Consider the following 220780-nt stretch of genomic DNA (forward strand, 5'->3'; position numbering starts at 1 on the left):
AGTCCGCTCATGAGATAACCACCTCCTCGTCCCGCTTCAGCTCCGCGAGACCGGTTATCTCCTCGCCGAACGCGCTGAGTTCGTCGAGCCCGACCGGCTCGTCCCGGCGCAGCGGCGCGCACATCATCGGCGTCTCGAAGCGGTCCTTGATCTCGGTGAGGTACTTCTCCTGCTGGGCTCGGCGATTGGCGAAGAAGGCGTTGTCGCCGTACTCCTCGGGCAGCAGGTAGTTCGCGACGACGAAGGCCGTCTCGATGCCGACCTGGTCCCTGAGGTCCTCGGCCGCGCGATAGGCCTCCATCATCGGCGTGTATTCGGGGTACATGACGAACGCGAAGGAACTGCGCTCGGGGTCCTGCATCGTCTCGATGACCTCGTCGTACTGGTCGCCCTTCGCCGGCGCGGCCCCCTTCGTCAGCGACCCGAGGTCCATGAACCCCTTCCAGTCGGAGGGCAGCTCCAGCAACCTGAGCGTGTGGCCCGTCGGGGCCGTGTCGAAGACGACGACGTCGTAGCCGTCCTCCCCGAAGTAGCTCACGAACTTCTCCAGGGCGGCCATCTCCTCGGCACACGGGGACTCCAGCTCCTCCTCGACGTTGGCGATGGCGGCCTCGACGTCGATTTGGGTGTCCTCTTTGTCCTCGTACATCTCCCGGACGTGGCCCAGGACCTGCTCGCGGTACTCTTCGAGGGCCCGCTCCTGGTCGATGCGGGCCGCGTGGAGGTTCTCTTGGCTCACCGACGTGGGGTCGTGGCCGACCGGTTCGCCGAAGATGTCCTCCAGGTGTGCTGCGGGGTCGGTCGTCACGACGAGCGTCTCGTAGCCCGCCTCGGCGAGTTTCGTCGCCGAGGTCGCGGCGACGGTGCTCTTGCCGACGCCGCCTTTCCCGGTGAAAAACAGGTATCGGGTGTCGTCGCCGGGCGTCAACTGCTCTGTGACCGACTCGGGGTCGGCAAGCGCCTCGACGTCGACCGACTGGTCGGTGTCGACGTCGGTGGCCGAGCCGACCTCGACGGTCGCCTCCTCGCCGTCGTAGATGACGCCGCCGACGTCCGACAGCAGGTCGAGGCCGGCGATTTCGCCGGGCTGGAGCGGATAGGTCGCCGTCGCGTCGGCGTCGAACTCCGTTCCGGCCCGCTCGATGACCGCCTGCTCGTCCTCGCGTTTCCCCTCGAAGAAGGGGTCCTCACAGACCGATTCCGGGAGGTAGCCGTTGACGACGAGCAGCTGCGACTCGATGCCCAGCTCGCCCAGGTCCGACGCGCTGCGTTCGATTTCGTCGAGCGAGGAGTCCTCGGGCTTGCCGACGAAGGCGAAGGTCGTCTGCGCGTCGTCCTGTAAGGTGTCGATTGCCCGCTCGTACTGGGCCTTCTTGTCCTCCATGGAGGCCGCGGGGCCGATACAGGTCGACCCGCCCTTCTCCAGTTCGGCGTTCCAGTCCGACGGCAGCTCCATCAGCCGGATGGTGTGGCCGGTCGGGGCGGTGTCGAAGACGACCACGTCGTACTCCGGGCTGTCCATGAAGTCGACGAAGTTGTCGAAGGCCGCTATCTCCTCGACGCACGGGCTGTTGAGCTGCTCCTCGACGGTCTCGAGCTGTTCGTCGTCGAGCAGCTCCCGCATCGGCTCGATGGTCTCCTGGCGGTACTCCTCGGCGGCCTGGTCGGGGTCGATTTCGATGGCCGAGAGGTTGTCGATGTCGGCGATTTCGGTCACCTCGTGGCCGATGTCCTGCTCGAAGATGTCCGAGAGGTTCGGCGCGGGGTCGGTCGTCACCAGCAGCGTCTCGTAGTCGTTGTCGGCCAGCCACGTCGCCGTGGCACAGCTGACGGTGCTCTTGCCGACGCCGCCCTTCCCGCTGAAGAAGACGAACTCGGTGTCCTCGGAGCTCGGCTCGACTATCTCTCTGGCTCCGGTTTGCGTACTCATGTATTAGGCTTCCTGTGCGGTCGTCCGCGCCTCGCTTAGCTCGCTGGCGAGCTCGTCGTAGCCGAGATACTCCGATTTCGCGACGATGTCGCCGTCGACAACGGTGATCGGGAGTACCGACGGGCCGTCCTCCTGGACCATGTCGTAGATCCGCTGGGTGTTCAGGAACTGGTCGATGTTGTGTTGCATGTTCGCTCGCGTTACCTCCACGTCGAACTCGTCTTCGAGCTGGTCCAGCGCGGCGCTGACCTCGACGAGTTCGTCGTCCGGGTCCGGTCCGCAGACGCCGGTGGAACAACACATCGCTTCTTCGTACAGGGTGAGTTCAGTCATGGTTTCGTAGATCCGTTCAATCGAACGCCCGATACGTCCGGATTACTGCTCCGCGCTTTCGCCACCGTCCTGCCAATCTCAATTCAGTGTTCGTTCATATGTACTTCAACGCTTCGGTCAGCCGACGAAGCTGTCGGTCGCCCACGACTCGTCGTCGGGACTCACGCCGTCCGTTACCGGGGGGATAGACGCGACTCCGAGCGCTTGAGCGCTCCTATCAGGATAGTATTGCCCGCTCTCCCATCGATACCGAGCGTTCCCGTCGTATCGAGTAACGCCGTCGGACTACAACACGGGATTCAATAACTGGGGATATTTGAGGAAGTGCTAAATCATTGGCCGCTCCACCGCTCGTTCCACTGAATCCGCTGCGCAACACTTACTTTACCACTCACTCAACTATTCGTATGTCATCGACCGAGCGGCTACAGCGGTATCTCTCCGACGAACGAGGCGGCTGTGGGGACGAGGAAGTGGCCCAGCGGCTCGCCGAACTGGAAGAACTCGACGCGGCCGCGGGCGGGCCCGACCTTGACGCGGACGTGGGCGTGCTGTCCGCGCTGGCAAACGAGACGCGGTACAAGATTGTCCGTATCCTGCACGTCGCCGACGGGGAACTCTGTGTCTGTGAGTTCTCGCCGCTGTTGGACGTCAGCGACAGCGCCATCAGCCACGCGCTCTCCCAGCTCACCGACGCCGGGTTGTTGACCCGACGAAAGGACGGGAAGTGGCGGAAGTACCGGACGACCGCCCGGGCGAACGCGCTGCTCGTCGCACTCGACGGCTCCCGACGCTGAGCGAGTTATATAGAAATATAGCGGCCAACATAGGCCACATACGAGAACTCATCACTGACACGCCGAATAGAGCAGCTATGTCTGCCGACTCGAAAACCACGTTCGGATTCGTCTGTGTACAGAACGCCGGCCGGAGCCAGATGTCGACGGCCTTCGCCGAGCGCGAACGGGAGCGGCGCGGTCTCGAAGACAGCGTCGAGATACTCACCGGCGGCACACGGCCGGCCGACCACGTCCACGATGAGGTAATCACCGTCATGCGGGAACTCGATATCGACCTCTCGGACCGGACGCCCCGCGAGGTTTCGACCGAGGAACTCGAATCCTGTGACGTGGTCGCCACGATGGGCTGTTCGACCCTGGAACTCGACGCGAGCAGCGTCGACGTCCGCGACTGGGCGCTGGACGACCCCGACGGGCAGGACATGGAGCGAGTCCGCGAGATTCGGGACGACATCGCCGAACGCGTCTCGGCCCTCTTCGACGAGTTCTACCCCGACAGCTGAGTCACGCGCTGTAGCAGGGCAGCGTGACGGCCGCTTTTTCTCTCTTGCAGACTCGACTGACACCGGAGAGCGCCGCTGACAAACCGCTCTGGGGCGGTTACGTTCTACAACGGAGCACAAAGGGGGAGTACCCGGAAGCGCCTATTTTATATCGCGATATTTGATTTACTTTATGAATAGCTGTTCGGACTGATATCGGTATGAAAACCGCTCTACCGGCGTCAAACCAGTCTTCACCCGCTCTACGGTTCACGAGAATTCTATCGAACCACTGGACCCGCGGTCCATGGACGGCTCGGCCTCTCGGCGTTACTGCCGGTCGTCCGAGAGCTCGTGGAACTGCCGCAGGAAGGTCTCGCGGTCGGTCTCGCCGGCATCGGCCGCCGCCAGCGTCGCTTCCAGCCCGTCCCGCGGCTGGCGGCAGGTCTCCGTGAAACACCCCTTGCAGAGATACTCGAAGGACTTGTCCTGTCGGTCCCAGCGGTCGCCGTGCTTGTCGTACTCGCGGGCGTCCGACCGGGCACACTCCTCCCCGCAGGCGATGCAGGTCACCGTCTCCCCGTCGTGCCGGGACCCGAACATGGGCGATGCTATGTGGCTGACAGGATAAATCGTTTTCCGAGCGGGCAAGCGGTTCCCGGGGCGGCCACACGTTTATCAAACTGCCAGCACTAGCCCATACATCGGCTGTTACAGGCCAGAGAGCCGACCATGCAACCACCTCAGACGCTCGTTCACTCGACGCTCGACACGCTCCCTATCAACATCGCCGTCCTCGACGACGAGGGGACGATTCTCTTTACGAACCGCGCCTGGCGGGAGTTCGCTAGCGCCGACGAGGGCGAGATGCGGGGGATAAACTACTTCGGCACCACCGACGTCGACGCCGACGAGTACGCCGGCCAGGCGGTCGAGGGCATCGAGGCCGTCATCGCCGGCGAGCGGGAGCTTTTCACCCTCGAATACCCCTGTCACTCACCCGACGAGAAACAGTGGTTCCTGATGCGCGTCGCGCCGCTGCCCCCCGAGGAGGAGGGCAGCGCCGTCGTCGCCCACATCGACATCACACAGCGGAAGCTAGCGGAGCTGGCCGCCGAACGCCGAAGCGAGAAGCTCAGGGCCGAGCGGTCGAACCTCCAGCACCTCGTCGACCGCGTCGAGGGGCTCATCACCGCCGTGATGGACGACGTGATGAACGCGGACTCGCGGGCCGCCATCCAGGGGACGGTCGTCGACCGGCTCGCGACCGTCGACTCCTACCGGTTCGCCTGGGTCGGGGAGTTCGACCTGCGGGACGAGACGGTGCGGCCGGCGGCGTTGTCGGCCGACCGCGAGACGGAGATGGCCGTTCCGGTCGAGGCCGACGACCCGGTCGCGCTGGCGGCGCGGACCGAGGAGATACAGGTCACCGACGACTTCGGCCCGGACCACGCCGCGCTGGCCGGCGCCGACGTCGAGAGCCTCGCGGCGGTGCCCCTGGTCGCCGGCGAGTCGCTCTACGGCGTCCTGACGGTGTACGCCGACAGCACCGACGCCTTCGACCCCCGGGAGCGACCCGTGCTGGGCGCCGTCGGGCAGGCCGTCGCCACCGCTATCGACGCCACCGAGACCAGCCGGCTGCTGACCGCCGACAACGTCACCGAACTCGAACTCCAGATTCAGGACGAGGACGTCTTCTTCGTCTCGCTGGCCCGCGAACTGGGCTGTCGGCTGGAGTACGGCGGGAGCGTCGCCGGCGACGAGGAGACGGTGATGTTCTTCCTGGTCGAGAGCGACGACCCCTCGACGGTGTGTGCCGCCGCCGCCGACCACCCGGGGGTCAGCGCCGTCACCCACGTCTCGACCGCCGAGTCGACCGCCCTGTTCGAGTTTACCGTCTCGGACCCGCCGGTCGTCTCGCTGCTCGCCGACCGCGGGGCCGAGACGCGCGACATCGTGGTCACGCCCGAAAACGCCCGCTTTACCGTCACGCTCCCCTCGACCACGGAGACCCGAAGCATCGTCGAACGGGTGCGGGACCACTACCCGGGGACCGACCTCCTCTCGGTCCGGGAGCGCGACGAGCCGCCGGTCTCCCGCCAGGCGTTCCTCGGCGACCTCGAGGAGCACCTGACGAACCGACAGCTCACGGCGCTCCGGAAGGGGTATCTCGGCGGGTTCTTCGACTGGCCGCGGGACGTCTCCGGGGAGGAGCTGGCCGAGTCGATGGGTATCTGTCCCTCTACTTTCCATCAGCATCTCCGGGCCGGCGAGCGGAAGCTGCTCGAAGCCATCTTCGAGACCTGGTGACGCCATCGGCCGGACCCGACGAGCCGGCCGTCGCGGCGTTATCCGACCAGTTTGGCAGATGATTTAAACCGCTCCTACCCCACTATCGAACATACGATGCGTCACCTGGGTCCGACGAGCGAACCGCGGTCATCCTCTCTGCCGGCGGCCCGTCCACGCTCGTCTCCGCGCCCCGCCCGCGCCTCGGGGCGGCGTGTGAGCCGCGGAGCGCCGAACAACCAGCCAATCCTGTCGAGATAATGCAATCTGACAATATCCGAACCAGCAAGTCGATTCAACAGCAGACCGGTCGGACGTTCCATCTCGCGACCCGCCTCCTCCCCGAGCGGATTCGCCACCCGACGTACGTGATGTACGCCTTCTTCCGGGTCGCCGACGACGTCGTCGACCAGCCCGACGGGCCGGCGCCGACCGTCCAGCACGAGCGCCTGGAGGGAATTCGGGAGACCGCGCTCGGCAACCGCGACCCCGACGAAATGCCGGATGGCGAGGTGCTCTCGGCGTTTCAGGAGCTCCGAGCGGCCCACGACATCCCGGACGAAGAAGTGAACGTCTTCGTCGACGCGATGGAGATGGACATCGACCAGGCCCGCTACGACACCTTCGAGGACCTCCGAGAGTACATGCGCGGCTCCGCCGTCGCCGTGGGGAACATGATGACGATGGTGATGGACCCCCCCGAGGCAGAGACCGCGCTCCCCCACGCCCAGGCCCTGGCCGAGGCGTTCCAGCTCTCGAATTTTCTCCGCGACGTCCGCGAGGACATCCGCGACTACGGTCGGGTGTACCTCCCCCAGGAGACCCTGGAACGCCACGGCGTCACCGAGGAGCAACTGGCGGCGGCCGAGGTCGACGACGGCTTCCGCGCGGTGATGCAGGAGGAGCTGGCCCGGACCGAGGACCTGTACCGGGAGGGCGTCGCCGGCATCCGCTATCTCCCCGACGACTGCCAGTTCGCCGTCCTGCTGTCGGCGGTGCTGTACGCCGAACACCACCGGCTCATCCGCTCGCGGGGGTACGACGTGCTCACCGAGACGCCGGAGCTGACCCGGCGCCGCCGGCTCTGGCTGCTCGCGAAGACCTGGTGGCACTGGCGGCGCAACGGCGACCCCGAAGCGACGTTCTACGCCGTCAGCGCCGTCTCGGAGCGCGGCTCCGGGACCACACAGACCGGCCGGACCAGTCACGGCCAGCCCACGTGGCGGGGCTGATGCCCGCCCGGCGTCGATGACCGCCGGCATCGACTACCTCGTCTTTCACGCCGTGGCGCTCCTCCCCGTCGTCGCCGCGCTGGCGCTGCTGGCCCGCTACCGCCTCGGGGCCCGGGGCGACGTGCTCGCGGGGACGCTGGTGCTCTCCGGGCTGGCGCTGGTGTACACGACGCCCTGGGACAGCTATCTCATCACGCGTGGCGTCTGGTGGTACGGCGACGGCGCGGTCCTCGTGCGGTTTGGCGCCGTCCCGCTGGGCGAGTATCTGTTCTTCGTCCTCCAGCCGCTGCTGGTCGCGCTGTGGACCGCCCGGTTTCCGGTCGAGACGGCGCGGCCGCTGTCGGTGCCCCTGCCCGAGCGGGCCCTGGGGCTGGCCGCCGCCGGCGCGGTCGCCGCCGCGGGACTGGCACTCCTCGGTGCGGACAGCGGCCTGTACCTCGGTTCGCTGCTGGTGTGGAGCGCCCCAATCCTGGGCATCCAGTGGGCATTCGGCTGGCCGTTTCTGGTTACGGAGTGGCGTACCGTCCTGGCCGGGACGCTCGTGCCGACGCTGTATCTCTGGGTGGTCGACCGGGCCGCCATCGAGGTCGGGCTCTGGACGCTGTCGGAGCGCTACACCACGGGCGTCGCCGTCCCGCTGCTGGGGCTCCCGATAGAGGAAGCCGTCTTCTTCCTGCTGACCTCGCTGTTCGTCGTCCAGGGGCTCGTGTTGTACGTCTGGCTCGTCGCCAGGGTGCGGGCGGCCGGACACCGCGGACTGAACCCCCTCTCGACGCTGTCGGGAGGGCGGTGACGCGTGGCGACCCGCACCGCCCGCGAGACGCTCCGGCCGCTGGTGTTCGCCTCGGGATGGGCCGGCCTCGCCGTGGCCGTCCTCCCGTCTCTCGCCGGCTTCCGCCTCCCGGTCGTCGTCCAGTACGCGCCGCTGGTCGCCAGCGCCCTCCTGTTGGGGTTGCCCCACGGCGCCGTCGACCACCTCGCCGTCGCCCGTACTCGCGGTCGGCGACCCGACCGGCGAGCCGTCCTGCGTGTCGTCGCCCTCTACGTCGCCGTCGGTGGCGCCTACGCCGTCGGCTGGTTCCTCGCGCCCGCGGCCGCCTTCGCCCTGTTCATCCTCGTCACGTGGTTCCACTGGGGGCAGGGTGACCTCTACGCGCTCGTGGCGCTGGCCGACGCCGACCACCTCCGCTCGCGCGCCCAGCGCGCCGGAACCGTCGCCGTCCGCGGCGGCCTCCCGATGCTCGTTCCCCTGCTCGCCTTTCCCGAGTGGTACCGGCGGGTCGCGACGACGCTCGTGGGTCTGTTCGCCCCCGACGCCGTCGCCGCGCTCTCGCCGGCCTTCCGCCCGGACGTCCGCCTCGCGCTGGGCGTCGGCTACGGCGCCGTCGTCCTCGTGACCCTGGGCGTCGGCTACGCCCGCGCCCGGGACCGCCGTCCCTGGCGCCTCGACGCCGCCGAGACGCTCGGGCTCGCCGCCTACTTCGCCGTCGTCCCGCCGGTGCTCGCCATCGGCGTCTACTTCTGTCTGTGGCACTCGCTGCGCCACATCGCCCGCCTGCTGCTCGTCGACGCCGAGGCGACGGCGGCGCTCCGGGCGAGCGAACCGACCGCCGCGTTCGCCCGCTTTGCCAGGGACGCCGCGCCGCTCACGCTGGTTTCGCTCGCCCTGCTCGCCGGCCTCGCCCTAGTCGTCCCGAACCGCCCCGAGACCGTCCCCGAGTGGGTCGGGCTCTATCTGGTCTTTATCGCCGTCGTCACGCTCCCGCACGTGGTCGTGGTGACGATAATGGATAGGGAGCAAGGCGTCTGGGCGTAGCCGGCAGGCTGTACGTGGAACGACTGCCGAGTTAGTTCAGGTACGTGAGGGCGACGCCGACCGTCGACAGCACCGCTGCGAGTGCCACGAGGCGCGTCGCTCCGGCGGAGACTTCTTCGGTCGCGCCGTCGGCTAACGTGTACCCGCTCGTCGCACAGAGCAGACCGCCGCCGACTATCGCGAGCACGCCGGCCAGGTCGCTGGTACCCGGTTCGAGCAGCGTCCCGACACCGTTTACAGCGATAGTGAGCCCGACCACGGCCATCGAGCCGTGGTAGACGACTGGCCTGTTCACGTCCGAAAATGTAGATACGACAGAAAAGCTCTTCCGGTGGCCCAGTCAGCTGACCAGTTTCGTTGTCTCCATATAGCGGTTACAGATGTCACAGAAGGCGCTGTCGTTCGCTTCGATGATCGGATTGTTCTCACACTCCGGGCACGCTTTGTCGGTCGCGCGGTTTTCTTTCGTCATACATCGCTGTTGGAACCTGCGTACATTAAACCTATTATATGTCTGTCATGTTTGTTCCTGTAGCTCACGGAAGCGCTATATAGCCGCGACGGAACCGCGAAAAACAGCCGGCGTACCCGGCTCGCTCGCTTCGAGGCGCTTCGGGCCTCGGTTTACTTGCCTTTGCCCTGGTTCGAGCGGATGGAGGGACGGGTCTTCTCCGAGCCCTTGCCCTTGCCGCTCAGCCCGCGGTTCCGGCGGCCGGCGCCGGTCAGACCGCGGAAGACGCGGTCGTTCTGGTCGGGCTCACAGATCCAGTTGAGGTCGTCGTCGTTCTGGATGGCGGGGTGCTCCGGGTCCACGAGGATGATTTCGTGCCACTTCTGGCGGCCGTCCTGGCCGACGGAGTAGCTGTTGAGGACGCGGAGGTTCGGGTAGACGCGGGCGGCGCGCTCCTCGGCGACGCGCTGGAGGTTCTTCCGGCGGGTGATGCGGGTGACACCCTGGCGCTTCGAGCGCCGGCCGGCTTTGTGTCGCTGCTTGCGCGCGCTGCCCTTGCGGACGGAGACGCGGGCGACGACGACGCCCTGTTTCGCCTTGTACCCCTGCGAGCGGGCCTTGTCGAGTCGGGTCGGCCGCTCGATGCGGACGACCGACCCCTCGTCGCGCCACTCCTGCTGGCGCTGCCACTGCAGTTCAGCTAGTTTCCCCTCTTTGGGGGTCTGCCATGCGTCTCGGATGTACGAGTATGCACTTCGTGCCATTGTGTTTCACCACGGGCGTTGCGTGGTTCAAGCCCCGTCGAGGACTCACATCCCGACCTGCACACGCAGGTGCCCGCTGGTGCCCGTCGTCCAGCGAGTTGTCGACTGTTCCACAGTCGCGGCCTTAAACGGTTCGAAGCCACGCGACCGTGTGTGTGGTGCCCATACACGCGTTCCTACGCGCTGGGAACCCCCTCGAACGTTATAACGACTGTACCCGTATCGGGGCGTATGGACCGCGTAGTCGCAACCGACGACCCGATGATAGACGTCGACGTGCTTCGCGACGAACTCGATGCCGAGGTCGCCGTCGTCGACGACAGCGAGGCCGCGTTGCTGGCGGCCACCGACGCCAACGCGTTCGTCGTCAACGTTAACACGCCCGTCACCGCCGAGGTCCTCGACGCCGTCGACGACCTGCGAATCGTCGCCAGAGCCGGCGTCGGCATCGACAACATCGACGTGGCCGCGGCCGCCGACCACGGCGTCGCCGTCACCAACGCGCCCGACTACTGCACCGACGAGGTCGCGACCCACACCGTCGCACTCCTGCTCGACTGTATCCGGGGTGTCGCCGCCTACGACCGCGACACCCGCGCCGGGAACTGGGGCTGGGAGCGGGGTCGGGAACGCCACCGACTGCGCGGAACCACGGTCGGGCTGGTCTCTTTCGGCCCGATAGCCCGCCGGGTCCGCGAGCAGCTCCGGGGCTTTGCGGTCGACGTTATCGCCTACGACCCCTACGTCGACGCCGACGCGATGGCCGAGGCCGACGTCGAGAAGGTGGGGCTCGACGAGCTGTACGCCCGGGCCGACCATGTCTCCCTGCACGCGCCGGTCACCGACGAGACCCGCGGGATAGTCGACGCCGACGCGCTCGACGCGATGGACGACGGGGCCGTCCTCGTCAACACCGGCCGCGGCGCGCTCGTCGACGAGGACGCGCTGGCCGCGGCGCTGCGCGAGGGGACCATCGCCGCCGCCGGGCTCGACGTGCTCGGGACGGAGCCCCCCGAGGCGGACCACCCGCTCCTGGGACTGGACAACTGCATCGTCACTCCCCACGCGGCGTGGTACTCCGAGGAGGCTCGCGACGACCTCAACGCCACCGTCGTCGAGAACGTCCGGGCCGGACTGGCCGGCGAGACGCCGCCGAACTACATCGACCCCGAGACCGACTGGCTGTAGGGGCGCGACGGGCCGGTGTCCGGCGGCTGTCGTAGCTCGGTCTCGGTACGGGACTCGAAAACTAACAGTCGAACCGCGTCCGCCCGTTCCCCAGCGGCTCCCGCGCGATGAGCGTCGTCAACAGGTCACGAGCCAGGTTTCTGCCGTACGCCACGAGGCCCGGAGCGCACGCATCGGCCGCTCTGGCCTGGTGGTAGTCACAGTACAGCGCGACCGGGAGCACCGGCGCGACGAACACGCCGGCGACGGTGACGCCGAGTTCGACCGGTCCGCCCTGTACGACCGTGGCGGCAAGTCCGACCAGCAGCCACGCAGCGGCGCCGTGGACGACCGTCGGGCGCCAGTTGTGGGCTGGCGCGCCTTCGGTGACGCGTTCGCTGCGTTTCGACGACTGACACGACATATCCGATGAACGGGTCTCACCGGCATCACTGGACGTTCGGCGCATGCCGAAATCTACCGGGGATATAAGCCACTCCCCCGCATACCCCCGCTGTGCGCGAGTTCATCTTCACTATCGACTACGACCGGAACGTGGACCCGCTGATGGACGTGTTCATCGACTACCCGGAGACCCACTCCCGGTCTATCGCCTGCAACGTGACCGAGGCGGGGATGTGGCGGCTCGAACGGGTCGCCGGCCCCGAGGCGGCGCTGGAACAGCTAGACGACGTCTACGAGAGCCCGGTGCAGTGTACGGAGTGTATCGGTACCCGCGACTGCGTGACAGACTGGTACTACGAGGTCATCTCCCGCGAGTCGGGCCGCCGAACGGTGTACAGCTACCGTTCGGAGGCCGGCGACTGCCACTCCATCCCCAGGCTCGCCATCGAACACGTCGGCCAGGGGGTCCTCGTCGAGACCGAGCGCCGGGGGAGCCGCTGTGAGTGGCGGCTCCTGCTCTGTTCGGACGAGGGCATCGACGACCTCTTTTCTGCCCTCGAAGCGGAGCTTCGGCCCGGGCTCACCGTCGAGTTCCGCCAGCTCGGCGAGCCGGCCTACTGGGCCGACGAGGCCGTCACGCTCGCGGAGCTCCCCCCGGAACAGCAGGCCGCCGTCGAGGCCGCCGTCGACTACGGCTACTACCGCACCCCCCGGGACGTCTCGCTTTCCGACCTCGCGGAGCGCCTCGACATCTCCCGGTCGACGCTGCAGTACCGCCTCCAGCGCGCCGAGTCGTGGATCGTCCGCTCGTTCGTCACCCGCTCGATGGGACCTGTCGAGGCCGACGAGGCTGTCGCCGAGGGGAGCCGGCTCCGGGTCGGCCGCTCCAGTGTGTAACTGACTCACATCATTTGGCGTGTGCCAACCGAGTTCTGATACCCGATGGGCGTGTTCGTATGAACACACGCGAGCCGCGACCCACGCTCGCACTCTATCCCCATGACTACACTCAGCACCTACGACGCCCACGAGCGCGAAACCGACGAGGAGGACGCAGTCGCTGACGAGCACCGCTGCCCGGACTGTGGCGGCTCTCTCACCAGTGACGCCTCCCGTGGCGAGACGGTCTGTGGGGACTGCGGTCTCGTCGTCGCGGAAGACGAGATAGACCACGGCCCCGAATGGCGCGCGTTCGACTCGGCAGAGCGCGACCAGAAGTCCCGCGTCGGCGCTCCCACGACCAAGATGATGCACGACGAGGGGCTCTCGACCAACATCGGCTGGCAGGACAAGGACGCCAACGGCAACGCGCTGTCGGCGAGCCAGCGCGAGAAGATGCAGCGCCTGCGGACCTGGAACGAGCGCTTCCGGACCCGCGACCACAGCGAGCGCAACCTCAAGCAGGCGCTGGGCGAAATCGACCGGATGGGCTCCGCGCTGGGCGTCCCCGAGAGCGCCCGCGAGACCGCGAGCGTCGTCTACCGGCGCGCGCTTGACGAGGGCCTGCTCCCGGGCCGCTCCATCGAGGGCATCGCCACCGCCGCGCTGTACGCCGCCATCCGGCAGGCGAACCTCCCCCAGACCATCGACGACATGGTGCTCGTGAGCCGCGTCGACGAACAGGAGTTCACGCGCGCGTACCGCTACATCAACCGCGAGCTCGCCCTGGAAATCGGCCCGCCGGACCCGGCCGACTACCTCACGAAGTTCGCCTCGCAGGTCGACGCCAGCGACGAACTGGTACGCCGGGCCCGCGAACTCATCGAGACGGGCAAGGCCGCCAACGTCCACAGCGGCAAGAGCCCCGTCGGCCTGGCCGCAGCGGCCATCTACGCCGCCGGCCTGCTCGTCAACGAGGAACTCACCCAGGAGACGGTCAGCGAGGCCACCGACGTGAGCACGGTCACCATCCGCGACCGCTACCGCGAACTCCTCGAAGCCGAGTCCGCCCGCGACACCACCGCGACGAGCGGCTCCAACGCCAGCGCCTGAGAAGCGGAAACGGGGTTGCACCGCTCCAGATACTTAATTGTTCGACCGACCGGACCTATTTATCCCCGCCCCGCCCACTGCCGGGTATGACGGCTACTGTGACCGGCAAGACGGTTCTCGTCACCGGCGGCGCTGGCTTCGTCGGGAGTCACATCGCCGACGCCCACCTCCCCGACAACGACGTCCGGATTCTCGACAACTTCTCCAGCGGCCGGCGGGCGAACGTCCCCGACGCCGCCACGCTCGTCGAGGGCGATATCCGCGACGACGCGGCCCTCTCCGAGGCCATGGACGGCGTCGACGTTGTCTTCCACCAGGCGGCCATCGTCAGCGTCGCCCGCTCGGTCGAGGACCCGACGACGAGCGGCGCGGTCAACGCGAACGGGACCCTTGCGGTTCTGGAGGCGGCCCGCCGGCAGGACGCCCGCGTCGTCTTCGCCTCCAGTGCGGCCATCTACGGCACCCCCGAGACGCTCCCGATAACCGAGGGCGAATCGAAGGAGCCGGCCTCGCCGTACGGCCTGGAGAAGCTCACGAGCGACCACTACTGCCGGCTGTACGACGACCTCTACGACCTCCCGACGGTCGCGCTGCGCTATTTCAACATCTACGGGCCGCGCCAGTCCGGCGGCGACTACGCCGGCGTCATCAAGGCATTCACCGAGCAGGCCCGTGACGGCGGCCCGCTGACAGTCCACGGCGACGGCGAGCAGACCCGGGACTTCGTCAACGTCGCTGACGTGGTGCAGGCGAACTGCCTCGCCGCCACCACCGACGCCACCGGCGAAGCGTTCAACGTCGGCACCGGGACGCGAACCTCGGTCCGACAGCTCGCGGAGATAATCCGGGACGAGGTCGACCCGACCGCCGAGATAACCCACGTCGACGCCCGCGACGGGGATATCCGTCACTCGGCCGCCGACATCGCCAAGGCCCGGGAGCGCCTGGGTTTCGAACCCACGATCTCGCTCGCCGACGGCCTGCACGACTATCTGAGCTAGTCTTCGACGACCACGGTGCCTTTCATCCCGGACTCGTGGGGGATACAGAAGTACGGGAACTCCCCCGTCGTCTCGAAGGTGTGTTCGTAGCTGTCCTCTGAAGCGACGGCCCCCTCGCTGGGGTAGGCCTCCCTGGCGGCCGACTCGCTATCGAACTCGCCGGACGCGAAGTACGTCCCCCCGTCGGGGAGCTGTTCCTCGTACGCGGTGACGCTGTGTGGGACCGAGCCGGTCGTCGTCCAGGTGACCGTGTCGCCGACGCTGACGGTGATATCCGCCGGCTCGAAGTTGAGGTCGTCGGTCATCTCGACCAGGTTGTCCGTGTCTCCCCCGGTCGGCGTGTCGGAGCCGGACCCACCACAGCCCGCGAGTCCCCCTGCCAGTGCCACGCCACTCATCCGTAGGACGGTCCGTCTGTCCATACTCCGAGCTTCGGCTTTCGACACTTACGTCGCCCGGTTTCGCTCGGCTGGCCCGCTCCGGAGCGTGAACGGCCACTCCAGCGGTGTCTCGCTGTATGGGGACTGAAGCGGTAACTCACCATTTACTATCGCGTTATATGATTTATCAGAGGGCCAGCGAACGCCCTCCCGTATCGCTACGTACCATCGCTGTCGGCGAAGAATAGCGTCGAACGGCCTCAGACGGCGTATGCCGCCACGGTCTCGAAACTGCCGTCGGTCAGTGCATCCGTCAGGGCGTCGGTGTCGACCTCGTCGACGTGTGCGGGGTATTTCCGCCCGAAGTAGTTCACGATGTTCTCGACGTCACGTGCCAGCAGCTCCTCGCTGTTCTCGTGGTCGGTCGGCACGGCCTGGGGCCAGTCGAAGACGACGACTCCCTGGGTCGTGACGAAGACGTTGTACTCGCTCATGTCCGCGTGGACGAACCCGGCGTCGTAGGCCGTCTGCATCTCGTCCAAGACGAGGTCCAGCACGGGGACGACTTGCTCGGGTTCGAGGCCGGTCCGGGAGAGTTCCACGCCGTCGACTTTCTCCATGACGATGGCGTGGCGGTTCGTATCGATGGGCTGGGGGACCGAGACGTCCGGATACAGCGTTTCGAGGGCGTCGTACTCCCGTTCGGCGGCTTTCCGGGCGGTGTAGAGCCAGGAGACGTGGTCCCGGTCGGACGTGTACTCCCGCTCTTTCATCACCTCGCGGAAGTTCGTGTACCCCTCGCGGTGGTACTTGAGCGCCAGCGGTTTGTACGACTGGACCTCGTAGACGTCGCTCTCTTTGCCGACGCCCAGCGGGGCCCCAAAGCCTTCCAGGGTGTCCCGCTCGACGAAGGTGTGCAAGGCGAGCGCGTCGTACCCCTCGAAGGTGAGCTTGAACCCCTCGTACTGGATGGTCTTTCGCTCGACTAACCCGCGGTCCTCACACCGGTCCAGCCGGTAGTCGACGTTCTCCTCGCTCAGCCGGGAGAAGTCGGTGAGCTTCTCGCGGTTGACGTACTCCGAGAAGCGCATCCCCTGTTCGACCCCCGAGAGCAGGTGGAAATCCTCCGGCTCCAGCTCGCCCATCACCGAGGCCACGTTCTGGACCATTAGCGGCGCCTAGACGCCCGCACCGTAAAAGTTCGACGCGTCGGCGGCGACCGGCCGATAAATCACACTGCGCTATACAGAACTGGGGCTCGGTCGCCCGGCTGTCGCTGTGGCACAACCGCTGTATACGGACGCTGGACGGACAACACCGGCGTATCGAGCCGCAAATACACTGTTCGGCTTCAGTCGTCGGCGTTCGCGGGCGACGCCTCGACCGACGTGTCGACGGTCGCCCCGTCCCCCGTTACCGGCGTCCACGACAGCGCTCCGGCGTAGTGGAACGCGGCGTGGTCCTGGGTCGGGTCGACGACGGTCAGGGAGAGCCAGCCGTTGTCGAGCAGCTGGGCGACGTCCTCGTTGTCGGCGAGGATGTCCTCGACGGTATCGACGGGGGCGTGGATGACCGTCGAGAGGCGCAGCGGTTGGTGGTAGGGCTCGTCGTCGGCCGCCATGAGCGACTGCAGCGGGAGGCCGGTCATCAGGTCGCCGCCGTTGCCCTGGTAGACGCCCACGTTGCCGACGGGGTTGTGGGTTATCTTCGACCCGCTGCCGTAGGTGCCGGTGTCGACCGTCGAGAAGTAGTACTGGGCGTTGATCCACTGCGTGACGACCATCGGCGCCGTCATGATAGCCTCCAGGGCGTCGCCGTAGGGGTCGGTCGTCCAGTCGTAGGAGTGGAGGAACGCGCGACCGTCGAGGTCGAGCCCGGCGGCCAGCTCGCTCGGGCCGACGACGAAGCCGGCGTTGCCGGCCAGCCCCCACTCGGGGCGGGTCTCGGCCCAGTCGGCCGCCTTGCGTTCGGTCTCCCGGGCGGCGTCGGCCGCGTCGGTCCGCTCGGCGGTCGCCCCCTCGCGGGCGGTCCCGAGGTCCTCGCGGAGCTGCTGGAGGTCCGCCTGGTGGCTCTCCGGTACGTCGCCGTCGTACAGTTCGACCTCGTCGGTCGTGGTGTTGTGCTGGCCGGCGAGGAACACGGTGTCCTCGGGGATCTCGACGCCGCGGTCGCGGAGTTCGGCCCGGACGGCGTCCTCGTTACAGATGGCCGCCAGTACGCGGGCGCTCGGGCCGCCGGGGTTGCCGGCACAGGCCCCGCAGTCCAGGCTCGAATCGAACGGGTTGTTCGCGGTCTGGCTCGCGTGGCCGGTGAAGACGACGAGGCGGGCGAAGCGGTCCCACCCCATCAGGTCGAAGGCGGTCTCGGCGTAGCCGACCTTCTCGCCGAGCGTGAGGTCGTCGACCGACGGGCGACAGAAGTCGTGTTCGTCGGGCACCGTGTCGTCGACGCTGTCGAGGAAGTCGTGGACGCGCCCGGGCACCAGCGTGCGGCTCGCCAGCGCGAGCCCGTAGCCGCTCCCGGCGCTCTCGACGAAGCCGTAGGCGGTCGCGGCGTTGGTCTCGATGGACTCGACTATCTCGGCCGCGGCCTCGCGGATGCCGGTCAGGTAGTCGTACTCGGCCTCCTGCTCCGCGTCGACCGGTTCGTCGGTGATGTGGTGCTGTGCGTTCGCGATGGGCGGACACGCCGTGACCGAGACCTCGGCGTCGTACCCCTCGTACTCCATCGGGATGCCGAAGAAGCCGGCGTAGCCGTGGGTCTCGTAGTCGCCGGCGTCTTCGAGGTGGCGACGCAGGACTTCCGAGCGCGTGTCGATACAGAAGACGAGCTGTGCGTCCGGACGGCCCGACGGCTCGCTGCCGGCCAGCGACTCGCTCTCGGCCGCGACGCTCTCGACCAGCTCCTCGCGGTAGGTCGCCTCCCACGCGGTCAGGAACGCCTCGCTGAGCTGGTCGGTCTCGCGTTCGCCGTCGGGGTCCTCGGCGGGCGCGAGGTCTGCGCCGACGGCGTCGAGTAGCGCCAGCCGCGCCGCGAGGTAGCCGGTGAGCGTTATCGGGTACCGCGACTGCCACTGGCCGCCGTTCGCGGCGCGCTGTTTGATGAACCCGGTCCAGCCCGGGAGCGCGGCCAGCTGTTCCTCGAAGATGGTCGGCCACTGGTCCTGGGGGTACGGCTCCAGCACCGCCTCGATCGTCTCGGTCGGTGTCGCCGGCAGGTCCGCGACGACGCCCGCGTCGGGAATCTGGCCGTCGTGGGCGGCGAACGTGCGGAAGACGCCGTAGAACCCGAGGTCCCTGTCCGGCAGCGACCAGTGGGCCCGCCCCTCGTCGAGGAACGACGAGAGCCACTTCGTCAGCACGTGGTCGACGCGCTCCTCGGCGGCGTCACGGTCCGGGCTCTCCGTCCCCGCTGTGGTGTCCATGCGGGAAAGCAGCGCCTCGGGGTCGGCGTCGTAGCCGGCCGCGGCGAGTTCGGCGTCGAGGATGTCGCGGTCTATCTGGCCACGCGCCAGCGCCTGGCGGAACGTCTCCGGGCTGGGATACCCACGGCCGCCCAGGATATCGGCGGCCTCCGCGACCGCCTCGGCGAAGGGCTGGTCCTCGAACCCCGAGAGCGGGTTGGCCGTCACGAACGAGTGGATGGGCCAGACCGAGCCGACGGCCGCCGCGGCGTCGTCGACGCTGTCGCGGATGGCTTGCTCAGTACTCATTGTACTCCCCCGTGTCGGTCACCAGCGTGTCGGTCGGCGGCTGGCTGGCGTTCAACAGCGCCACGTAGAGGCGTCGGCTGTGCCGGTGAACACCGGTCTCGATGGCGAGGTAGACGCCGACGAAGAAGACGGCGACGGCGACGTGGAGCAGGGTCAGCTCGGTCGTCGCCGTGCTCACCGACAGGAGCTCCGAGATAGTCTCGTAGACCATCGCATAGATGACGAGGGCCGGGAAGAAGACCAGCGGGACGGCCCCGTAGCGGGCTCTCGGGGGCAACTCGGTGTGGGTGACCGCGTTGCGAGCCGCGTGCAGCGTGGTGAACACGACGAAGAAGGTGAGCAGGAGGCCGCTGTCGACTTTCGCGCCCTTCCCGGTCAGCGCCGCGAACAGCAGGCCGCCGGCCAGCGCGGTCAGCAGCGTCACGGCGATGCCGCCGAGGCTCTCGCGCATCCCGATTTCGCCGGTCGGGCTGTTGTGTTCGACGCCGTCGCCGGCGGAGAGGAACTGGTAGGCCTTGTAACAGCCGTGCAGGATGAGGTGGGTGATGGCGGCCCCGAAGAAGCCGAGGCCGGCCTGCATTATCATAAAGCCCATCTGGCCGACCGTCGAGCAGCCCAGCTTGCTCTTTACGTCCGTCTGGACCATCTTCAGGAGCTTCCCGCCGAGGGCGCTGGCCGCGCCCACGCCGACAATCACGAGCATGAGCCCCGAGTCGACGGTGATGACGGGGGCAAAGCGGGTCAGCAGGACGCCGCCGGCGTTGACGAAGCCGGCGTGCATCAGCGCCGACGCCGGCGTCGGCGCGGTCATCGAGGAGAGCAGCCACCCCTGGAACGGGATGAGTGCCGACTGAATCATCGCCGCGAGCACGAGCGCGCCGGCGGCGACGAGCCACACCGGCCCGCCGAGCGTGTCCGACGCCGCGCCGATGCCCGATACCGTCGTCTCGCCGGTCGCCCACCACAGCGCCGCGAGCGCGACGCCCAGCAGGGCGCTGCTCGCGAGGAAGTACTTGCGAGCGACCGCCGCGGCCGCCCCGGCCTGTTTCCACCCGCTGATGACGCCGATGAGCTGTGCCATGACCAGCCCCATCGTCAGCCACAGGAGCCCGAACAGGGCGACGTGGTTCGCCGCGACCAGCGCCATCACCACGACGGTGAAGCCGAACACCGCCACGAAAAACCGCGTCTGGTGGGCACTGCCGGCCATGTAGCGTCGGGAGTAGCTGTGGACGATGCCCGAGAAGAACGTGACGACCGTCCACATCAGGACGGTCAGCCCGTCGACGGCGACCAGGTCGCCCAGCGCCGGGGCCCAGCCGGTCACGGCGTGGCCGACCAGGGCGACCAGACTCAGCCCCCACAGTAGCCAGACGGCCCGGGTCAGTGCCTTCGGCGTGGCGGGTGATTGCTGCCCGATACCGCTCGGAAGCGGTCCGACCGTCGTGCGTTGTGTCTCGTCTCCCATCGTTGTGTTCGGTGACGGTTCGGCTCGAGGGGTGCCTACCCCGAACGACCCGTCCTCTTACGAAAAGAACGAACAGACTGGTTATTAAGTCCTTCTATATTACCAGTCTGTTCGCCTATAAGGTGATTAAAGAACATTATGGTTTTTAATCCGTTCGCCGGAGTGTTCCGACAGAACTGCCGCCGTTCGCGTCGCTCCGTCGGGCCTCTGCGGTGGCACGACGCGTATCGCCGCTCGCCGTCGCTGTTGCCCCTACTCGCCCGCGAACCCGCCGAAGGGCGTCGTCTCGTGGCTCCGGACGAGCACCTCGTCGACGACCTTCAGCCCCATGTCGAGCAGCGCCTGGGCGACCGGCGTGATGTCGCTGTCCGTCTCCCCGACGGCGGTCACCAGGAGGTTCTGTTCGCCGGTGACCAGTTCCTGGACCGAGACGACGCCGTCGATGTCGAGAATCGCCGGAATCTGTTCGCCCCGCTCGGGAATCGGCGCGGTACAGAACAGCAGCATTCGAAGGGGGTAGCCGGACTGTTGGTAGTCTATCTCGGCGCTGTATCCCTTGATGACGTCGTTTTCCTCCAGTCGCTGTATCCGTTTCCGGACCGTACTCCCCGACGTGCCGGTCCGCTCGGCGATGTCGCCCGAGGAGAGGTTGCGCGCGTCCTCCTGGAGGGCGTGGAGGATGGCCTCGTCGACGTCGTCGATAGCGTCGTCTCCCATACGCCGTGTAGAACCGTCGCTGTCAAAGGGACTTCGCCTGCTGCGCTGGCCGAGTTCTACCGCATGGGCCGTCGAGAGCGTGACCCCTTCGGCTCTGCCTGTGTAGCTCGCCCAATAGCTACGGGCTTTCCGGCTGCTCACCGTCTCGGCCGCTCAGCTACAACAGGGGCGATAGAACCGTCACTCCCCGAACTCGAACTCGCTGATGGCGTCCCGCCAGGGCTCGGGGATGGGCTGGGGTTCGCCGGCGGCCCGGTCGTAGGTCACGACGGTCGTCTCGCCGGTCGCCGCGACCGCGTCGCCGTCCCGAACCTCGTACTCGAAGGGGAAACTCGTCGTGCCCAGTCGGGGTACCCGGACGCCGACGGTGACGCTGTCGGCGGTCCGAATCGGCCGCTCGAACTCGATGTCGAGCGTCTTGATGACGATGCCGTCGTCGCTGTCCGCGAGAAACGCCCGGCTGCCGCCGCCGACGACCTCGGCGAGGTAGTCGATGCGGGCCTCCTCCAGATAGGTACCGTAGCGGACGTTGTTGACGTGGCCGTAGGTGTCGAGGTCGTCGAAGCGCAGGTCGACCTCGGTCTCGAAGCTCATGCCAGTAGCTCGGCGTGTTTCTCCCGAAGCTTGTCGAGCTTGGGCGGGATGGTCATCTGGCAGTAGGACTGGTTGGGATTCTTCTCGAAGTAGTCCTGGTGGTACTCCTCGGCGGGGTAGAACGCCTCCAGGGGCTCGACCTCGGTGACGATGTCGTCGTCGTAGGCCGGCCCGATGTCGTCGATAAAGGCCTCGACAATCTCGCGCTGCTCGTCGTCGTGGTAGAACACCGCCGAGCGGTACTGGGTCCCCACGTCGTTGCCCTCCCGGTTCAGTGTCGTCGGCGTGTGCGTCGAGAAGAACACCCCCAGGAGTTCCTCGTAGCTCACCACCTCGGGGTCGTAGGTCAGCTGGACGCACTCGGCGTGGCCCGTCTCCTCCCGGCAGACGGCCTCGTAGCTCGGGTTCTCGACGTGGCCGCCGGCGTAGCCCGAGACCACCTCCTCGACGCCCGCGACCTGTTTGAAGACGGACTCGGTACACCAGAAGCACCCACCCGCGAACGTCGCGTGCTCGGTCATCACTCCCAGTAGGTGTGGGACGTACAAAAACGGCCGGCCGCGCTCGTACTGGTGGCTGTACGTTCGTAGAGATATTCGCGGCGGCGAATTAGTTCAGTTTGGTGTAGCCACCAGTATCAGTCTCCTGCCGCTGGCGCCGCGGGCGCTGTGGCCCCCTGGTCGGCCGCGACGGCGTCATCGCCGCCGAGCGAGCGTGCGGAGTTTGCCACCACGAGCAGGCTGGAGGCGGTCATCGCGACGGCGGCAAACAGCGGGTTCAGCAGGCCGGCGAGCGCGAGGGGGAGCGCGACGGCGTTGTAGCAGAACGCCCACGCGAGGTTCTCGCGGATGCGCCGCCGGGTCCGGGTCGTCAGGTCGAACACCCGCGGGACGGCGGCGAGGTCGTCCGTGGTCACCACCGCGTCGGCGGCGTCGGCGGCCAGCGCCGTCCCCGAGGACAGCGAGATGCCCAGGTCCGCGGTCCCGAGCGCCGGCGCGTCGTTGGTGCCGTCGCCGACCATCGCGACGGTGCCCCGGGATTTGAGTCGCTCTACCACCTCGGCCTTCGCGTCCGGCGGGACGCCGGCGAACACCTCGTCGACCGCATCGTGGCGCTCGAAGGGCGCGGCCGCGGCCGGGCCGTCGCCGGTGATGACGACGACCTCGCGGGGCGCGAGCGCCTCGACGGTGGCCGCCCACCCCGCTCGGGGTTGGTCGCCCCCGACCACGACGTCCCGGGCGCGGCCGTCCCAGCCGACCAGCGCGGGAATCTGCCCGTCCGACCGCGCTCGCTCGCACCTGTCGGCCAGTTCGTCCGGCACCGACAGCCCCTCGTCGGACAGCAGCGCCGGCGTCCCGACGACGACGCGCTCGCCGTCGGCCGCCTGCGCGCTCGCTTCGACGGTCCCGCTCACGCCGCGGCCGGGGTGGTGCTCGACGTCCTCGACGACGGCGTCGGACGCCTCCGTGGCCGCGGTGACGGCCGCGGCGAGCGGGTGGTCGGCGAACTGTTCGAGGGCCGCGGCCCGCCACAGCGCGTCGTCGTCGGGCCGCTCGACCAGCTGCATCTCGCCGGTGGTGAGCGTCCCGGTCTTGTCGAACGCGACCACGTCCACTTCGGTGGCGGTCTCGAAGGCCGACCCGTCGGTAACGACGACGCCCTCGTCCAGCGCCGCCCGGACCCCGGCGGCCGTCGCCAGCGGCGTCGCCAGACCGAGCGCGCAGGGGCAGGAGACCACGAGCACGGCCAGCCCGGTCAGCAGGGCGTCCGTCGGCGCCGCCCCGCCCGCCAGGTGACCGACTCCCGCGAGGACGGCCAGCCCGACCACCAGCGGGACGAAGACGGCCGCGATGCGGTCGACGAGGCGCTGGACGCCGCCGCGCTCGCTCTGGACGCTCCAGAGCAGTTCCGTGAGGCGGGAGACGGTGCTCTCGGCCTCCGGGCCGACCTGGACTACGAGTCCGCCTTCAGCCACCATCGCCCCGCCGACCACCTCGTCGCCCGCGGTCTTCCGGACCGGCAGTGACTCGCCGGTCACCAGCGACTCGTCGACGCCGGCGGTCCCCTCGGCGACGGTCCCGTCGACGGGGATGCGCTCGCCGGCTCTGACCACGACCTCCTCGTCGGGCACGAGCGCGTCGATGTCGACCGTCTCGGTGCCGGACTCGGTCCGCCGCCGGGCCTGTTCGGCCCGCTGGCTGGTCAGCTCCGTCAGCCGCCCCGTCGCGGCCCGGCGGACCCGGTCGCGGTAGTAGTCGCCGACGGAGACGGCCAGCACGATGACCGTCGCTACGTCGAAGTACACCTCCGTCCGGCCCAGGATTACCGCGACGACGCTGTAGGCGAAGGCCGTCGTCACGGCCATCGCCACCAGCAGGTCCATGTTGGGCCGGCGGGTACGCAGACTCACCACCGCGCCCCGCAGCATCGGCCAGCCGGTGTAGCCGACCACGACGCCGGTCATGACTGCCGTGTTCCAGAGCAGGTAGGCGCCGGCGGGGCCCTGGAGGTCGACCAGCCCGAAGTCCAGACCGAGATACGCGGGATAGAGAAAGAGGACGTACCACAGCATGGTCATCATCCCGAAGAAGCCGCCGACGAGCAGCCGCCCGACCTGCTCCGAGTCGTCCGCCTCGTCCGGCTCGCGGCGGGAGACCTCGTAACCCGACCCGGAGAGCCGGTCGGGCAGGGCGTCGGCGTCGGCCCGGTCGGGGTCGTAGGTGACTTTCATCGTCCCCGTCGCGTAACTGGCCGACGCGCCGGTGATGCCGTCGTGGGCAGTCGCCCGCCGTTCGAGGAACAGCTCGCAGGTCGCACAGTGCATCCCCGACACCGAGCAGAAGGCCGTCTCGCCCTCGGCCTCGTCGGGGTCGGGGCCGGTCTCGACGGCCGCCGAGTCCGTCCCTGCGGGGTCGTCCAGCGTCCGGGCGACCTCCAGACACCCCCGACAGCAGAAGGCGCCGGCCACGTCGCTGTCGGTGACGGGGTCGTCGGTCGCCAGTCCACAGAGGGTGCAGTCGGTCATGTCCAGGGCATCGGCAGCGGCGGTTTCGGGACGGTGACGCCGAAGGCCGCCAGTCCGTTCGCGAGCGGTACCAGCGCCAGCACGAGGAACAGCGCCCCGAGGACGCGATGCAGCGACGCGCGCCGCCCCGGCGAGAGCGTGCCGAACGCGGTGCCGTAGGCGAACACCAGCGGGACGGTGCCCAGTCCCAGCGCCGCCAGCGAGACGGCGCCGGTCACCGCCGAGCCGGTAGCCGCGGCGTAGAGGAAAGCCGGGTACAGCAGCGGGCAGGGGAGCAGTCCGTGTATCGCCCCCAGCGCGACCATCCCCGGCCCGTCGACGAGCCGGTCGAGCCGCGCCACCAGCGCCGACGAGACCCGGTCGAACCAGGCGCCGACGACGGGGAGCCCCCTGGCGAGGTCGACGGCCCGACCCCGGGTCAGGTAGCCCAGCCCGACGGCCACGATGGCGAGGCCGACGAGGACGCCGGCCCCGCCCCGGACCAGGGTTCCGACCCGAGCGAGCGCCGCCAGGTCGTACACCAGCGCGCCCGCGGCCCCGAACAGGCCGCCGAGCAGCGTGTAGCTCGCGGTGCGGCCGAGGTTGAACAGCGACTGCTGGCGTATCTCCGTCAGCGACAGCGGCCCGCCGTCGTCGAGCCGGTCGGCGTAGGTCGTCACGAGCGGCCCGCACATCCCGAGACAGTGGACGCTCCCGACGAGCCCGAGGCCGACCATCGCCGCGAGCCCGGTGGTCTCGCCCGCCGACAGCCCGGCGGTCCCGAGTCCCATCTCAGGCGGCCTGGCCCTCGTGGTCGCCGGTCATCAGGAAGAGACTCGCCGCGATGATGCAGATACTGACCAGCGAGAGGGCGACGATGTTCCGACCGGTACCGAGGATGTAGTAGCCGATCGGTGCTAGTCCCAGCAGTGCAAGCAGCGTCACGAGTCGCGGGCTGGATGCTGACATGGCCGAGAGTTAGGCCAACCGTATATAAAAATGGTTGGCGTGTTCCAACTGCGCAGGAATCCCGTAACCCCTTTTTTTGATTAGGGTGAAACCGGTCGACTATGGTATCGTTCAGTAGCGGTAGCGTGTGGACGACCAGGACGACGGGAGGTGGCCGATGACTGTCGGTCGGCGGCAGTTCCTCACGGCGACCGCCGGGGCCGCGGCGCTCGGCGTGGCCGGGACCGCGAGCGCACAGAGCGAACCGGACTACGGCGGCTGGTTCGACAACGTCTCGAACTACGAGGAGACTGTCGACAAGCGCGGCCAGGACAGGGTAGAGATATCCGTCGGCGCGGAGGGGAACAACGGGAACTACGCCTTCGACCCGCCGGCGGTGCGGGTCAACCCCGGCACCGAGGTCGTCTGGACCTGGACCGGCCAGGGGCAGGCCCACAACGTCGTCTCCGACGGCGACGGGCCGCTCGACTCGGGCGAGGCGGTCGCCGAGGAGGGGACCACGTACAGCCACACCTTCGAGAGCGAGGGCATCTACAAGTACGTCTGTGTCCCCCACGAGGGGCTCGGGATGAAAGGCGCCGTCGTCGTCAGGCCCGGCACGCCCGGTCCGGAGGGGCCGCCGGCCAACCCCGACTACGAGGGCTGGTTCGACGACGTCTCGAACTACGACGGGAACACCGTCGACCAGACCGGTTCCGACAGCGTCGATATATCCGTCGGCGCGGATGGGAACAACGGTGCCTTCGCCTTCGACCCGCCGGCAGTCCGTGTCACGCCCGGGACCGAAGTCACCTGGACGTGGACGGGCAACGGCGGCGGCCACAACGTCGTCTCGGACGGCGACGGCCCGCTTGACTCGGGAGACGCTGTCGCCGAGGAGGGGACGACCTACAGCCACACCTTCGAGGAGTACGGCATCTACAAGTACGTCTGTTCCCCCCACAAGGGGGTCGGGATGAAAGGCGCCGTCGTCGTCGGCGGCCCGCTTTCCGAGGGCGGCAGCGGCGGCGAGGGCGGCGCCGACATCTCGATGTCGGGGCCGGGCTGGCTGCTCGCGGGGTCGGTGCTCGCGGCCTTCTTCTCGCCGCTACTGCTGGCCGCGGTGATGCGTCGGCGTTACCGCGAGCGGCCCCCGGAGCCGTCCGACTCGGACCTCGAACTCGCGAGCGGTCCCACCCCGGTCGAGGAGGCGCCGGCGACGGAGCCGGACGTCGAGGTCGGCCACGACGAGTTCGACCCGACGGGGACGGCCTCGCTCATCGCGTTCTACTTCGTCCTCATCGTCCTGCTGTGGGTGTTCATGTACTTCGTGGAGTTCCTCGGCCGCGTCTCGGTGATCGGGTGATACAATGCAGGTTCACAACTTCGAGAAAGTCTGGCTCGGCGCAGCGCTCCTGCTCATCGTCGGCTTCATCGCCACCATCGCCTACGGCACCGTCGGTGCCGGCGTCCAGATGGTCGACGACTCGGGCGGCGAAATAGACCCGCAGGCGGTCCAACAGAGCAACACCGGGACCGGGTTCGACGACCCCGGCGTCGTCAAACAGAACGACAGCCACTACGTGGTTTACGTGGTGGCCCAGCAGTTCCAGTTCTCCCCGGGGACCGGCGACAACCCGATTCGCATCCCCGCGGACACGCGGGTCACCTTCCGCGTGACCAGCGCGGACGTGACCCACGGGTTCTCCATCGTCGAGACGAACATCAACACGATGGTCATCCCCGGGCAGGTCTCGGAGGTCACCGCCCGGTTTGACAACCCCGGTACGTACGGCCTCGTTTGTCACGAGTACTGCGGGGCCGCACACCACGAGATGGGCGGGTCCGTCGAAGTGGTGCCCCAGTCAGAGTACACGTACAACGAAACGGAGGTGCAAAACTGATGGTTTTCGTCGATAGCTATCCAAAGACGTCGAAACTCGTTCGGAGCCAGTTCATCGTTTCCTTTGTCGCGCTGGGTATCGGCGCGCTCTTCGGCATCGTCCAGGCGCTGCATCGCACCGGCATCTTCCGGGGATTCATCAGCTCCGCGGACTACTACACCATCCTGACGGGACACGGCGTCCTGCTGGCGCTGGTGTTTACGACCTTCTTCATCGCCGGGCTGTTCGGCTGGGCGGTGACAAAGAACCTGGACCGGGAGCTCCCACAGCGGATCTCCTGGGGCGCGTTCTGGCTGATGCTGTTTGGAACGGTGCTTGCCGCCGTCGCCATCCTGGGCGGAATCATGGGCGCGCCCTCGATTCTCGGCCAGGAGCTGAGCGCGGACGTGCTCTTTACGTTCTACGCGCCGATGGGGGCTCACCCGTTCTTCTACGTCGGGGCGGCCCTGCTCATCGTCGGCTCGTGGATCGCCGGCGGCGCCTACTTCAAGTCGCTGTGGGACTGGCGCTCCGAGAACCCCGACGAGCGCATCCCGCTGCAGGTGTTCATGGTCGTGACGACGATGCTGATGTGGTACGTCAGCACCCTCGGCGTCGCCGTCGAGGTGGTCGCCTTCCTCATCCCGTGGTCGCTGGGACTCATCAGTCAGGTCGACCCCCTGCTGACCAGGACGCTGTTCTGGTACTTCGGCCACCCGGTCGTCTACTTCTGGCTGATGCCCGCCTACCTGGTGTGGTACACCATCCTGCCGAAGCTGGCCGGCGGGCGGCTGTTCAGTGACCCGCTCGCCCGCGTCGTCTTCGTCCTGTTCCTGCTGCTGTCGACGCCGGTCGGCTTCCACCACCAGTACGTCGACCCCGGCATCCCGGAAGGGTTCAAGGCCATCGCGATGACGAACACGATGTTCCTGCTGTTGCCGTCGCTGTTGACGGCGTTCACCGTCGTCGCCAGCGTCGAACACGCCGCCCGACAGCGGGGCGCGACGGGATACGTCAGCTGGATCCGTGAACTCCCCTGGGACAACCCGGCCTTCACCGGCTGTATGCTGGCCGGCCTGATGTTCGCCGCCGGCGGCTTCTCGGGGATGATAAACGCCGGGATGAACATCAACTACCTCATCCACAACACGCTGTGGGTGCCCGGTCACTTCCACCTCACCGTGGGGACGGCCTTCGCCCTGACGGCGATGGCCATCAGCTACTGGCTGGTCCCCCAGATTACCGGCAAGCAGCTCAAGCGCCGGTCGGTCGCGGTCGCCCAGCCGTACGTCTGGTTCATCGGTATGGCCCTGATGTCCAACGCGATGCATCGGGCGGGGCTGGCGGGCGTCCCCCGACGGACCGCCGAGCCGACCTACGACGAGTTCGCCTTCAGCGGCGTCGCCGGGAGCATGAGCGAGATGCGCATCCAGATCGCCATCGGCGGCACGCTGCTGTTCCTCGGCGCGGCGATGTTCCTGCTCGTGATGGCCGAGACGTGGCTCGCCCACCGGGGCGGGACCCTGTCGGTCAACGGGACGATTCCCGACCCGCTCTCGGGCGCCGACCACAGCCCGCGCATCCTCGATAACTACAAGCTCTGGACGGCCATCGCGCTGGTGCTCATCGTCATCGCCTACGGGCCGCCGATCTGGAGCATGGTCGCCGACGGCATCACCGCGCCGGGGAGCCCGCCGATTTCGGTCTGATGCTCGAGGACGCCGACCCGCCGGACGTGAGCATGGTCCGGGTCCTGATCGTCCTCGCCATCGCCGTTCCCATCGTCATCGAGCTGGTGACCTTCGGCGGTCTCATCGGCCACTACGCGACCGGCGGCGGGCCGGGGGCCGCGGCGACGCCGACCCAAGCGCCCGAGACCGGCGGTGCGACCGTCGGCGACGAGATACTCTCCGGGACCCCGGCCACCGAGCGGGTCGACGAGGCGACGCTCACGGACGACGACAACGCGACGCAGTTCGTCCTGACCGTGACAGTCTCCGACCCGGTCGACGGCTACGAACTCCGGCTCGGGGCGGTCACCACCAGCGGGGGCCGGACCGTCGAGGGGTCGGGAGCGACGACCGGAACGCTCGACACCGGCGAGGACGGGCTCGTCACCGGAGTGTGGAAACTGCCCCCCGGCGACCGGCCGGACACGCTCTCGGTGACCGTTATCTCGGCGCCGGGCAACGACACGCCGACGCCCCGCGCGTTCACCGTCGACCTGGGCGACCTCTAGAGGTTACCGGTCGACCTCGCCCATAATCGTGTCCAGGCTCCCCAGCGTCGCCACGAGGTCGGCGACGTACTCGCCTTCGGCCATCTCCGAGAGCGCCTGGACGTGCGAGAAGGAGGGGCCGCGAATCTTGAACCGGGCGGGCGTCTCGGTGCCGTCGGACCGGATGTAGATGCCGAGTTCGCCCTTGGCGGCCTCGACCGCCCGATATATCTCGGTGTCCGGTTCCGGTCGGAGCGTCCGGGGAACGTTCGACTGTATCTCGCGGTCGCTCTCGGGCCACTCTTCGAGCAGGTCGACACACTGCTGGACGATTCTCGCGGACTCCTCGACCTCGCGCAGGCGTACGAGCACGCGGGCGAAGTTGTCGCCGTCGTCCTCGGTGACGACCGACCAGTCGAGCTCGTCGTAGTAGCCGTACGGGTCGTCGCGCCGGAGGTCGTAGTCGACGCCAGAAGCCCGCGCGACCGGGCCGGTACAGCCGTAGGCCTTCGCCGTCTCGGGGTCGAGACACCCCGTGTCGACGGTGCGCAGCTGCAGTATCTCGTTGCCCGTCAGCATGTCGTGGTACTCGCCGAGTTTGCGTGGGAGCCCGTCGAGAAACGCCTGGACAGTCTCGAAGAACTCCTCGCGGGGCTCGGGCAGGTCCCACGCGACCCCGCCCAGGCGGAGGTAGTTGAACATGAGCCGCTGTCCCGTCAGGTCCTCGAGGATGTCCTGGACTATCTCCCTGTCCCGAATCCCCCACTGGAAGGCGGCGGCGAACTCCCCGACCACGTCCAGGGCGTAGGTGGCGACGGCGAGCATATGCGAGAGGATGCGGGCGAGCTCGCCACACATCGTCCGGATGACCTGGGCGTAGTCGGGCACCTCGATGCCGGCGAGCGCTTCCGCCGTCCGCGCGTAGGCCCACTCGTTCAACAGCCCGGCGCCGCCCCAGTCCCAGCGGTCGGGGTAGGGCATAATCTGGTGGCGGTACGTGCCTTTCTGGCACATCTGCTCCTCGCAGCGGTGGATATAGCCGATGTCGGGGTCGACGGCCGCGACCTGCTCGCCGTCGAGCTCGACGTTCAGGTGGAGCACGCCGTGGGTCGAGGGGTGGTGTGGCCCGACGTTGATGTGCATCGTGTCGGGGCCGACGCGCTCGTCTTCCAGCAGCTGCCGGTGCTCGCGGAAGGGGACTATCTGTGGCCGGCTCTGGTCGTACGCCCGGCGCAGCGGGTGGCCCTGCCAGGTCTCGGGCAACAGAATCCGTCGGAGGTCCGGGTGGTCGTCGTAGCTGATGCCGAGCAGGTCGTAGGCCTCCCGCTCGTGCCACTCGGCGGTGCGGTAGACGGGGGCCGCCGACTCGCTGTGGGGGTCGTCGTGTGCGGTGGGTACGACGACCGACAGCTCTCGGGTCGGGTCGTCGTAGCTGCGCAGGTGGTAGATGGTCTCGAAGCGGTCGGCGTACTCCTGGGCGGTGACACAGGCACAGTGGTCGAGCCCCGACTCGGTCCGCAGGGTCGAGAGGGCCTGCTGGACCTCGTCGGCGCGAACCACGACCGCGGGCGCGTTCTCGTGGCGCTCCTCGCGGACGACGTGGTCCCGAATCGGCTCGGCGAGGTCGGCTGTCGGTTCGGACGGTCTGGCGACGGCGTTTGACATACCCAAAGCGTCGCCCCCGCCGCCCCTCGCCGTGGTGCCCCAGCGGCGAGGCGCATTTATATTCGGGGGTTCGATAGCCGGTGTGAAGTACGTCAGGCTCTCGCTGTCGCTGCCGCCCGACGCGCGCAACCCGATGCACCAGTTCGTCGTCGACCACGACGGCTACGAGGCGAGCTACCTGCTCCGGGGGAACAACATCGACGCCGACGTCCACACGATGCTGTTCTACGTCGACGGCCACCCGGTCGCCCCCTATCGCGAGGCCCTGGAGGCGACCGAGTACGTCATCGAGTACGCCATCTCCACGTGTCCGGACGACTCGTTCTATCTCTACGTCCGGGACCGGTTCTCCGAGACCGGCCGGGGTATCGTCGACGCGGTCACCGCCGCGGGGCTGGTGGGCGTCTCGCCGGTCGCGTTCCGGGCCGACGGGACGATGGCGCTCACGCTCGTCGGGCCGGGTGAGACCGTCCAGCGCGCCGTCGAGGCCGTCCCGGACGGCATCGGCGTCGACGTCCGCGAGGTCGGCGAGTACGTGAACCACCGCTTCGAACCGACGGCGGCCCTGACCGACCGCCAGTTCGAGGCCGTCGCCGCCGCCGTCGACTGTGGCTACTACGAGGAACCCCGCGAGGGGTCGACCGCCGACGTGGCCGAGGCGCTGGGTTGCTCCCCCGGCACCGCCGCCGAACATCTCCGGAAGGCCGAAAAGCGGGTGATGGGCCGGCTCGTCGACGGCGGCGGTCCGGCGTGAGACGCTCGCGGCGGCAGTCGCAACGGCTAATCCACGCGACCGCCTACCGGCGCCAATGACACTCGCGGAGCTGGACTGGCGGGTCGTCGGCGAAGCCACCGACGACGGCCCGATGACGATGGCACTGGAGGAGATTGCCGCCGAGACGGCCGCCGACGGCGGCCCGGCGACGGTCCGGGTGTACACCTGGCCCGACGTGCTCTCGCTGGGGTACAGCCAGGACCCCGACACCGTCGACTGGGACTACTGCGAGCGTGAGGGCGTCGGCGTCACCCGCCGGCCGACGGGCGGGGGCGCCATCTACCACGACCGCTACGCCGACATCTCCTACAGCATCGTCGCGCCGGCCGAGGCCGTCCCCGGCGACCTGATGGCGTGTTACAAACTGTTCTGCGAACCGATACTCGATGCCTTCGAAGGGATGGGCGTCGACGCCAGCTTCGTCGACGCGGAACGGGACGCGGTCCACCAGCCCGCCTGCTACCTGCGAGCGCTCCATCCCGCTCACGACATCGTCGGTCCCGACGGGCGCAAAATCGGCGGCAACGCCCAGTACCGACGGAACGACGCGGTCGTCCAGCACGGCTCGCTGTCGCTGTCGCTCCGACCCGACCGTCACTGTGGCTGTTTCACGGCCAAACCGGACCACGACGCCTTCCGCGAGCGTGTGGGCGCGATAGACGAGTACGCCGACTGCGAGCGGGACACGGCCGTGGCCACGCTCGGCGAGACGCTGGCCGACTGGGTCGACGCCGACGAGGGCGGGTGGACCGACGACGAGCGGTCTCGCGCACGCGAGCGCGCGGACTCGAAGTACGCGACCGACGAGTGGGTCCGCCGGACGCCCTGAGCGGGGCATCGCCGGTCCGGACGGTTCGCGCTGACGAATGTCGGAACCCCTTTTATCCGGCGCCCCCCACCGCTGTCCATGGTACGAGTCGGTGCACACACCTCTATCGCCGGCGGCGCCTACAACGCCGTCGACGAGCAAGTCGAGTACGGCGGCAACTGCGGCCAGATATTCTCCCACTCCCCGCAGGTCTGGCAGGACCCCAACATCGAGGACGACGAGGCCGCGAAGTTCCGCGAGCTGAGCGAGCAAAACGGCGTCGGCCCGTGGGTCATCCACTCCTCCTACCTCGTGAACCTCTGTACGCCGAAAGACGACCTCCGCGAGAAGTCCCTGGACTCGATGCAAAAGGAGGTCGACGCCGCCGACAAACTCGGTATCGAGTACGTCAACGTCCACCTGGGCGCCCACACCGGCGCCGGCGTCGACGGCGGGCTCGACAACGCGGCGAGCGTGCTGGACGACCTGGACGTGCCCGACGGCGTCACCGTCCTCATCGAGTCCGACGCCGGCAGCGGGACGAAGCTGGGCGGCCAGTTCGAACACCTGGCGACGGTTCGGGAACGGACGAGCCTCGACATCGAGTTCTGTCTCGACACCGCCCACATGTTCGCGGCGGGCTACGACCTCTCGACGCCGGAAGGGGTCGCGGAGACCTTCGCCGAGTTCGACGACGTGGTCGGCTTCGAGGACCTGGCCTGCATCCACCTCAACGACTCCAAACACGACTGTGGGACCAACAAGGACGAACACGCCCACATCGGCGAGGGCGAAATCGGCGAGGCCGGGATGGAGGCGTTCGTCAACCACGACGCCGTCGAAGACGTTCCACTCGTGCTGGAGACGCCCACCGAGGACGGCAAGAGCTTCGCGTGGAACATCGAGCGGGTGCGGGAGCTGCGCGCCGACTGACCGCGAACTTTTTGCCGCTGTCCCGACTGCGTTCTCGCGTGCGACGCTTCTCCGCCGACTACCTCGAAACCACCCGCACGGGGATGTGGGCCGACTCCCGCGAGGCGCTCGTCGACCTCGACCTGGCGTCGTGTGACCGCGTCCTCGACGTCGGCTGTGGCACCGGCGAACTGACGCGTGTCTGCCGCGAGGAGAGCGACGCCGACGTGGTGGGGCTGGACGCCGACGCCGGACTCCTGTCGTCGGTTCCGGGGCAGACCGTCAGGGGCGACGCGACGCGGCTCCCCTTCGACACCGACAGCTTCGACCTCGTGGTGTGTCAGGCGCTGCTCATCAACCTCCCGGACCCGGTCGCCGCCGTCCGGGAGTTCGCCCGGGTGGCCACCGACCGCGTCGCGGCCGTCGAGCCAAACAACGGCGCGGTCACGGTCCGCTCGACCGTCGACAGCGAGCCGCGGCTGGCCCGGCGCGCCCGCGAGCGCTTCCTCGACGGGGTCGACACCGACGTGGAGCTCGGTGCCGACGCCGCCGACGTATTCGAGGCGGCCGGCCTCGACGTCGTCTCGACTCGACGGTACGACCAGGAGCTACGCGTCGAGCCGCCCTACGGCGACGGCGCCGTCCGCGCCGCCCGACGGAAGGCCACCGGCGAGGGGCTGGCGACCGACCGGGAGACCATCCTCGACGGCGAGACCACGCCCGAGGAGTACGACGCCCTGCGCGAGCAGTGGCGCGAGATGGGGCGGGACGTGGTCGACCAGATGCGGACCGACGACTACGAGCGCCGGGAGACGGTCCCCTTCTTCGTCACCGTCGGTCGGGTTTGACCGCCCGCCCCCGGACGGACAGCGCTCACTCCGTCCCCGGAATCGGTACGACGCCCTCGCCGGCGGCGACGTTCCAGCGCTCGTCCGGCGCGACGGTCAGGCTGACGACGCCGGTCTCGACCGTTTCGGGGCGCTCGAAGCGGACGGCGGTCGTCCGCGACGTGTAGTCGTCCGTCACGATACAGGGGTCGCTGTGGCAGCCGAAGGCGTGGACGCCGTCGTCGGTCGCCTCCAGGCGTTTGACGTGCGGATACACCGACCCCGACCCCCAGCCGGACTCGACGACGAGGACGGCGTGGGTGGCGACATTCGTCTCCCGAATCAGCCGGGCGGGCTCGCTGTCCGCCTCGCTGTCGACTCTCTCGAGGTCGGACGCGTCGGTCAGGAGCGCCGCAAACAGCTCGTCGCCGCTGTCGTCGTCGGACAGTTCGAGCCCCGACTCGGCCAGGACGCTCCCCCTGGCGTGTGCCTGTTCGAACGACAGCGACGGCTCCGTCGCCATGTTCGCACAGAGATACAGCGGGTCCCTCCCGCCGTCGGGGCCGTCGCCACAGTCGGGGACGGCGATATCGTAGGGCGGCTCGTCGACCCGCTCCAGGCCCGGGGGGAGCTGTCCGTTCGTGGGCGGGTCAGTCGGGGTCTCTGTCGGCGTCTCGCTCGGCTGGTCGGTGGGCGTGCCGGCCGGGGTGTCCGCGTCGTCGAGACAGCCGGCGGCCAGCGCTGCCACCGACACGCCGGCGAGTCGGAGGGCGTCGCGTCGCGTGCGTTCCATACCGGGGCGTGACGTGGTTCAGATAAAGCTCTTGTAGTGGCTCAAACGGCGGTTTGAGTGTGCAGTGGCTGGAGTTCGCTTCGAGAACCCTCGCTCCGCTCGGGTTCTCGCTTTGCTCGGTGTCTCCTACACCACGTCGCCCCGAACCGTCGCCCCCTCCTGCCGATTCCGGTAGGCCCGCACGGCGTCGGCGGCCTCGTCGGCCTCGCCGGTGTCCATTCCCAGCATCTCCAGGGCCCCCGACAGCGTCGGCAGGACGAAGTCGCCGTCCCGGAGCTTCCTGAACGCCTCCTCGGACCGCTGTCCCTCTACCCACAGACACGCGCCGCGGGGGTCGAGAATCTGCTCGTAGTCCTCGCGGGCCATCGCCCCCTTGAGCCGCTGGGTGACGTTGTCGTCGAAGGAAGCGTTGCACACTTCCAGATGAATCGGCTCGTCGCTGTCGGGCAGCAGGTGGGCGGCGAGACACTTCTCGGGCGCGGCGTGCCCGTTCGCGTTGGCCCGGAGGTAGTCGGGGTGTTCGTCGGCCCACTCGGCCCGGACGGTCTTGCCCACGCCGTCGACGCCGTGGCTCCGCTTGAACTCGTCGCTGCGCTCCGGGGCGTCCTTGAAGAGGATGTCCTTGGTGACGTAGACGTCCAGCCGCTCGACGGGGTCGAGCCCCAGTGCCACGTCGCCGTAGACCCACACCTCCCGGACCGGGACGGGCATAGTCTCGGACTCGACAGTCTCGACGATATCCTCGACGCGGGCGACGGCGGCCGCGCGGTCCATACTCATTGCCCCCCGATAGTGGGCCGGCGGGCAAAACGCTGACTCTCCGCGGGCGGGACCACCATCGGGGACGGGTGTGGCGCGACCAGTACGTGCCGTGGAGTTTTCCCTCCCTCCGGCGAACTCGGTGTATGCGGATTCGGATTTACGACGACGGCGCCGGCGCTGACGAGGCGGTGCGGGACTGCCTGTTCGTCCTCGGCTGGGGCAACCGCTGTCGCCACGACAACGTCCAGTGGCTCGTCGACCGGCTGGCCCGGCGGTACCGCGTCCACGTCGCCGAGCTGCCGACACACATCACCGACTTCGAGCGCGAGTGGGTCGCGCCCCTCGAATCCTACGCCGCCGACCTCGACCGCTTCGACCTCCTGGGTCACAGCGCCGGCGGGCTGGCGGCGGCCCACCTCGATGCCGACGGCGCGGGCAACCGCGTCTATCTCAGCCCGTGGTGGGGCAGCGACTACCCGCTGCCCGACGCCGTCTTCCGGGCGGTCACCTCGCTTCCGATATCGACGCCCGTCCTTCCGTTCAGCGACCTCGGAGCCGACGCGCTTGGCGCTCTCGCCACCGACCAGCAGCTCGCGGACGGCCCCGCGGCCGCCTCGCCGGCCTTCCTCCGGACCGTCGACCGCGCACAGCGGCGGCTCCCGCCGGCCCGCGAGGACGCGGTCGCATTCTGTACGCTCACCGACGCCATCGTCGACCCGCGGGCTATCGGTCACCGGCTTCCGGCCGACCGCATCCGGCTGTACGACGGCGGCCACGAGCTGTTCTCCTCGCCCGCCAGGGAGTCGCTCACCGGGACGGTCCTCGACAGTCTCAGCGAGGGGCCATCGGCCCTCGGCTCCGGGCCGGCTCCGTAGGCCGGGGCCACCGGCGGAACGATTATCTCCTTCAATACTGTTGACACTATATGGAGTACCGACCGGCGCTCGACGACATCTACGCCGAGACGCTGCAGGTGTTCACCGACAGCGACGAGCCGACGGCGCCACGGACCACACCGGAAGTCACTGCGGAGCTGGACTGCGGTCGCCGCGCGACCCACAAACGCCTCCAGTATCTCGCCGAGACAGGGGAGCTCCGAACGAAGAAGGTCGGCGCCGGCGCCCGCGTCTGGTGGTGTCCGGCCGGCGTCGACCCGCCGGACGAGCGCCGGCTCAGGGAGCTGCTGACCAACGCCGAGCGGCTGGGCGACGTCGGCGCCTGGGAGTACGACATCGACGACGGCGAGCTGTTCTGGACCGACGGCGCCCGCCGGATACACGGCGTCGAGAGCGGATACGAACCGGAGCTGGAGACGGCCCTGGACTTCTTCCACCCCGAGGACCGGCCGACGATGCGGCGGCGGTTCGAGACCTGCGTCGAGACGGGCGCGCCCTACAGCGCGGAGCTGCGCCTGATTACGGCGGCCGACGAGGAACGCTGGGTCCGCGTCTCCGGGGAAGCCATCTCCGGGGCCGGCCACGAGTTAGTCCGTGGCTACCTCCAGGACATCACCGCCAGGAAACACCGCGAGCGGCTCCTGGAGAGTCAACGCGACAACCTCGAGGTGTTGAACAACCTCAACGCCGTCGTCCGACAGCTCACCGACGCCGTCATCGACCAGTCGACCCGCCCCGAAATCGAGGCCGCGACCTGCGAGCAACTGAGCGCCTCCGACTCCTATCGGTTCGCCTGGATTGCGACGATAGACCCGGTCACCCTCGAACTCGTCCCGCGGGTGGAACACGGCTGTGACGGCTACCTGTCCGACGCCGGCCTGACCTCGAACCCGACGGAACCTGGCGGACAGGGGCCCGCCGGCCGGGCGGTCAGAACACGGGAGATGCAGCTCTCGCGCGACGTCTACGCCGACCCGGACTTCGAGCCCTGGCTCGACCTGGCCGAACGCTACGGCTACCGCTCGATGGCCGTCATCCCCATCGTCTTCGGGGAGACGCTGTACGGCGTCCTCGGCATCTACTCCGAGCGGGTCGACGCCTTCGGCGCGGCCGAGCGCGAGGTGCTCGAAGGCATCGGCGAGATAGTCGGACACGCCATCGCCGCGGTCGAACGCAAGCAGGCGCTGCTCTCCGACGAAATCGTCGAGCTCTCCTTCCGGCTCACCGACACCCGCGGCAGAATCGGCATCCCGGAGTGGTTCGAGGCCACCGTCGAGTTCGACAGCATGCTGTCGCTGGGCGACGGTGTGTTTCTCGTCTACGGGACAGCCACCGGCGTCGAGCGGTCGTCGATAGAGCGGCTCACGGAGACGGCGTCGCTCCGCTACATCGACGACATCACCGTGCTCAGGGCGCGGGGCGAGGGGTACGATATCGAAATGACGCTCGTCGACCCGCCGGTCCTCTCGACCGTCGCGAGCGTCGGCGGCTACGTCTCGACCGTCACCGTCACCGGCGACAGCACCACGATGACCGTCCACCTCGCGGCCGACGGGGACGTCTCCGGGGCCATCGACCGCATCACGGGCGTCGAGGCCGACATGGAGATGCTCCGGCGCCGACAGACGACTCGGTCGCCCCGCTCGCTCGACTCGCGGCTTCTCGACTCGCTGACCGACCGCCAGCGGGCGGCCTTGGACGCGGCGTACTTCATGGGCTATTTCAACTGGCCCCGCGAGAACGCCGGTCCGGCGGTGGCGGAGCGGCTCGGCGTGAGCTCGTCTACGTTCCACCAGCACCTCCGGAAGGCCGAGTCGAAGCTGCTCGACGCCGTCTTCGAGTGAGCGGCTGGCGCCTCCCTTTCGGGTGCGAGACGAAACCCTCAGGGCGACCCGGACGTACCTCAACCTAATGGAGTGTGACAAGTGCGGGTCCGACGCGGTGTTGCACGCGGCCTATTCGGGGCTCTATCTCTGTGAGGACCACCTCTGTCGGGCCGTCGAGAAACGGCTTCGTCGGCGGGTGCGCGAGGACGGACTCGTCCCCGACGACGCGACGCCCGAGGACCCCGAGACGTGGGTCATCGGGCTCTCGGGCGGCAAGGACAGCGTCGTCCTCACCCACATCCTCCACGACGTCTTCGAGCGGGACCCCCGAATCGAACTCGTCGCGCTCTCCATCCACGAGGGCATCGAGGGGTACCGCGACAAGAGCCTGGAGGCCTGCGAGGAGCTGACCGACGACCTGGGAATCCGCCACAAGGTCGTCTCCTACGAGTCCGAATTCGGCGTCCAGATGGACGACGTCGTCGAGGACGACCCCGAGGGGATGGCCGCCTGTGCCTACTGCGGCGTGTTCCGGCGGGACGTCCTCTCGCGGTACGCCGAGGAGCTGGGCGCGGACAAACTGCTGACCGGCCACAACTTAGACGACGAGGCCGAGACGGCGCTGATGAACTTCCTGGAGGGCGACGTCGACCAGATAGCCAAGCACTTCGACGCCTCGCTGGGCCCCTTCGAGGGCGGTGACGCCCCCACGGACCGGACCCGGGCGAACCAGGACCACCACATCCCCCGAGCGAAGCCCCTGCGCGACGTACCCGAGAAGGAGATAGCCCTCTACGCTCGCTTCCGTGACCTCCCGGCTCACATCACCGAGTGTCCCCACTCCTCGGAGGCCTACCGCGGCGAGATTCAGGAACTCATGCTCGGTCTGGAGGAGAACCATCCGGGCACGCGCCACTCCATCATGGCCGGCTACGAGAAACTCGCCGCGCTGGCGGCCGACGCGTTCGGCGGCGAAGACAGCGCGAAAGACTTCGGCGAGTGCGACAACTGCGGCGCGCCCACCGCTCGCGACATCTGTCGGAAGTGCAACCTGATTGAAGCGCTGGAAGCGGTCTGAGACCGCCACACGCGACCCGCGGACCGAAGCCGAGTTTCGGGCGGCGCTACCGCCGGCGCGTCTCGGAAAGCCATATTATCTCGGAGACAAATATCCCACGGGATGGGTCCTCAGCTCTCCACTGCGTCCAGCGAGCGAGCGATATCTCCGGTCGTCGGCACCGTTCTGTTTCTGGCCGTCGTCCTGCTGTTGGTCGCCATCTCGGGCGCGTTGTTCCTCGGACTGACCGAGGAGCAAGACCCGGCCCCGCAGGCCCGACTGGCGCTGGAGCCGATAGAATCGGCCGACGACTACCGACTCGTCCACGAGTCCGGCGACTCGATTACCGGCAGCCGCGTCCGAATCCGTGGTATCGAGGACCCCGATACGCTCGCGGGCACCGAGCTGACCGCCGGGAGCGAGATACGCGTCACTCCCACCAGCGAGACGGTCCGTATCATCTGGGAGGAACAACGGCAGCAGCCCTCGTCGTACATCCTTTCGACGTTCGATACGACGCTGTCGTCGTCTTCCTCCAGCGCGTCGCTTCCCGACGGCGTGGTGTTTACCGGCGCGACCAGCGGAATCCTGAACGTCTCGGGCGACGGCGGGTCGAAATCCGTCATCCCGACCCCGTCCGCTCCGCAGGCGCTCGGCCCGGCCAGCGATGTCGACGGCGACGGCACTATCGAGGTGCCGTATGCGAACAGCGCCGGGGAGATTCGGCTCGTTGACGCCGCCGGCAACACGGAGACGGTCGCCTCGACTATCCCGTCGGGCTCCGGTATCGATAACAACAAGACACGGCTGACGACCGGGAGCTGGGACGGGTGTTCCGGCGTCCTCTTCGCCGGCAACGACAGCCGGTTCTACTGTTCGTCGGTCGGCAATGCCACGGCGGAGATCGCCGACCCCGGTGACGGTTCGGACGCGGTGGCCGGCGTCCGTGACATCGACGGCGACGGCGACGACGAGTTCGTCTTCGTCGACGGGAGTCAGACGCTCCAGTACTACGACACGCCGGGCGGAACGCCGACCGTGCTCAGCACGACGACACTCGGCTCCAACACCGGCGTCGGGGGCGGGTCGTTCGGTGACTTCGACGACGACGGCCAGTTGCGGGTGGCGTACGTCGACGGCAGCACCAACATCCACCTGGTCGATGCTGGGTCGGACACGAAAATCCAGGGGACCGACATCGACAGCGGGACCACGCCGACGGCCGCGAAGTCGCCCGTGACTGCGGCCGACGTCGACGGCGACGGGCTCGACGAACTGGTGTACGTCGACGCGTCCACTGGCGACCTGCGATACATCGACGAACTGGACCGACCGGCGGGTAACTGGGAACTGCAGTTCCTCACTGCGGACGGGAGCCGGGTAGGGGGCGACGTGGCGACGGGTACTGTCTAACGGCTCGGAAAAAACGGATTGTTGAGGTCTACTCGCTCGTCCGGACGACGTCGAGACCGTTGTTCTTCTCCTTCTGGCTGCGGCCGCCGTCGGTCTCGCCGTAGCCGGCACTGCTGCCGGCGCTGCTTGGCTCGTCGAAGTTCTCGGAGGCGTCGAAGGAGGTGTCGTCGCCGACCTCCTGAATCGCCTCGCGGGACTTGTTGGCCTGCTTCTGGGTGGACGGGCCAAGCACCTGTGCGGACTGGACGCCGGTCATGATGGCCATGACGCGGACCTTGCCCTTGTACTCCTCCTGGATGCGGGCGCCCCAGATGACGTTCGCCGAGGCTTCCAGTCGCTCGGTGATGTTCTGGGCGATGCCCTCGGCCTCCTTCAGCGTGAGGTCCGGGCCGCCGGTGATGTGGACGAGCCCGCCGCTCGCGCCGCGGTAGTCCACGTCCAGCAGGGGGTGGTTCATCGCGTCCTTGACCACTTCCTCGGTCTTGTTCTTGTCCTGGGTCTCGCCCACCAGCATCACCGCGACGCCGCCCTGGTTCATGATGGATGTCATGTCGGCGTAGTCGAGGTTGATGAGGCTGGGCTGGGTAATCGTCTCCGAGATGCCCTTTACCGTCTCGGCGATGATCTGGTCCATCACCGAGAAGGCCTTGCCGATGGGCAGGTTCGGGACGTAGTCCAGCAGGCGGTTGTTGTCCAGCACGATGATGGAGTCGGCCTCGTTGCGGAGCTTCTCCAGGCCCTCCTCGGCTTTCACCGTGCGGGCGCGCTCGACGTTGAACGGCGTCGACACCATGCCGACGACGATGGCGCCCTGTTCCTTGGCGATTTTCGAGACCACGGGGGCTGCGCCGGTCCCGGTCCCGCCACCCATGCCGGCGGTGACGAAGACGAGGTCGGCATCGCCCAGCACTTCCTTGATGGTCCCCTGTGCCATCTCGGTCGCGCGCTCGCCCATCGAGGGGTCGCCGCCCGCGCCGAGCCCGTTGGTCAGGGATTTGCCGACGAGTATCTTCGTGTCGGCCTCGATCATCTTGAGGTGCTGCTTGTCCGTGTTGATGGCCACGGTGTCGGCGCCCTCGACGCCGATGTTGTACAGGCGGTTGACGGTGTTGTTGCCGGCGCCGCCGCAGCCGACGATGACGATTCGGGGGTCGCCGAACCCGTCGATGTCCTCGTCGGACAGCTTCTGCTGTTCCTGCTCGTCGCGTTCGAGGGCTTCGTTGACGATGTCCTGCATCGTTACACCCTCGCCCAGGTCCGCTTCTCGTTTTTCTCGGAGGTGCGTTCCGAGCCCTCTTGCTCGGATAGCATCTCCCGGACGGCCGACCGGATCGCCTCACTCCGGTTGGGGTACTCCCCCGTCTCGACCATCTGTTCGACCTCTTCAATCTGCTGCTTCGGAATCCGTAGTGTCACACGCTCCATGGTTGTTTCCCTTTGGGTAAGACGATCCAAACGCCCCGTGTTTACGGCGCGCGTGTCTGTTTACACAGCGAAATCGCCCGATGGCGGCCGGTGTGCCGCCGCGACCCCTACTGTGTAAGACGGTCGTCTTACGCACGATGTACCACAGACTATGGCATAATAAAACTTCCGCCGAGTGTATGACAAATCCACGTTTACGGCGGTAAGGCGATGCTACTCCCTGTTTGCGCCACTTCTGGACTGCTCCAGCACGTCCGCTGCGGGGGTCCGTCGTCCGCAGCCGGGACAGAATCCCCAGTCGGAACGGAGCTCGTCGCCGCAGTCACAGAACACGCGCCGGGAAGCCTTCTCCCCGCAGTTCGGGCAGTAAACGTGGGAGGACGCCAGGTTCTCGCCACATTGGGCACACGCGGAGTCGGTCTCCGACCCCGTCTTCTTCCGGGTCGTGTCCGCGTTTTCACGACCGTCGGCCGCTGTCTTACGGCCCTCGCGGTCGTGTGATACACCCGTCGTCTCACCCTCGGCGGCCGTGTCTGACGCGTGTCTGCTGTCGGCCGATTCTTCGCGTACAGCCCCGCTATCGGCGTCGAGCGTGATGTTTACATTTACGTCCTGGGGCTGGCGGCTCGCCCTCGGAGGTTCCAGCCGGTCGGCGATGAGCGCGTCGACGCGGTCGGCGATGAGCGCGTCGATGCTCTCGGTGTCGGTGACCGGTTCGTCCGCGTCCGACGACGACTCGGACTCCTCGTCGAGATACGCACGGAGCGCCTCGCGCATGACCTGGCTCTTCGAGGCGTCGAACTCCTCGAGGCGGTCGACGAGGGCGTCGTCGGCGCGGAACGTTATCTTGCTCATCCGACTCGTCATACAGGTCGTCGCCCGGGTATTTCAATCTTCCCGCTGTGTCTGACGCCTGTCGGCTCGGCGTCAGCGCGGGTCGTAGCTAGCGCTCCAGGAGCGGTCACAAAACGGGCATTCGATGCGGTAGTTGTTCGAGCCGAGCAGCTTCGACTCGACCGTGACCGAGAGGTCGCCCGCCTCGCGGGCGCACTCGACGTGGAACCCCTCCCCACAGTGGTCACAGGACACCGACTGGAGCTCGCTGGTGAGCGGGTCACCACAGTAGTCACAGTCTCCAAGCACGCCCCACCCTACGCTCACCTCCGGTTTAGATATTGTGTGCGAGCCACACATGTCACGGGACCGCGAACCCTCCGTGAATAACAACCCTTAAGTCCGGACCGCGGGCTATTTTCGACTGCAGACCGCCCTTAGCTCAGACTGGTAGAGCAGTCGACTGTAGATCGACTTGTCCCCCGTTCAAATCGGGGAGGGCGGACTTGTTCTGTCGGAGCGACGTGACGACTGACAAGTCCAACCGACACGATTTGAGCATGGAAGTCGCAGCGGCCGAGCGAAGCGAGGCCGACCGTCTTCCTTCGTTCAAATCGGGGAGGGCGGACTTCTCCTGCGAACGAAGTGAGCACCAGTCTCACCGGCGCCACGACAGCTCGTTTCTGACTCCCCGGATGAACGGCCCGGGGTCGTCGAGCGTGAGATAATCGAAGTTGGGCTCGCGCAGACAGGAGACGAGTATCTCCCGCGCCCGCCGTGTGATGGGCGGCTTCGCCACGACCGACGAGTCGGTCCGAACGATACTCAGGAGATGTCGAAGCTCTCCGTGGAGTGAATGGGTCCCGACACCGAGGTCGTAGCTACAGTCTATCTCGTCTTCCCGACCGCGCGCGGCGAGCCAGTAGTACAGCGGGAAGTCGGCGCCGGCCCGGACGGTCGACGGGAGCGACTGCCACATTCTGGGGTTGATCTCGGTGAGGTAGAACTCCCCAGTCTCCTCGTGGCGCATGTACTCGATGCAGGCCAGCCCGTGCCAGTCGAGTTCGTCGAGCAGCGCCCGCGCGGCCGCTTCCAGTTCGGGAATCGCCACCGACTCGCGGTAGACGCCGCCGCCGCCGGCGTACGTGTCGCCCCGAATCTGGCGGTGCTGGAACATCGCCAGCGGCTCGCCGTGGTCGTACAGCGCCCCGATCATGTACTCCGCCGTCGACGGGATATACTCCTGGACGATGGGTTCGTGACCCATCGCCCCGGACAACGCCTCGGCGTCGGGGGCCTCGCCCGCGGCGAGATGTGTCAGGGACTTTTCGACTGTCATGTCGGTCGGCTCCCTGTCCGGGACGACGCCCTCGGCGAGCACGTTGTACCGGGACTTGACAATCTGTTCGCCCGACCACTCCTCGACCTCGCCGAGCCTGGCCGTCGACGGGACCGGGACGCCCCCGCTCTCGGCCGCCTCGACGAGCCGCAGTCTGTCGGCCACCGTGCGGAACTGGTCGAACGAGGGGACGAAGAGGTCTGTGGCGGCCTCGAACTCGTCCCGGTAGCGCGAGAGGAGATAGGCGCCGTCCGGTCGGATGGGGACGACCGTCTTTACCGCCGGTCGTCGAGCGAGTTCGAGCAGGTCGTCCCGGTACGCGAGCAGGTCCGCTCGCGGGTCACTGACCGATAGCGACTCGGTACAGTGCCTGGATGCGCCCGCCGGCACCCTCGGTTTCTCCGATGCGATGATGGTATCGATACCGTGGCGTGAGAGGGACTGCACACACGTGTAGCCCTGTGTCTCGTACCCAGTCGGAATGAGCGCGGCAGTCATATTCCCCCTTCCTGAAACCTCTCTCGACGAACAGTATCAGTATGGGGAGCGTATCGACGGTAACACGGCTTTATCCGGGCCTCGCAGAGCATGGGTTCGACCCCGTGGCGCGACTGCCTCGCGTGTTCGTCCCTCGGATTCATTATGTATGTCTGACGTATCCCCGCCGGCGCGCGGGCTCGTCGGTCGCTCTCGGAAGGGCCGCTGACTCGGGGGACCTCGTTTCGATAGTACCGGCCGACCGAACGGCTGTGACTTCTATCTGGCAAAACCGCAAGACTGCGCCGGGTGAAATGGCGTGAACTATCAGCACTCTTTTTGGTCGTATGGGCCGATTACTCTCCGTGGTCGCCGATGGGAGTCTTTGACAAAGCACGCAGCGTTTCCCACCTCGGGGAGCCAACGGGACGCCCGTACATCTGTCTAGAGTGTGAGGCGTCATTCGACCTCCAGCACCACACCTGCCCGGACTGTGGCGGGTACGACATCCGCCGTGCGAAGTGGGTCGAGTAGCCGTCGGCGCCCACACTGGCACGTCCGCTTCGCTATCGGGCCTTCGCCCATTTTTCACGCCGCTGCCGACGGTGGCGAAACGGCCTACCGGCGTTGATTCTCATACGTATCGGTATACAAATGATTGGTCTGGCCGACACATGGGGGAGCCCGGCGGCGGAACCGGATTGGGTAACTACCATGTCTCCACACTGCAGTCTTGCGGTTAATGTATGGAATCTAACTGTAAACACTGCTATCTGTATAAGAACTCTAACACTAATGCCAGGTGGAAATATCGGAATAATAGTATGTGCAAGACGGATGTGTGACGCACTGATGTGACCACACAGTTCAAGTGTGATTGCAGTAACTACACGGATGTGGCTGTTTCGTTCGACCTCTTCGGGACGCTCGTCGCGGCCGACCGGCCCGACGAGCCCTGGGACGCCGTGGCCGCCAGTCTCGACCGGCGCGGAGTCGCCGTGCCCGCAGACTGGGAGGCGGCCTACCGGTCCGCCCACCGCGAGTACGACCGCGGTCGGGAGGCACCGCTCGACGAACACGTCCGACTCGCTCTGGACAGCCGCGGCGTCGAGGTCACGGCAGCGACCGCTCGCGAGGCCGTCCTGGCAGCCTTCGACGGGCCGGTGTCCCGACGCGACGGCGCTCACGACGCGCTCGCGGCGGCGGCCGACCGCGGCCCGGTCGCCGTCTGCTCGAACTGCAGCGTCCCGGGGCTGGTCGAGCGGACGCTCGCACGCGTCGACTTCGCCGGCGACGCGCTCGACGCCGTCGTGACGAGCGTGGCCTGTGGCTGGCGCAAGCCCCACCCCCGAATCTTCGAGGCGACTGCCGACGCCCTCGGCGTGCCCCTCTCGGCCCTGGTCCACGTCGGCGACGACGCCCGCACGGACGGGGGCGCGGGGCGGGCGGGCGCACGGTCGGTACTGCTCGCCGACACGCCGCTTCCGACCGTCGCGTCGCGGCTCCGGGAGGGGCGGCTGTGACGCCGGTTCCGGTTCTCGTCGCGGGCGCCCTCGAAGCGCTCGTCGGCGAACCGCCCACGCGATATCACCCGGTCGCCTGGTTCGGCCGGCTGGTCGCGCCGCTGGACCGCGAGTGGGCCCGCCCGCTCGCCGTGGGCGCGCTCGGTGCGTTCGCCCTCCCACTCGCCGCCGCGGGCGCGGTCGCGGCTGCCGTCGTTCTCGCGGGGACCTGGTCGGCGCTCTCCGCGGCTGCCCTCGCGGGGGCGGCCCTGTTCCTCTCGACCAGCCTCCGGGGATTGTTAGCCGCGGCCGCCGCGGTCGTCGCCGACTCCGACACCGACCCCGACGCGGCCCAGGACGGACTGCTCGCGCTCGCCGGGCGGGACGCGAGCGCGCTCTCGCCCGGCCAGCTCCGCAGCGCGGCCGTCGAGAGCGCCGCCGAGAACCTGGCCGACGGGCTGGTCGCGCCGCTGTCGGCGTTCGTCGTCGGAGCGGCGGTCGCCGCGGTCGCCGTGGTCCCCGCGCTCCCGGTCGCGGCCGCGGCCGCGACGTGGGTCAAGGGCGTCAACACCATGGACTCGATGCTGGGTTATCCCGACAAGCGGGTCGGAACTCCGGCCGCTCTGCTCGACGACGCGGTGATGTGGCTCCCGGCCCGTCTGAGCGCGCTCGTCCTCGCGGTCGCGCTCGTGGACCTGCGCTCGCTCGCACGCACGCGGGAGTGGCTCGACGGCGTCCCCTCGCCGAACTCCGGGTGGCCGATGGGCGTCGCCGCCGCCGGGCTGGCCGTGCGTCTGGAGAAACCGGGCGTCTACGTCCTCAACCCCGAGGCCGGCCTCCCGGACGCGGCGGCCGCCCGCCGCGGGGTCCGCGCCGTGGTCGTCGCCGGCGTCCTCAGCTACGCGCTCGCTGCCCTGGCCCTGACCGCACTCGGGGAGGTGACGGCGTGGTCCTGAGCGCGCTCCGGGGCGCCCTCGGTTTCCTCTCCAGGCTCCCCGTCGGTCACGACGAGGACGCCTGGACGGCGTTCACCGCGACCCCGGCGGCGTTCCCGCTCGCGGGCTACGCCGTCGGCGCGCTCGTGGCGCTGCCGTTCCTGGCGGTCGGCCGCCTGCCCGGGGCCGTCGTCGCCGCCGCCGCTCTCGCCGCGGTGGTCACCGTCACCGGCGTCAACCACGCCGACGGACTGGCGGACCTGGGCGACGCGGCGGCGGTCCACGGTACGCCGGCCGAACGCCGCGATGTGATGCGGGACACGACTGTCGGCGTCGGCGCGGTGCTGGCACTCGGGACGGTCCTCGTCGCGCTCGCGCTCGGCTTCCTGGCGACGACGACACTGCCGGTCATCGCCGCCGTCGCCGTCGTCCTCGCGAGCGAGGTCGGCGCGAAGCTCGCGATGGCGACGCTGGCCTGTCTGGGCGAGCCGAGCCACGAGGGCTTCGGTTCGACGATGCTCGACGGGAACGGGCCCGCCGATTTGCTGGTCGCGCTCGCCGCGACCCTTCCGATAGCCGCTGTCGTCGTCCCGGTCACCGCTACCGCCCTCGTTGCCGCCCTCGCCGTGGCGCTGCTGGTCCGACGGTGGGCACGGCGGACGCTCGGCGGCGTCGGCGGCGACGTCTTCGGCGCGACGAACGAACTCGCCCGCGTCGCCGCGCTGCACGGCGCGGTCGCCGCGTGGCACCTCCTGGGGGGGTCGGTGTGGACGCTCTGGTGATGTGTGGCGGCCGCGGGACGCGCCTCGATACCGACGCGGAGAAACCCCTGTTTCGTGTCGGCGGGGTCCCGATGGTCGACCGCGTGCTCGGGGCGCTCGACCGGAGCCGAATCGACACCGCCTACGCGGTCACCTCTCCCGCCGCGCCCGAGACGCGGGCTCACCTCGACGGCCCCTGTATCGAGACGCCCGGCGAGGGGTACGTCGCGGACCTCGACGCGGCGCTGGCCGACCAGCGAGTGTCGACGCCCGTTCTCACCGTCGCGGCCGACCTCCCGCTGCTCGACGGCGCGATACTCGACCGCGTGCTCGACGCCCACGACAGCGGCTCGCTCTCGGTACTCGTCCCGGCCGCCCGCAAGCGCGAGCTGGGCGTCAGCGACGACACCACCTTCGAGCGCGATGGCCGCGAGGTCGCACCGACCGGGGTGAACGTGGTCGGCGACGCGGGCGACGACGCCTGGCTCACCGACGACTTCCGGGTCGCGGTCAACGTGAACACGCTCGCTGACGCTCGGGTGGCCGAGGGGTTACTGTAGTTGCTTCTCTCGCGGCGGTCCTGACTTCGAGAGCCGGAAAGCCGCCCGCGCTCTGACTGGTCCCTGTTTCAGGACCATAAGCTACGGAAAGCTTCTCCATGCCGCCGTCCCTCGTCGCTGCTATGAATCCCGACAGCGTCGCGGCGCTGCGCGCCGCCGGCGAGAGCGACCCCCACATCGGCGCGGACGGGCGCGTCCCCCACGGCAGCAGCGACGACCCCGACCTGCTGGACTTCAGCGCGAACACGAACCCGCTGGTTCCGCCGGGCACGCGCGACGTCTTCGGGGCCGCCTTCGATGCGGCACGCTCCTATCCCGACGACGGCTATCCGGCGTTCCGCTCGGCCGCGGCCGAGTTCGTCGGCTGCGACCCGGCCGAAGTCGTCCCCACTGCGGGCGGGCTCGAAGCCATCCGGCTGGCTATCGGGACCACGGTTCGGCCGGGCGAATCGGTGCTCGTCCCGGCGCCGAGCTTCGGCGAGTACGCACGCGAGGTCCGCCTGCAGGGGGGCGAGCCGGCGTTCGTCGACCACGACGCGATTCTCGACGCCGACCCCGCCGGCCACGCGATGGCCGTCGTCTGCAACCCTAACAACCCGACCGGGGCGTGCTACGACGCCGATAGGCTCCGGACCTTTGCCGACCGCTGTCGCGAGGCCGGGACGACGCTGCTGGTCGACGAGGCCTTCCTCGGCTTCACCGACCAGCCGTCGCTCGCGGGCCGGCCGGGCGTCGTCGTCGCCCGCTCGCTCACGAAGCTGTTCGGCCTGCCGGGGGTCCGGATGGGGTATGCCGTCGGGACCGGCGACGCGCTCGACCGCCTCGCGACCGCTCGGCGGGCCTGGTCGATGAGCGCGCCGGCGGCCGCCGTGGGCGCGCACTGCTACGGCGCCGAGGCGTTCGTCGCCGAGACCCGTGAGCGGGTTGCCCGCGAACGAGAGCGTATGCATGAGCGACTCGACGCCCGCTTCGACGTGTTCCCGTCCGACTCGCCGTTCCTCTGTTTCGACGCCGGGGAGGCCGGCGTCGACGACCTGCTCGCGACGGCCCGTGAGCGGGGTATCGCGCTGCGGGACGCGCGGACGTTCCGACGCCTCGATGGCCACGTCCGCGTGGCCGTCCGCCTACCGGACGAAAACGACCGGCTGCTGGAGGCGCTGGATGTTTGAGACGACCCGCCGGGACGGCGTCACCCGGGTCCGACGGGCGGGGACGCGCTGGCTCTCGACCGCGTGGGACGGCGGCTACCGCGAGGCGGACGCGGCCTACAACGTCACCGTCCCGACCGGCTTCGACCGGACCGACCTCGACGACTACCGCGAGCGGCGGCTGGCCCAGGTCGGCTTTGAGGTCGGGCCGACGCTGCTTACCGGCGTCGCGATGGACCACGCCCGCGTCGCCACGAGTGGGCCGGTGACGGTGCTTTCGACCGCGGGGCTCTCGAACCCGGCGGTGTTGCCGGTCGGGACGGACAGCGCGGCCGCCGGTGGTGCCGGCGACGACACCGGGCCGTGGCGACCCGGGACGGTCAACCTCCTCGTCGGCGTCGACCGCGCGCTCTCCGACGGCGCGCTCGCGACGCTGCTCGGGACCGTCGTCGAGGCGAAGGCGGCGACGCTGCTTGCCGTCGCCGACGTGCCGGGGACCACCTCGGACGCCGCCGTGGTCGGTGCTGACCCGAGCGCCGAGCGGGCCGAGTTCGCTGGCAGCGCGACCGACGTGGGGTCGGCCGCGCGGGCCTGTGTGCGCGACGCCGTGGTGGCGAGTCTCCGCTCGCGATACGACGACGGGCCGCCCGCGCCGGCCGACGCGACGTACGGCGTCGTCACCGACCGCCAGAGCGATGTTCGTGCCCCCTAATCTCCCCCCATGAGCGACAACACCGCCGGCCCGACAGCGGAGCCCATCCAGCCCAGCGCGCCTGAGGAGTTCGGCCTCGTGCAGGTGTGGTGGGGCGACGGGAAGGGCAAGACGACCGCGGCGCTGGGGATGGCGACCCGCGCGGTCGGCCACGGCTATCGGGCCCACCTCCTGCAGTTCATGAAAGGCGGGACCGGGACCGTCGAGGACGTCCGGGGCGAGTACAACGCCATCGCGGCGCTGCCGGGCTTTTCCTACGAGAACGCCGGCCACTACGGCTGGCACGGCTTCATGGACGGCAGCGACGACGACGAACACACGGCCCGCGCGAAGGGGGCGCTCGACCGGGCCCACGAGATTCTGGCCGCCAGCGCCGAGGCGGACCTGACCCGCCCGCTCGACGCCGACGGCCCGCCCGAAGCCGGCGTCAATATGCTCGTCGTCGACGAGATACTGTACGCCGCGAACCGGGGGCTCGTCGACCCAGAGGACGTGGTCGAACTCATCGAGGCCAAACCCGACAACGTCGAACTCGTTCTCACAGGCGGTCACGACGCGCCCGAGTACGTCTTCGAGCACGCCGACCTCGTCACCGAGGTCGGGAAGGTGAAACACCCCCTGGACGCGGGTCACTCGGCGCGGAAGGGCACCGAGTACTAGCCCTCGTCGGGCAGCAGCTCCTCGACAATAGTCCTCGCGGCCGCGACGTGTTCGTCGGCGGCCTCGTCGCCGGTCGATTCGACGTTTGCAAGCAGGTGCCCGACTTTCTCCAGCCGCTCCCGTCGTACCGGCGCGTCCATGTTCCCGTCGGCGACCTCGCCCGCGATGGCCTCGGCCTCGCCGAGCCAGCGACTCGCGGTGCGCTCGACCGGTCGCTCCGCAGTCGCAGCTAGGTGGTCGTACAGGTCCCGCAGACGCGTCTCGTTCATACGGCAGCCAGACGCGCCGACCCGAAATAACCGCCGCCGAACCACTCATGTCTACGGCGCTCCCAGTCCCGATAGATGGCGACGACTCTCCTGGTCGCTGGAACTGCTTCACACGTGGGAAAGAGCACGGTAGCGGCCGGGCTCTGTCGCCTGCTCGCCGACCGTGGCGTGTCGGTCGCGCCGTTCAAGGCCCAGAACATGAGCAACAACGCCCGGGCGACCCCGGGCGGTGAAATCGGCGTCTCCCAGTACGTTCAGGCCCGCGCGGCCCGGGTCGCTCCCTCGACCGACCACAACCCCGTCCTGCTCAAGCCCCGCGGCGACGGGGAGTCACAGCTGGTCGTCGACGGGACGGCGGTCGGCAACTACGCCGCCGGGAGCTACTACGAGGATCACTGGGCGGATGCGCTGGCCGCGGCCGAGGCCGCTCACGGACGGCTCGCCGCCGACCGCGACGTCGTCGTCGCGGAGGGCGCCGGCTCCATCGCCGAGATAAATCTCCACCACCGGGACCTCGCGAACGTCGAGACGGCCCGCTTTGCTGACGCCGATATCCTCCTCGTAGCGGACATCGAACGGGGCGGCGTCTTCGCCTCGCTCGTCGGGACGCTCGAACTCGTCCCCGAGGACATCCGCGAGCGAATCGCCGGCGCCGTCGTCACGAAGTTCCGGGGGGACAGGTCGCTGCTCGACCCCGGTCTCGACGCCTTCGAGGAGCGAACGGGCGTTCCGGTGGTCGGCGTGCTCCCCTACGACGACCCCGGCCTCCCCGAGGAGGACAGCGTCGCGCTGCCGCCGGTCGGCGAGCGGGCCGTTCGCGGCGGGGACGACGGCGTGCCGGACGAGCACAGCGTCACCGTCGCGGTCCCGCGGCTCCCGCGCATCTCGAATTTCACCGACCTCCGGCCCCTCGCCGCCGAGCCCGGGGTCCGCGTCACCTACGTCCCGCCCTCGGCCTCGCTGGCCGACGCCGACGCCGTGGTGTTGCCAGGCAGCAAGAACACCGTCGACGACCTGCTGGCGCTGCGGGAGGCCGGGTTCGGCGAGCGTCTCCGGGCGTTCGACGGGCCGGTGGTCGGGCTCTGCGGGGGGTATCAGATGCTCGGCGAGGCGATAACGAACGCTTCCCTCGAAGGAACCGGAAGCCGGGAGCGCGTCGAAGGGCTGGGTCTGCTCCCGGTCCGGACGGTCTTCTCGACCGAAAAGACCGTCGACCACGTCGAGCGGCGGCTCGACGGTGTCGGCCCCCTCGCGGGCGCCAGCGGTACCGTCACGGGATACGAAATACACATGGGCGAATCGGAGCCGACCGGCGAGGTGATACGCCCCTTCGACGGCGCCGGCGCGGCGACCGCTCACGTGCTCGGGACCTACCTCCACGACCTCTTCACCAACCGGGCAGCGGTAGATGCCTTCGTGAGAAGTACGTTCGATGCGGCCGGCGTCGAGCGGCTATCGGCGGACAGCGGGCAGCGGTCGGACCCGTACGACCGGGCCGCCGCGCTCGTCGAGACACACGTCGACCCGGACCCGCTGCCGGTGAGCTGGTAGGGTTGTTTTCGCGCCCGTAAGACGGAACTTTATATGCCATCGGCGGGCCACTACCGGTAATGGTCGAAGTGTTCGCTGTCGCCAGCGGCAAGGGTGGAACGGGCAAGACCACCAGCACGGTCGCGCTGGGGATGGCCCTGTCCGAGCGCTACGACGTCACCGTGGTCGACGCCGACACCGGGATGGCGAACCTGCTCTTTCACGCCGGGCTCTCGGACGCCGAGACGACGCTGCACGACGTGCTCGCGGACTCGGCGGCGGTCGAGGCGGCGACCTACGACCGGTTCGGGATGACGGTCGTCCCGTGTGGCACGAGCCTCGACGGCTTCCGCGACGCCGACCCGGCCCGCCTGCGGGAGGTGGTCGCGCGGCTGGCCGCCGACACGGACGTCATCCTGCTCGACTCCCCACCGGCGCTCGACAGCCGGGCCGCCGTGCTCCCCGTGGTGATGGCCGACCGGGCGGTCGTCGTCCTCCAGCCGACCATCCCCGCTATCTCGGACGGCCTGAAAGTACAGGAGTACGCGCTCTCCTACGACACAGCCGTCGCGGGTATCCTGTTCAACAAGGTCCGGGAGGACGGCGTCGACCGCGTGGCCGAGAAGACCGAGCGCTACTTCGAGGGACCGACGCTCGGGGCCGTCCCGGAGAGCGAGCGCGCACGCGAGGCCCGCCGGGCCGGTCGGCCGCTGCTGGCCCACGCCCCCGACTGCGAGGCCGCGGCGGCCTACCGGCAGGCCGCCGACTCGCTCGCCGTCCGGGACGGCGAATCCGGCGAGGTCGCCGACCGGTTCCGAAGCGCGGTCATCCCGGAGCCACCATGAGGCTCCCGCAGGGGCGGCTCAGAAAGTCACGGGTCGTCACCGACCCGCGCGAGCCCCTCGCGGAGGTGCTCGACCGCGGGGTGACCGGCTACGCGGTGTTCGAGCCACAGGACTCGCTGTTGCTCGACGCCGACGGCCGCGGCGTCGTCACCTTCGCCGACGGCGTGCCGGTGGTCGCCTACCACACCGGCACCGGCAGGGGCGGTCCGCCGGCGCTGGCCGACCTCGCCGTCCCGGGGCCGTATCACGTCTCCGTCTTCGAACTCGACGCGGCCGACCTCGCGCCGGTCCACGAGGTCGACGACCTCCGCGTGCCGCCCGGGATGCCCGCCGAGCGGCTGGCCGGTGACCCCGCGCTGGCCGACAGCACCCGCCGTTCCGCCCCCGCCCAGCGGCCGACTGCCCCGGCGGCCGACGGGGCGGGCGACCACGGCGCTGTCGAGGCGTTTCTGGAAGACGAAGAAAAGATTGCCGCCATCCGGGAACAGGCCAGGGAGGAAGCGAAACAGCGTGCGGCCGAGTGGAAACTGAACGATACGTAATTAACGCTGTGTCCTGTAGTAGCCGCTAACAAATGGGGCGTTCCGTTCCCGCCGTACTCGCCGTGCTCGCTATCGCCGTCGTCCTGTCCCTCTCGGTCCCCGTCGCTGGCCACGCACAGGACCGGGCCCAGCAGGCCGACGGGTCACAGACGATAATCGAGGTCGACGGGTCCGGCGACCGGCTGTGGCCCTACACCAGCCGCTCGGAGAGATTCGAGGACCGGACGCTCGTCATCAACGCCATCGTCACCGAGAACCCGAGGACTGCGCGGGAGATTCTGGGCCAGAACGTCGAGGACGGATGGGACCGGACGCGACCGACCAGACAACCGCTGGGGGCCCAGATAAACCTCGCTCAGACGAACTCGGTGTCGAGCTGGCGACACGCCCACGGCTCGGTCCGATACACCTACGTCGAGACCGAAGCCGGCGAGGGCCGGTGGCTCGAACAGCGGTACCAGCTCCACGTCGGGGCGTATCTCGGCTCGCGCCACCACGTCCGGGCCTTTGCCCCTTCGGCGGACTCCTCCTGGACCGCGCTGCAGGCTCACTCGGAGTACTGGGACTGGTTTCGCCTGCGCCACACCGTCACTGAGATCCGGGGGACCGCTGACATGCTGGAGTCGGAGTTCGAAAACAGCGACGTCGAGGCCGTCGAGCGCCGTCACGAGCAAAACGCCAGAGGGCTCGACCGCGGCATCGTCGTCGTCGTCGTGAGTGCGCTGCTCCCGGGGCTCGTCGGCATTACCGCCCGGAAGGACTGGGCGGTCCTCGACGAGGTGCTCTCCCAGCCCGCCACTCGCGACCAGGCGCTGGTCGTGTTCGGGCTGGCGGCCGGGATTCCCCTGGTGGTTCGCGCCCTGGGTATCGGGCTCGAAGACGCCATCCCGCTGCTCACGCCGAAGCTGTTCGTCGTCATGCTGTACCCGTGTCTCGCCATCGGGCTCCCGGTCGCCGTGGTCTGGTACGCCGCCGACCTGCCCGGGTGGCTGGCGGCCCCGGCGGCTGCCATCGGGCTCGCGCTGGGTTTCACACTGGAGTTCGCCATGCTCGGGTTCGTTCCCCCGGACCGGATACTGCAGCACCGACTGCTCATGACGGCCGCCCTCGGGGCCCTGGCCGCGGGCGGGGGTAACCGACGCTCGGCGTTTACATTCGTCGGCGCCGCTGTGTGGCTCTGGGGGCTGCTCGCACCGCTCTTCGGGTTCCTGTGACCGCCCGGCCACAAACACAGGGCTGTTATATCATGAGCTAAACACCTACAGTAATGGCGTCTTGCTCCGGTGGTGATATGGGGGTCACCCGTCGGTCCGCACTGGCGGGTCTCTCCGGCGGGCTCGCCGCGATGAGCGGCTGCCTCAGCCGGATACGGGCCCTCGTCGGCCGGAGTCAACCGACGACCGTCTCGCTCTCGATAAAGACGCTCCCGGTCGACCAGGACCCGTACGCTATCGCCATCGCCCGGCAGCTGTCGACCTGGCTGGAAAGTGCCGGCATCCAGGCCAGCATCCAGCCTATCACCGCCGAGGGGCTCTACCGACAGACACTCGTCAACCACGAGTTCGACCTGTTCGTCGGCCAGTTCCCGGGGACGTTCGACGACCCGGACGCCTTCCACTCGCTGTTGCACTCCACGTACTCGGTCGAGTCGGGGTTACAGAACCCATTCGGCTACACCAACCTCATGATGGACGACCTGCTGGAGCGACAGCGACGGGAGACCGGCACACAGCGGACAGAAACGGCCACGCGCATCCAGCGACGGCTCGTGCAGGTGTGTCCCTTCCTGGTACTTGGCTTCCCGAACGTCATCCGGGCCGCACGCACCGACCGGTTCACCGGGTGGAACGGGGTGTTCGACCCGTCGCCGGTGAACCTCCTGGGCCTGAACCGCACAGCCGAGTCCGCGACGAGGCTCCGGGCGACCACGCCCGACGACAGGTCGATGGCGAACCTCAACCCGCTCATGTCGAGCTACCGCGGCCCGTCGGACATCACGGACCTGCTGTACGACTCGCTCGCGTACCGCTACCAGGGCACCCTCTACCCGTGGGCGGCGACGAACTGGGAGTGGACCGGCGAGGACCCGCTCGAACTCGAGGTGACGCTGCGCGAGGACCTCTCCTGGCACGACGACCGACAGCTGACCGCGTCCGACGCCGCCTTCACCTACCGGCTGTTACAGGACACCTCACTGGAGTCGCTCCCCGAACCGGTCCCGACGTTTCGCTATCGGGGCCGCTCCTCGCTCGTCGACAGCGCGACCGCCGTCGACGACGTGACGCTCAGGCTCCGGTTTGCCGACTGCAGCCGCCAGACGGCACGCCGGGTGCTCACCGTTCCGCTGTTGCCCCAGCACGTCTGGCGCGACCGAACGGACAAGGCGACCGTCAGCGGCGTGGACGTCGGTGTGACGACGACCGACGCGCTCGTGAGTTCGAACATCCCGCCGGTCGGTAGCGGCCCCCTCCAGTTCACGTCGGTGTCCCAGGACCAGACGCTCGTGCTCGAACGCTTCGAGGACCACTTCCTCGAGACGACAGAGGAGACGGGACTGCCCAGCGCCCTCTCCGACGGACTGGCCTTCGACGAGTTCGAACTCCGCTTTGTCGGTTCTGACTCCTCGGCGGTCAACCTCGTCGCCGACGGGGAGGCCGACGTGACCGCGCTGGGCGTGGGGCCGAATCTGACTTCGAGAATCGGCCGCGCCGACGAGGTCTCGTTGAACATCGACCGAAGCGGGGCGTTCTACTTCGTCGGGATAAACACCCGTCGCCCGCCGCTGACGAACCCGCGGTTCCGCAACACGCTCGCCCGGCTGGTCGACCGCGGGTGGCTGGCCGAGTCGGTGTTCGACGGCTACGTCGACCCCGCGGTGAGCCCGCTGGCGGGCACCAAGTGGCTCCCCTCGGACCTCGAATGGGAGCGGTCGGACCCGGTCACCGACTTCCTCGGTACCGACGGGACCATCGACACGGAGCGTGCCCGCAAAGCGTTCCGCGCCGCCGGCTACCGGTACAATGAACAGGGACGGCTGCTCCAGTCCTGACCATGGGTGTCGTCGCCGTCTTCCTGGAGGTCGTCGCGGTTCTCTCGCTCATGCTCTCGGTCTCGCTGTCGGTCGTTGTCGGCCCGGACCGACTCCGGAGCGCCGCGGCCGATTTGCCCACGCGCCTGCGGATGGCGCTGCAGCCGGTCGGCTTCCTCGTCTTCGTGTTGGTGATAAACAGCTTGGTCCGCAACATCGGCGTCGACATCTCCTGGATAATCGGGACCAACATCACCCGGTTCATCTACTCGCTCGAAGGGACCGTCGTCGCGACGATACAGTCGCTGGTGCCCGGCTGGCTGACGCTGTATTTCGGCTACGTCTACGTCTACGGCTACGCGTTCCTGCTGGTCTTCCCGCTGCTCGCGGCGATGCTCGCCGCCGAGCGGCGGTACCTCCGACACACCGCCTTCGCCTACGCCATCAACTACACCGCCGGGATGTGCTGTTACCTGCTCTTTATCGCCTACGGGCCGCGCAACTACATGCCGGCGCTGGTCGAGCCGCTGCTGTTCGATACCCTCCCGCGGTTCCAGTTGCTGACCAGCGAGGTCAACGCCAACACCAACGTCTTCCCGTCCCTGCACACCTCGCTGTCGGTGACCGTCGCCCTGCTCGCGATACGGGACCACGAGACGTTCCCGAAGTGGACGCCCGTCGCCGTCTTCCTCGCGGTCAGCATCGTCCTCTCGACGATGATTCTGGGCATCCACTGGGCCACCGACGTGGTCGCGGGGACCGTCCTCGCGACGTTCAGCGTCTGGGCGGTCTCCTCGGACCGCGTGGCGTCGCTGTACGGCCGCTGGCGGGCACTGTACGACCGCTGGCGGTGACCGCTACGCGCTGGTGCGTCGGAAGACGACCACGCCGTCGTTCTCGAAGGCGCGCTCGTAGCGGGGGCTCTCGGCGAACGACGCTTCGAGGGTGCCGTTGGCTCGCTCGTAGTCGCCCCGGACGGTGTACGGCCCCCTCGGCAGATAGACGTACTCCGGGTCCGCATCGACGGTCGCCATCGCGGCCGCCGCACAGCTCCGACTCCGGCACTCGGAGCCGTTGACGAAGGCGTTCAGGTGCGCCTCGTAGGTGTCCGGACCGCGCCACTCGGCGCCCCAGGGGGAGACGAGGATAGTCCGGTCGGTGTAGACCGGGAACCACTCGGCGGCGTCGCCGAAGACGACGAACGTCGCGTCCGGGTCGGTCTCCTCGGCGGCCCACGCCATCGCCTTGGTGTCGGCGTCGTCGACGAACTCGGGGGTCGTCTCGTCCGAACCGGCGAACCCGTAGCCGAGCCCGCCCAGGCCGACCAGCGAGAGCACGACGAGGCCGGCGACGACGACGCGAGCGGCGGCCGGGTCGGGCCGGACCATCCCGCCGTCCGGTCGGTCGGGCGTCCCGGCAGCGGCGCGGCCGAGAGCGCCGTCGACGAGGGCGACGGCCCCGTCGGCGTACCCCCGCTCGGCCAGCTCGACGGCGGCGGCGACCATCGCGATGGCTCCCACCGCGTAGGTGAACCGGGGCTGTGCGAAGAGGAGCCAGACGGCGGCTGTCCACGCGCCCACCACCCGGTGTCGCGTCCCCAGCAGTCCAACGGCGGCGGCCATCGGGACGAGCGCGCCGGTCGGCCCCCACTCGCGCAGGCGGTAGACCACGCCGAACAGCCCGCCGTGGGTGCCTGCGGCACCCGAAAAGACGCCGATGCCGTGATGGCTCACGACGGTCGCCAGCCACGGCGCCCCCAGCGCCAGGGCGCCGAACCCGACGACCGCGCCCCGGACCAGCCCCCCCGGCGAGCGGTCGTACCCGGCCCAGAAGACGAGGTAGGTGGCGACGGTGAAGATGGTGTAGGTCGGGTGCGTGTGTGCGACCAGCGCCACCGAGAACAGCCCCGGGAGGACCCACTCGCGGGCCCCGTCGCGGAAGATGCGAAGCGCCGCGTAGCTCCCACACAGCGCGAAGACGAAGGCCGGCGCGCGGACGAGGCCGCCGGCGCTGATGTGCCACTCAAGCACCTGGGGGTTCAGGACCACAAGCAGCGCCGCCGCGGTGCCGGCCCGGCGGTCGCCCACCAGGTCGCGGCCGAGCAGATACGTCGGCACGAGGGCCGCGACGGTCACCAGCGGCGGGAGATACAGCGCCGTCGCGAACGCGCCCGCCCCGAGGTCCCGCAGTACCGCGAGGGCGTAGAACACGAGCGGGGGGTACGCGAAGGGGACTCCCTCCGGGCCGTAGTGTGGTATCGTCGCCGGTAGCGCGTAGCCGTTTGCCCGTATGGCGTCGGCGGTCTCGACGTAGAGCCCCGCGCCGTAGGCCGGGTAGTCGTTCGTCGCGAGGTAGATGGCCACGACGGCCAGGCCGACAAGCAGTGGCCAGCCGAGCCACCGGGCGTCGTCGCTGTCGACGGGCGAGGCCGGCAGCCGCGCTCGGACGCCCGCCCGCGCTCCGGCGAGATGGGACCCGCTCATCTGTTACGTATCTGCACCGGCCACCGCAAATGCACTTCGAAGGAGCGCCGACGCCACTCGACGACGGCCCAGACCAGGAGGACGACGACCAGCCCCACGGCGGCCAGCGCTTCGACCGGCCCGACCCACGCCGGTAGCAGGTAGGCGACGCCGTTGACGAGCGGTTTCGGCAGCAGCGTCGTCGTCTCGCTCACCGCCGAGCGGTTCTCCGCCGACGGCGTCCGGGCGGGCAGCCCGAGCGCCGCCGCGCTCCGGCCGCCGGCGCTCTCGTCGCCGGTGCCCAGGCGCTCCGATTCGTAGGGGAAGCCGACGGTGCTCGACCAGACGACGCTGCCGTTCCGTGCGACTTCCAGCACGCGGTCCCCGTTGGAGTCGGTTATCAGGGTGTGGCCGTTCGGGAGCCGGTCGGCGTCCCGGACCCAGGTCAGGCGCTGGTCGCGCCACTCCCAGGACCGCTCCCAGCTCCCGTTCCGGCGCTGGTACTCGACGACGCGGCCGTTCTCCGAGTCGGCGACCAGCACGGCGGGGCCGCCCCGCTCGGCGGGGATGAAATCGGGGTTGTGCTGCTCGTACAGCGTGTCGTGGTCCCCGTCGCTGCCCAGGGTCCAGCTCTCCCGCAGCCCGGTCTCGGTGTCGACGAAGACAACCTGGTCGTGGTTGCGGACGCTGACCATCACCGTCTCCCGGCCGTCGAGTTCGACGTACTCGACGTCGTTGATGTGGGTCCAGTCCTCGGGGTAGGGGCCGCCGCTGCTCGTGTTGAAATCGGTCTGGGCGTCCCACGACCAGGTGAGCTGTTCGGTCGTGGTGTTGACGACGAACGCGCGGTCCTGGTCGATGTCGGCCACGAGCAGGCGGTCCTCGCCGATGCGGTCGGCGTCGTGCCACCGCGTCGAGTGTTTCCCCGGCGTGATGCGCGAGTAAACCCGCGTCACGTTGCCGGTGGTCAGGTTCACCCGCTCGACGCCGTTGCGGGTACAAGCGCTCCCAGAGCTGCAGTCCTCGGGCGCCAGGTGGTCGGCGTAGACGTACTCGACGGTCGCCGCGGTCCCCGCGACCGGGTCCACGTCCCAGTAGCGCGTGTGGCTCTCGTCGCGGTAGTAGACGCTGCCGTTCGGGGCAAAGGCGACCAGCTCCGCCCGCTTTCGCGGGCCGTCGCCCACGTCGGTGACAAACGCCGTCGAGTCGGTCGCCACGACGGTGACGTTGTCCCGGGGCGGGACGACCGTGTCGTTCGTTCCGTTGTCCGCCTCGCCGGCCGAGTCGCTCCGGGCCAGCGACGCGTCCGCCCCGGCCGTCGCGTAGCCGCCGACGAGTATCGCTACACAGCACAGCGCCGCCAGCGCGAACGCCGCTCTGTACCGGCGTCCCGCAAGCAGTGCGGGGCTCATGGCGGTCGCGGCGCCGGTTCTCCCCGTCGTCCGGCCATCGTCAGTCGGTCCGGACCGGTATCCACCACACCCGTGAGCGCCCGCCGACCTTCTTGCTGGTGATGTCCGTCTCGGCCTCGAGGTCGTGGAGCTTGTTCAGCGCCGTCCGCCGCGAACAGCCCAGCCGGTCCGCTATCTCCTTGGCGGTCAGCGGCTCGGCGTAGTCGCCCCGGTCTCTGAACACTTCGATGACGTCCGATTCCGTATACTGGACTTCGCGCCCGGGCGGTGACATTGTCGAACCTGTCGGGTGCCGGGTACTTAGTTTTCGCCCGGCCGTCTCGGGTAACGTCCGGTTAAACTGCCGAACGCCGGGCCAGGAGCGTCCTTTCCTCCGGGGCTATCACGGCGACGCGCCGTGTAGAACCGCGCCCGGACCCACGATGGGACACGGCCGTTGCCGTGGGTGTTACAGCCCCTGTAACATCTATCAGCGGATAAGTATAGGCTCCTCCCGCCGCAGGATACTCCCGGGGAGCCCACCCTGGTCCCAACGCTGACTGCTTCGGTCCTCCACAGCCGGTAGCGCGCCGACGCGCTACCCGTCCCCGTTTATCCCTCAGTAGCCGTCGTTCCCTCGTCGGACAGCCCGGGAAGCGGAACCGAGCGTTCGCGGTAGCGCTCGAACACCTCGCTGGCCCAGTCGTATAGCTCGCCGTCACCGGCTTCGAGTATCGCCTTGAGGTTGTTGCCGTCGTCGTAGGCGATGACACAGCAGCGTTCGTCGTCGAGGGCGACCCCCAGAGAGAGGGGTGACTCGTGGACGTATATCGTCATCTGGTCGTGGTCCACGCCGAACTGTAGCTCCGATTCGTACCTGGCTTTCGACTGTTCCAGCACCGCCGAGTCGATGACGAACTCGATGCGGGTGTCCCCGCTCAGCAGTTCGGCACCGATTTCGTTGAACGGCTGAGCGACCACGGGCGAGACGGCGCGCATGTCCCCCTCGACCGCGCCCAGCCACTCGGTGAACCGGCTGAGGGCGGCCAGCGGGCTCCCCCCTTCGCTGACCGTGAGCCGACCGTGTTCCAGTGCCGCCACCGGCAGGTCGTCGGCGTCCGGTCCCAGATGCGCCGCCAGGGGCCCGAAGCGCCGCGCCCGTGTGACCTCCTCGTGGAGCGCTTCGTACTGCTCACAGACCCGCCGCCCGGTCACCGTCGCCCGGTAGTCGCCGTCGTGTTTGACCACCCACTCGCGCTCGCGAAAGCCCGCGAGGATGCGCTGAATCGTCGTCCGCGTGGCGTCTATCTCCGCACAGAGCTCGTGGGGACGGGCCGGCTCCGCACAGAGCGCGTCGAGGACGGCCCGGCGGTGTGGCGAACCGGTGAGAAACTGGACGTCCCCGTACACCGCCTGGTCCTGTTGCATCGCTTTGCCCGCCCGTTCGGGAGCCAGGGTTGTTAGTGCCCCGGTTGGCTGTGAGAGTGTCACATACTGTGGGAAGAGCCGCTCGGTCGTCCCTTGCCGACGGTAAGGAATCGTTACCGAGGCCAGCGCTCGACTCTCACGATTCACCGCGCCGGTGCTGCTGCCGTTCGGTCCGGGGAGCCCGCGTGAGCGGGTTCGTCCGCGGCCGCACGAGCCGCCGGCCGGCACTGCTTGCCCCGTTCTCCCGACGCCGACACGGACGTGCTTGCACTGGCAGGCGCGCGGGATTACTGTCGGCCGTCACAACTGAGCACACAGTGTCCGAACCGCTCCCGTCCCGTCGCGAGGGCGCGTTGTGAACGCACTCTCGCGGAACCGGCTCGGCTGGTGGGGCTACGTCGCCGCTCTTACCGTCATCGTCGTCGTCATCGGGCACAGATTCGTCGGTCTCCTCGCGCTCGGCCTGTTCGGCTACTACGCGACCAGACCGATATCCGACCGCGTCGGCGAACTGGTAGAGTCGGACGGCCTCGCGGCCGCACTGACGGTCCTGACCGTTCTCGTCCCGGTGTTTCTCGTCGCCACGTACGCCGGCCTCCAGCTCCTCCAGCAGGTCAGACGCCGGTTCGACCGGGGCGTGGTGGCGATGCTCACCAACCGCTTTGGCAACGTCGACGCCGTTCCCGCCTGGCTGCCGTCCAGCCCCGAGCGACTCCTGGCGAACCCGCCCTCGCTGGCGCAAGTGACGGAGTTCCTCTCCGGCTCCCGACTCGAACAGGTCCTCGGATTACTCGGCACCGTCTTCGATGGGCTGTTGCTGGTAGGGCTCGCGACCACGCTCGCCTACGCGCTCCTCCGCTACGACGACGCGCTCGCGGGCGTTTTCGCGGCGCTCGTCGGCGGCCAGGAGACGACCGCGTACACCTATGCGCTGGCCGTCGACGACGACCTCGAAGCGATATTCTACGGCAACCTCCTGTTCGTCCTCGCGATGGCGGCCATCGCGACGGCGGCGTACGCGGCGACGAACGCGCTCGCCCCGCCGGGGCTCGGCGTCCCGCTGGTCCTACCCCTTGGCTTTCTCACGGGCATCGCCAGCCTGATTCCGATCATCGTCGGGAAGGTGATCTACCTCCCGGTGGTCGCCTACCTGGGCCTCTCCGCGCTGGAGAGCGGCCGCGGCCTCGGATTCGTCGCCGGGGTGCTTGTCGCCTACGTCCTCGTGCTCGATATCCTCCCCCAGACCTTCCTCCAGCCCTACGTCACCGGCCACCACCTCAACACCATCGTCCTGCTGTTTGCCTACATCCTGGGGCCGATATTCTTCGGCTGGTACGGCTTCTTCCTCATGCCAATCGTCTTCGTCCTGGTCATCGAAGCGGTCCGTATCGTCCTCCCGGAACTGCTCCACGGTGAGTCGATAGACCCCGCGGCGGACGTGGCCACACAGCTTGGCGCGCCGGCCGAGGACCTCCACGAGGAGACTACCGACGGCGAGGACGGGGCCGCAAGCGAGGACGGGAGCGGCCCCGCACCGGACTGATACGGTCTCGCCGGCCCCGGTCGGACGCCCATCGCGACGGCGCGTCCGTGACTACCGGCCCGGCGCTGTTCGAGCGGCTCCCCAGGGGGTCCGCTATCGGCACCGTCCCGCTCCGGAGCGGCCGGCGACACAGCCCTTTTACTCCGACCGAGTGTTATTGCCTGTATGACAGATACTCCGGCAACCGAGTGGGAGTACGAGACGCTCCGGCCCGCCCGAGACGCGACGAAGAAGGAAGCCACGGACCCGAAAGCCCGGCTCAACGAACTCGGCGCGGCGGGGTGGGAGCTCGCCGGGACGATAAGCTACGAGGGCGGCGGGACGAAGTACCTCGTCCTCAAGCGGCCCCGGTCCACGACGCAGTCGGCATGAGCAACGACGACGTCGGGACGGCGAACACGATGCGCGAGCGGGCGAAGGCGCCCGGGATTCGGTTCCGAATCCTGCTGGAACTGAACAGGCTCGTCTTCGCCGGCGTTCTCGTCGTCGCCGTCTTCGTTTCCTTCGCCGTGGCCGTGACGGTCCTCCCGCCGGGCTTCGCCGCGGTGGTCCGGTCCGGCGACGTGATAGATACGCTGTTTTCCGCCATGATAACCGCCATCGTCACCGGCTCGACGCTCGTCGTCTCCATCGGCCAGCTCGTCATCTCCCAGGAGGACGGCCCGCTCGGGGACCAGCGCAAGCGGATGAGCGACACGCTCGACTTCCGGGGGTACACCGACGAACTACTGGACGAGACGACGCCCGCCGACCCCTCGTCGTTTCTCCGCAGCATCGTCGACCTGACGGCCGAGCGAACCCGCACGCTCCGCGAGGGGCTCCTCGATACCGGCGACGAACAGCTCCGGACGGAGGCCGAGAAGTTCACCGAGAGCGTCATCAGGAACGCCATGGAAGTGTCCGCCCAGCTGGACGGTGCGACCTTCGGGACGTTCGACGTGCTGTCTGCCGCCCTGAACTTCAACTACAGCTGGAAGCTCTACCAGGTCGACCGAATCAGCAACGACCACGCCGACGCCTTAGACGAGACCGACAAGGCGCGGCTCCAGGAGCTGAAGACGGCCTTGGCGATGTTCGGCCCCGCGCGCCAACACATCAAGACGCTGTACTTCCAGTGGGAGCTCATCACCTTCTCGCAGCTGACGCTGTACCTCGCCGTTCCCGCTCTCGTCGTCGCCGGCGTCATGATGGCCACCGTCGACGCGACGACTGTCACCGGGTACACGCTCGGCGTCGACAACCTCACCTGGGTTGTCGGAGCCGCCTTCGCGTTCACGCTCGCTCCCTTCCTGCTCTTTGTCGCCTATCTGCTTCGCATCCTGACGGTCGCCAAACGGACGCTGGCCATCGGCCCGCTGATTCTCAGGGAGTCACAGCGATAGGCGCCAGAACTGTATTCCCGCCGCTCGAATACGCCCCTATGCCAATCCAGGTGGAGACGACCGACCGCCTCGACATCGTCGACATCACCGCCGAGGTCGAAAAGCGGGTTCCGGACGGCATCGAACGTGGGCTCTGTACCGTCTTCGTGCAGCACACGACCGCCGGCGTCGTCGTCAACGAGGCCGAACAACGGCTGCTCGGCGACATCGAGAGCTACTTGCGGGAGCTGGTGCCCGACGAAGGCGGCTACGCCCACGACGCGCTCGACGGCAACGCCGACTCCCATCTCAGAGCCCTGCTCCTCGACGAGAGTGTCTCGGTGCCGGTCAGGGACGGCGCGCTCGCACTCGGGACCTGGCAGTCCGTGTTGCTAATCGACTGCGACGGCCCGCGGACGCGCTCGGTGACGGTGACCTGCACGTCGTAACGCTGTGCGGACGCTTTCCGGCACGGCGCCGTTCCGGGCGGCTTCTGCCGTGTCCCGAGTGCGCACGCCCCACTACACTTATCTATCGACGATACGACATTTGTGACATGGCGTCTTCACCGGCGGAAAACGACCTCCCGGCGACACTGCACGAGGGCGACGTCGCTCTGGGGCTTCTCGACACCACGTACAGCCCGACAGTCATGGAGTTCTGTGGCGAACTCGGTCTCGACTTCGTGTGGCTAGACCTGGAACACGGCGGGCCGGACCCGTGGCATGCGGGCAGCCTCGAACACCTGCTGCTTGCGGCCGAACGGACGGGTATCGACCCGCTCGTCCGGCTCCCGGACACGGACCCGACGCTCGTCCGGAAGGCGCTGGACCTCGGCGCCAGAAACGTCTTCCTCCCCCGCGTCGAGAGCTCCGAGGAGGTCCGGCGGGCGGTTCGGTCCGCGCGGTTCCGGTACGACGGCGGGCCGGGCGACCGCGGCCTCGCGGCCCCGCGGGCCAGGCGCTGGGGGCTCGCGGAGGAGTACGTCGAGCGGGAGGACGAACAGACGCTCGTCGGCGTGACGATTGAGAACAGCCAGTCCGTCGAGGCCATCGACGAGATTCTCGACGTGCCGGAACTGGGCTTCGTCTTCATCGGCCCGTTTGACCTGTCGGTGTCGCTCGGCCATCCGGGCGAACTCGACCACCCGGACGTCGAGGCCGCCATCGAAACGGTCCGCTCGGCCGCCATCGACGCCGGCGTCCCCGTCGGTGGCCTCGGCTTCGGGATGGACGACGTCAACGAGAAGGCCGAAAACGGCTACCAGATTCTCCACCTCGGCAGCACGACCGGGGCACTCCAGACGGCGATCAACGGCTGGCTCGACGCGTTCGAGGGCGACCGGTCCTGACGTGGGTGCAACGTCGGAGTCTCGCGACGCGGGGTCGCCTTGCCCCCGAGGGTCGGTCACCCACCAACGGCTTCGACCACCACTGTCACCGCCGTCTCCCCCCGTTCGCTCGTCGTGGTCACGTCGAACCCGACCGCCAGGACGTGCGTTCGGTCGGTGCGCTCCTGGACGACGACCCCGCGGTCCACGCTACAGTTCCCGAACTCCCGGCCCGGTCCGCCCGGACAGTTCGCCGACTGCCAGGCGCGGGCCGCCGTCGCGTTGTAGCGTATCTCGGTGACGGTGCCCCGCTCCATCTCGCCGGTCCGGAGACGCGAGCGGACCGGTTCGAGGGCGTCTCGCAGCGCCGTCACCGCCGCGGTTCGGTCGGCCCACGCGTACCTTCGGGGCACGGACGCGCTCTCCTGCTCCACGGCACGGCCGAGGACGCGGACCGTGTCGTCCGTCGGGTCGTCGACGGCGCCCGCCGCGCGGACATCGTCGTGGTAGCCAAGCTGGAGGTACGCCAGCACCACCGGTGCGAGCGCGACGGCGACCAGTACCGCCGCGACGAGCACCAGCTGGCCCCGCTCGCTCCCGTTCACGCGTACCACACCTCGATTCGGACCGTTCCCGACCCCGTGGGTACCGTCGCCGTCCCCGTCGTCGTCCGACGCGGGACCGGCGTTCCGACCGAGCCGTGGGGCGTCTCGACGCTGAACAGGACGTTCGCCGGAAGGATACGCTCGACGCGCCGCTCCAGGTCCCCGCGCTCGCGGTCGAACGCGCGCTCGCTGCGTACGACCTCCCGGAGCCGGCTCGTCCCGTTGTGTCTGGCCGGGTCGGTCTGGAGGATGGTCGCGGTGTCCTCCGCGTAGGCCGACAGCTGTGGCCCCCGCGTGTCCGGGGCCGGCGTCGCCAGCGCGAAACCAAGCGTGACACCCAGAATCAGTGTTGCCCCAAGCGCCACCTCGACGAGCGACAGCGGGAGCTGCGCCCTAGGCATCGACAGTCACCGACAGTGTGGTCTTCGTCGTCCGCGGCGTCTCGTAGGCTATCTCGACTGCGCCGGACCTGAGTCGCCCCGGCGTCTGGAGCGCGATACGCGTCGTCCTGTACGGCGTCAACCCTATCTCGAAGGTCCCCCGGAGGCCGCTGTCGTTGTGCAGGCGGACCTGCCCGTTGACCCGCATCGTCCGGACTGCAGTTCCGTTGCCAGGCGAGAACGTGACGGTCGCACCCGTGGCCCGGCGCGGCAGCGTGACCCGCCTGCTTTCGGGCTCGACGGTCCGCGTCTCCGTCCGCGCGACGAGGACGAGCCGGTGAATCGTCGTCCCACCCGCCGCTTCGCCGGTCGTCGCGACGCTGTCACCACCGAGTCGGACCGCGACGGCGTAGCTCTCGGTCGCTGGCGCCGCCTCGTGGAGCGCCGCCCCGTCGAACGCGTCGACCCGTGACCCGTTCAGGACGTTCGCCCGCTGGGCGACGGGGCCGTCAGCGGCGACGAGCCGGTCGGCCGTGGCTGTGGCCACCCGCCGCTCGTTGGGCGTTCGCTCGGCGCCCGCGATAGCCGAGTCGGCAAGCCCCAGTCCCAGTGCGGTCACCAGCGTCAGCAACACCAGCGCCACGGCGACGGCGGGCAGGGTCGTCTGTGCCCGAACCGAAGTCGGCGGTCTCATCCGCGTCCCTCCAGCCTGATAGTCACGTTTTCCCGCGACCCGCTGGCGGTGACAACTGTCTCGGCGCCGCTCTCCCACGTTCCCGTGACGTTGCTGACCCGGTCGGGGACCATCGGACGCGCCCGGCCGCCGACCGCCTCGTCAGGGTGCTCCAGTACCAGATGGGTCCCGTTGGCCCGGATGCGGTAGCCGGCCCCGTCGATGGTCGCCGGGATATCCACCCGGCGACTGGCTGCCACGTGTCGGCCCCGCGGTGGGACCGCCCGCTCGACCTCGGCGCTCGCCTCGGCCAGCACGCGTTCGCCCAGTTCCGCTCCCACCGCCCCCTGATAGGCCGGGACCGAACCACCGTACAGCACCGTCGTCAGTAGCGTGATGTACAGCAACTAACTGATTCAGTATTAACAACGCAAACACTAAGGAGCCACCGTGAGACGTAACAGATAGATGGCAGAGAAAACCACCGTCGCCTTTCGGATTGATGAGTCGGTCAAAGAGGAATGGGAAGACGCCGCCGAAGGTCCGGAGTATGACAGTCTAAGCCACTTGATACGGCTTTCTGTCCAACGGGAGATAACAGACACAGAGACGGCCCCACGCACCGAACAGGCCAACACAGGAACCGTCGAGAACAGCGAAATGTTACAGTCCCTCAATCGGCTTGAGAAGGTCACAGGAGAAATTCAGGAGGGAGTTGAAGCCTTTAGCCGAGAACGGAAGTCGGAAGAAATGTATGACCTAAAACAAGTCCTGCTTGAAGTGTTGCCCACCGCTCCCGGAACATATGCCCCCGGACCTAACGAACCCGAACCGGATAGTGTCGGTCAGAAGCCCCGCGAAGTTGCAGGCCGTATCGGAGCTGATACCAGCGACGTTTCCGACGCTCTCGAAGGCTTGGCTAACGGGGTTGGAATGGTTCGGTCGTCTAATGGCTACTACTGGAAGGCAGCGGAATGAACACAGATACCCTACTCACCGAGTTTCGTAGCAGGCAGGAAACCAAGAAGGCAGACAGTTCCGCCCGTTCCTACACCCACACAGCAAAGGTATGGGCTGATTGGTTGGCAGAACCCGGCGCAAAAGACTTCGACCACAACAGTCGAGAACGTCCCTCTAAGGAACTGTGGGAAGGTACAACCGGCGATTTACAGGTATTCCTTCGGCAACAGTTACAGAGTGGTCTAACCGGCGGAACTGTCCAAAATCGGCGGTGGCATATCGCTATCCTGTATGACGAACTGGAAGAAATGAAACGAGAGGGTGGTTACGGTATCCCCGACTTCGAGAATCCGGTAGAAGACCTTGATGTGTCTGATTGGCAGACATTGAAAGAAAAGCCGAGAAAAGTCCAAGAGAACAAAGGTCTAATCTACTTAGAGCCACAGAACGTTGAGAAATTATATGAGAATGCACCATCTCCGACGTTACGGAATGAGTTGATTATCCGTCTACTCTACCAGACCGGCCTTCGACGTGGAGAACTGTCAGAAACGCGCTTAGGAGACGTAAATACCGATGAGCGGGCAATCAAAGTTCACGCTGAAAAGACCCACACAGACCGAACTGTATATTATCAACCGTCGCTGGATTCCCTCATAACGCGGTGGGTGAATGTCAAACGGAAATCACTCTCGACAGCAGGAAGCGAGTACCTGTTTCCGACGTACAAGACTGACCAAATCAAGCCAGCACAAATCGGGCTTATTGTCCGGAAAGCCGCCGAAGCCGCCGGGTTACAATCTGTCCTTTACACAGACTCATCGGGACAAAAGCAGATGAAGATAACCGCCCATATCCTTCGGCATAGTTTCGCAGTTCAATCCGTCAAAAATGGACTGGACACTCGGCGGTTACAAATGCTAATGGGTCACGCAAAAATCAGTACGACAGAAGACTACCTCCAATTTGCTAACGACGACCTCAAAGACGCAGTTCGGAAATCCGGGGCTGGTTCAGAGTCGATTCCTTCCTCCTAATCAGGGGGTAAAGTCCGAGAAATGCCCTTCCACGTACTTCTGCAGGGGGCGGCACTACGCACCGGAAGCCGCCAAAGAGTTAATGTCGACACTTTAAGACCTTAGACGTAAGTAAATGGCTTCTAAATGGCTTTGTGTGTCTGAAAGCACAATCGGAATACCCGACGCTGTCGCCACAGAATCACTCTCCTACGCAGAAACCGACATGACCCTTCGGGAGATAGCCACCGACCTACAGGAAGCGCACAGAGAACTTGACGAATACTACAGTGGCTCACTGGTGCTTGCTCAGAATCTCAAAGAGCTACGCCACTGTGCCGAAGCCGAAGGGAATACCGAACTTGTCGAGACTACCCGCAAGCTGGAACAGTCAGCTATGGCCGTGGTAGAACGTAGCAGAGAATAGCAACCGTCTCAGAATCGCCACAGTTGTCATAGCGTCGTATCTCACCAACTCGATTTTGAGAGGATGGCTGGGTCATGGACAGAGAAAGAGTTTCCACAGCCGCAAGCAGTCTGTCTCATACACCTCAGAAGCTATTACACATCGACCTTTCCCACCCACCTCCACGTTCCGGGACTCTACGCACCGCCCGTCCGGGCTTTCGCCACCACACAGCAACATATCGCCCACAAAACTATTTACACCGTCTCTGAGTATGATGATTCATGCCAGAGATGGGTAAACGGTATGAGGGTTCTGTTGATGATTTTAGCAACGCGGGGAATCCAATTATTGAACCGGGTATGGGTGCGAAAAGAACAGTCGTAGTGGACCGCGATAATCACGAGATTGAAATCGGAGATAGGATTTCGTTCACTATCGAAGAAGAAAATTATGACCACTACAAGGCGGAACTTCTCGGCCACCGTAGCGTTACGTCTGGCTATGATACTCCGCCAAACATACCGATTCACCATGATGGGAAGTCTGTAGGTTCAACCAGAAGTGAATCTGATGCCTCAAAACCAGTAGAAGACCGCAAATAGGCGTCAATTCACAATCTGACTGTCAACCCTGTTTTCTCTCTCTCCTTTCCCTTCCCCCTGTAGTCCCCTTTCCTTTCCCTCTCAAAGAAAGACATTCAAACTCTCCCTATCCTATCCCCTGTAGTCCCCTTTCCTTTCCCTCTCTCTTTTCGAAGTTATCACGCCCTTCGGTTGTAATGATAACACAGGATTAGAATTACAATCGGGTTCCGCGAGCTTTAGCGCATGGAGTGGCTGAATACGCTCCTCGCTTCGATGGATTAAAACGGCTTAGAGGCTCTTTAGATGGCTAATGTGGTGTCTCTCCATGCACTCTGGTACACTATTCCCCAACAACCTGAAAATCGGCGGCTTAGCTCACTTTCTCTGGAAGCTCTTAGACAGCCGTGAGTGGGGTTAGAAACGATTTGAATTTTTGACGGCCCAGGGTACTTACAAACCAATCAAGCTAAGCACGGGCGAACTGAGGTGGCTTAAATCGCCTATTGTTTATATGGCGCTTCAATAACTGAGCATTTGGGAAAATTCTGGCTATATTTCGCCAATTTGTGAGAGAAAGTCACTTACTATGTGCGTATGTGGGGGTGTACCAATGTTTTAACCCCCTCCACAGGCTTGTGTTTGCGCTGTACATACTCAAAAGCTGTGTTGTACAGCATCACGACGGAGAGCGAAAGCAGCTTCTCGACGACCGTGCTGAGCCCGCGGTTATCCACCGTTCACCTCCGTGTTCGTCCGGTGGTAGACCAGCTGTAGCTCCTGTTGCCCCTCGACGCTCGCGACGACGCTCGGCACGCCGTCGCCGTCGATGTCCCGTTCAGTCGTCGCCAGGCCACGCTCGCGCAGCCGTCTGCCGAGTGCGTCCGGCGTCGCCGTCTCCATCGCGATGCGGTAGTCGGCCCGCGGGAGCGCCGTCCGGTCGTGGGTCACGTTGGTCCGCAGCCGGGCAGTGACGCCGCCGCTGCCGCCGACCGTCACGCCGCGTGCGCCCAGCGTGACGACACCCACGAGCAGTGTTTCGTTGTCCCGCGTCACAGTCATCGGCGGCCCCCGAACCAGCCACGCCCTGCCGGGGGCACCCCGAGCGATGGCCCCGCCGACGAGGCTGACGCGGTTCGCCCCCGACTTGTAGACGAGCCCGCCGATTTCGACCTCCCGTCGGACGCCGCTGGCGTTCAGTACCCGGAGCTCCCGGTCCACCGTGGTCACCCGCCCCTCGCTGAACCTGACCCGCACGCGGTTCGACCCGGTCTGTTCGACGGGGCGAAACTCGCTGTCGAGGGCGTTTGCGACCCGGCGTTCGTCGGCCGTCGCCGTCTGTCCGTCGATGATGCCCCCGACCACCGTGGTCAGCCCGCCGAGCGCGACGGTCGTGATACCGAGCAGGAGGACGATGCCGACGACGTGGGACTGCCCCCTCACAGCAACCCGACCCCCGCGTAGACGGCGTAGGCCGCGAGCACGAGCGCGCCCGAGTGCAGTAACGCCTCGTAGAACCCCCGGCTCGCCGTGCCGGCGAACCAGCCCGAGGCGAGCATCGTCGCCTGTGTCACGACGTAGAAGCGATACCGCTCCCTGGCGGGGTCGATGGCCGTCGGGTCGAAGGCGATCGTCTGACTGCCGGCCACCGTCGAGAGCTGGGCGAACTCCGAGAGGACGTAGACGTTCATCGCGACGGTGATGCCGACCACCAGCAGCGCTGTGGTCCAGCCGACGGCGACGTAGACGAGCAGGGCCGACCGGAGCGATTTGCGCTGGTGGTAGAGCCGACCGATCTCGGTCTGTAACGTCTCGAAGACGTCTTCCGCGTCGCTGCCCGCGTCCAGCGCCCCGACGACCAGCCCGATGGTCTGTTCGGCCATCGGCGTCCCGACGCGGTCGACGAACTGGTCCAGGGCCGCCGCCCGGCGGTCGTCGGCGGCGTCGCTGGGGCTGTCGGCGAGCGAGAGGGTGAAGGACAGCGCCTCCACGTCCCCGGCCAGCGCGCCCAGCTGTACCTCCTCGGCGACCCGGCGCACGGCCTCCGGGAACGGACGCCCGAGCGCGACGTGGCCCGCGACGGCGTGGACGAAGTCCTGAATCTCGCGGTCTTTCGCGTCGTCGCGGCGCGCACGGCTCAGGGCTACGAGCCCGACGGGCAGGCTGATGCCGGCATACGCCAGCAGCACGACGTTGACGGGCCGGTAACCCAGCCACCAGAGCCCGCCGACGAGCGCCAGTCCGAGAGGGAGACACACGGCCAGTGCGCTCGCGGGGTTCGACGTGACCGTCCGGAGGACGCCGACGACGCTCTCGGGCCGCCGGTAACTCGGTGCAGCGGTGTTTCGCGGCCGCAGGCCAGCGACGACGAACGCGGCGACGAGCCCGGTCCCCAGCACGAACACGGCGCTGCTGTAGACGACGACCGAGCGGACGGAGGTCGTCCCCAGCGGTGTCGCGACGGGCGCCGAGAGCCGCGGCGCGAGCACGCCCATCACCGTGACGATGAGGACGACCAGCGCCGGCACCACGAGCAGGACGACGAACAGCTCGGCCAGCAGTTCGAGATAGCCGGTCGCCCGTTCGTGTCGACGGCTCTGCTCGTGTGAGAGCAGCCGCCCCTCCATCTCCAGATACCCCTCCAGCGCGTCCGCGCTCTGGTTGGCGTGTTCGCGGAACTTCAACAGGAACGGCGCCAGCAAGTCACGGGACGGCGTCTCGCTCGCTATCTGTTCGAGGCCGACGTCGAGGCTCCCGGTCAGGGTCCCGCGGTTGAGCGCCCGGCGGAACTCCACAGCCGTCTCGCCGTAGGCCTCCTGCCGTGCGACGGCCCGCAGCATCTCCGTTCGGTCGTGGGTCCCCGAGGCGAGCACGCGGAGGTATCTGACGGCCCCGGGTAGGGTCGTGGCAATGTCGGCCGCGCGGGCCCGGGCGACCCACGAGAGGTAGCGGTTGCCAATCGCCAGGACGAGCCAGCGCGAGCCGATACCGACCCCGACAGCTAGTACCAGTGCGACGACCAGCCGGGAGACGGGCGGCAACGCCAGCCGGTTGAGGACCGGCATGCTCTGGCTCAGCATCGTGACGAGGCGGTCGAACGTACTCGCGGGCAGCGCCAGCGCCAGCATCCCGGTCGCCAGGCTCGCGACGACGAGTGCGAGCCACGCCAGCCCGTACACCCGCGCGAGATACAGCCCGAACCCGGTGTCCGGATGGGCCGCCCGGTAGCGCTCCCTGGTCGTCGTGTGGCGGTCGTCGTCCGTGTGATGGGCAAAGAGCGCGTACAGCCCGCGGTCGACCAGCCCGAGGCGCCAGCGTTCAGTCGTCATCGGTCTCTACCTCCAGATGAACGGGCTCCCGGTCGCCGGCCCGCCGGCGGAGCCGCTCGACCGTCGCGGCCTCGTTGGTCTCCAGGTCGGCCAGGACGCCGAACAGCTCCCGGAAGTCCGTAAGCCCCTCCCTGACGAGATACTGCACGTACCTGTGGCGTCGGTGGAAGGTCTCCTCGACGGTCTCGGCCGGTTCGTCCCGCAGCGTCGCCAGGCGGTCGAACATGCCCGTCTCGACGCGGCGACGGTCGTCGCCCAGCTGCGGATGGTCGTACCCGAGGTCGAACGACCCGTCGGGGCGGCGCCGACAGAGCGTGTTGTAGTGAATCGTCTCCCCGTCTTTCTCGATGGTTCCGCTCCGGTCTCCCTCGCGTGGCTCGTCCAGGAACTCGACGACCTCGCCGACGTAGCGCTCGCCGCCAACGTGGCGCGGGAAGACGACGACGTCGATTTCGGTCAACAGGTAGGTCGGCACGCCCTTCTCGATGATGCGGTTGACGAGCGTCTCGATGTCCGCAGCGTGGGTCGTTCCCAACACGCCGTGGCCGGTGTTCAGCGTCTCGGCGAAGGTCTCGAAGGAGGCCCGCGTGTTTATCTCGGCGATGACCTCGACGTCGGGGTTTAGATAGTTGCACTGCGTCATGAGGTCGGCCATCGTCACCCGGCGGTGGTCGCGCTCGTGGTCCCGGGTGGTCAGCGAGACGCCCGTCTCGTGGGGAATCTGCACCTCTCGGGACCCCTCGTCGATACTGATTGGGCGGTCCCGATACGGGATGAACGGCATGTGGGCGTTCATCAGCGTCGTCTTGCCGGCGCCGGTCGGCCCCGAGAAGAGGACGACGCCGTGGGACTCGTACAGCAGCCACAGCAGCGCGACCAGCTCCGTCGGTATCGACTCCCGTTGGACGAGGTCGACGGGCGTCATGGCGTCGGCCGACTGCTTGCGGATGGAGATGTGCGGGCCGTCCTCGCTGATGGTGGGCAGGGCGACCGCACAGCGGATGGTCTCCTCGGCGTCGTGGACGCCCTCGCCCTCGGGGTCGATGTTGACCTTCGCGCTCGGGTTCGAGGCGTTGAGTTCGGTGCCGTCGTCGGCCGCCAGTTGGGTGACGACGTTGACGAAGGCAGATTCGTCCTCGAAGGAGAGGTTCGTCGGGACGCGCCCGTCGTGGCCCAGGTCCGCCCTCGGCAACACCTTCACGCGCTCGCCGACGCGGTTCGCCTCGATGTCCTCCAGCGTGGGGTCGCGGATGGGGATGGTGAGCTTGCCGTATCCGACGAGGTCCCGGAGCACGTAGTACAGCAGGTCGTCGAGGCGGTCGTCGGCGAAGCGCTGGTCCAGGGGCGGCACCGCTAAATCCAGCTCCGCGAGCGCGGACCGCAGCCGGTAGGCAACCGCATCGACCCACTCGGTGGTGTTGCGGACAGTCAACTGGCGGGCGAGCAGCGACGCGGCCCGGTCCCGGACGAAGGCCACGCGGTCCTCGACGACCCCCTCGACGCTGGTCTCCCACACTCGCTCCTTGCAGGCCCTGATGAGCTCCTCGTCGCCGGGCAGCCGGTCCGGTTCGCGGACGGCGTACTTCGTGGTGAAGGGGTCGCTGCCAAGCAGGTGTTCCCGGTAGACGATGACCGGTATCTCGAACCCCTGGAAAGCGACGGTGTGGCGCTCGACGCGCTCGCTGGCGAAGCGCTCGATGTAGTCGGGGCTCTCCAGGCTCGTGGCGGCCGGCGCGTAGTCCTCGGTGTGGACGACGACGCTGTCTTCGGTCACGTCGGCGACGTCGATGCGGTCGTCAAGCGCGTAGGGAGTCAACTCGCCCAGACAGGCCAGCGAGCACAGCGCGTGATAGGCGACGCGCCGGCGCCCCGCCGGCGAGCAGTCGATCAGCCGGTCGATGACCCGGCGGTGTTTCGGGTCGAAGCCGCCGGCCATCCGCTCGACGGCCCCCTCCCTGGTGCGTGGCCGCTCGATGTTCGCGCCGTCGAAGTGTGACCTGACGGTCGCGAGCGCCTCTCGGTCGCTCGGCGAGAGCACCGGCTCGCGGACCTCGTACCGGAAGCCGTCGGCCTGGCGCACTGTCACGACGACGCCCGGGTACACCTCGTCCTGTTCGCGCACGTCGGGCGCGTACCACGCGTCGGGGTCGTCCGGCGGGACCGGGGCGGGAACGGTCGGCCGCCGGTTCTCAGTCGCTTGCCCACTCATCTGGCGGATTTGGGCGACTAACTGCACTTAAATTTTTGCTATCCATAGTTGAACTAACCTACTAGAGAGAAATCCGTATTCGGGGCCGACGGATATCGGCTGCCCGAGCCGCCTTACACTCGGCAGTAGTTTTTAGCGCCCCGGTGTGTCACTGGGAGACGTATGTCTTCACCCGGCGAATTCGAGGAGTTCGGTGGTCGACACGTCCCGGAACCGCTCGAAGAACCATTGGCAGAACTCGCTGCGGCGTTTGACGAACTCAAAGACGACCCGGACTTTCGCGAGGAGTTCGAGTACCTGCTCGAACACTTCGCGGGTCGGCCGACACCGGTGTTTTACGCCGAGACGCTCTCCGAGCGCTACGACGCGGACATCTACTTCAAACACGAGGACCTGCTGCACGGCGGCGCCCACAAGCTCAACAACACGCTCGGACAGGGACTACTGGCCAAGAAGGCCGGCAAGGAGCGCCTCATCGCCGAGACGGGGGCCGGCCAGCACGGCACCGCGACGGCGATGGTCGGCGCCTTGCTGGACATCGACACGACGGTGTACATGGGCCGGAAGGACATCGGCCGCCAGCGGATGAACGTCTTCAGGATGCGGCTGATGGGCGCCGACGTCGTGCCTGTCTCCCGGGGTAACGAAGGGTTGGCAGAGGCCGTCGACGCCGCGATGGAGGACCTCGTCGAGAACACCGAGGAGACACACTATCTGGTCGGGAGCGCCGTCGGACCGGACCCGTTCCCGCGGATGGTCCGGGAGTTCCAGTCGGTCATCGGTCGCGAGGCCCGCGAGCAGATACAGGAGATGCACGGCGACCTGCCCGACGCCTGTGTCGCCGCCGTCGGCGGGGGGTCGAACTCCATCGGACTCTTTCACGCGTTCAAAGACGACGACGTGGCCCTCTACGGGGCCGAACCCGCGGGGAAGGGACTGGAGTCGGGACAGCACTCGGCGGCGCTCACAGCGACGGAACAGGACGACCCGCAGGTATTCCAGGGGATGAAGACGAAGATGATAGACGAGGAGACGGAGAACCACTCGGTCAGCGCCGGGCTGGACTACCCGGCGGTCGGTCCGGAACACGCCGCCCTCCAGTCGCTGGGGCGTGCCGAGTACCACGGCATCACCGACGAGGAGGCGCTGGCGGCGTTCCGCGAACTCAGCGAGGCGGAGGGTATCATCCCCGCACTGGAGCCGAGCCACGCCATCGCGCTCGCCATCAAACTCGCCGAGGAGGACCGTCACGACACTATCCTCGTGAACCTCTGTGGCCGCGGGGACAAGGACATGGAGACTGCGGCGGAGAAGTTCGACCTGTCCCCGTAACCTATCCCGGGATGCGCTGGCGGCGCTCACTGTCGTATCGGAGCGACGCGGCGACGAAAACGGCGCCGAGGCCGGCGACTTCCAGCGGCCACGTATGCACACCGTCGTTACGGGTTCCCACCTCGTTCAGCCGCCTCGCGTATGCGTCGTTCCAGCGCGCCCACATCCGCTCGGGCCAGGAGCCGCTCGGCCAGCAGGAACGCAGCGATACCGATTGCGACGCCGACGACGGTGTCGGTGAGGTAGTGGGTCCCGAGGTAGACACGGGAGAACGCGACGGCTGATGCGAGCGCGGCGACGACGCCCGCGGGGAGCACGTCAGAGCGGCGCGCTGTCATCGCGTACACGGTGACGGCGGCGGCGTGGCCCGACGGAAACGACGAGGCGACCGTCTCGGAGCCCTCGGTCAGACAGACCGGCTGTGGCGGATAGGGCCGTTGAATCGTCAGCATGAGCGTCCCGACGACGGCGCCCGACAGCGCCAGCGCGACCAGCGCGTGGCGGTATTCCTCGTCCCAGCCGGCGAGATAGCACAGGCCGACGAAGACGAGCGCCGCTGTCGCGGAGCCCAGCCCCGTCGCCGAGGTCAGTAGCTTGGTTGCGAGCGGGCTCCGCAGCGCGACGATACGCTCCATCGCGACGGCATCGAGTTGCACCAGCGCATCGAGCAGGTCGGCCAAGAGGTGGTCCATCGAGGGGTACCCAATGGTAGCCACTGTGGCGGTATAGCTGCTCTGTGCGCGGCCGGCTCGACGCACTAGTGGCGCCAGCCACGGAGCGGTGACCGTCCGCGGCGCCACGCCAGCAGGGCGGCTCCGACCACCGCCAGCCAGAACGCCGCTTCGAGGTAGAACGACGGCGAACCGACGTAGTACAGGAAAAACGACCCCGGCGGGAGTGCGAGCGGGTCGGCCGGGACGGCCAGCGGCCAGGCCAGAAACAGCACGTCGCCCGGCCGACCGTTGAGGACGACGTGGACGGCATCGAGGACGAGATGCAGGGCCCAGCCGACCGCCAGCGCGAGGCCCGCTCGTCCGGTCAGTGCGACCGGTATCGTGACGACGACAAGGAGCGCCGAGTGGCCGACGGAGTGGTACAGCTCCGTGATGCCGACCATCGCCAGGGGCTTGTCGACCACGTCCGGGAGGGCCGTCCCGACCACCAGCCACAGCGGCGACAGCCGCGATACCCGGCCTCCCACCGCCGCCGCCGCGAGCAGGTGGGTCGGGAAGAGCATGGCGCGATATAGGGCGCCGCGATACATCAACGCTGGCTGTCACGGCCCCGCGACCGCGCGTCTACTCGTGATCGGTATCGGAGTCAGGCGGGTCGGCAGCCCAATTTGTCGTGACCGACGACCCGGGGTCGACGTCGGCGACGAACCGCATTGTCGCGACGTTCGCCCCGAGGCCGAGATAGCCGCCGGCGAGTACGCCGACGAGAGCGCCGAGAAACGGGATATTGACCACGACTGCGGTCGCGAACGGCGAGACGACCAGGACGAACAGGGCGAAGCCGACGGCGTAGGCGGCGTACGGACCGCCCTGCACCGCCAGCGTATAGGACTGCCGGGCCGCGGCGACCAGCCCGGTGTCCCGGAGCACGAGCAGATACGGCGTCGCGTAGAACAGGTAGCTAACGACGACGGAGACGACCAGTCCCAGTAGCAGGACCGGCAGGGCCGCCACGCCGATGTCGCCGGTGATACTCCCGAGTCCGAAGACGCCGAGAGCAGCGGGAACCGCTACGAGATACGGCAGGGCCGTCAGGACGAGAAACGGCAGGAAGTAGCGGCGGCTGTTCGCGACGAACTGATAGGGCTCGCGGTCGAGGGCGTTCCGGATACTCCCGAAGTACCCGGCCGTGAGCGCGGTCTGGGCCACCACCAGCACGGGAACCGTCACGAACGCGAGCGGGAGCAACTGAACCGGCGCCCCCGCGTTCACCGAGACGCCGGAACTGGGGACGGTCACGAACTGCCAGACGGTGACGACCGAGAGCGGCAAGCCGGACCTGACCCCGAGATGGACACTGTCGAAGGCGACGATGGACTGTAGCTTCTCCACGTCTAGGAGCGCAAACAGCACCGGAACGACCGCGAGCGCCGCGTGTTCGCCGGCCCGGGCCAGCCCGTCGGCTATCCGGGCGCGAAAGTCCGGCATCAACGCCACCCAGCGGTCCGCTGTGGGATGGGTCGAGAGGGCGGGTCCCGGACTGGAAGCGGTTGCCGCTTCGACTGCTGGGACTCACGACTACCGCTTCGACGTGGGGCGCTGTGGAGGGGCATCGCTGCTGTTTTGGCATTGCGTGTTCCCCGAAATAAACCCTCGTGGGTCACGTAGCCCCGGTGTTCACTTCCAACCACCGACACGACCGTCATTCGTACGGCAGCCGGCCGCTCACGTACAGAAAGTCCCTCGCAAACACCGCGAGCGACGGAGCGAGGACGGCGGGCGCGACGGCGAAGACGAGGCCGCTCGGCACGGCTGGAACGAGTGCGACGGTGATGAAGGTCATCTGGACGCCGGCGAGGTACTTCCCGAGGTCGCTGTCGGGGCTGTCGTGTATCGGCCGGCCGCGGTGTCGTCGGTAGCGGATACCGGCCAGATAGACGTACCGGGCGGCCGAGAGCGCGAGGTACCAGACGGGCAGTTGGTTCCACAGGACCGCGACGAGGGGGGCGACGACGAACCCGAAGGTGTCGACGGCCATGTCCAGCCGCTCGCCGAGGTCGGTCTCCTCGCCGACCGAGCGGGCGACGACGCCGTCGAGTTTGTCCAGGGCGACGCCGACGCCGTAACACACCGCCGGCACCCAGGCGAGCGTCGTCGACGCGGGGACGACGACGAAGCCGGCGACGACAGCGTAGAGCCCGCCCCGGAGCAGCGTGAGGGCGTTTGCGAGTCCGAACACGTGCCGGTAGGGCGAGCCCACTATCCGGTTCACGTCGAGACCGCGGCCGGCGAGCCAGAACTGCCCGGCCCAGCACAGCCCCGCGACGGCCGCCGGGTTGACCCTCCAGCGGGTCATCTCGTCGGGCGGGAACGCGAGGCCGACGACGGCGCCCAGACAGAGCGCGCCCACCACCGGGAGGCCGACCCGGAGGCCGACGAGCGTCGACCGGTCACTCCGACGGCCGGCCATCGACGCCCCCCGGCTCGTCCCGGCGCAGTCTCGCGGTCCCCGGCGTCTGTCGACTGCCGGTCGTCGTGCTCGTCGCGTACATATCGGCGTTCGACCCCGTCTTGCGGCCGCCCTCGCTTAAGCGGACGCCCAAACCAGTTGGTTTCGCCCGCACTGTCACCGCAACAGCGCGATCAGGACGCCCACCAGCACGACCTGTGCGAGCTTGTCGACGGCGCCCAGCGTCCCCACGTCGGCCGGGAAGGACTTCCCGAGCGAGACGAAGTTGACGTAGTACCACAGCAGTATCTGGACGAGGGTAAAGGGGATGCCGACGGCGTACACCGCTCGTCGCCGGTAGTCGAGCAGGACGAGGGCGACGGCGCCCAGAAAGCCCAGGCCGGCCAGGACGAAGCTGACGCCCATCGCCGAGGGGAGCATCCGGACGCCCAACAGGAGGTGGACCGCAGCCGACACGACGGCGGCGACGATACCGAGCCAGTGCAGCCCGGTCAGCGACGATACGTCGACGGACAGTCCCCGGGAGTCGGCCGTTGCCATACGCTAACGTGGGCCTTCCCGACCATAATACTGGGGCCGACTCACTGCTCGGCGCCACTGACTCACCGCTCGAAGTTCGGGTCCCGAAGCGCGTCGACGCGGGCGAGCTCCGCGGCCGATAGCCGCTCGCCGGCGGCGGCGAGGTTCGAAACGACGTGTTCGCTCGTCGTGCTCGACGGGATGGGGACCACTCCTCGTATCACGTTCCACGCGAGGACGACCCCGGCCGGCGAAATACCGTGTGTGTCGGCGATGTCGACCAGTACCGGCTCCTCGAGCAGTCCGGGCGCCGACAGCGGCGAGTGGGCGACGACCCGGATACCCCGGTCGTGACAGAAGGCGACGAGGTCTGACTGTGGCAGGTACGGGTGGCGCTCGACCTGGACGAGCGCCGGGCGCACCGTTCCGGTCTCCAGAATCGTCGCCAGTTGCGCCCGCGAGACGTTACAGGCTCCGAGCGTGCGGGCCAGGCCCCGGTCGTGAACCGCTTCCAGGTTCGCCCACGCCTCTTCCAGGGGGACATCGGCCGTCTCGATATCGCCGCCGTCGCCCTCGGGGAACGTCAGGGCCTCTTGGCGGTCGACGGGTTTCTCCGCCAGTCGCTCAAGCGGTCCGCGGTGGGCCCACGCGTCAGGCCAGTGCAAGGCGTAGCAGTCGAAGGCGTCGAGGCCGAGTTCGTCGAGGCTCCCGCGACACGCAGTCAGCATGTGCTCGCGGCGGTGGTTCGTGCGCCAGGGTTTCCCGAGGACGAACAGGCTCTCCCGGTCGGCGGTCCCCGGAGCGGTCAGCAGGTCGCCGATGCGGTGTTCGTTCCCGTACAGCTCGGCGCTGTCGAGCAGGCGATAGCCCGCGTCCAGCGCCGCCGCGATAGAGTCTACCCGGTCGACGTACTCGCCGTCGCGGTAGCGCGAACAGCCGAAGCCGAGGGGCGGCAGACGCAGCGAATTCGGGCCGGCCGTCCCCGCCTGTGTGTCTCCCGACGCCGGCCGAACCACCGGCGCTGGCATCGGGTCGCTCGTCGCGCCGAAGTCGTCGACGCTGACCGGCCCGCCCGCCTCGGCGGCCCGCTCGACGGCGTTGCAGACGGCGACGACGTGGGCACCCCGTCTCCCGGTCGCCCGCGAGGGGCTGCCTGCCCTGACGCTCTCTGCCAGCGCTTCGACGGCGTCGACGTATCTGTAGGGACGGGTCGGCGTCTGTGCGGGGACATCGGTGTACTCCCGGCCGACCCGGCCGAACCGGAGCGCGTCGGGGCTGTCGCTCATCGCGCCCGTCCCTTCGAGGTAGAGCGAGCCGTCGTCACCGTGGAGCTCCAGCCCGTAGAACTCCCGGCTGCGGTGGGGCGCGTAGAAGCTCGCGGTCAGCCGGACGACCGGCCCGGCGGCAAAGGACAGTGTCGCCTCGACGTGGCTCGGTACCGACGGTCGCTGTGGCTCCCGGTCCGGCCAGGGGTCGAGCGCGTCGGCGACGCGGACCCGCTGGACCGGGCCGAACCAGGCGACCAGCAGGGCCAGCGGGTAGACGCCGCCGTCGTACAGCGGTCCGATATCGAGGAAGGAGTCGGGGCGGTCGTGCCAGTCGGTGACCCGGCCGACGTGGGCGTGGGCGTAGCCGAGTCGAACGGGGCCGAGCCGTCCGTCGGCGAGCAGCCGGGCCGCCCGGCGCTGGGTGGGGGCCTGCGGTGTGCCCGGCGCACAGCCCAGCGCGAGGTCCCGCTCGCCGGCCAGCGCGAGTAACTCCCTGGCGGTGTCGGCCGAAAGGGCCAGCGGCTTCTGGGAGTAGACGTGTCGACCCGCCTCCAGCGCTGTGCGGGTCACCGGCGCGTGGGCGGCGTGGCTCGTCAGGTTCACGACCAGGGGCGCCTCACTGGCGGCCAACGCCGCGTCGAGGTCGGTAAAAGCGGGGCAGTCGTGGGCCTCGGCGAGGTCCCCGGCGCGCTCGCCGTCGAGGTCACAGACGCCCGAAAGCGAGAGCGGACTCCCCGCGAGACCGGCCGCGTACTCCGCCGCTATCGCGCCGGCGCCGACGAACAGACAGTGCACACGGGAACGGGGTGCGGGAGGTACATAGCTCCCTCGCCGATGGAACTTTTTCCGCGTGTACCCAACGACGACCGTGAGAGAACCGGGGATGAGTCGGCTCGGAACGGCCTACTTGCGGCTGCTCCAGGCAGTCGGCCGTCGGCTCGATTACGGCGCGAACGTCTTCGACCGCGAATGGGACGTGCTCGTGGTGCTCGACGCCTGCCGGGCCGACCTGCTCCGGTCGGTCGCCCCCGAGACCGACTTCCTCGACGCCGTCGAGACCGTCCGCTCGGTCGGTAGCTCCTCCTCCGAGTGGCTCGAGAACACCTTTCCCGACCGCCCGGAGACCGGGCGGACGGTGATGGTCACCGGCAACACCTGGACCGACCGGTATCTGGACGCCGAGGCCTTCGCCGCGCTGGACGAGGTCTGGAAGTACGCCTGGGACGACGAGCTGGGGACCGTGCCGGCGGCGGCGGTCACCGACCGCGCCATCGCCGCCGCGCGCGAACGTGACCCGGACCGGCTGGTCGTCCACTACATGCAACCCCACCACCCGTTCGTCCCCGACCCGATAGACGGCGACGACGGTATCGCCCGGACTGGCAGTCACAGCAACAGTGCGAACCCGTGGGTGTCGCTGCGACAGGGGGAACTGACGACAGCGCGCGTCCGGACCGCCTACGAGGCGAACCTCCGGTACGTGCTGGCGGAGGTGTCTGCCCTGGTCGAGAACGTCGACGGTCGCGTCGCCGTCACGGCCGACCACGGCAATCTCTTCGGCGAGTGGGGGCTGTACGGCCACCCGATGCAGACGCCCGTCCCGGCGCTGCTGGCCGTTCCGTGGGCCGAGACGACCGGTATCGACTGCGAGAGTCGGACGCCGTCGCTCGAACCGCCCGAGACACTGCCCGTCTCGCGGGTGTACGGCGCCGACTCCGACCGCGACCGGCTCGACGCGCTGGGGTATCTGTGACCGCTCGCTCGGCGAGGCCGTCGACCCGTTGCGTTCGACCCATCGAGGGTTGAACCAATCGCGCTACCGGTCGACCACGCGTACCTTTTTACCGGATTAGCCCTGCATCTCGGACGTGCGTTCCCAGCGACGACGAGACGGCCGCCGTGTCGGCCCCGCACCAGCGGGCACTACCGCACCACAGCCACGACGGACGGACCGATGACAGGCCGGGCGCTGTACTTCACCGGCGACGAATCCGTGGCGGTCCGTGAGCAACCCATCTCCGACCCCGGCCCCGGACAGGTCCGCGTCCGGACTGAGCGGTCGGGTATCAGCCCCGGGACGGAGCTGCTGGTGTACCGAGGCGACGTCTCGTCGGAGCTACCGACCGACGAGACGATAGACGCCCTCGAAGGAACCTTCTCGTACCCGCTGCAGTACGGCTACGCCGCCGTCGGCCGCGTCACCGACGTGGGGGCGGGCGTCGACGACGAGTGGCTGGACCGGCGCGTCTTCGCCTTTAACCCCCACGAGAGTCACTTCCTCGCCGACCCGGAGACGCTCGTCCCGACGACGCTCTCGCCCGAGCAGGCGGTGTTCATCCCGAACGCCGAGGCGGCCGCGAACTTCGTGATGGACGGCCGCCCGCGCTTTGGCGCCCGCGTCGCGGTGTTCGGTCAGGGGCCGGTCGGACTGTTGACGACCGCCCTGCTCGCCGAGTTCCCGCTGTCGTGTCTCGTCGCTGTCGACCCCTGTGGCGCCCGGCGGGACCTCTCGCGGTCGCTCGGTGCCGACCGCGCGCTCGCCCCCGACGAACTCGACGAGATAGACGAGGTCGACATGGCCATCGAACTGTCGGGCAACCCGACGGCACTCGACGACGCCATCGACGTGACCGCCTATGCGGGTCAGGTCCTCGTCGGCTCGTGGTACGGGACGAAAGATGTCAACCTCGGCCTCGGCGACGCCTATCACCGGAGCCACATCCGCATCCGTTCCAGTCAGGTGAGCCGCATCGACCCCGACCACGCCGACCGCTGGGACAAGGACCGCCGCCTCGACGCGGTGCGTGCCTGGCTGGCCGAGACCGACCTCTCGGCGCTGCACACCCACGCGTTCGACGTGTCCCGCGCCACGGAAGCGTACCGACTGCTGGACGAACGGCCCGACGACGCGGTCCAGGTGACGCTTACGTACGACTGAAGCCGTCACATCCTCCGGATTTAGGTGGCCAGCGCCCGTCAGTTCGCGCATGTATTCGACCACAGTGCTGACCGATTTCGTCGCACAGCACTACCTCACCGTCCCGGACCCCGGCCCCGAGGGGGAGCCACACTCACACCACTACGAGGTGGAACTGTGCTTTCGCGGGCCGGAGCTCAACGAGTACGACTACCTCGTCGACATCGACGATGCGGAGGCGGCGCTGTCGGCTATCGAGGCGCGCTACCGCGATGCGATGCTCAACGACCTCCCGGAGTTCGAGGCGTCCAACCCGAGCGTCGAGCGGTTCGCCCGCGTCATCTTCCAGCGGGCGACCGACGCCGTCACCGACGACACCGTCACCGAACTCGCGGTGACCGTTTGGGAGGACGACGAGGCCGCCGCGAGCTACGACGCCGTCGTATGATACGGCGCCGTGTAGATTGGCACCGGACAGCACCGACTCCCGGGTCGGTGCGTACCGACACATCGCCACACCGGTGCGCATGAGAGTCGGGCTGACGCTGTACGGGGACCTCACGGACCGTTCCGGTGGGTTTCGCTATGACCGACAGCTCGTGGCGGGGCTTCGCCGGGCCGGGGACACCGTCGAGGTGGTCGAGCTCCCCTGGCGTGACTACGGCCGGGGGCTGCTCGACAACGGCTCGCGCGCCCTCCGGCGGCGACTCGACGTGGACGTGGACGTGATGCTCCAGGACGAACTGGCCCACCCGTCGCTCGTCAGGACGAACCGCCACCTCTCCTATCCGGTCGTCAGCGTCGTCCACCACCTGCGGGCGAGCGAACCGCGGCCACTCAGCCCGCTCTACGGGGCTGTCGAACGCCGCTACCTCGACACCGTCGACGGCGTCGTCTGCAACAGCACGACCACCCAGTCCGTTGTCACCGACCTCGGCGTCGACGCCGCGTCGACGGTCGTGGCGCCGCCGGCCGGCGACCGCTTGGACCCCGACATCGACCCGACGCGAATCGACTCCCGGGCGCATGCGGGCCCGCTCCGGCTGGTCTTCGTCGGCAACATCGAACGCCGAAAGGGACTGGACACGCTCGTCGACGGGCTCGCGGCCGCCGACGCCGAGACCGAACTCACGGTCGTGGGCCGGCCGGTCGACGAGCGGTACGCCCAGTCGGTCCGGTCGCGGGTGCACGAAGCGGGGCTCGACGACCGTGTGGCCTTTGCCGGCCGCCTGTCCGACGACGCGCTGGCTTCGACCCTCGAAGACGGCCACGCCATCGCAGTTCCGTCCCGGTACGAGGGGTTCGGTATCGTCTATCTGGAGGGGATGAGTTTCGGGCTGGCCGCGCTCGCCTCGCGGGCCGGCGGCGCGAGCGACGTCGTCACCGGCGGCGAGACGGGCGTGCTCGTCGACCCCGACGACCCGGCCGCCGTCGCCGCGGCCATCGAGACGCTGGCGGCCGACCGCGACGGGCTGGCCGCGATGGGGCGCGCGGCCAGACGCCGCTACGAGGCCCAACCCGACTGGGACGAGACGACCGCACGGGTCCGCGGGCTGCTCGCCGACGTTGCAGGCGCCGACCCGGAGGTGGTCGCGTGACCGGCTCGTTCCAGCGCTATCTCCGCGCGAAACGCACCGTCGACGACCGCGCGCTCGACCGTCGGCTGGTCGACTCGCTCCGTACGGAACTGGCGGCCCGCGCCGCGGAGTCCGCCGGCCCGCTTCGGGTCCTCGAAATCGGGGCCGGCATCGGAACGATGCTGACTCGGTTTCTCGACTGGGACGTCCTCCCGGAGGGTGACGTCGAGTACGTCGCACTGGACGTACAGACGGAGAACGTGGCGGCGATGCGTGACTATCTCGCCGAGTGGGCCGCCGAGCGGTCCGTCACCGTCGCCGGCGACGAGCAGCTCAGGCTCGACGACGGGACTCGCCTGGTGACGGTCCATCCAGTCGTCGCCGACGCGCTCGACTACGCCGACGACCATGACGCGGTAGACCGCGGCGGTCGTCGAGCCGAGGCCGACTACGACCTCCTCGTCGGGGCGGCGCTGCTCGACATCCTCGACCGCGAGGCGCTGGGAGCGCTCCTCGGTACTGTGACTCCCGGCGGGCTGTACTACTTCCCCCTCACCTTCGACGGCGCGACGCGGTTCCGGCCGCCCCACCCGGCCGACGGCGACGTGGAGCGCCGGTATCACGACCACATGGACGCGAAACCGGCCGGGGACAGCCGGGCGGGCGGGGACGTCCTCGACCGGCTCCACCGCCTCGACGGGGTGACGCTGCTCGGGGCGGCCGGTTCCGACTGGGTCGTCAGACCCGTCGATGGGGCCTACCCAGGCGACGAGGCGTACTTCCTCCGACACATCCTCGACACCGTCGAGGGGGCGGTCGGTGAACTGGGCGGCGTCGACGGGCTCGACGACTGGCTGGCGACCCGCCGCGAGCAGGTCGCGGCCGGCGAACTGTTGTACGTGACCCACCAGCTCGACTTTCTGGGCAGGGTCGAGCCGTGAGTCAGCGGTGGCTCTGACCGTTTCCCAAACACCGATAGGAGCCGACTCCTGAACTCCCCACGTGACGAACACGCAGGTCTCCCTGATTCAGATAGACAACTACGGGCCGTGGACGACTACGCCCGAACCCCGCCGCGAGGTCGACCTCCAGACGCTGCAGTCGCGTCTCTTTGCCGACGTCGCCCAGCTGGTCGGCGCCCACGAGGGGTACGCCTTCTTCGGCCGGTTCGACAACATGGTGGCTGTTACGAACGGACTTGACCGCACGGAACACGAGCGAATCCAGACGTCGCTCGGGAACCGGTATCCGGTGACCTCCAGCGTGAGCATCGCGACCGGGGAGACGCCGGCCGACGCGCTCGCGACCGCCTCGCGTCGCCTGCAGGACTCCGGAAGCGCCCAGGACAGCAGCCGGCGCGAAGTCCTCCGCGGTGAGACACTCGCCGACGCCGACCGGACTGACTCCGACGTCCAGATCGCCCACTTCGACGTCGACGACGCGACCGGAAAGTACACCGACAAGCTCAACGAGTTCGACACGTTCATCCGGATAGAGCAGGGGTACGCGGAGCTGATGAAACACATGCGCGGGGCCCACGATTCCCTCTCCTTCTTCGTCGGCGGCGACAACGTCATCGCCGCCTGCTCCGGGATGGACGAAGCGGGCTACCGCGAGGCAATCGACCACGTCCGAGAGGCCGCCGACGTCGAGCTGAAAGTCGGCGTCGGCCGGGCCCGGACGCCACAGGAGGCCGGCATGACCGCGAAACACGAGCTCGAGCGCTGCCGAGCGGACGGAACGGCCGTCGAACTCGGCTGGTGAGGCCGCCGGCAGAGAAGTTCGACCTGTCTCCGTGGCCTACCGAGGGACGGCGCTTCGCTGGCTGTCGTATCGGTGAGACGCGGCGACGAAAGCGACGCCGAGCACCAGGCCGGCGACCGACTGGGGCCACGTGTGCGCGCCGGCGAGGGGACGCGCAAACACCATCCCGAGCGCGACGAGGGCCAGCGGGGCGAAACGCCTGTCGACGCGTACCAGATACCCCGCGGGGACCACCGCGTAGAGGACGTGCGTGGAGATGTCCCAGAACGGCGTGATGAGAAGGTGGGGGACGGTCACGCCGACGAGCAGCGCCGAGAAGACGGGGACGTGGCTGCCCCACTCGAAGCGCCGCCAGCCGAGCCAGATAACCAGGATACCGACGCCGAGCCCGAGGCTCCCGGTCGCGTCCGGAGCCCACGCTGGGGCGCTTTCGAAGAGCACCGGCACGCCCTCGTAGATGGCCAGCCCGACGGCCCACCCCAGCGCCAGGACGCCGAACCGAGCGCCGAGGCCGACGGGCGAGCGGTCGGTCAGGCCGTACCACTCGTAGCCGATGAGACACGCTCCACAGAGGAGGACGAACAGCTCCGGCGCGAACACGTCAGAATAGAGCCGCGCTGTGTCGGTGAGCATATCCACAGGGCCGACGGAGCGGTTGAGTGTATTTCGGTTCGCCGCCGCCCGGCCCCTATGACGGGCGCGGGTCAGTCCGACGTTGTCCCGGCGTCGCTCGTCACGCCGGCTGTCTCACCAGCTGACTTCGAACTCCGTCTCGTCGCCCGCTTCGGTGGTCGAGACGCGCGCGTAGTCCGCGCCGAAGTGCTGTGCCGTCCCCTTTATCAGCCCGCTCTCCCAGGTCGGCGGGTAGGGCGTCGTCGAGACGACCCGAGCCGTCGTCTCACCGGTCGATTCGAACGCGTAGTCGCCCGGCGCGCGGCGGTGTTCGGTGTCGTAGAGGTCGGCCAGCTGGGCGAGGCCGTCGCTCGGCGACTCCGAGGCGGCCGGCCAGTCGACGAACCGCGGCGTGGACTCGCCGACTTTTTCGAGCGCGTTCTCCCCCGCGTTCTCCTCGACGGCGACGAGGACGCGGCGGAACTTCGCGAGGGGATACCACTCCTCGGGCCGTGGGTCGGGCCGCTCGATGCCCTCCTCGTCCAGCATGTCCCGCATGCGGTTCTGGAAGACGGACATCACGCCGTCGATACACACCTGTACCATCTCGCCGCGGACGTCGCCGTCGGGTTCCGTCGTTGATATCGTCATCAGTTATCGCCTCCCTGCGGGGTCGGTTTGTCGACCGATGCGACGGGCGCGTCCGGGTCGGCGGCCCACTCGGTCCACGAGCCGTCGTAGTTGGCCGCGTCGAGACCGAGTAGCTCCGAGAGGACGAACCACGTGACCGAGGAGCGCTCGCCGATGCGACAGTAGGCTATCGCCCGCTCGTCCCGGTCGATGAAGTCGCCGTATATCTCCCGCAGCTCGTCGACGTGCTTGAACGTCCCGTCGGCGTTGACCGCCTGTCCCCACGGGATGTTCGACGCCGACGGGATGTGTCCCTCCCGGTCGGTCGTGTTCGGAATCTCCGCCGGGGGTTTGTCGCCCCGGTACTCCTGTGGATTCCGAACGTCGACTATCGGACCGTCGTCTTCGCTGGCCGCCATGACCTCGTCCTTGTACGCGCGGACCTCGTCGTTGGTCCCGTCTATCGAGTACTCCTGGGCCGGATACGACACCGCCTCCTGTGACGTCTCGTACCCCTCCAGGTCCCAGTAGCGGCGGCCGCCGTCGAGCAGCGCGACGTTCTCGTGGCCGTAGTATTTCAGCACCCAGTACGCGTGGCCCGCGAACCAGTTCGCCTGGTCGCCGTAGACGACGACCGTCGTCTCGGGCGTGATTCCGAGGTCACCGAACAGCGACTCAGCTTCGTCGACGGGCACGACGTTGCCGCCGAGCCCGTCGATGATGTCGGACTCCCAGTCGATCTGTACCGCACCCGGGATGTGCCAGTCCTCGTACTGTTCCGGGTCCATGTCGACCTCGACGAGACGGTACGACGGGTCGCCGCTCTCGAACCGGTCGAGGTGCTCTCTCACCCATTCGGCGGAGCGCACCGCGTCGTTGTTCTTGTAGAGTGACACATTCTTATAAGGTGCCATGCGGACTTTAATCGTTTGTCAATTCCAGTGAATAATATCTCGTATCACATTATACGCGTATGTTTTCCGGGGGTACCACCACCCGCGCGAACGCCAGACGCCGGTCGTCGAGGACGCCACCGGCGGCCAAGGCGTGACTACCCCTGACTGCGCTCGCCGACCTTCACGAGCTGCTTGCCGATGTTCTCGCCCTCGAAGAGGCCGAGGAAGGCGTCGGGGGCCGCGTCCAGCCCCTCGGTGACGGTCTCCTCGTACCCGAGGTCGCCGCGCCGGATGTACCCCGCGAGCCGTTCCATGGCGTGGCCCCACCGGTCCTGGTAGTCGCCGACAAGAAAGCCCTGGACCGTCGCGCGGGTCTGGATGAGCTGGCTCAGCTTCCGCGGCCCGGTCGGCTGTTCGGTGGCGTTGTACAGCGAAATCTGCCCGCAGACCGCCACCCGGGCGTTCCGGTTCAGCTGTCCCCAGACGGCGTCGGTGATGGGGCCGCCGACGTTGTCGAAGTAGCCGTCGACGCCGTCGGGACAGGCCTCCGCGAAAGCTGCGCCGAGGTCTTCGGTCGTCTTGTAGTTCACTGCGGCGTCGAAGCCGAGCTCGTCGGTGAGCCAGTCGCACTTGCTGTCGCTGCCGGCGACGCCGACGACGCGGGCACCGGCGAGGGATGCGACCTGGCCCGTGACGGAGCCGACGGCACCGGCGGCCGCGGAGACGACGACGGTGTCGCCGGGGTCGGGGTCGACGACGTCGGTCATCCCGAAGTAGCCGGTGATGCCGGGCATCCCCAGCACGCCCAGCGCGGTCGAGACGGGCGCCAGGTCGGGGTCGACCGGGCGCAGCTCGTCGCCGTCGGCGACGGCGTGGTCGGCCCACAGCAGGTTTCCGGTGACCACGTCGCCCGGCTCGAACCCGTCGTGGTTCGACTCGGCGACCTCGCCGACGACGCCGGCCTCCATGGGCTCGCCCACGCCCCAGGGCTCGGCGTAGGACTCGGCGTCGCGCATCCGGCCGCGCATGTACGGGTCGACCGAGAGATACAGCGTCCGGACCAGCACCTCGCCGGGGCCGGGGTCGGGGCGGTCGACGGTCACCAGCTCGAAGTTCTCCGCCGTCGGTTCGCCGGTCGGTCGGCTCGCGAGTCGCCACTGTCTGGTTTGGTCGTCAGTCACAGTAGATTCTCGGGCTCGCGAGGGGTCAAGGTTTGCTTCCCGGTACCCCGCCGCCCGGGTCGGCGACCGGCTCAGCCGGCGATGGCGTACAGCCGCTCGGCCGGGAAAAACGCCACGTTGTCGCCGATGACCGGTGCGGCGCCGCGGGCGCTGTTGCGCTGGCGGGTCCCGTAGGTCCACTCGGTGCTCCCGTCGTCGGCGGCCCGACAGCTGAGCTGCCCGACGCCGAACAGGTAGATGAAGCCGTCGGCGATGACGGGCGTCCCCTCGATTCCCATCTCGACGGTGTAGCGGTGCTGGCCCCCCGTGAGGCTCAGCGCCGTCAGTCCCCTGTCGGCGACGGCGTAGATGGTGTCGTCGGTCACTGCGGGGGGGTCGGTCACCGCCGGCGACTCCTGGTTGCCGTACGTCTCGACCTCGCTGCTCCACAGTTCGGTCCCGTCGTCGCGGTCGAACGCGCGGACGGCCGTCCCGGAGCCGACGACGACCCGGTCCCCGGCGACCGTCGCCGGCGTCGTCACGCCGTGGTCGGCGCTCCAGACCGTCTCGCCGGTGGTCGCGTCGAACGCCTGCAGCGAGTTCCCGCCCGCGTAGACGGTGTCTCCGGCGGCGGCGGGCGTCACCGGTTCCGCGTCGGCGTCCACCGGCGCCCCCCAGCTGAGCGCCCCGTCGGCGGCCGAGAGGGCGTACAGGTTGGGCCCCCCGTCCCCGGTGCCGACAGCGTAGACCGTGTCGTCGTCGACGGTGACACCCGACCGGACCGGGCGGTCGAAGGTCCACCGCTCGGTACCCGTATCGGCGTCCAGCCCGACCAGCGTGTCGCCGACGGTCGCCAGCACGTTCCCGCCGGTCACGGCGGTGGGGCCGGCGCCGTTCGTCCCCCGATACATCGTCGCCCACTGTCTGGTCCCGTCGACGGCGTCCAGCGCGTAGACGAACGTCTCCCGGGTGCCGTCGCCGTCGATGCGGCCCTCAGTCAGATAGAGTCGCCCGTCGCGCAGCGACGGCGACCCCATCCGGTGTCCGGGGACGAACCCCGACTGCCCGAACTCGAACAGCGACGTGATGGCGCCCGTCGGGCCCGACACGTCCGGGACGGTCCCGGTGTTCGCTGCGTCGTACTGGTACTGGGGGTACGTGCTCTCGACGGTCTCCGGTATCTGAATGCTCGCGCCTTCCACGGCCGTTCCGGTCGTGTTGTTACCGTTCTGGCCGGTGTCGGAGTCGAGAAACCCCGGGCAGCCGGCGACCGCCCCAGCCGCGACGCTACCCGCCGCTGCGAGAAACGAGCGCCGGCGACTGTCCATATTCCGACAGCTACGCCGACAGATAAAAACACTTCGTCCTGTTCACGCCCCGACAGACATCGCGGTAGGGCGCCCTTACGGACCCGCCGCCGCGGCAGTAGGCGTCCGGTACGAACTGACCACTGTCCGCCGGCGCGCCTGCCGCCGTCCGACAGACGTTTGGTCGGGTCGGCCCAACCCCGAGCGATGGCACCCAGAGAAGCGCTCCGGGAACTACTGACGTGTGACGCGTCGGCGTTTCCGTCGGCCGCGCGGTCGTTCCTCGCGGCCCACGGCGGCGACCCCGGGCGCGTCGACCGCGCCGAGGGGGACCTCCGGGCGCTCCTCGACCTCCCGCCGGCCGCGGTGGCGTCGCTGTCGGCCCACGAGCGCGAGTACTGCCGGCGGCTGTGGGTACTCGACGACGCGCCCCTCGGCATCACGCTCGCGGGCCCGGTCTATCAGGACAACCCGGTCGTCTACGTCACCCGGACATTCCGCGAGCTGACGGGCTATGCGCTGTCGGACGTCCGGGGCGAGAACCTCCGCCTGCTCCAGGGCCCCGATACAGAGCCCGAAGCCGTCGACGCGCTGTCCGAGGCCGTCGAAATCTGGGAGCCGGTGACCGTCGAGCTGTGGAACTACCGCGCCGACGGGAGCCGCTTTCGCAACCGCGTCTCGCTGGTCCCGCTCCCGGACGACGACGGGATGCTCGCGAACTGGGCGGGGCTGCAGGAACGCGTCGACCGGTAACGACGGCGTTTTGCGCCGGCCGCTCTAGGTCACCCCATGAGCGACGGCAACGGCTCGCGGCGTGGGGCCTTCGGCCCCTCGCTGTCGCTGTACTTCGACGCGAGCGTCCACTACGGGCCCGACAACGCGACGCCGACCTCGGCCGCCGTGGGCTTTCTCGTCGAGAGTGGGGCGACGACGCACATCGAGCGCTCGATGGCCGTCGACGCGTTCGTCTCCAGTACGCATCTGGAGTACCGGGCGCTGCTGGAAGCGGTGCGGGCGGTCGCCGCGACCGACGACCGGGTCGCCTCGGTGCACGTCCACGGCGACGCCGACGCCGTAATCCGCGCGGTCGACCCCGACCGCCCGGCGACGCCCGAGGACCGGGTCTGCCGGCGGCGGGTCGCGTCGATTCGCGAGGCCGTCGAGCCGATTCCGGTCGTCACGTACCGGGCCGTCGGCCGCGACGAGAACGAGCGGGCCCACCGACTCGCCCGTGCCGGACATCGGTGAGCCCGTGGTGATAAGTACGCGAGACCACTGCGTCCCGGTATGCAAGTCGGCTCCCGACGGGCTATCCTCAACCCCGCGAGCGGCGACGGGGACCACGCAGATTCCGTCGAGCGCCTGCTCTCGGCCCGGGGTTTCGCCGTCTCCCGCACCGAGGGGCCGGGCGACGCGCTGGAACTCGGCCGCGCGGCCGGCGAGGCGGGCGCCGCCGAGGTCGCCGTCGCGGGCGGCGACGGGACGGTCAACGAGGTCCTCCGGGGACTGGCCCGGGCCGACCACCTCGACGCGGTGACCCTGTCGGTGGTCCCCGTCGGGACCGCGAACCTGCTGGCGGGCACTATCGGTATCGACGACAGAACGCGGGGCATCGAGGTCGCCGACACCGGCGACGTTCGGACCGTCGACGTCGGCGTCGCGGGCGAGGAACCGTTCCTCGTCTCCTGTATCGCGGGACTGCCCGCCGAGGCCAGCCTGGCGGCCTCCAGCGAGCTGAAAGCCCGGTTCGGGACGCTGGCGTTTCTGGTCACGGGGGCACAGGAGGCCCTCGAGTTCGACGGGCTGGACATCACGATAGAGGCCGTCGGCGAGGACGGGCCCGTCACCTGGTCCGGCCCGGCGACCTGTCTGCTCGTCGGCAACGCCCGGAAGTTCGTGGAACGGGGCGGCCAGGCCGACATGGAGGACGGCCTGCTTGACGTCGCTATCGTCGAGCGGATGCCGACCGGCAATCTGGTCGCAGAGGCAATCGGCCACCGGCTGCTGGCGACCGACACGGAGGGGGTCACCCACGTCCGCGCGACGGAGCTGTCCGTCGACGGCCACGGCGAACCGGTGACGTTCAGCCGGGACGGCGAGGTCACCGACCACGAGCGGCTGGACATCGGCGTGCGCGAACGCACGCTCGACCTCAGAGTCGGGCCGAGCTACGACCCCGACCCGCGGTGACACACCCCACCGACTGACCGGTCTAGACGGCGGCTACCGCGCGTTACGGACCGCAAGACACTTTGTTTCGCCTCCGGGGGTCCGGTACAACCAGAAGATTCAGTATCGCATATCCAGTGAAGGGCCGTATGAACGATTCGTGCAGCGCCGGGCGGCGGAACTCGCCGTTTCGTCGCGTCATCGGTTCTCCTCGCTACCGGCCGGAGGTACGCTAGATGCCGGCCGACGCTGACAACGTCGTCCTCGTCACTATCGACTCCCTGCGTCGGGACGCTCTGGGAGGCGAGGACAGCGTCTCCCCGGTGCTCGACGACCTCGCCGACCGCGGGGTCACCTTCGAGAACGCGATAGCCCAGGGCAACTGGACGCCCTTCTCCTTCCCGTCCATCCACGGCTCCCGGCCGGTATTCGACGAGGGGCCGGACATCGGCGTGGCCTCGACGCCCACGCTGGCCGAACAGGTCTCGGAGGCCGGGCTGGCGACGGGCGGGTTCAACGCCGCCAACGGGTTCCTGACCGACCACTGGGGGTACGACCGGGGGTTCGACGAGTTCGAGCCGTTCGTCGACGGCAGCGGCTTCCTCGCCAGGCATCCGACCATCCAGGGGTGGGTCCAGCTCGGGACCTCCCCGTTCCGGCGGGCCGCGGGCGTCCTCGGCGGCGGCGACGACGACCGGCCGGTCGCCGACGCCTCGCGGATGGGGGAGCTGGAGGACCACGCGACGGAGTTCCTGGAGACGACCGACGACGGCTTCTTCCTGTGGGTCCACTATATGGACACACACACCCCCTACGTCCCGGCCCCGCGGCATCTCCGGGAAGTGTCTGACACCCACTTCGGGCTGTTCCGGATGCTGGGCTCGCACTTCCGGACCGGGATGGGATGGGACGTCGACGAGCGGACGCTGGGGACGCTCCGGACGCTGTACGACGGGACCGTCAGGCAGGTCGACGCGAGCGTCGGCCGGCTGCTCTCGACCCTGGAGGCCGAGGGGCTGGCCGACGACACCGCCGTCGTCGTCGCGGGCGACCACGGCGAGGAGTTCCTCGACCACGGGCACCTCTCGCATTACCCCAAGCTCTACCGCGAACTCATCGACGTGCCGCTCTTCGTCACCCACCCGGACGGCGAGTCCGGGACGGTCCACCAGCCCGTCGGCCTCGACGTGATTCCACCGACGGTGTGTGACCTGCTGGGCGTCGGGGCGGCCGACGCGTGGGAGGGCCGGAGCGTCGCCCCGGCCCTCGACGGCGAGGAACTCGACGAACGCGGCCCCGTCGTCTCGGTCGCCGTGCGCGGCGAGAGCGTGAACACCCAGCCGATTCCCCGCCACCGCGAGGACGGCGAGCTGCTCGTCAGCGCCCGCGACGCCCGCTGGACGTACATCGAACACACCGAGTCGGGCCACCGCGAGCTGTACGACCGGCGGAACGACCCCGACGAACACCGCGACCTCTGTGCCGACGACAGCGACGGCGAGGCCCCGCCTCCCGTCCTCGACCGGCTCTCCGCGGCCGTCAGCGACCACGTCGAACGCCTCGATTCGGCGCCCCAGGACGGGGCACAGGACCGCCAGTCCGGCGGCGAATCCGACGAGATAACGGCACGTTTAAAAGCGCTCGGGTATAAATAAGGGACCATGTCGTTTGGCGTCGCCACGTCGCCGCGACGAGAGCGGCTCGTTCGGTTCTTCCTCGTGGGCTGTACGGCCGCGAGTATCCAGCTCGCGCTCCTGTGGCTGTTCGTCGACCTCGGCGGCGTGAACTACCTCGTCGGTGCCTTCGTCGCCATCGAGATAACCATCCTGTTCCAGTACGTGCTCAACAACGCCTGGACCTTCCACCGGTCGCGGCACACGTCGATGCGCGAGTACGCTATCGGGCTGGGCAAGACCAACCTCGTCCGGGGGACGGCCATCCCGCTCCAGCTCGGTCTCCTCTACGTGCTGGTGACCCTGGGAACCGCCGAGTACCTGGTCGGCAACGCCGTCGCCATCTGTGTGACCGGGCTGTACCGGTACGCGCTCGATTCGGCCTGGACGTGGAGCTAGGCGTCGGTCCCGGGCGTATGGCGCCTGTCAGTATCGAGCCGATAGCCGGCGGTAGCTCCGGCGACCGGCCGCTGTGGGTCCCGCGTCGACCTGTCGGTTGGTACCGAGTCTCTCGCCCAATCGAAACGCCTAAACACCAGACGGCGAAACTCAGACACGAGCCGAGGTAGCCTAGCCTGGCCAAGGCGGTTGCCTCGAAAGCAACTGTCCTCACGGACTCAGGAGTTCAAATCTCCTCCTCGGCGTCTCACTGACACACCTCACCAGCGACGCGACTCGGCGGCCGGCTACGACACATCGGGGCCAAGCCGGCGTCAGACGCCGGCGACGAGGAAGATGAGGACGCTGACGGCCATCACCGCCAGCACGAACGCCGCCGCGAGCGCGCCGCCCAGCGACACCATCGCGTTGGCCGTCGAGGCCAGCGTCTCAGTGCGGTCGTTGCCGAAGACGGTCACTTCGGCCCGCTCGCTCGCCATCCCGGCCTCGACCGGTTCGAGGTCCGCGATGGCGTCTTCGACCAGCCCCGTGATTCGGTCGATTACCTCCGCGTCGGGGATGGCCCCGCCGACCTGGTTCTCGGCCTCCATCGTGTTGACGATGTGCGTGTCGCTCGTCATCACTTCCACCGCGTCCACGCCGTCGATGGCGTCGAGAATCGCCTCTCGCAGCCCCGGCTCCATGTTGTTCCCGTCGACGAGGACGTAGGCCGTCCGGTGGTCGCCGACCTCGAAGACGGCGACCCGGATGCCGAGCGGCCCGATGCCCTCCTCCGGGGCCCACGGGGTCTCCGCCCAGGCGACGCCACAGCGGAGCTGCCCCCGCTCGGCGCTGGCGAGAGTCTCGCTGAGCTCGCCCGCCCCCTGTATCATGTCGAACGAGCGCCGGCTCCCGGGGACGACGTGGCCCAGGTCCTCGCCCTCCAGCCCGTCGTTGCAGTTGTGGGCGTCGACCAGCAACACGTCCGCCAGCCCGCCGCTGCGGGCCTCGGCCATCGCGGAGAGCCCGACCGCGTAGTCCACGTCGTCGGCACACCCCGGCGCGTACGTGTTGACGACCATCGCATCCTCGCCGAAGGCCTGTCCCAGCAGGGTCGCCTCGCCCTCCTCGTGGCGGTGGCCCGCCGTCGCCTCGGCGGTGTAGTCGATGTTCTCGAAGGCGGTGTCGGCGGCCTCCAGGATGGTGTCGACCTCGCTCTCGGTGACGAGGTTGAAGTCGTGGCCGGCGGTGGCGTGTGGCGGGAAGGCCACCCCGTCAGCGACCTCGGCGACCCGCTTGGGGAGGTTGCCGCCGCCGATTTCCCCCATCGGTCCCGGGTGTATCATCGGCAGGACGAACCGGGCCTTCTCCTCGCCGTCGGGCCGCCGGACCGCGAGGACGGTGACGGGGACGATGGCCTCCTCGCCGATGTCCTCGAAGAACGTCTCCAGCTCGTCCGACCCCTCCGCGAGGTAGCCGACGAACCCCCGAAGGAAGTCCAGCGCGGAGACGCCCAGTGAGGAGCGCCACGGCCGGTCGATGGCGACCAGGAACACCCAGACGGCCCCCGCATAGAGCAGGCAGATGACCGCAAGCAGGACGAAATCGGCCGGGATGAACCCCTGCAGCGCCGGGGGCGCCTGCTCCTGGCGGGACAGGATGTCCGTGAGCTGTGGGTTGTCAAGGATGTACGTCGTCGCGCCCCCGTACACCGCCAGCATCCCGGCTGCGGCGGCGGTCTGGACGCTCGCCGGCACGACCGCGCGCAGGAAGCTGTACCGGGAGACCGCGAGCAGGATGAGCAGGCGGAACGCGAAGATGGAGGCCAGGGCGACCAGCAGTACGTCGAAGACGAAGTTCGCGCCGAGCCGGGCGCTGACGAGCGCTATGACGCCTGCCACGGTCAGGAAGGCGATGGTGACGAGCTCGCAGACGAGCGCGAGCAGCGAGGCCCGGTTGGGGGTGAGCTGGCCGCCTATCCGCCGGTCGACCCAGGGCGTCACCGCCCCCGCGATGGCCGTCGGGAGCCCGATGAAGAAGACCCCCTGCCAGGCGTCGTCCAGCACGAACCGCGAGTCGAAGGCCGCGACGCCGGTCAGGGCCGCGATGAACAGGGCGAAGGCGAGACTGGCGTACCAGTTCGGCGCCCGGAAGATGAACCGGGAGAGGCTCGCAAGATTTCCCTGTGTGGCAGTCATTTATTCATCACATCCAGTCATACTACATAAATCCAGCCGCTCCGACGGGGACTTTACAGCGCATGGTGTCGCCCGTCCGGGCGTCGCTGACTGCGGGACGACGACGGTCCGACGGGACCACGGCATCGGCCTACTGCCGGGGCGCAGACTGCTGGTCACAGACCGCGAGGAAGTTCTCGAAGACGGCCTCGCCCTCTTCGGTGTGGGCGACCTCCGGATGCCACTGGACGCCGAACAGGTTCCGGTCGGTGTCGCTCATCGCCTCGACCCCGCAGACGTCCGAGGTCGCGGTGCGGGCAAAGCCCTCGGGCACTTCCTTGACCTCGTCCGCGTGGCTCGCCCAGACGCGGGTCTCCGGGGCGAGCGAGCCGATAAGGGGGTCCTCGTCGTCGAGAATCTCGACGGTCACGTCGGCGTAGCCGCCGTACTCGCCGCCCCCGACCGTCCCGCCGAGCTGGTCGGCGATGAGTTGCATCCCCAGACAGATGCCAAGCACCGGCACGTCCAGGTCGAGGTAGTCGGGGCAGTTGCCGATGTCGTCCATGTCCGGGCCGCCCGAGAGGACGACGCCGTCCGCGTCGATGTCTTCGGGCGGCGTGTCGTTGTCAAGCAGCTCCACGTCGACGCCCATGTCCCGGAGCGCCCGCTGCTCCAGGTGGGTGAACTGGCCGTGGTTGTCGATGACGGCGATGTGAGTCATTGGTAGCCGAGAGGCTAGCTGGGCCTATATATCTCCTGATAGCTTCCCGGTGTCAGCGCTGGGTCGCCGACTGTCCGGCGCCCGTCTTCTCGATGAGCGGGTGTCGCGCCTCGTCGACCGTGATGTCGTCGAGGCCCGAGAGTCCGGCGAGCCGCGCCGTCCGGAGAAAGCCCAGCTCCTCGACCGCGTCGGGCGAGACCGTGAGCACGTGTGCGACCAGCCGGTCGATACCCAGGCGCTTCGCGGCGAGCGCGCGGTGGTGGCCGTCGATAATCAGCGTCTTGGGCCCGTAAGCGACGACGATGGGCGGCTCCGCGAGCCCGTTCCGGAGCTCGTACTTCCGGCCCTCCAGCTCGTCGGCGTGTACCTCCCGCTGTGTCGGAATCAGCCCGGCGACCTCGACTTCCCGCTCGGCCACGTCGATGGCGGTGTCGTACGACTGTTCGAGCATCTCGCGGGTACTCCGGACCTTCGACGGCGTCGTGCGCTCTATCTGGCTCCTGACGGCGTCGCCGTTCGAGAAGACGCCGAGCAGTTCCCCGTCGTCGCCGACGACCGGGAGCGACTGCTGGCCCGCCCGGAAGATGACGCGGGAGGCGTTTTTCACCGACATCCCCGGGCGGAGGACGACCGGGTCCGGTCGCATGTGTCCCTCGACGCGCTCGTCCCCGGCGACCTCCACGAGGTCTATCGCGCCGACACAGCCCAGCAGCCGCCCCTCGCTGTCGGCCACCGGGAGGTCGCCGTACTGTCTCGCCGCCTTGAGTCGGTCGACCACGTCCGTCACCCACGCGTCCGGGCTGACGGGCTCCACGTCGGTCATGTACGACTCGACGCGGACCTCGTCGACCGCCATCTGCGTCATGGACTCCCATAGTCCCGGGACCGTCTTAACATCTTTTTACCACGATTGATGGGGACCGTCCGGCCATCGGCAGCCGATTGCCCGTCCTGCAGGTGTGACCGTCCGGCTGTGGGCCGGTCCTACGCGTCGTCGTACCGGTCGGCGGCCGAGGTAAAGCCCAGCTCCGAGCGCTCCTGGCTCTTCCGCCCCTCCTTGGCGGCGACGGCCTCCGGGTCCGGCCCCGCGTCGTCGTCGATTCGCGCCCAGGAGTTGTGGACCTTCGCGTGACACCACCGACAGAGGAAGACCGTTATCTCGTGGGCGAGCTCCGCCCCGTCGGCCGACTCGCTGTACGACAGATGGTGTTCCTCCAGCAGCGGCCGGGAGTCGTCGTGGGCGTTGCGGCGCTCTTCGAGCCCACAGCGGCGGCACTCGCGGTCGCGGTTCCGACGGCGGAAGTGGGGACAGTCGGCCCACTCCCAGTCGGCCTCGTCCGGGTCGCCGTCGGGGCCGACCGCGGCCGGACAGCGGAACGCCTCGGCGCTGCGCTCGTTCGCGAAGTCGGGGTCGTGGTGGCCGTGTTCGCGCGCCCACCGGCACTTCCCCTCGTCGGTCACGAAGTCACACCGGTCGACGTGGTCGTAGGGGTCGGAGACGCCGACCGAGGTCCCGCCGGGTGCCTTCTCCATACCTGGGGTGGGACCTACGACCACCTGAATCTGTCCGTCGACGCGGTATCCACTTAGCTCGGTACGCGCTCGAACGCGTTCCCGAAGCGGTACCCCGCTCTGCGTACCGAGCACGGCGCTATCGCCCGCGAAAACGCCGTGTAAATCACTATAGCTCTCACCCTCCGTCCGACGGAACGCTTACGTGGTGACGTACCCACGCGAGCGTATGCGCGTCGTCCACGACCCTGAGGGGGCAAGCCGCGTCCTCGCCACCAACGTCCACACGGCCGACTCGATGCTGTCAAAGTCCAAGGGGCTGATGTTCCGCCGGTCGATTCCCGACGATTACGCGCTCGTCTTCCGGTTCGAGCCGTCGTGGCCCTTCGGCGCGGTTCGGCGCCGGCTCATCCACATGCTGTTCGTCAGGTTCCCGACCGACGTGGTCTGGCTGGCCGACGGCGAGGTCCGCAAGGCCAGGACGATGCACCCGTGGCGCTCGATAGACTACGCCCAGGCCGACACCGTCATCGAGTTCCCGGCCGGGACCGCCGACGGCGTCGAGGTGGGCGATACGGTGGTCGTGGAGTCCTGAGGCCGTCGCCGTCCCGGAGGCGGCCGTGTCCAGTCGCCGACGTGCCTACGAGACGGCCCGTCGAGGCGCTTCCAACAGACTAAAGACCATGAACGTCCCAGTACTCTCCACTATGTCGGAACACCCGACGGAGGATAGAGGAAGTCGCCGCGAGGCGGCTGGGTGTGAAATTCGCCCCGAGTGATGGAAGTGACCTTTCTGTGAGCCACCACACACTGTTCGGGGACCATCCAGCGACGCGTCCCCTCGACGAGGTAGACGACGTACAGTTCCTTGATACGACGCTGCGCGACGGCGAGCAGGCCCCTGGCGTCTCGCTGACGCCCGACGACAAGGCCGCCATCGCCCGCAAGCTCGACGCCACCGACATCGACGTCATCGAGGCCGGCAGCGCCTGTACCGGCCCCGGCGAGCGCGAGACCATCTCCCGGGTCGCCGAGCTGGACCTCGATGCGACGGTGACGAGCTTCTGTCGCGGCATCCGGAACGACATCGACCTCGCCCTGGAGTGTGACGTCGACGGCATCGACCTCGTCGTCCCGGCGAGCGACCGCCACGTCGAGGACAAGGTCGGCACCTCCCGCGAGGACAACGTCCAGTCGACGGTCGAACTCGTCGAGTACGCCAAGGACCACGGCCTGTGGGTCGAGGTCATCGGCGAGGACGGCTCCCGGGCGGACCTCGACTACCTCGAAGAGCTGCTCGCGGCGTCCCTGGACGCCGGCGCGGACCGCATCTGCTGGGCCGACACCGTCGGCCACGCGACGCCGGACCGCGCGCTGGAATGCGTCTCCCGGCTCTCGGAGCTGGGGCCGGTCAGCACCCACACCCACGACGACCTGGGCCTGGCCGTGATGAACGCCCTCGTCTCCGTGGCCGCGGGCGCGGACCTGGTCCACGGGACCATCAACGGCATCGGCGAACGCGCGGGCAACGTCGCCCTCGAAGAGGTCGCCATCGCCCTGGATCACGGCTACGGCGTCGAGTCGATGGACCTGACCGAGGTGTACGACCTCGCGAAGCTCATCGCCAACCGGACGGGCATCCAGCTTGCGCCCAACAAGGCCGTCGTCGGCCAGAACGCCTTCACCCACGAGTCGGGCATCCACACCGACGGCACCCTCAAGGACGACGCGATGTACGAGCCCTACCCGCCCGAGAAGGTGGGCCGCGAGCGCCGCCTCGCGCTCGGGAAACACGCCGGCCGGGCCGGCGTCGAGGCCGCCCTGGAGGAACACGACGTCGAGGCGACCGACGACCAGATTGACGACATCGTCGGCCGCGTCAAGGAGCTGGGCGACCGCGGGAAGCGCGTGACCGACGCCGACCTACTCACTATCGCCGACGAGGTCACGGGACAGGCCGGGGACCGCCGCGTCGAACTGCTGAGCCTGACGGCGGTGTCGGGGTCGGACACGCCGACCGCGAGCGTGCGCCTCTCGGTCGACGACGAGGAGCGCAAGGCCGCGGCCGTCGGCTCCGGCCCGGTCGACGCCGCCATGAACGCCACCGAGGACGCCCTCTCCCACACCGCGAACGCCACGCTGGAGGACTACCACGTCGACGCCATCACCGGCGGCACGGACGCCCTCGTCACCGTGGAAATCGAGATGTCCCGCGGGGACGACAGCGTCGCCGTCTCGGCGAGTGACTCGGACATCACGCGGGCCTCGGTGCGAGCGATGGTCGACGCGATGGACCGGCTCGTCTCCGACGATAGCGACCGGCTCGTCGCCGACGACTAGCGGGTCCCCTGTTCGCGGACCGCTGTGCCGGCCCGGGGACGGACCCGGCCGTACTGTACAGCCGCAGTGGCAGCAGAAACCGGTCGTTTCTCGCCGTCTATACGCGCACTTCGGCAGCCGCGGGGGTCTCGTGGACCTGCTCGACGTGTAGCTGCCGCTCGGCGGTCACTTCGACGTGACAGCCCGCCATGACGAACTGGACCGTGCCACAGGCGTCCTGCCCGCCGCCGGTAAACAGCGCGTCCAGCGCGTCCGGGTCGATACAGTCGTAGAGCCGTTCGTCCAGGTCGAGGGGGTCGACGCCGTTCTCCTCCGCGACGGCGACGACGACGGCGTGACTCAGCGCTTCCGATTCGGGGACGTGTTTATCGTTAAATCCACTTGTCATTGTTCAAACTCGCTGCTTCCTCTTACTGACGGGACGACAAAGCCCGTTGTGGCTACCCAGGTAGCCACGGCCGCGCGGCGACGCTACGTGTATAGGAGCGTGGCTTGTTACCACGCGGGGTCCGTTACTCGTCGTCGAAAACCAGCGCGAGGAGCTTCCGCTGTGCGACTCTAAGGTGACGGTTCACCGTCGGCTGTGCGACGCCGAGCATCTCGGCGACGCCCTCGCCGGTCGTCTCCCGGGGCCACTCGAAGAAGCCGCTGGCGTAGGCCGTCCGCAGCGCTTCGAGCTGGCGGTCGGTCAGCGCCCCTTCCAGCGCGCCGCGTATTCCGTCTTCGGCCCGGTCCGTCGCGGGCTGGTGGCGCCGGGCGGTCAGCTGCACGTCGACACAGCTGTCCCCCAGCCGGTCGACGAAGGTGCGAACGTCGGCGTCGGCGGCGAGGGTGACCATCACCGTCGCCGCTTCGCCCGTGACGGAGACCGCATCGAGCCGCCCGCCGTGACGGACCACCTGGCCGGCGACCGTCGGCTCGTCGACGAGCAGTTCGTACTGGTCCCCGTCCGCGACGGCGACCAGCGAGTCGACCTGCGGAATCGCTTCGACGGCGTCGGCGACGGCCTCGCCGCCGACCCCGGGCACCGAGACGAAGAGCCGCGTCGTCGTCCCGTCGACCGGAATCACCTCTGTGCAGTCCACGGTCGCGCCGAGCGCGGCCGCCAGCCGTCCCAGCGGCTCGTCCGGCGCTTTGACGGTCAGCTCCAGTTCGACGCCCGCGCCGGCGGCCAGGCGGCTGCGCCGCTCCCGGTCGCGGATGGCCACCGCGACGCTGGCGCCGAGCTCGGTGAACACCGACGCGAGCGAGTCGTCCCACTCGACCGGGTGGTCGGCGTAGGCCGTCAGGGTCCCGTAGCTGACGCCGTCGGCGCGCAGCGGGACGCTGATTGCCGCCTGGAAGTCCCGGGCGATGGCCGCCCTGGGCCAGTGTCGGTCCCCGATGGCTTCGGCCACGGCGTCGACGGCCGTCACCCGGTTCGAGGCCGCCGTCTGGACGGCCGGCGGGGCGTGACCGTCGCCGGCCGAGAGCGAGACGGCCTCCAGATAGTCCGACCCGGACCCCGCCCAGGCCCGCGGCTCGACGCCGTCGTCCCCGGCGCGGCCGATCCAGGCAAAGGACAGCCACGACGACTCCGTCAGGGCCGCACAGACCCCCTGCTCGACGTCGGAGACGGTGTCGGCGTCGACGAGGACCCGGTGGACGCGACGGACCGCCGACAGCGTCCGCTCCAGTTCGGTGAGCCGCTCGGCTTGCTCGCGGTAGCTCTCTGCCTGCTCCCGGAGCGTCGACTCCCGGTCGACCCGTTCCAGTGCGGTGCGGGCGCTCCCGGCGAGGCGCTCGCTTCGCCCCTCCCGCTCGCGTCCGAGCGCCGGGGTCCCGCCCGCCGCGGTGTGGAGGACGCCGTACTCGCCCAGCGGATAGTACCGGTCCCCCCCATCGAGCCCCGCGGGCGTCCCCGACAGAAACACCTCCCGGACGACGCCGTCGTCGTCGCCGTTGACCGCCGTCCGCGAGTCCTCGCCGGCGGCGCCGCTGACGCCGGCCGGCCACAGGACGTTCTGACAGGAGTTGAACAGATACACCGTCGCGCCGGCAAACCCCAGCACGTCGGTCGCCGTCTCGACGATACGGGTGGCGACGGCCTCCTCGGTCTCGGCGGCAAACAGGGCCTGTGTCGACGCCTGCAGCGCCGTCAGCACCGACTCGTCCCCGACCTGGCGCTCCCGGCCGAGACAGAGCAGGTGTGGCCCGCGGCGGTCGAAGCCGAACTCCGTCCACCGGTCGGGCGCTTCGCCGGTCCGGACCGTCACGTACTCGCCGGGTTCGTCCGCGTTTCTTTCGACCGCCTCACGGGTCAACGCCGGAACGACCGACGTGAGCGGGTCGCCGACGACCGAACTGCCGGTCCCGGCGAGCGCCTCGAACGCCTCGTTCGCCGCCACGACAGTCAGCGATCCGTCCAGCACGGCCGCCGGTTCCGACAGCCGTGTTATCAGGAGGTCTAGTAGCCGCCCCGGCGACTCCTGTTCCGTGGCCTGGTCGACTCGCCGCTTCCCACCCGAGTTCTCCATATAGAACTGTCTGGGAGCTGAACCGTCGAAAGCGTAGTCCCGGTGTCGGCACCAGCTACGTACCAGCCGCCTGCCGTGCCCTGTCCGACCCCCGTGGCCCCGTCGCCGCCTACAGCTCCTCGTCGGCGTCGAACTCCTCCGGCGAGCGGCCGGCCGCGTCGACCACCTCGTCGGAGACAACCAGCGGGCAGTCCACCCGCAGGGCGATGGCGATGCCGTCGGAGGGTCTGGCGTCGAAGACCATCTCCTTGCGACGGTCTTCGAGGTACTGCTCGGTGTCTATCTTCGCGTAGAAGGTCCCGTCGCTGAGGTCGTCGATGCGGACACGGTCGATGGCGCCGCCGAACTCCGCGACCATCTCGACCAGCAGGTCGTGGGTCAGGGGCCGCTCGAAGGGCTCGCCGTCGATGGCCAGCTGCATCGACTGGGCCTGGTCGCTGCTGACGAATATCGGGACGATTTCGCCGCGCGCACGCAGCAGTACCACCGGCGTCCCCTCCCCGTCCTCGCTGACGCCGACGCCGACCCCCTCGACCGTGGCCTCGTGTTCCATACGATATGGTTCGGCGCGGGGCATGAAAAACTAGCCCGCTGTCGTTTTACCGGACGGGCACGTCAGTCGACGCCGTGACCGACGACGGCTATCTCGTCGCCGTGAAACCGTCCGCACGCCGGGTGAGCGCGCGGGTCGGGCAGTGGGTCAACCGCGAGGGGACCACCCGGCGGTTCGACTCGAAGCCGCTGGCCCGCGAGTGGGCGCGGGCCTGCAGTACCGGGCCGGCGACGGTGTGGGTTCAGGACGCCCCCGCGTGGGCCGACACCGACGCCGACGGCTATCTGGTCGGCCGACGCTTCCGCGAGGCGGGCCCCGACCGGCCGGGCCGGCAGGCGACCATCGCCGACGCGGACGAGTGAGCTCCCGCGTAGCGCGATACTTTTGCCCGTGGCGTCCCCACTCCCGGTATGGACGACACCGCCGAGTCCGGGCTCGATACGCCCGCCGACGAGCGGACGACGGGTGACCTCCTCCAGGACGACGACAGCTTCGTCGAGGGGATGAATCGGTGGCGGGCCACGAAGTACATCGCCCCGTTCGTCGCTATCGGCCTGTTCGACCTCGTTCTCCTGCTGGGCTGGGGACTGGACCCGCTGTGGGGATTTATGATACTGCCCCCGATTCTGTTCGTCAGCGTCCTCGGCTGGATCGCGTTCAGAACCGGCTTCGCGAGCGACCGGGTCTGACGGCCGAAAACGGCGGCGCCGTCAGTCCTCGAACAGCTCGTCGACGGCACCGCGCGCGGCCAGCGCCGCGTCGTCGGCGACTCGCTCCTCGTCGGCGCTCGCGTCGGGCGCCTTGACGTACACGTCCACGTCGAGGACGCCCTCCTCGAAGGTCACGGTCACGTCGTAGTCGTCGATATCGCCTACGCTGAGACGGGCAAAAATGACGTTCTCGGCCGCGTCGGCGGCCGTCTCAACGACCTCGTCGTCGCTCGTCATCGCCTTACGCGCCGGCGCCGGGGCCGCCTGCGGGGCCGCCACCGAGCATCTGCTGGAGCTCGCTCTGGAGCTCTTCGAACTGCTCCTGGACGCGCTCTTCCTGCTTTTCGAGGGTCTCGACGCGGACTTCGAGGTTGCTGACCTTCTCTTCGAGGTCCTCGCGGGCCTCGCCGAGCTCGGTCTTGACGAGCAGCTCGCCGACCTCGCGGTACATCGTGGTGTCGGCGTCGACGTCGTCGAGCTCGTCCAGCGCCGTCTTGGAGTCCTGCAGCGTCGACTCGGCCTGCTGTTTCTGTGTCGCGACCTGCTGTGCGGTCTCCTGAAGGTCCTGTAGCTCCTCGAGCTTCTCCTGTGCTTCCGGCGGAAGGTTACCCTGCATACTCGCTCGGTCGGGGTCCGGAGTGTTAAACCCACGCTTTCATGACTGTCGGCGCCGGGTTGCGGGAGGAGCTCGAATTCGGATTTATCACGTCTCTAACGGCCGATTTTGGGGCGGTATCGGATGCGGTCGAACCCCGTCTCCACCCGTCCTTCTGGCTGTACCGACCCTACTCAGTGACCTCACCCACCGCCCGCTCGCGCAGCTCCCCGGTCAGGTGCATCCCGTGCTGGTCGATGCGTCGGACGATGCGCTTTGCCTGTGTCGGACTCAGGTACTTGTCCTCGATGGCCGCGCGGACGACGACGCCGAAGCTGCTTGTCACCTCTGCACCGAGGCCCTGTGCGGTGCGGCGGACGGTACGGTCCTCCGAGACGACGGCGACCGCCGAGCGGTCCCGCCGGTCCCGATGGGCGAGGACGCCAGCGAGGACCGTCTCGGCCGCGCCGATGTCTTTGTCGCCCAGCACCGACCGCGCCCGCTCGACGCGGCTCTCGTCGACGCTCGTCTCGACCCCGCTGTCGAGGTACTCCGCGAGGTTCGTGGCCGCGGGTTCGACGTCTACGGCGTCGGCCACTGGTCCGGGGACGACGACGTCGCCGTCGAACGCGTCGAGCAGGGCGAGCTCGCCGACCTGGCCCAGGCTGTACGCGGCTGTCGGACCGACGTAGATGCGCGTCATAGCTCCGCGGCGGTGTCGGCGTCAAGCTCCAGGTCCGACAGCTGGAGCTGTGTCGTCAGGTTGCGCTCGCGGGACACGTCCAGCCACTCGGCGATAGAGCAGTCCGCTATCTGTGCGGCCTCCGCGGCGGAGACGTCGCCGGACTGGTACCGCTCGACCGCGACCCGCACGCGGAGCGTCTCCAGTCCCTCGCCGAGGGCCTTCCGGATGGTCGTCGACCGGTCCTCCGACAGCAGGGCCGCCACCTCGTCCAGCTCCGCCTTCTCCTCGCTCCCGAGTCGCGCGCTGATAGTGGGCATCGTATACGCCGCAGGTTATCGTAAACGCACATCAATGTAGGGGCCGCCCCTCGGCGGATGTGTCTCCGGGCGCCCACGCCGGCAGTTGGGGGCCGTCATGGGGAAATCCACGAGTAGAAGAACGTCCAGAATAGGGTAGTATAAATAAACATTCAGTTGGTAATATGGCCTTTCACCGTCTGAACAGTCGGTATATTTATGAGATATTGCGATACCTATCCAGTATGTCCAGCACGAACCAAACGACTGGCAACCTGCCGCTGAACTGCACGGAGTGCAACGAGACCGTCCGAAAGACCCCGCAGGGCACCTACGTCTGTACCGGCTGCGGGCGAACCGCCACCGGCCGGCCGGTCAGATAGCGCCGTCCAGCGGCGCGCTGTCGAACCGCCAGCCCTTAGCCCCGCGGCCTCCCAGGGGGGCCAATGAGCGACGACGCACGGGCGTTCGTGCCGGGCCACGTGACCGGGTTTTTCACCGTGGACCGGGACGAGGACCCGACGAAGACGGGCTCCCGGGGCGGCGGTATCGCGCTCTCGGACGGCGTCTCGGTGACGGTCGAGCGGGCCGAGGAAACGGCGATAGCGCTCGACGGCGAGCGAGTCGAGATGGGCGCCGTCGAGCGCGTGCTCTCGGCCCTGCGTGCGGAGGCGCGGGTCACGGCCGAGACGCCGCTGCCGCTGGGCGCCGGCTTCGGCGTCTCCGGGGGGATGGCGCTGGGCACGGCGCTGGCGGCCAACGCCGCGCTGGACCGCGGGCTCTCGTACAACGAACTCGTGACTATCGCCCACGGCGCGGAGGTCCAGGCCGGCACGGGGCTCGGCGACGTGGTCGCACAGGCGCGGGGCGGGGTCCCGCTGCGGCTGGAGCCGGGCGGCCCACAGCACAACTACGTCGACGCCGTCCCCGAGCGAGCCCGCGTGGAGTACTACACCCTGGGGGAGCTGTCGACGCCGGACGTGGTCGGCGGCGACACCGAGGCGCTGACGACCGCCGGCGAGCGCGCGCTATCGATGGCGGTCAAGGAGCCGACGCTCCCGACCGTCATGCGGGCCGCCCGGCAGTTCTCCCGGGAGGCGGAGCTACTCACCGAGGACGTCGAAGCGGTCGTCACGGACGTCGTCGAGGCCGGCGGCGACGCGGCGATGGCGATGCTGGGCGAGACGGTGTTCGCGCTCGGAACCGGGCTGACGGACGCGGGCTACGACGCCCGCTCGTGTGCCGTCTACCCCGCCGGCGCGACAGTCGAGGAGTAGGGGACACCTTGGCGGGGCAGTTCGCCGTCGTCTCTGGTAGCGGGCGACCGCCGCCGCGCCCTCGGCTGGTATGCTACGTCATGCCGTGGGGACCGAGGGCTTTTCTACACGTGCATACAGAAGGAAGTATATGAGCGACGACGTCGACGTGCCCGAGAGCCACCCGCGGTACGAGTCGCTGCTGACTCGCCACCGCATCGAGGCGGGCGTTGATATGGGTATCACTTCCCGACAGGGGCTCATCGCACAGGGGCGGGGCGAAGCGTACGACTACCTGCTGGGCGAGGAGACCATCGACAGCGCCGACCGGGCCGAGCGGGCCGCTGCCGCCTATCTCCTCTCGGCGGACCACGCTGTCATCTCGGTCAACGGCAACGCCGCGGCGCTCGTCCCCGGCGAACTGGTCGCGCTGAGCGAGGCGACCGGGGCCGACCTCGAAGTGAACCTGTTCAACCGGACCGAGGAGCGCATCGAGCGCATCGCCGACCACCTCCGCGAACACGGCGCCGAGGCAGTGAAGGGGCTGACCGCCGACGGCCGGATTCCGGGGCTGGACCACGAGCGCGCGAAGGTCGACGCCGACGGCATCGGCGACGCCGACGTGGTGCTGGTCCCCCTGGAGGACGGTGACCGCGCCGAGGCCCTCGGCGAGATGGGCAAGACCGAACTCGTGGTCGACCTCAACCCCCTCTCGCGGTCGGCGCAGGTGGCGACGGTGCCTATCGTCGACAACATCATCCGCGCCATCCCGGGCATCACCGAGCACGCCCGTGACCTCCGGGGCGACCCCGACGGCCAGCAGGCGGCCATCGATGGCTTCGACGCCGAGACGGCCCTGACCGACGCCGAGGCGGCGATTCGCGGGGACTCCTGAGATGGGGCTTTCCCCGTACATCTACGCCGACCGCCGGCTCCCCGACGAGGCGACGGTCCGTGAGACGCTGGCCGACCGAGCGCTGACGAAGTTCGGCGACGACGAGCGGCTGGAGCGGCTCCACCGGGTGTTTTACCCGGTCTTCCGCGTCGAGTACCGCTACGAGACCGGCGAGGGGAAGCTGTTCGGCACCGAGGAGCGGACGGCCGCCGCGTTGCTCGACGGGCTGTGGGAGGACAACGACGACGCGCTGGCCCGGTACACCGACGGTACCGACGACCTCGTGCGCCGAGCGACCGGCGACTACGACTTCGGCGCCGACAGGCCGACGCTCGGCCGCTCGGTGCTCATGCAGTTCCAGGTGCCGACCGACGAGGCCGAGTCCCTGCTCCCCCGGCGCATCGAGGAGTACCGAAAGCAGCGGGGCAACACGGCGAACGTCTTCCTGCGGAAGCTCCGGGAGTCCTACGGCCTGCCGGGCGATTTCGACCCCGACGGGTTCGACGCGGTCACCGATATCGAGCGCTGTTACCTGCCGTTCTGGCTGGCAGAGTTCCACGGCCCCCGTTCCGACGATGTCGCGCTGGTCGCCCTCCGGGACCCCGGGGCGCCGGCCGACGAGCTGCGCCGGCACGGCTGGCTTTCGACCTTCGTCAGCGAACAGCCCCGGCGGCTGGCCGCCTTCGGCTACGAGGCCGACCCCGACCGCGTCGAGCGGGCGATTCGCGAACGCATCGGGCAGTCGGACGAGGGCGCTGCTGGCGGGAGCGGCGATAGCGACACGGGTGGCGAGCCGACGCGAGGGGAGTCCTCGGACGCGCCGACTATCAACCGCCAGGGGTCCGACGACGGCCGACCGGAGGACGAACCGGCGGTCGTCCAGCCCGACGGCGTCGAGATGCAGGCCGAGAGCGTCGTCGAGCCGAACCCCGACCGGAGCTTCGCCGACGTGGGCGGGATGAGCGAGCTGCTGGACACGCTCAACCACAAGGTCGTCCGCCCGCTGGCAGACCCCGAGGCCTTCGAGGAGTACGGCATCGGCGTCGTCAACGGCGTCCTGCTGCACGGGCCGCCGGGCTGTGGGAAGACCCACGTCGCCGGCGCGCTGGCCGGCGAGATAGACCACGCCCTCGTCGAGGTCGGCCCCGCCGACGTGACGAGCAAGTACATGGGCGAACCGGCACAGAAGGTCGAGGAGCTGTTCGACATCGCGCGGGCCAACGCCCCCTGCGTCCTGTTCATCGACGAGATAGACGGCATCGCCGGCGACCGCGACGGCGACTCCAACATGAACTCGAGCGAGCAACAGCTGGTCAATCAGCTCCTGACCGAGCTTGAGGGCATCGCCGAGGAGGACGTGGTCGTCGTCGGCGCGACGAACCTCGTCGAGGACGTCGACGGCGCCATCCGCCGGTCGGGCCGCTTCGACGAGCGCGTCGAGGTGCCCCCGCCCGACGCCGAGGCCCGCCGGGCGATTCTCAAGCTCCACCTGGCCGGCCGGCCCACCGCCGAGGACCTCGCCCTCGAACCCGTCGTCGAGGCGACGGCGGGCTACGCCGCCAGCGACCTCGAGCTGCTGGCCGAGAACGCCGCCCGGCAGGCCCTGCGCGAGGACGCCCCCATCGGGACCGCCCACCTCCAGGCGGCCGCCGACGACTCGCAGACGAGCATCCCGGACTGGATAGACCCCGCGGACGCCGCCGAGGGTGGGGTGGTCCAGCCCGACGGCGTCGACCTGCAGGCGACGACCCTGGTCGAGCCCGACCCGGGCCGGGACTTCACTTCTGTCGGGGGGATGGACGAGCTGAAAGAGCGGCTTCGGAACACCGTCATCGAGCCGGTCCGCAACAGCGAGACGTACGACGAGTACGGCATCGACGTGCTCTCGGGCCTGCTGCTGTACGGCCCGCCGGGCTGTGGGAAGACCCACCTCGCCGGCGCGCTCGCGGGCGAACTCGGCCACAGCTTCATCGAGGTGACGCCGGCGGACCTCTCCAGCAAGTGGATGGGCGAGCCCGCCAGCAACGTCGCCGACCTGTTCGAAATCGCGCGGGCCAACGCCCCCTGTGTCCTCTTCATCGACGAAATAGACGGCGTCGCCGGCTCCCGGCGCGGGTCGACCAGCGACAACCAGCAACAGCTCGTCAACCAGCTGTTGACCGAGGTCGAGGGGGCCGCCGAACACGACGTGGTGACGGTGGGCGCGACCAACTTCGTCGAGGACGTCGACGGCGCCCTGCGCCGGTCGGGCCGCTTCGACGAGCGCGTGGAGGTCCCGCCGCCCGACACCAGCGCTCGCCGCGAGATTCTCGAAATCCACCTCTCGGAGCGCCCCATCGCCGACGACATCGACTGGGACGCCGTGGTCGACCCGACCGAGGGCTACGCCGCCAGCGACATCGAGCTGCTGGCCGAGGACGCCGCCCGCCACGCTCTGCGGGACGGCTCCGAAATCCGCCAGGACCACCTGGAGACGGCGGTCTGGGAGACCCACTCCAGCATCGAGGACTGGGGCGAGAAAGAGCGCTACGCCGAGAACGACCTGACCTCACAGCTCGGCCGTCAGTAGTCGCCCAGTACGCCAAGCCGGCGGGCCCGTCGCGTCGAGACCCGGAAGATCAGGTAGCCGCCGACGAGATAGCCAGCGGCAACCCCGACCAGCAGCGCGAGGTCCGGAACGGAGAACTCCCAGAGGCGGGTCCCCTCGACCATCGCCCGCTGGAGGAGCGCGCTGCCGTGGGCCAGCGGCAGCAGTCGGGTCCACCCGAGGTCGAACGCCGGCGCCGAGATGAGCACGATGAAGCCGAACTGGAGCAGGTTCAGCCAGTTACCCACCCGCTTGTAGAGGACGGTGATGCCCCCGGCGGCGAAGCCGAGTCCGAGCACCGAGACCACCGTGAGCGCGGCCACGGTGGCGACGGTGAGGACGTTCAGGCTGAGTGTGGTCCCCGTCATCACGAGCATCACGGCGAGGATGAGCGCCGACGTGAGAAACGTGCGGATAAGCTTCGCGACGCCTTTCAACAGCGCGACGGGCGCGAAGCCAAACGGCGTCATGACGTGGCGCTCCAGGGTACCCCACTGGACCTCGCTCCCGATGTCGTTGGAGATAGCGGAGTACGCCCCGACCGACAGCGTCCAGAGGAAGTAGCCGACAACGATGCCCTCGATGGAGTCAGTCAGCGCCTGTCCGGCGACCATTCGGCCGCCGTAGAACAGGACGCCAAAGAAAAACAGCGCGACGACGACGCCGCCGATAGCGTTGGCCGGGTAGCGGACGAATACGAGGTACTCCCGGTAGAGGACCGCCCGCATCAGGTGTCGGTAACCGGCCCGCTGCGGGGTCCCGTCGGCGGCTCCGGCAGCCGACTCAGCCCCGCGTCTCTCGGCGCTCATGGCTCGCCCGTCCCGGTGAGATCCACGAAGACGCTTTCGAGGTCCCGCTCGACGCTTCGCACGTCGTCGAGCGTGACGCCGCGGTCGTCGAGGGCGGCCAGCAGCGCGTAGAGCTCGTCGCTGTCGGCGCTGACCTCGACGCGCCCGCCGCCGTCGAACCGCTCGGTTCCGACGACCGCCCCCCGCTCGGACAGTACCGCGAGCAGGTCGCTGTCGAAGTCGGCGCTGGCGAGTTCGAGGCGGTGGCTGTCGTCGGTCCCCAGTAGCGCGTCGACGCTGTCGTCGGCGACGACCCGGCCGTCGGCCATGACGACGACCCGGTCACAGACGCGCTCGACGACGTCCATGTCGTGGCTGCTGAGAACCACGGTGAGGTCCTCCTCGGCGACGAGCCGTCGCAGCTCCCGCTGGAGCGTTCTGGAGCTCTCCACGTCGAGCCCCAGCGTCGGCTCGTCGAGAAAGACCACGCCGGCCCCGCCGGCCAGCACGCTCGCGAGCGAGACCTTCTGTTTCATCCCCCGCGAGAGGTCACGCACCGGCACGTCGGCCTTCGCCGCGAGGTCCAGCCGGTCAAGCAGGCGGTCGTGGCGGGCCGCGACCGAGTCGGGGTCGACGCCGCTGACGGTGGCGAAGTAGCGGAGGTTCTCCCGGACGGTGAGGCGCCAGTAGTCGTTGCGCGCCCCTTCGAGCATCGCGTCGACGTCCGCGTAGGCGGCTCGGGGCGACGCCCGGGCGTCGACACCGCCGATACGCACCTCGCCCTCGTCGGGGAGGACCATCCCAAGTACCGACTTGATGAGCGTCGTCTTGCCGGCCCCGTTGGGGCCCAGCAGACCGACTACCGACCCCCGCTCGATCTCGAAGGCGACGCCGTCGACCGCTGTCACCGCGCCTTCGCCAGTCCCGAAGGTCTTCCGCAGGCCGTCGACGGCGACGGCCGGCTCCCCGCTCGCTGCGCTGGGCCCAGACTCGGCTGCCCGCTCCGCGGACGCCTCTGCCACCGACTCGCTCGCTGTCATCGCCGCCCCTAGGGGGGCGAGGAAGATAAGTTACAGCCGGCGACTACTTGGCGAAGTAGCTGGTGAAAAAGCCCGAGAAGAACCCGGAGACGCCGGCGGTCAGGGCCATGTCCGAGAGATCCCACGGACCGCCGTCGTCGTCGGCCATCCAGACCGTGACGGCGACGCTGATGACGAGCGAGACGACTCCGTTGACGAGGTGTGTCTTCCACTGACCCATATCAGCGTCGTAGGGAATGGTCCCTATAGACAGTTACGCCGACTCAATTGCTAAACGAACCCGTCTCAGCCGTCACAGCAGACCGTGTACCGAACGTCGCTGTCCAGCAGCGTCCGGACCCGTTCGGTCACGCCCGCGACGGTCTCGAACGGGCCGGACTTGCTCACGGTCGCCCCATCGGCCGCGAGTTCGACCGTCCAGTGGTCGGCGCCGTCGGGGCCGTCCCGGCGCCGGACGACCAGTTCGCGGTCCGGGAGCGTCACGCTGACGCGGTCGGCGGTGTCGGCACTGACGGCCCACTCGCCGCTCTCGCCGACCCGCTCCGCCACCGCCGTTTCGACCGCGGTGTTGAGTTCCCCACCGGTCGCCGCATCGTCAGTCATACACCCGGATTCGGCGCTCGCGCGGCTAAAATGTCGCGGTGGGATGCCTTCTTGTCCGCTGGGCCCGTCCGGTCGGACGAATGCCCGTCTATCCATCGGTCCGCGACCACGCCGTCTCCCTGTGTGAGCGGGCCGGCTACGAGGTGACGGTCCGGCCCGAGCGGAGCCTCGACGGCCCGCCGGCGCTGGCCGACCCGACCGACGACGCCGTCGGGCTCGTCGAGCCCGAGCGACCGCGACCCGTCGCTATCGAACCGCTGACCGAAGCCGACATCGGCCCGTCGGGGCTCGTCCCCCGATTTGCCGACGCGCTGCGGGAGGACCGGGACTGCCTCTTCGTCGTCCCCTCCACCGAGGACACCGGGACGACGCTCACACAGGTGGTCGCGACCGTCCTGGGCGACCCGGCCTGTGTCGCCGCCGACGAGCCCGACGGCCGGCAGTTCTACACGGGGCCCGACCGGGTGCCGCTGTCGGACGGCAGCTATGCCTGTGCCCGCGCCCCCGCGTCGGACCTCCAGTGGCGCGAGGTCCGCGTCGACGAGGGCCGGCCGCGGCTCGAACTGAGCGTCGGCACCGAAATCGTCGCCGTCTTCGAACACGTCGACGCGCTGGCGGCGCCGGAACGCCACGCCTTCCAGTTCGCCTACCGCCGGGCCGACGACGGCCGCTTCGAGGTGACCGAGAACGGCGAGGTCGTCGAGCGGTTCCCCGGCCCGACGGCGATGCGCCGGGGCGGGTTCGCGCCGGTGCCGATGCCCATCGTCCCCGAACACCTCCTGCCCGAGGGCGCCGACCGCGCTCGCTGGGCCGTCTGCCAGCCGGACGGCGGCCCGGACGTCCTGACCGAGGCCGGACTGCACGCCTGGGCGTAGGCCGCTACAGTCGACTGGCGCCGTCTCCGGACTGCTCGGAACGAGACCACTCCGCTAGTCACGACATCGCAACGACTAATTACCACGCTAGAATACCACCTAGTGGTATGAAGGACTTCGACCAGTTCAGCGACGTCGGCGAGGCGGAAGTCACCCGTGCTATCGGCCAGGAGTGGACCGAGGAGTTCATGGACTACTCCGACACGGAGGTCATCATCATCGGCGGCGGTCCCTCCGGGCTGATGGCCGCCAAGGAGCTCTCCGAGCGCGGCGTCGAGGTGATGGTGGTCGAGAAGAACAACTACCTCGGCGGCGGCTTCTGGCTCGGCGGCTTCCTGATGAACAAGGTCACTGTGCGCGACCCGGCCCAGGAGATTCTGGACGACCTCGATGTGGACTACCTCCAGTCCGAGGAGAGCGACGGCCTCTACGTCGCCAACGGGCCCGAGGCCTGCTCGGGGCTCATCAAGGCCGCCTGCGACGCGGGCGCGAAGATGCAGAACATGACGGAGTTCACGGACATCGTCATCCGCGAGGACCACCGCGTCGGCGGCATCGTGATGAACTGGACGCCGGTCCACGCGCTGCCCCGGGAGATCACCTGCGTCGACCCCATCGCCGTCGAGTCCGAGCTCGTCATCGACGCGACGGGCCACGACGCGATGGCGGTCAAGAAGCTCGACGAGCGCGGCGTCCTGGAGGGCGAGGGGCCCGAGGCCGGCGACACCGGGATGGACCAGACCGGCGGCGACACCTACGGCGCCCCCGGCCACGACTCGCCCGGTCACGACTCGATGTGGGTCGGCGAGAGCGAGGACGCCGTCGTCGAACACACCGGCAAGGTCCACGACGGCCTCATCGCGACCGGCATGGCCACGGCGACGACCCACGGCCTCCCGCGCATGGGTCCGACCTTCGGCGCCATGCTCGTCTCGGGCAAGAAGGCTGCACAGGCCGCCTTGGACGAACTCCAGGTCGACGCGCCCGACGTGTCGCTGTCGACGAGCGGACCCGCGCCGGCCGACGACTAGCGAGGTTCCTCGGTACAGTCGAGCGGGCCTAACCCGCGAGACACCCCTCAACCGCTGCCCCAGCGTTCGCCCCGTCTGCCGCGGATGCCATTATTCCCCTTGTAACTCCTATACCACGGTAATACGCACACTTTTTGGGTTCTAGGGGCAACCACTGTGTGTTTGTTACACAATGACGAACGAAAGCGAACAGCTGAACGAACGACCTGTGTGTGACGACACCGACGGCTTCGTCGTCGACCTCTGGGTCAGGCGGCCGGTGTGCGGGCCCCGGACGACGGTCATCGACCGGCTGAGTACGCTGCGAGGGGCCGATGTACTCGACGACTTCGACGTGACGACCTGGCCGGAGGAGATTCCCCTGACCGGCGACAACGGCCAGGCGGAGCTACTGGAGACCATCGAGGCCTACGAGGCGTGGGCCGCCGACCGCGGGCTGAGCCTGCGGCCGCCCTTCGAGACGCGGACGGCGTCGCTGCTTGTCGGCGACAGCGAGGACGTGCTGAAGACGCCGATGCTGCTCGCGGCCGCCCACGAGGACGGCGACCTGGTCGGCATCTACCCCTGTACCGACGGAACGGAGACGTGGACCGTCCCGGAGTTCCTCGACGCGCTGGAGGCCGACGCCGAGCGCCCGCCGGGCCTGGACGACGGCTCGCCGCTATCGGAAGGGACGACGAGTTGAGCGTCCGGTACGTCCCGACGCTGACGCTCCCCTCGGCCCCGTTCACAGAACGTCGCGGGCCCACTCCGCGACGGTCACCGCGTCCGGACCGAGCAAGTAGACGACCGGCTCGACGCCCATCCCGCCGGTCTGGTACACCACGTCGACCTCGGGGTCGTCCGCGAGCGCCGCCGCTATGGCCGGTTCGAGGGCTTCCTCCGCGTCGAACTCGACGGCTGTGTGGCCAGCCGCTTCGAGCGACTCGACGACGGACTCGTCGTAACGGACGTTCAGGGCCGCGAGCGCCGGGCTACCGGCCTTGCGGGCGGCCAGGACGACCGAGGCGACGTGTTCGCTCACGCCGAACTCCGGCTCGGCCGGGATGGTCGCCCGCCCCTTCACGTCCAGAATCCGTCCCGGGACGGCGGCCACGTCGTCGATGCCCTCGCCGTCGGGCAGGGCCTGGACGAGGTTCGAGCCGACCGCCGGGATGAGCGTCGCGAAGCCGCTGGTGTTCTCCAGGACGCTGAGGCCCCGCCGGACCGACGACAGCGTCCGCTCGGCGGCCCGTAGCCGGGAATCGGGGTCGTGGACCGTGAACTCCCCGTCGTAATCCGCCAGCTCGGGAACGGCCTCCTCGTGGAGCCGGGCGAGCACACCGCCCTGTTCGAGTTCCCGGACGAACACCTCCGTCTCGACGAGGGCCTGTACGGAGCTCATCTCACCGCCCGCCAGCCCCTCGGCGATGCGCTCGACCAGCTCGGCCAGGCCGCGGTGGTCGAGCAGTTGCTCGTTGCGCTCGACCTCGCCGTGGACGTACTTCGAGACGGCGCTCTGGCTGATACCGAGCAGGTCGGCGACCTCCGACTGGGTAAGCCCGTGGTCCCGGAGCGCCTCGGCCAGCAGCGACCGGTACGTCGGCAGGAACTCGTCGACGACGACCTCTTCGATGAACCGCATGCTATCGCCCACCCCTCATTGGTCGCCTCCGAACGCCACCGAGTGTCTCGCCGATACCGTACTGACACGCGAAGCGGTCCTCATTGGTCGCCTCCGAACTCGCGGTCTCCCTGTATCTTGCTCGCCTGCGGTCCGGACTGGTCCTGGTACTTCGAGCCCCGCTCGGCGCCGTAGGGGCGGTCGGCGGGCGTCTTCAGCTCGGTGAACGTGAGCTGTGAGATGCGCATCCCGGGCGTGAGCGCGACCGGCGCGGTGCCTAGATTGGAGAGTTCCAGCGTAATCTGGCCTTTGTAGCCGGGGTCACACAGCCCCGCAGTGGCGTGGACCACAATCGCCAGACGGCCGAGCGATGACCGCCCCTCCACGTGGGCGATGAGGTCGTCGGGAATCTCGACGCGCTCGTGTGTCGTCCCCAGCACGAAGTCCCCGGGGTGGAGGATGTACTCGCCGTCGTCGTCTATCTCGGTCAGCTCGACGTACTCGTCGACCTCGGCCTCGGCGTTGGGGTGGATACAGGGGATGTTGGCGTGCTGGAACTCCAGGAACTCCCGGCCGAGCCGGAGGTCGACGCTGGCGGGCTGAATCTGGATGTCGGGGTCGTCGAGGGGTTCGACCACGAGGTCCCCCGCTTCGAGCCGCCGCAGGATGTCCGCATCGGAGAGTATCATTGTCCGTGTTAGCGACGTGGGGGACCTAAAGCATCGTGTCTCGACCCGGGCTGTCCGACCCCGTTGCTCGCCCGACCGGTAAGTGCCCTGTGGTACGTGCAACCGCGGCGGGACTCCGACGGGGGTTTATGTACCGGTCGCTATGTATGGGTATGAAGCAGGCCATCGTGGCGCGGGCCGACATCGGCATGGGCGAGGGGAAACTCGCCGCCCAGGTCGCCCACGCATCGCTGTCGGCCTACGAGGACACCGGCCGACAGGCCCGCAAAGCCTGGAAGGGCTCGGGCCAGAAGAAGGTCGTCCTCAAGGCCTCGGGCGAGTCCGAGCTGTTCGAACTCGCCGACGCGGCCGAGCGCGCTGGCCTGCCACATGCTGTCGTCAGAGACGCCGGCCACACGCAACTCGAACCGGGTACCGTCACCGCCCTCGCGGTGGGACCGGGCGAGGAAGACGTCGTGGACCGGATTACTGGCGACCTCTCGCTGTACTGAGGGTAGCGAGGGGCGGTGTGTTTATATACCAAAGACACTAACCTCAGGTGAACAACAGAGTACACCACAATGCAAGGAAACGAACAGCAGGCCTACGACCGCGGGATAACCATCTTCTCCCCGGACGGACGTCTCTATCAGGTCGAGTACGCGCGCGAGGCAGTCAAACGCGGCACCGCGAGCGTCGGTGTCAGAACTGCGGACGGCGTGGTGCTGGCCGCGGACCGACACGCCCGGTCGCCGCTCATCGAGCGCGACAGCATCGAGAAGATTCACGAGATAGACGACCACGTCGGCGTCGCGAGCGCCGGCCACGTCGCCGACGCCCGCCAGCTCATCGACGTGGCCCGTCGACAGGCCCAGGTCAACCGCCTGCGCTACGACGAGCCCGCGAGCGTCGAGTCGCTGACCAAGGAGGTCACCGACTACATCCAGCAGTACACCCAGACCGGCGGCGCGCGCCCGTTCGGCGTCGCCCTGCTGGTCGGCGGCATCGAGGACGGCGAACCGCGCCTCTTCGAGACCGACCCGTCGGGGACCCCCTACGAGTGGCAGGCAGTCGCCATCGGCGGCTCCCGCGAGGACATCCAGACGTACCTCGAAGACGAGTACGCCGAGGAGATGGACCTCGAAGCCGGCGTCGAGCTGGCGCTGCGGGCACTGGCCTCGGTCAACGAGGACGGGCTCGACGCCACGGGCGTCGACATCGCCACCATCGACGTCGAGGACCAGCAGTTCAGCAAGCTCGACGAGGACGACATCGCCGAGCGGCTGGCCGAGTTCGAACTCGGAGGTGACGAATAATGTACGACCCAGAGAACCGACTCACCGACGCCTACGAGCCCGATGTCGGCACCATCCCGTCGGACGACGAGGGCCGAGACGAGGAGAACGTCACCAAGACCGGGACGACCACCGTCGGCATCTCCACCGAGGACGGCGTCGTCATCGCGACGGACCGGCGCGCCTCGCTGGGCGGCCGCTTCGTCTCGAACAAGAACGTCCAGAAGGTCGAGCAGATTCATCCGACTGCGGCCATGACGCTGGTCGGCAGCGTCGGCGGGGCCCAGTCCTTTATCCGCTCGCTCCGCTCGGAGGCGAACCTCTACGAGGTCCGCCGCGACGAGCCCCTGTCGATTCACGCACTGGCGACGCTCGCGGGTAACTTCGCCCGCGGCGGCCCCTTCTTCGCCATCAACCCCATCATCGGCGGGGTCGACGAGGACGGCAGCCACGTCTACAGCGTCGACCCGGCCGGCGGCGTCCTGCAGGACGACTACACCGTCACCGGCTCCGGGACGATGGTCGCCACCGGGACCATCGAGGGCAACTACGACCCCGAGATGAGCGTCGAGGAGGCCCGCGCGCTGGCTATCCGCGCCGTCGAGGCCGCGGCCGAGCGCGACACCGGCTCCGGAAACGGCATCGTGCTGGCCGAAATCACCGCCGACGGCGTCGATATCGACCGGTTCGACGACTACGACTCGGCGGAGTAGTCGACCCGTTCGTTTTCGCCGCGCTAGCGAGGCACGTCGACCCAGCCGGATATCCACGCGTCGTCGGCCGCCGGCAGATGCGCGACTCTGATGCCGCCGAACTCCTCTATCTCGACCTCGGTTCGCTTCCACCTGTCGGTCGGTTCGCCGTGTCGTTCGCTGTCGCGCTCGGCCACCTGATGACACCTATCCGACGCTCTTCGCGGGGTCGCCCTCGTTATGCTCCGCCTAAGCCGAGCCCTTAGAGCGGTTCATATCGCCCCATAGCTCTCTATAGCTTCGCTCGACCCGTCGCTGGTAGGTATAAGTGGGTGCCGTCACTTGGCTCCGACAATGGCCACCGACCGAGCCGACGAGGAGGTCGACCCCCTCGACTCGTTCCGCCAGTTCTTCGCGCTGGAGCGGGACGTGCTGGTCCTCTCGCTGTCGATGCTCGCGTTCTCGCTCGCCTTCCAGATGACGAGCCGCTACCTCCCGGAGTACATGCGCGTGCTGGGCGCGAGCGCCGGCGTCATCGGCCTCTACGGCAGCGTCGGCAACCTCATCAGCGCCGTCTACCCCTATCCGGGGGGCGCGGTCTCGGACCGGCTGGGTTCGCGGTTCGCGCTGACGGCCTTCGGCGTGCTGGCGACCCTGGGGTTCGGCATCTGGTATCTCGCCGCCGCCGTGGGCGATATCGCCGTCGGCTCGGTGACACTGCCCGCGTGGACGTTCGTCTTCGTCGGGCTCTTCCTGGCCCAGGCCTGGAAGTCCTTCGGGCTGGGCGCGACCTTCGCCATCGTCAAGCAGAGCGTGCCGCCCGACCGGCTGGCGATGGGCTTTGCCAGCACCGAAGTGTTCCGCAGGTTGGGATTCCTCGTCGGCCCGCTCATCGCCGCGGGGCTGCTCGCCGCCACCGCGACGTTCGTCGGCGGCTTTCAGGCCGTGTTGCTCGTGGCCATCGGCTTCGGCGCGGTCGCGACGGTCGCCCAGCACTACCTCTACGACGCCAGCGAGGACACGCTCGGCAAGTCCTTCGAGGGCGTCTCCCAGGTGCTCACGGACCTCCGGGAGCTGCCCGAGCCGCTGCGCCCGCTGCTGGTCGCCGACACGCTCGTTCGCTTCGCCAACGGGATGGTGTACGTCTTCTTCGTCATCGTCGTCACGGACTTCCTCTCGGTCGGCTTCACCGGTTTCGGCTTCGATTTGCGGCCCGACGCGTTCTTCGGCGTCCTGCTCGGCGTCGAGATGGTCGTCGCCATCCTCTCGATGGCGCCGGTCTCGAAACTCGCCGAGTACGCCGGGCTCAAGCCCGCCGTCGCGCTGGGGTTTTCGGTGTATGCCCTGTTCCCGCTCTTGCTCATCTTCGCGCCGGCGAACCAGTGGGTCCTGCTGCTCCTGTTTGCCTACTCCGGCCTGCGTTTCGCCGGTCTCCCGGCCCACAAGGCGCTCATCGTCGGCCCCGCACAGCGCGACGCCGGCGGCCGCGTCACCGGGAGCTACTACCTCGTCCGGAACACGCTCGTGATTCCCAGCGCCGCCCTGGGGGGGTGGCTCTACGGCGCTGACTGGGTGGTCGATGTCGGCGGCTTCGTGCTGCGGGCCGGCCCGCAACTGGCCTTCGCGGTCGCGACCGCCGTCGGCGTCGTCGGGGTCGCGTACTTCGCCGTCTTCGGACGGGAGTTCGAACCGTACGAGTGAGCGACATCCGATAAATTAAGTACGGAAAACACGACAACCCGTCTATATGACGTGGCGTCGGGCCGTTCGCTCACGATTTCCGCCCGTCCGCGTCGGGCCGCTCCAGCTACTGCTCGGCGCCGCTGGCTGGGCAGTTCTCACGGTTGTGGGGGTCGTCTCACTCAGGGCGGCGCTCTGGGACTCTCTGTCTCCGGTCGGAGGCGCGCTGGGACTTGAGTCTCTCACTCCGCTCACGCTCGTTTTGCTCCAGTTCGTGCTCGCCGCCGTGGCCGGTCTCGTCGCTGTCACACTCGCTTCGACCGCCTGGCGCCGGATGGAACGCCAACCCTAAGCGCCGAGCCACGAACCATCAGGTAATGCGCGAGGCCCACCCCATCGAGCGGACCGTCGGCATGGAGTACTACGTCAGCGACGCCGACGGCGTAGGCGGGCACCTGCGGGCGAGCCCCGAGGACTTCCGCGTCACCGAACTGGAGGCGTTCGAGACCGCGCCGGTCGACGCCGACACGGGCGGCTACCCACACGTCGTCATGCGGGTCGAACTCCGCGACTGGGACACCAACGACTTCGCCAGCGCGCTCTCGGACCGGCTGGGCATCTCCCGCGAGCGGGTCTCCTGGGCCGGGACGAAGGACAAGCGCGCGGTCACCCGCCAGCTGTTCTCGGTGAAGGGCATCGACCCCGACGACCTGCCCGACCTCGACGGCACCGACATCGAGGTCGTCGGCCGCGCGGGCCGCCCGATTCTGTTCGGGGACCTCGCCGGCAACGCCTTCGAAATCGCCGTCCGGGACACCGACGCGCCCGAGAACGCCGCCGCCGTGGTCGCGGCCCTCCGCGGCTTCGCCGGCGACGCGGCCGGGGCCGACAGCGACCTGCCGGACGAACCGGTCACCGTCGCCGTCCCGAACTACTTCGGCCAGCAGCGGTTCGGTTCGCGCCGGCCGGTCACCCACGAGGTCGGGCTGGCAATCGCCCGCGAGGCGTGGAAAGAAGCCGTGCTCGCCTACGTTGGTAACCCACACGAGCGCGAGCCCGAGGACACACAGGCCGCCCGCGCGTACGTCGACGACACCGAGGACTGGCAGGGCGCGCTGGAGCGGCTCCCGCGGGCGCTGGGCTACGAGCGGTCGATGTGTCACACGCTCGTGGAGAACGGCGCCGAGGACCCCGCGGACTTCCGCGAGGCCGTCGAGACGCTCCCGAGCAACCTCCAGACGCTCTTTGTCAACGCCGCCCAGTCGTACGTCTTCAACCTGATTTGCTCCGAGCGGCTGGAACGCGGTCTGCCCTTCGACAGACCCGTGGAGGGCGATGTGGTCTGTTTCAGAGACAGCGAGGCGCCGGGGGACCTCCCGCTGCCCGACACCGACCGAACCCAGCGGGTCACAGAGAAACGTCTCCGGACCGTCGAGCGTCACTGCGAGCGCGGCCGCGCGTTCGTCACCGCGCCGCTTGTGGGCACCGAGACGGAGCTGGCCGACGGCGAGCCCGGCGAAATAGAGCGCGAGGTGCTCGACGAGGTGGGCATCGAACCGGGCGACTTCGACCTGCCCGGCGAGTTCGATAGCTCCGGTACGCGACGAGCGGTGCAGGTCCGGACAGAGCTGGGGGTCCAGCGGGACGGCGACGCTCTCACCTTCGAGTTCTCGCTCCCGAAGGGGAGCTACGCGACGGTGCTGCTGCGGGAGTTCCGCAAGAACGACCCGGAGACATAGTCTTCAGCGTCACTTGCAGTGCTCTGGGTGTCGGCGGCACGGCTATAGACTTCGAGAGCCAGAAAGCCCCCGCGCTCTGGACTCCCACGACTCGCTGCGCGCCTCGGCCTCCGGCCTCCGGTGCTTGCGTCGTCGGGGTTCGTCCAGAGCGCGGCCCCTTTCAGTCCCGCCCGTGCGGTTGGTCAATCGGCTACGGATAGGACTGAAAGAGGCCGGGGGCTTTCTGGCTGCGCTTGCTTCTGTTCACAACCCCGGTACGCCAACGACTGAGAACCGCCTCGCTTATCCGCCACAGAGCACCAACCACTCAGTATGGACTGTCGGCAGTGTGCGAGCGAACTCGACCGGCCGGGCGACTACTGCCTGGTCTGTCGCACTGCCAACGCGGATGCCGTGGTGCTGGAACTCGAACGCGAGCGCGCGACGATTACCACGCTCCTCGACGGCGAGGTGGTCGGCGAGCGGACGGTGACGACCACGCCGGAGGGCGAGGGCAGCGAGGAGCTGGTCGTGGTCGAGCTCCGGAACTTCGCCGGTCTCGTCGCCGACGAAGTGCGACGCAAGCGCCCCGAGGAGGTGTACGTCACCGGCGAGCGCGAGGTCATCAGCGCCGTCCGGGGGCAACTGCACCACGAGTTCTTCCGGGTGAAAGGCGACGACCCCGTCCAGCGGGTCATCGACCGCCAGGGCGAGCCCGCCCTCGAAGTCGTCGATGCGGCCCCGGAGTCGAAGCTGGGCGGGAGTCACTCGACGCTCATCGGGGGGCGGGCGGGCCAGCGGGTCATCTACACCGTCGCCGGCCATCCCCACGTCAAGAAGGTGATTCCGGGCCCCATCGACGCCGGCGGGGCGTCCTCGCCGACGGGCGTGCGGGCGAAGGCGACGCGGGCCGACGCCAACGGCAACGTCCGCGTGCTCATCCGGGACGGGTCGAGCGTACAGGAGAACCGCGTCGTCACCACGGCGGGCGACCGCGAACTCGGCGAGCACGTCCGGGCGGACCTCAACGAGGCGCTGGTCGAGGCCGAGTTACAGGACGAGTGAGTCAGCCCACGAGGGGACGACGCGGCCGTGGTCGACCTGTCGGGCGCCGCCCGAGATTGTGAGGGAGCCCCACGGCGAAGCCCACGTCTCGAAGGGCTTATGTGGTCGCTGGGCCGACCAATTGGTACTATGGCTAGCAAGAGCGGAAAGACCGGTAGCTCCGGCCGATTCGGGGCTCGCTACGGTCGCGTCTCCCGGCGCCGCGTCGCAGAGATAGAGGCCGAGATGAACGAGGACCACACCTGTCCGAACTGCGGCGAGGACAAGGTCGACCGCAAGGGGACCGGCATCTGGCAGTGTGGCTACTGCGACTACAAGTACACCGGCGGGAGCTACAAGCCCGAGACGCCCGGTGGCAAGACGGTCCGTCGCTCCATCCGCGCCGCCCTCGCCGAAGACGAGGAGTAAAGCGTCCCGAACCCCATCTCCCAGCTATGAGCTACAAGTGTTCACGCTGTAAGCGCGACGTAACACTCGACGAGTACGGTGGCGTCCGCTGTCCGTACTGCGGCCACCGCGTGCTGCTGAAGGAGCGTTCGCCCGACGTCAAAGAAATCGACGTCCAGTGAGGCGCCCCGTTGTAGCTCGGTTCCGGACGGCGCCGACGGCACGTACCGGGACAGCACTGCAACGACCCGCATGACGCCGCCCCATCGAACCGTTTTCGAGCTCGACTACCCCGACGAGTCCCTGGCCCGTCGCGTCGAGCGGAGCCTCCGCCCGGAGGTCGGCGACATCGAGGGGGACCGCACGACTGCGGAGCTGGCCCGCGAGGGCGCGACGCTGCGCGTGACCGTCGCGGCCGAGGACCTCGTCGCGCTGCGGGCGGGGTGTAACACGTGGTTGACGCTGGCGTCGGTCGCCGAGGCGGCCTCTCAGCGCCGATAGTCACCGATACGCTATAGTTCGTCGGCGCTGTCGGTACTGCCATCACCGGACGACGGATGACGAACGATGCCACGAGCCGCGAACTGGTCGTCGGCGGCGCGGACATGCCCGTGCCGAGCGGCGCCATCGAAGTACTGTACGTCGACGCCGACGCGGCGGTCCGCGAGCGGACGCGGGCCGCGATGGCGGACCAGCGCGAGGGCCTCTCGGTAGCGAGTGTCGGTACCGTCGAGGCCGCCCGCGAGGTCGCGGCGGCGACGCCGCCGGCCTGCCTGGTCGTAGACCCCGCCGGACTCGCCGACGTCGAGTCGCTGTTGGGCGCCGTCGACGCGCCGGTCATCGTCTACACGGACCGGGACCCGACGGCGCTGAGCGACGCGCTCGCCGGCGCGATGCGGACGGTCGTCGAGAAGGGGTCGACGAACCGCGGCGCCTTCCTCGCGGAGAAGGTCATCAGCGCGGTCGACACCCCGACCACACGGAGCGAATACGCGCTCCAGCAGGCCCTGGCCGGCGTCAGGCGGCAGGCCGAGACCGGCCAGGCGGTGTTTCTCGTCGACGACGGCGATATCGTCTGGTCCAGTACGTCGCTGGTCGCGCTGGTCGGCACCAGCGACCCGCCGGCGAGCGACGACATCTACGAGCGACTCGCCGCGCTCTGTGCGGACCGGAGCGGTGTCACCGCCGTCGAGCAGTTCGCCAGCGACCCGCCGGAGCCGGCGACCGTCCGGACCGGGACCGCGGCCAACGAGCGCCACCTCCTCCTGCAGCGGTATCCGCTGCCCGAGATGTCGGGGGCGACGACGCTCGTCCTGGTCAGGGACGTCACCGAGACCGCAGGCCGGGACGCCCGGCTCTCGATGCTGGAGCTGCTGACCGAGCAGGCACAGGACGGGCTGTACACCCTCGACGAGCGGGGCGTCATCGACTTCTGCAACGAGTCGTTCGCGCGGACGCTCGGCTACGAGCCGTCGGAACTGCGGGGCGAACACGCCCAGCGGACGCTCGCGGCCGGCGAACTGGAGAAGGGCCAGCGGACCATCGCGGAGCTGCTTTCCTCCGGGGCCGACAGCACGACGGTCGACCTGACCTTCCAGCGCAAGGACGGCACCGAGCTGGAGATGTCCATCCACTACACGCTCCTGTACGACCGAAACGGCGACTACAGCGGCCTGATGGGCGTCTCCCGCGACATCACCGACCGGATAGAGCGCGAGCGGGAACTGGAGCGGCGCAAGGAGCTGTTCGACGGGCTGGTCGACCACTTCCCCAACGGCGCGGTCTTCCTGTTCGACGACGAGCTGCGGTACACGATGGCCGGCGGGGACGAATTCGAACGGCTCGGTAGCGACCCCGACGCGGTGCTCGGGGAGTCCCCCTCGGAGGCGTTCCCGCCGGAGAACGCGGACCGGCTGGAACGGGCCCAGCAGGCGGCCCTGTCGGGCGAGAAGCGCTCGTTTCACGTGACCCTCAGCCCGTCGGACGGCGCCGAGCGACACTACGAGGTCCAGACCATCCCAATACGGGACGGCGACGGCGCGGTCGTCTCCGGGATGGCCCTCGTCCAGAACGTCACCGAGCGCATCCGGCGGGAACGGGAGCTCGAACAGTCGAACACGCTGCTGTCGACGCTGTTCGACGCGCTCCCGGTCGGCGTCCTCGTCGAGGACAGCGACCGGAGTGTCCTCACCGCGAACCAGCGGTTCGTCGACCTGTTCGACATCCCGGCGTCCCCCGACGACCTCGTCGGGACGCACAGCCCCGACACCGCCGAGGCCGTCGCCGACCAGTTCGCCGACCGGACGGCGTTCCTGACGGCGTTCGACCGGCTCGCCGACCGCCGCCGTCGCCGGCTCAACGAACACCTCGAACTGGCCGACGGGCGCGTCGTCCAGCGCAGTTACCTCCCGGTCGACCTCCCGACGGGGCCGGCGAACATCTGGCTCTACCGGGACATCACCGACCGCATCGAGCGCCAGCGGGAGCTCGAACAGACGACCGAGCGGCTCGAACTCGCCCTCCAGGGGGCCGAGCTCGGCGTCTGGGACTGGAACGTCGAGACCGGCGACGTCACGTTCGACGAGCGCTGGGCCGGGATGCTCGGCTACGATGCCTCGGAACTCGACCACCGCCTCGAGACGTGGGAGGAGCTCGTCCACCCCGAGGACTTCGAGCGGGCCTGGAGTACTATCGACGCCCACCTGGCCGGCGAGACCGACATCTACCACTGCGAGTACCGGATGCGGACCAGGGACGGCGACTACCGCTGGATTCGCGATATCGGCCGCGCCGTCGACCGCGACGACGGGCGGCCCCTGCGTGCCGTCGGTATCCACCGGGACATCACCGAGCGAAAGGAGCGCCAGCGCGAACTCGAGACACAGCGCGACGAACTGGCGACGCTCGCGCAGGTCCACGGCCTCATCCACGACGTCATCGGCGCGCTGGGGTCGGCGGCGACCCGGTCCGACATCGAGGAGACGGTGTGTGACCGCCTCGTCGAGTCCGACCTCTACCAGTTCGCGTGGATTGGCGAGCGCGAGGGGGCGAGCGCGCGACTCGGGGCCGAGACCGTCGCCGGGGACGACGACGGCTACCTCGATATCGTCTCCCAGCGCTCCACGGCCGGCGACGAGACCCCCGGGGCGGAAGCGATTCGGACCGGCGAGACCCAGGTCGTCCACGACATCGAAACCGACGAGCGGGTCGCGCCCTGGCGCGACGCGGCGCTGGCCCGGGAGTTCCGCTCGGCGCTCATGGTTCCGCTGTGCCACGACGAGGCCATCCACGGGGTCCTCGCGGTGTACGCGAACCGCCCCGAGGCGTTCAGCGAGCGGGCCGTCGAGGCCTTCACCGTGCTCGGCGAGATGGTCGGGTTCGCGTACACGGCCGTCCAGAACCGGCAGCTGCTGGTCCACGACCGCGTCGTCGAGATGGAGTTCCGGTCGACGTCGCCCGACGCCTACCCGCTGGGCGTGGCCGCCGCCCACGACTGCGTCCTCCGGGGGTCCGGCAGCGTCGACCTCGGTGATGAGGTCCTGGTCTACCTCTCCGTCGAGGGGGCGTCCCCGGCGGACGTGCTGGCCGACCTCCGTGACCACGAACTGATTCTGGACGGGCGCGTCATCCGCGCTGACGGGGACAGCGGCGTCGTCGAACTCAGCGCGACGCGCTCGTATCACTCCGTCCTGCTCGACGTCGGCGTCAGGCCTCTCGCCCTCGTGGCCGACGGCGAGGAACTCAGCGTCACCGTCGAAGCGCCCCTCGACGCCGAACCCCGGGCCATACTCGATACGCTGTCGGAGCACGCACCCGGCTTCGAGCTGGTGGTCAAGCAGGCCCGCGAGCGCAAGCCGACAGTTGCGGACGACAGCGTGTCCCTGCGAGCGGAACTGACCGACCGACAACGGGACGTGCTCCGCTCGGCGTACCTCGCGGGGTACTACGAGTGGCCCCGGGACACGACCGCCGAAGAGCTGGCCGAAACGCTCGATATCGCCTCGTCGACGCTGCACCAGCATCTCCGGCGGGCCGAGCGCAACCTGCTGGACAGGATACTTGAGAACTGAGGGGACACCGTCTGTTCGAAGGAAAACCTAGTTATCTAGGTGTGCTGTTGATACCCCCGACGGGCGTTGACACGACATGCGAGCATGAGCGACCAGCAAAACAGCCCGCGCGGCGACCAGTGGCGCGGGATGACTCCCCAGAACCGCGGCCTCGACACCCCGATGATAGACGACGTGTTCGAGGCGCTGTCGGACTGGCGGCGGCGAGCGGTCTGTCGCTATCTGGTGACCTGCGAGGACACCGGTGTCGACGTCGAGACGCTCTCGACAGCCGTCGCCCGACAGGGGCAAGCCAGCGGGGTCACCGACTCGGAGACCACCGTCGACTCCGTCGAGCGGGCCCTGGTCGAGACCCACCTGCCCGAACTGGACCGGCTCGGCCTGCTCGACTTCGACGAGCGGAGCCGCGCCGTTCACTACTGGGGCCAGGCCACCGTCGAGAAGTGGGCCGAACACGCCGAGACCGTCAGCCGGGACGGAGAGTTCTGACCACCGCCGGGTTCCCGCCGACCCTCCACCACCTACGGACCCGAACCGATGGGTACTGCGGTATCGAGCACTTCAGTGGGAGTGGTGCCGATTCCGGACTGGTACGGCCGTTATCGAATCGGATGTCCGACGGCCGCACCTATAGAGTTGGGGTAGGCGGATTTACGTACTCGCCGTCATATTCAGGCGCATGTCAGCACTAACCGCGGCACTGCTTCAGGCCACCCAGGCCGAGGCCGTAGACGCGATACAGAGTGACGTGTTGCTGTCGTCGTCTCTCTGGGTCAACATCGCGCTCGCCGGCTTCTCGGCGCTCCTGTTCGTGTACATGGGTCGAAACGTGACCGACTCCCGGGCGAAGTTCATTTTCGCCGCGACGCTGCTGATTCCGCTGGTCTCCATCTCCAGTTACACCGGGCTCGTCTCGGGGTTGACGGTCGGGTTCATCGAGATGCCGGCTGGCCACGCGCTGGCCGGCGAGGAAGTGATGAGCCAGTGGGGCCGCTACCTGACCTGGGCGCTGTCGACGCCGATGATACTGCTGGCGCTCGGACTGCTGGCGAAGGTCGACACCCCCGATCTCTTTACCGTCATCGCGGCCGATATCGGGATGTGTATCACCGGGCTCGCGGCCGCGCTCGTCACCTCGTCGTACGCTCTCCGGTGGGTCTTCTATCTCATCAGCTGTGCCTTTTTCGTCGTGGTGCTGTACGCCGTCCTCATCGAGTGGCCCGAGGCCGCTGCCGCGGCCGGGACCGACGAGATATTCGGCACCCTCCGAGCCCTGACCGTCGTGCTGTGGCTCGGCTACCCGATCATCTGGGCGCTGGGCGTCGAGGGACTCGCACTCGTCCAGAGCGTGGGTATCACCTCGTGGGGCTACTCGGCGCTGGACATCGGCGCGAAGTACGTCTTCGCGTACCTGCTCCTGCGCTGGGTCGCGGCCAACGAGGAGGTCGTCTCCGAGGCGCGCACCGCTCCGGTCGACGACTGACTGGGCCGCTCTCCGGGCGACGACTCGTCCGGTGGCGGATACAGAACAGCCCTCCGACGGTCTCGAACCGCTGCGAGACAGAGCGACGCTACGGGGAGAGTCGCTGGCGGTCCTGCGACGCTCGCTTCGCTCCCGTCGCTGGCTCTCAGGTCTTCGCCCTACGGGCTCAGACGCTGACGATCTCGCGGGAAGAGGACAGCCTCGCGGATGTTCTCCAGCCCGAGCATCGTCATGACAAGCCGTTCGCCGCCGAGCCCCCAGCCCGCGTGGGGCGGCATGCCGTACCTGAACATCTTGGTGTAGTAGTCGAACGCTTCGGGGTCCAGTCCCTGCTGTTCGAACCCTTCGACGAGGCGGTCGAAGCGGTGTTCGCGCTGGCCGCCGGAGACCAGTTCCATCGACGGGTGCATCATGTCGAAGCCCGTCGATATCTCTTCGTCGTCGTCGTGGTCCTTGATGTAGAACGGCTTGATCTCGCTCGGCCAGTCGGTGATGAAGTAGTGTTCGCCGACCTCCTGGCCGAGGACGTGTTCGGCCTCCGTCGAGAGGTCGTCGCCCCAGACCAGCGGCTCGTCCAGCTCGCCGGTGGCGTTGATCTCATCGAGGGCCTCCTGGTAGCTCAGACGCGGGAAGTCGCCCTCGGGCGCCGAGAACTCCTCGTCGAGCCCGAGCGCTTCGAGTTCGTCCTGACAGTTCTGTGCGACGCCCTCATAGGCCGCCTTCACGACGTGTTCGCAGGCGTCCATCGCCTCCGTGTGGTCGTAGAAGGCCGACTCGAAGTCGATGCTGGTGGCCTCGTTGAGGTGCCGGGGCGTGTTGTGTTCCTCGGCGCGGAAGATCGGCCCGATTTCGAAGACCCGCTCCAGGCCGGAGCCGACCATCAGCTGCTTGAACAGCTGCGGGCTCTGGTTCATGAACGCTTCCTGACCGAAGTAGGTGATGGGGAACAGCTCGGTGCCGCCTTCCGTCCCCGTGGCGACGATTTTCGGCGTGTTGATCTCCGTACCGCCCAGCTCCCGGAACGCCTCCCGGACCGAGCGAAGCACTTCGGCGCGGATCTCGAAGATGGCCTTGACCTCCTCCTTCCGGAGGTCGAGGGTGCGGTTGTCGAGCCGCGTCGGCAGCTCGGCGTCGACCTTGCCGGATGGGTCGAGGGGCAGTTCGGGGTCGGCCTCGGAGATCACGTCGACGCTCTCGGGCGTGACCTCGACGCCGGTCGGGGCGCGCGGCTCCTCCTCGACATCGCCCGTGACCGAGATGACCGATTCACGCTGGACGTTCAGCCCCGTCTCGACCAGCTCGTCGTCCATCTCGTCTTTCTCGAACTTGACCTGAATCTTGCCGGTCGTGTCCCGGAGGATGAGGAAGGCGATACCACCGAGGTCGCGGATCTCGTGGACCCAGCCGGCGGCGGTGACGGTGTCGCCCGGCTCGGCGTCTGCGGTGTAGGTTCGGTCGTCCATGGGGGTGGATTCTGAGTCCCCGGACTTAAGGACAGTCTTTCTGTGCGAGACGCCGAACGCAGTGAGGCGTCTCGTAATTGCGAGCGGGAGCGAAGCGACACGCGAGCAGGGAGTCGTTCTGTGGCCTCGAAAGCGAGTGCCACGGCAGGGGTGACCTCGAAAACGAGCGCCACGGCGTCGGCAACCGCCGCTTCGCAGGGACAACGAGAATATCGGCTTCGCTGTGCCGGCGGACGCGTCTAAAACGCGGTCGCTTACTCGGTCGGCGTGGCCGCTTTGGCGTCCTGTGCGCCCTCGACGGTCTCGCGGACCGCCTCGCTCCCCTCGTCGTGGACCAGGTCGCCGACGACGATGGTGTCGGCGTGTTGGGCCATCGTATGGGCCGACTCGTAGTCGTGGATGCCGCCGCCGTAGAACAGCGTCGCGTCGTCGAGGATGTCGGCCGCGGCGGCGACCTTCTCGGTGTCGCCCAGCATGCCCGAGTACTCGACGTAGACGATCTCCTGGCCGAGCAGGTGTTCGGCGGCCTCGGCGTAGGCGGCGACCTCGTCGGCCTCCAGGTCGCAGTTGGCCTGCGTGTACGTGGCCACGGAGGCGTCGGGGTTCATCACGATGTAGGCCTCGGTGAAGGTCCGGGACCAGTCTATCTCGTCGTCGATACGAATCCACTCCTTGTGGGCGCCGGTGACCCAGGTCACGTCGCCGGCGTTCATCACCACCGGAATCAGGTAGCCGTCGTGGCGGTCGCTGTGGACGACCGACGCCGGGTTCGACGGTTCGATGTAGACGGGGATGTCGTGTTTGCCACACGCGTCGACGACCCGCTTCATCTTCTCCTCGGTCATCCCGGTCGTGCCGCCGACCTCGATGGCGTCGGTGCCCGTGGCGGCCACGTCCTCGTAGGTCTCGTCGGCGTACAGTGTCTTGTCCGGGTCGATTTTGGTGATGTGGTCCCAGTCCGCCCAGTCGCTCATACGGATGGGACGTTTGCCTGTCGGCATAACGGCTTCGGATGGGCGAACCCGACGCCCCGGTGGTCCGCCGACCCGTGCAGGCGGCCGGCTGACCGTCACGGCTTAGCCGCTCCCGGTACTGTCCCGACACATGCACCAGCTGACCACTGTCGAGCAGGTCCACGAGGAGGGGTCGTACCTGTTCACCGCCGCGGACCCCTACGGCGACCCGGAGGAGATAATCGTGGTGCCCTGCGGGGACGGCGTCGAGGCGTGGGTCAACCGCTGTACCCACGAGAACCAGCGGTTCGACACCGGCCGCGGGGTGCCGATGCGCGACGGCGAGATAATCTGTCCCCGCCACGGCTCGCTGTTCGACGCCTGCGGGGGCGACTGCGACAACGGCGAGGCGGCCGGGACGACGCTGCCCGACATCGATATCGCCGAGCGTCACGGTACCGTCTTCCTCATCGACGACGACTACGAGTTCTCCCACGAGGGCGGTATCGACGACGACGGCCCGAGTTCCACGTCGCATCTGCAGCTGTAGCGGTCGGTGTGAATACGATGGGTCTATTCACGGAAGCTCTGACAGTCACTTGGTCAGTGTAGCGATACAGTGAACGACGAGGTCTACCAGCTGTCGGAGAACGACTAGAACCGTCATGCAAAACTTCTGTCTCGCGCCGCAGTCGCGCGCTTTATACAGTATTCACCGGAGTGTTACGTTCTCGACGAGGATTATCTTCACACCTTGAATCTCGCCGATCTTCTCGACCGTTCCCTCGAAACTGATTCGTTCACCGTCGTGGAATTCGTCTACGTCACCTCTCGGCTGAGCGTTCTTCAACATAAACGGACGCGAGCCCGATGCGTCGTCGTAGAATACACGAAAGCCCTCGTACTCTTCCTGATAGGGCTCGTAATATTTCACATCGTTCGCCGCAATCTGCTTGCCTACCCACTCGTTAGGGTTCTCAGTAACCGTACGATAATCCGAAAGCGAGTCGATTAGATACCCTGACGCTGGCTCGGTGGTCGCAGTCGGCTTTTCGGACCCAGAGTCCGCATCTGTGGGCGTTGTCTCCCCGTCAGTGTCCGCACTCTCCTCCCCTGGCGGAGTCGGTGAGTCTGCATCAGCTGAGGTCGAGTTCCCCTCGCCGCCAGAGCATCCCGCTAGACCGGTCACCACGGCACTCCCGCCGAGTGCGATGAATCGTCGCCGATTGAGCTGGCTTCTACCCGACATAAAAGCCTCCGAGCACCGTCGAGATTAAAAGCGCTCCGAAAGTGCAGTGATGGGGACGAGCCAGCCATCTTCTGTACCGATTGGTATCGTATCTACGACGGAATTGACGACCACGACAAAAATGGGGCAATCTCGCCTTTACCCTTCGACCGTGAGTGTCGTTGTCCTTGAATTGACTCCCTCTTGAACAACCTGGATTTCTTCAACGGCATCCCCTTCAGTCGTGAATATGAGGCGGTAGCCGACGTCTTGTTCCGCTTTCGTACACTCCTCCTCGGTTGTCTCTTTCGTGCCAATCATCGCGTTGACCGTGGGCGGGTCCGACCCCTCAACCACGGTAACCGAGCCAAGTTCAATTGTCGTACAACCGTCTTTGACTGCAACAGTTCCTTCGACGATGTACTCACCGTTCTCGGCCTTTGAGATGTAGTGTTCTGCAGCAGCACTACCGATAACTTCGAACGAGTGGTCAGTCACCGTTGCGCTCTTTTCAGGAGTTTGGTTCGGTGTTTCAGTCGGACTCGATTCATCACTGTTCTCTGAGTCGCTTGAACACCCCGCTACCGCTATCGCGCCGCTCGCAAAGGCGCTCGTGAGAAACCGGCGTCTATCCATACCGTAAACAGGATAGGACCATCTGATTAGTGTTCCGTTGATAACGCCTCCGGGAGTGGCTGAGAACACGTATCGTTTGGGTAACGTTCAGAACATCCGAACGCAGTAATTTTCGCTAAAGGGAACTCACGAGGTGCTTTTACCGTATCGTGACCGGAGAAATAAATACAAGAGAGCGAAGGCGGTCCCTAGAAAGATTCCTCGCAACAGCCCCGCTCTGATGTTACCAGTTAGTAGGAACACTTCTGCCCCGACGGTAAAAAGAGTGTAAGTGGTAATCAGAATCGCTCCGAGAATCCACGGATTGTCGAAATCTATGTCAGCCATTGGAAAGGTATCTGCAGACGCTCACATAAATATTGGCCAATCTGTGCGTCTACTGACCGGCTGTATCAGCCACTTACGTGGATTAAGAAACCGAACCCACACCAACTGATGGGGAGCCCGGTCTCGTACGGGAGTTCCTGTCTGTGAGCCGGTATCGAGCGAACACTCGCGGCCGCCAGCGGGACACGCTGGAACGGGACCCAGGCTGCTAGCCGTGTGCAACCGCCGTCGTGGCGGCGACTGCCTCTCTCACACCATCAGGCTTCCAGTTCGGTCTGCCAGTCACGGACCTGGCTCGCGCTGACGCCCTGGACCTCGGTGGCGACGACGTCGGCGTCCGCCTCCCGGAGCGCGTCCAGGGAGTCCACGCCGGCGGCTTCCAGCTTCTCGGCGGTCGCCCCGCCGATGCCGCTCAGGTCCTCCAGCTCCTCGACGGCGTTTCTGGCGCGGTACTCCTCGAAGTTACAGATGGGACAGCCAAGCTCCCACGGGTCGTCGCTGTCGGGGTCGACGACGAGTTCGGGGAGGTCGTGCTCGTCGCAGAACTCGTCGGTCACCTCGATGTCGCCGTTGCGGGGCAGGGGCAGCGAGTACTCGCAGTCGGGGTAGCGCGTACAGCCGACCAGCCGGGAGCCCGAACGGAGGTGTTTGATAGCGAGTTCGCCGCCCTCGCTGTCGTGGCAGTCGGGGCACGGGCCGATGACTTCGTCCTCGCTCTCGTCGGCCTTCTCGGCCTCACAGCGGGGACAGCCGTGGACGAAGGTGTCCCGGCCGGCGAGCATCTTCACGTGGTGCATCTCGTGTTCCTCGCACTCGTCCTCCAGGACGAGCGGCTCGCCGGTCGAGGGGAGCGGGAGCGTGTTGCGACACTCGGGGAAGCCGTCACAGCCGACGAAGTACGACCCCTGTCGGGACCGCCGGACGAGCATCGCCTCGCCACACTGGGGGCACGGGCCCAGCGTCTTGTCGGCTTTCAGGGACTCCTGGAGGTGTTCGCCGATCTCCTCGCGGGAGTCGGCCAGCTCGTCGAACACCCGCTGGAGCATCTCGCGGGACTCGTCGGTCACCTCGTCCAGGGTGGCCTCGCCGTTGGCGATGCGGGTCATGTCCTGCTCTAACTGGGCGGTCATGTCGTCGCTGACGACGCGGTCGGCGAACTCCTCGGCGGCCTCGACGACGGCCATCGCCAGCGTCGTCGGCCGGGGCGGGTCCCCCTCGATGTAGCCGCGGTCGTACAGCTTCTCGATGGAGTTGTGCCGCGTGCTCTTCGTTCCCAGCCCCTTCTTCTCCATGGTCTCGATGAGCCGCGACTGGCCGTAGCGTCGGGGCGGCTGGGTCTGTTTGTCCTCCAGACGCACGTCGCTCATCGCCAGCTCCTCGCCCTCCTCGACGTCGGGGACGTGGTTCTCGCTGGCGCTGGAGTACGGATAGACGGCGTGATAGCCCGGTTCGACGAGGCGCTTGCCGTTTGCCTTCAGCGACCGGCCGGCGGCCTCGGCGACCACGCGCAGACGCTCCCAGGTGGCGGGCTCGGCGACCGTCGCGAAGAAGCGCCGGACGACGAGTTCGTACACCTCCCACTCGTCCTCGGAGAGTTCGGACTTCGAGGGGAGCTCCCCGGTCGGGTGGATGGGCGGGTGGTCGGTGGTCTCCTCGTCGCCCTCTGTGGCGACGATGTCGTCCTGTTCGAGCAGCGCCTCGGCGTCCTCGCCGAAGTCCGAGGAGCTGACGAAGGCGTCGAGCAGTTCGTCCTCCTCTAGGTCCTCGGGGTAGACGGTGTTGTCCGTGCGCGGGTAGGTCATGTAGCCCGCGGTGTACAGCTCCTCGGCGATGGACATCGCCCGCTGGGCGGAGTAGCCCAGCGAGCTGGCCGCCGAGATAAAGGCCGTCGTGTTGAACGGCGTCGGGGGGCTGTCGGTGCGGCTGCGCCGCCGGACGCCCGTGACCGTCGCCGCGTCGACGCCGCTGAGGTCGGCGTAGGCCGCGTCGGCGCTGTCCTCGTCCCAGACGCGCTCGGCCTCTTTCCCGTCGTCGTCGTAGAAGTACTGGGCCTCGAATTTCGAGTCGTCCTTCGTGAGGTCGGCGAATATCTCCCAGTAGTCCTCCGGGTCGAAAGCCTGAATCTCGCGCTCGCGGTCGACGATGAGCTTCAGCGTCGGCGACTGGACACGGCCAACGGAGATGAAGTCGTCGCCGAGCTGGCGGGCCGAAAGCGAGAGAAAGCGGGTCAGCGCCGCGCCCCAGACGAGGTCGATAATCTGGCGGGCCTCGCCCGCGGCCGCGAGGTCGAAGTCTATCTCGTCGGGCTCGGCGAAGGCCTCCCGGACCTCGCGTTCGGTGATAGAGGAAAAGCGCACGCGGGAGACAGGCACGTCGGTCACCTCGCGGATGAGCTCGTAGGCCTCCTTGCCGATGAGCTCCCCCTCGCGGTCGTAGTCCGTGGCGATGACGGCGCTCTCGGCCTTGCGGGCGAGCTGTTTGAGCGTCGTGACGATGTTCTCCTGGGTCGCCTCCTTCGTGACCTCGGCGTCGATGAGCTCGACCGGCTCGACGTCGCGCCAGTCGTTGTACTCGGGCGGGAAGTCGACGCCGACGACGTGTCCCGACAGGCCGACGACGCGCTTGGTCCCCCACCGGTAGACGTTGACCCCGTTTCGCCGCTCGGCCTCGGCGCTCCCCTCCGAGAGGATTTCGGCGATGCGGCGGGCGGCGTTGTCCTTCTCCGTGATTATCAGCTCCATCGGCCACCACCTCTCGTACTCATTAGGGGTCGCTACGCTCGGAGGCGTCCTAAAGACTTTCGGGGAATCGAACGACAGCGCGGGCGTGCAGCCGCACGCGGGCGCTCTCGCCGCGCACGTCGGCGCCATCCGATGGGCTCTTGGGCGCCCGGACGAACCCCCACTATGGACAGACGGACTGCCCGCATCCTCCGTGGGGTCGCCGCCGCGCTCGTCTTCGTCACGGCGGCGTATCACCTCTGGTGGGGGTTCCCGCGGAGCCTCGTCTATCTCAACGCCTTCGGCACCGGCGTCCCGCCGGACCCGCGTCCGTTCCTCTTCGTCGCACTCGGCGCGGTTCTGCTCGCGGGCCCGTATCTCGTCTCCTTTGACGTCGTGAGCCTGCGGACCGCGTACGCCGGGGCCGCGCTCCTGCTCGTCGGCTCCATCGCGGCCTGGGTCACGTGGCATGCCACCGGCCACGGCGCCTTCCTCGTCGACGGGTTCTCAGCCCCTGCATCGGGTGGCGGCCACAGCCACGGGGAGCGAAACACCGTGTTGCTCATCCTCGACCACTTCAACACCGAGCCGGTCGAGGCCGCTATCAAGCTGGTCGAGACCGCCGCCGTCGCCATCTTCCTGGCGCTGTTCCGGATGGACCCGGCGGTCGTGACCCAGACACAGCAGGACGGTAGGAGCGACGCCAGCGAGACGTAGTCGCCGTTACTCGTCCAGTGCCTCGCGCAACAGCCCGTTGACCTCGCCGGGGTCGGCGCTCCCGCCGGTCTTTTGCATCACCTGGCCGACGAGGAAGTTCAGCGCGTTGTCCTCGCCGTCGTGGTAGTCCTCGACGGTGTCGGGGTTCTCCTCGATGGCTTCCTCGACGGCGCCCTGGACCTCGTCGCCGGAGGTCTTGCCGAGCCCCTCCCGCTCGACGACGGTGTCGGGGTCGTCGCACTCGTCGAGCATCTCACGCAGCACCGTCTCGCGGGCGTTCTTGGCGGTAATCTCGTCCTCGGCGACGAGTTCGACGAGCCGGGTCACCTCCTCGAAGCGGTCGTCGATGTCCGTGACAGACATGTCGCGGTAGTTGAGTTCGCCAAGCAGGTTGTCGGCGACCCACGTCGAGGCGAGGTCGGCGTCGAACTCCTCGGCGACGCTCTCGAAGAAGTCAGCGACCTGCTTCGTGCTCGTCAGCTTGGAGGCGGCCTCGTCGCTGAGCCCGTATTCCTCGACGAACCGCTCGCGGCGGGCGTCGGGCAGTTCCGGGATGTCGATTTCGTCTTTCCAGTCCGACACCTGCAGCGGCGGGATGTCGGCCTCGCGGAAGTAGCGGTAGTCCTTCTCCTCCTCCTTCGAGCGCATCGAGACCGTATTGCCGTGGGTCTCGTTGAAGTGGCGCGTCTCCTGTTCGACAGCCCGGCCTGACTGGACGAGCTTGCGCTGGCGTGACTCCTCGAATGCCAGGGCCGTCTCGGCGCCCTTGTGGCTGGAGATGTTCTTGACCTCCGTGCGGTTGGCGTCTTCGAGCACTTCGTCGTCGATGTGGCCGTCCTCGCCGACCTCGTCGGCGTCGACCATCGAGAGGTTCGCGTCGATGCGGAGGCTCCCGTCGCGGGTCGCGTCGAAGACACCCAGATACTCCAGTACCTCCTCCAGCTTTTCGAGGAACGCCCGGACCTCGCCCGGGGCGCGGAAGTCCGGCTCGGTGACGATCTCCATCAGCGGCGTCCCCGCGCGGTTGTAGTCGACGAGCGTGTAGTCGGCCCGCTCGATGGACGTGGTGCGTGATTCGAGGGGCCCGCTGCCGTCACGGACGTGTTTGATGGAGCCGGGGTCTTCCTCCAGGTGCGCGCGGCGGATGTCGACCGCCCGCCGGTCGCCCTCGACGGCGAACTCCAACCGGCCGTCCTGACAGATGGGGGAGTCGTACTGCGTTATCTGGAAGTTCTTGGGCAGGTCGGGGTAGTAGTAGTTCTTCCGGTGGAAGGCGGTCTCCTCGGGGATGTCGGCGTCGATGGCCTTGCCAACCTTGACGGCGGCCTCGACGGCCCCCTCGTTGACGACCGGCAGCGCCCCGGGCAGCCCCAGACAGACCGGGCAGGTGTTGGTGTTTGGCTCCTCGCTGGGCTCGGTCGAACAGCCACAGAATATCTTCGTCTCCGTCTCCAGCTGGACGTGGACCTCCAGCCCGATGACGGCCGCGAGTTCGCGGGACTCGGCGGCTTGTGCAGTCATTACCACTGATTCGGCGTCCCCCGGCTAAAGCGTAACGACCCCTAGCTGTGGTGGTCGATTGAGGGACTGGGCTTCGTATCAGCCAGAACGCCCCGCTAGCAGAACGGCGTGACGGACTGCCAACAGCCAGAAAGCCCCCGACCGTTCGACGGCTGCGACTCGCTGCGCTCCTCACTACGTTGCGGTGCTTGCTTCGTCTCGCTCGTCGAACGGTCGGCCCCTTTCAGTCCCACCCGTAGCCGGTTGGTCAAACAGCGCTGGGTGGGACTGAAAGGGGCGGCTGGCTCCGGGAAGGCGGGCGAAATAAGCACTGGACTGAGCGTAGCGAAGGAAGGGCGCAACGAGCCCCCCGACCGGAGCCCGCCGGGGCTTTCTAGCTGTTTGAGGTCTCCTCGTAGCAGCGAGTGGATCCCACATCATCAACCACCACTACTAGCCCCGCGTTTCCACTCCAGATGGCGACAGTATCCGGCCATCGGCTCACCGGCCGCGACTCCCCGATACGTCCGCCAGCGCGCGCGAACACCCTATCTATCGGAATCCGAACTGTTGTCTGACGCACGTTTATGTGGACGGATAGTCACTGTATAGCATATGTGTGGTAACCGCGTCGAGGAACTGGAAACGCGCGTTCAGGAACTGGAAGCCTCCGTCGAGGGACTGACCGACGAGCTCGTCGAGTGCAAGGTCCGCATCCGCGAGCTCGAAAACACCGTCGACGAGCAAAACGGGTTCAGCCGGGCGCCGCCCGAGCAGGCGGGCGAGGAGCGGGCCGAACGACAGCCCGAGGAGTCGGAGCCGTCGGCGGCCGACGCCGCGGACTCTTCCTCGACCGAGAGCGAGATTCTGGTCCCCGAAGCCGGGAGCGATACGGCGACGCCCGAGGCCGGTACATCTAACACCGAGGCTCCCGAGGGGTCTGACAACACCGCCGACCCCGAGGCCGACGCGGAGTCGGAGACCGACGAGGAGTCGGGCTCCGACATCATCGTGGCCTAGACGGGCGGCCCCCCTCATCGTATGCACATCAAAGAGCTCGTCCTCGACAACTTCAAGAGCTTCGGGCGGAAGACCCGAATCCCGTTCTACGAGGACTTTACCACTATCTCGGGCCCGAACGGGTCGGGCAAGTCGAACATCATCGACGCCGTCCTCTTCGCGCTCGGGCTGGCCCGCACGTCGGGTATCCGGGCGGAGAAGCTGACAGACCTCATCTACAACCCCGGCCACGCCGACGAGGACGTGGAGTACAGCGGCGAGCGCGAGGCCAGCGTCGAGGTCATCCTCGACAACGCGGACCGCACCGTCTCCCGCGCGCAGGTCGTCAACGCCGCGGGAACCGAGGACGTCGGCGACGTCGACGAGATATCTATCAAACGCCGCGTCAAGGAGACCGAGGACAACTACTACTCCTACTACTACATCAACGGTCGCTCGGTCAATCTCTCTGACATCCAGGACCTGCTGGCACAGGCCGGCGTCACGCCGGAGGGGTACAACGTCGTGATGCAGGGCGACGTGACCGAGATAATCAACATGACCGCCGGCTCCCGGCGGGAGATAATCGACGAGATAGCCGGGGTCGCGCAGTTCGACGCCAAGAAGGCCGACGCCTTCGAGGAGCTCGAGGTCGTCCAGGAACGCATCGACGAGGCCGAGCTCCGCATCGAGGAGAAACAGGACCGGCTCGACCAGCTGGAAGACGAGCGCGAGACCGCCCTCCAGTACCAGGAGCTCCGCGACGAGAAGGAGGAGTACGAGGGCTACCGGAAGGCGGCCGAACTGGAGGACAAGCGCGAGGAACTGGCCGAGACCGAGGCGGAAATCGACGAGCTGGAGAGCGACCTCGCCGAACTCCGGGCGGAGCTCGACAGCCGGCAGGGCAAGGTCGTCCGGCTGGAGGACGAGCTCCACGAGCTCAACAACGAAATCGAGCGCAAGGGCGAGGACGAGCAGCTCGCCATCAAGCGCGACATCGAGGAGATAAAGGGCGACATCTCGCGGCTGGAGGACAAGATAGCCGGCGCGGAGGAGGCCGTCGAGGACGCCGAAAACGAGCGCCGGCAGGCGTTCGTCCAGATAGACCGAAAGCAGGAGACCATCGACGAACTGGAAGGCGACATCCGCGAGACGAAAGTCGAGAAATCGAACGTCAAAGCGGACATCGCGAGCGAGGAGAGCGAGCTCGCCGACGTACAGAGCCGCATCGACGACATCGGCGAGGAGTTCGAGGAGATAAAGGACGAACTGGAGGACAAACGCGAGACGCTCGAGGAAAAGAAGACCGAGCGCAACGACCTCCAGCGCGAGCAGGACCGCCTGCTCGACGAGGCCCGCCGGCGCTCCAACGAGGAAGACGAGAAACGGGAGACCATCGAGGAGCTGGATGCCGGGATTCCCGACCTCGAAGCCGAAATCGAGGACCTGGAGACGGAACTGGAGAAGGCCGAGAAGAACAAGGCGACCATCGGCGAGGTCGTCGACGACCTGCGCGCGGAGAAACGGGAGCTCCAGTCGGACCTCGACGGCCTGGAAGACGAGATAAGCGCGAAACAACAGGAGTACGCCGAACTCGAAGCGAAGGCGGGCCAGGACGGCGACTCCTCGTACGGCCGCGCGGTCACCGCCATCCTGAACGCCGGCCGCGAGGGCGTCCACGGCACCGTCGGCCAACTGGGCGGGGTCGACCCCGAATACGCGACCGCCTGCGAGACCGCCGCCGGCGGCCGCCTCGCCCACGTCGTCGTCGACGACGACGGCGTGGGCCAGTCCTGTATCGAGTACCTCAAGTCGCGCAACGCCGGTCGGGCGACGTTCCTGCCGATTACGCAGATGCAGAACCGCTCGCTGCCGTCGCTGCCGGACGAGGAGGGCGTCATCGACTTCGCGTACAACCTCGTCGACTTCGACCCCGAGTACGCGGGCGTCTTCTCGTACGTGCTGGGCGATACGGTCATCGTCGACCGGATGGAGACCGCCCGCGACCTGATGGGCGACTACCGGATGGTCACCCTGGAGGGCGACCTGGTCGAGAAGAGCGGCGCGATGACCGGGGGGTCCTCCTCGGGCACCCGCTACTCCTTCTCGGGCGGGGCCGGCCAGCTCGAACGGGTCGCGACCCGAATCCAGGAGCTCGAGGACGAACGAGCCGACGTGCGCGAGGAACTGCGGGACGTGGAGGAGCGCCTCGACGACGCCCGCGACCGCGAGTCCGACGCGACCGAGCAGGTCCGTGACATCGAGGCGGACATCGAGCGCAAGCGGGCCGAGCTGGAACAGACCGGCGAACGCATCGACGACCTCGAAGCGGCCATCGAGGAGATAGCTGCCGAACGGGAGTCCGTCGCCGACGAGATGGACGAGCTGGAGGCCGACATCGAAGCGGCCAACGAGACTATCGCCGCCATCGAGGCCGATATCGAGGAACTCGAAGCGGAGGTCCAGGACTCCGAACTGCCGGACCTGACAGACGAACGCGAGGCGATACGGGAGGAGATAGACGCGCTGGAGGACCGCGGGGACGACCTCGACGCGAAGCTCAACGAGTTGCAACTCGAAAAGCAGTACGCCGAGGACGCCATCGAGGAGCTCCACGACGACATCGAGGCCGCCCAGAACCGCAAGGCGGAGAAGGAAGAGCGCATCGCCGAGCTGGAGACACAGGTCGAGGAGAAACGCGAGCTGAAGGCCGAGAAAGAGCAGGCGGTCGAGGAGCTCGAAAGCGAGCTCGCCGAGCTCAAAGGCGAGCGCGAGGAGCTGCGCGAGGAGCTCCAGGCGGCCAAGGAGGCCCGCGACGAGCAGCAGGCGAAGGTCACCGACGTCGAGCGCGACCTCGACGACGAGCGCGAGGACAGCGAGCGCCTGGAGTGGGAGATAGACGAACTCGAAGCGCAGGTCGGCGACTACGACCCCGAGGACGTCCCCGACCACGAGACCGTCGAGTCAGAAATCGAGCGCCTGACCGGCGAGATGGAGGCGCTGGAGCCGGTCAACATGCGCGCCATCGAGGAGTACGACCGGGTGGCCGACGAGCTGGCCGACCTGGAGGACAAGAAGGGGACCCTGGTCGAGGAGGCCGACGGGATACGGGACCGCATCGACAGCTACGAACAGAAGAAGAAGGCGACGTTCATGGACGCCTTCGACGAGATCAACGAGCAGTTCCAGAACATCTTCGAGCGGCTCTCGAACGGCACCGGCCACCTCCATCTGGAGAACGAGGACGACCCCTTCGAGGGCGGTCTGACGATGAAGGCCCAGCCCGGCGACAAGCCCATCCAGCGGCTGGCGGCGATGTCCGGCGGCGAGAAGTCGCTGACGGCGCTCGCCTTTATCTTCGCCATCCAACGGCACAACCCCGCGCCGTTCTACGCCCTGGACGAGATAGACGCCTTCCTCGACGCGAAAAACGCCGACCTCGTGGGCGAACTCGTCGACGAGCTCGCCGGCGACGCCCAGTTCGTCGTCGTCTCGCACCGCTCTGCCATGCTGGAGCGGTCCGAGCGGGCCATCGGCGTGATGATGCAGGGCGACAACGTCTCGGCCGTGACCGGTATCGACCTCTCCGAGGAGGAGCCGGACGAGGAGGTGCCCGCGGATGACTAGCGGGGCGCCGGCGGAGCGCCGCGCCGGGGGCGCCTCGGGAACGCGTGGGGGCGACACGACCCGGAGGCGTGTGCCATGACGGACGACGTTCCGCTCGATATCACGGGCCACGACGACAGGGAGCCGCCGGGCGACCGGTCCGACATGGACCTACTGACCGGCGACGCGGGAGTCGACGACGGCGCCGAGGTGGCCGGGACCCCGGAGTCCGACGCCGACGGCGAGCCGGAGACGGCCGACGACGCCCCGGTCGAGGTGCTGGTGCAACTCGCGGACGACGGCGAGATAGACCCGTGGGACATCGACGTGGTGCAGGTCACGGACAAGTTCCTCGACGCCATCGACGGGAGCGACCTGCGCACGTCCGGTCGGGCGCTGTTTTACGCCTCCGTGCTGGTGCGGATGAAGAGCGACGCGATGCTCGGGGCCGACGAGCCGGCGGAGGAGACCGTCGAGCCCTGGGAGCGGGCGATGTCCGGCGACGACCCCATCGAGGAGCCCGACCCCTTCGCGGCCCTGGAGTCGGAGATGGATCGCCGGCTGGAGCGCCGGCGGGCCCGCGGGATGCCACAGACTCTGGACGAACTCGTCCGGGACCTACGGGAGGCCGAGCGGGACAACTGGTGGAAGGAGTCCCGCGAGTACGACACCAGCGGTTCGCCGAAGGGGTTCCAGCGGGGCACCCAGGAACTGGACTACCGCGGGGCCGACGACATGCGGCTGGACGACGAGCCCTCCGCCGCGGACGTGACCGGCACCGCCCACGGCGAGCAGATAGACGACACCATCGAGGACGTCTACGCCGCCGTCCGCGAGCAGTACGACCAGGGCCGCGAGGAAGTGCTCTACCGCGAGGTCGAGTCGGCGGGCGGCTCCCGCGTCGAGACGTTCCTGGGCCTGCTCTTTCTGGCCCATCGGGGCCGCGTCGTCCTCCAGCAGGACGACCTCTTTGGCGACCTCTGGATTCAGGACCCCAGCGCCGCCACCGGCTCCGGGGAAGCCATCGCGGACTAGCCGACTCGGACCGCAAACAGGTTCAAAACGCTCGCCGCCCTACGTGTCGGTGATGAGTCAGGAGTCGGCTCAGTCACCGCCGGGTCCCGAGCGCCTCGCCGACGTCTTCAGCGTCCGTGATATCGACCTCGCGGAGGGGGACATCCGGTACTACGGCGACCCGGTGACCGACGCCGCCCAGGTCGTTCGGCAGGTCGGTCCCACCTTCCGACAGCACGGCTACCGCGTGCGCCTGCAAAGCGAGGCCGGCGAGCACGTGCTGGTGGCGACCGAGCGGTCGCTGGGCGTCGACGGGGTCCCGTGGCTCAACGTCGCGCTCGCGGCGGCGACGCTGCTCTCGACGCTGTACGCGGGGACGCGGTGGTACGGGCTCTCGGTGGTCACAGAGCCGGCGGCCATCCTGCGGGCGTGGCCCTTCGCGGCCGCCGTCATGGGCATCCTCGCGGTCCACGAGTTCGGCCACTACGCCCTCTCGCGGTACCACGAGGTCCAGGCCAGTCTGCCCTACTTCATCCCGCTGCCGTTCAACGTCATCGGGACCCTGGGCGCGGTCATCCGGATGCAGGACAACATCCCCGACCGGCGGGCGCTGTTCGACATCGGCGTCGCCGGGCCGCTCGCGGGGCTCGTCGCGACCGTCGCCGTCACGGCCGTCGGCGTGACGCTCGACCCGATATACGTCGCCGGCGGCCTCATCGCCAGAATCGAACTGGGGTATCCGCCGCTGATACAGGGCATCGCCGCCCTGCTCGGCGAGCCGCTCACCTACGAGGACCCCAACCTGTTGCCCAACCCGGTGGTCATCGGCGGCTGGGTCGGCGCCTTCGTCACCTTTCTCAACCTCATCCCGGTCGGGCAACTCGACGGGGCCCACATCAGCCGCTCGCTGGTCGGCGAGCGCATGGACGCCGTCCAGCTCGTCGTGCCGCTCCTCCTCTTCGGGCTGGCAGGCTATCTCGTCGCCTTCGAGGGCGGCCGGGCCGCCCCACTGTGGGGGTTCTGGGGCATCATCGCGCTTGTCTTCTCCAGAGCGGGCACGGCCACGCCGCTCGTCGAGACGCCGCTTGGCCCCGGTCGCCGGGCGCTGGGCGTCCTGACGCTCGTCCTCGGCGCGCTCTGTTTCGTACCGGTCCCGATTACCATCTCCGTCTAGATGCCGTAGGGGTCGTACTCCGGCCGGCTATCGGCGTCGGGGTCGATGTCGTAGGCGGCGTAGAACTCCTCGCGCAGCCGGTCACCGGCCGCGCTGAAGAAGACGACAGCGCCGAAGGGCCGGGAGTAGCGGTCGGCGTCCGGCCGGTCCGGGTCGACGAAGAGCGCGTCGGTCACCGGCTCGCCGACCGACGAAAGCTCGCCGAGCCGCCCCTCCATCGGGACCAGCCCGGTGAGGACGCTGGGGACGAACGCGCCGCCGGGCAGCGGCGCTCGGGGCTGGACCGCGAGCTCGGCGACCGGCTCGCCTTCCGACTCCAGGACGGTCGTCGACGGTCGCTCCTGGCCGTCGGTCCACAGCTCCTCGGCGACGGCCGGCGGGTCGGCGCCGACGGCGAAGGCCATCCGGACCCCGCCGACGCGCTCGACCGACTGGATGGACCACGCCTCGTCGGGGTCGTCGGCGTCGCCGCCGAGCGTCGCCTCGACGAGGTCGCCGGTCCGGAGCGCGTCGATGTCATCCTGCCGGTCACCGTAGCCCGACTGGTAGGCGGTGTAGAGTCGCGTCCCCTCGGTGTCGAACAGGTTGATGTGGGGAACCGACTCGACGACGCGGTACACCCGGAACCGGCCCGCGTGTGTTTCCATGCCCGGCCCGAGGGGCTCGGGCGTGAAGACTCCGTGGGTCGGGGGAAACAAACAGATAGGTGGGACTGTTACCCGTCTGTATGAGCCAGCGTACGGGGTTGCCGGAACCGGACGCCGAGGAGCTACAGGCCGCCGTCGAGCGCCTGCTCGACGAGACGGTCGACCGCGAGGACTCCCTCGACGTCGCGGTCGAGGACCTCGAAGTCGACATTCCGATTTACTTCGGCGAGGACTCCCCGCGGGCGAAGTGGCGGTTCAACGGCGACGTCACCGTCACGTTCGACGGGGTTCGCGGCCCGCTGCGGGAGTGGTTCGACCTCCACGGCGAACGGCCCGAGGGGCCGGACCGGGACTGAGACCGCCGATTGCGTCGACCGGCCGTCTCAGTCGAGGAGTCGCCACCCGCCGTCGGTCGCCGCCGCCTGGTCCCGACGGACCATCTCGGCCATGACCTCCCCGAGCCGGTCGGGCTGTGCTATCTCCAGCGACGTGGGGTTCAGGTCGTGGTACGACCGCAGGAGCGACCGGATGTCGGCGATCGAGTGGCGCTCCTGGTCGCTCTTTTCCATGACGCCGGAGACGAGTTCCGTCATGTCCTCGATGAAGTTCCACGGGTAGACGACCCACGTCCACTCGTCCAGCCGCTCGCCGACGAAGTCCGGCTCGTGGTCGCTGGTGTCGAGCAACTGCAGCGTCGCCGTCCGCACGCTCGCCGGGTTCCGGTCGGCGACGCAGCCGGCGGCGGTCTGGAGCGACTGGCCCGTGTCGGCGATGTCGTCGACGACGAGCACGTCCTTGCCCTCGACCGCGCCGTCGGCCAGGGGGTAGCGGACCTCGGGCTCGTCGCTCTGCTGTGCGGTGCCGACGTAGTGTTCTATCTTCAGGCTCGCGAGGTCGTCGAGGCCCAGGAAGTCACAGAGACAGCGGCCGGCGAACCAGCCGCCCCGGGCCAGCGCGACGACCACGTCGGGTTCGAACTCGGCCGCTTTCACCTCGTCGGCCACGTCGCGACAGAGGTCGTAGATGTACTCCCAGTTCGTGACGGTGCAGGGAAACTCCGCCGGTAACTCGCCCATATCTGGACAGACGGGCCCGGAGGCTTAACGGTTTCATCACGGGGTCGCCGTTCCAGCAACTGTTATCCGGGGGCTGGCACAACAGGTGGCCATGGACACACGGGACGTGTTACTCGCCAACGGGTTCGCCGTGGAGCCGATGGCCGGGGCGCCGGCGGGGCTCGTGCTGGAGGCCGACGGACTGAGCGACGACCAGATGGCGGCCATCGCGGGGGAACTGGGCGCGAGCGCGACGGCGTTCGTCCGCGAGAGCGACCGGGCCGACCGGCGACTGCGGTTTTTCGCGCCGACCGGCGAGCTCGACCGGAGCGACCACGCGACCGTCGCCGCCTACGGCGCACTGTTCGAACGGGGCGAACTCGACGCGGGCGAGTACGCGATGGAGACCGTCGGGCGGACCCGCGACGTGGAGGTGAAGCCCGACGGGACGGTGTGGGTCGAGCAGGGCGAGGCCGACATCCGAACGGTCTCGCTCGACTACGACGAGGTGGCCGACGCGCTGGGTATCGACGCGGCGACCCTGCGGGACGTGGGCGCGGACATGCCGCTGGCCGTCGCCGACACCGGCGAGCCGTGGCTGCTGGTTCCGGTCAACTACTTCGAGCACGTCAGCCGCGTCGAGGCGGACCTGCCGGCCATTCGGGCGCTGTGTGACCGCGTCGACGCGGTGGGACTGTACGCCTTCACCTTCGACACCATCGCCGGCGAGGCGACGCTGCACGGCCGCGGGTTCGCGCCCTCTCGCGCCGTCGGCGAGGTGCCCGTCACCGGCGCCGCCGCCGGCGCCTGTGGGGCCTACGTCCGCCGCGAGGGCGCGCTCGACGACACCATCGACCAGATAGTCGTCGAGGGGGGTCACTTCCTCGACAGGCCCGGCACGGTCAGGGTCGACACCGACGGGCTGGAGGCGTGGGTCGGCGGGCGAGCGGTGACCACGATGGACGGGTCGCTGACCATCCCCGAGGCCGACGGCGACGACGACATCATCGAGGTCTAGCTGCTCTTTACCGACCGGTAGACCGCAAGGAACATAATAGTAGTTAATTAAAGAACGGATGAGTCCATGCACACACTGTGGCTCGCGGAGATCGGAGCCGACGACCTCGACCGGGTCGGCGGCAAGGCAGCATCCCTGGGAGAACTGGCCGGCGCTGGGTTGCCGGTCCCGTCGGCGTTCGTCGTCTCTGCCGGGACGTACCGGGCGTTCATCGAGGATACCGGCATCGCCGAGGCGCTGTTCGACGCAGTCGACGTCGACAGCGACGACTCGACGGCGCTCGCAGGGGCGGCCGAGCGCGCTCAGGAGCTGATTCTCGAAACGGAGGTCCCGCCGGCGGTACGCGAGGACGTGCTCGCGGCCTACGACGAGATGGGGGACGGCCCCGTCGCCGTGCGGTCCTCGGCGACGGCGGAGGACCTCCCCGACGCCTCCTTCGCCGGCCAGCAGGACACGTATCTCAACGTCGAGCGTCCGGACCTGCTCGACCGGGTCAAGGAGTGCTGGGCGTCGCTTTTCACCCAGCGGGCCATCTACTACCGCAACGAGCAGGAGTTCGCACACGACGCCGTCGACATCGCCGTCGTCGTCCAGGAGATGGTCGACGCCGAGAAGTCGGGCGTCCTCTTCACCAGCCACCCCTCGACCGGCGAGCCGACGACCATCGTCGAGGCCGCCTGGGGGCTGGGCGAGGCCGTCGTCTCCGGGACCGTCTCCCCCGACAACTACGTCATCGACCGTGAGAGCGGCGAGGTGACGGAGGTGTCGGTGGCCGAAAAGCGGGTGATGTGCGTCCGCGGCGAGGACGGGCAGACGGTCGAGCGGTCGGTTCCCGACGAGAAACGCGACGCGCAGGTCCTCGACGAGGACGAGCTCGGCCGGTTACTCGAACTGGGCGAGCGGGTCGAGGCCCACTACGGCTCCCCACAGGACGTGGAGTGGGCCATCTACGACGGCGAGCTCTACCTGCTGCAGTCCCGGCCCATCACGACCATCGACGACCCGGTCGAGGCCGCGGGAAGCGCCGCGTCGGCTGACGGCGGCGCCATGGAGGGCCAGAGCGACGATGTCCGGCTCTCGGGTATCGGCTCCAGTCCCGGCACGGCGACCGGGGCGGTCCGCGTCGTCGACAAGCTGGACAACCTCGACAAGGTCGAGGACGGCGACGTCATCGTCACGGAGATGACCACGCCCGACATGGTGCCGGCGATGAAGCGCGCGGCGGGGCTGGTCACCGACCAGGGCGGGATGACGAGCCACGCCGCCATCGTCTCCCGCGAACTCGGCGTCCCCGCCGTGGTCGGCACCGACGACGCCACCGACCGGCTCCGGGACGGCCAGACCGTCACCATCGACGGCGACATGGGTACGGTCCAGGTCGGCGAACACGAGGGGGCGACCGACGAGTCGGGCGGCGGAGCGACGGGCGCGTCGTCGCCAGACGCGCGTGCCGCGCCGACGGACTCCCAGCACTCGCCGGTCAAGCCGATGACCGGTACCGAGGTGAAGGTCAACGTCTCCATCCCCGAGGCGGCCGAGCGGGCCGCGGCGACCGGCGCCGACGGCGTGGGCCTGTTGCGCATGGAGCACATGATTCTCTCGACGGACAAGACGCCGGCCCGCTACGTGGAAGACCACGGCGAGCGGGCCTACGTCGACGAGATAGTCGAGGGCGTTCGCGGGGTCGCCGAGGCCTTTTACCCCCGACCGGTGCGGGTCCGCACGCTCGATGCGCCCTCCGACGAGTTCCGACAGCTCCAGGGCGGCGAGGACGAGCCGGCCGAGCACAACCCGATGCTGGGCTACCGCGGCGTCCGCCGCTCGCTGGACCGGCCCGACGAGTTCGAACTCGAACTGCGCGCGTTCGCCCGGCTGTACGAACTGGGCTACGACAACGTCGAGCTAATGCTCCCGCTCGTGACAGACGCCGAGGACGCGCTGCGGGCGAAGTCGCTGATGGAGGCGGCGGGCATCGACCCCGAGAAACGGAACTGGGGCGTGATGGTCGAGACCCCCGCGAGTGCGCTCGGCATCGAGGCGCTCTGCGAGGCGGGCATCGACTTCGCCTCCTTCGGGACGAACGACCTCACGCAGTACACCCTCGCCGTCGACCGCAACAACACGAACGTCGCGGACCGGTTCGACGAGCTCCACCCCGCCGTCCTGGAGCTGATGGGGCAGGTCGTCGCCACCTGCCGCGACCACGGCGTGGCGACGAGCATCTGCGGGCAGGCGGCCTCGAAACCCGAGATGGTCAAGTTCCTCGTCGACGAGGGCGTCAGCTCCATCTCGGCGAACATCGACGCGGTGCGGGACGTCCAACACGAGGTCAAGCGGGTCGAACAGCGGCTACTGCTCGAATCGGTGCGCTGAACGGGCCGCTCGACCCGTTACAGTTCGCTGTCGGGCACGACGACGACCTTTCCGAAGCCCTCGCGCTCCTCGATGAGCCGGTGTGCCTCGGCGATGTCGCTCATCGGGAGCGTCTCGCGGATGCGCGGCTCGAAGGTCCCGTCCCACACCAGTTCGAGCGCCTCCTCAGCCTGTCCGTGGGTCGCCATCGTCGAGCCGATGACCTGTAGCTGGTTCCAGAAGATGCGGTTGATGTCCGTCTCCGGCGTCCCGCCGGTCGTCGCCCCGCAGGTGACGACGCGGCCGCCCTTCACGAGGCTCTTGAGCGAGTCCTGCCAGGTCTGGGCGCCGATGTGGTCGACCACCATGTCGACGCCGCGGCCGTCGGTCAGCGACCGGACCTCGCTCGCGAAGTCGTCCTCCTCGTAGTTGATGGTGTGGTCGGCGCCCAGCTCCGCCGCGTAGGTGAGCTTCTCGTCGGTACTCGCCGTCGCGAACACCTCCGCGCCGGCCTCGGCGGCCACCTGTACCGCCGCGTGGCCGACCCCGCCCGACGCCCCGAGCACGAGCACCGACTCGCCGACCTGTAACTCGCCGCGGTCACGGAGCATCCGCCAGGCGGTCTGGAAGACGAGCGGCGCGGCGGCGGCCGTCTCCCAGTCGACCCCCTCCGGGACGGGCGTGAGGTTCGCCTCGGGGACGGCGGCGAACTCGCTGTGGACCCCTCTGACGTGTTCGCCGATGATGTGGTAGTCCGGGGCGAGCGTCGGGTCCCCCTTGCGGCTGAACTCGTCATCGCCGCCGCTCGTGCCGGCCAGCAGCGCGACGCGGTCGCCGGGTTCGAACCGCGTGACCTCGTGGCCGACTTCCGTTACGACCCCGGCCGCGTCACTCCCCGGAACGTGTGGCATTTCGAGGTCCATTCCCGGCAGGCCGCGCCGCGTGTGGATGTCGAGGTGGTTCAGCGAGGCCGCCTTGACGTCGACCAGCGCCTCCCGAGGGCCACACTCCGGGTCGGGGAACTCGTCGTAGGTGAGCACGTCTCTGCCGCCGTGGGCGTCGAACTGAACTGCGTGCATCGTCTAAATATCCCGCCCCATCCTGTTATATCCGCTCACCGCGGCGACACACTCCGCTGTCGGCGCGCCGCCCGTGCTTGGTCCCACCTCGCCCACTACCCCTCGGGACCGACGCCCGCCTCGCGCATGTACTCGTCGAGTTTCTCGGCGAGCGCCGCCGCGAACGCCTCGTCGTTGATGTCCTCCTCGTGCGTGAACGCTATGTGTTAGCGTACCGAAAGTATACGCTTCAGATTTTCCCGACCGATGAGTATCGTTCGGCGGGGCGCTCGATACGGAGCACTGGACCGCCTTCGAGTCCCTCGTCTCCCGCCGGGCGAAAGCGACGAAGAATATCGGCCCCTCAGACGGGTGACCGCTCGACCCCGGGGAGCAAAACGGCTAAACCGGTCGCCCACTACGTATCGGACAGGATGCAACAGCGGGCCGAGCCACAGGATTTCGAACGGGTCCTCTCGTCGATGTGTACCGACCCCCACCCGGCGGCCCGCGAGGCGGCCGAGCGGTTCCTGGCGACGAACCCCGGCGACCCGGGGACCTACGAGACCGTCGCCGACCTCGAACGGGAGGCGGTCGACGCGCTGGGCGAACTCACGGGTCTGACAGACCCGGCGGGCTACGTCGCCTCCGGCGGGACGGAGGCGAACATCCAGGCGCTCCGCATCGCTCGCAACCGGGCCGACACCGACGACCCCAACGTCGTCGCGCCGGTCCACGCCCACTTCTCCTTCACCAAGGCGGCGGACGTACTCGACCTCGAACTCCGGACCGCGCCCGCCGACGAGTACCGCGCGAACACCGACGCCGTGGCCGAGCTGATAGACGACGACACCGTCTGTGTGGTCGGCGTCGCCGGCTCGACGGAGTACGGCTTCGTCGACCCGATTCCCGCGCTTGCCGACCTCGCGAGCGAAGTCGACGCGCTCTGTCACGTCGACGCCGCCTGGGGCGGCTTCTACCTCCCCTTTACCGACCACGACTGGCACTTCGGCCACGCCGCCGTCGACACGATGACTATCGACCCCCACAAGGTCGGCCAGGCCGCGGTTCCCGCCGGCGGGCTACTCGCCCGTGAGGAGACGCTGCTGGACGAGCTGGCCGTGGAGACCCCCTACCTCGAATCGACGAGCCAGCTCACGCTCACCGGCACGCGCTCGGGCGCCGGCGTCGCCTCGGCCGTCGCCGCGATGGACGCACTCTGGCCCGAGGGTTATCGCGAGCAGTACGAGCGCTCGATGGACAACGCCGAGTGGCTGGCCGACCAGCTGCGCAGTCGGGGCCACGACGTGGTCGGGCCGGAACTCCCGCTCGTGGCCGCCGACCTCTCCGTGCCGATGACCGACGAACTCCGCGAGCGGGGCTGGCGCGTCTCCAAGACCGGCAACGGCGAGATGCGTGTGGTCTGTATGCCCCACGTGACGCGGTCGATGCTGCGGTCGTTCGTGGCGGACCTGGACTGGTACTGATATCCGTACACAGTGACGCGCGGTTCACGCGAATCGCGACGCGATTCGCGCTTTTTCACGCACGTTTTTCGAGGAGCGGTCGCCCCGGCGACCCGACGATGAAAAAGGTGCTGTCCCAGGTGACGCGGTCGATGCTGCGGTCGTTCGTGGCGGACCTAGACTGGTACTGATTCCGCATGAAGCGACGCGCGGTTCACGGTCCCGAGCGGCGTGAGAGACGCCTTTCGACCGCCTCGATATCGCTCCGGAGCGAACATATCAAGCTTTAGTACCCGCTGTTTGCTAACGAGTCGTGTGAGTTTCCCCCTCCCGTATCCGTTGCCCGTCGCCTTCCTGAGCGAGTGTGGGACCGCCGACGGCTCGCTCGCCCTCCTTGAACAGGCCGTCTGTACGGCGACCGGACCGACGGGACTGGGTATCATCGCCGTCTACTCCTTTCTCATCGCCTTCATCCTGCCCCTGCCCAGCGAGGTCGTCCTCGTCCCGGCCGAGACGCTCCGGCTGGGGCTGTCGACGAACGGGAACCTCGCCGCCATCATCCTCTTCAGCGCCTTCGGCAAGGCGCTCGGGAGCCTCTTCGCGTTCCACATCGGCCAGGAGGCAAAGGAGTACGGGCCGCTGGTCCGGCGAATCAAGGAGTCGCGGTTCGACCTCATCGAGTGGTCCGAGCGCAAGACCGTCCAGATAGCGAAGAAGTACGGCTACGTCGGGCTCGCGCTGGCCCTGTGTGTGCCCTTCTTCCCCGACACCCTCTCCATCTACGCTTTCACCGTCTTAGAGGAGGACTACTTCCGGTTTGGCGCGGCGACCTTCTTCGGTAGCGCGGGCCGCCTGCTGGTGACGCTCGGGCTGGCCGGCGGGACGCTGGCGCTGCTGTAGCGCTATCGCTGGCAACATTTAATAGGCCGTCATCGCTGGAACCGGTATGCATCGCTGTGTCGCCGATGCCGCCGACCACTGTTGGGAGCCCCGATAGCATGCGACGACGGACGCTGCTTCGAGCGGGGTTTGCCGCCGTGATACTCGTCGCTTCGGTGACGCTGTTGGTCTCCTGGGTCCAGACGCCGCCGGACGCCGCCGCGGCGGCGGCGAACCAGACCGAAACGCCGCTGTCCGAGCGCGAGTCGGTGGTCCCGGAGCGGCCGAACGCCACCGTGGTGACGACGGACCCGCCCGGGGGCAACAGCGGGACCGCCGCCATCGTCGCCTTCACCGACGACGGCCGGACGCTGTATCACAACGACACGTACGGGAACTACTTCGACGTGGACCCGGACCCGCCCGGGTCCCGGACTGTCCTCTACGTCGCGGGGTCCCGGTACGACGACTGCCCCGACGCGCTCGCCGCCCGGGGGAACGGCTCGTACGAGGACGGTTGTGCGAAGGTAGTCATCGAACGCGCCAACCTCACCACCGGCGAGACCGAGCGAATCCACACGGCGGTGACGGCGTGGGACATCTGGCACGACGTGGACCGCCTGAGCGAGGACCGGCTCGTCGTGGCCGACATCGCACAGGACCGCGTGTTCACGCTCAACACCACGACCGGCGCCGTCGAGTGGGAGTGGCGCGCCGACGAGGACTTCGACCGCGGGGAGAGCGGCGGCCAGCCGGGCGACTGGACCCACGTCAACGACGTGGAGATACTGGACGACGGCCGCGTCATGGCGAGTCTCCGCAACCACGACAGGGTCGTCTTCATCGAGCCCGGTAGCGGCGTCCAGCACAACTGGACGCTCGGCGCCGAGGACGCCTACGGTATCCTCTACGAGCAACACACCCCCGACTACATCCCCGAAGCCCGGGGCGGCCCGGCCGTCGTCGTCTCCGACTCGGAGAACAACCGGGTCGTCGAGTACCAGCGCGTCGACGGCCAGTGGCGACAGGCGTGGACGTGGAGCGACGACCAGCTCCGCTGGGCCCGCGACGCGGACCGGCTTCCCGACGGTCACACCCTGGTGACGGACTCACAGGGCGACCGGGTGCTCGAAGTCGACGTTGACGGCGACGTCGTCTGGAGCATCTCCGTTCCGACCCCCTACGAGGCCGAGCGTCTCGGAACGGGCGACGAGAGCGCGGGCGGGCGGAGCCGGCAGGCACTGACCAACGGGACCGGCGGCGGCTCGGCGACCGGGGAGCAGACGACCGGGCTCGCCTGGGTCGTCGCCTTCGTCACTGGCCCCGCGGTCAACGGACTGCTGTACGTCGCGCCCGGGTGGATGCGCTTTGGCGACCTGCTGGTCGCGCTGGGGCTCGCCGGCGCGGCGCTCTCCTGGCTCCTCGCGGAGCTGTACTGGCGCGAGACACACCGGCGGCTGGTCGCGAGAGTGCGCTGAGGGGCCGACCCGACCAACAGCGACGCTCGCCGTCAGTCCACCGTAGCGGCTCAGTAGACCCGCGTTCCCAGCGGTACGTCCCGCTCGGTCGTCAGGTGGACCACGCCGTCGTCGCCGTCGACGCCGGTGACGAGACACTCGCTCTCGAAGCCGGCGACGGTGACGGTCCCCAGGTTCACGACGGCGATGACCTGGTTGCCGACGAGTTCCTCGCGGTCGTACACGTCGGTCAGCCCGGCCGCCGACTGGAGCGTCTGGTCGCCGAAGTCGACGGTCAGTTTGTACACGTCCTTGCGTGCCTCCGGGAACGGTTCAGCGTCGACTATCTCGCCGACGCGCATCTCGACGTCCTCAAGAAACGCCGCGGGGTCGATTCGGTCCTCGCTGAATCCCATGGTTCCGTCTCCGTGTCCACGGGCCTAAGGGCTGTGTCTCCGACGCGAAACCGCCCTCCTTTTGACCCGCCGGTGGCACAGAACGGGTATGAGCCACGACGACTTTCCCACGGACCGCCCCGCGGTGGTCACCTGTGGGCTCCCCTACGCCAACGGCGACCTCCACGTCGGGCACCTCCGGACGTACGTCGCCGGCGACGCCCTCTCCCGAGGGCTGCGCCGCATCGGCCAGCAGACCGCCTTCGTCTCCGGGTCCGACATGCACGGGACGCCCGTCGCCGTCAACGCCGCCGAAGAGGGGGTCGAACCCCGCGAGTTCGCGCTCGACTACCACGAGACGTACGCCGAGACGTTCCCGCAGTTCAACGTCGAGTTCGACAACTACGGCCACACCGACGACGAGACCAACACCGAACTCACCCAGGAGTTCGTCCGCTCGTGGGTCGACCAGGACCACGTCCACGAGAAGGAGATTCAGGTCGCGTGGGACACCGAGGAGGACCAGCCTCTCCCCGACCGCTACGTCGAGGGGACCTGTCCCTACTGCGGCGAACAGGCCCGCGGCGACGAGTGCGACGAGGGGTGTCAGCGCCACCTCGAACCCGGCGAGATAGAAGACCCCGTCTCGACGCTGACGGGCAACCCCGCCGAGTACCGCACGCGCGAGCACAAGTTCCTCCGGCTGTCGGACTTCCAGGCGTACCTCCAAGAGTTCCTCTCCCGCATCGAGGGCACCGACAACGCGAAGAACCAGCCCCGCGAGTGGGTCGACGGCGAGCTCCAGGACCTCTGTATCACCCGGGATATGGACTGGGGCATCGACTATCCGGCCGACGAGGGTGAAACTGCCGGAGCGGAGGACCTGGTGCTGTACGTCTGGGTCGACGCCCCAATCGAGTACGTCGCCGCGACGAAGCAGTACTCCGAGCGCGTCGGCAGCGACGAGTACGACTGGGAGCGGGTCTGGAAGTTCGACGGCGAGACGCGCCACGGCACCGAGTGGAACGACGACTGGACCGACGAGGGCGGCGAAATCGTCCACGTCATCGGTCGGGACATCATCCAGCACCACGCCGTCTTCTGGCCCGCGATGTTGCGCGGGGCGGGCTACAACGAGCCCCGCTCGATTCTGGCGACCGGCTTCGTCGGCATCGACGGCAAGGCCCTCTCGACCTCCCGGAACCGGGCGGTGTGGGCCGACGAGTACTTAGACGCCGGCTTCCACCCCGACCTCTTCCGGTACTACATCGCCACGGGCGCCGGGCTCGAGACCGACGTGGACTTCTCCTGGGACCGCTTCGCCGAGCGGGTCAACGGCGAGCTCGTCGGCAACGTCGGCAACTTCGCCAACCGCGCGCTGCTCTTTGCCCACCGCAACTACGACGGCACGCCCGACGCCGAGGTCAGCGACGACGTCCGCGACCGCATCGAGGAGACGCTCGACGAGTTCGAAGCGGCGGTGCGGGCGTACGACGTTCGCAGGCTCGCGGGGCTCGCGACCGAGCTCTCCGACTACGGCAACGAGTACATCCAGCGCACCGAGCCGTGGCATCTCGTCGAGGAGTCGCCCGACGAGGCCGCCCAGGTCATCCGCGACTGCGTCCAGCTGGTCAAAGCCGTCTCCGTCGTCATGCAGCCCGTGTTGCCCGGCAAGGCCGAGCGGCTGTGGGGACAGCTCGGCGAGGCCGGCTCCGTCGCCGACGTCTCCCTCTCGACGGCGCTCGAAGCGCCGCCCGAGACCTTCGACGAGCCGGCCCAGCTGTTCGAGCAAGTCGAGGACGACCACATCGCGGAGCTGAACGCGGAACTGCAGGACCGCGTGGAAAGCGCGGCCACAGACGACGCTGACGGAGCGGACGAAGACGATGCCGACGCCGACGACGTCGACCTCGAACCGCTCGAAACCGACCGCATCGGCTTCGAGGACTTCGAGGGCGTGGACATGCGCGTGGGCGAAATCCTCACCGCAGAGCCCGTCGAGGACGCCGACAAGCTCCTCAAACTCGAAGTCGACATCGGCCACGAGGTCCGTCAGGTCGTCGCCGGCCTGGCCGAGCTACACGACGTCGACGACCTCCCCGGCACGCGGGTCATCCTGCTGGCCAACATGGAGCAGGCGACCATCTTCGGCATCGAGTCCAACGGGATGGTGCTCGCCGCCGGCGACGAGGCCGACCTGCTGACAACCCACGAGGACGCGCCGCTGGGGACTCGCGTGCAGTAACGGCCTCTGCCTTGACCTAACGCGCCCCTATAGAGCGCCCGAGCGTTCCCTTCGAGTCCGCTCTCAGACGGGCACGGAAGACCGCGACCATCGCCGTCCCTTTTTGTAGTTCCCCGTCTTAGCGACGCCCATGTCCGCCGACGGGAGCGACGAGAGAGACGAGTTCGTCGCGGAGTACGAGAACGCGACCGCGGCCGATGTCATCGAGGAGGCCGAGCCGGCGGCTACCGCCGACGGGGAGCGGCCCGGCGAGGGCGAGGAGGGGGCCGTCGCGGGCTCGTTGGCCCCCGACATCGAGGTGACGCCGCAGGCGCCCACCCCGGAGAACACCCTGTTCGTGGCCCTGGGCGTCTGTCTCACGATACTCGCGCTCGCGGACACGGTCGTGGGGCTGAGCCTAGTACTGGTTGCCACCGTCGTCGCCGCCGTCGGCCTCGGGGCCGCCGTCTGCTACGGCGTTCTCGTCCGGACCACCCCCGACACTTAATCAGTCAGCGGCCCTAGACGGCGGTATGTACGTTCCCGTGGGTCCGCTCGCTCTCGTGCCCGCCCAGCTCGAACCGCTGTTCGGTACGACGATATCGGCGATTCTCTTCCTAGCCGGTGCGGGGCTCATCGTCGCCGAGGCGTTCGCGCCGGGGGCACACTTCTTCGTGCTCGGGGCCGCCCTGCTGGTCGCCGGGCTGGTCGGCTTCTTCATCCCGCCCGGGCTCGGGATTCTCGCGCCGCTCGTCCTCGCGGCCGCCGTCCTCATCACGACGGCCGTCACGCTGTGGGGCTACCGGAAGATAGACTTCTCGGCGCCCGGCCGGGGCCAGTCGCTCTCGTCGAGTTCCCTCCAGGGGCAGTTCGGCACGGTCACCGAGCGGGTCACCAAGAGCGCTGGACAGGTCAAGCTGGAAGACGGCGGCTTCAACCCCTACTACGAGGCCCGCAGCGTCAGCGGCGACATCGAGGCGGGGACCGAGGTGCTCGTCGTCGACCCCGGCGGCGGCAACGTCCTCAAGGTCGAGGCGACGGCGACGGCCGACGACAACATCGACCGGGCCCTGGAGCAGGACCGCGAGGAGAGCCCGACCCCGGAGACCGAGACCGAGTCCGACACCGCGTGAGCCGGCCGATATTGAATATCGGTAGTTTGTGACACAGTCACCGAAGGCTTTTATTTCGGCGCTCCGGAGTTTCGTCTGTCATGACAGCCCCGCTAATACCGCTACAGGGTTTCCTCGCCGGCAGCGTCTTCGTGTTCGTCACGATGGTGTTGCTGGTGCTGGCCATCGCTGTAGCGTACTCCAGCGTCGTCATCATCCGCCCGTACCAGAAAGGTGCCTACACCGTCCTGGGGACCTACCGCGGCATCCTCGACCAGGGGATTCACTTCATCTACCCCTTCGTCTCGGATGTCACCCGCTTCGACATGCGGACCCAGACGCTGGACGTGCCCCGACAGGAAGCTATCACCCGCGACAACTCGCCCGTCACCGCCGACGCCGTCGTCTACATCAAGGTGATGGACCCCAAGAAGGCGTTCCTCGAAGTCGACAACTACGAGCGCGCCGTCTCCAACCTCGCCCAGACCACCCTCCGCGCCGTCCTGGGCGACATGGAGCTCGACGACACGCTCAACAAACGAGGGGAGATAAACTCCCGTATCCGACGAGAGCTGGACGAGCCCACCGACGAGTGGGGTGTCCGGGTCGAGAGCGTGGAGGTCCGCGAGGTCAACCCCTCGAAGGACGTCCAGCAGGCGATGGAGCAACAGACCTCCGCCGAGCGGAAACGCCGCGCCATGATTCTGGAAGCGCAGGGTGAACGCCGCTCCGCCATCGAGACCGCCGAAGGTGACAAGCAGTCCAACATCATCCGCGCCCAGGGTGAGAAGCAGAGCCAGATTCTGGAAGCGCAGGGTGACGCTATCTCGACCGTCCTCCGTGCCAAATCCGCCGAATCGATGGGCGAGCGCGCCATCATCGACAAGGGGATGGAGACGCTGGAAGGGATGGGTCAGTCCGAATCGACGACGTTTGTCCTGCCCCAGGAGCTCACCTCGCTGGTGGGCCGCTACGGCAAGCACCTCCAGGGGTCGGACGTCAAGGAGAACGGCCACGCCCTCGAAGCCCTCGATTTCACCGAGGAGACCCGGGAGATGCTCGGGCTCGACGACATCGAGGAGATACTCGGCCAGATAGACGAGGAGGCCGAGGTCGACGTCGAGGCCATGGAGGAGGAGGCCCAGAAGATAAAACACGGGAAAGACGCCGGTGTCGACAGCGCCGACGAGATGATAGAGCAGATGGACGCCGAGATAGACGGCGGCGTCGGCGGCGAGACGGACATCGCCGGCGGCCCGGACGACACCGGTGGCGACGGCGATACCGGCGGCGACGGTGACAGCGAAACTGGTACATAAACGGACCCGAAGCCGTTTTATAGCGTAACTCCCTGACAAGACGTATGACCGGCGACGAGGGGGTCGACGAGGACAAGCGAGCGACGTTACGCCGCTTTGCCGCCCTCGGCGCCGCCAGCCCCTTCGTCGGTCTGGCCAGCGGTGACAGCCAGAGCGACACCCCGGACGCCATCGCGGGCTACGTCTCGGCCCGCCCGGGGACGCACTTCTCGAAGCTTCGGGACGACCTCCAACTGGGCACCGGCGAGGCCCAGCACCACCTCCACCGGCTGGAGACGGAGGGCGCGGTCGCCTCCCGGAAGGACGGCGACTACCGCCGCTACTTCCCGGCCGACCAGTTCAGCGAGTTCGAGCAGGTGACGCTTGGCTACCTGCGACGGTCGACTCCCCGCGGGATGCTCGTCGCCCTCCTCCGGGACCCCTCGGTGACGGCCTCGGAGCTTGCGACCGGGCTCTCGGTGTCCCGGCCCACGATAAGTAAACACGCGAACGACCTGGAGGCGGCGGGGCTCCTCTCGCGGGACGACGGCTACGCCGTCGCCGAGCCCGAGACCGTCCTGACGCTGCTGATTCGGTACGCCGACTCCTTCGGCGACGGCGCCGCACAGCTCGCCGCCGACGCCGATTCCTTGCTGCGCTACGACCCCTGAACCGGCTGTTACGGCCGCGTCTTCAGGCCTCGACCATCCACGTCGTCGACGAGGAGTAGCCCCACTTCTCCACGTCGACGCTGTAGTCCCCGTCCGCGATGGTGGTCATGTTCGTCCCCACTTCCTTGGCCGAGAGGCCCAGCTCCTCCCCGATGAGCCGCGACTTGAAGTAGGTCTGCTCGTCGGCGTTTGCCTGCAGGTACTCGAGGATGCGTCGCTGTTTCTCCGAGAGCGGGGTGTCGGTCGCCTGTGCAGTTGCGCTCATGTACGCAGTAGTTCGAGCGAAACTCCCTTAGGGGGTTTGGTACGGTGGGTTAACCGGCCGTTGTCTTGCGGTTTGGTCACCCTACTGCCCGCGTATGCGGTGACAGCCAGGGCCGTCAGGCCCCGGTTGGTACAGCGGGGAAACGGCCGCGGGACCCCGTCCGGCAGTTCTTTAATCGTGGCCGGTAGTATGGGAAATAGAGGTCTATCACTATGGAAATCTCGGACGAACTGCTGTGTCTGTTCAGTGCTGACGTGACTGTCGAGGACGACCGGTATCTCGTCGAGGTGCCGCGGCGCGAGGTCGAGACGGGCGCCGTCGAGGCAGGCGGGACATACCGGGTCGCTCTTATCTCCGCGGATATCGACGACGAGGCAGACGAGAGCGCCGAGACCGAGACGCCGCCGGACCAGCCACAGCCGCCGGTCGAACCGGGCGAGACCCGCTACGTCGAGATAGAGGACATCGGCAAGCAGGGCGACGGCATCGCCCGCGTCGAGCGGGGGTACGTCATCATCGTCCCCGGGGCCGACATCGGCGAGCGCGTGAAAATCGAAGTGACGGAAGTGAAGTCCAACTTCGCCGTCGGCGAGATAATCGACGAGGACCTGTAGCGGGTCAGACGGTCCCGTCCCGACCGCCGGCCACAGCAGTGGCTGTCATCGCATTTCGCGACTCGCAATGGCTCTCGCCCGCTCACAGCTCGGTGCCGTCGGGCCGCTTCTGTCCCTCGGAGTCGTGGACGACGACGCCCTCGACGTCTGTCGGCTCGTAGTTCTCCCTGACGCCTATCGCCTCCTGTAGTTCTCTGACCGCCCGCTCTTTCAGCGCCGCGGCCAGGTCCTCGGCGTCGTCCCGGGAGACGTCCCGGCCTAATCCCTCACACTCGTGGGCGCGAACCATCCCCTCGCTGTCGACCGCCTCGCCCATCGGCTGGCTGGTCCCGCCAAGCGCGACGGAGAAGGGATACGTCTCACAGATGAGCGGCCGGTCCTCGTGGACGGTACAGGCCCCGGTGCCGTCGGTTTCCTCGTAGAACGTGCAGTCGCCGCAGGCGTCGGTCTGGAGCGCCCACTCGAAGGTCTCGCCCTGAGGGCCGTCGGGTGTCGCCTCTATCCCGTAAGGCATCGGCCGGGCCACGTCGCGGAAGTCGTAGTCGCCGGCTTCCTGGAGGCGGCGAATCTCGTCGGGGAAGACGGTGGCCGTGTGTGGCTCGGGGTCGCTCTCATCGGTCGACGACCCGTCCCCACACCCGTCCTCGCTCTTACAGCAGGCCCCACAGCGCGTACACTCGAAGCCGATGGCCTCGATGGCGTCCGCGAGCTCGCCCACGTCCAGCTCGCGGGCGCGGTCGAGTTCGGTTTCGAGCGAGTCCATACCCGTTCCAGAGCGCGGACGGACAAAAGGCGTGTGTCACGCCCGGCGGCCGCCGGGCTCCGCCCGCTCGCCGTCCCACTGGACCGCGCCCTCGACAGCGAGTTTCTCCAGGTGGGCGACGACCGTGGCCAGCGCGAGGTCCCGCACGCCGGTCAGGTCCTTCTCGTAGGCCCGGTCGAGAACCCCGTCCGCCGTCGCGGCGCCCGACTCGACGGCCGCCAGGACCCGCTCCTCGCGGCGGTAGCGATGGTCGAGCAGCCGTCGGCAAACGGCCCGGGGGGCGTCGATGGTCGGGCCGTGGCCGGGGTAGAGCCGCGTCGGGTCCCGTGCGTGGAGCCGGCGTAGCGACGAGCAGTAGGCCCGCATATCGCCCTCTGGGGCGCCCACGACGACGCTCCCCTCGGCGACGGCCACGTCGCCGCTGACGACGCCGTCGGCGGCGGCAAAGCCCACGTGTTCGGGCGCGTGACCCGGCAGGTCCACTACCTCGACACCGCCGTCGGCCGGGACCGTCGTCCCGTCGGCGAACGTCCGGTCCGGCGCGACGCCGGTGGCGGCTTCGAACGAATCAGTGCGACCGCGCCGGGCCCAGACTGTCGCGCCGGTCTCGCGGGCGTAGTCGGCGACGGCGCCGACGTGGTCCGGGTGGTGGTGGGTGACGGCGACGTGGGCGATATCGGCGGCCGCGACGGCGTCGTCGAGGGCGGCGGTCCGTCCCGCGGGGTCGACGAGCACGGCGTCGGGGCCGGCACTCAGATACGCGGCGGTCTCACCGGTCGGTGCGCGCGACTCGACGGGGACGTCTATCCGGCGCCAGTCCATCGACTGTCCGGTCGCGGGCGGCGCTCAAAATACCGGCGGGTTAGGCTGTGAGGAAGTAGACTTGCTTTCGCGCGTCGGTGAAGCTGTACCGGGAGTCGACGAGTTCGGACTCCTCCAGTCGGTTCAGCGCGTAGCGGACGGTGCGGTCGGGCAGCAGCGACGTCTCGGCGAGCTGGCCCTGCGAGAGCGGGGCCTCGTCCTCCAGTACCTTCGCGACGAGTTTCGCGCTCGGCGGCAGTTCGCGGAGCCGTTCCCGGAAGTCCTCCTGTGCGAACGGTGACGCCGACACGTCCTCGGTGGTCGTACTCATATTGGACGACAATCCACTACCGGTGGTAAAAGTTGGCTATATCCATGACCAAACAATACAGATACTATGGTGTGTTTAATATCTCCTTATACAACAGCCGGATTGCGAAGTTCTCTCCGCCGAGGGAGCGACGGGGCCGGGCCCGGTGGCGGAACGGCGATTCCAGTATCGTTTTATTCCCCCGGCGGGCACAATCGTGCGTGAAAGGGCAGGAGTGGTACCAGACCGACACCGTGGCCGAAGAGTACGAGGCCAAGCGGTTCTCCCGCGGCGGCCGGCTTATCGACCGCCGTGAGAAGGAGGCGGTGCTCGACGCCATCGGTCCGGTCGAGGACAAGAAAGTGCTGGAGGTCGCCTGCGGTACCGGTCGGTTCACCACCATGCTCGCCGAGCGGGACGCAGACATTGTCGGGCTCGACATCTCGGGACCGATGCTCCAGCAGGGCCGCGAGAAGGCCCAGGCGGCCGGCGTCGACGACCACGTCGAGTTCATGCGCGGCGACGCCGCCCGCCTCCCGTTCCCGGACAACCACTTCGACACCGTGCTGGCGATGCGGTTCTTCCACCTGGCGGACACGCCCGCCGCCTTCCTCGCGGAGATGCGGCGGGTCGCGAAAGACCAGGTCTTCTTCGACACCTTCAACCGCTTCTCGACGCGGTCGCTGTACAACTGGGCGCTCCCGATGGGGTCGCGCCTGTACTCCCGCTGGGAGATAGACCGACTGCTCGACGGCGCCGACCTCGAACTCGCCGAGGAGTCACACGACTGGGTGCTCCCCTACGGTTTCTACCGGAAGATTCCCAACGAGCTGGCCGCGTCCTTCCGCTCTATCGACACGGCCATCGGCGGGACGCCGCTGGGCGACAAGGTCGCGTCGGTCTCGTACTGGAACACGCGCGTCTCGCCCCAATAGCGGCTCGGGGCCTTCAGTCGTCTCCGTCGCTGATACCGCCGCTAACTGCTGTTCGAGCCCGCTGACCGTGTCGTCTATCCCGAGTGCCCTGCTGTCCCCTCCCACGGTGGTCCGTCGCCCGCGAGTTTTATGCGGCTCCGGGGTCGAATCGTGGACTATGGAGCTATCGGTAGTGGTCCCGACGCTGAACGGCCGGGAGGAGCTGGCCGGCTGTCTGGACGCACTCGCCGAGCAGGTGCCCGACGCCGAGGTCATCGTCGTCAACGGGCCCTCTGCCGATGGCACGACCGGGATGGTCCAGGACCGGTCGGACGTCGACGTGCTGGTCGAAATCGCGGACCGCTCGGTCACCGTCGCCCGCAACGCCGGGCTGGACCGGGCGACGGGCGACATCGTGGCGCTGGTGAGTCACACTCTCTCCGTCGAGGACGGGTGGCGCGAGGCCGTCCGGACGGGGACCGAATCGCACGCGGTCGTTACCGGCCCGACCCACGAGCGACTCACCGCGGGGATGACGACCGAGTCCAAGGAGTCACGGACCATCGCCGGGCGCGAGGTGACGTATTTCAACGCCGGCAACGTCGCCTTCCGGCGCGAGGCACTCGACGCGCTCGACGGGTTCGACGAGTACCTGGAGATAGGGAGTTCCCGCGACGTGGCCCACCGGCTGGCCGAGCGGGAGTACAGCGTCGGGTGGAACAGCGGGATGTGCGTGCGGCGGGAGTTCGAGGCCGACGGCGGCATCCGGGAACGGGACTGGCACTGGAAGTACCGGTCGCTGGCCTACCGGATGGTGAAAAACTACGGGGTTCGGCCGACGGTCGTTCGGCGGCTGGTGACCCACGCCGGCGGCGACGCCGTCGAGGCCCTGAAAGGCGTCGCCCGGGGGGACACCGCCCCGTCGCAGTGGTTCTCGACCGGGCGGGACGTCGTCGGCGGCACCGGAGCAGGGAGCAAGGACGGCTTCCTCGCGCGGTACCGCGGCGGCGAGAACCCCAACGGCCGGTCGGTCCGGGCCGACCGCGCCGTTACGGTGTACGACTGGCGGTAGCGACCCGCCTCAGAGCTGTCGGGGGGCGAGCGGCTCGACGACTCGCCCCGCGTTGTTCGAGAACACCTTCTTCATCGCGTCCTCGGGTACGTCCAGCGTGAGAATCTCCATCACCGCGACGTTCGGATGGGTGTGCGGGGCGCCGCTACCGAAGAGGACGCGGTCGGGATGCTCCCGGATAGCCCGCTCCAGCAGGTCCCGATAGCGGACGACGCTCGTGTCCAGATACAGCCGGTCGTGGTCGTCCAGCAGGTCTATCGCCTCGTCCATCAGGGAGACGCGGAGCGGGTGGCCCCCGAAGTGTGAGAGGACGACGGGGATGTCGTAGCCCAATAGCTCGTCGGCGACAGTCGAGGGGGGAACGTCGTCGCCGCCGTGGACCAGCACCGGCAGGTCGACGTCGGCCAGCTGCTCGAGCACCGGTTCGCTCGGCAGTCCGTCCTTGGCCGGGTGGAGCTTGAAGCCGTAGAAGCGGTCGTCGTACGCGTACTGCTCGATGTCCTCGGGGGTGGTGTGGTCGCCGTCGCCGCGGCCGGTCAGGTTCCGGAGCCGGGAGCCGGCCCCGCCGCCGGGCTCCCGGGCGCCGTCGATACGGGCGAACGCCACCAGCGGTCGGCCGACAGACATCCGGGCGACGGCGTTGTTGGCCTTCAGATACTCCCCTTCGCGGGCGTTCGGATAGACGACGGCCCGGACCACGCCGGCCTGGTGCATCTCCCGTTCGAGCTGTTCGGGGTCCCCCAGGCCGGGCCGGGGTCGGCGCTCCTCGTCCGGCTCCACGCGCGCGTGGACGTCGACCACTCGAAAGCCGTGCTCCAGCTCCAGCATCTATTTGACATGGGGTGAACCTGCTAATAAATCATCGGGACGTGCCAGCACGGATACCGGCCCGTCCGCGGCTGCGTCGGACTCTCCTCCGTCGGTCGGGGCGACCCCTCGACCGTTACATTTATATAGAACCGCTTGCGATGAATTAAGTGAGGCTACACAGCTATGTCATCTGGCCAGCGACGCATGGGCGGCCAGCCCCTCTTCATTCTTGACGAGGACGCCCAGCGCACACACGGGAAGGACGCACAGTCGTCGAACATCTCCGCCGGTAAGGCCGTCAGCGAGTCCGTACGGACCACGCTCGGCCCGCGGGGAATGGACAAGATGCTCGTCTCCGACAGCGGCGACGTCGTCATCACGAACGACGGCGCGACCATCCTCTCGGAGATGGACATCGAACACCCCGCCGCGCAGATGATCGTCGAGGTCGCCCAGACCCAGGAGGACGAGGTCGGCGACGGGACGACCACGGCGTCCGTGCTGGCCGGCGAACTGCTCGCGAAAGCCGAGGACCTGCTCGACGACGACGTCCACCCGACGACCATCGTCGAGGGGTACCACGAGGCCGCGGCCCTCGCACAGGAAGCAATCGAGGCCGAAGTGCTGGACGTCGAACTCGACGACGACACGCTCGTCGAGGTCGCCGAGTCCTCGATGACCGGCAAGGGCACCGGCGACGTCGACGCCGAGCGCCTGGCCGAAGTCATCGTCGAGGCCGTCCGCCACGCCAAGACCGACGACGGGGTCCTGCGGGAGAACATCGACGTCCACACCCAGACCGGCGCGGCCACCTCCGCGACCGAACTCGTCGAGGGCGTCATTATCGACGACACGCCCGTCCACGACAACATGCCCCGCTCGGTCGAGGACGCCGCCGTCGCCGTCCTCGACGCCGAGCTCGACGTCAAGGAGAGCAACGTCGACGCCCAGTACAACGTCACCAACGTCGACCAGCTCAACGCCGCGCTCGACGCCGAGGAGTCCGAGCTGTCGGGCTACGCCGAAGCGGTCGTCGAGTCGGGCGCCGACGTCGTCTTCGTCACCGACGACGTCGCCGACCGCGTCGCCTCCCAGCTGGCGAAAGCCGGCGTACTCGCCGTCGAGTCCGTCAGTTCCTCGACCGCGAAGGACATCGTCGAGACCACCGGCGCCAAGCGCGTCGGCTCCGTCGAGGACCTCGGCGAGGACGCCCTGGGTCTCGCCGAGACCATCGGCGTCGAGAAGCACGGTGACGACGAAGTGACGTTCATCCAGGGCGGCGCGGCCGCCCAGAAGGTCACCGTCTTCGCTCGCGGCTCGACCGAACACGTCGTCGACGAGATCGAGCGCGCGCTCAACGACGCGCTGGACGTGACCATCGCCGCCCTCGACGCCGGTGGTGTCGTCCCCGGCGCCGGTGCGACCGAAATCGCCGCCGCCGACCACATCCGCGACTCCGCGGCGTCCATCGAGGGCCGCAAACAGCTCGCCGTCGAGGCCTTCGCAGACGCCATCGACGTCCTCCCGCGCACGCTCGCGGAGAACACCGGCCTCGACGCCATCGACGCCCTGGTCGACCTGCGCTCGCGCCACGAGAGCGAGGGCATCGCCGGCGTCATCAGCGAGGGCCAGACGGGCGTCGTCGACGACCCCGTCGACTACGGCATCATCGACCCCGCCGCTGTCAAGCGCGAAGCCGTCGACTCGGCCACCGAGGCCGCGACGATGATCGTCCGCATCGACGACGTCATCTCGTCTAGTTAGACAACCGAGCGTCCCGTCGCGAGGTCCTGACTCGACGAGAGTTCGAGTCGAGCTACCGAGGTCGCCACGCGACCTCGAACGAGCCGCGGGCCGGAGCCCGAGCGGTCCGGCCCGTCGCCACCCCGAACTCACCCGCTTTTATCGGACAGCGCCACGTCTGGCTCAGTTTTCACGCACTGTCGCCCCTAGCGCCCCGCCACGCTGAAACCGCTGGCTCGCGAAGCGTACAGCCCAATGGGCGACTCCGATCTCGGACTCACCGAGAGCGTCGCCATCGCCCTCGGTGGCATGATCGGCGGCGGTATCTACGCCGTCCTCGGTGTCGTGGCGGGAATCACGAAGGGGGCGACGTGGGCCGCGTTCGTGCTGGCCGGCGTCGTCGCCCTGGGCGCTGGGTACTCCTACAACCGGCTGAACGCTGACAGCGAGAGCCGCGGCGGGTCGGTGACGTTCGTTCAGGGGTATCTCGGCAACACGACGCTGGCGGGGATGGTCGGCTGGACGCTGCTCGTGGGCTATATCGGCTCGATGGCGATGTACGCCTTCGCGTTCGCGGAGTTTTCAATCGCGCTGGGACTGCCGGCGTCGCTCCTCGGCCTGCCGACCCGGCCGCTCGTCTCCGTCGCGACGGTCGGCGCGTTCGTCGGCCTGAACCTGCTCGGGGCGCGCTCGACCGGACTGGTCGAGAGCGTCCTGGTCGCGGCGAAAGTCGCGATACTCGTCGGGTTCGGCGCCATGGGGCTGGTGTACGCGTTCAGCTACAGCCCCGAGCCGCTGTCGCTGGGCCTCGGTCGGCTGACGACGCCCGGCCCCATCGTCGCCGCGGCCCTCTCCTTCGTCGCCTTTCAGGGGTGGCAGCTCCTCTTCTACGACCAGGAGCGCATCGAGAACCCGGTCGAGACCATCCGGAAAGCGGTGTACATCTCGATTCCGGTCGCGGTCGGTATCTACGTGCTCGTCGGCGTGGTGACGGTAACCCTCGCTCCGGGGGCGCTGGCGTCGCACCCACACGTCGCGCTGAAAGACGCCGCGCGGACGATGTTGACCCCCTACGGGCTCGGAACCCTGGGAGCGGTCCTGCTGTCGGTGTCGGCGCTGTTCTCGACGGGCAGCGCCATCAACGCGACGCTGTTCTCGGCGGCGCACTTCGCGAAGGGGATGCTCACCGACGACCTCCTGCCCGACAAGATAGGCGACGCCGATGCCGAGGGGGCGCCCGACCGTACGATAGTCCTGGTCGGCGCCGTCACGGCCCTCTTCTCGGCGGTCGGCAGCCTCGGCGCCATCACCTCCTTCGCGTCGCTCGCATTCATCGTCGTCTTCGGTGCGATGAGCTATCTCGCCTTCCGCCGGCGGTCGGGGGCGGTCAGCGGCGCGCTGCCGGCGCTGGGGGTCGTCGGCGCCGCTACCTTCTTCCCGCTCATGCTGTGGAACCTCTACAACCGCGAGCCCAACACCTTCTTCACGGTGGTGGCGGTCGCCGCGGTCGTCGTCGCCGTCGAACTGGCGTACTTCGAGCGGGAGTTCCTCGAAGAGGCGGTCGAACGCGTCGAGCCCGACCGGGTTCCGTTCCCGGGTAGCTCGTAGTGACCGACAGACTCCCAGCGAGGCGGACCGAGCCGCCGGCTATGGGACGTGGCGAACCGCAAGAAGGGACAGACACGAGTGGGACTCGTGGTGCGGCGACAGCGTCGGGGTAGCCGACGACCGTGCCCACGGTACGTCGCCGCGAAACAGATGGCACCGACGTTCGGGGACCGTCGTCCGGTGTTTCGGGCCGTGCCGACTGGGGACGGCGGTGGCCGGACGTGCGACGACGGTCCCGCGGAGACAGTGTCACTCCCGTCGGTTCCCACCTCCCGTGGCGTCCGGTGTGACCGGCGTCCGGCGAGCAGGCTGACCTCGGGCCGTCTCGGACTCGGCGCACGACAGCGGGAACACCTGTTCGGCCGGCATACATTGTTTTAGGTGTACCTAAAATACAAAAGAGTATCGATTTTTGGCCAGCCTAAAGAACGGGCGAGCTGGCGGATTTTCCATTCACCACCGCGCCAGAAATATTATATACTCGCCTTCTGAACGCCCATCCGGAATGTCAACAGAAGCTACTGAAACCACGTCGGAGTTCGCCGGAGAGATGGCCGTGCTGATAATCGGGCTGTTGGTGTGTCTTCCGGTCGGCATCTACTACTACTTCGCCAACAAGGAGGAGCGGAAAATCTGTCCGGAGTGTCGCGAGACGGCCGACATGAGCGCCTCCACCTGTCCGAACTGCAACGCCGACCTCTGACGGGGATGGCCGACATCACCGGACGTATCGCCGGGGCGCTCGACGACATCGACCGGTTCGTCCTCGCCCACCATCCCAGCTGCGAGTACTACGCCCACCACACGTTCGAGCTGCGCGGCACCGAGCTGTGTATGGGCTGTTTCATCGTCTACCCGGTCGGGCTGGCGTCGCTGCTGGTTCTGTCGCTGCTTCATCTGGCTGTCCCGGCCATTGCGACGCTCGACGTGCTGGCGTTCTACGCCGTCGGCGTCGCCGCCATCGCCCCGATGGTGGGGTACAAACTGCTGTACCGGCGGGGGAGCCGGCTCCTGTACGAACTCATCTACCGGACGAGCGAGCACACGCTCCGGGTCGTCACCAAGGCCGTCCTCGCCGCGGGGCTGGCCTGTCTCGTGTACCCGGTCCTCTTCCGCCCGGCCGTCCGGCTCCCGGCGCTCGGTGTCTTTCTGGCCATGCTGGTCCCGTACGTCGCCTACAAGGGACTGACGGCGCTGGACGAGTGTGAGAACTGCCCGGAACAGCCCTCGTTCCCGAACTGCAGCGGGATGGACCTCAACGAGTAACCGGTCACCAGCGCAGTTCGACGCCGTCGCCCACCGTGACGCCGAAGGCGTCGTCACCCCGGCCCCGGTTGACGGCGAGTTCGACGTTGCCGTGGCTCCCGACGGTCGCGAGACGCTCGCCGGGGTCGAGTTCGGCGTAGGCCCGTCTGACGGGGACCGACTCGCCGTTGAGAGTCACGCTGTCCCCGAATCGGTCGGCCAACACGTCGCCCGGAACGTTGGTGATAGCGTTGCCGAAGCCGTCGACGACCAGCACCTCGCCGCGCGCGCCGTCGGCCCCGACCGCCGGCTCGGGAAAACGCAGGTCGACGTAGTCGTCGGTCGGCGTCGCACGCTCCAGCCCGTCGACGGCGTCGACGCCGGCCCCGTGGACGGTCGCCGCAGCCGGCGCGAACACGTCCCGGCCGTGGAACGTCGAGCTCTCGGGGTCGTCGTAGGCCCACGTGAACGCCTCGACGGGCGGCTCCGCGTCGGCCGCGCTCGCCAGCGCCCGGGCGGCCGGGAGGAGCACGCCGTTGTCCGGGCCGACGAGCGCGTGGTCGCCGACGCGGACGACGAGCGCCGCCCGCTCGGTGCCGACGCCGGGGTCGACGACGACGCAGTGGACCGCCGGCGGGAAGTACGGCAGCGTCTGTGTGAGCCAGAACGCCGCCGCCCGCACGTCCTGTCGGGGGAGGTCGTGGGCGATGTCCTCGATTCGGGCGTCCGTTCGCCGGCAGATGACGCCTCTCATCGCCGCCGGATACGGCGAGCCGAAGTCCGAGGCGAGCGTTATCATTCGCCGATGTCGGCCTCGTCGAGGGACTCGTTCTCGGCGGTGTACCGCTCCAGCGAGTCCGACGCGGAGATGTGCTGGAGCCGCTTGACCCCGTTTATCTCCTCGATAGTCTGGACGACGGGGTCCGGGACCCGGTCGCGCCACAACCGGTCCGCGATTATCCGCTCGCGTATCTCGCTGCCCTCCAGCCGGTCGCGGTCGAACATCGGCGACTGGCGCACCTCGATGCCGCTCTCCTCGAATAGGCGCACGACGAGGGGGTTGTTCGAGTACGCCACGTCGAACTCCGGACACATGCTCTCGACGTGGCTCACCCAGACGGCGTTGCGGTTGATGTCCTCCAGCGGGACCACGTAGGTCGGCAGGTCGAACTCCGAGACGGCCTTCGTTATCATCATGATGCGCTCGCCCGCGGTGAAGGGGTCGTGTGTCGTGTGTGAGTCGTCGGCGCTCCCGATGCCCAACACCAGCTCGTCGACCTCCTCGGCGATGCGCTCGACCATCGCGTGGTGGCCGTCGTGGTAGGGCTGGAACCGGCCGATGTAGAACCCGCGCATACAGGATGTGTGCTCGGTGGTCTGATAAACCCGCCGACGGCTCGCCGCCCCGTCGAGTCGTACCGACAATCACGCCGCTGTCCGGTGGTTTGGGTGGTATCGAAATCGTTACTGGGGGGAGAAAGTATATCAGTGGACAGGCCTTCCAAACCGATGTTAACAACGTTTGTATGAGCGACAACACCGACACTGACGCGGCTCCCGACGCCGACCGGGAGGCGACCGACCCCGAGGAGGAAGAGACGCCCGCCGCCGGCCAGCACGTGGCCGACGACGAGGCGTCCGACTCCGAGGGCGAGGCGCCGCCCCCGGGCGACGGAGCAACGTCGGACACGACGCTCGGCAGCGATGTCGAGATTGAGGGTGGGTCCGAGTTCGAGGACGCCGAAGAGCAACTGCTGGGCGGCCTGGACATCGACTCGACCGAGGAAATCGAGGTGCCCGACCGCCTCGTCGACCAGGTCATCGGACAGGACCACGCACGGGACGTAATCAAGAAAGCGGCCAAACAGCGCCGCCACGTGATGATGATCGGCTCGCCCGGGACGGGCAAGTCGATGCTCGCGAAGGCGATGAGCCAGCTGCTGCCCCGCGAGGAACTGCAGGACGTGCTGGTCTATCACAACCCCGACGACGGCAACGAGCCGAAAGTTCGCACCGTCCCCGGCGGGAAGGGCGAACAGATCGTCGAGGCCCACAAGGAGGAGGCCCGCAAGCGCAACCAGATGCGGACCTTCCTGATGTGGATCATCATCGCCATCGTCATCGGCTACTCGCTGATTATCGCCCAGCAGATTCTGCTGGGGATTCTCGCCGCCGGTGTCATCTATCTCGCCTTCCGCTACAGCTCCAGAGGCAGCGACTCGATGATTCCGAACCTGCTGGTCAACAACGCCAGCCAGAAGACCGCCCCCTTCGAGGACGCCACGGGCGCCCACGCGGGTGCACTGCTCGGTGACGTCCGCCACGACCCCTTCCAGTCCGGCGGGATGGAGACGCCCTCTCATGACCGCGTCGAGCCCGGCGCCATCCACAAGGCCAACAAGGGCGTGCTGTTCGTCGACGAGATCAACACGCTCGACATCCGCTCCCAGCAGAAGCTGATGACGGCCATCCAGGAGGGCGAGTTCGGCATCACGGGTCAGTCCGAGCGCTCCTCGGGCGCGATGGTCCAGACGGAGCCGGTCCCGACGGACTTCATCATGATCGCGGCGGGGAACCTCGACGCGATGGAGAACATGCACCCGGCCCTGCGTTCGCGTATCAAGGGGTACGGCTACGAGGTGTACATGGACGACACCATCGAGGACAGCGCCGAGATGCGCCGGAAGTACACCCGATTCGTCGCCCAGGAGGTCGAGAACGACGGCCGCCTGCCCCACTTCACCGAGGAGGCAGTCGAGGAGCTCATCCTCGAAGCCCGCCGCCGTGCGGGCCGGAAGGGCCACCTCACGCTGAAGTTCCGCGACCTCGGCGGCCTGGTTCGGGTCGCGGGCGACATCGCCCGCGCCGAGGACAAGGACCGCACCACCCGCGACGACGTGTTGCAGGCCAAGCGCCGCTCCCGGTCCATCGAGCAACAGCTCGCGGACAACTACATCGAACGCCGCAAGGACTACGAGCTCACCGTCAACGACGGCGACGTGGTCGGCCGCGTCAACGGGCTGGCCGTCATGGGCGAGGACAGCGGTATCGTCCTCCCGGTGATGGCCGAGGTCACGCCCTCCCAGGGCCCGGGCCAGGTCATCGCCACCGGCCAGCTCAAGGAGATGGCCGAAGAGGCCGTCCAGAACGTCTCGGCCATCATCAAGAAGTTCAGCGACGAGGACATCTCCGAGAAGGACGTCCACATCCAGTTCGTCCAGGCCGGCGAGGGCGGCGTCGACGGCGACTCCGCCTCGATTACGGTCGCGACGGCCGTCATCAGCGCCCTGGAGAACGTCCCCATTGAACAGCACATCGCCATGACCGGCTCGCTGTCGGTCCGCGGCGACGTGCTCCCGGTCGGCGGCGTCACCCACAAGATAGAGGCCGCCGCCAAAGCGGGGCTGGACACGGTCATCATCCCCGAGGCCAACACGCAGGACGTGATGATCGAAGAGGAGTACGAGGAACAGATTGAGATCGTCCCGGTCTCACACATCTCCGAAGTGCTCGAGGTCGCACTCGCCGGCGAGCCCGAGAAGGACTCGCTGGTCGACCGCCTCAAGTCCATCACGGGCAAGGCCCTCGAACACGAGGTCGGGCGACAGGGCAGCGGCAGTCCCAGCCCGCAATAGATGCCCCAGTGGGCCGCGTTCGTCGGCCTCCTGGGTTTCCTACTGACCGTTTTACTCGGCCTTTCGAAGCTCTCCCAGCGCTCGCTCTCCGGCGACCGCGCCGCCGTGACCGCCGGTACGGCCAGTCCCGAGCGGCTCCGGGCGGCGGGTCCGGCCGACGACACCTACCCGCGGTTCGAGACACAACGGACCGCCAGGCGGCGCCGACACGTCGAGGACCGCGCCGGTCACCGGCTCTCGGCGGGCACCCTGCTTGCCAACGTCGCGCTCACACAGGGGCTGTTCGGGCTGCTCCTCGTCGGCGGCGCCGTCCTCTTCGAGATACCGGCGGCCGCGTTCGGTGTCACGGCCGACGCGCTCTCGACGGGATTGCCGGCCGTCGGTATCGGCGTGGCAGCCGGGGTCGGATTCTGGGTCGGCAACGAGTTCGCGGCGGCGGTCGCCGACGGCTTCGGTATCGGGGTCGACGAGTCGCTGCGCGAACTGCTCGCGCCCGACTCGGCCGGCGGGTGGGTCGTCCTCCTCGCGGTCGTCCTGCCGGTGATCGCCGTCGTCGAGGAGCTGCTCTTCCGGGCCGCCGCCATCGGCGTCACGGTCGCCGGCCTGGGCGCCCCCGCCTGGGGGATGGTCGCCGTCTCCTCGGTGGCGTTCGCGCTGGGCCACGGTGCACAGGGCCGGGTGGGAATCGTCGTCACCGGCGTTCTCGGGGCGGCCCTCGGGGCGGTCTTCGTCCTCACGAACAGCCTGCTGGCCGTCGTCGTCGCTCACTACCTCGTCAACGCGCTGGAACTGACGGTCCACGAGGGGCTGGGCGTCGCCCGGCCCAGCGTCTAGAGCCCTTCGACCGACCGGAGCTTCTGCTCCACCTCGGGGGGCGCGCCGCTGGGGCCGTCACGCACGCGGTGGTCGGGAATCAACAGCGGGACGGGGTTCGCGGCCAGGGCCTCGCGGACCTGTTTCCGGTCCTCCTGTTCGTCCGAGCCCAGCCCCTGTGTCATCATCACGACCTGCTCGACCGACCCCTCTTCACCGTAGGGAATCTGGTCGACGGCTTCGAGCACGTTCCGCTGGTCGGTCGGGACCGTCAGCCCGACGGTCACGTCCTCGAAGTTGTCCTCGGCCCCGCCGAGATACGCCTCGATGCGGTCGAAAAGTGAGTGGTCGTCCGAGCTATCGGCGTCCGGCTGGGTCGGAAACGAGACGGAGATGATTCGGTCACCCGCTTCGCCGAACTGGACGAACCGGTCGAGATACGTCGACTCCCGGGCGTAGATACCGGCGTCTCCCGTTGGCGTCACCATGGCTGGGAATCGGCCCGGCGCGCCTTGAATATACGGACTGCTGTACGGTCTCCCCGCCCCGGAGCGGGCGCACCGAACTACCGCCGTCCGTCTCGCGGCTACGGTGCGTTCCCCTCGGACGGCGCCGTCCGGCGCGAGCGGCTGTATCGGACCCCGGCGACCGCTCCCGCGAGGGCGAACGCCGCTGTCAGCCCGAGGACCAGCGGCGTCCCGTGGCCCAGCAACACCAGCCCGACCCCGAACAGCCCGAGGACGGCGCTCTGGAGGACGTAGTACCACGCCGCCACGTCGGCGACGACCTCGCTGGCCCCGACCGCCGCGACGGCCGCCGCGGTACAGAGGAAGGCGACCACCGGAAGGGGCTGGCCGTCGGCCACCGCCCAGCCGGTCAGCCCGGCGAGTCCCAGCGTGCCGGCCAGCATCGCCGTCCGTGGCGATAGATAGGGGGCCATTGTCCCTCCCGTCTCGCTCCGCGCGCAAAAAGCCCCGCTCCGGCCCGACGGACGGCAACGCTTATGTACACTTCTGTACGTTAGTGTTCAGTAATGGGAACCAACGGACGGATGGCACCGGAAGTGCAGTCGATACTCGCGGCGGCCCGCGAGCGCGGGGGTGGCGGCGAGCGCGTCGCGGTCGAGGCGCGCTCCCTGCCCGCCGCCTTCGAGCGGGCGGAGGCCGACGGGCGCGTACCGGTCATCGCGGAGGTCAAGCCGACGAGCCCGACCGCCGACGGCGAGCGCACCGACGACCCGGTCGAACTCGCGGAGGCGATGGTCGACGGCGGCGCGGCGGCGCTGTCGGTGCTGACCGAACCCGACCACTTCGGCGGCTCCGCCGAGACGCTCGAAGCGGTCCGCGAGGCCGTCGACGTGCCCGTCCTCCGGAAGGACTTCGTGCTCCACGAGGCCCAACTCGACGTGGTAGAGGCCGACGTGATTCTCCTCATCGTCCGGTTTCTGGACGAGGACGGCACCGACGACCTGGCCGACCTGCTTTCGGCGGCCCGCGACCGGGGGTTTCAGGTGCTCGTCGAGGCCCACACCGCCGACGAGGTCGAGCGCGCGGTCGCGGCCGGGGCGGACATCGTCGGCGTCAACAACCGCGACCTGGCGAAACTCGAAGTCGACCTCGGGACCTTCCCCGACGCGGCGACGGCGGCACCGGAAGCCGTCACGCTCATTGCGGAAAGCGGCATAGGCTCACCGGACGATGTCCGCCGGATGCGCGCGGCCGGCGCCGACGCGCTGCTGGTCGGCTCGGCCATCATGGACCACGGCGGCGCTTCGGACGTGACCGAGAACACCCGGCGGCTGACCACAGCGACGGACACAGACACATGAGTACAGACGACGCACACGACCCCAAGTTCGGCGAGTACGGCGGACAGTACGTCCCCGAGGCGCTGATGCCGGCCATCGAGGAGCTGGCCGACGCCTACGAGCGGTACGTACTGGACAACGAGGACGGCTTCATGGACGAGTTCCGCTCCAGACTGGCGGACTTCGGCGGCCGGCCGACCCCGCTGCAGTATGCGGACCAGCTCTCGGAGCGGTACGACACCGACGTCTACCTGAAACGCGAGGACCTCCTGCACGGGGGCGCCCACAAGCTCAACAACGCGCTCGGGCAGGTCTTACTTGCCAAGTACATGGGCAAGGAGCGCATCATCGCCGAGACCGGCGCCGGCCAGCACGGCACCGCGACGGCGATGGCCGCCGCCCACCTGGACATGCCCTGCGAGATATACATGGGCGAGACCGACATCGCCCGCCAGCGGCCCAACGTCTTCCGGATGCGGATAAACGGCTCCGAGGTTGTCCCCGTCACCGTCGGCCGCGGCACGCTCAAGGAGGCCATCTCGGAGACGATGCGGGAGTGGGCCACCACCGTCGAGAACACCCACTACGTCATCGGCTCCGTCGTGGGGCCCCACCCGTTCCCGAAGATGGTCCGTGACTTCCAGGCCGTCATCTCGGAGGAGGCCCGCGAACAGGCCGTCGAGAAGACCGGCGGGCTCCCGACTGACGTGGTGGCCTGTGCCGGCGGCGGCTCGAACACCATGGGCGCTTTCGCCGAATTCATCCCCGACGAGGACGTGGCGCTGCACGCCGTCGAGGCCGGGGGCTCCTCGCTGCAGGTCGACGAGGAGGAGGGCGTCGCCCCCAACTCCGCCACCCTCTCGACCGGCGACGAGGGCGTCTTGCACGGCGCGCGCACCAAACTGCTGCAGGACTCCGACGGCCAGATAATGGAGTCTCACTCGGTCTCCGCGGGGCTGGACTACGCCGGCGTCGGGCCGGAGCTGGCCCATCTGGTCGACGAGGGCCGGGTTCGGCCGGTCAACGTCGACGACGACCTCGCGCTGGAGGCGTTCCACCGCCTCTCCCAGGACGAGGGTATCATCCCGGCGCTGGAGACGGCCCACGCGTTCGGCTATCTGGAGAAGTACCACGACGACCTCGGCGACACCGTCGTCGTCAACGTCTCCGGTCGCGGCGACAAGGACTTAGAGACCGTCATCGAGGAGACGAGCAAGCGCGACCTCGATATCGCACCGGACATGTCCGTCCTCCAGCGGATGGGCGGGGGTGGGCTCTGATGGGGCTCGAAGCGGCCTTCGCGGACGAGCCCGCCTTCGTTCCGTATCTCGCCGCGGGCGACCCGAACTACGAGGACTCTATCGCGTACGTGGAAGCGCTCGCGGCGGGCGGGGCCGACGCCATCGAGCTCGGCCTGCCCTTCTCCGAGCCCATCGCCGAGGGGACGACCATCCAGAACGCCATCGTCCGCTCGCTGGAGGCCGGCATGACCCCCGAGCGGTTCTTCGAGTTCGTCGAAGACCTCGACGTGGACGTGCCGCTGGTCTGTATGACGTACTACAATCTCATCTACCAGTACGGCGACGAGGAAGGGCCGCGGCCCTTCGTCGAGAAAGCGGCCGAGGTAGGCCTCGGGGGCTTCGTCGTCCCCGACCTGCCGGCCGAGGAAGCCGGCCCGCTCCGGGACGCCTGCGACGAGTTCGGTCTCGACCTGGTCTTCATCGTCGCGCCCACCACGACGCCGGAGCGGCTCGAACGGATGCGCGAACAGGTGTCGGGCTACGTCTACGTCCAGGCCCGCCTGGGCGTCACTGGCGCCCGTGACGACGTGGACGACGCCACCGAGGAGTCGCTGGCCCGCATCGCCGACTGGGACGTGCCCAAGGCCGTCGGCTTCGGCATCAAGACCGGCGACCACGCCGAACGCATCGTCGCCGCGGGCGCTGACGGGGTCATCGTCGGCTCCGCCCTGGTCGACATCGTCGCCGAGGGAACGGAGAACGGCGACCCGACCGACGAAGTGGCCGACCGACTCGAAGCGCTGGCCCGAGAGCTCAAGGAAGGGGCCCTCCGGGGCGCACAGGAACGGCCGCAACCGGAACGCACATAATCGTTCTTGCCACAGATTCCCATAACATGAACGCAGGGACACGCGCTCGACTCGACCGCATCGGGACAGACAGCCGATACGTCGTCGTTCCGATGGACCACGGACTCACGCTCGGGGCCACACAGGGGCTGAAAGACCTCGAATCGACCGTCGACGCCATCACGCGCGGGGGCGCCGACGCGGTACTCACCCAGCGCGGCGTCGCCGACCGCGTCCATCCGAACCTGAACGGCGCGGGCTACATCGCCCACCTCAACGGCTCGACGACCATCGGCCCCGACGAGAACGACAAGCGCATGACCGGCTCCGTCGAGGACGCCATCCGCGCCGGCGCCGACGCCGTCTCTATGCATATCAACGTCGGGAGCGTCCACGAACGCGAGCAGATAGAGCAACTCGCCGAGCTGACCAGCGACGCCGAGCGCTACGGTCTGCCGGTGCTGGCGATGGCCTACGCCCGCGGCCCTGACATCGACTCCGCGGCCGACGACTACAACCAGGCCGTGGGCCACGCGGTCAGGCTCGCCGAGGAACTGGGCGCCGACGTGGTGAAGACGGGGTACACCGGCGACGCCGAGAGCTTCCAGCACGTCGTCGAGTCCACCTCGCTGCCGGTGCTCATCGCCGGCGGCTCGAAGGGCACCGACGAGGAGACCCTCTCGATGGTCCGCGGGGCGATGGACGCCGGGGCCTCCGGTATCTCGATGGGCCGGTCCATCTTCCAGCACGACGAGCCCGGGAAGATCGCGCGAGCGGTGGCGAGCGTCGTCCACGACGACAGCGAGGCCGAGGCCGCGCTGCGCGAGGCCGGGCTGGCCGTCGAGGCATAGAACGACTCGGGAGACCGCCGTCGCGTCGCTTGCTTTTCGCGTTCTCGTGGCCCGTCGACGCTCATAACTCGGGACTGCCAGTCGTACACTGCGGCTGGGATAGGTTGACGGCCGGACATCGTCGGGACATCGACCGGCCACCACGCCGGTGTCCGGTACCGGAAAGAGCGCCGTCGGCCGCTACTGGGGTTCCGCCACGTTCAAGCCCCACCGTCGCAATCGTGGGCGTATGACACGAACCGTCTGGCTCAAGGCCGACAGCGACGTCGGCGACTGGGAGACACGCAGGCGACGCATCACCGCCGGTCTGGAGGCCGGCGTCGACTGGGTCCTGGTCGACGAAGCGGACGTCGAGAAGGTCCGGGAACTCGGCGAGGTCAACATCGCGGCCTTCTCGAACGGCGACGTCCACGTCATGGAGGCCGAGGACGACGGCTCGGAGGCCGACGCCACCATCGTCGGCAAGGACGGCGAGGGCGACGGCACCGTCGACCTCCCGAGCGACCTCTCGGGGTCGGCGGACCTCTCGGCGCTCCGGCGCGACGGGGCGGCGCCCGACGGCGGCTACGTCCGCATCTTCGACGAGGACTACGAGGCCTTCGCCGAGGCTGTCGCCGACGAAGCGGACTACACCATCGTCATCGGCGACGACTGGCAGATAATCCCCCTGGAGAACCTCATCGCCCGGGTCGGCGAGGAGACCGAACTCATCACGGGCGTCCAGACCGCCGAGGACGCCCGCACCGCCTACGAGACCCTGGAGCTCGGGGCCGACGGCGTCCTGCTCGACACCGACGACGTCGACGAGATTCGCAAGACGGTCGAGGTCCGGGACGAGGCAGGCCGCGAGCAGGTCGAACTGGAGTACGCCACCGTCACGGCGGTCGAGCAGACCGGGTCGGCCGACCGGGTCTGTATCGACACGGGCAACCTGATGGAGCACGACGAGGGGATGCTCGTCGGCTCGATGGCCCGCGGGCTCTTCTTCGTCCACGCCGAGACGGCCGAATCGCCCTACGTCGCCTCGCGCCCGTTCCGGGTCAACGCCGGGGCGGTCCACGCCTACGTCCGCACGCCCGACGGCGGGACGAAGTACCTCTCGGAGCTACAGTCCGGCGACGAGGTCCAGATAGTCGACGAGACGGGCCACACCCGCGAGGCCATCGTCGGCCGCGCGAAGATAGAGAAGCGCCCGATGTTCAGGGTCCAGGCCGAGACCGACGAGGGCGACCGCATCGAGACGCTGCTGCAGAACGCCGAGACTATCAAAGTCCACACCCGGGACGGCCGCAAAGCGGTCACCGACCTGGAGGCCGGCGACGAGATTCTGGTCCACTACGAGGACACGGCGACGCACTTCGGCGAGCAGATAGAGGAGAGCATCATCGAGAAGTAACCGGCCGGGCCGCCGGGGTTCACTCCTCGGGTTCGGCGGGCCGGTCCAGCCGCGTCGTACACCAGTGACAGAAGTCGAGGTCGTCTTCCAGTTCCTTCCCGCAGTGGGGGCATTTCGTCCCCTCGACGACTTCGGTCTCGACGTTGCCCCGCGTGGCCATGTAGAAGGCGTCGGCCATCGAGAAGGCCGTGATGACGAACAGCACCAGTGTCGCCTCCGTCGGTACGTTCTGGCTGACCGCCACGAGGGCATCGAGGGACAGCCCGTCGCTCAGCGGCGCCATCACGGCATCGTCGATGAGCAGCGTCGTCGTGCTGAACACGAGCCCGAACCACAGGACCGCTCGCAGCCACTCCCGGAGATAGACGTGTCCCAGGCCGGGATAGATAAACGCGAGGACGGCGGCGAGCCACGGCCGCTTGCGTCCGGTATCGGTCATACTCCCCGAATCTAGCGGGGACACCCCTATATCTTCCGAACCCGCGACATCGTCCGGTCACACCGGCGAGGGTGCGCTCTCCAGCTGTTCGACCAGCGACCGCAGCGTCGCCAGGTCGTACTGGCCCGGCGCGGTCGCCGCCTCGGGGTCGACCGGCGCGTAGCCGATACGCGAGCCGTACAGCGGAGCGACGGCACGGGAGTGACGGCCCGCCTCGCCCATGCACATCGTCGCGACGGTCTCGCCGGCCGCGGAGAGTTCTCGCGTCGCGCCCAGCATCGCCAGCACGTCGTCGGGCGACTGCGCCGTCGAGGCCATCTTCCCCACGTCGCCGTACTCGCAGGCCCGTTCGAGCCGGTCGACGATGGCCTCGCGCTCGGGCGTCGCTTCGAAGTCGTGGGTCGAGACGACGACTGACGCCCCGTGGTCGCGGGCGTGGTCGGCGATCCGACCGGCGTCGTGGTCGCCCTCGCCCGAAAGCACGGCGAGTTCGAGGTCGACGGCAGTGACGGCGTCGAACTCGACGGCGCGCTCCAGCGCGTCGAGCCGCGCGGCGGTGTCGTCGGCCTCGCCGCCCTCCCAGGCGACGCGGTTGGTCACCAGCACCGGCAGCTCCCCGTCGTAGGCGTCGAGTTGGGCGAGCGGGTCGGCGGCGAGGTCCATCCGTAGCTCGATACCGTCGGCGTCGGCCCGCGCGTGGGGCTCCATCGCGAGGTCGGCACCGGCCGCGAGCAGCCGGAACGAACTGAAATCCATATCCGGGCTTGGCGGATGCGGGCCAAAGTCCCGTCGGTGTCTCCGCGCCGACCGTCCGTGTACGTACCACTGCGTCGCGGTCTGTGGTCAGTTCGCCGTCCCTATCGCTACCGTAAGGTCGACTGGACTCGACAACGGTCTGTCGGGTTTATTTATGCTGGTTTGGCACCCTCTCTCATGAGCCATAACTACTGGTTCCGAGACCGGAGCGGAGCACCGTCACACTGGACGAGTCGACAGTGGCGGGCGGCCCCATGACACGGGCGCTGACGCTCGTCCTCGTCGCCCTGCTTCTCGGCAGCGTCGTCTCGGTGTCGGCCGCCCAGCTCGGCACCGGCCCCCAGCAGGTCGACGAGGGCGCCCAGAGTGGCGACGCCGTCGACTACGAGGCACTGAGCGAGCGGCTCGATGCGCTGGCATCGGTCAACGCGACGAGTAACGGCCAGCCATCGAACCTCTCCGAGGACGAGCGTGCCGCCGCGACCCGCGGCGCAGAGGCCGGTATCAACCTCACCCAGCAACAGGGCGTGAACGTCACGCAGGAACAGCGCCAGGCGGCCATCGACGCGGCCCGGTCGGCGGCGAGCCGGCAGCAGAACGCCTCCGGCGAGGAGATAGCGGCCGCCGCGACGGGCGCGACCCACGGCGCGTTGCTCCAGAGCCAGTCGGTGAACGTCACGCAGCTCCAGGCCGGCATCTACGCGAGCACCGCCGGAGCGCTGTCGCAGTCACAGACCGCTGAGACGGCGCAGCTACAGTCCGCGGCGTACGGCGCGGCCCACGGGTCGGTCGCCCAGCACCAGCGGGTGAACGTCACACAGCTCCAGTACGCCGCCGTCGGGTCGGCCGCCGGCGCCGCTGGCGGCGCGGCCCAGCAGGTGACGGTGTCCCAGATACGGGAGGCCGCACAGGGGGCCGCCTACGGCTCGCTAACTGGGAACCAGTCCGTGTCGGTCACGCAGATTCAGGCAGCGGCGTTCGGCGCGGCCGGCGGCGGCGCCGAGGGGGGCGACGACCAGGACCCGAAGAAGGTCCAGGAGGCGTCGATGGGCGCCGCCTCGGGGGCGGTCGTTCAGAGCCAGTCGGTGTCGGTCACGCAGATTCAGGCCGCCACTCGCGGCGCCTGTCGCGGCGCGCTGACGGCCGGACAGGAGGCGTCGGTCACGCAGATTCAGGCCGCCGCCGCGGGGGCGAGCCAGGGGACCGTCGTCCAGATTCAGCAGGTGACCATCATCCAGATACAGACCGCGGCACAGAGCGCCGCGAGCGGGGCCATATCGCAGTTCCAGCGCGCGACCGTCACGCAGATACAGTCGGCCGCGAAAGGCGCCGGTGAGGGCGCCCTCTCGCTGACCCAGCGACAGACGGTCACGGTCGAGCAGATACAGGTCCGGACCGCCGGCGCCGCTGCCGACGCCGCCGGAACGGCCGCGGAGATAAACATCTTCAACGAACAGACAATCGAGGTGTACGCCAGCGGCGGCGTCGAGTCCGACCGGGCTCCCGACGGCGGTACCGATACTGACGAGGACAGCCTCCGGAGCCTCTTCGCGTCGGCCGGCGACGGGGGCGTCTTCCTCGCGAACCCCAACGACGAGGCCGTGACCGTGACGCTGACGGGCGAGGACAACCCGCAGACGGTGACGCTCGCCGCGGGCGAGTCCACGACGGTGGACCTCGACGCCGGCACGTACACGCTGACCGCCGAGACCAGCGACGGTCGCACGGTCCAGATTGCCGGCCGGGACGAACTCACGCTGTCGGTCGGCTCCGCGCTCCAGAGCCTGAGCGCGTCCGTCGAGAACCAAACGGTGACCGTCGGCAATCCGAACGACGACCGCGTGCGAGTCACTGTCAGCGCCGACGGCGAGGCCGTAACCGAGTTCGAGGTCCCGCGCAACTTCGAAGCGAGCCAGCGGCTCGACCCCGGCACGTACACGCTGACCGCCGAGACCACGAGCGGAGAGGGCGTCCCCATCGACGGCTCGGACGAGGCCACCGTCAGTATCGAGGGCGACCAGCCGGAGGAGCCGGAGGAGCCGGTGAACCTCTCGGTCGCCGTCGACGGCCGGAACGTCTCCATCGAGAACCCCAGCGACACGTCGGTCAACGTGACCGCGGCGCCCGAGACCGGAGAGAACGTGAGCGTCGACGCAGCGGCCGGGGAGACCACGACGGCGACGCTCGCCCCGGGCAACTACACGCTGACGGGTGAGGCCGGGGACCGGACCGTCCTGCTGAACGGCTCCGAACAGCTCGCCGTCAGTGTCGAGGACGGGGGGCCCGCCGAGCCGGTGAATCTATCCGTCGCGGTCGACGGCCAGAACGTCTCCATCGAGAACCCCAGCGACACGTCGGTGAACGTGACCGCGGCGGCCGAGGGCGGTGACGACCGGACCGTCGACGTGGCCGCCAACGAGACAGTCACTGAGACGTTCGCGCCGGGCAACTACACCCTGACCGGCGCCGCCGAGAACCGGCCGGTCGACCTCAACGGCCAGCCGGAACTGTCCATCACCGTCGCATCCGACCAGCCCGACGAGCCGGTGAATCTCTCGGTCGCCGTCGACGGGCAGAACGTCTCTATCGAGAACCCCAGCAACGCATCGGTGAACGTGACCGCGGTACCCGAGACCGGCGAGAACGCGAGCATTGACGCCGCGGCCGGGATGACGACGACGGCGACGCTCGCCCCGGGCAACTACACGCTGACGGGTGAGGCCGGGAACCGGACCGTCCTGCTGAACGGCTCCGAACAGCTCGCCGTCAGTGTCGAGGCCGAGGGGCCCGCCGCGCCGGTGAATCTCTCGGTCGCCGTCGACGGGCAGAACGTCTCTATCGAGAACCCCAGCAACGCGTCGGTGAACGTGACCGCCGCGCCCGAGGAGGGCGCAAACCGGACTGTGGCCGTGCCGCCGGCGGACACGGTCACCGAGACGTTCGAGCCGGGTAACTACACACTGACTGGAGCGGCCGGGGACGGCCGCCCGGTGTCACTGAACGGCTCGGACGCGTTCAATATCAGCGTCAGCGCCGAGCCGCTCCAGCCGGCGAACCTGACCGTCGAGGTCGACGGACAGAACGTCTCGGTGGACAACCCGAGCGAGACCAACGTGACCGTCACGGCCGCACCCGAAACGGGTGCGAACGTGACGCTGAACGCACCGGCTGAAGGAACGACCACCGAGGCATTCGAGCCGGGTAACTACACGCTGACTGGGACGGCTGAGGACGGCCGCCCGGTGTCGCTGAACGGCTCGGACGCGTTCAATATCAGTATCAGCGAGGAACCGCTCCCGCCGGCGAATCTGACCGTCGAAGTCGACGGGCAGAACGTCTCTATCGAGAACCCGAGCGAGACCAACGTCACTGTCACGGCCGCACCCGAGACGGGCGCGAACGTGACGCTGAGCGCACCGGCCGGTGAGACGACTACTGGAGCGTTCGAGCCGGGCAACTACACGCTGACCGGAGCGGCCGAGGACGGACGTGCGGTGTCGCTGAACGACTCGGACACGCTCGATATCAGCATCAGCGAACCGTCGCTCCCGCCGGCGAACCTGACCGTCGAGGTCGACGGGCAGAACGTCTCCATCGAGAACCCCAGCGAAACCGACGTGGTCGTCACGGCCGCGCCCGAGGTGGGTGCGAACGTGACGCTGAGCGCACCGGCCGACGAGACGGTCACGGCGCCGCTGGAGCCGGGTACCTACACCTTGACCGGCACGGCGGAGGATGGCCGCTCGGTGTCGCTGAACGGTTCGGAACAGCTCGCTATCACCGTGGAGTCGCCGCCGGCGACCGACGAACCGACGCCGACGGAGACCGAGACGCCGGAGTCGACGCCTGAACCCACGGCGGAACAGACCCCTGAACCGACGGCCGAACCGACTCCGGAGTCTACCCCGGAGCCGACTGACACGCCCGAACCGACGGCAGAACCGACCCCTGAGCCGACCGACACGCCCGAACCGACTCCGGAGTCTACCCCGGAGCCGACCGATACGCCCGAACCGACGGCAGAACCAACGCCCGAACCGACTCCGGAATCCACCCCTGAGCCGACCGACACGCCCGAATCGACGCCCGAGCCGACTGACGACGAGTCGCCCCTGGGGGCTCTCTCGGGACTCCTCCCGTAATCACTCGACGGGCGTGTGGGTGACGCGGTACCCTTCGTCGGTGCGTGCCACCGCGTCGACGGCGTGGAAGCGGATGCGCCGTTCCTGTTTCGTGTTGACGGCGAAGTCGTAATACTCGGCCTCGTAGCCCGGCTCCTTGCCGTCGGCGCGGCGCTTGGCCACCCACTCCCGGTGGGCGTCCAGACGCTCTTGGGCGATTCGTTGGGAGCGCTCGCCGACGCGGTCGACGCGGTCGTCGAGGGCCGCCAACAGGTCGGCGTCGCGCTCGATACCGACGGAGTCGCGGCCGGCCACCATCGCCGCCAGCGTCGTCGTGCCCGTCCCGAGGAACGGGTCCAGGACGGTGTCGCCCCGGACCGAGAACATCGAGACGAGGCGGTGGGGAATCGCCAGCGGGAACGCGCCGGAGCGGTCCCGCAGCCCGTCGTCGATGTCCTGGGTCTCGCCGGGGAGGTCCCAGAGGTCCGAGAACCACTCGTTGCGCTCCTCCCAGAAGTACGCGCTCTCGTAGCGGCGGTCGGCCCCCGGCTCCAGCGTGCGGCGCTCGCCGTTGCGGAAGACGAGGATGTGTTCGTGTTCCAGCGTCGGATAGGCGTTGGGCGGGACCATCCCAGAGCCCATGAACTTCGCGCCGCTGTTCGTCGGCTTGCGCCAGAGGATGTCGGGCAGCGCCCGCAGACCATGGTCTGTCAGCCGGGTCGTTATCTCGGCGTGGTTGGGGTACTGACGGAAACCGTCGGAGAGCGAGCGGGTGGCGTCGCCGACGTTGATGCAGGCGATGCCGCCGGGGGCGAGCACGCGCGCCAGTTCGGCCCAGACGGTATCGAGCACGTCGTGCATCAGCGAGAAGGCGCGGTCGCCGTCGCCGGCCCCGAGCGCGTCGGCGATGTCGGGCTCCAGGGCCCCGAAGATGTCGTCCCACATCTCTATCATCGGATACGGCGGGGACGTGACGACCAGTTCGACGCTGTCGTCGTCGAGCGGCAGGTCGCGGGCGTCGCCGGTTATGGCCCGGTGGCGCGTCTCCATACGGGTCGATGCGGGGGCCCCGACTTGGGCTTACCGTTCGTCGATAAGCGTCTTTATCTCGTTTATCTTCGCGGTCTGTTGCTCGTTGGCCGCGGCTATCTCCTCAATCTCCTCGGCGACCTCCTCGGCGTTCTCGGCGGTCATGTCGACCATGCTCGCGACCTCCTCGGTGGAGGCGGCCTGTTCGTCGGTGGCGGAGGCGACCTCCTCGGCGCCGCGGGCGGCCTCCTTGACGGAGTCGTCGATGTCGCGCAGGATTTCGACGGTCTCCGTGACCTGTTCGATACCGGACTCGACCTGTTCGTTGGCCTCGTCGATGCTCTCGACTGTGTCCTCGGTGTCCGCCTTGATGTTCGAGACGAGCTGTTCGATTTCGGTGGCGTTCTGCTGGGACTCCTCGGCGAGGGACTTGACCTCGTCGGCGACGACGGCAAAGCCCTCGCCGGCCTCGCCGGCGCGGGCGGCCTCGATGGAGGCGTTCAGCGCCAGCATGTTCGTCTGGTCGGCGATGTCGTTGATGACATCGACTATCTCGTCTATCTCGTCGATGCGTCCACGGAGCTGTTTGACGTCCTCCGAGACCATCTCGTTGGCCTCGTCGACGGCCTCCATGGCGTCGATGGCGTCGTCCGCGACGTCGCGGCCCTCGTCCGCCAGCTCCCTGGCGCGCTCGCTGACCTGCTGGACCTGGTTCGCGCTGGAGGCGACCTCCTCGACGGTCGCCGAGAGGTTCGAGACTTCCCCCGCGACCTCCCGCATGTTGTCGGACTGCTGGTTGGCGAGGTCGCTTATCTCCTGTGAACTCCCAGAGACGTTCTCGGACGTGCGCAACAGTTCGTCGATGGCACTCCCGAGCTCCTGTTCCGTCTCGTCGGCCATCCCCTGACCACCACTACCGAAGTCCGTAGCCATGTACTGAACGCGTCTGGCCAGCGAATTAAACGTACCTCCGCGGTTATCAGCCCTGATTCTCCGCGGGCGAAAAAGTGCCGGTCAGCCCGTACTGCCGGTGGTACCAAACTGACGGAACCGCCCCCGGCGGCGGATATATCTCCGAACGGACAGCCGGCGATGTCAGGCGACGGGGAGGTCCTGCTCGGCTTCCAGCAGCTCGTGGTAGCGGTTGCGAATCGTGACCTCGGAGATGTCGGCGACCTCGCTGACGGCGGCCTGCGTGGTCTTCTCGTTGGTGAGCAGGGCAGCGGCGTACACCGCGGCGGCGGCCAGTCCGACCGGCGATTTCCCGGAGTGGACGCCCTGCTCCTTGGCGTTCTGGAGGAGCTGGCGGGCGCGGTGTTCGGCTTCGTCGGAGAGCTCAAGCGAGGAGGCAAAGCGGGGGACGTAGCTCTCGGGGTCGGCCGGCTTCACTTCGAGACCCAGCTCGCGGACGACGTAGCGGTAGGTGCGAGCGATTTCGCTTTTCTCGACGCGGGACACTTCAGTGATCTCGTCGAGGCTCCGCGGGACGCCGGCCTGTCGAGCGGCGGCGTAGACCGAGGCCGTCGAGACGCCCTCGATGGAGCGGCCCGGCAGGAGGTCCTCGTCGAGGGCCCGCCGGTAGATGACGCTCGCGGTCTCGCGGACGTTCTCGGGGAGACCCAGGGCCGACGCCATTCGGTCTATCTCGCCCAGCGCCTGCTTGAGATTGCGTTCCTTGGAGTCACGGGTGCGGAAGCGCTCGTTCCACTTGCGCAGGCGCTGCATCTTCTGGCGCTGCTTGCCCGACAGGGAGTTGCCGTAGGCGTCCTTGTCGCGCCAGTCGATGTTGGTCGACAGCCCCTTGTCGTGCATCATGTTCGTCGTCGGGGCGCCGACGCGGGACTTCTGGTCCTTCTCGCTGGAGTCGAAGGCGCGCCACTCGGGGCCGCGGTCTATCTCGTCCGACTCGACGACCAGTCCGCAGTCCTCACACACCGTCTCGCCGTGTTCGTCGTCGATGACGAGCGAGCCGCTACACTCCGGGCAGGCCGTCGATTCCGACTCGGTCGATTCCGCTTCTGTCTCCTCTGTGTGCTGTCGCGTTCGTGTTTCGTTCATTGGTTGCGATGGCGGGGGCTCACCGGGCACAGACACTGCTGAGGAACCCGGAGGCAATCGGTAAAACTGAATCCGTTCGAAAGACATTTAAAAATTGTGGTATCGGGTGGTTGCCGACAGTCTCACGCCACCTACGACCGGTTTCCATACGGTAGCGGACGCCATTCAAATAACAACCATCATGAATCATCCGGTAGTTACCCCGGCCATGGACATCGCTATCGGGAGCGAGAACCCGGTGAAAGTGAGCGCGGTCGAGCGTGTCTGTCCCGACGCCGAAACGACTGCCCTCGCGGTCGATTCCGGCGTCCCGGAACAGCCCTGGGGCCGCGAGGAGACGGTCCGGGGCGCCGACAACCGCGCGGCCGCCGCCCGGTCGGCGACTGGCGCCGACTACGGCGTCGGTATCGAGGGCGGCGTCGCCGAGCGCGACTCGCCGCCGGGGCTGTGGCTCATCATGTGGGCCGCCGTCACCGACGGCACGACGACCCACTTCGGCGCCGGCCCGTCGATTCGCCTCCCAGACGCCGTGGCCGACCGACTCCGGGACGGCGAGGAACTCGGCCCCGTTCTCGACGACGAACTCGGCCGCGAGGCGCTCGGGAAACAGGAGGGCGCTATCGGCGTCTACACCGGCGGGCGCGTCGGCCGGACGGACGCCCTTGCCGACGCCGTCGCCGGGGCCGTCGGCCCGTTCGAAAGCGACGCCTACTGACGGCCCAGTATCTCGTTCAGGCGCGTCTCGACGCTCCCGTGGCCCGCGAGCCCCCGCAGTTTCCGGAGCGTCTTCTCCTCCTGGCCGAGGTTGGCCTCCAGCGGCGCGACCACGTCGTCGCCGACCTCGGCCGTCCTCGCCGTCCGCAATAGCCCCTCGTAGCTGGTTATCTCGATGCGTTCCGTCGCCGTCGCGACGTCGAGATAGTAGTCGTCACGGACGGCGTCGGTCGCCGCCCGTTCGTCGAACGCCGCGCGGTCGGCCAGCAGGCCGTCGACGAGCGGGCTCTCGCGCCGCTCCGGCTCCGCACCCAGCGCCTCGAAGGCGGCTTCGACGCGCCGGACCTGCGTCTCCGTCTCTTTGCGATGAATCGCGAACCCCTTGCTGAGGTTCTCGTCCGTCGCCGCCGCAGACAGCGATTCGAGTTCGTCGACTAGCTGTCGTTCCATCTCGTAGACGGCGGCCAGTTTGTCCCGGAACAGTTCCTCGAACGTCTCGATATCCTGTGGCGTGCTCACTGTGTCTCCCGTGGTGTCGTTGACGCGGCCGTCGGAAAACAGTTGTCTAGCTGTCAGTTCACGTCGTGGTTTCGCGAGAACCACCACTGGAGGACTCGCTTTCCGGGACAGCTACCGGCGACTTCGACGCCCGCCCGCATCACCGGTGTCCGCATCGATTCGGGGAGGAGCGCCGCGATAGCGACGCCGGCTTTCGCGGACGACCCGACGCTGTATCGCCGCCGCGGGTCGTCGCTGTCGGCCGCGATGCGTATCGTCTCCGCGACCGCCTCGGGCGTCGTGATGCCCGGTCCGCCGGACTTGACCGTGTGGAGCAGCTCCAGAATCTCGTAGAGGTCGGTGTAGGCCGCCCCGTGGTCGACGTCGACGAGTTCCTCGCGGACCCGGTCGTAGAACTCGGTCGCGACCACCGTCGGCTCGACGATGACGACGTCGATGCCCTTGCCGCGGACCTCCTGACGGAGGGCCTGGCTGGCGCTCGTCAGCGCCGACTTCGACCCGCTGTAGCTCCCTGTCCCGGCCATCGGGAACCGGTCTGTGAGGCTCGTCACGTTGATAATCGTCCCCGACCCCTGTGCGCGCATCTGTGGCAACGCGGCCCGTATCGTCCGATGCGGGCCGAAGACGTTCACGTCGTACTGGGCCGTGACCTTCTCCAGCGGCACGTCCTCGACCGGCCCCATCTGGCCGAAGCCGGCGTTGTTGACGAGACAGTCGAGTTGCCCCTGCTCGTCGACGACCCGTTCGACCACCCGCTCGACGTCGTCCTCGGATGTGACGTCCAGCCGCGCCGTGTGGGCGCCCCGCTCGTCGAGCGCGGTCAGTTCGTCCCGGTCGCGAGCCGTCGCGTACACCGTCCAGCCGTCGTCGAGGAATTTCCTGGCGGCGACGCGCCCGGTACCCGACGAGCAGCCGGTGATGAGAACCGTATCACGCATCGCGTCGACGTAGGTGCTGTACCGTGAAATGTCCTTGAGCGCAGGTCCTCGGCGTTCTCTCGCCGACTACGTACCGGAAGCGTACCGAGAGAGACGTCCTGTGGCACGTGGGTTCGGCCGAAGAAATCGGTCGTACCCGTTGGGTCAGTCGTGAGCCGGCACCGTAATCTGCCGGACCCGACTGGGAACTCACCGGCCAATCGTTACAACCGACCGTTCAGTCGTCGACGGTGGCGGCCTCGACGTCGCCGACCTCGCGGCTCTCCTCGACGGCGGTGGTCAGCGAGACGTTGAGCCAGGCCATCGAGGCGACGCCGCCGAGGATGGTGACGGCGTTCTTGACGGCGTGGTCGACGATGGCGATGCTGAGTGCGGCGGTGACGCCGACCGGGGTCAGCGGCGCGACGATGATGGTGAACGCGCCCTCGTAGAGCCCGACGCCGCCCGGGGTCAGCGGGAGCACCTTCGCCAGGTTCCCGACGCTGACCGCGAAGAAGCCGACGGCGACCAGCGACGGGGTCAGCGAGTACCCGAACGCCGCGAAGACCGCGAGCGCGGTCAGCACGTCCAGCGACCAGATGGCCAGGCTCCCGATACCGACGCGGGCGAAGGCCGGCCCGTCGGCGGTCACCGTCTGGATGTCGGCGACGAACCCCTCGACGACGCCGGCCACGTAGTCGGCGTAGGAGTCCTCGCTCAGGCGGCCGATGGTCGCCCGGACGAAGTTGGCGTCCGTACGGGCGCTGGCGACGATGGCGACGACCGCCCCGATGGCGGCGAGCCCCACGGCCGCGGCGACGTAGACGGCGGTCTGACCGCTCTGTGCGGTGTCGCCGCCGACCGCGTTGCCGGTGATGGCGGCCAGCAGGTCACCGGCCGAGCCGGTCGCGGCCAGCCCGACCATCACGACGCCGGCCAGGACGGTGATGGTCAGCAGATCGAAGACGCGCTCGACGGCCAGCGACGCGAAGCCGGAGGGATAGGGGATGGAACGGCGGGCCTTGACGACGTAGGCGCGGACCCCGTCGCCGAGCCTGGCCGGGAAGACGAGGTTGCCGGTCTGGCTGATGAACACCGCGCCGGTGAGAAAGCCCCACTTCTCGTGAAAGCCCATCGAGTCCAGTATGTCGCGGTAGCGCAGGCCCCGAATCGGCCACGAGACGGCGTAGATGAGCGCGCTGACGGCAACGAGGGCGGGCGAGGCGCCGGCCATCTCCGCCAACACCGTCCCCGGGTCGAGATACTGCGTCATCAACAGCAAGGCGACGACGACCAGCAGCGTTCCGGCGCCCATCGACACCCGGCGGGTGATGCGCGGGCTGACCGACAGCTCCCAGAAGGTGCGGAGAATCTGGCTCCCCATGCCGAAGACGTCCCGGACGATGTCGACCTTCGAGTCGCCCTTTGGCTCCCAGTCGACGGGGAACTCCTTGACGCGATACCCCTCGCGCTGGGCTTTCACCAGCAGTTCCGTGTCCCAGAACCAGTGTTCGTCCTCGACCTTGGGCCCGAGGGAGTCGAAGGCCGTCCGGGAGACGGCCTTGAACCCGCACTGGTGGTCCTGCAGGTCAGAGCGGAGGACGGTCCGCACGAGCGTGTTGAAGCCGATACTCGGGATTCCCCGCTTGGCCGGCCGGTCGGCGCGGTTCTCGGGCATCCACCGGGAGCCGGTGGCGACGTCGTACTCGCCCGAGCGGACGCTTTCGACCAGCTCTTCGAGGTGGCGCATGTCCGTGGCGAGGTCGGTGTCGAAGTACACCAGCGTGTCGCCGTGGGCGCGCTCGAAGGCGTACTCCAGGGCCCCGCCTCGGCCGAGCCGCTCGTCGCTGTGGATATGCCGGATTCGGTCGTCCTCCCCGGCCATCCGCGTCGCGATGTCGGGCGTCCGGTCGTCGCAGCCGTCCTCCGCGACGATGACCTCGAAGGTGTCCGCCGGCAGAAAGGTCCCGAGGGTATCGAGCGTGACCGTCACCGTCCGCTCGATGGTGTCCTCCTCGTTGTACGCCGGGAGGACGACACTCACCTCGATATCGTTCATTGACACTCTTTGCGCTGTCGAGACAAAAGTAGCTTCCGTTCGCTTCTGTGGGCGTTATACTATGCTTACCACACCTATCGTGGGAGGGACCGAGCGCTCGACAGCGGACTGTCTCCGGGGGTGTCGTGGTCGGCCCGGCGGAGCGCGCTGTACCGGCGCGCGGGTTAGTCCGCTTGCTCGGGCGACCGGGCGGTAATGAACTGCCTGAGGTCGGCACCGACCTCGCTTTCGGTCTCGTAGGGGCGCCCGACAACGATGTCGCCGGCCCGACTCCTGCCCACGCCCGGGACCGTCGCCAGCTCCGCCATCGAGGCGCTGTTGATGTCGAGCGGGTAGGGGACGCCGGTCACGGACCGGTAGCCGTGGTCGGTGATGGCGACGTCGATGGTCCGACCCAGCTCCCGCTCGCCCGGCAGCCCGACGAGCAGCGGATAGGTGCCGAGCTGGCGGCCGAACGTCTTGCCGTCTTGGTGGTACTCCAGGTGCACGTCGGGGAGTATCGTCCCCGGCGGGGCGACCCGCTGGAGCATCGGGTTGTCGATGGTCTCACGCACTTCCTGTTTGTACTGCTTGAACAGCTGCTTGTGGTCCTTCGCGATGTCGGCGCCGGTCTCGGCCATGTCGGTCCCCTCGAAGGCCATCACCTGCCGGATGTTCACGCGCCGGAGCATCAGCCCCTCGTCGTAGACGCGCTGGAGGAACCGCTTGTTGTGTTCGAACGTCTCCCGACGCTCGCCTTTCAGCCCGTGGACGAGGTTGATACCGGGAAGGAGCTTCGGCAATCGCCGGGCCGCGTCGTCGCCGAAGTTGGGCGCCGAGTCGCGGTCGCCGCCGGGGCGGAAGCCGGCCACCTCGTTCACTATCTTCACCGCCTCGAAACACTCGTCGGCGGTGACGTTGAGGTTGTTGTCGCTCATCACCTCGGGGTCGGCCGATTCGAGTCCGAACGCGGCCGTGTCGCCGGGCGTGTTGTGTTCGGCGATGATGCGAATCCCCTCGCGGGCCTTGTCTGGCCACTTCACGACGGTGATGGGGTTCATGTTGTCAAGGTGGAGCGTCTCCAGGTCCGGTGCCACCTCGCGAATTCCCCCGTAGAGCCGGCGGAGGGCGTCGGGATTGGGCGCTTCGCCGTCGCCGCCGTAGGCGAGGATGTCGGCCTGTCGGCCCAGCCGGAAGTGCGCGACGCCCCTGTCCGAGAGGGCGTCCACCTCGTCGACGACGCTCTCGGGCGGGCGGAAGTCGGGGTTGCCGTACATCGGCTCCGTACAGAACGAACACCGGTACGGACAGCCCCGCGAGGTCTCCATCTCGCAGATGAGGTAGTCCGGGTGGTTGGGGTGTTGCTCGACGACGAACGCGCCCGCGCGGGCCCAGCGGGTCTCCTCCTCGATGTCGCGGTAGCGGTCGTTGAACCCTTCGAGGCCGGACTCGACGAGGTCGTAGACGGCCGCCTCCACGTCGGCCATCGCCAGAAAGTCGAAGTCGAGGTCGTCGCGGGCCGTCTCGCTGGCCCCCTCGTTCGCCTCGCCGACGCCGAAGCGGACCGGGCCGCCGATGATCGAGGTGCCGTCGGCGGTCCAGGCGAGTTTCCGGACCTCGTCCGGTTCGGCCGGCGTGCCGCCGACGTACTTGCCGGGGACGGTCATCCCGCCGACGTACACCATGAGGTCGGCGTCCTCGACGTCACGCCACAGGTGCGTGTCCTCGCGCAGCTCGTCTATCGTGTGGTAGGTGATGCTGGACTCGGGGACGCCGGCGTCGACCAGCGCGCCGGCGGCGTAGCGCGGATACGTCGAGATGTAGGGCGGGACCCCGAAGTGGGCGGGTTCGTCGACGTAGCCGTCGACGATGGTCACGTCGAGTTCAGCGGGGTCAGTCATACCCCCGAGTTACGGCTCGACGCCTAAAACGGTGTTCGGTTGTCCTCAGGACGGCCGCGGGGTCGGCGTCGTCCCGCTCGCCGCGCTCGGGACGGTCGACCGCTCGTAATCCCGGAACCGGACCTGCACCATCACACGCTCGTCCGTCCGTTCGTCGATGGCCTGAGCGAGTTCGTCCGGTAGCTCCTCGTAGGGGCGGTCGCTGGTCCGCGAGAGCGTCACGGTCACCGTCGAGGGGTCGAACAGCGGCCCCGTGCCGACGTATTCGGCGGTGACGGAGACGACGCCGAGGTCGTCGTAGGTGGCGCGCTGTAACACCTCCGTCGTCGCCTCGTTGACCGACCGCTCGAAGGTCACCTGCTGGTAGGTGCCCACGCCGACGGCGCCGACCACCGCGACGACGAGGACGACCGTGGCGGCCAGCGCGGCGGTCCGGCGAAGCCCGTCCGTGGCGAAGACCCCCCGGTCGACCTCGTCCGGTCCGTACCCCATGTACTCGAAGGTCAGATACGCGCCGAGATTGACGGCGATGATAGTCAGCGTCAGTAACACCACGGCCCCGACGCCGACGCCGGGTTGGCCCCAGGCGAAGCCGATGCCGGCGGCGGCCGCCGTCGGGATGAGCGCCGCGGCGACCATCACGCCGACGATGGCGACCTGGCCCTTCGTCGCGAGGCTGAACGAGCCGGCCGCCCCCGCCGCCAGGCCGACGATGACCGCGAGGATAGACGGGGAAAACCGGATGGCTATCAGCTCGATGTTCCCGACGGCAAGCTCGGCCGGGACGGCGAGGACAGCCTTCAGGAGCCAGCTGAAGGCCGTCGCCCCGACGACGGCGACACCCAGCCCGACCCCCTGCATCCGGACGCTGTCGAATACCATCCGCTGGTCGTCCCGGACGAGCCCGATGCTCGCAGTCAGCATCGGGCTGACGATGGGCGCGAGCACCATCGACCCCACCACCACGGCCGGCGAACCGATGAGCAGCCCCGCCGTCGCGATTATCGTCGAGAGCGTCATCATCCACAGGTACGCCCGGGTGTTGAGCCGCATGTCCTTGGCCTTCGACCGCAGCGTCCGGGGCGCGACCCTGTTGGGCGTCTTCGCCCAGCGGTTCTGTACCTCGTCGACGCCCTCGAAGGAGGCGAACTCCGTTTCCAGGGAGGCGATGTACCACTCCTCTTCCAGCCCGACCTCGTGGAGTTCGTCGAGTACGTGCTCGACGGCATCGGCGGGGACGACAAACGAGACGAGGGTCCGGTCGTCCTCGCCGCTGGTCTCCTTCGTGGTCGAGACGCCCAGCTCGTGCTCTCTGAGTTTCGAGACGATATCCCCCCGCTTTTCGTCCGGAACGACGACCTGTACCAGGCGCATGCGCTGGGCGGTGGGTCGGCACCGCGAAAAGTACCCGTCGGGTATCGACCGGAGTCGCTGGCCCGCCGGCGGACCGCTCGCCGTGTCTCGCCGGCGGGAGACGCTCTGGGCGGTAAGCTCTGTGTACTCGTCCGACCGGGCGTCCGTCCGGAGCGATATCCGCGGTCGCGAATCCTCTTAGTCGGGTCGGCAGTGTCAGTCGTCGGCGCTGACCGGCTGCTCGTCGGCCTGGGCCGCCCAGAGGTCGGCGTACTCGCCGCCGCCCGCCAACAGCTCGTCGTGGCTGCCCCGTTCAACGATTTCGCCGTCGTCCATCACGACGATGGTGTCGGCGTCCTGAATCGTCGAGAGTCGGTGGGCGATGACGAACGCGGTGCGGTTCTCGACCAGCCGCTCGATGCTCGCCTGTATCTCCCGTTCGGTCTCCGTGTCCACGTCGCTTGTCGCCTCGTCGAAGATGATGATTTCGGGGTCGTTCAGCAGCGCCCGCGCGATGGCGACCCGCTGGCGCTGGCCGCCCGAGAGCTTGATGCCGCGCTCGCCGATTTCGGTGTCGTACCCCTCGGGCAGCTCCCGGATGAACTCGTGGGCCTGCGCCGACTGGGCGGCCCCGCGGACCCGCTCGCGCGCGGTCGCCTCACCGTCGGTCTCGCCGTCCAGTACGTCGCGGTCGCCGTAAGCGATGTTCTCGGCGACGGTGCCGGAGAACAGGTAGGGGTTCTGCTCGACGACGGCGATGTCCGCACGCAGCGCCCGGAGGGCGTACTCGCGGACGTCGACGCCGTCGACGTTGACGGCGCCCGAGTTCACGTCGTGAAAGCGCGGGATGAGCTTCAGCAGCGTCGACTTGCCGGCGCCGGTCGCGCCGGCCAGCCCGACCGTCGCACCGGCGGGCACGTCGAGCGAGACGTTCCGCAACACGGGCTCTCCGTCGCCGTAGCCGAAGGTCACGTCATCGAACCCCACCGCCCCGTCGATGCCGTCGGGCGTGTAGGGGTCCGCGGGGTCGGTGATGGTCGGCTCCTGTCCCAGCAGTCCGAAGACCCGCTCGGCGCTGGATTTGGCGAGCTGGTACTTGTTCGCCGACTTGCCGACGCGGCGCATCGGGGAGTAGAGCCGCCGGAGATAGAGGAAGAAGGCGGCGAACCCGCCGGCACTGAGGATGGCCTCGTTCTCGGGGCTCGTGATGAAGTCCATCCCGGCGATGTAGAGGATGGCCACGAAGACGACGCCGGTCAGCAGGCGGAGGCCGGCGAAGAAGGCCCGACGGATTCGCAGCGCGGCGACCTTTTCGTCGTGGTACTGCTGGCTCTGCTCGACGACCCGTTCGCGCTCGAACCCGTACCGGTCGAAGGCCTTGATGACCGGCGCCCCGCTCAGGTTGTTCTCCAGTCGGGTGTTCAGTCGGCTGACGGTCTGGCGGATAGAGCGGTAGCGCGGTTCGATGTAGGAGAGAAAGAGGTAGCTCGCCAGACCGACAATCGGGACCGGGGCCAGCGCGACGAGCGCCAGCAGCGGCGAGTAGGTGTAGAGAACGATGGCGATGCCCCCGACCGTCGCGACCACGCGGATTATCTGGCGGAACTCCGTGTTGAGGAACGACTCCAGCCGGTTGATGTCGCTGTTGAGGATGGACATCATCCCGCCGGTCTGGTGGTCGGCGAAGAATTCCATCGAGAGGCGCTGGAGGTGGTCGTACGTGTCGTTTCGCAGGTCCCGCTGTATCTTCTGGGCCGAGGACTGCAGCAGGTATCTGGACGCAAAGCGCGTCGCCGACCTGATGAGATACGCTATCGCGGCGATGACGACCAGCCGCTGTAGGAAGGAGACGCGGGCCGCCTCGGTCGCTATTTCCCCGGCCGGGAGCAGGCCAGCCTTCGTGAGGAGACCCGGCTCCCCGCTCCGGAGGACGATGCGGTCGATAGCCGCCGCGACGATTATCGGCGGCACCAGTCGGGCAAAGCGCGTGATAAACGCAGTGAGAATCCCGACGGCGAGTCGGAGTCGGTAGGGGCCGGCGTAGCCGACGAGCTTCAGTATCGGGTTCCCGTCGACGTTCTCACGAACCCCCTCGAAGCCGCCGTCGTCGCTCATACACTGTCTTCGGCTACGAACTCAAATACCCCCGGCTTCTGGTCGACTGTCCCCTACACGTAGATACAGCCTTCCTCGCGCGTGCCGGCCGTCGTCGGCCGGCCCCCGCCGTCGACGCGGGCCGCACTGACGGCCGCGGCCAGCGAGTCCAGCGCGTCGTGGGTGTCCAGATAGGTCCCGCGGTGGTCCCCGACGGCCACGCTACAGTCCTCGACGGCCGCGAGGTTGTACTCCCGGCGCGCTCTGGCGCCGTCGGTGTTCTTGTACCCCTCGCGGTAGCAGCCCAGCCAGCCGAAGGTGGCGGCCGGGTACACCTCACAGACGACGGTCTCGGCGTCGTCCTGCATCGGGACGACCGCGGTGTCCGCCCGATCGGCCAGCCGGCCGAGCACGTCCCGGGCGCCGTGGTAGGTCATGCTCCGGACGCGGTTGGTGTAGGGGCAGAGCGCCCCGCGGCGGGCGTCGGTCTCCCGGCGCAGGTCGCGCTTGTCGACGCTCGCCTCGGCGGTATCGCGACAGACCGCAGAGAAGGCCGCCGGGTCCGCCGGGCCGTCAGCGCTCCCGACCCACTCCAGAAAGCCGCGCCACGTCCCGCCACAACGGGCGTCGAGCAGCGGCTGTGGGAGGCTGAACGGGAAATCGAGGCCCGCCGTGTCGACGTCCCCGGCTGTGATTCGCTCGACCAGCCCCGCGTGGGCGCTCTCGCGGTCCCGTCCCCACCGTTCGGTCGCCCGATAGCAGTCGTCGACGTGCAAGCCGACCTCGGTCTGTGTGGCCTCTGTCACCCAGAGCGCGTCGCCGGCCGCGCTCGCCCCGCTGAAATCCACACCGATGACACCGGAACCCATGCACGTCCCGTCCGGGCCGACTGTATTCAATGTTCTGACACCCCGAGGCGCCTCTTGGCGACCGCTGGATAGTCCAGACTGGCGCCGGCCGGGGTGTTCCGCTCGGACTCGCTCCCCGCCGACGGGACGGTCCCGCTGCTGGATGCCGAAAGCGGTTTGTCGCTGACGGACCAACGGAATACCATGCCAGAGACACTGGAGGTCGTCTGTACCGACGACGACTGTACGCTCGATATGTTCGAGCTCCACTACACCTACGACATGCCCGACGGGACGGGCGTGGCGGAGTTTGCCTGCCCGTACTGTGGGGGCGAAGACTGCCTCGAGGCGATCGAGTTATGATGGGCATCGCCGAGTCCATCGGCTCGGCCATCTTCGAGAACCTGGGCCGGGCCGCGGGACGGGTCCAGGAGAACAAGCCGCTGCCGGCGGACCTGCTCGAATCCGACGACGCCTACCTCGTCGTCTTCGACGCGCCCGGCGCGACCGCCAGCGACCTGCAGGTGCGCTACGTCGACGACCGCGTCGAGGTCCGGCTGGACCGGTTCCGGGAGTTCTACGACGACTACGAGATGACCTACCCCGGCCGCGGGCTCGCGCTGGACGGCGCCGTCACGCTGCCAGACGACGCTGTCGTCGACGCCGCGGCCGCGACGGCGACACTACGGGACGACGGGACGCTGCACGTCGAACTCCCGAAGGCCGACGCCCACGACGCGGAGCCGGTCGAAGAGCAGACGGCCCACGACGCCTCCGAGGACGCCGACACGGCCGCCGACGCCGAGGACGACGAGGCGTAACGCCCGCCGGAAGACGGTTTTCGCCGCGCTCACCAGTCCGCCGTCGGGTCGCCCAGCGGGTGGAACTGTTCGTCCCCGTCGAAGCGGGTCGGGTCGAACCGGTCGGCGAGCGACGCGTCGAGTTCCGGGGCGTCGCCGCGGACGCGGTCGGCGAGGTACTCGCCGATGGCCGGCGCCCGCATCAGCCCGTGGCCCTGCCAGCCGGTCGCCACCCAGCAGCCGTCGGCGACCCGACCCACGAGCGGGTCCCGGTCGGGCGTCGCCGTACAGGGGCCGGCCCACGCTCGCTCGACGGCGGGGTCCAGCGTCGTCGCGGCCCGGAACCGGTCGCGTATCGACGCGACGAACTCCGGGTCGGCCTCGGGGTCGCAGTCGTCCGGGTCGACCGCGTGGGCGCCGTCGCCGACCAGCACGCCGCCGTTGCGGGGCCGCCAGTAGAACTCCCGGCTGGCGTCGTACAACGACGGGAGCGACGCGTCGACGGCCTCGGTGACGGCCACCTGTGCCCGGTACGTTTCGAGCGCGAGCGGGATGTCCAGGCCGGCAAGCAGCGGCTCGGTCGCCGGCCCGGCGGCCACCACCACGGCGTCGAACCCGCGTTCGCCGTCGGCCGTCGCGACGGTCTTCGGGCCTGAGAGCGACACCGGCGTTCCCGTTCGGACGGTCGCGCCAGCCCTTTGGGCCCGCTGGGCGAGATGGTCGACCACCTGCCTCGGCGCGACCGTTCCGGCGTCGTTCGCGACGGCGCAGGCGGTTAGGCCGGCCGTCTCGACGGCCGGATACCGCTCCCCGAGCGTCTCGGGTGTGAGTTCCTCGACGTCGAGCCCGAGCGCCCGCATCGCCTCGACCTGGTCGCGGACCGCCCTCGCGTCGCCCGCTTCGCGGGCCACCCAGACGTACGGACGCGGCGAGAGCAGGCCCCACTCGCGGTACCGGTCCAGGGCGCGCGTGGCGACGGCGGCGTCGGTCTGGTCCGCGAAGGCGTCGTAGCAGATGCCCGCCGCCCGGCCGCTCGCGCCGCCGCCGAGGTCGGCACGCTCGTAGAGCGTCACCGTATCGCCGCGCTCGGCGAGGTCTCCGGCCGCGGTGAGCCCCACCGCGCCGCCGCCGACAACGGCCACCCGCATCTATCGCTCCGCGGAAGCCGGACTCGGTAATCTCTCCCGTTCCATCACTGCACCTCGTCGCGGACCCGCTCCGGCAGGTCGTCGTCCGGGTCGGCGTAGCGGTCCGGCTCCGTGGGCATCTCCCAGTCGGTCGCCAGTTCGAGCAGTTGGACCAGCATCTGTGCCGTCGCCCCCCAGACGGTGTAGCCGTCGACGTAGAAGAAGTGCAACCGCACCTCGCCGTAGTAGGGGTGGTCGCGGTGCTCGGATTCGTAGTTCTCGAGGTCCGTCAGCGACGCGACCGGGAGCGTCACTATCTCGGCGACCTCGGCGTCGTTGGGGTGGTACTCCCGGTCGGGGACGCGGCCGACGAAGGGCCGGACCGAGTAGCTGGTGACGGTGCGGATGTCGTCGAGCCGGCCGACGACGTGGACCGCCTTCGGGTCCAGGCCGATCTCCTCGTTGGCCTCACGCAACGCCGTCGCCAGCAGGTCCTCGTCCTCGGGTTCGCGGCCGCCGCCCGGAAACGCCATCTGCCCGGGGTGGTCGGTTAGGTGGTCGGCCCGCTTCGTGAACAGGATTCCCTCGCCGTCCCCGCGGCTGACGACCGGGACGACGATAGCCGCCTCCCGCTCCTCGCCCGTGACCGTCACGGGGTCGTGGGCACCCACCCGGTCGAAGTCCATATCGGGACTGAGGGGGCCGACGCTCTTAATTCGCGTGGGTGGCCTCGTCGAGGTGGCCACGCGCCGTCGCTAGCTCGACCGGTCCCCACGCTTCGAGGTCGTAGCTCACGTCGAGCAGGGCCTGGATGCGCTCGTCGTCACCCGCCCGGACCGCTTCGGCGGCGTCCTCGCGGAACCGCTGTTCGGCCGCCGCGGCCGCCACGTCCTCGGGGACGTCGCGGTCGGGCACGTCGAGGATGTGCGGGAGGTCCTCGGCGCCGTCGACCAGCGCCGGGAACGCCGCCGGCCCGACCACCACCAGCGACGCGTCGACCGCGGCGCCGTGGTCCTCGACAGCCACGAGGTGATACGTCGACAGCGCCGCCTCGATACCGGCCTCGAAGCTCCCGCTGTCCACGTCCGCGCCCCGCTTGAACGCCAGTTCGCCGCAGGCCTGGACGAGTTCCTCGCGCGTCACCGGCCCGACGACGTCGACGACCCCGGCGAGTTCGTCCGGTGTCAGCTCCATACGCTACCCCGTGTGGCCAGTGGCTTCAGCGTTTCCGACCACTTTTTACTTCGAGGGGTTTCCTCGCTCGCTTCGCTCACTGCGGGAACCCCTCTCGCAAAAACGTGGGGAAAAACTGCCGGACGCTCGGTCACGTCGCTCCCTCGCGTCCGGTGTCCTGCGGAAACAACGCGACCGCAGGGCGTGTTAGAACAAGCTCCGAAAGTGGGTCCCCTCGGTCAGTGCGGTCACTCGACGCTAATATGTACAAGACACAAAACATATACCAGACCTGATTTCAGTAAAAATACCTTGCAAAAACAGGACTCAACGGTTTCTCTCTTCCAAGCGCGCTTGGCACTCGGATTCGGTATCTCTCTCGGTGTTGCATATCTACTCTATCGGCTCGCTATCGCTCCCGCCCAATTTGGGATTGATTTTGAGATATATCGAGCTGCCGCCGCGGACCTACAGTCGGGTCAGACGATTTACGGTCGTTCCCCAGTCGGTATCTCGAACCTCACCTATCGATATCCAGTCATACTATTGGCTCCGTTTTCGCTATATCTCCTGGTTTCTCCTGTGACAGGCTTTGCAATCCATGTTGCCGGGACACTCCTTGTCAGCGTCTTACTCGGTCTCGCCGTTGCAAGGACGACCGAATCATACGGGCTACAACTGTCAAAGTATGACTACATTCTGATCTGTGGGTTCATCATAATTAGCCCAATCGGTGCACCATCACTGGTAAACGGTAATATCAATCACCACATCGCATTCGCACTGGGACTCGGGCTGATCTGGACAGAACAGGGTCGAGAACGACGTGGTGGTATCGCTCTTGGATTAGCAGCGCTTCCGAAAGTGTTCCCCGCTGCTATCGGTATCTGGCTAGTGTGGAAACGTAAGTGGTGTGCGACCTTCGCTGCTGTATTCACCGGTATCGGAGCAGTTACTGCTGGTGCTGTACTCTTTGGCTTGAATCGAACACGGAGATTCTTCGTTGAGGAGCTTCTCCCACGGGGGACTGCAAATTCTGTTTCAGGGGGCCTTTCACCGTCAAGTCTCTACGTCACACTTCAGCGACCTCTCTCGGCCATTTTCACCGGTGCGAGCGGAACGGTTCTGACAGTACTCTCCCTGGCGATAGTCACACCAGTAGTCGCCTATGTCTATCTACAGAGCAAAGGCACCATCCAGCGACTCATTGCACTCCTCTCGACGTTGTGCGGGATTTTGCTGGTAATTCCTTCCTACACTATGTACTTCGTCCTGATTTTTTACCCACTGATTCCACTATTATATCTCCTGCAAGGGTGGCCCGGGAGGGTTTTTACTGGCGGTGTGGTACTCATGCAATTCACATTAAAACTCCATGATGCGGCGATGCTGGTTCGTCTCCTCGGATTACCGAAGTGGGGCACTGAAACGGTCGTTGCTAGCCTTCGGGCCTTCTACACGCTTAGCACACCGGTCCTCTGGGGCACCGTCGCTGTTCTCATAGCGGGCGTCTGGCAGATTCACACACACCCGTCTGGATAGTACTATCGGCTACAGTGGGGAGGATGAACCCTCGTGTAAACTCCCAGACGGCCGCATATCGCCGTCGTCAGGCCCGCGCCGTCTCGGGGAGGCGTCCGTCGGCGTGCAGGACGAGCAGGACGGCAAGCAGGGCGACGAGTCCGCCGCCCATCCACTGGAAGATGGTGGCGAAGGGGACGCCGGCGTCCCGAAGCAGGCCGACGACGAGGCTTCCGGGGGCCTGGAGGAGCATCATCCCGGCACCGTAGGCCGAGTACGCGCTGGCGCGGTGGTGGTCCGGCAGCGAGCCCAGCAGGTAGGTGTCGACGGCGGGGAAGATGCTGTGGATGACATAGCCCGTGACACCGCTGAGCGCGGCCAGGGGCCAGAACCCGCTCACCGCCGGCAGGAAGAGGATACAGCCGGTAAACGCCGCGAGGATGGCGAGCATGTACGGGACCGCGGGGAGCCGGTCGGCGAGCCGGCCGCTGAGGTAAAAGGCCGGGACGCCGGCGGCGAACATCACCTGCAGCAGGGTCCGACCGGCTCGCGCCGCGATGTCGACGGTGCCGAGATACGTCACGTAGAAGTTAAACAGCCCGTTCCAGACCATCGTCGTCAGTCCCAGCGTGGCGACGGCCGTCAGGACGATGGGCCACTGTGTGCGGACCGCGGCGAGGAAATCCGTGTCGCGCTGTCCGGCGTCGGGCACGTCGGTCCGGCGGGCAACCAGCGTAAAGAGGGCGGTCATCAGCGCCGCGGCGACGGCCAGCGAGACGAGCGTCGTCCGCCAGTCGCCGACGGCCAGCGCGGCGGTGACGATTCCGGGCGCGGCCACCGCGGCCAGCTGGCTGGCGACGCCGTGTTGCCCGAGCGCCCGGCCGGGCGACTCGGGGAACAGCTCGCTGATGAGCGGGTTGGCCGCGGTGAAGTAGACGCCGCTCGCGGTGCCCATGACGAACGCGCCGACCAGCAGGGGCGTCGGGGAGGTCGTCAGAGCGGTAAACGCCGTCCCCAGGGTGAGCACCACGCCCGAGGCGAAAATCGCCCGCACTCTGCTGACTCGGGTCAGCAGGAGGCCGGTCGGGAGCCGCGGCACCGCGCTGCCGGCCCACACAAGCGTCGCCAGCAGCCCGAGCGTGGCGTCGCTCGCCCCAGTGGCCGCTCTGATGGGTTCGATGAGCGGCGCGAAGACGACGCGTGCGAGGTTGATCAGAAATATCAGTCCGAGCAACGAGCCGAAGACGGACTGTCGGGACACAGCTACACGTCATTCGATTGCCCAAAGGGGCTTCCGGAACGCCGCGGCCTTTTTACCTCCGGCTGTCACACGTTCGCATATGGACTCGGTCAGAAAGGCCCTCCGGAGCGGGGACGTCGAGAAAGACAGCTACGGGCGACTCTCGTGTAGCAACTGCGGGGAGGAGCTGGGGACGGACAACGACCCCGGGGAGATCGGCAAACAGCGGGTCTGTCCGGAGTGTGGACGCAGCTGGACGGAGCTCAGCTGACGGCGTCGGCGCCTGACCGTCCTGGACCGGAGATTTCCCCGCTCTCACTCGAAGACGGCGTCGAAGGCATCGGCGCCGAGGGGGTCGTATCGCCCCGCGTCGACGTTTTCCCTGGCGTGTTCGACCGAGCCAGTGCCGACCAGCGAGCAGGTCACCCCCGGCGCGCTGCGCGCGAAGTTGATGGCCCGCTGGGCGCGTGTCTCCCCCGACAGTTTCGCATCGACGCTGTCCGGTATCTCCGTCGCGAGGCGCCCCTGCATCAGCGACGCGCTCGTGAACACGTCCAGGCCGGCCTCGTGGGCGAACCACAGCGCCGACTGCGGGCCGTCGGCCCCCTCGTGTGACCGGACGGTGAACGCGTCGGCCATGAACACGTTGAACGGCAACTGTACCGCCCGGAAATGCGTCGCCGTGTTCCCCGCCGCGTCGGCCGCCGCGCGGGCCCGTTCGATGACTTCGGGGAGCGAGAGGTATTTCTCGTGGTCGGCGGGCACGCGGAAGGCGTCCCACGACGCCACGCCGTAGTGGTCGATATCGCCCGCGTCGGCGCGGCGTTCGAGCCGCTCGAAGGTCGCTTCGAGCTGGTCGTACACGCCCTCGCGGTCCGTCTCGGCCAGCTGTGTCTCCGGGTTGTGGACGTAGTACAGGTCGATGGTGTCGAGGTCGAGATTGTCGAGCGACCGGTCGAGCTGGTCGTCGATGAAGGCCGGCGCGAGACAGTGCTGGCCGCCCACGAGGTCGTCGCGGTCGACGATACCGGTGTCGACGTACTCGCGCTTGACGAACGCCCCTGGGTCGTCGGGCCGCTCGCCGTCGAAGGGAACGAACCCGCCCTTCGTCGCGACCACCGCCGCATCGCGGTCGATGTCGGCGTCGGAAAGCGCCTCCCCGACCACCCGCTCGGAGCGCTGGTGGCGGTAGTTGATGGCCGTGTCGACGACGTTGACACCCGATTCGAGCGCCGTCCGGATGGCCTCGTAGTACGCGTCGTCGCGCTCGTCCGTCGGGTCACCCAGATACGTCCCGACGCCGATGCTGGACGCGACGCCGTCACCGAAGCGCCGGAAGAACGTCCGTGCGAAGTCGTCGTGGGCGTCCCGGTACGTCCACGTCCCCTCACGTGTTGCCATATCCGACGTTGCGGTCGTGCGGATAAAAGGGGCGAGGTCTGCTGGGCGGGGCCGCTCCGGCGCTCAGTGGCCGCCGGGGTTGGACTATCCGCTAGCGCTCGCCGGCCATCGCCTCGAACAGCTGCTCCCGCAAGTCCGCCTTCGAGACGCCCTCGCTCGGACCGAGCCCGTCCATGTGGTCTATCGACACTTTCCCGCCGCCCATGCGGGCGTGGCCGCCGCCCTCGGCCATCGGAATGTCCCCGACGACGGCCTCGATGGCCCGACCGATGTGGACCCGGTCGTCCCGCGAGCGGCCGGCGATGCGGATGGTCCCCTCCTTCTCGCCGATGACGACGACCGCCGAGACGCCTTCGAGTGTCTCCAGCTCGTCGGCCGCCTGCGGAATCGCGTCCGTGTTCGACACCTCGCCGACGTCGGCGAAGCCGTAGGGGGACCGCACTTCGCGCTCACTGATGGCCCGCGATTTCACGTCCAGCACTTCCGCGTCGACCTGCGGGTTGGCGATGCGGTTCAACAGGTCGCTGTCGATGCCCCGGTAGAGGTACGCCGCCGCGGCGAAATCCGCCGCGGAACAGCCGTTGGTCAGCGAGCGGGTGTCGGACTGGATGCCGTAGATGAGCCCCGTCGCGACGTGGCTCGGCATCGCCTCCTCGGGCACGTCGCCCGTGTCGACGCCGCCGTCGGTCAGCGCGACGTCGACCTCGAAGAAGTCCCACTCCAGTTCCTCGAAGTACTCTGCGAAAATCGTCGCACACGCGCCCATGTCGGTCCGTACGTCGGTGAAAGCGGCGCCGGTGCCGCCGCCGGGGTGATGGTCGATGACGGCGACCGGCTCTATCTTCTCGGCGCCCGGGAACCCCCGGGGCTCGTTGTGGTCGACGAGGACGACCGCCTCCGTGTTTATCTCCCCGGCGCTCTCGACGCGGTCGAAATCCAGGTCCAGAACCGTCTCGAACGCCCGGTTTTCCGGCCGACGGATCTCGCCCGAGTAACACAGCCTCGCGTCGGTCCCCCCGGCGGCCGCGAGCTGGTCGACAGCGAGGGCCGAGGACATCGCGTCCGGGTCGGGGTTGGGGTGCATCAACACCGTCACGGCGTCGTAGTCTGCGAGGACCGACCGGAGGCGGCTGACCGGCGACCGGGTCAGATAGCGATAGAGGGCGGTCCCGCCGCCGGCCAGTACGACTAGCCCGACGACGACACCGGCGACCAGCACCGGATTCTCGCTGGCGTAGCCCGGGACCCGCTCGGCCAGGCTGACGAGGTCCCCCTGAGCCAGCAGATTCATATTTCGTATCTGCTCCGGGAAACAATAAGAAGGTTCCCCCGATCAGTCGGCGACGTAGGCGTCGACCGCCGCGCGGTACCCCTCCCTGAACGTCGGATAGACGAACTCGTACCCCAGATTTCGCAGCCTGTCGTTCGAGCAGCGCTTGCTCGTCTCGATGCGGCGCTTGGCCGTCTCGGACAGCTCCGGGTCAGCCAGGCGCTCCTCGGTCGTCTGTTTCGGCGGGAACTCGACCCCGCAGGCCTCGGCCAGCCAGTCCGCAAAGCCCCACTTCTCGACCGGCTCGTCGTCGACCACGAGGACGACCTCGTCGCGGTGGTCCCCCTCCAGCAGGAACCGGACGGCACCTGCCGCGTCGTCCCGGTGGACCATGTTCAGATAGCCCGCGGTCACGGGGCCCTCCAGATAGCGCTCCAGCCGATAGCGCTCCGGCCCGTAGAGGCCGGCAAAGCGCGCGACGGTCCCGTGGCCGCCGTAGTCGGTCGGGCGCTCGCGGGCGACCCGCTCGGCCTCGGCCAGCACCTCGGTCTTCTCCGTCCGCGGGTCCAGCGGCGTCTCCTCGTCGACCCACGCGCCGTCGTGGTCGCCGTAGACGCCCGTACTGGACGTGTACACCAGCCGCTCGGGGGTCTCCGCCCGCGTCCAGAAGTGGTCGATAGCGGTCTCCAGCCCCTCGACGTACACCTCGCGGGCCGCGTCGGCGCCCCGACCCCCCGAACTCGCCGCGAAGACGACCCAGTCGGCGTCGGGCACGGCCGACAGCGACTCGTCGTCGGTCACGTCGGCCTGGACTGCGTCGAACCCCGCGTCTTCGATAGCCCGGAGCCCGCTCTCGGACCGGCGGACGCCGACGACTTCGTGGTCGCCGGCGAGCTGTCGGCCAAGCTCCAGCCCGACGTAGCCACAGCCCAGGATGGCGACCCGACTCATCGGCGCTGACTCTCGATGTAGCTGTGCAGGAGCGCGTACTCCTCCAGCGTCATCGGATACCGACCCTCTATCTTCTGTTGGATCTCCTTGGGTTCGAGCTGACTGTCGATGCCCGAAGCCAGCGACTCGACGTCCATCACAGCCGTCGTCATCCCCATCAGGAGGATGTCCTGGGCCTCGGCCTGCAGGGCGTCGGCGTCGGGCCGGTCCGGGTCCGCCGCGAGGACAGCCATCGCGTCTTCGAGCGAGAGTGACGCGACATCGCCGTCGGCGGCGGCGTCGACGGCCTCACGGTCTAGGTCTGTCGCGTCGACGACGGCGCCGGTGCCGACCGATTCGACCGTCTCGGCGAGTACGGACCCGTAGGCCGCGAGCAGTTCGTCGGGCGACCGCTCGCCTGCATCCGGAAACTCGGTTCTGAGCATGGTCGGAGCTACGGGAGGGTGGCGTTTTATTGATTTGCTTCGGTGTCAGTCCTGCCGAAGGGGGAGCCGACCACTGCGGGACCACCCCCGCCGCTACCCGGGGTCGGGCCACCCTGCCGACGTTTCCACGCTGTTGCCGTCCTTGTCGCCCACGCCGCGCGGTTTCGGCGGGACGACGATGGCGACCCCGGTGTCGGCCCGGAAGGTGATGCGCCTGTTGTGTCCCAGAAGCTCGCCGCTCCCGTCCTCGTCGGCGTCGAGATGGACCGCACGCCGCTCCCGGACGTATCGAACTGTCTCGCCGGGCGTTCCCGGGGCGCCGTGGCTCGCCGTCACGCTGAAACGGGCGTACGTCCCCTCGACCGTCACCCACCAGATGTTCACCGTCGCGTACCACGGGAGAAACGGCGGTGCGAGCGGTAAGCCGGCGGGTAGCGCCCGCGTTCCCAGCTTGCGCTTTGCGACCCGCTCGACCTCCGCCCCGGCGCGGTTCGCGAGTAGGCTCTGGACCCGGCTACGCGCGGTTTCGCGGACGGTGTTTGCGGTCCGGTTCACCAGGCCTTCCGGCGGTCGCGCCCCGGCGGTCGACAGCGTCGTGGTCGCGGTCCGCAGGAGCCGGACTCGGAGCCAGTCCTGTTCCACCGTGGAGAGCCCCCGACGGTCGGCGGCCACCTCTGCGATGCGGTGTGCCGCCGAGTCGTTCGCGATGGCCATCCCGCGCGCCGCCGTCGTTCCCCACTGGTCCATCGCGTCGTCGACGATTCGCTCGCTTTCCGACGGCCCGGCGTCCGTCTCGGCGCGAACCCGTTCGGCGAACGCGGCGGTGACGACGCCGTTGGCTCGCCCGACTTCGGTTCGCAACTGCTGTCGGCGCTCGTCGAGGCTCGTGTTCGACCCTACCTCGGTCTCCCGGGCCGCCGCCAGCGTCTTGGCCGCCGCCCCGAGTCCGACCCGGTTTCGGCCGCCAGTGGCGCCGTTTAGCACCGTGGTCGCGGCGTTGCCGTAGGGGACGCTGAACACGTTGACGTTGCGGGCAACGAGCGGATGTTCGGTGCCGTCGACGGCCGGGAACTCGGACTCGCCGACCGACGCCAGCGTCAGGTACTGCGGCTGGGCCTGGACCCGTGTCCGGACCGGACCGGCCGGTCCTGTCGGGGTCGCCCGCGCTCGCGGCACTCGCGTCTCGCGGGCGGTCAGCGCCCGCCTGAGCTCGGCCAGCGAACCGCCCGAGAGCGACCCGAGACGGTCGTCGATGCCCGACGCCACGGTCGAGTGGTTCTCGGCGTGTCCGCCCAGCCGCCGGTCGACGGCGTCGAGAAACGCCACTCGGGCCGCGACCCGGGCCCTGTCGGCGGCACTGTCGTACGTCCGTGGGGCGTCGACCAACTGCGAGCGCCGGTCCCGGAGCGTCCGCCTGAGTTGCCGGCTCGGGTTCGACTGGAACGTCCCTACTTCGCCCCGGTCGACCGAGACGGCGATGTCCCTGACCCGCTCGCGGAGTCGCCGCAGGTCCCGGGCGATCCAGGTGTGTATCGAATCGGGCCGCGCCCCGGTGACAGCGACCGTATCCTGTTCGAACTCCTCTAGGGCCACGTCCTTCGCGGCGCGGTCTCGTCCCCCGTCCAGTAGCTCGTCGGCGGCTTTCCCTTGCACGTCGGCGAGGTTCTCGCCCCCGAGGGGACTCCCACCTGACTCGTGGGCCCTCTCGATGCCCCGGACCGGCGCGAGGGAGCCGTTCCGATGCCTGCCGACGAGTGCGAGGCTGACGTGGACACGCTCGGTGCGCTGTGCCCTGGTGTGTCTGACGTTGTTCCCCTTCTTCCAGATTACTCTGCGCGTGTGAGTGAGCTCGACGGTCCGGCCCCACCGTTCGAGCGCGTGCCAGCGGCTCGGGACGCTCACGCCGCTGTCGACCGAGTCGACGATGCTGGCGTCCGAGCCTTCGATTTCCCTCACGAAACGCCAATCGGGACCCGGCGGATCGGGCCGGTCAGGTCGACCACCGTAGAGGCGTTCGCGCTCGGTGACGACGCTCGCTCTGACGGTGTAGGCGTCTCTGGCGGTCGCGTTGAGCGCGTCCGGCACCCCGACTTGCCGGTAGGCGGCGTCGGCGGTCCCGTTGACACCCACACGCAGCGGCTCATCGGGCTGTCGGGCGCCGGTAGTGATGTTCTGGCTCGCCGGCCGGTAGTTAACCTGGTCCAGTATCTCGCTTGCGAGCCGGCTGTTGCTGCCGGCGGCGATGTCGTTGACGCCGACGGCGGCCGTCGCCTCGGTCAGCGCCTGTCGGCCCTCGGGGTCGCTCCGACCGAAGACCGACCGCTGGACCCCGAGCAAGGCGCCGTTGGTCGCCAGGCTCACGTGTCTGTTCGCGATGACGTTCTCTATCGGGGCGCCGCCGAACTGCGCGTAGCCACGCGCCCACGCGATGGGATAGATTCTCGCCGTCATCCGCTGGCTCACTCCCGGTTTGGTGAGCCCGTTCTGTACCCGCTGTTCGTAGGTCGTCATCTGGTCGTGGACGTGTAACACCGGCGTCGGGACGACGACGGTCCGGTCGACTACCCGGTGCGTGACGACCTCGCCACCGCGTCGGGCGGTCAGCGTGATGTTCTCGACGGTGACGCGGAGCGCGGTGTCGTTGTCGCCGGCTCGCTCGACTGTCACACGGTCTATTGCCCGCTCGTACTCGGCCGTCGAATTCGCCGCCGGAAGCGACGCCGTCGCGTTGACCCCGTCGCTGTGGGCCGAGAGCCGCTCCAGGTTCGACCGGACGTGTCGATACACCCGAAGCCGCAGGCTGTCACGGAACGCGTGGTCGTCACGCAGCGCGCGGCCGGCGGGCGTGTCGGCCGGTTCGACGACGGGCGCCGCGGCGGCCCGCCGACTGGCCGTCGCGACGCCGTCACGGACGGCTGTCGTGCTGACTGCACTCACCTCGTTCAGTGTGCGCTCGACTGCCGTCCCGTTCGGGGCCGGTTCGGTCGACAGCGTCGGCGCGAGTGTGAGACTGCTCACCAGCAACAGGACGCCGACCACGGCGAAGGGTACCCGACCCCGCCTGTCCGCGGCCAGCGACACCCGGCATCTCATGGTTTCCACGTCCTGACCGTGACGGTGACAGTCCCAGTGTCGACGGCTCGGGCGGCGGCCTCGGGCGAGTCGAACCGGCGCCGCATGTCGGTCTCGAAACGGTCGGCCAGCGTCTCCGTTAGCTGCGCGTTCAGCTCGGTTGTCGGCGCCGATTCGACCGACAGCTGCCCGGCGCGGGTGAGCGCGCCCATCCGCCGGTAGCGATACGTCATCAGCCGGTCGGCGGGGTAGTCCCCGTCGAGGGCCAACTGGGCCTGCTGGGGCGGGAACAGCCCCGCGATAGCGGCGTCGGCGACCACTGCGGCGACTGCGCCGTATCCCCCTTGCGACGCTGCCCGCTCCGCACGCTCGCTGACGGCCGGCGACGGGCTCGGGACGGTCACCGTCGCCGCATCCACTTCGGCGGCTGGCGGCGGCCGCTCCCCGACCCGCATCGTGGCGTTGAGCGGCGCGCCGCGGTAGGGCTCCCAACGGGCCCGGACGGCGGTTCGCCGGCCCCGCTCGTGGAGACGGTTTCGCGTCGTCGCTGCCACGGCTTGCTCGAACCCGACGCCGGCCCGCGAGAGCCGGTGTTCCTCGAAGGCCACGCGGCTCATCGCGGCCTCGGCCAGCAGCTCCGCGAGCGTGCCGTGGGCGGTGCGCTGGTGTGTCGCCGTCGCATTGGTCGTCCACGGCGGCGGATCGCCCGGCGGGGCCAGCGCGTACTCGATACTGGCCGTGCTCGTCGCGAGCAGCTCCGTTCGCTCGGCAGCGGGGTTCTCCGCCGTCGTCCCCTCGACCGCACCGCCGTTGACGACGACGGCGATGGCGGCGCCGACGAGCAGGAGGAAGGCGGTCACGTCGACGACGGTACTGGTCGCTCGGCTCATCGCCAGACCGCCACCCTGAGACGGCCCCGTCGAACCGTCGCCGGCCCGAGCGCGACGCTGACCGTGCGGTTGTCGGTGTCGGCGCTCGACGGGGGCGTCGGTCCGACGGCCCACCGCCGCTCGGCCCGCAACGTGACGTTGGCCTCGTATCCCGACGGGACAGCCGAAAGCGAGTCCGGGACCCGTGCCGGGTCGACGACGCCGCCGGTAGTTATCCGACGCTCGACCGCGTCGGCGGTGGGCGTGGCCAGGTCTCGATTGTCGCCGACTCCGGCCAGCGTGTCGTCCAGCGTTCCGGCGTACAGCGCGAGCCCCGTGGAGACGGCGAAGACAGCGACGAGCGCAGCCAGCGGCTCCGTCGCCCCCCTAGCCGACGAGCGTGACATCGACCCCTCCCCAGGCGACGTGTCTCGCGGTCAGACGGTCCGGTGCCGACCGCCACCGCTCACGGCCGGTCGCTGCGCGCTCGGTCGCCCGCTCGAACGCGTCTGGCGAGTCGAACACTGCCGACGGCTTCCGCCCGTCGAGTACCGTTTCGAGGTTGTCGCTCACAGCAGGGACGACCGGCCGCAACAGCGTCTCGTGGACGGTCCCCGACTCCGAGCGAAGCCCGAGTTGGCGCCCCGTCAGCGACCACTCGCTCGCGTGTAGCTCACGGGTGGCGACC

228 protein-coding genes and 2 tRNA genes (2 of these 230 only partly in view) are annotated in these 220780 nt (G+C 68.3%); 118 read left to right on the forward strand and 112 right to left on the reverse strand.

The genetic code is table 11. From position 1 onward, the window contains the following. The 3 genes in view from hcsL to arsD are tightly spaced (at most 3 nt apart) and all read right to left on the reverse strand, a layout consistent with a single transcriptional unit that may run on beyond the window. Positions 1-11 carry the start of a halo-CC-star protein HcsL gene (gene hcsL, locus NJQ98_RS02295; protein WP_262175289.1) on the reverse strand. Its footprint begins 355 nt before the window's first position, so the window shows 11 of its 366 coding nt (coding positions 1-11); it begins with the start codon at positions 9-11; its stop codon lies beyond the left edge, outside the window. Next, on the reverse strand, positions 8-1930 hold the full coding sequence (arsA, locus tag NJQ98_RS02300; RefSeq protein ID WP_262175290.1) for an arsenical pump-driving ATPase: 1923 nt from the start codon (positions 1928-1930) through the stop codon (positions 8-10). Before arsA ends, hcsL begins: the two co-directional genes overlap by 4 nt. Before the next feature lie 3 nt (positions 1931-1933). Next, a complete protein-coding gene (gene arsD / locus NJQ98_RS02305) occupies positions 1934-2263 on the reverse strand; it encodes an arsenite efflux transporter metallochaperone ArsD (RefSeq protein WP_262175291.1) in 330 nt (109 codons plus the stop codon). Between the two features lie 407 nt (positions 2264-2670). Here arsD and NJQ98_RS02310 point away from each other — a divergent pair, with 407 nt between their 5' ends. Together NJQ98_RS02310 and NJQ98_RS02315 are read left to right on the forward strand one after the other, a co-directional pair. Continuing rightward, entirely contained in the window at positions 2671-3060 is a 390-nt protein-coding gene (locus NJQ98_RS02310) for an ArsR/SmtB family transcription factor (protein WP_262175292.1), read from the forward strand. Positions 3061-3137: 77 nt separating this feature from the next. Continuing rightward, positions 3138-3566 (forward strand): low molecular weight phosphatase family protein, encoded by a 429-nt coding sequence (locus NJQ98_RS02315; RefSeq protein ID WP_262175294.1) that lies wholly within the window; start codon positions 3138-3140, stop codon positions 3564-3566. A gap of 309 nt (positions 3567-3875) precedes the next feature. Here NJQ98_RS02315 and NJQ98_RS02320 read toward each other — a convergent pair whose 3' ends face one another. Further along, positions 3876-4148 carry a DUF7562 family protein gene (locus NJQ98_RS02320; RefSeq protein WP_262175296.1) on the reverse strand — a complete coding sequence of 91 codons (273 nt, stop codon included), beginning with the start codon at positions 4146-4148 and terminating at the stop codon, positions 3876-3878. Positions 4149-4277: 129 nt separating this feature from the next. Between NJQ98_RS02320 and NJQ98_RS02325 the strand changes: the two genes are divergently transcribed. The 4 genes from NJQ98_RS02325 to NJQ98_RS02340 all read left to right on the forward strand — a co-directional run bounded on the left by NJQ98_RS02325 (position 4278) and on the right by NJQ98_RS02340 (position 8882). Then, positions 4278-5855 carry a bacterio-opsin activator domain-containing protein gene (locus NJQ98_RS02325; RefSeq protein WP_262175299.1) on the forward strand — a complete coding sequence of 526 codons (1578 nt, stop codon included), beginning with the start codon at positions 4278-4280 and terminating at the stop codon, positions 5853-5855. Between the two features lie 239 nt (positions 5856-6094). Further along, positions 6095-7066: a phytoene/squalene synthase family protein gene (locus NJQ98_RS02330; protein WP_262175302.1), complete on the forward strand. Its 972-nt coding sequence runs from the start codon at positions 6095-6097 to the stop codon at positions 7064-7066. A gap of 16 nt (positions 7067-7082) precedes the next feature. Beyond that, complete coding sequence (locus NJQ98_RS02335) at positions 7083-7859, forward strand: lycopene cyclase domain-containing protein (protein WP_262175305.1); 777 nt, start codon at positions 7083-7085, stop codon at positions 7857-7859. Between the two features lie 3 nt (positions 7860-7862). Beyond that, the gene (locus tag NJQ98_RS02340; protein ID WP_431357494.1) at positions 7863-8882 is read left to right on the forward strand and encodes a Brp/Blh family beta-carotene 15,15'-dioxygenase; all 1020 of its coding nucleotides are present in this window, start codon (positions 7863-7865) and stop codon (positions 8880-8882) included. A gap of 31 nt (positions 8883-8913) precedes the next feature. Here NJQ98_RS02340 and NJQ98_RS02345 read toward each other — a convergent pair whose 3' ends face one another. From NJQ98_RS02345 to NJQ98_RS02355, 3 genes are all read right to left on the reverse strand, one after another. Then, positions 8914-9177, reverse strand: coding sequence for a hypothetical protein (locus tag NJQ98_RS02345; RefSeq protein ID WP_262175307.1), 264 nt, complete (start codon positions 9175-9177; stop codon positions 8914-8916). A gap of 45 nt (positions 9178-9222) precedes the next feature. Next, positions 9223-9354, reverse strand: a complete 132-nt coding sequence (locus tag NJQ98_RS02350) for a hypothetical protein (RefSeq protein ID WP_262175310.1) — start codon at positions 9352-9354, stop codon at positions 9223-9225. A gap of 152 nt (positions 9355-9506) precedes the next feature. After that, on the reverse strand, positions 9507-10097 hold the full coding sequence (locus NJQ98_RS02355) for a 50S ribosomal protein L15e (protein WP_262175313.1): 591 nt from the start codon (positions 10095-10097) through the stop codon (positions 9507-9509). 231 nt (positions 10098-10328) lie between these two features. Between NJQ98_RS02355 and NJQ98_RS02360 the strand changes: the two genes are divergently transcribed. Further along, the gene (locus tag NJQ98_RS02360; protein WP_262175315.1) at positions 10329-11285 is read left to right on the forward strand and encodes a C-terminal binding protein; all 957 of its coding nucleotides are present in this window, start codon (positions 10329-10331) and stop codon (positions 11283-11285) included. Between the two features lie 61 nt (positions 11286-11346). On the opposite strand, the gene NJQ98_RS02365 is transcribed toward NJQ98_RS02360, so the two are convergent. Next, entirely contained in the window at positions 11347-11688 is a 342-nt protein-coding gene (locus NJQ98_RS02365; protein ID WP_262175317.1) for a hypothetical protein, read from the reverse strand. A 92-nt stretch (positions 11689-11780) separates the two neighbouring features. On the opposite strand from NJQ98_RS02365, the gene NJQ98_RS02370 reads away from it, so the two are divergent. The 3 genes from NJQ98_RS02370 (at position 11781) to NJQ98_RS02380 (ending at position 14662) form a co-directional block, all read left to right on the forward strand. Then, on the forward strand, positions 11781-12566 hold the full coding sequence (locus tag NJQ98_RS02370) for a helix-turn-helix domain-containing protein (protein ID WP_262175320.1): 786 nt from the start codon (positions 11781-11783) through the stop codon (positions 12564-12566). A gap of 102 nt (positions 12567-12668) precedes the next feature. Further along, positions 12669-13661 (forward strand): transcription initiation factor IIB, encoded by a 993-nt coding sequence (locus NJQ98_RS02375; RefSeq protein ID WP_262175322.1) that lies wholly within the window; start codon positions 12669-12671, stop codon positions 13659-13661. Positions 13662-13747: 86 nt separating this feature from the next. Next, positions 13748-14662, forward strand: coding sequence for an NAD-dependent epimerase/dehydratase family protein (locus NJQ98_RS02380; protein WP_262175325.1), 915 nt, complete (start codon positions 13748-13750; stop codon positions 14660-14662). Here NJQ98_RS02380 and NJQ98_RS02385 read toward each other — a convergent pair. From NJQ98_RS02385 to NJQ98_RS02430, 10 genes are all read right to left on the reverse strand, one after another. Continuing rightward, positions 14659-15084, reverse strand: a complete 426-nt coding sequence (locus tag NJQ98_RS02385) for a plastocyanin/azurin family copper-binding protein (RefSeq protein ID WP_262175326.1) — start codon at positions 15082-15084, stop codon at positions 14659-14661. The two genes, NJQ98_RS02380 and NJQ98_RS02385, sit on opposite strands and share 4 nt — an antisense overlap. Positions 15085-15302: 218 nt before the next feature. After that, positions 15303-16211, reverse strand: coding sequence for a serine/threonine-protein kinase RIO2 (locus NJQ98_RS02390; RefSeq protein WP_262175328.1), 909 nt, complete (start codon positions 16209-16211; stop codon positions 15303-15305). A gap of 182 nt (positions 16212-16393) precedes the next feature. Beyond that, positions 16394-18754: a DUF2309 domain-containing protein gene (locus tag NJQ98_RS02395; RefSeq protein WP_262175329.1), complete on the reverse strand. Its 2361-nt coding sequence runs from the start codon at positions 18752-18754 to the stop codon at positions 16394-16396. Then, positions 18744-20222, reverse strand: coding sequence for a proton-conducting transporter transmembrane domain-containing protein (locus NJQ98_RS02400; protein WP_262175330.1), 1479 nt, complete (start codon positions 20220-20222; stop codon positions 18744-18746). The genes NJQ98_RS02395 and NJQ98_RS02400 overlap by 11 nt, the downstream gene beginning before the upstream one ends. A gap of 252 nt (positions 20223-20474) precedes the next feature. Further along, positions 20475-20939, reverse strand: coding sequence for an Lrp/AsnC family transcriptional regulator (locus tag NJQ98_RS02405; protein WP_262175332.1), 465 nt, complete (start codon positions 20937-20939; stop codon positions 20475-20477). Between the two features lie 180 nt (positions 20940-21119). Next, positions 21120-21533, reverse strand: a complete 414-nt coding sequence (locus NJQ98_RS02410; RefSeq protein WP_262175334.1) for an acyl-CoA thioesterase — start codon at positions 21531-21533, stop codon at positions 21120-21122. Then, entirely contained in the window at positions 21530-22054 is a 525-nt protein-coding gene (msrA, locus tag NJQ98_RS02415) for a peptide-methionine (S)-S-oxide reductase MsrA (protein ID WP_262175336.1), read from the reverse strand. Before msrA ends, NJQ98_RS02410 begins: the two co-directional genes overlap by 4 nt. 116 nt (positions 22055-22170) lie before the next feature. Then, positions 22171-24558: a heavy metal translocating P-type ATPase gene (locus NJQ98_RS02420; protein ID WP_262175338.1), complete on the reverse strand. Its 2388-nt coding sequence runs from the start codon at positions 24556-24558 to the stop codon at positions 22171-22173. Then, a complete protein-coding gene (locus NJQ98_RS02425) occupies positions 24555-25328 on the reverse strand; it encodes a sulfite exporter TauE/SafE family protein (protein WP_262175340.1) in 774 nt (257 codons plus the stop codon). Before NJQ98_RS02425 ends, NJQ98_RS02420 begins: the two co-directional genes overlap by 4 nt. Before the next feature lies 1 nt (position 25329). Beyond that, positions 25330-25506, reverse strand: coding sequence for a DUF8131 family protein (locus tag NJQ98_RS02430; RefSeq protein ID WP_262175343.1), 177 nt, complete (start codon positions 25504-25506; stop codon positions 25330-25332). 157 nt (positions 25507-25663) lie between these two features. On the opposite strand from NJQ98_RS02430, the gene NJQ98_RS02435 reads away from it, so the two are divergent. The 4 genes from NJQ98_RS02435 to NJQ98_RS02450 are packed head-to-tail and all read left to right on the forward strand — an operon-like array spanning position 25664 to position 29607. Further along, on the forward strand, positions 25664-26851 hold the full coding sequence (locus NJQ98_RS02435; RefSeq protein WP_262175345.1) for a halocyanin domain-containing protein: 1188 nt from the start codon (positions 25664-25666) through the stop codon (positions 26849-26851). Between the two features lie 4 nt (positions 26852-26855). After that, positions 26856-27389 carry a cytochrome c oxidase subunit II gene (locus tag NJQ98_RS02440; protein WP_262175347.1) on the forward strand — a complete coding sequence of 178 codons (534 nt, stop codon included), beginning with the start codon at positions 26856-26858 and terminating at the stop codon, positions 27387-27389. Continuing rightward, positions 27389-29077, forward strand: coding sequence for a b(o/a)3-type cytochrome-c oxidase subunit 1 (locus tag NJQ98_RS02445; RefSeq protein ID WP_262175349.1), 1689 nt, complete (start codon positions 27389-27391; stop codon positions 29075-29077). The genes NJQ98_RS02440 and NJQ98_RS02445 overlap by 1 nt, the downstream gene beginning before the upstream one ends. Then, on the forward strand, positions 29077-29607 hold the full coding sequence (locus NJQ98_RS02450; protein ID WP_262175351.1) for a hypothetical protein: 531 nt from the start codon (positions 29077-29079) through the stop codon (positions 29605-29607). The genes NJQ98_RS02445 and NJQ98_RS02450 overlap by 1 nt, the downstream gene beginning before the upstream one ends. 3 nt (positions 29608-29610) lie before the next feature. On the opposite strand, the gene NJQ98_RS02455 is transcribed toward NJQ98_RS02450, so the two are convergent. Then, entirely contained in the window at positions 29611-31251 is a 1641-nt protein-coding gene (locus NJQ98_RS02455) for an NADH-quinone oxidoreductase subunit D (RefSeq protein WP_262175352.1), read from the reverse strand. A gap of 82 nt (positions 31252-31333) precedes the next feature. Between NJQ98_RS02455 and NJQ98_RS02460 the strand changes: the two genes are divergently transcribed. From NJQ98_RS02460 to NJQ98_RS02475, 4 genes are all read left to right on the forward strand, one after another. Then, positions 31334-32005 carry a helix-turn-helix domain-containing protein gene (locus tag NJQ98_RS02460; protein WP_262175353.1) on the forward strand — a complete coding sequence of 224 codons (672 nt, stop codon included), beginning with the start codon at positions 31334-31336 and terminating at the stop codon, positions 32003-32005. A 55-nt stretch (positions 32006-32060) separates the two neighbouring features. Then, a complete protein-coding gene (locus NJQ98_RS02465; RefSeq protein WP_262175355.1) occupies positions 32061-32855 on the forward strand; it encodes a lipoate--protein ligase family protein in 795 nt (264 codons plus the stop codon). A 78-nt stretch (positions 32856-32933) separates the two neighbouring features. After that, complete coding sequence (locus NJQ98_RS02470; RefSeq protein ID WP_262175357.1) at positions 32934-33767, forward strand: deoxyribonuclease IV; 834 nt, start codon at positions 32934-32936, stop codon at positions 33765-33767. Positions 33768-33850: 83 nt separating this feature from the next. Then, entirely contained in the window at positions 33851-34594 is a 744-nt protein-coding gene (locus NJQ98_RS02475; protein ID WP_262178713.1) for a class I SAM-dependent methyltransferase, read from the forward strand. Positions 34595-34619: 25 nt separating this feature from the next. Here the strand turns inward: NJQ98_RS02475 and NJQ98_RS02480 are convergent, their stop codons facing one another. Further along, positions 34620-35366: a hypothetical protein gene (locus NJQ98_RS02480; protein ID WP_262175358.1), complete on the reverse strand. Its 747-nt coding sequence runs from the start codon at positions 35364-35366 to the stop codon at positions 34620-34622. A 126-nt stretch (positions 35367-35492) separates the two neighbouring features. Then, complete coding sequence (locus NJQ98_RS02485) at positions 35493-36140, reverse strand: DUF7095 family protein (RefSeq protein ID WP_348533566.1); 648 nt, start codon at positions 36138-36140, stop codon at positions 35493-35495. Positions 36141-36271: 131 nt separating this feature from the next. On the opposite strand from NJQ98_RS02485, the gene NJQ98_RS02490 reads away from it, so the two are divergent. From NJQ98_RS02490 to NJQ98_RS02505, 4 genes are all read left to right on the forward strand, one after another. Then, positions 36272-37003, forward strand: coding sequence for an alpha/beta hydrolase (locus NJQ98_RS02490; protein WP_262175362.1), 732 nt, complete (start codon positions 36272-36274; stop codon positions 37001-37003). Positions 37004-37053: 50 nt separating this feature from the next. Continuing rightward, on the forward strand, positions 37054-38868 hold the full coding sequence (locus NJQ98_RS02495) for a bacterio-opsin activator domain-containing protein (RefSeq protein ID WP_262175364.1): 1815 nt from the start codon (positions 37054-37056) through the stop codon (positions 38866-38868). A 67-nt stretch (positions 38869-38935) separates the two neighbouring features. Next, complete coding sequence (ncsA, locus tag NJQ98_RS02500; RefSeq protein WP_262175366.1) at positions 38936-39928, forward strand: tRNA 2-thiolation protein NcsA; 993 nt, start codon at positions 38936-38938, stop codon at positions 39926-39928. Positions 39929-40030: 102 nt separating this feature from the next. Then, a complete protein-coding gene (locus tag NJQ98_RS02505; protein ID WP_262175367.1) occupies positions 40031-41320 on the forward strand; it encodes an FG-GAP repeat domain-containing protein in 1290 nt (429 codons plus the stop codon). Between the two features lie 28 nt (positions 41321-41348). Here the strand turns inward: NJQ98_RS02505 and ftsZ are convergent, their stop codons facing one another. The 4 genes from ftsZ to NJQ98_RS02525 form a co-directional block, all read right to left on the reverse strand. Then, on the reverse strand, positions 41349-42557 hold the full coding sequence (ftsZ, locus tag NJQ98_RS02510; RefSeq protein ID WP_262175369.1) for a cell division protein FtsZ: 1209 nt from the start codon (positions 42555-42557) through the stop codon (positions 41349-41351). A gap of 2 nt (positions 42558-42559) precedes the next feature. Continuing rightward, on the reverse strand, positions 42560-42745 hold the full coding sequence (cdrS, locus tag NJQ98_RS02515) for a transcriptional regulator CdrS (RefSeq protein WP_262175371.1): 186 nt from the start codon (positions 42743-42745) through the stop codon (positions 42560-42562). Between the two features lie 213 nt (positions 42746-42958). After that, positions 42959-43600 carry a zinc ribbon domain-containing protein gene (locus NJQ98_RS02520; RefSeq protein WP_262178715.1) on the reverse strand — a complete coding sequence of 214 codons (642 nt, stop codon included), beginning with the start codon at positions 43598-43600 and terminating at the stop codon, positions 42959-42961. A 72-nt stretch (positions 43601-43672) separates the two neighbouring features. Then, complete coding sequence (locus tag NJQ98_RS02525; RefSeq protein WP_262175372.1) at positions 43673-43888, reverse strand: hypothetical protein; 216 nt, start codon at positions 43886-43888, stop codon at positions 43673-43675. A 122-nt stretch (positions 43889-44010) separates the two neighbouring features. Here NJQ98_RS02525 and NJQ98_RS02530 point away from each other — a divergent pair. Beyond that, a tRNA-Tyr gene (locus NJQ98_RS02530) sits at positions 44011-44084 on the forward strand. 153 nt (positions 44085-44237) lie between these two features. On the opposite strand, the gene NJQ98_RS02535 is transcribed toward NJQ98_RS02530, so the two are convergent. Next, a complete protein-coding gene (locus NJQ98_RS02535) occupies positions 44238-45416 on the reverse strand; it encodes a carboxylate--amine ligase (RefSeq protein ID WP_262175373.1) in 1179 nt (392 codons plus the stop codon). An 875-nt stretch (positions 45417-46291) separates the two neighbouring features. Between NJQ98_RS02535 and NJQ98_RS02540 the strand changes: the two genes are divergently transcribed. The 7 genes from NJQ98_RS02540 to NJQ98_RS02570 all read left to right on the forward strand — a co-directional run bounded on the left by NJQ98_RS02540 (position 46292) and on the right by NJQ98_RS02570 (position 51673). Then, on the forward strand, positions 46292-46918 hold the full coding sequence (locus tag NJQ98_RS02540; protein ID WP_262175374.1) for an HAD family hydrolase: 627 nt from the start codon (positions 46292-46294) through the stop codon (positions 46916-46918). Continuing rightward, positions 46915-47853, forward strand: coding sequence for a CobD/CbiB family cobalamin biosynthesis protein (locus NJQ98_RS02545; protein ID WP_262175375.1), 939 nt, complete (start codon positions 46915-46917; stop codon positions 47851-47853). The genes NJQ98_RS02540 and NJQ98_RS02545 overlap by 4 nt, the downstream gene beginning before the upstream one ends. After that, complete coding sequence (cobS, locus tag NJQ98_RS02550) at positions 47844-48614, forward strand: adenosylcobinamide-GDP ribazoletransferase (protein ID WP_262175377.1); 771 nt, start codon at positions 47844-47846, stop codon at positions 48612-48614. Before NJQ98_RS02545 ends, cobS begins: the two co-directional genes overlap by 10 nt. After that, positions 48614-49153, forward strand: coding sequence for an NTP transferase domain-containing protein (locus NJQ98_RS02555; RefSeq protein ID WP_262178716.1), 540 nt, complete (start codon positions 48614-48616; stop codon positions 49151-49153). The genes cobS and NJQ98_RS02555 overlap by 1 nt, the downstream gene beginning before the upstream one ends. A gap of 122 nt (positions 49154-49275) precedes the next feature. Then, the gene (gene cobD, locus NJQ98_RS02560; protein WP_262175378.1) at positions 49276-50322 is read left to right on the forward strand and encodes a threonine-phosphate decarboxylase CobD; all 1047 of its coding nucleotides are present in this window, start codon (positions 49276-49278) and stop codon (positions 50320-50322) included. After that, entirely contained in the window at positions 50315-51013 is a 699-nt protein-coding gene (locus tag NJQ98_RS02565) for an adenosylcobinamide amidohydrolase (protein ID WP_262175379.1), read from the forward strand. The genes cobD and NJQ98_RS02565 overlap by 8 nt, the downstream gene beginning before the upstream one ends. A 9-nt stretch (positions 51014-51022) precedes the next feature. Further along, positions 51023-51673 (forward strand): cob(I)yrinic acid a,c-diamide adenosyltransferase, encoded by a 651-nt coding sequence (locus NJQ98_RS02570; protein ID WP_262175380.1) that lies wholly within the window; start codon positions 51023-51025, stop codon positions 51671-51673. On the opposite strand, the gene NJQ98_RS02575 is transcribed toward NJQ98_RS02570, so the two are convergent. Next, positions 51670-51942 carry a DUF8152 family protein gene (locus tag NJQ98_RS02575; protein ID WP_262175381.1) on the reverse strand — a complete coding sequence of 91 codons (273 nt, stop codon included), beginning with the start codon at positions 51940-51942 and terminating at the stop codon, positions 51670-51672. The two genes, NJQ98_RS02570 and NJQ98_RS02575, sit on opposite strands and share 4 nt — an antisense overlap. 75 nt (positions 51943-52017) lie before the next feature. Here NJQ98_RS02575 and NJQ98_RS02580 point away from each other — a divergent pair, with 75 nt between their 5' ends. From NJQ98_RS02580 to NJQ98_RS02605, 6 genes are all read left to right on the forward strand, one after another. Then, the gene (locus NJQ98_RS02580; RefSeq protein WP_262175383.1) at positions 52018-53493 is read left to right on the forward strand and encodes a cobyric acid synthase; all 1476 of its coding nucleotides are present in this window, start codon (positions 52018-52020) and stop codon (positions 53491-53493) included. Positions 53494-53552: 59 nt separating this feature from the next. After that, positions 53553-54317 carry a nucleotide-binding protein gene (locus NJQ98_RS02585; protein WP_262175384.1) on the forward strand — a complete coding sequence of 255 codons (765 nt, stop codon included), beginning with the start codon at positions 53553-53555 and terminating at the stop codon, positions 54315-54317. Continuing rightward, positions 54314-54859 (forward strand): DUF8054 family protein, encoded by a 546-nt coding sequence (locus tag NJQ98_RS02590; protein WP_262175385.1) that lies wholly within the window; start codon positions 54314-54316, stop codon positions 54857-54859. The genes NJQ98_RS02585 and NJQ98_RS02590 overlap by 4 nt, the downstream gene beginning before the upstream one ends. A 32-nt stretch (positions 54860-54891) precedes the next feature. After that, positions 54892-56073 carry a hypothetical protein gene (locus NJQ98_RS02595; protein ID WP_262175386.1) on the forward strand — a complete coding sequence of 394 codons (1182 nt, stop codon included), beginning with the start codon at positions 54892-54894 and terminating at the stop codon, positions 56071-56073. A gap of 77 nt (positions 56074-56150) precedes the next feature. After that, positions 56151-57908 (forward strand): ABC transporter substrate-binding protein, encoded by a 1758-nt coding sequence (locus NJQ98_RS02600; protein ID WP_262175388.1) that lies wholly within the window; start codon positions 56151-56153, stop codon positions 57906-57908. Between the two features lie 2 nt (positions 57909-57910). After that, entirely contained in the window at positions 57911-58741 is an 831-nt protein-coding gene (locus tag NJQ98_RS02605) for a phosphatase PAP2 family protein (RefSeq protein WP_262175389.1), read from the forward strand. A 3-nt stretch (positions 58742-58744) separates the two neighbouring features. Here NJQ98_RS02605 and NJQ98_RS02610 read toward each other — a convergent pair whose 3' ends face one another. From NJQ98_RS02610 to NJQ98_RS02625, 4 genes are all read right to left on the reverse strand, one after another. After that, positions 58745-60370: a hypothetical protein gene (locus NJQ98_RS02610; RefSeq protein WP_262175391.1), complete on the reverse strand. Its 1626-nt coding sequence runs from the start codon at positions 60368-60370 to the stop codon at positions 58745-58747. Beyond that, positions 60367-61761 (reverse strand): arylsulfotransferase family protein, encoded by a 1395-nt coding sequence (locus tag NJQ98_RS02615; protein WP_262175393.1) that lies wholly within the window; start codon positions 61759-61761, stop codon positions 60367-60369. Before NJQ98_RS02615 ends, NJQ98_RS02610 begins: the two co-directional genes overlap by 4 nt. A gap of 40 nt (positions 61762-61801) precedes the next feature. Then, positions 61802-62035 carry a helix-turn-helix domain-containing protein gene (locus tag NJQ98_RS02620; protein ID WP_262175395.1) on the reverse strand — a complete coding sequence of 78 codons (234 nt, stop codon included), beginning with the start codon at positions 62033-62035 and terminating at the stop codon, positions 61802-61804. A 317-nt stretch (positions 62036-62352) separates the two neighbouring features. Beyond that, positions 62353-63168: a helix-turn-helix transcriptional regulator gene (locus NJQ98_RS02625; protein WP_262175397.1), complete on the reverse strand. Its 816-nt coding sequence runs from the start codon at positions 63166-63168 to the stop codon at positions 62353-62355. 355 nt (positions 63169-63523) lie between these two features. On the opposite strand from NJQ98_RS02625, the gene NJQ98_RS02630 reads away from it, so the two are divergent. The 5 genes from NJQ98_RS02630 (at position 63524) to NJQ98_RS02650 (ending at position 67423) form a co-directional block, all read left to right on the forward strand. Next, positions 63524-64711 carry an AI-2E family transporter gene (locus NJQ98_RS02630; RefSeq protein ID WP_262175399.1) on the forward strand — a complete coding sequence of 396 codons (1188 nt, stop codon included), beginning with the start codon at positions 63524-63526 and terminating at the stop codon, positions 64709-64711. A gap of 165 nt (positions 64712-64876) precedes the next feature. Further along, positions 64877-65083: a hypothetical protein gene (locus NJQ98_RS02635; protein WP_262175401.1), complete on the forward strand. Its 207-nt coding sequence runs from the start codon at positions 64877-64879 to the stop codon at positions 65081-65083. Next, the gene (locus tag NJQ98_RS02640; protein ID WP_262175403.1) at positions 65080-66093 is read left to right on the forward strand and encodes a DUF7972 family membrane protein; all 1014 of its coding nucleotides are present in this window, start codon (positions 65080-65082) and stop codon (positions 66091-66093) included. Before NJQ98_RS02635 ends, NJQ98_RS02640 begins: the two co-directional genes overlap by 4 nt. A gap of 38 nt (positions 66094-66131) precedes the next feature. Then, complete coding sequence (locus NJQ98_RS02645; protein WP_262175406.1) at positions 66132-66521, forward strand: secondary thiamine-phosphate synthase enzyme YjbQ; 390 nt, start codon at positions 66132-66134, stop codon at positions 66519-66521. Between the two features lie 107 nt (positions 66522-66628). Next, positions 66629-67423 carry an HpcH/HpaI aldolase family protein gene (locus tag NJQ98_RS02650; RefSeq protein WP_262175408.1) on the forward strand — a complete coding sequence of 265 codons (795 nt, stop codon included), beginning with the start codon at positions 66629-66631 and terminating at the stop codon, positions 67421-67423. Positions 67424-67479: 56 nt separating this feature from the next. On the opposite strand, the gene NJQ98_RS02655 is transcribed toward NJQ98_RS02650, so the two are convergent. From NJQ98_RS02655 to NJQ98_RS02670, 4 genes are read right to left on the reverse strand one after another with little or no spacing between them, the layout of a single operon-like run. Beyond that, on the reverse strand, positions 67480-68016 hold the full coding sequence (locus NJQ98_RS02655) for a DUF7261 family protein (protein WP_262175410.1): 537 nt from the start codon (positions 68014-68016) through the stop codon (positions 67480-67482). Further along, the gene (locus tag NJQ98_RS02660) at positions 68004-68408 is read right to left on the reverse strand and encodes a DUF7262 family protein (protein ID WP_262175411.1); all 405 of its coding nucleotides are present in this window, start codon (positions 68406-68408) and stop codon (positions 68004-68006) included. Before NJQ98_RS02660 ends, NJQ98_RS02655 begins: the two co-directional genes overlap by 13 nt. Further along, positions 68401-69081, reverse strand: coding sequence for a DUF7263 family protein (locus NJQ98_RS02665; RefSeq protein WP_262175412.1), 681 nt, complete (start codon positions 69079-69081; stop codon positions 68401-68403). The genes NJQ98_RS02660 and NJQ98_RS02665 overlap by 8 nt, the downstream gene beginning before the upstream one ends. Further along, positions 69078-69467, reverse strand: coding sequence for a DUF7266 family protein (locus tag NJQ98_RS02670; RefSeq protein WP_262175413.1), 390 nt, complete (start codon positions 69465-69467; stop codon positions 69078-69080). Before NJQ98_RS02670 ends, NJQ98_RS02665 begins: the two co-directional genes overlap by 4 nt. A gap of 61 nt (positions 69468-69528) precedes the next feature. On the opposite strand from NJQ98_RS02670, the gene NJQ98_RS02675 reads away from it, so the two are divergent. The 4 genes from NJQ98_RS02675 to NJQ98_RS02690 all read left to right on the forward strand — a co-directional run bounded on the left by NJQ98_RS02675 (position 69529) and on the right by NJQ98_RS02690 (position 72047). Further along, positions 69529-70038, forward strand: coding sequence for a hypothetical protein (locus tag NJQ98_RS02675; RefSeq protein WP_262175415.1), 510 nt, complete (start codon positions 69529-69531; stop codon positions 70036-70038). After that, the gene (locus tag NJQ98_RS02680) at positions 70035-71057 is read left to right on the forward strand and encodes a tyrosine-type recombinase/integrase (RefSeq protein WP_262175416.1); all 1023 of its coding nucleotides are present in this window, start codon (positions 70035-70037) and stop codon (positions 71055-71057) included. Before NJQ98_RS02675 ends, NJQ98_RS02680 begins: the two co-directional genes overlap by 4 nt. Positions 71058-71193: 136 nt before the next feature. Next, positions 71194-71463, forward strand: a complete 270-nt coding sequence (locus NJQ98_RS02685; RefSeq protein ID WP_262175417.1) for a hypothetical protein — start codon at positions 71194-71196, stop codon at positions 71461-71463. 263 nt (positions 71464-71726) lie between these two features. Next, positions 71727-72047, forward strand: coding sequence for a hypothetical protein (locus NJQ98_RS02690; RefSeq protein ID WP_262175419.1), 321 nt, complete (start codon positions 71727-71729; stop codon positions 72045-72047). 708 nt (positions 72048-72755) lie between these two features. Here NJQ98_RS02690 and NJQ98_RS02695 read toward each other — a convergent pair. The 3 genes from NJQ98_RS02695 to NJQ98_RS02705 are packed head-to-tail and all read right to left on the reverse strand — an operon-like array spanning position 72756 to position 77564. Continuing rightward, entirely contained in the window at positions 72756-73469 is a 714-nt protein-coding gene (locus NJQ98_RS02695) for a DUF7289 family protein (RefSeq protein WP_262175420.1), read from the reverse strand. Further along, positions 73466-75355 carry a type II secretion system F family protein gene (locus NJQ98_RS02700; RefSeq protein ID WP_262175422.1) on the reverse strand — a complete coding sequence of 630 codons (1890 nt, stop codon included), beginning with the start codon at positions 75353-75355 and terminating at the stop codon, positions 73466-73468. The genes NJQ98_RS02695 and NJQ98_RS02700 overlap by 4 nt, the downstream gene beginning before the upstream one ends. Beyond that, complete coding sequence (locus NJQ98_RS02705) at positions 75345-77564, reverse strand: type II/IV secretion system ATPase subunit (protein ID WP_262175423.1); 2220 nt, start codon at positions 77562-77564, stop codon at positions 75345-75347. The genes NJQ98_RS02700 and NJQ98_RS02705 overlap by 11 nt, the downstream gene beginning before the upstream one ends. 162 nt (positions 77565-77726) lie before the next feature. Between NJQ98_RS02705 and trpB (NJQ98_RS02710) the strand changes: the two genes are divergently transcribed. Further along, complete coding sequence (gene trpB, locus NJQ98_RS02710; RefSeq protein WP_262175424.1) at positions 77727-78896, forward strand: tryptophan synthase subunit beta; 1170 nt, start codon at positions 77727-77729, stop codon at positions 78894-78896. A 107-nt stretch (positions 78897-79003) separates the two neighbouring features. On the opposite strand, the gene NJQ98_RS02715 is transcribed toward trpB (NJQ98_RS02710), so the two are convergent. The 7 genes from NJQ98_RS02715 to NJQ98_RS02745 form a co-directional block, all read right to left on the reverse strand. After that, entirely contained in the window at positions 79004-79588 is a 585-nt protein-coding gene (locus tag NJQ98_RS02715; protein ID WP_284438502.1) for a phosphatase PAP2 family protein, read from the reverse strand. Between the two features lie 65 nt (positions 79589-79653). Then, complete coding sequence (locus NJQ98_RS02720; RefSeq protein WP_262175428.1) at positions 79654-80133, reverse strand: metal-dependent hydrolase; 480 nt, start codon at positions 80131-80133, stop codon at positions 79654-79656. A gap of 61 nt (positions 80134-80194) precedes the next feature. After that, positions 80195-81058 carry a hypothetical protein gene (locus NJQ98_RS02725; RefSeq protein WP_262175429.1) on the reverse strand — a complete coding sequence of 288 codons (864 nt, stop codon included), beginning with the start codon at positions 81056-81058 and terminating at the stop codon, positions 80195-80197. Positions 81059-81272: 214 nt separating this feature from the next. Beyond that, complete coding sequence (locus NJQ98_RS02730) at positions 81273-82040, reverse strand: CDP-alcohol phosphatidyltransferase family protein (RefSeq protein WP_262175430.1); 768 nt, start codon at positions 82038-82040, stop codon at positions 81273-81275. Beyond that, positions 82021-82173 (reverse strand): hypothetical protein, encoded by a 153-nt coding sequence (locus tag NJQ98_RS02735; protein ID WP_262175431.1) that lies wholly within the window; start codon positions 82171-82173, stop codon positions 82021-82023. Before NJQ98_RS02735 ends, NJQ98_RS02730 begins: the two co-directional genes overlap by 20 nt. 23 nt (positions 82174-82196) lie before the next feature. Continuing rightward, positions 82197-82580, reverse strand: a complete 384-nt coding sequence (locus tag NJQ98_RS02740) for a DUF7475 family protein (protein WP_262175432.1) — start codon at positions 82578-82580, stop codon at positions 82197-82199. Between the two features lie 62 nt (positions 82581-82642). Next, positions 82643-84622, reverse strand: coding sequence for an aldo/keto reductase (locus NJQ98_RS02745; RefSeq protein WP_262175433.1), 1980 nt, complete (start codon positions 84620-84622; stop codon positions 82643-82645). Positions 84623-84710: 88 nt separating this feature from the next. Between NJQ98_RS02745 and NJQ98_RS02750 the strand changes: the two genes are divergently transcribed. The 6 genes from NJQ98_RS02750 to NJQ98_RS02775 all read left to right on the forward strand — a co-directional run bounded on the left by NJQ98_RS02750 (position 84711) and on the right by NJQ98_RS02775 (position 90085). After that, positions 84711-85580: an alkaline phosphatase family protein gene (locus NJQ98_RS02750; RefSeq protein WP_262175434.1), complete on the forward strand. Its 870-nt coding sequence runs from the start codon at positions 84711-84713 to the stop codon at positions 85578-85580. 201 nt (positions 85581-85781) lie between these two features. After that, positions 85782-86765: a zinc-binding dehydrogenase gene (locus tag NJQ98_RS02755; protein ID WP_262175435.1), complete on the forward strand. Its 984-nt coding sequence runs from the start codon at positions 85782-85784 to the stop codon at positions 86763-86765. A 49-nt stretch (positions 86766-86814) separates the two neighbouring features. Continuing rightward, positions 86815-87192, forward strand: coding sequence for a 6-pyruvoyl trahydropterin synthase family protein (locus NJQ98_RS02760; RefSeq protein WP_262175436.1), 378 nt, complete (start codon positions 86815-86817; stop codon positions 87190-87192). Between the two features lie 79 nt (positions 87193-87271). After that, the gene (locus tag NJQ98_RS02765; protein ID WP_262178718.1) at positions 87272-88342 is read left to right on the forward strand and encodes a glycosyltransferase family 4 protein; all 1071 of its coding nucleotides are present in this window, start codon (positions 87272-87274) and stop codon (positions 88340-88342) included. Then, positions 88339-89262, forward strand: a complete 924-nt coding sequence (locus NJQ98_RS02770; protein ID WP_262175437.1) for a hypothetical protein — start codon at positions 88339-88341, stop codon at positions 89260-89262. The genes NJQ98_RS02765 and NJQ98_RS02770 overlap by 4 nt, the downstream gene beginning before the upstream one ends. A gap of 61 nt (positions 89263-89323) precedes the next feature. Next, positions 89324-90085, forward strand: a complete 762-nt coding sequence (locus NJQ98_RS02775; protein WP_262175438.1) for a GTP cyclohydrolase III — start codon at positions 89324-89326, stop codon at positions 90083-90085. A gap of 36 nt (positions 90086-90121) precedes the next feature. On the opposite strand, the gene NJQ98_RS02780 is transcribed toward NJQ98_RS02775, so the two are convergent. The 5 genes from NJQ98_RS02780 to NJQ98_RS02800 all read right to left on the reverse strand — a co-directional run bounded on the left by NJQ98_RS02780 (position 90122) and on the right by NJQ98_RS02800 (position 94711). Then, on the reverse strand, positions 90122-90718 hold the full coding sequence (locus tag NJQ98_RS02780; RefSeq protein ID WP_262175440.1) for a hypothetical protein: 597 nt from the start codon (positions 90716-90718) through the stop codon (positions 90122-90124). A gap of 114 nt (positions 90719-90832) precedes the next feature. After that, on the reverse strand, positions 90833-91348 hold the full coding sequence (locus tag NJQ98_RS02785; RefSeq protein ID WP_262175441.1) for a hypothetical protein: 516 nt from the start codon (positions 91346-91348) through the stop codon (positions 90833-90835). After that, entirely contained in the window at positions 91348-92241 is an 894-nt protein-coding gene (locus tag NJQ98_RS02790) for a sulfurtransferase (protein ID WP_431357495.1), read from the reverse strand. Before NJQ98_RS02790 ends, NJQ98_RS02785 begins: the two co-directional genes overlap by 1 nt. A 137-nt stretch (positions 92242-92378) precedes the next feature. After that, positions 92379-93404, reverse strand: coding sequence for an NADP-dependent oxidoreductase (locus NJQ98_RS02795; RefSeq protein WP_262175444.1), 1026 nt, complete (start codon positions 93402-93404; stop codon positions 92379-92381). A 71-nt stretch (positions 93405-93475) separates the two neighbouring features. Then, the gene (locus NJQ98_RS02800; RefSeq protein WP_262175445.1) at positions 93476-94711 is read right to left on the reverse strand and encodes an outer membrane protein assembly factor BamB family protein; all 1236 of its coding nucleotides are present in this window, start codon (positions 94709-94711) and stop codon (positions 93476-93478) included. Positions 94712-94897: 186 nt separating this feature from the next. On the opposite strand from NJQ98_RS02800, the gene NJQ98_RS02805 reads away from it, so the two are divergent. From NJQ98_RS02805 to NJQ98_RS02830, 6 genes are all read left to right on the forward strand, one after another. Further along, the gene (locus tag NJQ98_RS02805) at positions 94898-95443 is read left to right on the forward strand and encodes a PAS domain-containing protein (protein ID WP_262175446.1); all 546 of its coding nucleotides are present in this window, start codon (positions 94898-94900) and stop codon (positions 95441-95443) included. Between the two features lie 36 nt (positions 95444-95479). After that, positions 95480-95938: a reverse transcriptase-like protein gene (locus NJQ98_RS02810; protein WP_262175447.1), complete on the forward strand. Its 459-nt coding sequence runs from the start codon at positions 95480-95482 to the stop codon at positions 95936-95938. A 39-nt stretch (positions 95939-95977) separates the two neighbouring features. Then, the gene (locus NJQ98_RS02815) at positions 95978-96880 is read left to right on the forward strand and encodes a diacylglycerol/lipid kinase family protein (protein ID WP_262175448.1); all 903 of its coding nucleotides are present in this window, start codon (positions 95978-95980) and stop codon (positions 96878-96880) included. 215 nt (positions 96881-97095) lie between these two features. Continuing rightward, positions 97096-98514, forward strand: a complete 1419-nt coding sequence (locus NJQ98_RS02820; RefSeq protein ID WP_262175450.1) for a sulfatase family protein — start codon at positions 97096-97098, stop codon at positions 98512-98514. Positions 98515-98520: 6 nt separating this feature from the next. Next, positions 98521-98931 (forward strand): GtrA family protein, encoded by a 411-nt coding sequence (locus NJQ98_RS02825; RefSeq protein ID WP_262175452.1) that lies wholly within the window; start codon positions 98521-98523, stop codon positions 98929-98931. 160 nt (positions 98932-99091) lie between these two features. After that, positions 99092-99176, forward strand: a tRNA-Ser gene (locus NJQ98_RS02830). Positions 99177-99245: 69 nt separating this feature from the next. Here NJQ98_RS02830 and NJQ98_RS02835 read toward each other — a convergent pair. The 4 genes from NJQ98_RS02835 to NJQ98_RS02850 form a co-directional block, all read right to left on the reverse strand. Beyond that, a complete protein-coding gene (locus NJQ98_RS02835) occupies positions 99246-101108 on the reverse strand; it encodes a DUF2070 family protein (RefSeq protein WP_262175454.1) in 1863 nt (620 codons plus the stop codon). A 130-nt stretch (positions 101109-101238) separates the two neighbouring features. After that, positions 101239-101808, reverse strand: a complete 570-nt coding sequence (locus NJQ98_RS02840) for a GMP synthase subunit A (RefSeq protein WP_262175455.1) — start codon at positions 101806-101808, stop codon at positions 101239-101241. A gap of 52 nt (positions 101809-101860) precedes the next feature. Beyond that, positions 101861-102664, reverse strand: coding sequence for a CBS domain-containing protein (locus tag NJQ98_RS02845; RefSeq protein WP_348533567.1), 804 nt, complete (start codon positions 102662-102664; stop codon positions 101861-101863). Between the two features lie 128 nt (positions 102665-102792). Next, complete coding sequence (locus NJQ98_RS02850; RefSeq protein WP_262175457.1) at positions 102793-103341, reverse strand: DUF7097 family protein; 549 nt, start codon at positions 103339-103341, stop codon at positions 102793-102795. Positions 103342-103549: 208 nt separating this feature from the next. Between NJQ98_RS02850 and NJQ98_RS02855 the strand changes: the two genes are divergently transcribed. Beyond that, positions 103550-103915: a DUF192 domain-containing protein gene (locus tag NJQ98_RS02855; RefSeq protein ID WP_262175458.1), complete on the forward strand. Its 366-nt coding sequence runs from the start codon at positions 103550-103552 to the stop codon at positions 103913-103915. Positions 103916-104115: 200 nt separating this feature from the next. Continuing rightward, positions 104116-105660, forward strand: a complete 1545-nt coding sequence (locus tag NJQ98_RS02860; protein WP_262175459.1) for a (R)-citramalate synthase — start codon at positions 104116-104118, stop codon at positions 105658-105660. A gap of 97 nt (positions 105661-105757) precedes the next feature. Here NJQ98_RS02860 and NJQ98_RS02865 read toward each other — a convergent pair whose 3' ends face one another. The 3 genes from NJQ98_RS02865 to NJQ98_RS02875 all read right to left on the reverse strand — a co-directional run bounded on the left by NJQ98_RS02865 (position 105758) and on the right by NJQ98_RS02875 (position 108729). Further along, entirely contained in the window at positions 105758-106048 is a 291-nt protein-coding gene (locus NJQ98_RS02865) for a HalOD1 output domain-containing protein (RefSeq protein ID WP_262175461.1), read from the reverse strand. Between the two features lie 124 nt (positions 106049-106172). Next, positions 106173-108176 (reverse strand): bacterio-opsin activator domain-containing protein, encoded by a 2004-nt coding sequence (locus NJQ98_RS02870; RefSeq protein ID WP_262175462.1) that lies wholly within the window; start codon positions 108174-108176, stop codon positions 106173-106175. A 109-nt stretch (positions 108177-108285) separates the two neighbouring features. Continuing rightward, a complete protein-coding gene (locus tag NJQ98_RS02875) occupies positions 108286-108729 on the reverse strand; it encodes a bifunctional nuclease family protein (RefSeq protein ID WP_262175463.1) in 444 nt (147 codons plus the stop codon). 74 nt (positions 108730-108803) lie between these two features. Here NJQ98_RS02875 and NJQ98_RS02880 point away from each other — a divergent pair, with 74 nt between their 5' ends. Further along, a complete protein-coding gene (locus tag NJQ98_RS02880) occupies positions 108804-109091 on the forward strand; it encodes a DUF8081 domain-containing protein (protein WP_262175464.1) in 288 nt (95 codons plus the stop codon). 48 nt (positions 109092-109139) lie between these two features. Continuing rightward, a complete protein-coding gene (locus NJQ98_RS02885) occupies positions 109140-109418 on the forward strand; it encodes a DUF8142 family protein (RefSeq protein WP_262175465.1) in 279 nt (92 codons plus the stop codon). A 21-nt stretch (positions 109419-109439) separates the two neighbouring features. On the opposite strand, the gene NJQ98_RS02890 is transcribed toward NJQ98_RS02885, so the two are convergent. From NJQ98_RS02890 to NJQ98_RS02905, 4 genes are all read right to left on the reverse strand, one after another. Further along, positions 109440-109676 (reverse strand): DUF3194 domain-containing protein, encoded by a 237-nt coding sequence (locus tag NJQ98_RS02890; protein ID WP_262175467.1) that lies wholly within the window; start codon positions 109674-109676, stop codon positions 109440-109442. A 4-nt stretch (positions 109677-109680) separates the two neighbouring features. Continuing rightward, a complete protein-coding gene (locus NJQ98_RS02895) occupies positions 109681-110055 on the reverse strand; it encodes a prefoldin subunit beta (protein WP_262175468.1) in 375 nt (124 codons plus the stop codon). 169 nt (positions 110056-110224) lie between these two features. Next, positions 110225-110737 carry a PIN domain-containing protein gene (locus NJQ98_RS02900; RefSeq protein WP_262175469.1) on the reverse strand — a complete coding sequence of 171 codons (513 nt, stop codon included), beginning with the start codon at positions 110735-110737 and terminating at the stop codon, positions 110225-110227. Further along, positions 110734-111036: a UPF0175 family protein gene (locus NJQ98_RS02905; protein ID WP_262175470.1), complete on the reverse strand. Its 303-nt coding sequence runs from the start codon at positions 111034-111036 to the stop codon at positions 110734-110736. The genes NJQ98_RS02900 and NJQ98_RS02905 overlap by 4 nt, the downstream gene beginning before the upstream one ends. Before the next feature lie 224 nt (positions 111037-111260). On the opposite strand from NJQ98_RS02905, the gene NJQ98_RS02910 reads away from it, so the two are divergent. From NJQ98_RS02910 to NJQ98_RS02925, 4 genes are all read left to right on the forward strand, one after another. After that, positions 111261-111398, forward strand: a complete 138-nt coding sequence (locus NJQ98_RS02910) for a hypothetical protein (RefSeq protein WP_262175473.1) — start codon at positions 111261-111263, stop codon at positions 111396-111398. Positions 111399-111461: 63 nt separating this feature from the next. Continuing rightward, a complete protein-coding gene (locus NJQ98_RS02915) occupies positions 111462-112292 on the forward strand; it encodes a pantoate kinase (RefSeq protein ID WP_262175475.1) in 831 nt (276 codons plus the stop codon). Between the two features lie 130 nt (positions 112293-112422). Then, complete coding sequence (locus tag NJQ98_RS02920) at positions 112423-113166, forward strand: 4-phosphopantoate--beta-alanine ligase (protein ID WP_262175476.1); 744 nt, start codon at positions 112423-112425, stop codon at positions 113164-113166. 1 nt (position 113167) lies between these two features. Then, on the forward strand, positions 113168-115735 hold the full coding sequence (locus NJQ98_RS02925) for an AAA family ATPase (RefSeq protein ID WP_262175477.1): 2568 nt from the start codon (positions 113168-113170) through the stop codon (positions 115733-115735). Here NJQ98_RS02925 and NJQ98_RS02930 read toward each other — a convergent pair. The 4 genes from NJQ98_RS02930 to NJQ98_RS02945 form a co-directional block, all read right to left on the reverse strand. Further along, a complete protein-coding gene (locus NJQ98_RS02930; protein WP_262175478.1) occupies positions 115729-116562 on the reverse strand; it encodes an ABC transporter permease in 834 nt (277 codons plus the stop codon). The genes NJQ98_RS02925 and NJQ98_RS02930 overlap by 7 nt on opposite strands. Beyond that, positions 116559-117581, reverse strand: a complete 1023-nt coding sequence (locus NJQ98_RS02935; protein WP_262175480.1) for an ABC transporter ATP-binding protein — start codon at positions 117579-117581, stop codon at positions 116559-116561. The genes NJQ98_RS02930 and NJQ98_RS02935 overlap by 4 nt, the downstream gene beginning before the upstream one ends. Before the next feature lie 43 nt (positions 117582-117624). Then, entirely contained in the window at positions 117625-117801 is a 177-nt protein-coding gene (locus tag NJQ98_RS02940) for a hypothetical protein (protein WP_262175481.1), read from the reverse strand. A gap of 65 nt (positions 117802-117866) precedes the next feature. After that, positions 117867-118184: a hypothetical protein gene (locus NJQ98_RS02945; RefSeq protein ID WP_262175483.1), complete on the reverse strand. Its 318-nt coding sequence runs from the start codon at positions 118182-118184 to the stop codon at positions 117867-117869. Positions 118185-118264: 80 nt separating this feature from the next. Between NJQ98_RS02945 and NJQ98_RS02950 the strand changes: the two genes are divergently transcribed. From NJQ98_RS02950 to NJQ98_RS02960, 3 genes are all read left to right on the forward strand, one after another. Further along, a complete protein-coding gene (locus NJQ98_RS02950; RefSeq protein ID WP_262175485.1) occupies positions 118265-119059 on the forward strand; it encodes a hypothetical protein in 795 nt (264 codons plus the stop codon). Between the two features lie 107 nt (positions 119060-119166). Beyond that, positions 119167-120090 carry a sulfide-dependent adenosine diphosphate thiazole synthase gene (locus tag NJQ98_RS02955; protein WP_262175487.1) on the forward strand — a complete coding sequence of 308 codons (924 nt, stop codon included), beginning with the start codon at positions 119167-119169 and terminating at the stop codon, positions 120088-120090. Positions 120091-120262: 172 nt separating this feature from the next. Further along, the gene (locus tag NJQ98_RS02960; protein ID WP_262175490.1) at positions 120263-120775 is read left to right on the forward strand and encodes an HTH domain-containing protein; all 513 of its coding nucleotides are present in this window, start codon (positions 120263-120265) and stop codon (positions 120773-120775) included. 42 nt (positions 120776-120817) lie between these two features. On the opposite strand, the gene NJQ98_RS02965 is transcribed toward NJQ98_RS02960, so the two are convergent. Together NJQ98_RS02965 and dcd are read right to left on the reverse strand one after the other, a co-directional pair. Further along, complete coding sequence (locus tag NJQ98_RS02965) at positions 120818-121714, reverse strand: thiamine-phosphate synthase family protein (RefSeq protein ID WP_262175492.1); 897 nt, start codon at positions 121712-121714, stop codon at positions 120818-120820. 80 nt (positions 121715-121794) lie between these two features. Next, entirely contained in the window at positions 121795-122382 is a 588-nt protein-coding gene (gene dcd / locus NJQ98_RS02970) for a dCTP deaminase (protein ID WP_262175493.1), read from the reverse strand. Between the two features lie 152 nt (positions 122383-122534). Here dcd and pth2 point away from each other — a divergent pair, with 152 nt between their 5' ends. The 3 genes from pth2 (at position 122535) to psmB (ending at position 124369) form a co-directional block, all read left to right on the forward strand. Next, positions 122535-122873: a peptidyl-tRNA hydrolase Pth2 gene (gene pth2 / locus NJQ98_RS02975; protein ID WP_262178720.1), complete on the forward strand. Its 339-nt coding sequence runs from the start codon at positions 122535-122537 to the stop codon at positions 122871-122873. Between the two features lie 69 nt (positions 122874-122942). Beyond that, the gene (gene psmA, locus NJQ98_RS02980; protein WP_262175494.1) at positions 122943-123677 is read left to right on the forward strand and encodes an archaeal proteasome endopeptidase complex subunit alpha; all 735 of its coding nucleotides are present in this window, start codon (positions 122943-122945) and stop codon (positions 123675-123677) included. Beyond that, positions 123677-124369 (forward strand): archaeal proteasome endopeptidase complex subunit beta, encoded by a 693-nt coding sequence (gene psmB / locus NJQ98_RS02985; RefSeq protein ID WP_262175495.1) that lies wholly within the window; start codon positions 123677-123679, stop codon positions 124367-124369. Before psmA ends, psmB begins: the two co-directional genes overlap by 1 nt. A 23-nt stretch (positions 124370-124392) precedes the next feature. Here psmB and NJQ98_RS02990 read toward each other — a convergent pair whose 3' ends face one another. Further along, positions 124393-124545: a hypothetical protein gene (locus tag NJQ98_RS02990; RefSeq protein ID WP_262175497.1), complete on the reverse strand. Its 153-nt coding sequence runs from the start codon at positions 124543-124545 to the stop codon at positions 124393-124395. Positions 124546-124702: 157 nt separating this feature from the next. On the opposite strand from NJQ98_RS02990, the gene NJQ98_RS02995 reads away from it, so the two are divergent. From NJQ98_RS02995 to NJQ98_RS03035, 9 genes are all read left to right on the forward strand, one after another. Next, positions 124703-126049 carry an MFS transporter gene (locus tag NJQ98_RS02995; RefSeq protein ID WP_262175499.1) on the forward strand — a complete coding sequence of 449 codons (1347 nt, stop codon included), beginning with the start codon at positions 124703-124705 and terminating at the stop codon, positions 126047-126049. Positions 126050-126405: 356 nt separating this feature from the next. Then, positions 126406-127767 (forward strand): tRNA pseudouridine(13) synthase TruD, encoded by a 1362-nt coding sequence (gene truD / locus NJQ98_RS03000; RefSeq protein WP_262175501.1) that lies wholly within the window; start codon positions 126406-126408, stop codon positions 127765-127767. Positions 127768-128079: 312 nt separating this feature from the next. Next, positions 128080-128811: a DUF2103 domain-containing protein gene (locus tag NJQ98_RS03005; RefSeq protein ID WP_262175502.1), complete on the forward strand. Its 732-nt coding sequence runs from the start codon at positions 128080-128082 to the stop codon at positions 128809-128811. A 129-nt stretch (positions 128812-128940) separates the two neighbouring features. After that, a complete protein-coding gene (locus NJQ98_RS03010; protein ID WP_262175504.1) occupies positions 128941-129219 on the forward strand; it encodes a 50S ribosomal protein L37ae in 279 nt (92 codons plus the stop codon). A gap of 26 nt (positions 129220-129245) precedes the next feature. Continuing rightward, positions 129246-129380, forward strand: a complete 135-nt coding sequence (locus tag NJQ98_RS03015) for a DNA-directed RNA polymerase subunit P (RefSeq protein ID WP_262175507.1) — start codon at positions 129246-129248, stop codon at positions 129378-129380. A 70-nt stretch (positions 129381-129450) separates the two neighbouring features. After that, entirely contained in the window at positions 129451-129699 is a 249-nt protein-coding gene (locus tag NJQ98_RS03020) for a KEOPS complex subunit Pcc1 (protein ID WP_262175508.1), read from the forward strand. Between the two features lie 56 nt (positions 129700-129755). Then, positions 129756-133268, forward strand: coding sequence for a PAS domain S-box protein (locus tag NJQ98_RS03025; RefSeq protein WP_262175510.1), 3513 nt, complete (start codon positions 129756-129758; stop codon positions 133266-133268). An 84-nt stretch (positions 133269-133352) separates the two neighbouring features. Then, complete coding sequence (locus NJQ98_RS03030) at positions 133353-133757, forward strand: DUF7344 domain-containing protein (RefSeq protein ID WP_262175514.1); 405 nt, start codon at positions 133353-133355, stop codon at positions 133755-133757. Between the two features lie 190 nt (positions 133758-133947). Beyond that, positions 133948-134751, forward strand: a complete 804-nt coding sequence (locus NJQ98_RS03035) for a bacteriorhodopsin (protein WP_262175516.1) — start codon at positions 133948-133950, stop codon at positions 134749-134751. 158 nt (positions 134752-134909) lie between these two features. Here the strand turns inward: NJQ98_RS03035 and aspS are convergent, their stop codons facing one another. Further along, positions 134910-136214: an aspartate--tRNA(Asn) ligase gene (gene aspS / locus NJQ98_RS03040; protein ID WP_262175518.1), complete on the reverse strand. Its 1305-nt coding sequence runs from the start codon at positions 136212-136214 to the stop codon at positions 134910-134912. A 254-nt stretch (positions 136215-136468) separates the two neighbouring features. Beyond that, positions 136469-137188 carry a phosphoglycerol geranylgeranyltransferase gene (locus NJQ98_RS03045; protein WP_262175522.1) on the reverse strand — a complete coding sequence of 240 codons (720 nt, stop codon included), beginning with the start codon at positions 137186-137188 and terminating at the stop codon, positions 136469-136471. A gap of 130 nt (positions 137189-137318) precedes the next feature. Between NJQ98_RS03045 and NJQ98_RS03050 the strand changes: the two genes are divergently transcribed. Continuing rightward, complete coding sequence (locus NJQ98_RS03050) at positions 137319-137717, forward strand: Rieske (2Fe-2S) protein (RefSeq protein WP_262175524.1); 399 nt, start codon at positions 137319-137321, stop codon at positions 137715-137717. A 162-nt stretch (positions 137718-137879) separates the two neighbouring features. Here NJQ98_RS03050 and NJQ98_RS03055 read toward each other — a convergent pair whose 3' ends face one another. From NJQ98_RS03055 to NJQ98_RS03070, 4 genes are all read right to left on the reverse strand, one after another. Next, positions 137880-138416: a hypothetical protein gene (locus NJQ98_RS03055; RefSeq protein WP_262175526.1), complete on the reverse strand. Its 537-nt coding sequence runs from the start codon at positions 138414-138416 to the stop codon at positions 137880-137882. A 138-nt stretch (positions 138417-138554) separates the two neighbouring features. After that, positions 138555-139031, reverse strand: a complete 477-nt coding sequence (locus NJQ98_RS03060; RefSeq protein ID WP_262175529.1) for a hypothetical protein — start codon at positions 139029-139031, stop codon at positions 138555-138557. Between the two features lie 126 nt (positions 139032-139157). Continuing rightward, positions 139158-139358, reverse strand: coding sequence for a hypothetical protein (locus tag NJQ98_RS03065; RefSeq protein ID WP_262175532.1), 201 nt, complete (start codon positions 139356-139358; stop codon positions 139158-139160). Positions 139359-139615: 257 nt separating this feature from the next. Continuing rightward, on the reverse strand, positions 139616-142099 hold the full coding sequence (locus NJQ98_RS03070; protein ID WP_262175535.1) for a DNA topoisomerase I: 2484 nt from the start codon (positions 142097-142099) through the stop codon (positions 139616-139618). Between the two features lie 165 nt (positions 142100-142264). Here NJQ98_RS03070 and NJQ98_RS03075 point away from each other — a divergent pair, with 165 nt between their 5' ends. Beyond that, positions 142265-142795 carry a hypothetical protein gene (locus tag NJQ98_RS03075; RefSeq protein ID WP_262175538.1) on the forward strand — a complete coding sequence of 177 codons (531 nt, stop codon included), beginning with the start codon at positions 142265-142267 and terminating at the stop codon, positions 142793-142795. Positions 142796-142801: 6 nt separating this feature from the next. Here NJQ98_RS03075 and gatB read toward each other — a convergent pair whose 3' ends face one another. Next, positions 142802-144316, reverse strand: a complete 1515-nt coding sequence (gene gatB, locus NJQ98_RS03080; protein WP_262175542.1) for an Asp-tRNA(Asn)/Glu-tRNA(Gln) amidotransferase subunit GatB — start codon at positions 144314-144316, stop codon at positions 142802-142804. Positions 144317-144910: 594 nt separating this feature from the next. Here gatB and NJQ98_RS03085 point away from each other — a divergent pair. The 4 genes from NJQ98_RS03085 (at position 144911) to NJQ98_RS03100 (ending at position 151088) form a co-directional block, all read left to right on the forward strand. Beyond that, a complete protein-coding gene (locus tag NJQ98_RS03085) occupies positions 144911-145315 on the forward strand; it encodes a DUF7518 family protein (protein ID WP_262175543.1) in 405 nt (134 codons plus the stop codon). A gap of 21 nt (positions 145316-145336) precedes the next feature. Further along, on the forward strand, positions 145337-148921 hold the full coding sequence (gene smc / locus NJQ98_RS03090) for a chromosome segregation protein SMC (protein ID WP_262175546.1): 3585 nt from the start codon (positions 145337-145339) through the stop codon (positions 148919-148921). A 75-nt stretch (positions 148922-148996) separates the two neighbouring features. Then, positions 148997-149935, forward strand: a complete 939-nt coding sequence (locus tag NJQ98_RS03095) for a segregation and condensation protein A (protein WP_262175548.1) — start codon at positions 148997-148999, stop codon at positions 149933-149935. Between the two features lie 52 nt (positions 149936-149987). Beyond that, complete coding sequence (locus NJQ98_RS03100; RefSeq protein ID WP_262175549.1) at positions 149988-151088, forward strand: site-2 protease family protein; 1101 nt, start codon at positions 149988-149990, stop codon at positions 151086-151088. Here the strand turns inward: NJQ98_RS03100 and NJQ98_RS03105 are convergent. Next, positions 151085-151735, reverse strand: coding sequence for a hypothetical protein (locus NJQ98_RS03105; protein ID WP_262175551.1), 651 nt, complete (start codon positions 151733-151735; stop codon positions 151085-151087). The genes NJQ98_RS03100 and NJQ98_RS03105 overlap by 4 nt on opposite strands. Positions 151736-151815: 80 nt before the next feature. On the opposite strand from NJQ98_RS03105, the gene NJQ98_RS03110 reads away from it, so the two are divergent. Further along, positions 151816-152091 (forward strand): hypothetical protein, encoded by a 276-nt coding sequence (locus tag NJQ98_RS03110; protein WP_262175553.1) that lies wholly within the window; start codon positions 151816-151818, stop codon positions 152089-152091. A 27-nt stretch (positions 152092-152118) separates the two neighbouring features. On the opposite strand, the gene NJQ98_RS03115 is transcribed toward NJQ98_RS03110, so the two are convergent. Further along, a complete protein-coding gene (locus tag NJQ98_RS03115; protein ID WP_262175555.1) occupies positions 152119-152811 on the reverse strand; it encodes a phosphoribosyltransferase in 693 nt (230 codons plus the stop codon). Positions 152812-152902: 91 nt separating this feature from the next. On the opposite strand from NJQ98_RS03115, the gene NJQ98_RS03120 reads away from it, so the two are divergent. After that, the gene (locus tag NJQ98_RS03120) at positions 152903-153808 is read left to right on the forward strand and encodes a PhzF family phenazine biosynthesis protein (protein WP_262175557.1); all 906 of its coding nucleotides are present in this window, start codon (positions 152903-152905) and stop codon (positions 153806-153808) included. 66 nt (positions 153809-153874) lie between these two features. Then, positions 153875-156181: a phosphoenolpyruvate synthase gene (ppsA, locus tag NJQ98_RS03125; protein ID WP_262175560.1), complete on the forward strand. Its 2307-nt coding sequence runs from the start codon at positions 153875-153877 to the stop codon at positions 156179-156181. A gap of 17 nt (positions 156182-156198) precedes the next feature. On the opposite strand, the gene NJQ98_RS03130 is transcribed toward ppsA, so the two are convergent. Continuing rightward, entirely contained in the window at positions 156199-157239 is a 1041-nt protein-coding gene (locus NJQ98_RS03130) for a zinc-binding dehydrogenase (RefSeq protein ID WP_262175562.1), read from the reverse strand. Between the two features lie 413 nt (positions 157240-157652). Between NJQ98_RS03130 and mfnA the strand changes: the two genes are divergently transcribed. The 3 genes from mfnA to NJQ98_RS03145 all read left to right on the forward strand — a co-directional run bounded on the left by mfnA (position 157653) and on the right by NJQ98_RS03145 (position 161041). Further along, the gene (gene mfnA, locus NJQ98_RS03135) at positions 157653-158705 is read left to right on the forward strand and encodes a tyrosine decarboxylase MfnA (protein WP_262175564.1); all 1053 of its coding nucleotides are present in this window, start codon (positions 157653-157655) and stop codon (positions 158703-158705) included. Positions 158706-158999: 294 nt separating this feature from the next. Beyond that, the gene (locus tag NJQ98_RS03140) at positions 159000-159584 is read left to right on the forward strand and encodes a YqaA family protein (protein ID WP_262175566.1); all 585 of its coding nucleotides are present in this window, start codon (positions 159000-159002) and stop codon (positions 159582-159584) included. A gap of 98 nt (positions 159585-159682) precedes the next feature. Further along, a complete protein-coding gene (locus tag NJQ98_RS03145; RefSeq protein WP_262175568.1) occupies positions 159683-161041 on the forward strand; it encodes an aryl-sulfate sulfotransferase in 1359 nt (452 codons plus the stop codon). Positions 161042-161091: 50 nt separating this feature from the next. Here the strand turns inward: NJQ98_RS03145 and NJQ98_RS03150 are convergent, their stop codons facing one another. Continuing rightward, the gene (locus NJQ98_RS03150; RefSeq protein WP_262175571.1) at positions 161092-161436 is read right to left on the reverse strand and encodes a tRNA-binding protein; all 345 of its coding nucleotides are present in this window, start codon (positions 161434-161436) and stop codon (positions 161092-161094) included. Between the two features lie 88 nt (positions 161437-161524). Between NJQ98_RS03150 and metG the strand changes: the two genes are divergently transcribed. The 5 genes from metG (at position 161525) to NJQ98_RS03175 (ending at position 166720) form a co-directional block, all read left to right on the forward strand. Continuing rightward, positions 161525-163660: a methionine--tRNA ligase gene (gene metG / locus NJQ98_RS03155; RefSeq protein ID WP_262175574.1), complete on the forward strand. Its 2136-nt coding sequence runs from the start codon at positions 161525-161527 to the stop codon at positions 163658-163660. 130 nt (positions 163661-163790) lie between these two features. Next, positions 163791-164147, forward strand: coding sequence for a DUF7312 domain-containing protein (locus NJQ98_RS03160; protein WP_262175576.1), 357 nt, complete (start codon positions 163791-163793; stop codon positions 164145-164147). A gap of 25 nt (positions 164148-164172) precedes the next feature. Next, positions 164173-164772 (forward strand): NfeD family protein, encoded by a 600-nt coding sequence (locus tag NJQ98_RS03165; RefSeq protein WP_262175578.1) that lies wholly within the window; start codon positions 164173-164175, stop codon positions 164770-164772. Positions 164773-164852: 80 nt separating this feature from the next. Beyond that, positions 164853-166070 carry an SPFH domain-containing protein gene (locus NJQ98_RS03170; RefSeq protein WP_262175579.1) on the forward strand — a complete coding sequence of 406 codons (1218 nt, stop codon included), beginning with the start codon at positions 164853-164855 and terminating at the stop codon, positions 166068-166070. A gap of 44 nt (positions 166071-166114) precedes the next feature. After that, positions 166115-166720 (forward strand): winged helix-turn-helix transcriptional regulator, encoded by a 606-nt coding sequence (locus tag NJQ98_RS03175; RefSeq protein WP_262175580.1) that lies wholly within the window; start codon positions 166115-166117, stop codon positions 166718-166720. Between the two features lie 22 nt (positions 166721-166742). On the opposite strand, the gene NJQ98_RS03180 is transcribed toward NJQ98_RS03175, so the two are convergent. Continuing rightward, positions 166743-166985 (reverse strand): DUF7123 family protein, encoded by a 243-nt coding sequence (locus NJQ98_RS03180; protein WP_262175583.1) that lies wholly within the window; start codon positions 166983-166985, stop codon positions 166743-166745. 212 nt (positions 166986-167197) lie between these two features. Between NJQ98_RS03180 and NJQ98_RS03185 the strand changes: the two genes are divergently transcribed. Further along, entirely contained in the window at positions 167198-167599 is a 402-nt protein-coding gene (locus tag NJQ98_RS03185; RefSeq protein ID WP_262175585.1) for a TRAM domain-containing protein, read from the forward strand. A gap of 82 nt (positions 167600-167681) precedes the next feature. Here the strand turns inward: NJQ98_RS03185 and NJQ98_RS03190 are convergent, their stop codons facing one another. Genes NJQ98_RS03190 through NJQ98_RS03200 form a run of 3 tightly spaced genes read right to left on the reverse strand, consistent with a single transcriptional unit; the run spans position 167682 to position 169494 of the window. After that, positions 167682-168362, reverse strand: a complete 681-nt coding sequence (locus NJQ98_RS03190) for a YkgJ family cysteine cluster protein (RefSeq protein WP_262175586.1) — start codon at positions 168360-168362, stop codon at positions 167682-167684. Positions 168363-168398: 36 nt separating this feature from the next. Continuing rightward, a complete protein-coding gene (locus tag NJQ98_RS03195) occupies positions 168399-169184 on the reverse strand; it encodes an MBL fold metallo-hydrolase (protein WP_262175588.1) in 786 nt (261 codons plus the stop codon). 40 nt (positions 169185-169224) lie between these two features. Next, positions 169225-169494, reverse strand: coding sequence for a MarR family transcriptional regulator (locus tag NJQ98_RS03200; RefSeq protein ID WP_262175590.1), 270 nt, complete (start codon positions 169492-169494; stop codon positions 169225-169227). 200 nt (positions 169495-169694) lie between these two features. Here NJQ98_RS03200 and NJQ98_RS03205 point away from each other — a divergent pair, with 200 nt between their 5' ends. After that, the gene (locus NJQ98_RS03205; protein ID WP_262175591.1) at positions 169695-170408 is read left to right on the forward strand and encodes a class I SAM-dependent methyltransferase; all 714 of its coding nucleotides are present in this window, start codon (positions 169695-169697) and stop codon (positions 170406-170408) included. Positions 170409-170565: 157 nt separating this feature from the next. Next, positions 170566-171459, forward strand: a complete 894-nt coding sequence (locus tag NJQ98_RS03210; protein ID WP_262175594.1) for a glycosyltransferase family 2 protein — start codon at positions 170566-170568, stop codon at positions 171457-171459. Between the two features lie 9 nt (positions 171460-171468). Here the strand turns inward: NJQ98_RS03210 and NJQ98_RS03215 are convergent, their stop codons facing one another. After that, positions 171469-172287, reverse strand: coding sequence for an amidohydrolase family protein (locus NJQ98_RS03215; RefSeq protein ID WP_262175596.1), 819 nt, complete (start codon positions 172285-172287; stop codon positions 171469-171471). A 186-nt stretch (positions 172288-172473) separates the two neighbouring features. Here NJQ98_RS03215 and thsA point away from each other — a divergent pair, with 186 nt between their 5' ends. The 4 genes from thsA (at position 172474) to NJQ98_RS03235 (ending at position 176886) form a co-directional block, all read left to right on the forward strand. Then, positions 172474-174033: a thermosome subunit alpha gene (gene thsA, locus NJQ98_RS03220; protein WP_262178722.1), complete on the forward strand. Its 1560-nt coding sequence runs from the start codon at positions 172474-172476 to the stop codon at positions 174031-174033. Positions 174034-174267: 234 nt separating this feature from the next. Further along, positions 174268-175620, forward strand: a complete 1353-nt coding sequence (locus NJQ98_RS03225) for an APC family permease (RefSeq protein WP_262175598.1) — start codon at positions 174268-174270, stop codon at positions 175618-175620. 505 nt (positions 175621-176125) lie between these two features. Further along, the gene (locus NJQ98_RS03230) at positions 176126-176323 is read left to right on the forward strand and encodes a hypothetical protein (protein WP_262175599.1); all 198 of its coding nucleotides are present in this window, start codon (positions 176126-176128) and stop codon (positions 176321-176323) included. 5 nt (positions 176324-176328) lie between these two features. After that, positions 176329-176886: a hypothetical protein gene (locus tag NJQ98_RS03235; protein ID WP_262175600.1), complete on the forward strand. Its 558-nt coding sequence runs from the start codon at positions 176329-176331 to the stop codon at positions 176884-176886. A gap of 4 nt (positions 176887-176890) precedes the next feature. On the opposite strand, the gene NJQ98_RS03240 is transcribed toward NJQ98_RS03235, so the two are convergent. Both NJQ98_RS03240 and NJQ98_RS03245 read right to left on the reverse strand, forming a co-directional pair. Next, positions 176891-177664, reverse strand: a complete 774-nt coding sequence (locus NJQ98_RS03240; protein ID WP_262175601.1) for an SAM hydrolase/SAM-dependent halogenase family protein — start codon at positions 177662-177664, stop codon at positions 176891-176893. Beyond that, the gene (locus tag NJQ98_RS03245; RefSeq protein ID WP_262175602.1) at positions 177661-178221 is read right to left on the reverse strand and encodes a nicotinamide-nucleotide adenylyltransferase; all 561 of its coding nucleotides are present in this window, start codon (positions 178219-178221) and stop codon (positions 177661-177663) included. Before NJQ98_RS03245 ends, NJQ98_RS03240 begins: the two co-directional genes overlap by 4 nt. A gap of 170 nt (positions 178222-178391) precedes the next feature. Between NJQ98_RS03245 and lonB the strand changes: the two genes are divergently transcribed. After that, on the forward strand, positions 178392-180500 hold the full coding sequence (gene lonB, locus NJQ98_RS03250; RefSeq protein WP_262175603.1) for an ATP-dependent protease LonB: 2109 nt from the start codon (positions 178392-178394) through the stop codon (positions 180498-180500). Then, the gene (locus tag NJQ98_RS03255) at positions 180501-181334 is read left to right on the forward strand and encodes a CPBP family intramembrane glutamic endopeptidase (protein WP_262175605.1); all 834 of its coding nucleotides are present in this window, start codon (positions 180501-180503) and stop codon (positions 181332-181334) included. Here the strand turns inward: NJQ98_RS03255 and NJQ98_RS03260 are convergent. Then, the gene (locus NJQ98_RS03260) at positions 181331-181801 is read right to left on the reverse strand and encodes an MGMT family protein (RefSeq protein WP_262175607.1); all 471 of its coding nucleotides are present in this window, start codon (positions 181799-181801) and stop codon (positions 181331-181333) included. The genes NJQ98_RS03255 and NJQ98_RS03260 overlap by 4 nt on opposite strands. A 98-nt stretch (positions 181802-181899) precedes the next feature. Next, positions 181900-182253 (reverse strand): hypothetical protein, encoded by a 354-nt coding sequence (locus NJQ98_RS03265; protein WP_262175608.1) that lies wholly within the window; start codon positions 182251-182253, stop codon positions 181900-181902. Between the two features lie 93 nt (positions 182254-182346). Between NJQ98_RS03265 and trpC the strand changes: the two genes are divergently transcribed. The 5 genes from trpC to NJQ98_RS03290 all read left to right on the forward strand — a co-directional run bounded on the left by trpC (position 182347) and on the right by NJQ98_RS03290 (position 187456). After that, positions 182347-183141 (forward strand): indole-3-glycerol phosphate synthase, encoded by a 795-nt coding sequence (trpC, locus tag NJQ98_RS03270; protein WP_262175609.1) that lies wholly within the window; start codon positions 182347-182349, stop codon positions 183139-183141. After that, entirely contained in the window at positions 183138-184400 is a 1263-nt protein-coding gene (gene trpB, locus NJQ98_RS03275; protein ID WP_262175610.1) for a tryptophan synthase subunit beta, read from the forward strand. The genes trpC and trpB (NJQ98_RS03275) overlap by 4 nt, the downstream gene beginning before the upstream one ends. Next, complete coding sequence (gene trpA, locus NJQ98_RS03280) at positions 184400-185230, forward strand: tryptophan synthase subunit alpha (protein ID WP_262175611.1); 831 nt, start codon at positions 184400-184402, stop codon at positions 185228-185230. The genes trpB (NJQ98_RS03275) and trpA overlap by 1 nt, the downstream gene beginning before the upstream one ends. A 26-nt stretch (positions 185231-185256) precedes the next feature. Beyond that, positions 185257-186060, forward strand: coding sequence for a 2-amino-3,7-dideoxy-D-threo-hept-6-ulosonate synthase (locus NJQ98_RS03285; RefSeq protein WP_262175621.1), 804 nt, complete (start codon positions 185257-185259; stop codon positions 186058-186060). A 229-nt stretch (positions 186061-186289) separates the two neighbouring features. Then, positions 186290-187456, forward strand: coding sequence for a 3-dehydroquinate synthase II (locus NJQ98_RS03290; RefSeq protein WP_262175623.1), 1167 nt, complete (start codon positions 186290-186292; stop codon positions 187454-187456). A gap of 19 nt (positions 187457-187475) precedes the next feature. Here the strand turns inward: NJQ98_RS03290 and NJQ98_RS03295 are convergent, their stop codons facing one another. Together NJQ98_RS03295 and NJQ98_RS03300 are read right to left on the reverse strand one after the other, a co-directional pair. Then, on the reverse strand, positions 187476-187895 hold the full coding sequence (locus tag NJQ98_RS03295) for a zinc ribbon domain-containing protein (RefSeq protein ID WP_262175625.1): 420 nt from the start codon (positions 187893-187895) through the stop codon (positions 187476-187478). Positions 187896-187952: 57 nt separating this feature from the next. Beyond that, on the reverse strand, positions 187953-188651 hold the full coding sequence (locus NJQ98_RS03300; RefSeq protein ID WP_262175627.1) for a type I 3-dehydroquinate dehydratase: 699 nt from the start codon (positions 188649-188651) through the stop codon (positions 187953-187955). A 254-nt stretch (positions 188652-188905) separates the two neighbouring features. On the opposite strand from NJQ98_RS03300, the gene NJQ98_RS03305 reads away from it, so the two are divergent. After that, complete coding sequence (locus tag NJQ98_RS03305) at positions 188906-192793, forward strand: hypothetical protein (protein ID WP_262175630.1); 3888 nt, start codon at positions 188906-188908, stop codon at positions 192791-192793. Here NJQ98_RS03305 and NJQ98_RS03310 read toward each other — a convergent pair whose 3' ends face one another. The 3 genes from NJQ98_RS03310 to NJQ98_RS03320 form a co-directional block, all read right to left on the reverse strand. After that, on the reverse strand, positions 192794-193822 hold the full coding sequence (locus tag NJQ98_RS03310; RefSeq protein ID WP_262175631.1) for a DNA-methyltransferase: 1029 nt from the start codon (positions 193820-193822) through the stop codon (positions 192794-192796). A gap of 30 nt (positions 193823-193852) precedes the next feature. Further along, a complete protein-coding gene (locus NJQ98_RS03315) occupies positions 193853-194734 on the reverse strand; it encodes a methyl-accepting chemotaxis protein (RefSeq protein WP_262175632.1) in 882 nt (293 codons plus the stop codon). A 162-nt stretch (positions 194735-194896) separates the two neighbouring features. After that, positions 194897-195859, reverse strand: a complete 963-nt coding sequence (locus tag NJQ98_RS03320) for a transcription initiation factor IIB (protein ID WP_262175634.1) — start codon at positions 195857-195859, stop codon at positions 194897-194899. A 208-nt stretch (positions 195860-196067) separates the two neighbouring features. Here NJQ98_RS03320 and yjjX point away from each other — a divergent pair, with 208 nt between their 5' ends. Further along, positions 196068-196574 (forward strand): inosine/xanthosine triphosphatase, encoded by a 507-nt coding sequence (yjjX, locus tag NJQ98_RS03325; protein ID WP_262175636.1) that lies wholly within the window; start codon positions 196068-196070, stop codon positions 196572-196574. On the opposite strand, the gene NJQ98_RS03330 is transcribed toward yjjX, so the two are convergent. The 7 genes from NJQ98_RS03330 to NJQ98_RS03360 all read right to left on the reverse strand — a co-directional run bounded on the left by NJQ98_RS03330 (position 196568) and on the right by NJQ98_RS03360 (position 206264). Next, positions 196568-197092 carry a YciE/YciF ferroxidase family protein gene (locus NJQ98_RS03330; RefSeq protein WP_262175637.1) on the reverse strand — a complete coding sequence of 175 codons (525 nt, stop codon included), beginning with the start codon at positions 197090-197092 and terminating at the stop codon, positions 196568-196570. The two genes, yjjX and NJQ98_RS03330, sit on opposite strands and share 7 nt — an antisense overlap. Before the next feature lie 53 nt (positions 197093-197145). Beyond that, positions 197146-198030, reverse strand: coding sequence for an SDR family oxidoreductase (locus tag NJQ98_RS03335; RefSeq protein ID WP_262175641.1), 885 nt, complete (start codon positions 198028-198030; stop codon positions 197146-197148). A gap of 217 nt (positions 198031-198247) precedes the next feature. Continuing rightward, positions 198248-200068, reverse strand: coding sequence for a flippase-like domain-containing protein (locus NJQ98_RS03340; RefSeq protein WP_262175644.1), 1821 nt, complete (start codon positions 200066-200068; stop codon positions 198248-198250). Positions 200069-200232: 164 nt separating this feature from the next. Continuing rightward, positions 200233-201948, reverse strand: a complete 1716-nt coding sequence (locus NJQ98_RS03345) for a radical SAM protein (protein ID WP_262175647.1) — start codon at positions 201946-201948, stop codon at positions 200233-200235. A 45-nt stretch (positions 201949-201993) separates the two neighbouring features. Further along, positions 201994-203322: a TIGR00341 family protein gene (locus NJQ98_RS03350; RefSeq protein ID WP_262175650.1), complete on the reverse strand. Its 1329-nt coding sequence runs from the start codon at positions 203320-203322 to the stop codon at positions 201994-201996. A 195-nt stretch (positions 203323-203517) separates the two neighbouring features. After that, positions 203518-205416, reverse strand: a complete 1899-nt coding sequence (locus tag NJQ98_RS03355) for an ABC transporter ATP-binding protein (protein ID WP_262175653.1) — start codon at positions 205414-205416, stop codon at positions 203518-203520. Positions 205417-205469: 53 nt separating this feature from the next. Then, positions 205470-206264, reverse strand: coding sequence for a DUF429 domain-containing protein (locus tag NJQ98_RS03360; RefSeq protein ID WP_262175657.1), 795 nt, complete (start codon positions 206262-206264; stop codon positions 205470-205472). Between the two features lie 183 nt (positions 206265-206447). Between NJQ98_RS03360 and NJQ98_RS03365 the strand changes: the two genes are divergently transcribed. Next, positions 206448-206606: a DUF7559 family protein gene (locus tag NJQ98_RS03365; RefSeq protein WP_262175661.1), complete on the forward strand. Its 159-nt coding sequence runs from the start codon at positions 206448-206450 to the stop codon at positions 206604-206606. Further along, positions 206603-207064, forward strand: a complete 462-nt coding sequence (locus NJQ98_RS03370; RefSeq protein WP_262175663.1) for an Hsp20 family protein — start codon at positions 206603-206605, stop codon at positions 207062-207064. Before NJQ98_RS03365 ends, NJQ98_RS03370 begins: the two co-directional genes overlap by 4 nt. A 29-nt stretch (positions 207065-207093) precedes the next feature. Here NJQ98_RS03370 and NJQ98_RS03375 read toward each other — a convergent pair whose 3' ends face one another. Genes NJQ98_RS03375 through NJQ98_RS03385 form a run of 3 tightly spaced genes read right to left on the reverse strand, consistent with a single transcriptional unit; the run spans position 207094 to position 209364 of the window. After that, positions 207094-208191 carry an NAD(P)/FAD-dependent oxidoreductase gene (locus NJQ98_RS03375; protein ID WP_262175665.1) on the reverse strand — a complete coding sequence of 366 codons (1098 nt, stop codon included), beginning with the start codon at positions 208189-208191 and terminating at the stop codon, positions 207094-207096. 44 nt (positions 208192-208235) lie between these two features. Continuing rightward, the gene (locus NJQ98_RS03380) at positions 208236-208856 is read right to left on the reverse strand and encodes a CoA pyrophosphatase (RefSeq protein ID WP_262175667.1); all 621 of its coding nucleotides are present in this window, start codon (positions 208854-208856) and stop codon (positions 208236-208238) included. A gap of 25 nt (positions 208857-208881) precedes the next feature. After that, positions 208882-209364, reverse strand: a complete 483-nt coding sequence (locus NJQ98_RS03385) for a DUF7109 family protein (RefSeq protein ID WP_262175670.1) — start codon at positions 209362-209364, stop codon at positions 208882-208884. Positions 209365-209655: 291 nt separating this feature from the next. Between NJQ98_RS03385 and NJQ98_RS03390 the strand changes: the two genes are divergently transcribed. Then, positions 209656-210885 (forward strand): glycosyltransferase family 87 protein, encoded by a 1230-nt coding sequence (locus tag NJQ98_RS03390; RefSeq protein ID WP_262175673.1) that lies wholly within the window; start codon positions 209656-209658, stop codon positions 210883-210885. Between the two features lie 67 nt (positions 210886-210952). Here NJQ98_RS03390 and NJQ98_RS03395 read toward each other — a convergent pair whose 3' ends face one another. After that, the gene (locus NJQ98_RS03395; RefSeq protein ID WP_262178724.1) at positions 210953-212089 is read right to left on the reverse strand and encodes an MFS transporter; all 1137 of its coding nucleotides are present in this window, start codon (positions 212087-212089) and stop codon (positions 210953-210955) included. Positions 212090-212204: 115 nt separating this feature from the next. Between NJQ98_RS03395 and NJQ98_RS03400 the strand changes: the two genes are divergently transcribed. After that, on the forward strand, positions 212205-212375 hold the full coding sequence (locus tag NJQ98_RS03400; protein ID WP_262175675.1) for an HVO_0758 family zinc finger protein: 171 nt from the start codon (positions 212205-212207) through the stop codon (positions 212373-212375). Between the two features lie 44 nt (positions 212376-212419). Here NJQ98_RS03400 and NJQ98_RS03405 read toward each other — a convergent pair whose 3' ends face one another. The 8 genes from NJQ98_RS03405 to NJQ98_RS03440 all read right to left on the reverse strand — a co-directional run. Then, positions 212420-213505 (reverse strand): aldo/keto reductase, encoded by a 1086-nt coding sequence (locus NJQ98_RS03405; RefSeq protein ID WP_262175676.1) that lies wholly within the window; start codon positions 213503-213505, stop codon positions 212420-212422. 91 nt (positions 213506-213596) lie between these two features. After that, positions 213597-214796, reverse strand: a complete 1200-nt coding sequence (locus tag NJQ98_RS03410; RefSeq protein WP_262175679.1) for a DHH family phosphoesterase — start codon at positions 214794-214796, stop codon at positions 213597-213599. 42 nt (positions 214797-214838) lie between these two features. Continuing rightward, positions 214839-215726, reverse strand: a complete 888-nt coding sequence (locus NJQ98_RS03415; protein WP_262175683.1) for an SDR family oxidoreductase — start codon at positions 215724-215726, stop codon at positions 214839-214841. After that, positions 215723-216151, reverse strand: coding sequence for a DUF5791 family protein (locus NJQ98_RS03420; RefSeq protein ID WP_262175686.1), 429 nt, complete (start codon positions 216149-216151; stop codon positions 215723-215725). Before NJQ98_RS03420 ends, NJQ98_RS03415 begins: the two co-directional genes overlap by 4 nt. Before the next feature lie 93 nt (positions 216152-216244). Continuing rightward, on the reverse strand, positions 216245-219244 hold the full coding sequence (locus tag NJQ98_RS03425) for a DUF7286 family protein (RefSeq protein ID WP_262175690.1): 3000 nt from the start codon (positions 219242-219244) through the stop codon (positions 216245-216247). Beyond that, positions 219241-220113 carry a DUF7284 family protein gene (locus NJQ98_RS03430; RefSeq protein ID WP_262175692.1) on the reverse strand — a complete coding sequence of 291 codons (873 nt, stop codon included), beginning with the start codon at positions 220111-220113 and terminating at the stop codon, positions 219241-219243. The genes NJQ98_RS03425 and NJQ98_RS03430 overlap by 4 nt, the downstream gene beginning before the upstream one ends. Further along, entirely contained in the window at positions 220110-220499 is a 390-nt protein-coding gene (locus tag NJQ98_RS03435) for a DUF7285 family protein (protein WP_262175695.1), read from the reverse strand. The genes NJQ98_RS03430 and NJQ98_RS03435 overlap by 4 nt, the downstream gene beginning before the upstream one ends. Then, a protein-coding gene (locus tag NJQ98_RS03440; protein ID WP_262175697.1) for a DUF7283 family protein crosses the window boundary here: on the reverse strand, positions 220480-220780 show its 3' portion. Its footprint extends 161 nt past the window's final position; only the last 301 of its 462 coding nucleotides appear in the window; its start codon lies off the right edge, out of view; its stop codon occupies positions 220480-220482. Before NJQ98_RS03440 ends, NJQ98_RS03435 begins: the two co-directional genes overlap by 20 nt.

Source organism: Haloarcula laminariae (assembly GCF_025457605.1).
Classification (GTDB): domain Archaea; phylum Halobacteriota; class Halobacteria; order Halobacteriales; family Haloarculaceae; genus Haloarcula; species Haloarcula laminariae.

Coding starts and splice junctions, on each gene's coding strand:
- NJQ98_RS03035 (WP_262175516.1), top strand. CDS start 133,948: ATGTCAGCACTAACCGCGGCACTGCTTCAGGCCACCCAGGCCGAGGCC.
- NJQ98_RS03075 (WP_262175538.1), top strand. CDS start 142,265: ATGGACAGACGGACTGCCCGCATCCTCCGTGGGGTCGCCGCCGCGCTC.
- NJQ98_RS02445 (WP_262175349.1), top strand. CDS start 27,389: ATGGTTTTCGTCGATAGCTATCCAAAGACGTCGAAACTCGTTCGGAGC.
- NJQ98_RS03380 (WP_262175667.1), bottom strand. CDS start 208,856: ATGGACTTCGACCGGGTGGGTGCCCACGACCCCGTGACGGTCACGGGC.
- NJQ98_RS03120 (WP_262175557.1), top strand. CDS start 152,903: ATGGACACACGGGACGTGTTACTCGCCAACGGGTTCGCCGTGGAGCCG.
- NJQ98_RS02360 (WP_262175315.1), top strand. CDS start 10,329: ATGGACCGCGTAGTCGCAACCGACGACCCGATGATAGACGTCGACGTG.
- NJQ98_RS03165 (WP_262175578.1), top strand. CDS start 164,173: ATGTACGTTCCCGTGGGTCCGCTCGCTCTCGTGCCCGCCCAGCTCGAA.
- NJQ98_RS03350 (WP_262175650.1), bottom strand. CDS start 203,322: ATGCGCCTGGTACAGGTCGTCGTTCCGGACGAAAAGCGGGGGGATATC.
- NJQ98_RS02855 (WP_262175458.1), top strand. CDS start 103,550: ATGCGCGTCGTCCACGACCCTGAGGGGGCAAGCCGCGTCCTCGCCACC.
- NJQ98_RS02565 (WP_262175379.1), top strand. CDS start 50,315: ATGTTTGAGACGACCCGCCGGGACGGCGTCACCCGGGTCCGACGGGCG.
- NJQ98_RS02635 (WP_262175401.1), top strand. CDS start 64,877: ATGACAGATACTCCGGCAACCGAGTGGGAGTACGAGACGCTCCGGCCC.
- NJQ98_RS02480 (WP_262175358.1), bottom strand. CDS start 35,366: ATGGAACGCACGCGACGCGACGCCCTCCGACTCGCCGGCGTGTCGGTG.
- NJQ98_RS03320 (WP_262175634.1), bottom strand. CDS start 195,859: ATGAACGAAACACGAACGCGACAGCACACAGAGGAGACAGAAGCGGAA.
- NJQ98_RS03025 (WP_262175510.1), top strand. CDS start 129,756: ATGACGAACGATGCCACGAGCCGCGAACTGGTCGTCGGCGGCGCGGAC.
- psmB (WP_262175495.1), top strand. CDS start 123,677: ATGTACGACCCAGAGAACCGACTCACCGACGCCTACGAGCCCGATGTC.
- NJQ98_RS03285 (WP_262175621.1), top strand. CDS start 185,257: ATGAACGCAGGGACACGCGCTCGACTCGACCGCATCGGGACAGACAGC.
- NJQ98_RS02400 (WP_262175330.1), bottom strand. CDS start 20,222: ATGGGAGACGAGACACAACGCACGACGGTCGGACCGCTTCCGAGCGGT.
- NJQ98_RS03315 (WP_262175632.1), bottom strand. CDS start 194,734: ATGGCTACGGACTTCGGTAGTGGTGGTCAGGGGATGGCCGACGAGACG.
- NJQ98_RS02355 (WP_262175313.1), bottom strand. CDS start 10,097: ATGGCACGAAGTGCATACTCGTACATCCGAGACGCATGGCAGACCCCC.
- NJQ98_RS02335 (WP_262175305.1), top strand. CDS start 7,083: ATGACCGCCGGCATCGACTACCTCGTCTTTCACGCCGTGGCGCTCCTC.
- NJQ98_RS03130 (WP_262175562.1), bottom strand. CDS start 157,239: ATGCACGCAGTTCAGTTCGACGCCCACGGCGGCAGAGACGTGCTCACC.
- NJQ98_RS02665 (WP_262175412.1), bottom strand. CDS start 69,081: ATGAGACCGCCGACTTCGGTTCGGGCACAGACGACCCTGCCCGCCGTC.
- pth2 (WP_262178720.1), top strand. CDS start 122,535: ATGAAGCAGGCCATCGTGGCGCGGGCCGACATCGGCATGGGCGAGGGG.
- NJQ98_RS02470 (WP_262175357.1), top strand. CDS start 32,934: ATGGTACGAGTCGGTGCACACACCTCTATCGCCGGCGGCGCCTACAAC.
- NJQ98_RS03085 (WP_262175543.1), top strand. CDS start 144,911: ATGTGTGGTAACCGCGTCGAGGAACTGGAAACGCGCGTTCAGGAACTG.
- NJQ98_RS02925 (WP_262175477.1), top strand. CDS start 113,168: ATGGGGCTTTCCCCGTACATCTACGCCGACCGCCGGCTCCCCGACGAG.
- NJQ98_RS02725 (WP_262175429.1), bottom strand. CDS start 81,058: ATGCCGGACTTTCGCGCCCGGATAGCCGACGGGCTGGCCCGGGCCGGC.
- NJQ98_RS02840 (WP_262175455.1), bottom strand. CDS start 101,808: ATGACTCACATCGCCGTCATCGACAACCACGGCCAGTTCACCCACCTG.
- cobD (WP_262175378.1), top strand. CDS start 49,276: ATGAATCCCGACAGCGTCGCGGCGCTGCGCGCCGCCGGCGAGAGCGAC.
- NJQ98_RS03430 (WP_262175692.1), bottom strand. CDS start 220,113: ATGAGCCGAGCGACCAGTACCGTCGTCGACGTGACCGCCTTCCTCCTG.
- truD (WP_262175501.1), top strand. CDS start 126,406: ATGCGCGAGGCCCACCCCATCGAGCGGACCGTCGGCATGGAGTACTAC.
- NJQ98_RS02390 (WP_262175328.1), bottom strand. CDS start 16,211: ATGGTCCAGAACGTGGCCTCGGTGATGGGCGAGCTGGAGCCGGAGGAT.
- NJQ98_RS02600 (WP_262175388.1), top strand. CDS start 56,151: ATGGGGGTCACCCGTCGGTCCGCACTGGCGGGTCTCTCCGGCGGGCTC.
- NJQ98_RS03365 (WP_262175661.1), top strand. CDS start 206,448: ATGCCAGAGACACTGGAGGTCGTCTGTACCGACGACGACTGTACGCTC.
- NJQ98_RS03225 (WP_262175598.1), top strand. CDS start 174,268: ATGGGCGACTCCGATCTCGGACTCACCGAGAGCGTCGCCATCGCCCTC.
- NJQ98_RS02760 (WP_262175436.1), top strand. CDS start 86,815: ATGTATTCGACCACAGTGCTGACCGATTTCGTCGCACAGCACTACCTC.
- NJQ98_RS02680 (WP_262175416.1), top strand. CDS start 70,035: ATGAACACAGATACCCTACTCACCGAGTTTCGTAGCAGGCAGGAAACC.
- NJQ98_RS03030 (WP_262175514.1), top strand. CDS start 133,353: ATGAGCGACCAGCAAAACAGCCCGCGCGGCGACCAGTGGCGCGGGATG.
- NJQ98_RS03145 (WP_262175568.1), top strand. CDS start 159,683: ATGCGACGACGGACGCTGCTTCGAGCGGGGTTTGCCGCCGTGATACTC.
- NJQ98_RS03185 (WP_262175585.1), top strand. CDS start 167,198: ATGGAAATCTCGGACGAACTGCTGTGTCTGTTCAGTGCTGACGTGACT.
- NJQ98_RS02420 (WP_262175338.1), bottom strand. CDS start 24,558: ATGACCGACTGCACCCTCTGTGGACTGGCGACCGACGACCCCGTCACC.
- NJQ98_RS02570 (WP_262175380.1), top strand. CDS start 51,023: ATGAGCGACAACACCGCCGGCCCGACAGCGGAGCCCATCCAGCCCAGC.
- NJQ98_RS02890 (WP_262175467.1), bottom strand. CDS start 109,676: ATGACGAGCGACGACGAGGTCGTTGAGACGGCCGCCGACGCGGCCGAG.
- NJQ98_RS03150 (WP_262175571.1), bottom strand. CDS start 161,436: ATGGGATTCAGCGAGGACCGAATCGACCCCGCGGCGTTTCTTGAGGAC.
- NJQ98_RS02660 (WP_262175411.1), bottom strand. CDS start 68,408: ATGCCTAGGGCGCAGCTCCCGCTGTCGCTCGTCGAGGTGGCGCTTGGG.
- NJQ98_RS02865 (WP_262175461.1), bottom strand. CDS start 106,048: ATGACAAGTGGATTTAACGATAAACACGTCCCCGAATCGGAAGCGCTG.
- NJQ98_RS02430 (WP_262175343.1), bottom strand. CDS start 25,506: ATGTCAGCATCCAGCCCGCGACTCGTGACGCTGCTTGCACTGCTGGGA.
- NJQ98_RS03215 (WP_262175596.1), bottom strand. CDS start 172,287: ATGCTGGAGCTGGAGCACGGCTTTCGAGTGGTCGACGTCCACGCGCGC.
- NJQ98_RS03425 (WP_262175690.1), bottom strand. CDS start 219,244: ATGAGATGCCGGGTGTCGCTGGCCGCGGACAGGCGGGGTCGGGTACCC.
- NJQ98_RS02320 (WP_262175296.1), bottom strand. CDS start 4,148: ATGTTCGGGTCCCGGCACGACGGGGAGACGGTGACCTGCATCGCCTGC.
- NJQ98_RS02645 (WP_262175406.1), top strand. CDS start 66,132: ATGCCAATCCAGGTGGAGACGACCGACCGCCTCGACATCGTCGACATC.
- NJQ98_RS02520 (WP_262178715.1), bottom strand. CDS start 43,600: ATGAGCAAGATAACGTTCCGCGCCGACGACGCCCTCGTCGACCGCCTC.
- ncsA (WP_262175366.1), top strand. CDS start 38,936: ATGGAGTGTGACAAGTGCGGGTCCGACGCGGTGTTGCACGCGGCCTAT.
- NJQ98_RS02965 (WP_262175492.1), bottom strand. CDS start 121,714: ATGCGGTTCATCGAAGAGGTCGTCGTCGACGAGTTCCTGCCGACGTAC.
- NJQ98_RS03115 (WP_262175555.1), bottom strand. CDS start 152,811: ATGGGCGAGTTACCGGCGGAGTTTCCCTGCACCGTCACGAACTGGGAG.
- NJQ98_RS03415 (WP_262175683.1), bottom strand. CDS start 215,726: ATGAGTCGGGTCGCCATCCTGGGCTGTGGCTACGTCGGGCTGGAGCTT.
- NJQ98_RS02960 (WP_262175490.1), top strand. CDS start 120,263: ATGACGAACGAAAGCGAACAGCTGAACGAACGACCTGTGTGTGACGAC.
- NJQ98_RS02750 (WP_262175434.1), top strand. CDS start 84,711: ATGAGTCGGCTCGGAACGGCCTACTTGCGGCTGCTCCAGGCAGTCGGC.
- NJQ98_RS03310 (WP_262175631.1), bottom strand. CDS start 193,822: ATGGAGACGCGCCACCGGGCCATAACCGGCGACGCCCGCGACCTGCCG.
- NJQ98_RS02595 (WP_262175386.1), top strand. CDS start 54,892: ATGGGGCGTTCCGTTCCCGCCGTACTCGCCGTGCTCGCTATCGCCGTC.
- smc (WP_262175546.1), top strand. CDS start 145,337: ATGCACATCAAAGAGCTCGTCCTCGACAACTTCAAGAGCTTCGGGCGG.
- NJQ98_RS02505 (WP_262175367.1), top strand. CDS start 40,031: ATGGGTCCTCAGCTCTCCACTGCGTCCAGCGAGCGAGCGATATCTCCG.
- NJQ98_RS02690 (WP_262175419.1), top strand. CDS start 71,727: ATGCCAGAGATGGGTAAACGGTATGAGGGTTCTGTTGATGATTTTAGC.
- NJQ98_RS02785 (WP_262175441.1), bottom strand. CDS start 91,348: ATGACGATATCAACGACGGAACCCGACGGCGACGTCCGCGGCGAGATG.
- NJQ98_RS03400 (WP_262175675.1), top strand. CDS start 212,205: ATGGACTCGGTCAGAAAGGCCCTCCGGAGCGGGGACGTCGAGAAAGAC.
- cdrS (WP_262175371.1), bottom strand. CDS start 42,745: ATGGAGCGTGTGACACTACGGATTCCGAAGCAGCAGATTGAAGAGGTC.
- NJQ98_RS02330 (WP_262175302.1), top strand. CDS start 6,095: ATGCAATCTGACAATATCCGAACCAGCAAGTCGATTCAACAGCAGACC.
- NJQ98_RS02755 (WP_262175435.1), top strand. CDS start 85,782: ATGACAGGCCGGGCGCTGTACTTCACCGGCGACGAATCCGTGGCGGTC.
- trpA (WP_262175611.1), top strand. CDS start 184,400: ATGGGGCTCGAAGCGGCCTTCGCGGACGAGCCCGCCTTCGTTCCGTAT.
- NJQ98_RS03180 (WP_262175583.1), bottom strand. CDS start 166,985: ATGAGCGCAACTGCACAGGCGACCGACACCCCGCTCTCGGAGAAACAG.
- ppsA (WP_262175560.1), top strand. CDS start 153,875: ATGCACACACTGTGGCTCGCGGAGATCGGAGCCGACGACCTCGACCGG.
- NJQ98_RS02820 (WP_262175450.1), top strand. CDS start 97,096: ATGCCGGCCGACGCTGACAACGTCGTCCTCGTCACTATCGACTCCCTG.
- NJQ98_RS03355 (WP_262175653.1), bottom strand. CDS start 205,416: ATGAGCGACGACGGCGGCTTCGAGGGGGTTCGTGAGAACGTCGACGGG.
- NJQ98_RS03070 (WP_262175535.1), bottom strand. CDS start 142,099: ATGGAGCTGATAATCACGGAGAAGGACAACGCCGCCCGCCGCATCGCC.
- NJQ98_RS03210 (WP_262175594.1), top strand. CDS start 170,566: ATGGAGCTATCGGTAGTGGTCCCGACGCTGAACGGCCGGGAGGAGCTG.
- NJQ98_RS03245 (WP_262175602.1), bottom strand. CDS start 178,221: ATGCGCGGGTTCTACATCGGCCGGTTCCAGCCCTACCACGACGGCCAC.
- NJQ98_RS02705 (WP_262175423.1), bottom strand. CDS start 77,564: ATGAGTGGGCAAGCGACTGAGAACCGGCGGCCGACCGTTCCCGCCCCG.
- NJQ98_RS02315 (WP_262175294.1), top strand. CDS start 3,138: ATGTCTGCCGACTCGAAAACCACGTTCGGATTCGTCTGTGTACAGAAC.
- psmA (WP_262175494.1), top strand. CDS start 122,943: ATGCAAGGAAACGAACAGCAGGCCTACGACCGCGGGATAACCATCTTC.
- NJQ98_RS02485 (WP_348533566.1), bottom strand. CDS start 36,140: ATGGACCGCGCGGCCGCCGTCGCCCGCGTCGAGGATATCGTCGAGACT.
- NJQ98_RS03160 (WP_262175576.1), top strand. CDS start 163,791: ATGTCCGCCGACGGGAGCGACGAGAGAGACGAGTTCGTCGCGGAGTAC.
- NJQ98_RS02465 (WP_262175355.1), top strand. CDS start 32,061: ATGACACTCGCGGAGCTGGACTGGCGGGTCGTCGGCGAAGCCACCGAC.
- NJQ98_RS02395 (WP_262175329.1), bottom strand. CDS start 18,754: ATGAGTACTGAGCAAGCCATCCGCGACAGCGTCGACGACGCCGCGGCG.
- arsA (WP_262175290.1), bottom strand. CDS start 1,930: ATGAGTACGCAAACCGGAGCCAGAGAGATAGTCGAGCCGAGCTCCGAG.
- NJQ98_RS02720 (WP_262175428.1), bottom strand. CDS start 80,133: ATGCTCTTCCCGACCCACCTGCTCGCGGCGGCGGCGGTGGGAGGCCGG.
- trpB (WP_262175424.1), top strand. CDS start 77,727: ATGTCTTCACCCGGCGAATTCGAGGAGTTCGGTGGTCGACACGTCCCG.
- NJQ98_RS02375 (WP_262175322.1), top strand. CDS start 12,669: ATGACTACACTCAGCACCTACGACGCCCACGAGCGCGAAACCGACGAG.
- NJQ98_RS03435 (WP_262175695.1), bottom strand. CDS start 220,499: ATGTCACGCTCGTCGGCTAGGGGGGCGACGGAGCCGCTGGCTGCGCTC.
- NJQ98_RS03045 (WP_262175522.1), bottom strand. CDS start 137,188: ATGAGCGACTGGGCGGACTGGGACCACATCACCAAAATCGACCCGGAC.
- NJQ98_RS03005 (WP_262175502.1), top strand. CDS start 128,080: ATGGACTGTCGGCAGTGTGCGAGCGAACTCGACCGGCCGGGCGACTAC.
- NJQ98_RS03420 (WP_262175686.1), bottom strand. CDS start 216,151: ATGCTCAGAACCGAGTTTCCGGATGCAGGCGAGCGGTCGCCCGACGAA.
- metG (WP_262175574.1), top strand. CDS start 161,525: ATGAGCCACGACGACTTTCCCACGGACCGCCCCGCGGTGGTCACCTGT.
- NJQ98_RS03015 (WP_262175507.1), top strand. CDS start 129,246: ATGAGCTACAAGTGTTCACGCTGTAAGCGCGACGTAACACTCGACGAG.
- NJQ98_RS03175 (WP_262175580.1), top strand. CDS start 166,115: ATGACCGGCGACGAGGGGGTCGACGAGGACAAGCGAGCGACGTTACGC.
- NJQ98_RS02715 (WP_284438502.1), bottom strand. CDS start 79,588: ATGGACCACCTCTTGGCCGACCTGCTCGATGCGCTGGTGCAACTCGAT.
- NJQ98_RS03200 (WP_262175590.1), bottom strand. CDS start 169,494: ATGAGTACGACCACCGAGGACGTGTCGGCGTCACCGTTCGCACAGGAG.
- NJQ98_RS02365 (WP_262175317.1), bottom strand. CDS start 11,688: ATGTCGTGTCAGTCGTCGAAACGCAGCGAACGCGTCACCGAAGGCGCG.
- NJQ98_RS02455 (WP_262175352.1), bottom strand. CDS start 31,251: ATGTCAAACGCCGTCGCCAGACCGTCCGAACCGACAGCCGACCTCGCC.
- NJQ98_RS02995 (WP_262175499.1), top strand. CDS start 124,703: ATGGCCACCGACCGAGCCGACGAGGAGGTCGACCCCCTCGACTCGTTC.
- NJQ98_RS02895 (WP_262175468.1), bottom strand. CDS start 110,055: ATGCAGGGTAACCTTCCGCCGGAAGCACAGGAGAAGCTCGAGGAGCTA.
- thsA (WP_262178722.1), top strand. CDS start 172,474: ATGGGCGGCCAGCCCCTCTTCATTCTTGACGAGGACGCCCAGCGCACA.
- NJQ98_RS03375 (WP_262175665.1), bottom strand. CDS start 208,191: ATGCGGGTGGCCGTTGTCGGCGGCGGCGCGGTGGGGCTCACCGCGGCC.
- NJQ98_RS02740 (WP_262175432.1), bottom strand. CDS start 82,580: ATGGCAACGGCCGACTCCCGGGGACTGTCCGTCGACGTATCGTCGCTG.
- NJQ98_RS03190 (WP_262175586.1), bottom strand. CDS start 168,362: ATGGACTCGCTCGAAACCGAACTCGACCGCGCCCGCGAGCTGGACGTG.
- NJQ98_RS02825 (WP_262175452.1), top strand. CDS start 98,521: ATGTCGTTTGGCGTCGCCACGTCGCCGCGACGAGAGCGGCTCGTTCGG.
- NJQ98_RS03335 (WP_262175641.1), bottom strand. CDS start 198,030: ATGCGTGATACGGTTCTCATCACCGGCTGCTCGTCGGGTACCGGGCGC.
- NJQ98_RS02900 (WP_262175469.1), bottom strand. CDS start 110,737: ATGACGCGCATCTACGTCGGTCCGACAGCCGCGTACAGCCTGGGCCAG.
- NJQ98_RS02385 (WP_262175326.1), bottom strand. CDS start 15,084: ATGGACAGACGGACCGTCCTACGGATGAGTGGCGTGGCACTGGCAGGG.
- yjjX (WP_262175636.1), top strand. CDS start 196,068: ATGGACATCGCTATCGGGAGCGAGAACCCGGTGAAAGTGAGCGCGGTC.
- NJQ98_RS02905 (WP_262175470.1), bottom strand. CDS start 111,036: ATGCCCACTATCAGCGCGCGACTCGGGAGCGAGGAGAAGGCGGAGCTG.
- NJQ98_RS02915 (WP_262175475.1), top strand. CDS start 111,462: ATGAGCGACGACGCACGGGCGTTCGTGCCGGGCCACGTGACCGGGTTT.
- NJQ98_RS03060 (WP_262175529.1), bottom strand. CDS start 139,031: ATGGATAGACGCCGGTTTCTCACGAGCGCCTTTGCGAGCGGCGCGATA.
- NJQ98_RS02535 (WP_262175373.1), bottom strand. CDS start 45,416: ATGACTGCCGCGCTCATTCCGACTGGGTACGAGACACAGGGCTACACG.
- NJQ98_RS02805 (WP_262175446.1), top strand. CDS start 94,898: ATGGCACCCAGAGAAGCGCTCCGGGAACTACTGACGTGTGACGCGTCG.
- NJQ98_RS02910 (WP_262175473.1), top strand. CDS start 111,261: ATGTCCAGCACGAACCAAACGACTGGCAACCTGCCGCTGAACTGCACG.
- NJQ98_RS03095 (WP_262175548.1), top strand. CDS start 148,997: ATGACGGACGACGTTCCGCTCGATATCACGGGCCACGACGACAGGGAG.
- NJQ98_RS03170 (WP_262175579.1), top strand. CDS start 164,853: ATGACAGCCCCGCTAATACCGCTACAGGGTTTCCTCGCCGGCAGCGTC.
- NJQ98_RS03050 (WP_262175524.1), top strand. CDS start 137,319: ATGCACCAGCTGACCACTGTCGAGCAGGTCCACGAGGAGGGGTCGTAC.
- NJQ98_RS02955 (WP_262175487.1), top strand. CDS start 119,167: ATGAAGGACTTCGACCAGTTCAGCGACGTCGGCGAGGCGGAAGTCACC.
- NJQ98_RS02850 (WP_262175457.1), bottom strand. CDS start 103,341: ATGGAGAAGGCACCCGGCGGGACCTCGGTCGGCGTCTCCGACCCCTAC.
- NJQ98_RS02440 (WP_262175347.1), top strand. CDS start 26,856: ATGCAGGTTCACAACTTCGAGAAAGTCTGGCTCGGCGCAGCGCTCCTG.
- NJQ98_RS03300 (WP_262175627.1), bottom strand. CDS start 188,651: ATGGATTTCAGTTCGTTCCGGCTGCTCGCGGCCGGTGCCGACCTCGCG.
- NJQ98_RS02610 (WP_262175391.1), bottom strand. CDS start 60,370: ATGAGCGGGTCCCATCTCGCCGGAGCGCGGGCGGGCGTCCGAGCGCGG.
- NJQ98_RS02490 (WP_262175362.1), top strand. CDS start 36,272: ATGCGGATTCGGATTTACGACGACGGCGCCGGCGCTGACGAGGCGGTG.
- NJQ98_RS03020 (WP_262175508.1), top strand. CDS start 129,451: ATGACGCCGCCCCATCGAACCGTTTTCGAGCTCGACTACCCCGACGAG.
- NJQ98_RS03290 (WP_262175623.1), top strand. CDS start 186,290: ATGACACGAACCGTCTGGCTCAAGGCCGACAGCGACGTCGGCGACTGG.
- NJQ98_RS03010 (WP_262175504.1), top strand. CDS start 128,941: ATGGCTAGCAAGAGCGGAAAGACCGGTAGCTCCGGCCGATTCGGGGCT.
- NJQ98_RS03405 (WP_262175676.1), bottom strand. CDS start 213,505: ATGGCAACACGTGAGGGGACGTGGACGTACCGGGACGCCCACGACGAC.
- NJQ98_RS02625 (WP_262175397.1), bottom strand. CDS start 63,168: ATGCAACAGGACCAGGCGGTGTACGGGGACGTCCAGTTTCTCACCGGT.
- NJQ98_RS02730 (WP_262175430.1), bottom strand. CDS start 82,040: ATGGCCGGCCGTCGGAGTGACCGGTCGACGCTCGTCGGCCTCCGGGTC.
- NJQ98_RS03295 (WP_262175625.1), bottom strand. CDS start 187,895: ATGACCGATACCGGACGCAAGCGGCCGTGGCTCGCCGCCGTCCTCGCG.
- NJQ98_RS02640 (WP_262175403.1), top strand. CDS start 65,080: ATGAGCAACGACGACGTCGGGACGGCGAACACGATGCGCGAGCGGGCG.
- NJQ98_RS02615 (WP_262175393.1), bottom strand. CDS start 61,761: ATGAGCCCCGCACTGCTTGCGGGACGCCGGTACAGAGCGGCGTTCGCG.
- trpB (WP_262175610.1), top strand. CDS start 183,138: ATGAGTACAGACGACGCACACGACCCCAAGTTCGGCGAGTACGGCGGA.
- NJQ98_RS02325 (WP_262175299.1), top strand. CDS start 4,278: ATGCAACCACCTCAGACGCTCGTTCACTCGACGCTCGACACGCTCCCT.
- NJQ98_RS03105 (WP_262175551.1), bottom strand. CDS start 151,735: ATGGAAACACACGCGGGCCGGTTCCGGGTGTACCGCGTCGTCGAGTCG.
- NJQ98_RS02410 (WP_262175334.1), bottom strand. CDS start 21,533: ATGAGCTTCGAGACCGAGGTCGACCTGCGCTTCGACGACCTCGACACC.
- gatB (WP_262175542.1), bottom strand. CDS start 144,316: ATGACTGCACAAGCCGCCGAGTCCCGCGAACTCGCGGCCGTCATCGGG.
- NJQ98_RS02700 (WP_262175422.1), bottom strand. CDS start 75,355: ATGACGACTGAACGCTGGCGCCTCGGGCTGGTCGACCGCGGGCTGTAC.
- NJQ98_RS02350 (WP_262175310.1), bottom strand. CDS start 9,354: ATGACGAAAGAAAACCGCGCGACCGACAAAGCGTGCCCGGAGTGTGAG.
- NJQ98_RS02580 (WP_262175383.1), top strand. CDS start 52,018: ATGGCGACGACTCTCCTGGTCGCTGGAACTGCTTCACACGTGGGAAAG.
- NJQ98_RS02310 (WP_262175292.1), top strand. CDS start 2,671: ATGTCATCGACCGAGCGGCTACAGCGGTATCTCTCCGACGAACGAGGC.
- NJQ98_RS02650 (WP_262175408.1), top strand. CDS start 66,629: ATGGCGTCTTCACCGGCGGAAAACGACCTCCCGGCGACACTGCACGAG.
- NJQ98_RS03230 (WP_262175599.1), top strand. CDS start 176,126: ATGTCAACAGAAGCTACTGAAACCACGTCGGAGTTCGCCGGAGAGATG.
- lonB (WP_262175603.1), top strand. CDS start 178,392: ATGAGCGACAACACCGACACTGACGCGGCTCCCGACGCCGACCGGGAG.
- NJQ98_RS02780 (WP_262175440.1), bottom strand. CDS start 90,718: ATGCTCACCGACACAGCGCGGCTCTATTCTGACGTGTTCGCGCCGGAG.
- NJQ98_RS02870 (WP_262175462.1), bottom strand. CDS start 108,176: ATGGAGAACTCGGGTGGGAAGCGGCGAGTCGACCAGGCCACGGAACAG.
- NJQ98_RS02675 (WP_262175415.1), top strand. CDS start 69,529: ATGGCAGAGAAAACCACCGTCGCCTTTCGGATTGATGAGTCGGTCAAA.
- NJQ98_RS03345 (WP_262175647.1), bottom strand. CDS start 201,948: ATGACTGACCCCGCTGAACTCGACGTGACCATCGTCGACGGCTACGTC.
- NJQ98_RS03385 (WP_262175670.1), bottom strand. CDS start 209,364: ATGGAGCTGACACCGGACGAACTCGCCGGGGTCGTCGACGTCGTCGGG.
- NJQ98_RS02810 (WP_262175447.1), top strand. CDS start 95,480: ATGAGCGACGGCAACGGCTCGCGGCGTGGGGCCTTCGGCCCCTCGCTG.
- NJQ98_RS03360 (WP_262175657.1), bottom strand. CDS start 206,264: ATGGGTTCCGGTGTCATCGGTGTGGATTTCAGCGGGGCGAGCGCGGCC.
- NJQ98_RS03265 (WP_262175608.1), bottom strand. CDS start 182,253: ATGGCCCCCTATCTATCGCCACGGACGGCGATGCTGGCCGGCACGCTG.
- NJQ98_RS02380 (WP_262175325.1), top strand. CDS start 13,748: ATGACGGCTACTGTGACCGGCAAGACGGTTCTCGTCACCGGCGGCGCT.
- NJQ98_RS02495 (WP_262175364.1), top strand. CDS start 37,054: ATGGAGTACCGACCGGCGCTCGACGACATCTACGCCGAGACGCTGCAG.
- NJQ98_RS02405 (WP_262175332.1), bottom strand. CDS start 20,939: ATGGGAGACGACGCTATCGACGACGTCGACGAGGCCATCCTCCACGCC.
- NJQ98_RS02875 (WP_262175463.1), bottom strand. CDS start 108,729: ATGGAACACGAGGCCACGGTCGAGGGGGTCGGCGTCGGCGTCAGCGAG.
- NJQ98_RS03240 (WP_262175601.1), bottom strand. CDS start 177,664: ATGATAACGCTCGCCTCGGACTTCGGCTCGCCGTATCCGGCGGCGATG.
- NJQ98_RS02620 (WP_262175395.1), bottom strand. CDS start 62,035: ATGTCACCGCCCGGGCGCGAAGTCCAGTATACGGAATCGGACGTCATC.
- NJQ98_RS02935 (WP_262175480.1), bottom strand. CDS start 117,581: ATGACAGCGAGCGAGTCGGTGGCAGAGGCGTCCGCGGAGCGGGCAGCC.
- arsD (WP_262175291.1), bottom strand. CDS start 2,263: ATGACTGAACTCACCCTGTACGAAGAAGCGATGTGTTGTTCCACCGGC.
- NJQ98_RS02555 (WP_262178716.1), top strand. CDS start 48,614: ATGTGTGGCGGCCGCGGGACGCGCCTCGATACCGACGCGGAGAAACCC.
- NJQ98_RS02835 (WP_262175454.1), bottom strand. CDS start 101,108: ATGACTGCCACACAGGGAAATCTTGCGAGCCTCTCCCGGTTCATCTTC.
- NJQ98_RS03410 (WP_262175679.1), bottom strand. CDS start 214,796: ATGAATCTGCTGGCTCAGGGGGACCTCGTCAGCCTGGCCGAGCGGGTC.
- NJQ98_RS03055 (WP_262175526.1), bottom strand. CDS start 138,416: ATGTCGGGTAGAAGCCAGCTCAATCGGCGACGATTCATCGCACTCGGC.
- NJQ98_RS03110 (WP_262175553.1), top strand. CDS start 151,816: ATGAGCCAGCGTACGGGGTTGCCGGAACCGGACGCCGAGGAGCTACAG.
- NJQ98_RS02790 (WP_431357495.1), bottom strand. CDS start 92,241: ATGGCACCTTATAAGAATGTGTCACTCTACAAGAACAACGACGCGGTG.
- NJQ98_RS03100 (WP_262175549.1), top strand. CDS start 149,988: ATGAGTCAGGAGTCGGCTCAGTCACCGCCGGGTCCCGAGCGCCTCGCC.
- NJQ98_RS03235 (WP_262175600.1), top strand. CDS start 176,329: ATGGCCGACATCACCGGACGTATCGCCGGGGCGCTCGACGACATCGAC.
- NJQ98_RS02765 (WP_262178718.1), top strand. CDS start 87,272: ATGAGAGTCGGGCTGACGCTGTACGGGGACCTCACGGACCGTTCCGGT.
- NJQ98_RS02800 (WP_262175445.1), bottom strand. CDS start 94,711: ATGGACAGTCGCCGGCGCTCGTTTCTCGCAGCGGCGGGTAGCGTCGCG.
- NJQ98_RS02425 (WP_262175340.1), bottom strand. CDS start 25,328: ATGGGACTCGGGACCGCCGGGCTGTCGGCGGGCGAGACCACCGGGCTC.
- ftsZ (WP_262175369.1), bottom strand. CDS start 42,557: ATGCAGGACATCGTCAACGAAGCCCTCGAACGCGACGAGCAGGAACAG.
- NJQ98_RS02585 (WP_262175384.1), top strand. CDS start 53,553: ATGGTCGAAGTGTTCGCTGTCGCCAGCGGCAAGGGTGGAACGGGCAAG.
- aspS (WP_262175518.1), bottom strand. CDS start 136,214: ATGGACGACCGAACCTACACCGCAGACGCCGAGCCGGGCGACACCGTC.
- dcd (WP_262175493.1), bottom strand. CDS start 122,382: ATGATACTCTCCGATGCGGACATCCTGCGGCGGCTCGAAGCGGGGGAC.
- NJQ98_RS03255 (WP_262175605.1), top strand. CDS start 180,501: ATGCCCCAGTGGGCCGCGTTCGTCGGCCTCCTGGGTTTCCTACTGACC.
- NJQ98_RS02450 (WP_262175351.1), top strand. CDS start 29,077: ATGCTCGAGGACGCCGACCCGCCGGACGTGAGCATGGTCCGGGTCCTG.
- NJQ98_RS02945 (WP_262175483.1), bottom strand. CDS start 118,184: ATGACTGACGATGCGGCGACCGGTGGGGAACTCAACACCGCGGTCGAA.
- NJQ98_RS02920 (WP_262175476.1), top strand. CDS start 112,423: ATGAGCGACGACGTCGACGTGCCCGAGAGCCACCCGCGGTACGAGTCG.
- NJQ98_RS02885 (WP_262175465.1), top strand. CDS start 109,140: ATGGACGACACCGCCGAGTCCGGGCTCGATACGCCCGCCGACGAGCGG.
- NJQ98_RS03260 (WP_262175607.1), bottom strand. CDS start 181,801: ATGGTGACGCCAACGGGAGACGCCGGTATCTACGCCCGGGAGTCGACG.
- NJQ98_RS02575 (WP_262175381.1), bottom strand. CDS start 51,942: ATGAACGAGACGCGTCTGCGGGACCTGTACGACCACCTAGCTGCGACT.
- NJQ98_RS02940 (WP_262175481.1), bottom strand. CDS start 117,801: ATGGGTCAGTGGAAGACACACCTCGTCAACGGAGTCGTCTCGCTCGTC.
- trpC (WP_262175609.1), top strand. CDS start 182,347: ATGGGAACCAACGGACGGATGGCACCGGAAGTGCAGTCGATACTCGCG.
- mfnA (WP_262175564.1), top strand. CDS start 157,653: ATGCAACAGCGGGCCGAGCCACAGGATTTCGAACGGGTCCTCTCGTCG.
- msrA (WP_262175336.1), bottom strand. CDS start 22,054: ATGACCGAGCACGCGACGTTCGCGGGTGGGTGCTTCTGGTGTACCGAG.
- NJQ98_RS02815 (WP_262175448.1), top strand. CDS start 95,978: ATGCAAGTCGGCTCCCGACGGGCTATCCTCAACCCCGCGAGCGGCGAC.
- NJQ98_RS02475 (WP_262178713.1), top strand. CDS start 33,851: ATGTGGGCCGACTCCCGCGAGGCGCTCGTCGACCTCGACCTGGCGTCG.
- NJQ98_RS03305 (WP_262175630.1), top strand. CDS start 188,906: ATGACACGGGCGCTGACGCTCGTCCTCGTCGCCCTGCTTCTCGGCAGC.
- NJQ98_RS02845 (WP_348533567.1), bottom strand. CDS start 102,664: ATGGCGGTCGACGAGGTCCGCGTCGAGTCGTACATGACCGACGTGGAG.
- NJQ98_RS02950 (WP_262175485.1), top strand. CDS start 118,265: ATGCCCGTCTATCCATCGGTCCGCGACCACGCCGTCTCCCTGTGTGAG.
- NJQ98_RS03340 (WP_262175644.1), bottom strand. CDS start 200,068: ATGAACGATATCGAGGTGAGTGTCGTCCTCCCGGCGTACAACGAGGAG.
- NJQ98_RS02435 (WP_262175345.1), top strand. CDS start 25,664: ATGACTGTCGGTCGGCGGCAGTTCCTCACGGCGACCGCCGGGGCCGCG.
- NJQ98_RS02590 (WP_262175385.1), top strand. CDS start 54,314: ATGAGGCTCCCGCAGGGGCGGCTCAGAAAGTCACGGGTCGTCACCGAC.
- NJQ98_RS03065 (WP_262175532.1), bottom strand. CDS start 139,358: ATGGCTGACATAGATTTCGACAATCCGTGGATTCTCGGAGCGATTCTG.
- NJQ98_RS03195 (WP_262175588.1), bottom strand. CDS start 169,184: ATGGACTGGCGCCGGATAGACGTCCCCGTCGAGTCGCGCGCACCGACC.
- NJQ98_RS02605 (WP_262175389.1), top strand. CDS start 57,911: ATGGGTGTCGTCGCCGTCTTCCTGGAGGTCGTCGCGGTTCTCTCGCTC.
- NJQ98_RS03370 (WP_262175663.1), top strand. CDS start 206,603: ATGATGGGCATCGCCGAGTCCATCGGCTCGGCCATCTTCGAGAACCTG.
- NJQ98_RS02930 (WP_262175478.1), bottom strand. CDS start 116,562: ATGAGCGCCGAGAGACGCGGGGCTGAGTCGGCTGCCGGAGCCGCCGAC.